The following is a 230,686-nucleotide window of genomic DNA, read 5'->3' as shown; positions in this document are numbered from 1 at the left end:
CTCGAAAGTTACCGAGTGAACATCGTAGGAGACGTGCCAGAGGGTCTGCCCCGGTTTAGGCTTCCCGAATTTAGCTGGCCTAAGATTAAAGGACTTTTTTCGATAGCTCTTGCAATAGCCTTAATCGGATACACGGAAGCGATCGGCATAGGCAAGGCCATAGAAGAACAGAACGACGAGGAGACCATTGATCCCAACAAGGAATTGTTGGCCTTCGGTTCGGCCAATATAATCGGGTCGTTCTTTCAATCGTACCTGGCCTCTGCCAGCTTTTCGAGGTCCGCTATCAACAACACGGGAGGGGCCAAGACCCCAATCGCCTCTTTGGTAAGCATGCTGCTAGTGGCCCTGACCCTATTGTTTTTTACCGGGCTGTTCTACTACTTGCCCATCGCGGCCTTGGCCAGTATTATCATGGTCTCGGTAGTCGGGCTTATCGATGTGGCCTATCCTAAAATATTATGGAAATATCGCAAGGACGAGTTTGTGGTCCTACTGGCTACTTTTTTTATCACGCTGTCCGTTGGGCTTCCCGAAGGTATTCTATTGGGTGTTCTGCTCTCTCTGCTCGTCACCCTATACCGCAGCTCGAGACCCCACTTTGCCGTATTGGGCCAGATCAAGGGCTCCGAATATTTCAAGAATGTTAACAGGTTCAGGAGTGAAATCGAGTTTCGATCAGATCTGCTGATCCTACGATTCGATTCCCAGCTTTATTTCGGGAATAAAGATTATTTCAGAAAACAGCTCTTTCGTTACATCAATGGTCAGGGTAGCAGCCTCAAAGGGATTATACTCAACGCAGAGCCTATTAATTACATTGATTCATCGGCGGCAGAAATGTTGGCCAAGACGATTCGGGAAATCCAGGAACGCGGAATCGATTTTTACATCGCCAGTGCCATAGGGCCGACCAGGGACACTATCTTCAACAGTAGGATTATCGACGTACTGCCGAAGGAACATCTTTTTGGACTCACCAAAGAGGCTGTGGATTTTTTTGACAATCCCGACTCCCTCTCCAAAGTGGGGGATAAGGTAGCCCAACAAAGCCGTTTTGGAAAATAGTTTCCCTTCCCGATAAATTGATACAGGCAATATTCCCCGTTTTCGGGTCATTACTATCCAGACTTGTTCAAGAGTTTTGTAATGTTAAGGATAAAACAATTTTACTCTAGAAAAGAGGATTATTTTAACTATCTTTAACAGGAATAGCATTACGGTGGTGCATTTATTTTATTAGTACCGGTTCGACCGGAGCATCATCGGATGGAAGGGTCGGAATTGCGTTTCGGCTATTCTATCGATGCGCATTGTTTAATTAGTGTTCGACGATTTTCTCCCCAAAGATTGCTTGACTCCAATGGCCTCTTATAATGGACTTTTTGTGGATATACGCTGGTTTGGTCACCGCCATCTTGATGATATGGCTGTTCTTTGTGGTACGGATGTTTAGAGAATTGAACAAATAGAGTTCTCCCAAGGATGAGTATTGTCGAGACCGGATTACAGATAGGTCTCCAAAGCACCTTCTTGAAAGCCGGTACTCTTCTTATTGGGATTTCGGGTGAGGTATGATTTGATGATACTTTCGGTTTCTACCGTATTCTTTTGAGGAACAATAAAAGCTTCCAAATCGGCGTAAGACCTTAGCTCGACTTCCTTTTCGACAAATCCATAGCCGACATACACATTGTTTCGCATAAGAATAAGAGCTTCTTCATTTGGGTGTCGTCCTTTTTCCTTGATAACAAAATCCTCTTTTTTCGAATTCATGTAGGCTACGGCAGAAGCCACCCTCGCGTTGTAGGCCGACACGCTTTCACTATCCCTGCAAATTCCCTTGCAACTATCGATCCGGAAATGGGAACACGACTTGACGTTTTCCTGTAAATGGCAGTATTTGGGACAAAGTCCGAAACTGTCGCATAGTTGTTCGAGGTACAGCCGGCAATCTGTCACGTTGTAGAAAACGACCTGCGAATTGGGCGCCATCTTCAATTTGTTGAAGGCCAAGTGGGTAATCCCACTGCGGTCTTCGTAGGCGAATATCCCATAAGGGTGTATCCTTTTTTTCTGTGCTCGGTTGTAGATGGGGTAATGGTGTTTGATGGCCGCGGATTCCATCAAAAGTGCCAATAGATCGCTGCCCGACAGTTCAAAATCCACATCCGTGGTTTCAGCACAGAGTCGGACTTCCTTCGTCGATTTGTCATAAAAGTGACCGAGAATACGTTTCTTTAGGTTGATAGCCTTACCGATATAGATGATTTTTCCCCTGGCGTCCTTAAAATAATATACCCCGGGTTTGGTCGGGATTTTTTCGAAAACCTCTCGAGGGAGTCCTGCCGGTAAGGTCCCCTCTTGCGAGCGAGCGTTCAAAAATGACCTGAAGATTTTATCCGCCCCGTCTGTTCGCAACAATTTGCCAAAGAGTAGGGTAGTGGCATGGGCATCGCCTCGGGCCCGGTGTCGGTCCGTTAAGGGAATATCCAGGGCGGAGCAGAGCTTTCCCAAACTATAGGAATTGTAGCCAGGAAGTAATTTTCGGGAGAGGCGTACCGTGCAGAGTTTCTTCCGGATGAATTTACGGCCGAGGTTCCGTAGCTCATTCTTTATGATATTGTAATCGAAATTCACGCTGTGGGCGACAAAGATAGCCCCCTCGGTAATCTCGAGGATACGGTCCGCTATGACATCGATGGTCGGCGCGTCGCGTACGGTCTCGTTATCGATTCCAGTCAGCCGGGTAATAAAATAGGGAATCTCACACTGCGGATCGACCAGGGAGGTGAACTCCTCGACAATGGCATGTCCGTCGTACTTGAAGATGGAGATCTCGGTAATTTTGTTTCCCTTGATACTGTTGCCAGTGGTCTCTATGTCTACGATGCAGTACAAACGGCACAAAGATATGCTTTTTGAGAAAAGATAAGCGTGCTTCCAAACTGTGGGATAGTAAAGGATTGTTTATTTTAGCCCAATCACCGGTATGAACCAACCCAGATACGAACCATCACCTCCCTGAGCGCCAGTACGGGGAGCTCATTTTTGGGATATATTTAATCGAAGAACGGATGAAAATCATCGGATTATGCTTAACGGCCATATTATTGCTCGTTGCCTGTGAGCCGAATGAACCAAGTGAAAAACCGCCGAATATCGTGCTCTTCTTGGTCGATGACATGGGCTGGCAAGATACGTCGGTGCCTTTCGCTGCGGAACGGACGCCCTTTAACGACCGTTACCATACTCCGAACATGGAGCGGCTCGCCGCCGAGGGCATGAAGTTTACCCAGGCCTATGCCATGCACGTGTGCTCGCCGTCACGGGTCAGCTTGATGACGGGTATGAACCCCGCCAGGCACCGGGTCACGAACTGGACGTTGCAAAAAGACGTGCTACAACCCATGGAACAGAACCACGATTCGCTCGAATTTCCCTTGTGGAATGTAAATGGGATGAGTCCCTTTCGAGGCGATTCCCTTGCGGTACACGCCCTACCCCTGGCACAGGCGTTGCACGATATAGGCTATTATACCGTGCATTCGGGAAAGGCCCATTTGGGTGCAATGGGCACCCCCGGGGCCGATCCGGTGAATTTAGGTTTCGACATAAATATCGCGGGACATGCCGCGGGCGCGCCCGAAAGCTATTTGGGCACGGAAAATTTCGGGAATGGGAAGACCGGAAAGGAAGTCTGGGCCGTTCCGGGCTTGGAAAAATACCATGGAAAGGATGTTTTTCTGACCGAGGCTATCACAAAAGAGGCCCTGTCCGCGTTGGATTCCGTCGTGACGACCCCGCGACCTTTTTTCCTGTATATGTCCCACTACGCCGTGCATACGCCCATCATGGCCGACGATCGGTTCGTAGAACAATATTACGAAAGGGGGTTGGACTCCACCGAGGCCAAGTACGCCTCGCTGGTCGAGGGAATGGACAAAAGTCTTGGGGATATCATGGACTATCTTGAGAAAAATGAAATGGTCGATAATACTATCATTCTCTTTATGTCCGATAACGGGGGACTCAGTGCCCATGGCAGGGGCGGTGAGCTCAATAGCCACAATAAACCGCTCGCCAGCGGCAAGGGTTCGATGTACGAAGGCGGCATCCGAGAGCCTATGTTGGTCAAATGGCCCGGACAGACCAAACCCGGATCGAGCTCGAGCTACCCGGTAATTATAGAGGACTTCTATCCTACAATTCTCAACATGGCCGGTATCGACAGCATACATGCCATCCAAACCGTTGATGGAAAAAGCTTTATTGCCGCTTTGACCGGCGAGAAAGAACGTGCGGACAACCGTCCGTTGTTTTGGCACTATCCCAACGAATGGGGTATTGACGGTCCCGGTATCGGGGCGGCCAGCGCGGTGCGCAAAGGCGATTGGAAGTTTATTTACTTTCATGCGAGCCGACGCATGGAACTCTATAACCTTGCCGAAGACATTGGGGAAACCACCAACTTGATAGAAGAACGTCGCGAAAAGGCAGAAGAGTTGGCAGGGGTGTTGTCCGATTACCTTCAGAAGGTCAATGCCCAGATGCCCATCGATAAAAATACCGGGGAGAGGGTGGAATATCCTATTGAAATTTTAGGGAATGAACAAAAGTGAGCTATCAAGAGGCTGCTTGACGCAATTCAAAAGTGCTATCACTACGTTTCGTTCCATCTAGGAAAACCAATCTCTATTTCAATACAGCACCCTTTTTTATTACAATGCATTTAGTTTTGCAAAAAAATACAGCGCCATGCCCATCATAGGAAACATCATCAAAGGATTTATAGACGTACGGGACAAGCTCGCTACGGAGAAAGACCCCATTGCCGAACAAAGGGATGTTTTAAAACGGTTGTTGAAGACCGCCAAGAATACTGCCTTCGGCGAACATTATGATTTTGCCGCTATTCTGGAATCCAAAAATCGCTCGGAAGCATTTGCCGAAGCAATTCCTTATCACGATTACAATAAGATCGACGAAGAGTGGTGGCAAAAACTTCACGAGGGCGAAGAAGACGTTACCTGGCCCGGGGTACCCGACTATTTCGCCTTGAGTTCAGGCACCACGGGAAAGACCAGCAAGCGTATTCCCGTTACCGAAGAAATGGTCACGGCCATTCGCGACGCGGGAATCCAACAGGTGTATGCCTTGAGCAATTTTGAGATGCCTCCCGATTTTTTCGAAAAGGGCATTTTAATGTTGGGAAGTTCGACCGACCTGGAAGAGGTAGGTGGTCATAAAGAGGGGGAGATCAGCGGAATCAGCGCCAGCAACATCCCGAATTGGTTCAGGGGCTACTATAAACCTGGTGAGGATATCTCGGCCATGGACGACTGGGACGAAAAAGTGCGGAAAATCGCCGAACAGGCCCCGGAGTGGGATATAGGCGGCTTGAGCGGTATTCCCTCATGGATGGAGCTTATGCTGCAAGAGGTGATTGCCTATAACAAGGTGGATCATATTCACGAAATCTGGCCGAACCTACAGGTCTACACCTCTGGGGGCGTCGCTTTTGGACCCTATGAAAAGAGTTTTAATGCGCTTTTGGGCAGACCGATAACGATTATCGACACCTATCTGGCTTCCGAAGGCTTTATCGCCTTCCAGGCCCGCCCCGATACCGATGCTATGCAGCTGGTGACCGACGGGGGTATCTACTTCGAGTTCGTGCCCTTTGACCCCGATTACATCGAACAGGATGGGTCCCTCTCCGAAGGCGCACCATCGTTAACGCTTTCCGAGGTGGAACTGGACCAAGATTACGTGTTGATCATCAGTACCGTTTCGGGGTCTTGGCGCTATCTGATCGGCGATACTATTGCCTTTACCGACATCGAAAGGGCGGAAATCAAGATTACCGGTCGCACCAAGTTCTTTTTGAACACCGTTGGCTCGCAGTTGTCGGTCAATAAACTCAATGATGCCGTACAGCACCTGCAGAATGAATTTTCCATAAAAATTCCCGAATACACGCTATGTGCCAAAAGGATCGATGAGGAGTTTTACCACTGTTGGTATCTCGGTACAGAAGATGATGCCGATGATGCAAAACTGGCCGATGCCCTGGATGCGTATTTGAAAGGTGCCAATAAAAATTATAAGGTGGCACGTAGCAAGGCCTTGGAAGGGGTAAAGGTCACTACGGTAAATCCCAAGGCCTTCAGCGATTGGAACGGCCGAAACAAAAAGAAAGGTGGTCAGGTAAAAATGGAGCGTGTGATGGGCGAGGACAAGTTCAAGGAATGGGAGGAGTTTGTTAGGAGTTCTGAGTAGTTTATACTGAGTAGTGGGAATTTGGTAATAAGTACAAAGTATGGGTTCTACCGGTATTCAGTGGAATAAGGACGACGGTGGGTTGACAAAAATACGAAAGGAAAAAAGAGCAAGGACAAATAATAAAGTGTTTAGGTTCCAGGGTCCGATCCAACGACCGACAACCGATCACCGCCACCGACAACCAACCAAAAACCAACCACCAGGACCTAACTACTCCGGAGATGCCGAGGGCGCGTCGTGTTCTTCGACCATCACCATGATTTCTTCCGGGGAAAGGTAAAACTTGCGGATGCGGGCCTTGTATTTTTCCTGAATCTCGGCATTGTCCAAAATAAAATTCTTGGTATCGACAATATAGGAGGCCATCCCGTGGGAAACGGCATAGGTGTCGGCGGCCCGTTCGGCTTCCTTGAGATAAGATCCCGAAAAGGTGTATTTGAACCCGAACCAAACTAGATTGAGGCTACTTCGGTTTTGATAATCCATAATATGTCCGAGTTCGTGGCCAAGCCATCCGACCATGATATTCTTGGGGACGTCCCTAGTTAAATATTCCTTCCCGGAAATCTTGATTTTTTCGCTGATCAGCACCACGTATTTCCGCTTTTTTCGAGTTGTGAAAAGACTCCCGAATAGCGGCTGCGCCTGCATGGTCGATTTTTTGATGTTTTTTTTGAACTTAAAGGTAATAGGGGTCTTTGCCAGTTCGGGATAGTGCGAAAGGGCGATACGGGCTTCTTCCTCTATCGACTCGGGAACGATATGTTGGGCATTCAAAGCAATCTGTGCCATAAAAAATACTAAAGTAATGCGGTACATGTATGAAAAAGGGGATATTATGGTATTGAGAATAAAAATAGAATAAAAACTATACATAGAACGCAAGTACAATGAAGATTGTCAATATACCTAAATTTAGGACTCCAGCTCCTTGTTTTTACGCTTTCGTCAAACATTGTTCGAAAAACGCAACTACTTTTCCGGTTTGCAAGGGCCGCATTAGTATCTTTAGACCATCGGGGGTGTAGCCATAGAGTCTAACGCCTTTCTAACTAAATCCGTATATCGATGTTCAAAAAGCTGACCAAACGTCCGCTGCTCCTGATTTTTTTCCTTCTTTTAACGGTCATTGTAGCGGCCGTTGTACTTGCCCAGTTCATGGCTAAGGATGCCTTATCGGACTATCTGGACCGAAAGTTGCCCAAGCACGTGCAATTGCAGTACGAAAACATGGAGGTCAACTTGATTGACGGCACGATTGCTTTACAGGATATTGCCCTAGACTTTTACGATCACGATTCAATGGTACTCAATACCACGGTCCGTATGGATGGCATGGCATTGAAAGGTCTGGCCTATTGGGATTTTTTGGTCAATAAAGAAATATATGTGCGTCGTTTACTCCTGGAGCGTCCTCGGTTGAGGCACTATCCTTATCGGATGCAGCCCAAAAAAGAGACAGAGCCTATGGGCGTGGTCGAGCTTTTGAAGGCTATCGAGATTGGGGAATTTTCAGTGGAGGAAGGGACGTTGACGCTGCTTCGGGAAACCAGTGATAGTGTGGCTTTCGCGGTGAATGACGTCAATTTTTCGATAGACAATATCCGGACCGATCCAGAGCGGATTACCAAAAAAATTCCGGTGACGTACGAAGCTTACGAGCTGAACGCGGATTCGCTGTACGTCAATCTCGGCCCCTTTGAAAAACTAAACGTGACGAGCCTTACTTGGAACCAGTCCTATGCGAAGATTGCCGGTCTCCGGCTGCACTCCAAATATAGCAAGACCGAACTTTCACGGCAGCTAAGCGTCGAACGGGACCACATCGATCTTCAAATTCCCGAAATGAAACTCGATTCGATACGATTCGGATTTGAGAAGAACACACTTTATATCCACACGGGATCGGGAATAATCAAAAAACCGGATTTGGAGATGTATCGGGACAAACTGATCGCCGATGACACAAAAAATAAAAAGCTCTATAGTCGTTCCCTTCGAGAGCTCCCCATTCATATCGAAGTGCCAAAAGTCGAAATTGCGAACGGGAGAATTAGCTACAGTGAACAAGTAACCACCAATGCTTCGCCCGGAAAGTTGTTATTTGAAAATCTGAACGCTACCATTCTGAATATCTCCAACACCTATCCCGAAGGCGACAAGACAGAGATAAAGGCAAGGACCAAATTTATGGGAGATGGTGATATGACCTTGGACTGGTCCTTTGACGTTAACCATGATAACGATGCGTTTCTGGCGGCCGGTACGGTATCCAATTTCAATACGGAGCGCATTAATCCATTTTTGGAATCCAACTTACGGGCCAAAGCTAGTGGAACGATAGAACAAATGTACTTTACGGTCAGCGGAAACGGAGTATCGGCTTCTGGGGACATAAAGATGAAATACGATGATTTTAGGTTTCAAGTGTTAAAGAAAGATGGGTCGGGAGTCAATAGGTTTCTTACTGCTATCGGCAATCTGTTTGTCGACAGCGGATCGGATACCGATGCCGAAGGGTTTCGGCATGGCAATATATATGCGGAACGCGACCCTACCAAGTCTTTCTTCAATTATCTATGGCTCAATGTCCAAGACGGTACAATTAGCGTTCTGACCGGAAACGGTGAGAAGGAGTAGCGATTGGTCGTTCCAGTGAATCTTCAGAACAACTTAGCGATTGACTGTTCCGCTTGATCTTGGGAACAACATGATAATAAAGGTTTCGGAAAAAGGTTGAAACTTAAGCCGTCACTGCTTCCACCTCCGCCTTTTTATTGTCTTGGTACATCTTGGGACTGCATTTGTACCTGCGTTTGAAAATTTTTGAAAAATAGCTTCGGCTTGAAAGCCCCACTGTATAGACAATTTCCGAAATATTCATATCGGTGGTCGTAATCAGGCGTTCCGCTTTGTTCAGGCGTTCATTACGTATAAAGTCAGATACGGTTTTATCGTGCAATAGCTTAAAGCCTTCTTGCAATTTACTGGCCGAGAGACCACATTCCGTACAAATGCTTTTGATTGAATATTGTATTTCTGGATGTTTCTCGATTTTACGTGATATTTCAACAATACTGTTCAGTTCGTATTTAGTCAACGAACCGGTGGGATTTTCATCTTCCTTAAGGTCTGATTGAAGATGTTCTATCTCCATCGCCAAGGTCAGGTTCAAGATACCCTCGACCAGCAGTTTTTTGACAATACCCCTTTGGTTGATTTTTCCGATTTGGGCCAGTTGCTCCCCAATACGAATGTTGTAGGTGCCGAAGTAATGCAACGATTCTTCCTTGCCTTTGGCGAACAGACTGTACATTTGCTGCCTCAAAGTCTTCGTATCCTTTATAGATGCATCATCGACAACCCTGATAACACAGAGTTTAACCCTGCGGTTTGCCGTAAAGGTAATCTCGCTGGTGGCGCCTGCACCTCCCAAGATTGCCGTTTGAAATTCATCCAGCGTCGAAGTTGTGTTGGTCCCACCGTAACTATGTTGCACGCTTCCTTTGAGGCAATACATGAAAAAAATCGGTTTTAAGGGCGCCGAATCCGTGGATATTTTGAAATCTTCCCGAAAACATACATCGTATTGTAAGAACGAAAATCCACCATCGAGCTGAATTCCCATGATACTTCCCGAACCGAAATCGTTGTCGAATTCCAACACGCGTTCATCATCGTAGCTGGAGACCGATCCGCCCAGAGAAATATTGGTAGTATTGATATTCTTCTCAATAGCTTTGGAAGTAAGACGTAAAGTTTTCATTTCATTGCAGTTTATAACGAAGTGTTCTAATACCCGTTGCTTTCGTAAAATCGTAATTTAAATCGGTATATAAAATGACCGAGGTCGAAACTCTGATAAAATTATTATTTAGACCGGCTGCTTAAAATCTCCGATCTTGAATTATCGTCTTTGGAAGTGTTATGGTTGGTACTACCGACGATAAAATTTTCTGGAAGTTCTTTGTTCTTTTGCTCGGCGCGCATATTTCTCGGTTTTCTTCCGATTCCGAAAAATGTTCTGATTTTGGACATGCTGTTGAATTTAGATAAATCGATCAAAAGGCTTCAAATAATCCAAAGTTATTACCCAGGCAACATTGGCGTTACCCTATCGTGCTATTTGGACCGTAAAACTCAACTATTCTCCTGAATAAAACGTTACAGAATTTCTGAAATGGATTATATAATTTCATTGGCCGTACAAAATAGCGATAAACCACCGATAGAACAACAGGTATGGCACAACTGCTCTCATAAACCTATGTTAAATTGAATGAGGTGGATAGTTGCCAGGGATCGAACCAAAAGGGCCGTTCAGTTAGACGGCATCAGCTTGGATTTTTTATAAGGAAAATACACCTGCATACGTGTTCCTTTACCCGGTTCACTTTTGGCGACGATGTGGCCGTTATGGTTTTCCACTATTTTTTTACAGATGGCCAATCCAAGTCCGGTTCCCTCATAGGCATGTTTTTTATGAAGCCGCTGAAACAATTGGAATACCTTGACGTCTTGTTTGGAATCGAAGCCGATACCGTTATCCGTCATAGTCACTAAAAGGTATTTTGACATAGAGGGGTTTAAAGCTTCATTCATTATTCGGGGAGGTAAAATTTCTGTGGACACTGTAATTTCGGGGACGCTATCGTGCTTTTTGTATTTAAGGGCGTTCGAGAGCAGGTTGCTGAACAACTGTTCGAGCTGGAACTCGATACCGTTTATACGTGGCAGATCTGGAATATAAATTTTGGCACCGGTTTCTTTGATTTTTTCGCTTAGGTCGTCAAGAACCTTCTCAAACACCTCGTTCAGATCTACAGGTCCATGTGATTCTACCTCTTCGGTCAATCTGGCGTAGGAAAGCAAATTTCGGATCAAAAGCTGCATACGGTTGGCCGATTGGTCCACTTTTTTGAGGTATTTTTTTCCCTTTTCCGAAAGGCCTTGCAGGTCCGTATGCGACATGCGGCTGATAAACATCTGAATCTTGCGCAGCGGCTCTTGTAAATCGTGGCTAACGACCCGGTTGAACGATTCGAGTTCCGCATTGGTACGTTCGAGTTCGCGATTGCGGCGCTGCAGGGTGATTTCGTTTGCAATTTCTTGGGTAATGTCTCGAATTACTCCGACCATGAACGGTTCTTCGTTCTTTTCAAAAAAATGCCCCTGCATTAGTATGTTTTTCAGCTTACCATCATGGAGCTTTAGACGATATTCGATGCGAACGGTTTTTCTTTCCTTCAACGTACTGCGAACGTTTTTTTCGAAGCGTTTTCTATCGGCAGGATGTATTAAGGAGGTGATTAAATCTAGGGAGGGGATTTTCTCCGATGGCTCCATCCCCAGTAATCGAAAACAATTGTCACTGTACGTTAAGGTTTCGGTACTCAAATTATAGCTGAAACTGCCTACTCCGGCTACGTACTCCGCATCGTTAAGTACCATATTCTGAAGCGCCAAACGCTCGTTGGCGATATTCAGTTTATTTTCGGCTTTTTTGCGCAGGGTGATATCTTGCGAGACGATGGTGACCCCATCGCCCAACTTTAAAATTTCGTTGCAAAAATAGAAATGTCCCTTGGGCAGATGGTATTCCCGTTCGACTTCTTTTGATTTCCCTGAAGCGATAACTTTCATGTAAGTTTCAAAATCCCCGTAATTCAATAAAAAAGGATATTCTTCAGAGGCAAGCTTGCCCGTTGATTCCTCCGCGGAGCGTCCTGTAAGGTCTTTAATTTTGTCATTGATATACGAAATCTTAAAGTCCTTTATATTTCCATCCCCGTCGCGTACGGCCTCAAAATAACTTATAATATATTGCAAAGAACTGAGCATGTTTTGTAGGAAAGATCCGGTGCGCTCGAGTTCCAGGTTTTGGCTTTCAAGCCTTTTATTGAGTTGATGTAGATTGAGTTCCGCTTCTTTGGTAGCGGTTATATCGCGCGAGGTTACCGTAATACCATCATGGGTCGGGGCAAATGTTGATAAAAACCATATTCTTTCGCCGTTGATTTCGTAATCGACTTCTCGGCTTTGGGGTCGGCCCCTTTCCATGGTATCGTTCAAAACCCCGATTAAACCTTTGGCGACGGTAAACGGATAAATGTCGGATAGTTTATTATTGACGGTATTCGACGCGGACCGACCGGTTATAGCCTCAATTTTGGAGTTGACATAGGTAACCTTAAAATCGATTGCCTCGTCTTTCTCCGCCTCATGAAGGGGAACAAGATAGTGGACTACATTATCTGTATTTTCTAAAATGTTCTGAAGGAAATTCTGAGTGGCTCCAATTTTTTTTCGGTCGGAATTTATTCGCGAATAGGCGAACATCAAGCTACCCAGGGTAAAAAGGGATAAGTATAAAATATTGATTGGGGTAAGGGTCATCTGCGATTCGTAGGCTGCTTTCCGCTGTTTGAGCAGTTCGTATTCTTCGGCAATCATCTCGGTCTTGATATTTTCGAGACTATCTAGATGCTGCTCTATGGACTGTATCTTATTGGACAAAGCTCCTGAGACAGTTATTTTCTCGGCAACCTTTGAGTCTAGAATTTTCAGTTCTCGAAATAATTCGGCGCTAAGTTGAGGCACCCGATTCAGCAATTCTTGCTGCTCAGGATTGTTGGTGGTCAGTCTTCGCAGGCGTTTCAACGACATGTCGCTTTTGTTGTGATAGCCGATGATGGGCGACAAATAACTGCTGTCTTTTGAGATAAGGTACTTGATTCCTGCCGATTCCGACCCCGTGTAATTGCCGAAAAGCATATTGATCTCGTTGATAATCTCTTGGGTACGGGAAACCTGTTCGGTTGATTGGCGCAGCGCGCGATTCATCTTAAACGAAGTGTAGGATATAAAGAAAAGGATAATGATGGCCAATATCAAGAGCAGAAGATAGGGGAGAATACCCGTCTTTTTCCTGTTTAGATTATCGAACAGTGCCATAGCCTGAGATTATGTTGGCAAGATACATCGAATTTGTGGAAAGCAAGGCTAGGACGCTGGACGGAACCTCGGTAAAATCACAAGAAAGCCCGAAACACCGCGCTAACGGATAGGCCGGAGGTATCGGTAAAATGGGCTCTTAAATTCGAAACAGAAAATTGGCTTTATCCGTCTCATTTTCGTGATAATGCCAATTGCGTCTTACCACTTGACCAATCGTCTTTTTAAGCTCTTCGAACCGGTTAGGTTTATTGATATAAATGTTGGCTCCATGAACAAAGGTTTCCTCGATGTCTTTCTCGGAAGATGAGGTGGAGTAGATGGCTACCACTAAATCTTTGAGTTCAGGGTTCTTTCTGATTTCTCGCAAGCATTCAAAACCGTCCATCACGGGCATATTTAAGTCGAGGAAAATCAGGTGAGGGTAAGCAGCAGTATCACTTGCATGCAGGCAATCGAGTAATTCTTGGCCGTTGTGAAATTCCGTCAGTTCGGTGGCGATATCTATCTCTTGCAATGCGTCGGCAAAGAACAATCTATCGTCTTCATCGTCGTCTACCAGCACAATTTTCAGGGGGGTGGTGCTCATTTTGGGTCTCTCGGTAAACATTAATTAGGTTGTACGGACTTTATTTCTCTTCTCGATAATACGTAAAAAAGCAGTTGGGGTGAGGCCCGTGATTTTTTTGAATTGGCCCGACAAGTGGGCGACACTACTATAATCGAGCCTACGGGCAACTTCTGTTAGGCTCATCCCGTCTTCGAGCATTAATCTTTTAGCGTACTCAATTCTCCGCAAGATAATAAAATTCTCGATGGACGAATGGGTTTCCTCGGAAAAACGATTAGATAAATAAGAATACGAATAACCCAATTTTTCGGAGAGATAAACGGATATCTTTTCCGTTCGCATGTCGGGCGTCTTAATCAGTGTTTCAATGGCATGTTTTACGGCCTTAACGATATTCCCATCCTCTTTGTCCGATAGGGTAATGCCGTACGTTTTAAGGGCCTCGGCCACCATCAGAAGTTGTCTTTCGGAAAGGGCACTATGAACGGTCAGTTCTCCGGATCCGTCAAAGCTAAAAGATATCCCCAAGACATTTAAATGTTCCGTCACAAGTAAACGACATACTTCAGTGGGGTTGTAATGCATCCGAAATTGTACCATGTCAATCGGGTTGGTGGACCATGCGATTAAACGCGCAAAAATAGAAATAAATGCGATAAATTTATTCTCGAAAAACCAAGTTATCCAAAGATGCTGAGATTTAGATCACGCACTGGATATAGGAAGAAGGAAGGTGGAAATGATTTCCATCTTGCGAGTCATTTCTTCCTGAAATTTTCTTCTGGGATAGCCTTAAAAAAATCGGCTGTGTCCAAATCCGCGTTCGGACCGTACGCCATTAAAAACGTGCCCTTGGTTCCATCGCCCATTTCCATAACATACAAAATGGATAGATCGGATGGATTGCTCATGCCTTCATACCGATGATCATTGATATGTTTGACATCTTGTGGTCCGTAGGTAATTTTCGTCCTCGTATCGATAAGTTTGCCCGACTCGTACCGAAAGCCGTGGGTAAACCCGTCGTTTTCGTATTTCCGGATCAGGTCTCTTTCGTGCTTGGCATATTCTTTCATTCCTTCCTTCTTGAGGTTTGACTTCCCGATTAAAGGGAAATTATTTTTACGTCTAAAAGTTAAACAAAAAAACGGACATTTTCCTAAGAAAAAGTCCGTTAATCTGAAGCTGTAGTTGAAACTTCCCTTTTCATCAAAAATTAATGGGAAGACCTAACCTAAAATTAGTTATCGTCCACGGCATCTTCAATAGCGTCGCCTGTATCATCGACAGCATCTTCGACATCGTCACCGGCTTCATCCAGTGAATCTTCTACTTTTTCACTCGTTGTTTTCTCACGGCAACTATTTAATACAGTTACCGAAGAGGTTAATGCAAAGAGTACTAAGAATAAATAAATCGACTTTTTCATTTTAACAGTGTTTAAAGGTTATTAGAGTTTTTTTCTTCCCATGATCAAAGAAATCACGAAGAGGACCAAAAATATAAAAAATAGGATTTTGGCAATACTTGCAGCTCCTTCAGCAATACCACCGAATCCGAAGACTGCGGCTACAATGGCTAAAATCACGAAAATAACTGTCCAACGTAACATAATTTATTGTTTTAGGTTAATATTATTTATGAAAGAGGGGTCGCCTCCTTGTCATGCAAAAGTGAATAATTCGAGCATAGGGGCTTGATGCTATCCGATTTAAAATTAGTTCGATACGACCAGCTTTTCATTATTCTTAATGATATAGATAAATGCAAGTCGCTTTCAGGGTTTTGGAGCATCAACTTTTGCTAAAATGATATAAATACCCCAAATCGGTGAAAAGTTGCAATGCTTCCCCTATGCCCGTCTACGCTAAATCTTCCAAACGCTTGATCTCGTTTAGTCCACTTTCGATAGCCATTCGCTGTTGCCTCAATAGGGTTTCGGTGCTAGGCGGTAGATTGGTCTCTTGGAGAATGTCATCGTATTCTTCGATAGCTTTTTTTTCTCCTTTAATAGATTCCTCCAGCATGGCCTCAACATTATCCGAAGAGAAAAAGTTCTTCAAATCCATCCAAGACCTGTGTGCTTTCCCGGCGAGGCTGTCGCCTTTGTCCACCTCTTGTCCGAATTGTCTGATTTCGCTCTTTAGGGCGTGACCAAAGTCATAGCGTTCTTGGGCCTTCTTTTGAAAATAGCTTTTGAGATTAGTGTGTTCGACATTTTCGGCCGCATTTTTGAATCCTTTTTCGGCATCGTACGTCTTTTCCAATAAATCGTTTAACTTGTCACCGACCTTCTCTGTGTATGTACTCATAGTATATAATATTGTATTTGTGGTGAACGGAACTTGAGATAGATGCGTTCCGCAAGACATCTTAAAACCGTAAATTTAACGAGAAGAATAAGTGAGGCATGCTGTATAAAATTTAAAATTGTCTGTGTTGCTATAATAGATAATCGTGTCACTATTTGTTGGGATACCGCACAGTTGCTTTGTCCTTTAAGATAAAATTGTTCCAAATTAAGAAGGTTACGAGAAATCCCGCAGGTTCTGTTTCGCGCCCAGGTCGATTTAAAGTTGAGATCAAACCTCCCTTTAAGGTTGAGATCAAACCTCCCTCCGCGGGTTCGTATCCAAATATTAACAGTAAAACGTAAGACTATGATTCGAAAAGGAACAAGGGTAAAATGGAATTGGGGCAATGGTACGGCGGAAGGTACGGTTGTCGAGACCTATACTTCAAAAACGACCAAAACGATAGAAGGCTCCGAAATTACCCGCACTGGCGAGGAGGGCAATAAGGCATTGTACATCGAACAGAAAGATGGAGATCACGTGCTTAAACTTGAAAGTGAAGTAGAGCGTGTTGCGGATTAAATCGGTCGGCCTCGAAATCGTTGTCGTCTTGCGAGGGGATGTTCAGTGGTCAATTCATTGTTCCGCTGTACGAGTAATGGGTAGAGGGGCGGCTGAACTGTATTCGAGGTGGCTCAAATAAAAATGGCCTCGACATTGAAGTGCGTCGAAGCCATTTTCTAACAACCAACCAAACTATCTTAGAAACTTGTCATATCATAAAGGGCCATTTGAATAACGCCTCTATCTTAAATATGATATTACAAAAGTAGGTTGTTCGGTCGGTGCGTTGTTGCTGTATCGCAAATTAGATTAACTGTAAAATATTTTTTTGCATTAAAGAGCATAACGAAATTATGAAGTCCATCATAAAATTTTTTAAGTACAATTATCGAAGGGTTTTACAGAGTATTGCCTTTTATCCGGTATTGATCAGTTTATTGTACGTACTTGCCGCGGTAGTCTCCCTGAAGGTGGACAGCTCCGAACTGGTGGAACAGCTCAAGGAAAAGGTACCTTACCTATTTATTCAAGACTATGAAACCGTGCGCGCTATGCTCTCTACCTTCGTCGGAGGCATAATTTCGCTGACGGTATTTAGTTTTTCCATGGTTATGGTGGTATTGGGGCAGGCCTCCAGCGATTTTTCCCCGCGGTTGTTGCCCGGGTTGATATCCAATAAGAAGAATCAGGTGATCTTGGGCATCTATGTGGGAACGCTATTGTATTGCACCTTAATATTGCTTTCGCTGGGCGCTTACGGCACCGACTCCTATAACGTAGGAATGTCGGCCATGTTGGCGGCGGTTATGTCGGTAATCTGTATCGTACTCTTTATCTATTTTATCAATAGCATATCGAAGGCTATCCAAATTCACAATATCATCGACGGGATTTACGAACGCTGCAATTCATTTTTGGCGCGTGAATTAGGTGGTCATGATGCTACGAAGGTCGGTCTACAATACATCGATAGCCAAGAATGGAAGCAGATTCTTAGCGATAGGTCGGGATACTTCAGGGGATTCGATCGTGCTCTGATGTCTTCCGCGACCAAGGAAGTGGGCAATCAGATTGAAATCGTGCCATATCTCAACCGCCATATCTGGAAGGGGGATGTTGCCATCAGGGTCAAAAACAATATTTCGGACGAGGCCGCTGAAAATCTGTTGTTCTGTATGGATATTTCTTCGGATAGGCACGAAGATGATAAGGGCATCGGGGGCATGATCAAGTTAATGGAAATTGCGGTCAAGGCCATGTCGCCCGGTATCAATGATCCAGGCACCGCCATAGACGCGGTCACCAAATTGGGAAGCCTTCTAAGCAAGTTTTTGCAATTTCCGCATATGGTATCCAATACCTTCGACGGAGGAGAGCTTATTCTTATCGAGAACCATATACCGGCTGAGGAACTCATGCGTATTCTTGTGCAACCCATACGACTGTATTCTAAAAAGGACAGTTCGGTGATGTACGAGCTCATCAATGCCCTACAGTTTATGTACGATGCCCACGGTCTCTCGCGTGACGATCGCCAAGCCTTGGCCGATGAGCTCGAAGCGACGCGACGTGACATCGAAATGCACATTGATAATGAGTATGACAAACAGGGCCTACTCGCATTGCTCGAAGATCAAGGGGAGAACTAATGTGCGTTGCTAGTCGCCGCCATATCCGCGACCTGGCCTTGCTCGAAAATCGTGGAGAACCAAACCGTAGCCAAAATTCCCGGGTAGAGATTGGCGTGTCCGTGATTTTCCATGGCATACTAAACCAGGGAGCTGCGACGTTAGAGGTCTGACGGAATCCGGATTCGAAGCCGAGCCGGACCGATCCAGCAACAGCAACCCCAATGAAATTTCACAACATCCTTCTGATTACCCTTGCCCTGACCTGCAATGGCCTGGGCTTCGCGCAATACCAAGAACCGAACAATGGCATGACCCCCATTAGCCAAATCGTTATCGACTTGAACGATGCGGAGGGAATCGACCCGGGAGAGGTACAGAAATACAATGCGCTGAAAAAGGGACAGTTCTTCCGGCTTAAAATCGATAATGTCAATACCTATCTCTATGACGTCAGCGTTGGAAACGAGGACATCGATACCTCGATGGAGCTGCCGGCCAGTGTGCTGGACCTGGTCGATTTTGGAGGTGTCAAAGCTTCCCTGCAAAATCTGAATACGGTGAGCGGGACGATCAAAAAATTCGTTGCCCTCGGTCCGGAGACCGGTCTGCTGGGCTCCGATACGGATAAGGTGCTTACTGTCGAAGAATTACGACGCTATCTTGCCGGGGTCAAAAGCCGGGCAAAGAGCGATTTTACCGCGCTCGGTACTAAGACCTCCGAAGTGGAAAATCTTTTTTTGCAGGGCGAAGATTTCCGAAATACAATGACAACAGTCGAGCGCAACCTGCTGGGCGAGGTACCCTCGAAGGGTGACATCAAGGCCTTGCTCGTATCTTTTAAGGAAAGAAGGGCCGACATTTTTAGGATAAAGGAAAAGTTGCTGCGCGATAATGCGGGGTTTATGAAAGTGGTAGAATTAAACAAAGCGCTGGTATCCGAAAATAAAGTTTTGAAAGCATCGATTGGCGAAATCGGGAAAGTCTACACGGCGCTGATCAAAGCCGTCGATTACCTCATCGAGCAGCTATCCGCAGAAAATTATGGGAAATTCTCGGCGGTACTGATCGGTGTGCTCAACAATCTCGATTTTAGCTATACTAGCATGCCCATTCAGCACCATAGCGATGTCAACGAGCTGGTAATTCAGCTGAAGCCGAGGGATAAATACGCTAAATTATCCAGGTATTCGACCGTCTTGCGGATTCCCGATATCGAGAAATCCTTTTGGGCGGTCAGCACCGGATTTTACCTCACGGGAAATCCCGAAAATAGTTATTCCATCGTTGAGCGCGTTGACAACGGACAGTCCCTTTACGATTTCCTGAAAGAGGATAAGGCCGAAATCGAACTCGGTATCAACACCATGATACGGCACGGCCGCCGTATCGGGGAAGTTTTGGAAACCCCCACTTTTTGGCATTTCGGCTTTGGTGCAGGGCTGAGCATCGACCAAAAGTTCAAGCCGCGATTGATGGCGGGTACGGGCCTCGCCTTTGGCGGAAAAAACAAATTGATTATCGACTTCGGGGCCGTCCATGTGTACTATGATACCTTGAGCAAGGCCTACACCTTAAAAGCCAATACGGTGCTGCCCAAGGATTTTTTGGTCAATGCGACGAAAATTCAGGGATACGTTTCGGTAGGGTATTTAATCGGGCTTTAGCCCCATGTCATTCCTCCAACAGGTATCCGATATTCTCCAAGTTCGCGGTATGGTAGGCCACTAAACGGTTGACCGACATCATATAGCTGAGCTCCCTTACCTTTTTGCTAAGTCCTTTTTCGGTAGCGATTTCGTGCAGGTTCTCCGTGATTTCAGCAACGATGGCGTCGGTAGTATTACCGGGGTTCACCTGCATAATACGGAGGTTTTCGGATGTTTCCTCTTCGTTCGCGCAACTGAACTTTACATAGCCCATCACCAATTGTTGCTCCCGCTCCGATAGAAAACTGATATCACTATCGTCGAAATAGCGGTTTACTTGTTTGGCAATGGCATACAGGTTGCTGAGTTCCTTGCCCAATAAATCCTCTTTTATCATTTTTGGATGGATTAAAATTTAGATGGATAAGATACGTGATCTTGCATATTATGAGGTGTGCAATTCATAAAATTAGTGACACGTATAGAACCTATCGCAAACCTTACTGGGATGAATATTACGTTTTGAGGCCTAAGGATACCCTTTTTGGAATTTACTCAAACAATCGCCCCCCGAGCTTTATCCAGTCCGCACTGCTGTAGGAAGAGACTGTCGAATACGGGCAGTACCGAGGGCTCGAGCAAGGTATTACGGGCATCGATCCAGGCCTCTACGGCCGCGGTTCCGTACATGCGCCGGATTCGGGCAGCATCGAGGTTGAAGTTGATCTTTCCCCAGTGAAGGGCATAGGGAATCTGCTCCTGCTCCAGTTTTTCCCAGGCTGCAGCAAAGAATTTCCGTGCCGGCAGGCTGTCCACCCCGTCCATTTCGAGCACACAGGAGTTCGGGAATCGGGTGAATCCCAAGGTAGCCCCGGTACCCTTTACGTAGCGAAGGGCGAGTCCCCCCGGAAACGGATCCCGTCTGTTCACCTCGATCAGCAGTTCTACGGTACGGGGAGAGTCGGTGGCGTCGATCGCTATGGCGGCACTGGCCACCTTTCCCCTGAACTTGGTGTAGCCGAACATTTCGCGTACGGTTCCGACCCGAGGCGGTTCTGGCTTAAAGGCGAGCCCGAACATCAGGTTGACCATGGCGGGGATTCCCCGGCCCGAAGCGGGCAGCTTGTCCAAAAGCGTGGAGATGATCCCCAACAGGTCGTCGCCATAGGTAAAATCGTTGCTGCGTTGCAAGGGCGTATGTGGTAGGGCGAAGGGTTTTTTGAAGATGTATTTCAAGAAGGCCCCCTTATCGGCGTTTCCGGGTTCGAACTTGTGGATGTTGAACAGCACCTCAAAATGGTACATCTCGCCGCTCTCTCCCGTTCCCGGCAGGTTTAGGGCGGAAAAATCCAAGGTCCGCATTGCGGTTTTTAACGTGTCGTCATAGGCTATGTTACCCAGGCGATGTTCGGTAAGCAGAAACTGGGGCTCTGTCTCGATCATCACCCCATGGATAAAGCCAAAGCTGCCAAAGCTTACCAGTGCCGCATCGAAGAGGGCGTCGTCACGGACCAAATCCGCATCGAGCCAGTCCACGAACTCCTGGGAAGCCACGGGATAGGAAGCCCTTTCCAGCCAAATATGTCGATTGCTGCCGGTAACGAGATGCAGCCCGACCGTAAATTCGGGAATTGCCCCGAACTTGATGGCAGCCCCGTGGGTACCCGTAGAAAGTGCGCCGGCGATGGTCTGCCCGTTGCTCGCCCCCGAGGCCTTGATCGAACGTTGGGGGTTTTTGTTCGCCAATCGGTTGTTCAGGTCATTGATAAGGGCCCCGCACTGCACGAAATACAGGTCTTCGGGAGTCTGCGCGTAATTGGCGTCCACAAATTTTTGCCGCATGGGAAAGGAAAAGTTCAGGCTGGCGGTATCGACCATTCCTCCCTCGGTCACCCCTACTTTGGTAAAGGACCATCCGCTGCCTATGGCCCGTAACTTGATGTTGTTGGTGACGGCATGGCCGATCAGCCACTGAAAGTTCTCGGTCGTGGCCCGATACCGGTCCCGATAACTGTCCGCCGGCGGGTTCCAGAGCTTGAATGACGCATCCTGCTCCAATCGATGGGTGAAATTCTCGTGCTTGTTCGTCCAATTGCGAATGGGTAGCGGGTCTATGCCTTCAGGTGTCATGGTCGTATTTTTTGTGTTTAGAACTGCAATTCTTCGTGTGTACGGCTACTCTTCCAACTCGCCTTCCCCGTCCCGGGGCCGGGCGCAGCCATAAGTTGCAGTTCTGTGGTTGACGAGACCCAGGGTCACCGCACTCAAAAGAAAATCGGGGAACGAGGTCTTGACCACCACCCACGAAAGGGTCTTTTCGCGGCAGGGACATTCGGTGTTTGCAGTTTCTGGATTCACATCGATCCTTTTTTGTTTAAGGCCCCAATAATAGCTCCAGCTGGACTCCCTATGGCATTCCAGGTTTGCGACACTATCGTCAAACGGACTCGCTTCGATCCGGGTGCTGACACAGGAAACGGAAAGCAGCATTAGTCCAGCCATGAGCACCATACTAAATAAGGAGCGAAATTTTTTAGGAAAGGGATAGGGACAGCGGAGGTTCTTGGCGTACTGGGGGCGGCCGAGTTTCGCAATACGGGGGAGACCGAATTCTCTAAAATATCGAAGGAGCATAGTTATAACGGATAAATGGTATAAAAGGGGGAAGTCTCCTAAAGGTAAAAAATCAGTATCGCGGTAGTACCAAAAAATGTACGAATGGATACCGTAACTGTATGGCTGGTGGGGCTTTGGGTAAGGTTGGAATATACATTCCGGAGAGTCCCATTGGTCGCGGTTTCAGGATGATGTCCTTTTCGTGTTAATTTTTGGAATTAGTCGATTTTCCTACATATATTTAAGAAAATAGTTGTATTTTGGAACGTAAATATCTTCCCCCTTTTACGAATCGGTCTTTTTTTTTGGTCGTTTCCCCCCCGACACATTTTGCACACTTTCCCCCTGTTAAAGAATCATTCTTAATTCCAAGCTATTATGGAAGATACACTCAGGGAATTGGCCGAACAGGCGTATTCTAATTACTCAAGTGTCCTGAACGACATCGACCGGATAAAAACGGACATCACCCATGTTAGACAGGGCAAGGTCGAACTGTCGGAGATCCAGACGGACAAAAGACGCCTGTCCAACAGAATTTCACGCGAGGGAACGGCCGAACTACAGGCCTTGGAGCGCATCAACGGCGAGGCCAATTTTCAGGACATCCGCATTGTTCGCCGAATCGTCGAACTTTCGAGGGCCGTGGGCCGGATCACCACGAATTCAAGGTTGGGCAATACGGGCTACGGCACCGGTTTTCTGATCGCCCCAAACCTGATCCTTACCAATAACCATGTGCTGCCCGACCCCCAGGTGGCGAGCAATTCTACCATACAATTCGATTATGAGCTAGACCAGCATGGCAACCCTGGGGCCTCGGAGAGTTTCAATCTCTTGCCCGAAACTTTTTTTGTTACCTCGAATTATACAAAAAACATCGAAGACCCGTTCAGCGGACTCGATTTTACGGTGGTCGCCGTAGCGGAATCTTCGCATGCGGGCACCCCGCTTACCGATTTTCCGGTGGCCCGCTTGGACAAAAAGCTGGGGAAGATCATCGATGGCGAAAACTGTGTAATCGTGCAGCATCCGAAGGGCGATTATAAGAAGATAGTAATGAAGGATATCCGGATGCTGGTGCTCAAGGACGATTTCCTCATCTACGAATCCGACACGCTTCCCGGCTCATCGGGCAGTATGGTACTCGGACTGGGAACCGGGGAGGTGGTCGCCCTGCACCACAGCGGTGTCCCGAGAAAGAACCGGCACGGACAGTGGTTACGAAAGGACGGATCGGTGGTACAGCCCGGAGACCCCGACAACCTCATCGATTGGATGGGCAACGAGGGCATCCGGGTAAGCAGTATCTTGAAAATGCTCGAACGCATCCCGGTTGCCGAATCCATGGAGCGGGGCAGGGCCGAATTGCTCGGCAGTGCCCGAAATGTCAGTGCAGCCTCGGTAAGAAATACAGTTTCCGGTCCCACACATGCTGCATCAAACGGCGAGGAAACCCCTGCTCCACAAAATTATTATTCCATGAACCGATCCGAAAGCGTGGGTTCCCGCACCCAATACTTCGAGGTCCAATTGTCCGGGGTCAAGGAAATGCAGAAAGATTGGAAGGAAAACGCGACCGGCCTGGTCCCCGGCCTGCTGCTCAACGAGCCCCTGTACCCCATGTCAACCGAGGCCTCACATCGCAATTTTTACTACATTCAAGTACGATCCGATAAAAATCCCTGGGAAATTGCTGCCGATCTAGAGGGCCTTCCCCAGATCGAAACCTGTACCCCCGACCTTGAGATGTCCACCGATATCAGGGAGGGGCATTACGGCAGGTGGTCGGGCAACGAAAGTCTGGAGTCCCTGGACGACGGCACCGCCGATTGGTCAGAGAGCGAAGGGAACTTCAGGATCAGATGGGCCAATGCACGATTGGTCAAGGCCCATATCCAGGGAAACAAGCATCGGGAATACCGGGCCTGGAACCGGGAAGCGGTAAACATGTGCGAGATCGATTTGGGCAAGGAACCCTTTAAGACGAGCGCGAAAAACCTGGAAAAAATACGTCTTGTACAATTGGATACCGGGTATACGGACCACAACAAGGTATTGGGAGGCTTCGATCTGTTGCAGGACGAGGATTTCATCGACGGCGAGGATGCCCGTGACGAAATGGACACCGGCATCCTAAGACAGCCGGGGCATGGCACCCGGACCGCCAGTATCGTAGTCGGCAGACAGACCAACGACAGGATAGAAAACGATGGGAATACGGGTATCGCGGTCGATAGTTCGGGACGTCCGCTGGTAAAGGTGATTCCCTACCGTATCTCGAAATCCGTCGTCTTGATCGGCCGGGGACGCAATCTCTTCAATGCCGTACTGCAGGCCATAAACGCCAATGCCGATATTATCTTTATGTGTATGGGCAGCTATCCCCGACCGATGATCTACAGCATTGCGAAAACCGCCTACGAAAGGGGAATCATCTGGGTCTGCGCCGCGGGCAACAAGGTGGAATCTGTCATAGCACCCGCCGTGTATCCGGGTACTATAGCTGTGGCGGCCTCGAACCCCAACAACGATGTCTGGAAATATTCTTCTTACGGGACCCCCGTCGACATTACCGCCCCGGGCGAGGATGTTTACGTGCCCTTCAAAAGTAAAAAACAGGAAGATATCATGGTGTTCGGCTCGGGAACCAGCTATGCCACGCCCCATGTGGCATCGGCGGCAGCCCTGTGGAAAGCCAAGCACCTCGACTTCCTAAATAAACATGTAAAGAAACCCTGGCAGACCGTAGAACTGTTCCGGAAGCATCTAAAGGCCTCGGCCAACAAAAAACCGAACGGAAGGGAATGGGACAAAGACCGTTTTGGCGACGGCATTCTTGATGTGCGGAATCTATTACAGCAGAAACTGCCGGACATCGATGACCAAACGGAAGTCGATGCCTTGCTGGGCAAGCTTGAGCATGCCTACGCCGGCAAGGAAAAACCCGAACCTTGGGACCTTGGTGTTCGAGAGACCATCCATTTCCTTTGGAATACGGCGAGAAGGAAGCTGACCCCCGGTTTTGAGAGTGGCAATGTGGGGGAAGCCCTGACCGAACGGGCGAGGATCAGTGTGGCCGCAATGACGGGAAGACCGGTGAACAAAGTGCTCGAAAGCTATTCGCAGTTCGACGACGATCAGACCGAAAGCCTTCTCAAAGTGTATTTCGAGAGTTTTAATTGATTGATTTACACCAAACCGTCCTGAGTCGGCCAGCCGAGGGTCTTCTTTAAAATGGATATGGATAAAAAAAAGCTATTATGGATCACTATTTCGACCTTCATTTCCATCCTTTGGCCAAGAACCATCTCGCCAACGGAAGGGAAAAGCCATCCGACGGCAACGCCCTTAAGGCCTTGACCCGTCCCATCGCGATGTCAAAGACCTTTAAGGAAACTACCGATGAAACCGTACTTCGTACCGTCGAGAGCCAGAGCTGTATCGACTACCTAAGGGAGGGAAAGGTACATCTGGGCATTGCGGCCGTTGCCGCCCTGGAATTCGGGATAGCTTCAAGCCAAGGTTTTATAGCCGATATCCTAAAGAGCAACCTGAAAAAACCTTTAGATGATGACTATTTCGATGCAGTCAAGGAGGGGGAGGTTTCGTACCTCAATCTGTTTTTAAGGGAAGTCGAGCGCTATGTTACACTGCGAAAGAACAACATCATCGAAATCCTGAACCGAAACAACGTCCATACGTACAACGACAAAGCCCTCAAAATGACATTTGCGATCGAAGGTGGCCATAACCTTTGTACGAAGAAAATCGGAAATGCACTGGAATACGATAGTTTCGAGAGCTGTGGGAATTCCAGTGTTTTCGAACCCAAAAATGGCATGCCCCAACGTCCCGATGTCGTCTTGGAGGAGCTGGTCAACGCATTCCGTAAAAAAGACCTGGATGTGCTGTATCTCAGCTTGACCCATTTGACCCATATTCCCGAACAGCATTTGGCCACCCATGCCTTTGGGACAAAAGCCATGAAACATCCCTCGTTCTATCCCTTTGGCAATGGGTTGACCGATTTGGGCAAGGAGGTTATCGAACGGGCATACGGACTTAAAATTTCCACTGGGAACGGAGAAACTCCCTCTTCCGGGACTGAAGAAACGCCCGCTTCCCAAAAAGTAAAAAATCCCCCTAAAGAAAAAAAGGACGTTGACAACAACACCATACCTGCCCCTGTGTTGATCGACATTGCGCACATGAGCCTAAAATCGCGTCAAGACCTTTATAATTTCCGTAGCGAGAAAGGTTACCAAGACATCCCTTTGATTGCCAGTCACACAGGGGTTACGGGCTATTCCATCAACGATTGGAAGTACCACCTCGACATCCAAAAGTGCCTGAACCATGTGGATCAGGGAATCAAGACGGTTAAGATTTCTACCCGGCCCAAGGTTGCCGGGTACTGGGGTTCCAATAGTAGAAAAGCGTTCACTTTCAACCCGAATAGCATCAACCTAATGGATGAGGACATCATCGAGGTGGTGCAGAGCAACGGCCTTATCGGGGTCAGTCTTGATGTCGGGAGGTTGGGCAACGAATCCGACATGGATTTCGAAATCGATACTTCGGAATTTATAACGACCGCCGATTTTATGACCCACTTTCCGTACACCGGCCTCCAGTCTCTCGACTATGCCAGTGTCGAAGAAATACGCTCCGAATCGGCTTGGCTAAAGCCGGTCGCCAAAGAGATGCATCCACTAGGCTTTTGTTTCAATATCGTTCACCTGCTGGCGGTCATCGGTCTAAAGGCCAATCCTAAAAAATCCCCCGCGGAATACATCTGCGTCGGAAGTGATCTTGACGGGTATATCGAGCCCCTCAGGGTCTGCAGCGATAGTCGCCGCATGAGGGACCTGGAATCGAATCTGTTAAAGTGGCTTCCGGTAGCCGTCAAACGCTACCAAAAGGAAAACGGCGGTACGGCCGACCTGTTCGAATTTGCCAAGAAGAAGAAAGAATTGGAAAAGGTCGTCGGGGCCATCCTTTATGAAAACGGTAGGGCGTTTATAGCCGACCGGCTCGTTTATGAACGGGCCGATGAAAAGAAACCCAGGCCCCCGCAGAAAGAACCCGTTCAAAAGAAACCGCAGCGGGTGCAAAAAGACCGATGAAAAGGGGACCTGGCGCTGTTTCATATGTATAAATCCAAAACCAATTTTCAAACCCAAAACCCATGCCATGAACGACGAAACAAACCACGGTACGACCGACAAACCAAACGAAACGGTAAACGACAAGCCGGGAAAAACCCAGGATTCCAGGCTGAACAAGAATGATGTCTTTACCTTAATTACCTATGTGATAGCCATAGGGGCGTTGATCGCCTACGGCTATTTCATCCATTTTTTGACCGGGAAGGCCAAGTTTGACGATCCAGAGTGGAGTAGGCTGATCTATCTCTTCTCCGGGGTCGAGGCCATTGTATTTGCCGCAGCGGGATTTCTGTTCGGCAAGGAGGTCAACAGAAAACGGGCCGAAAACGCGGAAAAGGAGAAGAACGAGGCCAAGCAGGAGAAAAACGAGATCAAACAGGAGAAAAACGAGATCAAAGAGGAAAAAAAGGGGGTAGAAGAAGAAAAAAAACAGGTCGAAGCAGAAATGAGGCAGGTCGAAAGACAAAAAGAGGAAATCAAGGAGGAAGCGTTCAAAGAACGTCAGAATGCCCTCATTCTCGGCGAAATGGCGGTTTTAGCCGAACAAGCAGCTGCTGGAGCACCGCCGGAACGTTCGGCCTTGGAAGGAACCGCGGCCAGATCGACACCTGCTTCTATTGCGCGTATCGCCGCAAAGGCAAGAAAAATGTACCCGGAGTTGAACGAATAGGGCGACCCTTACTTCTGGCTTCCCGAAGCCAAAAACTTGCTGACCAGCGGGATGATAACGCCCAGGCCGCCCAGGGTTCCGATAAGGGCCTCAAAATCCTTTATCAGTTCCGGTTTGCCCAAAGCGATAAATACGATGGTCGTTACTATGATAAGGTAGAGCACGATGCGTGCGTGGCTCCAAGTACCTTTGCCGCGGTGCTTGTTCTCTAGGCGCAGGGCCTCGTTCAGCGAGACCGAGGTGACGATAAAGTTCTTGAAGCTATAGTTAAAGATAGCGGGACGGTCCCTCCAGACCACCAGTCCCTTTTTCATCAACGAGAACAGCGAATTCCTATTTTTGATATTTAAAAAGCCATCTTTGGCGAGGTCGTAGAGCAGGTACCGTTCCCTAGTGGGCAGAGCGTTCCAAATGTCATTGTAATAGCCGTTCCCCATGTTCTGGGTGTGCATGATCATGCGCTGCCGATCCAACCGCTCATCATTTACCGTGGAATTCTTGCTGTCTTTGACATCCTCATAAGCCGTGACACCTTTGTACTCCGAGACATCTTGATGGTCATTAATGGCCTCCCCGCCTTCGGACTCTACCTTGCCATTGGAAGCATCGGTTTCGTAGAGGGTCTTTGATAGGATTACCGGGGCCAGGGTAGGCAGAAACTTACTGTGGCCTAGTTCTTCTATCAGGGGCGCAATGGTCCGCTCATAGCGCGTAGGTTTTTTGTTCGGACGCAGTCCCAATACCCGATACACCTTTTCCTTGTTTTCCCTAATGCCGATAAGCACTTGGGGGAAGGCACTCAGAATATTTCGCCAAGAATTGAAGTCGTCTTCCAGGCTGCCCGGCGGCAATCCGGATGTTTCCTGCGGTTTTTCGTAAAACGCGAAAATCTGGCTCGGATAGACTTCCGATATCAGTATGACCCGTTTTCGTTTTGAGATCAAGAAAGAAATGACCTTGAGCTTTAGATGGTTGGCATTGAAGGATTTTATATTGTGCTCTAGGTGTTCGACGATAAAGACCTCTTGGGCCTCCCAATCGAACCGGTCCCGGTCCTTTGGTGCGAATCCGGCGAGGACACCTAGAATGAGCGAAATATCGGCATCCCCATCAATATGGTCCAATCGCAGCATGGAGAGGCAAACATCTTTGGTATAGTTGGCGGATTGTAGGATTTCAGTGGCGAAGCTGCGTTTTCCCGAAAAGGGCAGGCCGATCAACAACAGGCCGGAGTTCGACTGCTCGTCGAGCAGCATGCGTCCGAATTTTTTAACATAGTTTTTGTCCGGGTTCGTATCAAAATCATTGGGTTTTAAATGTCGAAAACGGAAGGCGAAGAAACGATCCACAAAGAACAGGATCATCGAAAATAAAACGGACAATATCAACAGCAGCCCGCTAACCTTCAGGGTCCAATACCCCAAGGTGCCCTTGATAGTCTCATCGGAGGGTTGCCGGGTGACCTGTAAGGCATCCTTTTTACCCAGATGGACTAGGGCCAGGGTATCGGCATCCCGGTTACTGATCCAAGAGGAATCCCGGGCCTGCCGGTACACCAGGGCCTTGAACCCGCTTATCCTTTCGTCGAAAATGGGTCGGGCATTCCAAAGAAATTCCCGAAAAATGCGACTTTTATCCCCAGTTTCTAAAAAAGGATTGTCTTCGGGACCGATTGCGAGGGCTTCGGCATAGACCGGATACAGGCCTTGTCTTAAATGTTCTTGATGTAATCGGTCGTCCTCCTTCTTCAGTTTATCGAATCCCCGTGGCCGGTCATCGAATCCCGGTAGATTTTTCTGTAGCGCTCTTTCCTTGGCGATGTACTTTTGGGCCATGGACATTTGGTCGGTCTTGGACCAGACCGTATCGATCAGGTTTTCTACCTTATCGAAAATCAAGTAGGTAGGAAAAACGGCGACCAGCAGAAGCCAGCTGAACAAAAACATGGAATACCAATAGCGGTAGGGGATATGGACGTTCAGTCGGTTGTACCTACATATTTTCCGTAACCTCTCGGGCAGCTCAAAAAACTGTCCGCGTATTATGATGAAGATACAGCCCAGTTGCAACAGCACGGCCACGACGGCGAATCCGTATCCATTGTTGAGCTTGATCATGAGGATGTTCAAAAAAACAATGACCGACAGCAGCAAAAAATCGCGGACCCTGAATTTTAAATCCGGCCGGTTTCGGTACGGATGCAGGCTGTAGTAAACGATCAGATAGGCCCATATGGCCACCAGAAGACAGGTGATATAAACCTTTAGGGGCTCGATGTCGAGAAAAAGGTTAACGCTTGTTCCAACCAGCAATGCGCCTATAAAAAGACACGACAGGAGGATATAGGTATCCCTGTCGCACTTCTTCGGCGTCAGAAAATCGAACAGGAACCTGTCGTACCGATAGAGCCCAAGTTTGGGGTTTCTGATAATCAGCGACAGCACGGTGATCGCCAGCAGAAGGATTGTGGCCAAGACCACGGCGATACAGGCCAGGGTCAAGATTTCCGATACCCGGGTGCGCAGCAGGCCGATGTCATACAAGGCTATAACGCTTAGATTGGTGCTCTTTATGGGCGTAATATGGAACAGTTTACTTTTGTCGCGATAATTGACAATGCCCTGGGCACCCACCCTTCCGAGTACCGCGCTCCGGACGTCGTCCACCGCCCTGCTGACCTCGAAAAAATTCTCCAGGGTCGCCCTTCCCGCTTCGGAATGGAACCATACCTCGCCCTGGTCGTCAGCGATGACAAACTGGTATCCGAAGGGCAAGATGGGGTCGTGCACGGATTTCATCTGTGAAGCCCCGACCCTATAACCCGAAAGTTCGTCCGCTTCGTTGTTGACGATATAAACAGCCTCCTCGGTCTGGTCTTCGATAGAAACTACCGGCCGCATTACGTAATCGATACCGTTTCTGGAATGCCAAAGGTTGTCCGATGCGTCAAAGGCCTTAAAGTAGGGACGGGTACTAAGGCTTTTGGTGTTCTTGATATCGTCTTTGTCGATCAGCGCAATATGATAGTAGACCTCGCCCATAGAATCTATTTTTGAAACAAACTTAAGATGCTCCCTGAACGGTGCATTCGATTCGGAGCCCCTAAAAAACGTTGCCGTGGTATCCGAAAGGTAGGCGTTATCCTCTTTTTGTAACGGGGTCTCGTAAAGATGGGTGACATTGGCCATGTTTTCTTCCTCAAAACGATCGGAGATTTTTTCACTTAAGGTCGTTAAGCGTTTGGGAATCGTATGGTAGTAATCAAAGTAATGGTTCATCAGCGCGAGAAAAACGATTGTGATGATCGGGGCGCCAACGACCACCGTAATGCCCGAGAGGATGACGTCGTTGCTCGAGAGCCGTTCGTCTTCGGCGATAAAAAGCATTTTAAAATAGGGGAGGCCGAAGAGCGAGAGCAGTAAAAAAGTGGTGAGCAGGGCAATGATCCAGGGGTCGATTTTTCGGATGGTCTCCCTATAGCGATCGGCCTTGACCAGTCCGATAATCTCAATTTTTAGTTTTACATGGGGATTTAAAGCTGTTTCGTAATTGTATTCCTTTCCAAAGAGCTGGTAATTCGTGCCTTCGGCCGGGATGGGTATCGCGACGCCCATGTTCAGCAGATTGGATTTAAATAGGGTGTCCGGCGGTTTGATGGCCCCTTTAAGCGTGCTCTTGTAAATGTCTTCCATGGGTTTTCCGAAACCTTGTGCGCTGGCGAGTTTCATCGGGTCAACGGAATTTTTTGCATTCAGGGGGTCTTTGATCGTAATCATGTACTCGTCGAAGGCCGGGTCTATTTTTATGGATTTGGAAGGCCTTTTCCAGATAGAATCGATTCGCATTTTTATCGGATGGACTTGATCGCGCAGTTCGCCGTCGTTTGTGGTTTTAGGTTGGATGTTGTTTCTGGAGTTGTAGATTTGGATATCGTTGTCCAATTGCCTTGAGATAATATCGAAATCGGAATCCAGGCTTTGAAGCTTCGATTCCCGAAAGTGTTGTTGGTTGCTTTTTATATGGGAATAGTAAATGGCGAAGAACAGGCCGATAACGATCAGGGCGACAGTAAGCAGACCAAAAAGCCGTTTATTGGCTGTGAAGGGCTTTCGGATACTGCCGGTTATTGAAGGAACGCTGGGCATGGGTTCTAGAAAATAAGGTTCAAAATCTCATTTCTTTGCTGGAGGGAACCTGCCGATGGCATCAGTATTTTACCTATGATTCATATAAGAAAAATCGTAAAGTAAGAATTCTATCGAATTTTGAATTTGGATTTTGTGTGAATCGTAACGGATGGTGTATGGATGGTCATGAAAGATGTTGTATGGCCTACCGTTCGCCGGTTTATGCCAACCAGTGCCAACCAAGAACCTACGGATTACTACCAATGAAAAGGCCAAAGCTGATCAGGTTGTTCAACTTTGGCCTTTGTTAAAAAAACCGGGACTTTTATTCGTCCAAGGACAAATAGTTGAGCTGCAACGTATTGAATTCATCGTTGAAGGCATCGAGCTCTTCATCGGCCATTTGGTCGAAGGCCTTCAGTTGCGCGTTGATCTTGGCCGTCAGTTCCGATTTGACCGCCCAGTCTTGATCGGTGGGCGGGAAATCGTCGAGCGTTACCAAGCTGTTCAAATGCGCCAGTTTGTTGGTCAGCTTGATCGGAAAATTGAGGGGGTCTTGTCGACTTCGGTTTTTGGTCTGGTACAGCGCCTTTTCGACCTCCCCGAATTTTCCCTTCATCTTTTTGGCCTTTTCGACCAGGGCTTCGACACGGTCATCGTCTTGGTGTTGTTTGACGAAGGTCTCGAGTTTTTCATTGATCTTGCGGATTTTCTTGATGGATTGGTGGGCCCTATCTACCGTAGCGTTGACCTCGCTCACAAAATCGAACTGTTTCTGCATGTCTTCCACCGAGGCTTCGGCCCGGGGGTCGGGCACGATTTTAAAATCTTGGCTCTCAGCGGTGCCGTTTACGCTCAGGCTGACCTTGTAATTGCCAGGTACCGCTTTGGCCCCGTCTAGGTTGGCCCACCACAAAATCATACCGTCCAACTTTTCGGCACCTTTGCTGCGCGTATCCCAGACATGGGTATTACCACCTTTTTTGACTTCCAGTTTTTTATCCTTTTCCTTGGCGGAATTTTTGAACGTGGCCAGCGTATCGCCTTTCATGTTGAGGTAGGTCAGCTGTACACTGTCGTTCTCGGTGAGGTTCTTTAGGAGGAAATGGGTGATGACCCCGTTCGGAAGGTTCTGCCCCTCGGTTAGGGATGGTTCTTCTTTGGTGCTGCCTTTCGTCCGTAGGGCATCTTTAGGCCGGTACAGGATGTTCTCGGCGGACTGATCGATTTTTTCCGCCTGATGGACGACGCTGAGGTCGTCGAGCATCCAAAGACTTCGCCCTTGGGTGGCAACGATCAGGCTATTGTCCTTGATGGCAAGGTCGGTAATTGGAACGATGGGAAGGTTCAATTGAAACGGACTCCAATTGGCCCCGTCGTCGAAAGAAATGTACATGCCCGTTTCGGTACCGGCGTACAATAATCCTTTTCGCTTCGGATCTTCGCGTACCACCCGGGTGAAATGTTCTTCATGGATACCATCGGTTATTTTGCTCCAACTTTTTCCGTAATCGGAAGTCTTGTAGAGGTAGGGACTAAAATCGCCCAGTTTGTAACTGGTAGCGGCCACGTAACAGGTGCCCTCGTCGAAAGTTGAGGCCTCGATACTGTTGATCATGGTCCATTTGGGCATATTTTTCGGCGTCACGTTTTCCCAGGTCTGTCCCCCGTCCCTGGTGATGTGAATCAAGCCATCGTCGCTGCCGACCCACATCAGGCCTTCTTTCAAGGGACTCTCATCGGCCGCGAAGATGGTGCCGTAATATTCCACCCCGGTGTTGTCTTGGGTAATGGGCCCTCCGCTCGATACCAGCTTGGTCGAATCGTTACGCGTCAGGTCTTCGCTCAGCACTTCCCAGCTTTGCCCCTCGTTGGTAGTCCGATGCACATGGTTCGAGAAGGCGTAGAGTTTATTCGGATCGTGCTTGCTGAAAATTATGGGGAAATTCCACTGAAAACGATACTTCATCCCCTCGGCACCATGCCCCATGGGGTTGTCGGGCCAAACGTTGATACCGCGTACCGTGTTTTTCCCATGGTTTACCCGGGTCAGAAATCCCCCGTAACTCCCGCCATATACGATGTCGTTATCGGTGGGGTCGACGGCGATCCAAGCGGACTCGCCCCCTGCGGTCTCCTCCCAGTCGTCTTCGGTAATGCCGTTGCCATCGCTCCGGTGCTTTACGCGCTGGGTCGAATTGTCCTGTTGTGCCACATAGATCCGGTACGGATGGGCATTATCGGTGGTCACCCGGTAATATTGGGCCGTAGGCTGGTTGTGGTAGGTGCTCCAGGTTTCGCCCCCATCGTAGCTGACCTGCGCCCCGCCATCATCGGCGATGACCATTCTTTTCGGATTTTCCGGTGCGATCCAAAGGTCGTGGTGGTCGCCGTGGGGAGCATTGTGGGCTTCAAAGGTCTTTCCGCCGTCCGATGATTTGTGGTACGAGACGTTGACGACGTAAACGACATCTTCGTCTTTGGTATCGGCATAGACCCGGGTGTAGTACCACGCGCGCTGCCGAAGGCTACGGTCATCGTTGACCAGCGACCACTTTTGGCCGCCATCCTCACTGCGGTAGAGTCCGCCTTTCTCTTTGTTTTCCACCATAGCGAACACCCGATCGGAATTGACCGGTGATACGGTCACCCCGATAATTCCCAAGGTATCTTTAGGAAAGCCCTCGTTTTTTGAGATTTCCGTCCAATTTTCGCCGCTATCGGTACTTTTCCAAAGGGCACTGCCCTCGCCCCCGCTGCTCAGGCTGAATGGGGTGCGCTTGACCCGCCACGAAGAAGCGTACATGATGCGCGGATTGTTGGGGTCCAGGATCAGATCTACAAATCCGGCCTGTTCGTTGACGAAGAGTTTTTTCGACCAGCTTGCCCCGCCATCGGTACTTTTATAGATGCCCCTGTCTTCGGTAGGCTTATAGATGTTTCCGAGAACGGCCGCATATACGATATCGGGATTCTTGGGATGGATGCGGATCCGCGGTACATGCCGGCTGTTTTCCAGTCCCACGGACTTCCACGTCTTGCCGGCATCCACGGTTTTCCAGATGCCATATCCGGAAGAAACATTTCCTCGTAGGGTCTTTTCGCCGCCTCCGACATAGATGACGTTCGGGTCGCTCTCCGCGACCGCTACCGCCCCTATGCTACCCCCGAAATAGCCGTCCGAAATATTTTCCCATTCCCGGCCTCCGTTGGTCGTTTTCCAGACCCCGCCCCCGGTCGCCCCGAAGTAGTAGAGGTCAGGTTCGCCCTGAACCCCGGTCACCGTGGCCGAACGCCCGCCCCGGTACGGTCCAAGCGACCGATACTCCAAACTGGAATAGAGTTCCTGCGGTACCTGCGCGGTCGAGGCATCCGATTTTTTGCGTTTTTGGGCCGTAAGGGTGTGGGGCAATAAGGAGAGAATCATGGCAACAAGGCCGAGACGTAATAGGGATGGTTTCATGGTGCTCAAGTTAAGGTCGGTTTTATTAAAGTGGTTTAATTGCCAGGGATGCTATTCCGAAAAAGCGGTTTCGGACCATCTGGGACCTGATAGGTTTTGTTTAGGCACTAAAAGTAAGGATTCGGAATAATATGGCTGGTGATTTTTTTGGAAAAGTTCGCCGGGGGAAATGTTATTTTTGTAGCACTAGAGAGTAGTCTCTTTTTTCACAGGGCAGTCCCAAACACATGTAATACGACGTTTCCAGCTGTGCCAAAACCTCCCAACTTCTTGCCAAAAAGAAACTGCCAAAGTGGAAATCAATTTGAAAATGAACTCCGGGATGCCACCAACGAATTGCGCGTGGCGGATGTTTAAATCAGCTACAAGAACTACAAGCCGCCATTGGTAGTGCATATACCCTGAACAATCGATTTGAAATGTTCAAATGGATCCGTAGGACGAACTGAAAAATCTGAATTCGATTATCCGACCGCCGGATACCACGGAGTGCCGCTTCCATCCTATGAAGCGGGAAGCGGTTCACTCCCGAACCACATCCTTCATCAACCACAGATCAAGCGGCTCTTCGCCGTCTTTGTGAAGGACGGATATATCGCCGGTGGTCTCAAATACTACCGCTTTTACGTTGGAGAGATCGGTGACGTTCGCCTCCCGCAATTTGGAGCGTAGGTCTCCTTGGGTCACTCGTGCTTTCCGTAGGTTATCTTCCAAAATCGTATCGCCATCCATAAGCAACAATGGGGAGTTATCCATCAGGTTTCGAACGGTTTTGTTTCTTCGGGCCAGGGCGGCGGTAATTTGGAGCAGATAAACGGCAACCAGTCCCACGACGCCTTCGACCATGTTGACGGTGGAGGAGAGCACCGTGGTCGCTATGATCGATCCAACGGCTACCGTCATGGCGAAATCGAAGCTGGACATCTTCGAAAAGCTTCGTTTCCCGCAAATACGGGTCATTATAATTACGGCAAGGTAGATGCCCAATGCGCTAATGGCAATTTGGCCCACTGTGCTCCAGCTCAGTTCAATAAGTTTTTCTAACATAACGTTTAGGATAAATTGAGAGGTAAAACTTGCACCGTATCACCGCTGCACCCCCTTGAGCAACCGGTCACGGTCTAGCTCGGTTCCGTCGTTGGCGTGTATTACCGTGACATCGCCGGTAGATTCGAGCACGACCGCGAGTACTTCCCCAAAGTGTCTGACATTAGCCTCCCGTAATTTGGCGATGAGGTCTTCTTCACTGACGTTGGTCTTGGCCAGGTTGTCGTATAGAATTTGGTCCCCGTCCATGATGAGCATGGGGGTGTTCGTTAGCATTTCGGTCAGCTTGCTGGATTTTCTTTTTGCATAGGAAAAAAGAGTTTGAAAGGCGATGATCGTAGCAAGGGCTATGGTACCCTTGATTATCGATTGCCCGGTGTTCATCACCACAGAGGCCAATATAGATCCAATGGCAATGGTCGAGGCGAAATCGAAGCTCGACATCTTGGCAAATGTGCGGAGACCGGAAATACGGGTTATTAGAATGATAATACTAAAAATTAATAGTACTGAGAAAATTACTATTAAAAGCGTTGACATCGGGGCAAGAATCCAGTTTTCCATGTAGAGGTTTTTGGGTCGGGATAGTAAAATTATTGCGTTGTGTGGTGAGATACTGGGGGTGCCAGCCTGCGTCAACGACGGAAAAGTCGTTAAAAAAGATGGACAAAACACAAAAAAAAGGCGCTCGGTAGAGCGCCTTTTAGCTATAATATGTTAATGCAAACTTTCGAGGGAGTCGTTCTGTGCTATGTCGCGTTGGATTTCATCCCTTTGTGAAATCAACAAGGTCTTAAGGCCCGGGGCCAAATTGTCATACTCGATGACATCGTTGTACTCGTCAATAGCGGCCTTATCTCCCTTAATGGACTCCTCCAACATGGATTCGTCGTCATCCGCGGAGAATAGGCTTTTCACGTCCATCCAGGCTCGGTGCATACTACCGGTAAAAGATCCGTCTTCATCAAAATCGGGATAGGCATCCTTGATTTCATGCTTTAACTTCGTGTTGAATTCCCTTCTTTTTGAGGCCTTTTCCCTGAAGTAACCGGCGAGTGCATTGCTGTCCGCATTGTCGGCCGCTTTTTCATATCCTTTTCGGGCATCCTCATTTTTTTCAAGAATTTCTTCGATTTCGTCTAGAATTTTACTTTTGTCTTTGCTCATGATATTTTGTTTTTAGTGCTGCTAAACTACTTATTCCCAAACGGGTCGGTGGTTTCTATTCGATGTATTTTTGACGTATTTACAATCTTTAATAATATGGTAACCTTTTAGATTGATGTTTGTTACTTTAGACAGCGTTGCATTACTCGATAATCGAAATTTTAATGCTCCGAGGCTTGCTTCGAAACGCTTCTGTTTGGCGGGCTTTCTCGAAGTAATTGGCTATTGGGGGGCATTTTCTGACCGATGGGCGGCGATAGTTCAAAAAAAATCCGAGGGATAATGGAAACGGCGTCCCGACCTATAGTAAAAAATGCCGATGGTTTGACATCGGCATCTTTTAGTTTTGTTTGGACGCGCGGATCAGGAGGCGGAATAAATCACTTGGGCATTTTTGACTTCATCGTCCAAGTCGTTTCTTCATAACTGTCATTGTTTTAAGTGTTCAAAAATATGTAGCTAACGGATGCCATACCCAGTTGCACCTTTCTCTATAGACGGGGTAAGCAACCGAGGCATTCGTACTGTTCTGTACTGATATTTGCGAAAATCCGAAATTTGATGCAGGAACATTGATTCGATACATCTAAAAATGAACGTTATACGGATGGTCCGATTGAAACGCAGGGTATCATTCGGAAAGATCTTGTCGGTCACATTGGATTTACGAAGGGCATATCCCCAACGAATTGCGGAAAATGATCTGCATCGACGGTAATTTTAGCTCAAAGAAATAAATACGTATTAAGGATATCCTAAATGAATACGTGGCGATATACCAGCCACTATTTTTGGCAAAATAATAAAATTCAAAAATTCATAGTCATGAAAAAATCCCTTAAAATTATAGGAATTGCGTTCTTCACTCTGGCGTTAGCCGTGTCTTGCGACAACGACAACGACCCCTCCGATGATAATTTGTTCGTCGGGACCTACAACGGATCGGTCAGTTACACGGATCCCGATAGCAACACCGATATTTCTACCGATGATGGACGGGTCACCGTGGTGAAGGTGGGCGATTCGTACAATTTCGATTTTTCCGATGGCATTCCGACCTTAAAGGACGTTGAAATGGAAAAAAACCAGAATGTCTTGATCAATTCCGATGGAACTATCAGTATCGATGAGGGTACTTTGATCATTGCCTTTACGAAAGGCGGTGAAATCTGGGGTGCCGATTGCTCAAGATAATATAATCGGGCGGCATTGAGAGGTTGTTCACCCTTTATCGTTGGCCTTCGGCCGAAGGTTAACGTAGAGGGAGCAGCCCAAAGCCAGTACCGCCAATCCTACCGTGACATCGTCGATCAGGTTTGCATCCGGCAAGCGGCCCGTGAGTTTTTCGGTCAGGAAGGCGATATAACTGGAAGGCATCCCCCGTTCTCCCAAGGCCCTTAGGATTCCATAGTGCCAATCCGTCAAAAAGCAATAGCCCCATCCTTTCCAAAGTCCCAATACGACCCACGAGGCAAAGGTGAGCAGGAGGGTGATGAGATTGAGCCTTTTCAATCGGGGATGCAGCCATCCCAAGAGATTAAAAAGAATCAACACCGTGTGGAAGGCGTAAAAGAAATAATTGAGCAAATGCAGTCCGAATTCCCCCATGGGCTCAGTTTGTTGTTTTTGTCGGGGGCATTAGATCTTATGTAAGCGAACTAGCCCTTCTTGTTTAAATCGTTGCGGTATGAAGTTACGAAACTTGTAGCTTGGATTCGGGGGGTACAAAAGGCCACCTTGGCCAACCAAGTTTTTTGCAAGTATGATTTTTTTTATTGCCCGACATTTTAGTGGATGTGCGGGAGCATATATCCGTCTTTGCTCCTTTCGTCCTTTCGTCCATTTCAAATTTTGTCCTTTAGATGCTCTTCCCCCGAAATAATTCCGATTTCCTTGGAATGGGCCATCGCTTCGGAACTGTCCTTAAAATAGCAAACCTTGACGTCCATAGAAAGGATGTTCTCGAGCACCTGAGTCACCTTGGATTTACGGCTGCTCTTTGTGCAACGGATGTAAACGGCCTCTATTCCGGCAGGAAACATTTTGACGATCCGCTCGTAGATATAAGGATCTTTTTGACTATCGTCGCCCAAAAGAACGAATTTTAGTTCGGGATAGAATTCGAGCAGATGTTTGATTTTATAGAATTTATGGTCGTGGCTGCCTCCGCCAGTGAACAAAAAATCGCCCAGTCCCGTTTTGATGCGTTTCAGTTTCAATACCGCTTTGGGCAGGTCGTGCAATTGGGCAAACCGATCTATAAAATTATACAGGTTCCACTCGCTGCTCGACACGTAGAAGAACGCATTGTGTTTGTTTTTCTCGGTACGGCCCGCAACGCTCAGCATCCGATAATGTTGGACGACGCCTTCGAAAATTTTACGTTTGTTGACATTGCGGGTCAGGAGCACGTAGAGTTTTAAGAAAAAGTTAGAGGAGTGCGAGACCAAAAAGGTATCGTCAATATCGGAAATGAGTCCGTATTCCCCGGGATAGGGCTTAATAAACTCCCCTTTCTCCTCGACGTAGGTTCCGTTTATCTCTGCGGACACCGTAAAGGAATGCCATCCGCTCTTCAAAGATTCGGAATAGGGCAGGGCAAAACGAAAGTAGCCGTCCTCCATGGTCTTCGTGCTTGATATTAAATCGCCGAACTGCAAGTTTACCGATACGTTGCCCAAGGTCTTAATGGTAAACATCCGCAGAACGGCATAGGCATGGCGCAGCTTTCGTCCCTCTAAATTAAACCGGTCCGGGGCGTTTTTACTAAAAACATGTCCACTGAGAATGATTTCTTGCTCATTGGCGTATCCCCTATATAATTTTAATCGTACTTTCACACGTCGAAATATTTTTATTAGTCGCAAATAGGTCTTTTATCCGCCCCATCGCATAATCTTGTCGGGCCAGTCGGTGGTGCCACACGCCCGAACCTTTGCCCAGGTGGCCTAACGCTTAGCGCTCGCATTTTTTTTGCCGGGATGATGACGACCGTTTTAAATTTTGCCCCATGAACGATACGTTGAAAAACGTGCTGCTGGTGATAAATCCGGTGGCCGGCGATACCGATAAACAGCCCATTATCGACCTGGTTCGAGACTATCTTCGACCCAAAGGTAAACTAAAGCTGTTCCGAACAACGGGAAAAGACGATGCCGCGAATTTACATAAAGAGATACAATCTTTCCGTCCGGACCGAATTTTGGTGGCCGGAGGGGATGGAACCGTTAAAATGGTGGCCCAAGCCTGTGACGGCGCCCGATATGTACTGGGAATTCTTCCTGCGGGATCTGCAAATGGACTAGCCACGGACCTTGGCCTTCCCCAAGACTGTGGGAAAGCCATTGTAACGGCCATGGGGGAAACCACCGTAAGGATGGATGCCCTGCGGATAGGGGATTCGATCGGACTCCATATTAGCGATCTGGGCATCAACGCGGAGCTGATAAAAAACTATTCCGATGCTGCAGTTAGGGGCCGTTTCGGCTATGTTTTAAGTAGCATTCCAACACTCCGGGAAACGAGGACGCCCTATCATTTTACCATATCGGCCAACGGGGAAGAGAGGAAGGTCGAGGGAATCATGGTAGCCTTTGCCAACAGTAAGAAATTCGGAACGGGAGCGCTGGTCAATCCCCACGGCCAAATCGACGATGGCAGGTTCGAAGTATTGGTTTTTAAGAAACTCGATGTTTTGGAAATACTGAAGACCCTAAGGGGCGATATCGATCTCGATACCGATTTCGTTGTGGTCATCCAGACCACACAAGCGCAGGTGACCACCCTGGAGCCGGTCTCCTTTCAAATTGACGGGGAGCCCCGCGGCGAGGTAACACAGGTTTCGGTTTCGATTATCCCTGGTTTTGTCGAAATCGCGAACGACGTATAACCTGCAAATTCCGATTCCCTATCCGATGCTAAAAACGGAGTTTAATACCGTGGGATGTCCATCGGGCGTATTTGAAGCAGTCTCTCATTATGTCTTTACCGTAAATCATAGATTAACGAGACCAAACCACAAAAAAGTCATGAAAAAATTTCTTGTTCTGATTTTTCTAAGTGCCCACACATTGTACGCATTACATCCTGAAGATCCGGGCATCGCGGTCATCCGGATCAACCAGTTGGGCTATACCCCGGAAAGTATCAAGGTGGCAGTTTTCGGGGCTAAAAAGGACTTGAAAATCGATTCGTTTACATTGCACGACGCCACCAGCGGCAATGAGGTCTTTGCCTCGGAAAATCCCGTCCCGAAAGGGGCGTACGGGCCTTTTACCTCCACTTATCGGCTTCCTTTTAGCGATTATGACGTCCCGGGGGAATATTATGTTCAGGCCAAGGGTGTCAGATCCCCCGCTTTTTGGATAGCCCCCGACGTCTATGACCATACGGCGGATTTTTTGTTGGAATACATGCGCCAGCAACGCTGCGGGTACAATCCTTATTTGACCGCTACCTGTCACCTTGACGACGGGTACATCCTATATAATCCCGATAAAGAAGGCCAGCGGACCGATGTGACCGGAGGATGGCACGATGCCAGCGATTACCTGCAGTACACGGCAACCTCGGCCAATGCGGTCTTTCAGTTGTTGCTGGCCTATAGGGATAATCCCGAAGCCTTCGGCGATGCTTATAAGGCCAACGGACTGCCCGGGCCGAACGGCATTCCCGATATCATCGACGAGGCCAAGTGGGGCATGGATTGGCTGAAGAAAATGAATCCCTCTGCCACCGAATACTACAACCAGATCGCCGACGATCGCGACCATGCCGGGTACCGCCTGCCCAATAAGGATTCCGTGGTCTATGACCCCGAGCGCAAGGGCCGCCCCGTGTATCTGGCCAGTGGTGAAAAGCAGGGGGCGGTCAAGTACAAGAACCGTTCTACCGGGGCGGCATCGACCGCGGGCAAATATGCCTCTGCCTTTGCTTTAGGCGCCACGGTCTTAAAGGATTTTTATCCCGAATATTCCGAAGACCTGCCACAACGTGCCAAGAATGCCTATAGTTACGGGAAACAGCATCCCGGCGTCAGCCAGACCGCTCCGGGCCGTGCTCCCTATTTCTATGAAGAGGAAAATTGGGTCGATGATATGGAACTGGCCGCGAGTAGTCTGTACCGGCTCACGAAAAACCCAAAATATAAGGACCAGGCCCTCCGATATGCCAGCGAAGAAAAGACCACGCCTTGGATCGGGCGCGATACGGTGCTGCACTATCAATATTATCCTTTTTTGAATGCGGGCCATTACGAATTGGCATCGGCCTTAAAAGCCGACGAAAGATCTGACGTAGCCACCTATTACGACATGGGCCTGCAAATGCTGCACACGCGAGGAAAGGACAATCCTTTTTACATGGGCATCCCCTTCGTCTGGTGTTCGAACAATTTCGTGACCGCGGCGGTAACCCAAAGCCGATTGTACCATCGCCTTACAGATGATAAAACGTATCTCGAAATGGAAGCCGCCCTGCGGGATTGGCTTTTTGGCTGTAACATCTGGGGTACCTCGATGATTGTAGGGCTTCCCGAAGACGGGGATTATCCGATGGACCCACATTCTTCCCTTTGGCTGTTGGAACAGTATCAGACCGATGGCGGGCTGGTCGACGGGCCGGTGTACGGGTCCATCGCCAATAGCTTGATTGGGGTGGAACTCCACGACGAAGATGAGTATGCCGAGTTTCAATCCGACCTGGTCGTCTATCAAGACGATATCGGAAGTTACTCCACCAACGAACCTACCATGGACGGTACGGCATCCTTGGTCTATTACCTGTCCTCTCTGGAAGGTGAAAGTAGGGCGAAGGGACATCAAAAACACGCCTATACCTATGACAAAACCGGTGCCATCGTGCGCGGAAATACGTCCCGGAAAATAATCCATTTGATGTTCTCAGGGGACGAATATGCCGATGGGGCCGACGAAATCCTCAATATCTTACATAAACACAATATCAAGGCCTCATTCTTTTTGACGGGGAATTTTTACAGGAACAGGCAGTTCGCCGCTTTTATCGAGCGGGCTAAGGAATTGGGACACTATCTTGGTGCCCATTCCGACAAACACCTGCTGTACAACGATTGGACGGAGCAAAAGAAGCTATTGGTAAACCAAGGCGAATTTAAAGCAGATGTCAACGCAAATTATGTCGAAATGGAAAAGTTCGGGATTCAAAAAGAGGATGCCCCTTATTTTCTGCCGCCCTACGAATGGAACAACGACATCATAACGCAGTGGGCGGATCAAATGGGTCTGCAATTGATTAATTTCACCCCGGGTACCCTCTCCCACGCGGACTATACTACGCCCGATATGGAAAATTATAGAAGCACCGATGCCATCTTTGAATCCATTCTCTCACAAGAGAAGAAAGAAAACTTGAATGGTTTTTTGCTTCTTTCGCATCTTGGCACCCCTCCTGCTCGAACGGATAAGTTCTATTCCAGACTTGACGAACTTATTTCGACCCTACAGGGGGAAGGATACCGCTTCGGGACATTAAACGAGGTGTTGGATCTGAAGGGCTAACATGTTACCGGGACGGGGCATAATTGACCTTATGGGCAGGTACAGCACCGAATAGGTTAATTTATGTGCTCAAATAATCAAAATATTGACGCAATAGAATTTCGATGGCCAAAAATCAAAAATTTGCCGTATATTTAATTCATCATTTCAGGGGTGCTTTAAGTCATTCATTTGACAGCTGAGATTATACCCGTAGTATTGAGCGGATAATGCCGATCAAGAATAATGATAACCAAAGGGAACGTGAAATGTGTAACATCATTTTCGTTCCCTTTGTCCTTTTCGGCACCAATTGGCGATACTTTTCTTTCACCGAAGTCCACATTTTATAGCAGTCCGGGTGTCCGATGGAATTAATCCTACCAAAGATGTACAATTAAACTTCAGGGTAGTAGCGGGAATCAGTATAGCCTCAGTTTTATCCAAACAAGGCTTGAACGGGCTTGTGAATATCGTGCGGAGTCAACCTATAGATCACTACCTTTGCCCGTTGTAAATCGAAAATACTGGTTTGACGTTTTTCACGGTACGAAGAAATAATCATCGACCAGTAGTATAGGAGATGCAAGCATGAACAAACACCTTTGTCTCGCCCTGCTGCTTTCCCTGATGCTGGGTTCTTGCACGGTTTTTAGATCCATCCCGCAACCGGAACGGGAGTTCCGCGGGTTCTGGGTAGCGACGGTGGTCAATATCGATTGGCCCAAGAGCGGTGCCGACCCCATCGCCAAAAAGAAAGCGGACTTTCTGAAGATACTCGATTTTTACGACCGCCTCAACTTTAATGCGGCCATCGTGCAGGTGCGCACGGCGGGAGATGCTTTTTATGAATCCGACTACGCTCCGTGGTCGCGGTTCTTGACCGGAGAGGAAGGCAAGGCTCCCGATACCGATGCAAGTATCTTGCGGTGGATGATCGGGGAGACCCACGCCAGGGGAATGGAATTCCACGCCTGGCTGAATCCCTATCGGGCGACCTTTGATCTGAATACGGATATTTTGAGTCCCGAGCACGATTACCACCTTCATCCGGAGTGGATGCTTAAATACGGCAAGAAATACTACTACGACCCCGGTCTGCCCGAGGTGCGCGAGCGGATGGTCTCGGTCATCGACGAGCTGGTAGCCAACTTCGATATCGACGCGGTACACTTCGATGATTATTTTTATCCCTATACCATCGAGGGAGAGGTATTCGGCGATTCGACGAGCTTCGAAAAGTACGGTTCCGAAGGGCAGGCCCTTGAGGATTGGCGGCGAAGTAATATGGACTTGCTGATCAAAAACAGCTATGAAACCATAAAGGCCCGAAAGCCCTGGGTACAATTTGGTGTGAGTCCCTTTGGCGTTTGGAAGAACCGGTCCACCGATCCAAAGGGCTCGGACACCCAGGCGGGGCAGACCACCTTCGATAACCTTTACGCCGACCCGATACTCTGGATGGAAAAGGGCTGGCTCGATTATCTGGTGCCGCAGGTGTACTGGAGCATGGACCTGCCCGTCGCCTCTCATCGGAAGATAACGGAGTGGTGGGCCCAAAACAGCACCAACTCCAACCTGTACATCGGCAACGGACCGTATAAAATCCGGAACAATAGCGACAAAGCCTGGGACAACAAGAACGAATTGCCCGAACAGCTACGCTTTGCCCGAAATACGCGGGCCGTGAAGGGCAATGTCTTTTTCAGTGCCAAAAGCCTAATGGATGATAATGCCGATCTGGTCAAAAAGCTGCGCCGGAAGTATTATAGGAGGGAAGCCCTCCCTCCCGCATCCCCTTGGATGCAAGGTCCGGCAAGCGCTCCCATCGTCTTGTCGTCTATCCAAAAAACGAACGATGGTATCGCCCTTAGTTTTGAGGATGTAGCGCCGTACCGATTTGTGACGGTACATCCTACCGGAAGGAAAGCCAAGTCGCACTATTCCCTAAAAAGGATGCTCGCCAAATTTCCGGTGGAGAATAGCGGGCCGATTGTCCTTCCCAAAAAAATCTTGGGAAAACGGAAACGGGTGGCGCTGATCTTTATCGATCGGTTCGGGCGCACATCCGAACCGAAATGTATAGATCTGAAGGAGTAGTCATCCATACCACAACCACAAGCCCGCCCAAGGTGTCGCTGAAGAGCATCCCATACCGAAGTCGCCAATGTTCCTCCCTTCTTGTTTGTAACAAGTCTAAATAAACGTATATTTGCCTTCCGAATAAAAAAACCAGAACGGATGAAAACTACCCTAAGGTTCGGCTTGATCCTAAGCCTGACAACATTATTTTTTGCATGTGGCGAATCCCCGAAATCGAAATCCGAGGAAGTAGTTAACGTGTACACCCATCGCCATTACAAGGCCGATGATGAACTTTTTTCCCAATTTACCGAAGAGACCGGTATAAAGGTCAATATCGTGAACGCCAGTGCCGATGAACTGATCCAACGTTTGGAAACGGAAGGGGCGGACTCCAAAGCGGATATCTTGATTACCGTAGACGCGGGCCGGCTCTATCGCGCACAGTCAAAGGACTTATTGCAGCCGGTTAGTTCCGAAATTTTGGAAGCCAATATTGCGCCGGAGTTTCGGGAGAAAGAGGGCCACTGGTACGGGATGACTTACCGGGCCAGGATTATCGCCTACGCTAAAGACCGCGTAGATCCCGAAGAAATCAAGACCTATGAAGACCTGACCGATCCGAAATGGGAGGATAAAGTATTGATCCGTTCCTCCGAAAATATCTATAACCAATCCTTATTGGCCTCGATTATTTTGGCCGAAGGGGAGGAGAAGGCCAAGGCGTGGGCTGAAGGTATAGTGGCGAATATGGCCAGGGACCCGAAGGGCGGTGATAGAGACCAAGTAAAAGCAATTGCTTCCGGGGAAGGAGATGTCGCCGTGGTGAATACGTATTATATCGGACTGTTGCTCAACGATGAGAACGAGGAAGAGCGCAAGGCGGGGGAGAGCGTAGGCGTTATTTTCCCAAACCAGGACGGAAGAGGTACCCATATCAATATCAGTGGGATCGGGGTGACCAAACATGCCCCGAACAAAGAAAATGCCATAGCGCTGATGGAGTTTCTTTCGGAAGAAAAAGCCCAGCAGACCTTGGCCAACGTAAACTACGAATACCCGATCAACCCGAAGGCCGAAAAGGCGTCCATTTTGAAGACCTGGGGCGATTTTAAAACGGACTCCGTACCGTTCTCCAAGCTAGGGGAATACAATAGCCAAGCGGTCAAAATTTTTGACGAGGCGGGTTGGAAATAAAATGGATGTTGAGTCCAAATTAAAGGATACGGAGCGGTGAATGGCGAAAAGAACCACGTATTGGTGGAATAAATGGACGGGCGCGGCAATTGTAATATTGCTATTGGTATTGACCCCGATCTTTACCATTCTGGTCAAACTTTTTGACAGGCCCGGGGAACACTGGCAGCATATTGCTTCGACTTTATTACCCTCCTATTTTGGCGATTCCATCCTTTTACTGCTCGGGGTAGGCTCCCTCACTTTTCTTATCGGGGTAAGCATGGCGTGGTTGGTCTCTGTGTACGACTTTCCGGGCCGTAGGTATTTTGAATGGCTTCTCATACTTCCTTTGGCGTTTCCCTCTTACATGATGGGCTATAGCTATGTGGGGATTTTGGAGTATACCGGACCAGTGCAGGCGTTTTTCCGGAATACGCTAGACATTCATTTTACAGGGGCGATCATCGATATCATGAACTTGCCCGGTGCCATTTTTATTCTTTCCGTAAGTCTGTTCCCTTACGTCTATGTAATTTGTAGGGCCTCTTTTATGCGGCAGTCCACCGCCATGCAAGAGGCGGCACTTCTTTTGGGCAGTAATCGGATGCAGATGTTCACCAAGATCGCCCTGCCCATGGCGCGCCCGGCAGTAGCAGGTGGAATCGCCCTGGTGGGCATGGAGGTTCTGAATGACTACGGCACGGTGAAATACTTCGGGGTGAATACGTTTACCACGGGAATCTTTAGGGCCTGGTTTTCCTTCGGGGATATCAATACGGCCATATATCTGTCCGCCATATTGACCGTGATGGTCTTGGTACTCATCTGGTTGGAAAATATACAGAGGGGCGGTCGTAATTGGAACGTTGGTCGCGGAAGTTCCAAGCCGGCCATTCGGATCAGGCCCCAACGTAAAGGTACACGAGGCTTGTACACGGCGCTTTGCTTGGCGGTCTTATCGATCAGCTTTATATTTCCGCTGGCCCAGCTTTTTTATTGGGTGTCCCTAACCTGGCGGGACGTGGTGGATGCCGAATTCGGTATCTTGATTTTCAGGAGTTTCTCCCTGGCCATCGGTTCGGCAGTGGCCATTGCCGTGATTTCCATATTTTTATTGTACGCCACCCGTTTAAGTCCGCTGCGGTGGACGAAACATATCGCTCGAACAGCTTCCTTGGGCTATGCCATTCCCGGTGCGGTTATTGCGGTAGGAGTAATGATTCCCATGATGGAACTCGATCGTTCGATCAAATGGGCGGTATCGGACCAGTTCGGGATGATTTTATCGGGAACATTGTTTATCTTAGTCGTGGCGTATATTGTTCGGTTTATGGCCGTTGGATATAATGCTATCGATGCAGGTTTTCAAAAGACCGGGGCTTCGGTAAACGAGGTAGCGAGATCTTTAGGTGCATCCCCTTTAAGGACGCTTTGGAAAATTGATTTGCCTTTGATAAAGAACAGCATAGCCGGAGCGGTGCTCTTGGCGTTCGTGGATATCCTAAAAGAGCTTCCGCTGACCTTGATTTTGCGGCCTTTCAACTTCCATACCTTGGCTACCAAAGCCTTTGATATGGCGACCAATGAGATGATAGCAGAATCGGCGAATGCATCATTGGTGGTGGTTTTGACAGGGGTAGTGCCTATCATTCTATTGAACAACGCGTTATCCCAGCGGCACGGAAAAGCAAAAAAAACACAACCCAGGGTAATTTAAAGATCATATATACAGGAAACCCAACATAACGTAAAGGCGGAAAAAAGCAAAACCCAACGCGACGTAAAAGCAAAAAATCGGAAATCCAACGGAACGCATAGGCAGAAAAAGAAAATAAAATGGCGGTTATTGAATTAAATACGATTAGTAAACGATATCGAAACGCCGATAGCAATGCGGTCGACCGAGTATCCTTTTCCTTGGAAAAAGGGGAAATATTGGCGCTTGTCGGGGAAAGTGGTTCCGGGAAAACTACATTGTTGCGATTGATCGCCGGTTTGGAACATCCCGATTCGGGAACTATTCGTCTGGGGGAAGAAATCATCGTAAGCGGCCGCAAATCCGTGCCCGCAAACAAGCGAAAAACCGGCATGGTCTTTCAGGAATACGCCCTGTTCCCTCATCTGACGATTTATGGGAATGTCGCCTTTGGTCTAAAAGGACTCAAGAAAAAGGAAACCGAGCAACGGGTTATGGAGACCATAAATCTGACCGGTTTGAAAGAGGATGTAAAAAAATATCCCCATCAACTTTCAGGGGGGCAACAGCAACGCGTAGCACTGGCGAGGGCACTTGCACCGCGACCGGAACTTTTGTTGATGGATGAGCCCTTCAGTAATCTGGATACGATCCTGCGAGACCAAGTGCGCGAAGAAGTGCGGCAGATCATTAAAGCTATGGGCATTACGGCGATTTTGGTGACGCATGATACCAAGGATGCCTTTTCTACCGCGGATAAGATCGCGGTGATGCTCGAGGGTAGGCTGCTGCAGCTCGATACGCCGGACGCCCTGTACAAGGACCCCAACTCATCTTATGTTGCGGATCTCTTTGGAAAATCGAACAACATAGAGGCCACGGTTTCCCCAAGAGGATTCAAAACTCCCTTTGGATTTGTGTCTGGACCAAAGGACTGTCCGTTAGCGGTAAACCAAGATAAGGTCAATATCTTCTTCAGGGCCGAGGAAGCCGATTTTTGCAATGCGGAAGAACCTCATTTGTGTGGAAGGGTTGAGCAGTGTATGTACTTGGGAGACCATATGCAATTAAAAGTATGTTGTAACCGATGCGCTACCTGTGCCGGGGGCAACGAGGTTGAAGTTATGGATGATTCGCAGCGTATTTTGTTGAAGTCCTCGGAGCAAACTTGGAAAACAGGGGATGTCGTGCGGTTTAAACTTAAAAACTACAAGGTCAAGGCAGCCGATTCGGAATAGGCTTTTTGAGGTGTGCGCTAGGTCAAGAAGCAATCTTCAGTGGTTTTTGCAGAAACTCGATATAAAACACCTGAATAACCAATTACAAGCGGATGGCCGTTTCTATGGTTGAAATCGTCAATCTTGATCTCATGGAAAACGTAAATCAAAATTTGACCCTTCCCATAAAAATCCCCTATGAGATCTTGCAGCAACTGACGGACAAGAACCTCATCGGCATTGAAATTGGCACGGACGAGCGCAAACATGGCAGGATTCTGGGTACCAGCCTTGGGGCGAGTCTTTTACCGGATTATGATGTCGTATTGGGACTAAAGATGCAGGTTCTGCGAAAATATTTGGGAACCAAGGAAGTAGCGGTGTTTATTCAGGTCGCCTTAGCCTATGACGCCGATTCTGGGGAGCTTTCCGCGGATACTTTTAAAATAGCTTCAAAGAGCAAGAGCTTTTTGTTGGATAAAACCTTGCAGATACTGGCCAATCGAATCTACTATCGTAAAGTTTTGAATAGGGCGACCTACAATTTGAATGAGTTGATCGACCCCCACCTACACAGGTTGAACAAAAAGTTGAGAGCGGGAATCCCTGTGGTTCAAGGGATACACCTGCAGGGAAGAATGGATAAGATAACCATTCCACAGATCAGCGTCTTAACGGACCACATTTTGGTCCATGTCCATTTTAACGGAGGCATTGAGGTAAACGTTCGGCGGCTTCCGGATGCTGATTTCAAGCTATAGCTATCGAAATAGAACCAGTTTTTCATTTAAGTCACCTAATAGTAAAGAGAGATGCCCCCAAGGGGCGGGGACCTATTTCAAAGGAACACTATTTCTCAAACTCTTAACACCGTTTGTGGGAAGAAAGGGCTACCTTAAATTAGGCCAATCAAAAAATCCAATGCGATGTGTTATTCCAGAAGACAAATCTTGCAATTGTATGGACTTTCGGGCCTGGGTCTCGCCGTGACGCCTTCTTTATTTTCATTTATGAACAACGAATCCATGCGACAGCGGTCGATCCCGAGTTCGGGCAAAAAGTTGCCCGTGGTAGGTATCGGCACTTGGCAAACCTTTGACGCCAACGGTGATCCCGCAACCCTGTCAACTTTGAAGCAAGTGTTGATCCAAACCCATAAATTGGGGGGTAGCGTTATCGACTCTTCCCCGATGTACGGTAGTTCAGAAGCTACCGTGGGACAACTGACCGCAGCCTTGCCGAGCCAAGATGATTTTTTCTATGCGACCAAGGTATGGATATCGGGAAAACAGGCGGGCATCGACCAGATGAACAGTTCGTTTCAAAAAATGAAACGTTCCACGATGGATCTGATGCAGATCCATAACCTGGTCGATTGGGAGACCCATGTAACAACGCTAAAAGAATGGAAAGAAAAAGGCAAAATCACCTACTGGGGCCTTACCCATTATGTGGATTCGGCACATGCTATACTCGAAAAAATCATACGACAGGAAAAACCTGATTTTGTACAGTTCAATTATTCCATTCGATCCCGTCATGCCGAGCAATCTTTGTTCGACACCTGTCAAAAATACGGTACGGCGGTCGTCATCAACCAGCCTTATGAAAGTGGTTCTCTTTTTCGAACGGTGAAGGGCAAAGAATTGCCAGATTGGGCGGGGGAGTATGGAATCAAAAGTTGGGGGCAGTATTTTTTAAAGTTTATCCTTTCCAATGAAACGGTGACCTGCGTGATTCCGGGTACCTCAAAACCGGACCACGCCATTGATAATATGGGAGCGGGCTATGGGGCATTGCCAGATACCAAGGGCCGGGAGAAAATGGCCGCTTATTTGAATTCTTTATAAGCTGTTTCTTTGCCCGCCCCTAGGGAACTTTTGACCGTCAATGATGATGTTTTTGGCATCACGGATGCTTCCAAGGTATTACTGCCTGTGTTAAGAGCGTGGTGGGCACTGTAATCTCTGATCAAGGTGTTTTTCGTAGTTCATTTAGGCTGTCCATCTCCTTTCTAAATCGAAGTATTATCAGGGTATCCAATTGTTTGGTAATACTGTCTTGCATGGCCCGCCAGTTACCGGCATTCATTTGGTGATTGAATTTTTCAATAGCTTTGAACCGTTGCACATTGTGCCTGTTCGCTTCCCAGTAGGTGGTCGTGCTTTCTTGGTGTTTCAGATCCTGTAGGTAGATACCAACGCCAAAACCTACGATTATAAGTGTCACGATAATAAAGACATTACTTTTTTTTATCATACTTCGGTATTTCTGTGCATCAGTTTGCCATAGACCGCTTTTTAAATACCTTAGCCGTTATCTTCTGGTGACGGGGCGATACAAGGCTTCGGGTAATATTCCTGCAAGAATAACAAACTAAAGATTAAGGAAATGATAGCAAAAGTCCTACTTTAAACCCTAAGATGCAATTAAATTGGTTGTTGTAGTAGGTTTCGACGATACGTAACTGCTGTTGCTGAAAAAGTAGTTAGTTCTTTTCTTTCTTCTTATACTTAGAAACCGCCCTTCGTTTGGCCTTTTGCTGGAACAGGGTATCGATTATCTCTTCCGTGGGGATGTAGTCGTCCAAAATCCTTTGCAGTGTGTTTTTGACCGAAGCGTGTTCTTTGATCATGGCTTCCTGGTACCTCACGGCGGGCTCGCTTAACAAACGGGCCAATGGCGGCTCTATCACTCCCCATTTTGCCAGATCATAGTGTTCATAATCGCGGAGTGCGGCATCAATGGAGTCGTTGTGCTTTTTTATGCTATCCATCAGTGCCAAGGGTTCCGGTACTTCCCCATTGAGGGAGTTCTTGATTTTTTCATAGCTGAGCTTGTGCGGCATCATAATCAGTTCGACAGCATAGCCACGGGCCCGAATCTTCTCCAGCACGAACCTGGGGAATTTGTCGATGGAGGCTATCGTTCCGATAATCGAGCCGATTTCGCTGGCATCGTTGATTCTCTTTGGCTCCAACCCATACTCTTTTACTTTTTGGGCAACATAGAAATCCTCTGAATTGATAATGTTGATGAATACGGGATTTATCTGTGGAGCAAAGCTTGTGGTCGTATCCCTAACAATGGCATCAAAAACCTCCAAGGTGCTCAACATCCCCGAATTGTCGAAATAGCCCCCATCCAAATAACTTCCCTTAGTAGGGATTTTTGCCGTGGGACTAAAAAAAGGGAAGCGGTTGGTCGTTGAAATGGCACCAAAATAGGTGAGGGTCTTGTCGCTTAGACTGTCCTTAAAAACATTGATAATCCTTGCCCCGGCAAAGGTGTTCGTCGGAAATTGGACGGAAACGGCCAACCCTTGTTGACCGCTGACAGCGGTGGTATTGATGATCAATGCGGGAAAGGTGCTATCCCTACTTTCATAAACATCCTGCCAATACTCATCAAAAGCAATGGTATTGTAGGCCTCCATTCCCGTGTTCTTGGCATGCTGTTCCATACTCTTGTACGACCTGTCTTTGCCCTCGTAGTTGCACCACGGCCAATATTCCCGAAGCAGATCACGACCGAGCAGATAGGTCAATTCGTTGGACAGCACATTGGAACGTCCGATTTTTTCTATGCCCTTGGCTATGGCAAGGCTGTCTTTTTGCTCATGGAGGAGGGACGCAAAATTACCTATTCCTACCGCTCCCCCGGAAACTCCGGATAGGACAAGGGTGCGTTTAAGGAACGCTTCGTTCGAAGCATTCTCCAGACGATTTAATAGTAATAGGTTCCAAAGATTCGCCTTTAGGCCTCCGCCGTAGGATCCCACCAGAAAATAATTCTTAGGCCCCACTTGCGTACTGTCCCTGGTCATGGAATTAAGAAAGGATTCGTACGGAAGCGGCTCAGGGGTTTTACGGTTGACCAAACTCAGTTGGTGCAGGTCGTTCGGAAACAAGGAAGTGAACACCATAAATCCTAATAGTAAAAAGAATGCCAGGGGTATACCGTATCTAAAAAAGTTACGGCCTTCAAAGGTATTTTCCGAGCTTCTGTGATAGTAGAGCACGTGTTTGAAAATAATGACGAAAAGCGAATAGAAGAATATGATATAAAGCAGTATGATGACCAGCGGGTTGAAGAAAGTGGCCACTGCAAAAATTGTATTGGCCACTATTAAAGCGAACAAGGAGAGCAGCCCGCTGATTTGCATCAACCGTAGATACCGCACATTATCGCTGAATTTGCCAATAAATTTGCCCACTGCGGTCTCGCCCCTGGTAGCGTTTGGGTCGTACTTTTCGAATATTGACATAATATCCTCGCTGTACATTTCTTTGTACTCGGTTTTGAGCGTTTTCCAACGGTACACATATTTGAAGAACGTTCGGGCTATTTTAAACATGATATACAGGAAGAGCTGAAGCCCTAGCGCAATCAGGAAGAGTACTATCGTCCAACGGTCCCATTGCAGGAAATAGGCGCACATCGCAGTGACCATAACCATGACCGTACTAATGACAAAGTATTTGGGAAACCAGGTCACATAGAACACAATTTCGTTGACCGTTTTCCGCTTGACGGCTTCGGAAAGCTCTTTGTTGGTCAACTTTTCTTTCCAGCTATCGTATTTTTTTCCCTCTAGATAATACAGGAAAAGGGTTACGACCGCTATGAAAACGGTCAGGCTAAGGACATCGAACTGCACCTCAAAAAATTGGGAGATGACACTGAAAAGAATGTTGAATACCGCCACGTACAATAAAATCCCAAGACTGCGTCGCATCGCCTTGACCATTTCGTTGTCATAGGAACGGTTCCCGGAGTTCTTCCCCGCTATTCGTTTGTAATAGATAATGCCAAAACCGAAAACGCGTAGCTTTTCGTCCATTTCAAGGCTCACACAGGTGTTATCACCGTTCATCCAGATATCGGCGTAAACCGGATAGTGGGAAATCATGATGGCCAGAAATGCGAGGAGAAAAAATAGGATTACAATATTACCAGGGCTGTAGAAGAGGTCCACGATAATGGTTCCCCCTTGGGGCATCATCGTGATCAAAAGGTAGATAACGACAAGAAAAAGGATGCTAAAGAGCGATGTCCACACAAATCTTAAAAGGGATTTGAAATGGGGCAGGAAGAACCTTTTTAATAACCAATACAGCAAAAAGGACAAACAAACGGAATAGGCCAACATTTTTCCGATATAGATGGCTTCTAGAAATCTTCCCCAAAAGAAGAGATAACTTATGCCTTCCATACAATCCAAAAGAAAGGCGAGACTTGCAAAAAAGAGGTAGAATTTTGAGGCCGAGGTACTGTATTCCCTGTAATTTAAGAGGCTGTTATCGTTCTTATCCTTGACCGAATACCCGATGATAAGAAGCAGGTACAGCCCCCATGCAAAATCGAGCAAAAAGTAAAGCCTATAGGAGATTAGACCCTCTTTTCTTATAATGTCCGAAACGGCATCAAAGTTCTCGAACAAACCATGTTGAGGAGAGCTGATATAGTCATTGATCCAAAAGAATCCATTGCAGACGAGAATCAAAAAGGAAAGAAGTATCCATACCGCGATAAGAAAGTTCACCCCTTGGTTAAACCATTTATTGAGCATAAGGTCGGTCTTTGGTGGTTATGAAATAGGTATGGGGGAGTGGGATTAAAGATAAGGAAAAATTTGAATGAACCGGTAGTTCCCTGCCGTTTCGACATCCTTGCACCCTTTAAGTATAATACTGTTCTTAATGTATGTAAAATAATATGCAATTCATACATACAATCTTGCAATCCACACAATAATTCCGGTAACGGGCGTGAGATTTTCTTATTTTCAGGAAAAAATATCCGGCCCCAATTCACAGGTATTTTTTTTTTTGGACTTGATTAACGTTTTAGAGCACAACTCCCCTTGAACCACTTAATCATTACACTTCCCCGAGGCTCGGCCTCGGGTGTAGCATTTAGCTAATCAAATCATGGAGAAACAAGAGTCAAGAACCAAGAGCCAAGACAAAAATTCTAGCCTGCCTGCCGGCAAGGCAGGTTTCTTGATTCTTGAATCTTGGCTCTGATACCTCGAGGGTTCTGCCTCGGAGTGGTTCATTGATTGTGAGCGCTAATGCTCAAACTTCCCCCAGCATTTAGGTAGCTTGGTTGTTTGCCAAGGGTACTGTTCCAAGTGTCTTTTGCAGGAACGATTTTATCGGAAAAAGCAGATTTAAAATAGGGAAATGTCAAAATTCTTACACAAACTGGATTCCGAGCTTCAGCTTATCTATAAGCACTATCAAAATGTTCAAAAGCTGGGTAGAAAGAAGATGGATTGGATTCACCCCTGCCTAAAAGAGAATGATCCCCTACCTGTAATCATCACTACAACCGCCAATGCACATGAGCTGGAAAAATATGGCTTTAGGCTCAAGGAGTCCTTGGGGAAAACAGAATTTTCGGGATCTATCGCGGTCGAAAATTTGGAAAGTATCGCCTCGCTAAAAGAGACCCATTTCCTGAAATTTAACGGAGAACCCGCCGAGATACCCCAGCATAAAAAAATAGATCCGCGTACCCAAATTATATTGGATAAGGCGAAAAAGGACAAGGCTTTTATGGCAAGCGGAGACAGTGGTAGGCAAACGAAGATGCTCGGGGCACTACTCCAATTCCGCGATTCTTACGAGTTCCTGGCCGACCTTGGCTGCCAAGTAACCAGCATAGTCGGTACTATGGTGGCGGTTAAAATTCCGCTGGACAGGTTGGAAGCTGTGGTTTCCCATCCCAACGTTATTCGGATCGAGACCAACCGAAACTATGCCCCGGATCTCGATGATAGTATCGAAGAAATAAATGCGGACGGCATAAGAAATGACAGTCCGCCTTTTGGCGGCACGGATAAGTTTACCGGTAAAGGCGTGATCGTGGGTATCATCGACTTCGGATTTCTGTACTCGCATAAAGTCTTTAGGGATATTTCGGACGAAAGCAAATCACGAATTTTATTTCTTATGGATCAATCCCTTACCCCAGAGGGGGGTGAGACTGCACCGACGGATGCTGTAGGAAATCCGATGGACGGGGTGGAGTACGACACACAGGATATTGAAAACGCTATTGCCGCTTCCGATCCCATGACGGTCGTAAGGCATGAGCCGGACGACCACGGGACCCACGTCGCGGGAATAGCCGCGGGAAACGGGGCCCAGTCGGGGAACTGCCATGGGTCCTTCCACTATGTAGGAGTGGCTCCAGAGGCCGATCTCATTTTTGTGCGCCTGAGGAGCGGATCCAATGAATTAGGGACATCCAATAATTTGATCGATGCTATATCCTACATTATGAGAAAAGCGGAGGATGCCGATAAACCTGCCGTAGTCAACATGAGCTTAGGCGACAATCTTGGTCCCCATGACGGTACCACTTTGGTAGAGGAAATGATTGATCTGTATTTGTTGCTCGGGAATACGAAGGGCTTCTCCATCGTTAAATCTGCTGGAAACCTTGGTAGTGACGATAGGCATGCTCAAACCACTGTACCTGCCAACAATGCAGCTTCTCCCGTTGAACTGAAATTCAAGGTTTTACCGCCCAAGGACGATGACGACACCAAAAAAATTGAAATCGATATCTGGTACGAAGGGGCAAATGACCTGGACATTGAGATTATACCAAAAGGGAACAATATTACCGGTACGAACACTGCGAGTCCCGGAGACAATGTCAATTTTACCGAAGATACAAAGAACAGTACCATAACCATCGACTCCCAAAATGTCCAAAACAATGGTAGAAAACGAATTTTTATCGATATAGACCCAGATGGCGACGACCATAACAAAACAGGAATTTGGGTTATCAAACTCACCAATACTACAGCTACCGATGCTGCGATACACGCCTATATCGAGAGAGATCAACTAGCAAAGTTCACCACTTTTGAGACCGATGAGGGAACCATTAGCATTCCCGGTACTGCGGAGCGCGTTATCACAGTGGGCAACTATATCATCAAGGGCAAGGACTCGGGGAAGTTAAAGGCCTCGTCCAGTCAAGGCCCGACGGCCGACGGAAGGATGAAACCGGAAATTTCTGCACCCGGAACCCGTATTATGTCCGCCCGTCACGATCCTGATGCAGGCTCTTGTTGTGATTGTTGCTATGACTTCTACATTGCCAAATCGGGAACCAGTATGGCAGCACCCCATGTGGCGGGTGCGGCGGCCCTGCTATTTGAAAAAGATCCCGAACTACACCACGATGACCTGAAGCAGGCCCTTATGGATACCGCGGTCAAGGACAGCTTTACGGGAAATACTGCCAACAATAGGTTTGGAGATGGCAAACTGGATGTTCAAGCGGCCGTCAATTCCATTGCTGCGGGAATTGTAATGGCATCAAATACTTTTGAAAGGGAACGATTGCAAACCTTCAATACTGATCCGGAACCGTTATTCGCAAAGGGATCCCCAATATCAAGGTTGGTAAAAACTCCACAGGGAAAGGAATTATACGATCTAGCCTTGGCCCATTATAAGGAAATACGCGATCTGGTGAATACCAACAAACGTGTAGCTACCGCCTGGCATAGGAATAAGGGCCCACTATTGGTTCACCATCTCAACCGGGCTTCCTTATTGCCACATGTAGAGGTACCCGAAAAAATAGAGGGTAGGCCGGTGGTGGGCTATCTGCAGAATATTGTAACCGAACTTAAAAAGCACGTGGCCGGGGAAACCGCAGTGGCTTTGGAAATCGCCATGAAACAAGTTCCCAATTTTGTCGGAAAGACCTTTAACGAATTTGTAGCCAGCTACGAAGAAATCTTCAACGAACCTATACTATAAAAAAATGCCCAACGCCGGTACATTTGAAGTTGTTCTTAAGCATTTATCGGAAGCCTTGCAACCGCTTTCGGAGGAGTTGAGCTCTGGCTTTATACATGATCTGGGCATTGGCTTTCCAGCCTCTTGGCACAATGACCCCCAACTGAACGGGGCGTTGAATACAGTAAAGTCCTCGGCAGGCTCCCTACCGCAAGCTACCGAACAACTTACCCAAGCGATAGACAATGGGGACGCATTGCAGATTATAGCCAAAGGTGCGGTATTGGGCGAACATGTATTTTCAGTGATACAGGGAGCCGTGCAACTGGGGGAGACCGTTAATCAAATGGCACAGTCGGATGGATCCCTCTCCGCCGCCCAAAAGGCCCATTTTCAGGATTTCTTCGATGGTTTTATCCCAAGAATCCTGGAATCTATGGCAGTAAGGCTCTTGGAGGAAAAATTGCCAAAATTTTTCGGTGTTCTCGATTTCATTGGGTTCGCGGAGAAAAATCTTTTGAACGAAGATGGCGATGATATTACCCGACCTCCCTATTTCCAAAGGCGGTTGATGTTAAACAGATTGGTGGACCTGTTTAAATCGCCGGCCGGCTATATCGAAGAACTTACAGACCTTGGAAAACCAGGTTTTGATGGTAGAAAGCTCTTTAAACGTATTGAGAAGATTACGGAGCCTCTCGATTTCCCGACGGATATTATCGAAATAAGTGGGCAACCGCCAATTTTTGAAATGTTCCTGTTACACCTTCAGGCAAACAATGCTTTCAACCCGCCTGCACTTGGATTTGAACTGCGGGTGCCCGGAAACGGCAAAGTAGAAAATACCTATCCCTTAATCGAACCTTGGTCACTAAAATCCGGATTTGAAGGCAGTTTCTCCGCAGGGGTCCAGGGCCTCATAGATATACCCAATGGCAATTTTAAACTACAACCTCCCACGGGCGACATAGCACTAACGATAAACAATGAACTCCTTGCCAATAAACCCGGGCAATCGATGTTGTTGGTAGGCCTTCCCGGGGGCACGAGGTTGGAAGTGGGTACCGTCAGTTTTGGAAATTCAATTACGGCTACCTGGAATCCATCGGAAGGCACGGCCACCTTTGACCCTTCTTTTTCAGTGGCCCTGGATGACGGAAAACTGACCTTGGACTTTTCGGGTAGCGATGGCTTTCTCTCGTCCGTAATTCCTTTAGAGGCTGCCGAAGCCAACTTTTCACTGGGAGCGGATTTCTCTGCGGATGGTGTCATGATACACGGTAGCGGCGGGCTGGAACTTCAATTCCCGAGCCATATCTCCTTAGGCCCATTGGAGATAACAAGTATTTTCTTTATCGCCAAACTGTTCGATCCCGATCCGGTAGCTATTGAACTGAGTAGTAGTTTAAAATTAAACTTGGGTCCTTTAGCCGCCTCCGTAGATAGGCTGGGGGCCAATGTGGCCTTCGACTTTCCCGATGACGGTCAGGGCAACCTGGGGCCATTGGACTTCTCGTTGGGCTTTAAACCCCCGAACGGCGTGGGTCTTTCCGTAGATGCGGGGGTCGTCAAAGGCGGAGGCTACCTCTTTTTTGATTTTGACAAAGGTGAATATGCAGGGGCGTTGGAACTCACCTTTAGCGAGATCGTCTCCCTTAAGGCAATCGGCCTTATCACCACCAAAATGCCGGACGGCTCGGACGGATTTTCATTGATCATCATTATTACGGCCGAGTTCGGTACGGGCATTCAGCTGGGTTTTGGCTTTACGCTATTAGGTGTAGGCGGCCTGTTGGGCCTCAACCGAACGATGCGCTTGGATGCCTTGGCCGAGGGAGTACGTACCGGGGCTACGGAAAGTATTATGTTCCCCACCAATGTGGTGGAAAATGCACCCAAGATTATCAGTGACCTTCGGAATTTTTTCCCCGTAGAACAAGACAAGTTCCTTATCGGGCCTATGGCGAAACTTGGCTGGGGTACCCCTACGCTTATCAGTATATCATTGGGCATCATTATTGAAATTCCCGGTAACATCGCCATCCTAGGGATCATAAAAATCGCCCTGCCCACAGAGGAGGCCGCCCTGATCGTATTGCAAGTGAACTTTATCGGGGCGATTGAGTTCGATAAAGACCGCCTGTGGTTCTTTGCCAGTATGTACGATTCGCGCGTACTTTTCATCACGTTGGAAGGAGAGATGGGGCTCTTGGTCGGTTGGGGCAGCGATTCCAATTTTGTGTCTGCCGTCGGAGGATTCCACCCTGCTTTTAATCCACCGCCATTGCCTTTCCCCAATCCCGTCCGAATTTCGATCAATATCCTGAACGAATCCTGGGGTAGGATACGGGTCATGGGCTATTTTGCGGTGACCTCCAATACAGCGCAGTTCGGGGCTAGGGCCGAGCTGTATTTTGGGATGAGCGCACTGAACGTAGAAGGGCACATAGGCTTCGATGCCCTGTTCCAGTTTTCACCCTTCTATATGATCATCCAACTTTCCGCCTCCCTTTCCGTCAAGGTATTCGGCATAGGCTTGTTTAGCGTGAAGGTAAAAATGTCCTTGGAGGGACCATCGCCATGGCATGCCAAGGGTACCGGTTCCATTTCGTTGCTCTTCTTCGATATCGAAGTGGACTTCGACTTTACCTGGGGCGAGGAAAAAGATACCGAACTACCGCCGATTTCGGTTATGCCGCTGTTGGTAGCGGAATACGAAAAGCAGGAAAACTGGACGGCTTTGATACCCTCCAACAATACCTTGTTCGTATCGCTTCGTGAAATTGACGACCTGGCGGAATTGGTGCTGCATCCCGTAGGCTCCCTTCAAGTGACCCAACGGGCCGTTCCGCTGGAATTGACTTTGGATAAACTGGGTACCCAAAAACCCGATGATGCCAATCACTTTACCTTGGCACCTGCCGATAATGAACTTTCCAAGATCAATGACATCAAGGAAAAGTTCGCCATTGCCCAATTTGTAGATCTAAAGGATGCCGAGAAACTTTCAAGTCCTTCATACCAAGCCATAGAAGGTGGTATGGAGCTCTCCGCCGCAGGGGAACAGTTAAAGACCGGAAAATCCGTAAAACGTCATATCCGGTACGAACTTATTACCATCGATACGAATTTCAAACGGGGAGTTAGGCTTTTCTTCAAATTTATCACCTCTGTATTCAACATATTCCTTAGGGGGAATGCCGTGGCAAGATCGCAGGTCTCCCACGCCAACCTTAAAAAGGTACAGCCTTTTGACAGCAAGGTAAAGGTGCAGGATCCCGGTTATTCTGCGGCAAGTATGACCGACAACACCCAATTTGGCGGTAAGAGCTTTAGCAGTCAGGCACAGGCGATGGAATTTGTTACCAACCAGGTCAAAGCCAATCCGGAGTTGGAAGGCGAGCTACATGTACTACCCAATCATGAAATAAATACGGCAGCATGAGCGATACTATAGCAACATATACGTTTTTACCATGGCTACGACAGGGCATCGCCAACAAGATAGATCCTGGCAACGCAACGACGGCCAGGGCCGTTATTCCCGTTAAGCTCAAAGTGACGGGGAACGCTTTGGAAGGAGCAGATCTGGAACAGGAAATAGTACGAAATGTAGCACTGTACGGCCCTGGGGATATCATTGGGGTCGATAAAAAGGCGATTGTCAGGAACGAACCCCGGGACTGGATCACCAACTTTGAAGCCAACTATATGCCCTACGTGGAATTCTATGATGAGGATTTCCCGTGGCGCTATAGCCCATCCGTGCCGCAGGCGCATGATAGGCTTACCCCATGGATGACCTTAGTGGTCTTGAAGGAGGACGAGTTTAAGGAGGGGACCAATATGATCTATAGGCCCCTGAATTTTATAGAAGCTACCGATCCCGAGGCCACCTTTCCCCCAAAGGATCAGCTATGGGCCTGGGCGCATGTACATGCCAATGAATCCCTGATAGACGGGGAGGACAATATCGTCGCCGAAGGGGCGGAAATAGACGGTGTTATTGCCGATCTGAAAAGTCTCCTGAACAAAAACCCCGATTTGGCCTATTCCAGGATCGTAGGCCCAAGAAAGTTGGAACCCAATACGCCCTACCACGCTTTTTTGGTCCCCTCTTTTGAAAGCGGCCGCTTGGCCGGACTGGGATTGGACCCTTCCGCTACCCCGGGCGTAGAACAAATTGCTTGGGAAACCTACACCGGTAAGGAGCAGGCAGCCTTACATCCCTACTACCACAGATGGTATTTTAGAACGGGAACTGTAGGCGACTTTGAATACCTGGTACGGCTCTTGGAACCAAGACCTGTGGATAGTCGCGTCGGCCGTCGCCCGATCGACGTACAAAAGCCCGGGGTGAACGTAAGCGGTATCACCGATCCCGACCTGGAAGGTATCCTGAAATTGGGCGGGGCACTGAAAATTCCCTTCGATACCCTAAAGCAGGAAGACAAAGACGACGTATTGAAATACGACAACTGGGACCAAAACCCGTACCCCCACCAATTTCAGAAGGACCTAGCCGGCTTTATCAATCTTGCGGACGACTACGATGCCAAGACGGCGGAGCAGGCCAATGCCGATTCGGGCCTGGGCCTAGATCCCCAAAACAATCCGGAGGATAGGGATCCACTGATCACCGCACCTCTTTATGGCCGTTGGCATGCCCTTGTGCAGCGCTTGCTAAAGGAAAGGGACGGCGGTGATATCTCCCCCAACGACAACTGGGTACACGAACTCAACTTAGATCCCAGATATCGGGTAGCGGCCGGATTTGGCACCCATGTGGTACAGGAAAACCAAGAAAATTATATGATGGCCGCCTGGAAACAGGTAGGGGATATCCTAGAGGCCAATAGAAAGATACGGTTGGCACAGCTTGCCAAGGAAACCTCATGGGTTTGGTACGATAAACACCTAAGACCCATGGTAACCGCCAATCCGGAAAAAGCTTTCTTTCTCACCAGGCCAGTACAAAAAAGGGTAATTGCCGAGGGCGTTACCGTCCACAGCACTGTAAAACGGAGCAGGGTTCCCTTGGTGATCACCTCGACCGCTATGCGGAGGGTGATGCGGCCTGGCAGCCGGTTGATGAAGGCGCTTCCCTTTAACGGAATTGTAAAGCCCTTTAATCTCGTGGAAAGGATTAACAACGGCGAGGTCTTCCCGGCACCTCCCAAAACCGTACCTGCAGATCTGCCCACCATAGACGATGTGGCCGAGGATGCCAAGCCTAGTAACCTTCCACCGTGGTTGGGAGACTGGATCAAAAAATATCCTTGGTCAAAATGGGTATTCCTAGTGCTGGCACTGATTATTCTGTTGTTGCTATTCCTCTTTTCCGCTAGTGGCGCCATCCTGGCCATATTAGGAACGGCAGTAGCGGTGTTCGCCTATCTGTTCTATCAGTTCGACCGTTGGGAAAAACAGCTTGGGAATGCGGAATCGGTCAAGGAAGACAATATGAAACCCGAGGCGGTAGATGAACTGCCCACAAGTCCCGACTTTAAAATAACGCCCATCAATTCCGGATTTACACCCACTTTTGGAGGAACCGATAGTCTGGAAGCCGTCAATTTTAAGTCCGCCCTAAAGGATTCCTTCCATCTTTTGGACAAGAGTAGAACCGTTGGCAAGGTGGTACCCAAACCGGCACTGGACCTGGCCATGTTGGTCAATACTACCTTTACGGTAATCAATCCGGAACTTACCATCCCCAAAATGATCTTTAACGCAGTACTGATCCCCGCACGGATAAGATTACAGTTGGTGGAAAAATTCGTGGAGGCCATGGCCTATCCGGAATTTGATATTCCCATGTACGAACCATTAAAGAATATCTCCGCCGAACTGTTCCTGCCCAACATCAACTTTATTTCCCAGAACAGTATTTCCCTTCTGGAGACCAACCAGAAGTTTATAGAGGCCTATATGGTGGGCCTGAACCATGAATTTGCTAGGGAACTGTTGTGGCGTGAATACCCAACAGATCAAAGAGGGAGTTACTTCAGGCAATTTTGGGATGTTTCAGATTTTATGCCGGAAGAAACCGGACTTACCGAAGAGGAGCTCAAGGAAAGGATGCGGGACATTCCGCCCTTGCACCGATGGTCCAAATTTTCGGAATTGGGCGACCACGATCACCGGGAAGAAGGAGGGGACAAAGAAGAAGAATTGGTACTGGTCATCCGCGGAGAGCTGTTAAAGAAATATCCAAATGCCATTATCTATGCCCATAAGGCGGAATGGCAACTCGACGATGATGGCAACATCGATTCAAGGGTGGAACGGGTGTTAACGGAACTGTCCGCCTCGGAGGAGGAAAATCCGCCCAAGGATAAGGTAAAAACGCCGCTATACGAAGCCAAGGTGGATCCGGACATTACCTTCTTTGGTTTTGACATTACCGCCAAAGAGGCCCAAGGGGGTACAGGGGACAATCCCGATGACGAACCGGGTTGGTTTTTTGTAATCAAGGAACGCCCAGGGGAACCCCGTTTCGGATTGGATCTGGAGCCTGCGGACGATCAGCCCATCGATGTGTGGAACGACCTTTCTTGGGAAAGGGTACAACCTACGGGCAATTTCCTCGAAATTACCAATGCAACCGAGACCATCGAAATAGCGGATTTTAATCCGACCGACGAACCGGAAAAGGAAGATCAAAATCCCGAGGATAAGAATATTATCTGGAGCAAGGATATGAATTCGGCCGAACTGGCCTATATCCTATATCAAGTACCGGTAATGGTGGCCGTTCACGCCGCCGAAATGTTGCCAAAACAAACCTAAAGCAGAGAAGATGCCAGATTTTATCGACATAAGGGAAAACCTGAACGCCGTTCAAAAGAACAGGGACGAGGCCAAGCATCAGCTATTCCTTAAAAAGGAAAAATTAAAGAGGATCCAAAGGGAAAAGGAGCGCTTGCAGCGCGGTTTCGATCCGGACCGCGATGCGGACAATGCGGCAAAACAACGCTTGGAACAAAGGGAGAAAAGAGCCAAGGAAGAGGCCCGGCAGTGGCAGATCACCTTGGAGGAACAACTGTTGGCAGCCGATGATATTCTCGCCCAATACGACCCCTTCTCCGACCCAAGGGAATTCGTCGACCGCCTGAGTGACGATTATCCCTTCCTATTGATGCCGGTGCGAATAGAAACACGGTTTAAAAAGGTAGTCAGTGACGATAGGGAAAGGCACCAACTTTGGGTGCGTATTTATCCCGACGATTGCGCCGTTGATTCCTTTGAGTCGGTCTTGTCCGAGAGTGAGGTAAGAAGCGCCCAAAAATATTGGCATGGTATCTGGCAGGCAGGCGGTAGGGAAGCGATGGAGCGTACCGCTTGGAGGGCCTTGGTGGCCACCTACGGATCTGGCCGTGCCCGTTACATTACCGAACAGTACAAGCCTATCAACACCTCGGACCAACCGCAGAATGTGGCGGAAAACGATTTTTTCCTGAGCATTGCCGTAGAGGAACTGCCCCCACAGAACGAGGCCGAAACCCTTACCACCTTCTGGGCGGACTACTGGCTGGCGCATACCGACAAGCAAAAACAGGAGGATGCCTACGAGGACTTGGAGGCCGAAGTGGGGGCAGGGAGTGCGGCAGACATTCTAAAAAACCAAAAACCCGCCAACTTTGACGATAAGACGCGGGTATCCGAAGATGGTATCAACGTCAAGGTACTCTTTATACAGTTTCCCAACGACGAGGAGGTGGAGACCAAGCAGCAATCATGGTCCCAGGCCCCCAAAACCAATGTGATGCCAGACCGGTTCGTGGTTACCGGCTATCAGGGAAGTAGCCATACGAATAACGACAGCGATATTGCCTTTCAGGTCATCGGAAACCAAATACCGTCGCCCTTGATCATGGGCCCCGATCCTTCCTTGGAGGATGACGAGCAGCTACAACAGGAAGACGGCAATCTGAAGGTCAACGACGATCTCAAATGGATGGTCGATTTTGACGAGGCCGTACTTAAAGGACTGGGTTTCAAAATCAATTTGACCGATATCCAGGCTGTAAGGGGCTTTGATAGGATCGTAGCCCTGGGATTGAAGTTGAGCGCCGATGAACAAAAAGGATCGGAATTGCTGGAGACCCTTTTCAAAAATCACGAAAACAGCAAGAAGGGATTTACTATTCTTCCACAGGGTACCCCGACCAACAATACCGAGGAAGAAGGTTCGGGGCATGATTTTATAGACGATGCCGATACCAGTTTTGACCACCTTAAACATGAAGAACAATTTTCCATAGAACACAACTGGCTCCAGAAAAAGGACGGACAATGGTTGGCGGAATGGCTGGGAGTGGACTACCACACCTTCCAAAAAACCTACAATGCCGCCCTTACCGACCAACGTGAGGCCAAGGCCATGAACATTGCCCTGTTCCCGGCTACCATGGGATATATGATGGAAACCATGATGCAGGAAGTGTTCAGTGATGACGATATGGAAAAAACCCGCTGGTTCATGAATAATTTTGTCAGTGGCCGGGGCCCTGTCCCGGCCATAAAAATCGGGAATCAGCCCTACGGAATTCTTCCTGCCACCACCTTTTCCGATCTCGGTTGGCTTGGGGAGAGGCGTCTTATCAGACCTCATGGGATACCATGGACCGACGGGAGCGATTCCTTCCTCCGCAAACTGTACCAAATCCTCCAAAAATTCGATACGGACTTTGCCTCGGTACGAAATGATATTGCCTTCGTGGGCAAGGATGGGGAGGACGCCCATCAACTGCTGTTGGATATCGTGGGACTTAATCCGGTTTCGGTGGAATTCTACCAGCGATATGCGGAGAGTTATGAGGCCATTGTGAACCGATTCAAACTCCACGGGGGCCTGTCCAACGCCATATCCCTTGTCATAGCCGGATTCTATGCTACCAGTGGGATGGATTTACTCAGGGACTTTGGTCATAAGGGGGATGAAATCCCGGATATCCTCGAAAAGATATTCCTGAAAAGCGAAAACAAACTGTACAGGGACCTGATAGACGACCGGAAATTATCGGAAACGGAGCCCATCCGTTCCTATACCCCGGAACCCGATGCCAAGAACTATATTGAATGGCTTATTGAAGCCGCCAATACCTCCCACGACACCCTTAGAAAACAACAGGGATTTTTGGACAATAAGATTCCCACTGCCTTGCTATACCTTATGTTGAAGCATTCCCTGGATATGGGATATATCAATGTAAGTCTGGACCTGAACCTAAAGGCCAACCGAATTTCTACCTCGGAATTCAGGGCGGCAAAACTCGATCCCGCCTTTATGCACGTACAGCCCGAAGTACAGGAGACAGAAAGCAAGTGGAAATACCTCTATCGTACGGATGAGGTCATTACGGGTTCCCAGAACCTTAGCCTAGGCGATTACATCCCCACCATTCTGAATACGGAATTGGCTACGGCCTATCTCAGGGAACAATTAAATGCCTTGCAACACCTCGCCAAAGCCCCGACGGCAAGGCTTGAACGGGCTTTTACGGAGCATATCGACCTTTGTACCTATCGGTTGGATGCCTGGAAGAACGGTTTTATGAACTACCAATTGGCCGCTATGCGGTTTAGGGAAAATATCGATTCTGAAACCCCTTACCAAAAAGGAACCTATTTGGGGGCCTACGGCTGGTTGGAAGACATACGGCCGGAAAATAAGGTTTTGGAACCGAAAAATTTAGAGGACCCGGAGCTGAAGGAACATTTTAACCAGCCGGACGAACCCCAGTTGATGACCGATGCCACCAACGGTGGTTTTATCACCGCCCCCTCCCTGAACCACGCCGTTACCGCGGCCATCCTAAGAAACGCCTATATGTCCGACGACGACCCGGAGACTTTTGAGATCAACCTCTCCTCGGAGCGGGTGCGTAAGGCCCTTTCGCTTATTGAAGGGGTTCGTTCCGGGCAAAGTCTATCCGCCCTGTTGGGCTATTATCTGGAACGGGAACTGCACGACCAAAATACGGGCCTTACCCTCATCGATTTCCATATCCATAAACTGCGAAAAGCCTTCCCCTTCAGGGCGGACAAACTAAAGGATACCAGAACCGAGGATACCGATGCCATAGAAGCCATTGAGGCAAGTAACGTGGTCGATGGCCTTGGCCTCATAGAACATATCAAGGAAACCGGGAATACCTCCTATCCCTTTGGCAAGGAAAATATTCTCAAGACCTCGGGCCCGGACGCTCCTTCGCAGGCCATCATCAATGCGATAAACGAGCAGGTTCGGAATATTGAAAACCTGAACGATGCCGTAGCGGATGTCGCCATGGCGGAAAGTGTACACCAGGTGGTGCTCGGCAATTACGATAGGGCCGCCGCTACCATGGATACCTATAGTAAGGGCAATTTTCCGCCTATTCCGGAGGTCGTACAGACCCCAAGGAGCGGAATCAACATTACGCATCGCTTTGGCCTGCAATTTGAGACAAACGTGGATCCCGCGGTCTCGCCCAACAGCATGCCCGTTACCCCAAGGTCACAGGGCGAGCCGGCCATCAATAGCTGGCTCAACTCGGTATTGCCCGATGAGGACGATGTTGCCGCTATCGTCAGTTATTTTGACCATGTTTCCGATACGGAAAAGAAAGAGCAGATTACCCAAAAGGCGCTCGACCTACAGCCTATCGATCTCCTGTATTTGGTAAATACCGATAACGACCAGGCCATGACGGCCTTGGACGATCGTATAATAAAACACATACACGATACCTTTGCCCCCAGGCCCGATGCCGAAATAAAAATAAAATATACGGAACGCATCCCCGGCAGGATCAGCTTCTTTGAATTGGCCGCTCAGATGAACAGTCTGAGAAGTCTTCTTCTCCAATCGCGCCCTTTGGAGCCCATGGATGTTTCTTTGCCCACGGAATCGAAGTCGGCCGAGAACGAGTCCCTCTTCTTGGACGATACCCGAATCGCGGTAGCCAAGCAGGGCATCGAAAATAGTAGGACGGACATCGGCACCTACTTGGGCACCTTGTCCCCCTTGGTAGCAGATCCCGAAACCAACAGGGCGCAACTTTTATCGGATATCGATACGTTTATAACGGATCTGATCGATATTCTCGCAAGGCTGAGCGCCTATGGATTGCCACAGACGGGGATCGGTTTTGCCTATGATAGAAGAAGGGTGTTATACAAGGCCGTGGCGGAGAAGGTAGAGGCTTTGATTCAACGTTGGGAACAAAGGTTGACCGATTTCGGAACTGCCCTGACGGAGTATGACAACTTGGATCCGACAACCCCGGATGAAAAGCGTTTTGAACTACTCTATAGTGCCGAACGCCTTGTGACGACCCTTCCCGAATCGCCCCAATTGCCCACTCCATTGGAATTCAGGAATAAACTGACCACCAAAGGCAACGCTTTTGAAACTAAGAAAGATGCATTTGTGGCCATCTTGAATGCCAATCACGCCAAGTTGGCCGATCTGATCGCTGCGGTGAACGCCGAACTTCCGATAGACGATTTTGATGTGGATCCCATGACCTTAACGGATCAGGAAGACCAGATCGTCCTGTTTGCCGATGAATTGAATACCTATGCAGGGCTCGTGGATGCAGATTTGGACAAGCGTACCCAGAAATCCCAGCAACTGGTGGATGAGGCTGCTGCCCTGACCGCCAGTAAAAAACAGGTGGAATTGCTTCAGGATGCCGGGAAGCAGCTTTTCGGGGCGGATTTTAAAATGGTACCCGAATTTGATCTTCCCCAAAAACAGGCGGATGAGTGGTCCAATTCCTTTAACGATACCGGCCAACTGATGGATTACCTGGAGCATACCGCCCAAGTGGATTTCCCCTTGGACGAATGGCGGTATGGGGTAGCACGGGTACGTGAAAAAATTCACCACTGGGAAAATGTGGTCGCCCTACGGGAGGCCTTTACCACGAATACCTTGGAGATCCATCCCGTACAGCTGCCCTATCAGGAGAACGATAGTTGGTTGGCTTTGGACTATCCGGAAAACCACGAAATCCTAAACGATAAGATATTGTACACCGCCCACTATGCCGTACCTTTTGATAAGACTCAGCGGCAATGTGGACTTCTGCTGGACGAGTGGACCGAGGTCATTCCCTCCAAAACGGAAGATGTTGGCGTAACCTTCCACTACGATCGGCCCAATTCCGAGCCGCCCCAGGTGATGTTGATGGCTATGACGCCCCGATTTACAGGGGAATGGCAGTGGAACGACCTGATGGATATCGTAAACGAGACCTTGGATCTGGCCAAAAAGCGCGCCTTGGAACCAGAACAGATAGACCAGACCGCCTACGCCCGATTCCTGCCGGCAACCGTCTCGTCGGTGACCGTACATCCCATTACCGCCTCGCTCAACTATTCCTTCAACAATATGATATATAACGAATTAGATATAGACAACAATGAATAATTACGTAGCCGTCAATAATATTACAGAGGTACTCACCAAAAAGCTCCTCCCCACCATTACGCTCTGGAACCGCTTGGAGGCAAGGCCACGGGCAGACGATTTTGACCGTGCTTTAAAGGCCGAGGTTCGCGATCCCCTATGGATGCTTACCAAACAGTGGCAGTTGGGCGAGTTTAGGGGCGACGATGCCGGATCGCCGGCCTTTGCGAAAATACAGATGGCCACTACCAGGCTTACCAAATATCAGGCCGATGGCATGCAGGTACAGGCCTATGACGACAAGGTACCCTTGGAAGCCAAGGTGGAGCAGAAAAAAGTTCCCTTTAAATTGGGGGCCCAAGAGATTTCCCTTGACATCCGTCTTATGATGGGGAGGCATTGGCTAAAATTGATCCAATCCGATTTCCCGGCTGCCCTGCGGAGCGAATATATTGGACTGTATCCTTTTATCCTTCCGGATCCGGACGAGAAAGCTTCGGGACGAATAACGGCCCATAGGGAGGCATGGCAACAATTTGCCGCGGTGGCCGAACGCAGTATGGACGGCTATGCGCTTTATACCCATCTTAAGGAAGGCAATGCAGCCTCCGACGGTACTACCCAAGCCGGTGATGCCGCTTTGGATGCCTTGGGCGATAGATTTACAACCTGGTTCGAGGAATTTTTCCTTCAACCCGAGGATGAAAATAACAATGCGTGGCTGCCCCCGAGGATGGAATATCAATTTTCCGTTTCGGCACCCGATGAAACCGATGAGAAAGTGATGGTGGCCGATGAATACTACCACGGCCATCTTGATTGGTACAATCTGGATATCGATCCGAACAAACTAACCTTGGAAACCGAACCGGAGGTTGTACTTCCCCCCGATCCAAGGACAAGGGACACCAATTCGTTCTTCCCCACCACCATCTCCTTTGATGGGATGCCCCATACCCGATGGTGGCGGTTTGAGGACGGACAGACCAATTTTGGGGATATCGATCCCGATACCACCGATCTGAACAAACTGCTGTTTATCGAATTCGGACTCATCTATGCCAACGATTGGTTTTTGGTGCCGTTTACGCTTCCAGCTGGTAGTATCTCCAACGTAAAGGGACTCTCCGTCACCAATGTTTTTGGGGAAAAAATCTGGGTAGAACCCGCCGGAAAAGGGTTGGACGATGCCTGGAAACGCTGGAATATGTATTCCTTGAATACCAAGGGAAACCAACAGGAACCTGCGGACAATAGCCTGTTGGTCCTTCCCACCGTAGAAAAAATCCTTGAAGGCAAACCCTTAGAAGAAATCCTATTTATCCGCGATGAGATCGCCAACATGGTCTGGGCCATCGAAAAAAAGATTCCGCTGCCATCAGGTACCGGAAAGCACGGAGGGGAGGCTGCCTTTGAACTGCATAAATTCTATCAAAAAATATTGAACCAGGAAATCGGGGACGGCATTATCGTTCCTGAGGATATCGAATTCAAGGCCAATATTCGCTACCAGATCATGAATACGGTGCCGGAAAATTGGATTCCGTTTATTCCCGTGCATGTGGAGGGAAGCTCAAGGGAAATCCAATTACAACGGGCCTCCATGCCCCGCATTTTGGAGAACGATGCCCCGGGCAACGCCCAGAAGATAAAACCAAGGACCCAGTTGGTACGCGAAGGGCTGGATAAAGATCCGGTCGAGGCCTATTTTATCCACGAAGAAGAAATCCCCAGGGCGGGTATCCGTGCCTATCAGACCTACCAAAGGACCAGGTGGTACAATGGCAAAGTGGTGAACTGGTTTGGGGCTAGAAAACAGACCGGTAGGGGGGAAGGCCATAGCGGCCTTGCGTTCGATCAGATAGTGCCCACAAAAAAGAGGTCATAAAATCAGCGTAGTAATGGGAGGTTCAAACCATTAACTATTGAATGATTACAAATTTCCCTTATTGTAAATGAAATATACTATTTGTGGGTGAAATCTTAAAATCTGTTAAGATGATTTTTACTAAATTGTAGTTGTTCTCTCGCCCCAGTTTTTTCTTTTGAATTTTACCTCTCAAGCTAGGTCCAAAAATACCCATGAACGGAGATTTCTTACGACTTCTGTACTAGTGACCTAATAATCATCCCGCTAACAAGGAACCAAATAAATAATTACGGAAAATTTTCTACAAACTGACATGCGGTCAACCGTTGACCTTGGCAATAACGGAACTCCACAAAATCCGGTATATCATTTTTTATATGCCTGCCAAAAAGGGGAAGGCTACAGTTGAATGGAAAATTTTGTCCTATTTTTGGGATAAGGTCAATGGTTGCGAATCTGGGGGCATAGAATGAAAAGGATAAAACAAATGCGATAAAAAAACATGATTTTCGAGAATCGTTTTACAAAAATTCTGATTAAAGCCATTTATTTGATATCCATATACATTCTTCCTATTCTGGGTTTTGGCCAGGACAGTACTATTGAAAACGTTCCGAAAGAAATCGTTGGGTATCCGTTACGTGGCACCGAGCTTCATATGGATGGTGTTGTTGATGAAGAGTTTTGGTTAAACATTCCGGGCAATGGCAATTTCTTGATGCAGGAACCTGAAGAAGGGGGCGAGCCAACGGAGCGAACAGAAGTAAGAATCGCCTTCGATAGCCAAAATCTTTATATAGCAGTAGTTTGTTATGATAGTAATCCTTCAGGTCTTAAGGCTTTTCAAAAGAAGAGGGACGCACCGCTGGAGACCGACGATCGTTTTAGATGGATTTTGGATACTTTTATGGACCAGCGAAGTGCCTATTTTTTTGAAATCAATCCCTTGGGATTACGCGGGGATGGTCTCATTTCTTCAGGGCAGGGTCAAACTTTGAACAAAGACTGGGATGGTATTTGGAATACATGGACCTATATTGGTGATTTTGGCTGGTCGGCCGAAATCAGGATTCCCTTTCGCACCTTGAACTTTGATTCCAACAGTGATGTTTGGGGTATTAATTTTCAGAGGACCGTACGCCGTAAGAACGAAGAACAGTTATGGACGGGCCACCGTCGGAACCAAGGTTTGCTACGACCGCAGAATGCCGGTATTCTTACAGGTCTTGTCGATCCATCGCAGGGGCTAGGGTTGGGGGTCGTGCCCTATGCCATTGCCCAGTCCCGAAAAGAATATGATGAAGAGAGCGATGCGTCGATCAATACGACCTCTGCGGACTTCGGGTTTGATATCAATTACAATATTACATCCCAGTTGAAAGCCTCTTTTACATATAACACTGATTTCGCGCAGACCGAAGTGGACAATCGACAAATAAATCTTACTCGTTTTCCTTTACGTTTTCCCGAAAAAAGAGATTTTTTTCTAGAGGGGTCCTCCATTTTACAATTTGCACCTTCAAGTAATCCAGAACCATATTTTAGTCGCAGGATCGGACTGGTGAAAGGGGTCCCTATCCCTATCAAGTATGGGGGGCGTCTTATAGGGAATGTAGGTAAGAATAATATTGCACTGTTACACTTGCGAACAGAAAAGAAGGGAGAGCTGAATCCGGAAAGTTTTACAGTGGCCAGATATAGACGAAATTTTTGGAAGGAGAGTTCTATCGGCGTATTATATACCCATAGAAGCACCGAGGACGATATATTTTTTGGCAACCCCATTCAAGATAGAAAGACATGGGGCGCGGACCTAAACTTAAGTACTTCAGAATTCTTAGGTTATAATACACTGCAGTTCTCGGCCTTTTTTGTTGGGCACAACCCCGCTTCTCCCCTTGACGATGCTACCTCGATGTCGGATAGATCGGTCCGTGGATTCCGTTTTAATTTTCCCAACCAGCCCTGGTCAGCATGGGTTTCATATAGGGAATTTGGGGACGCGTACGATCCAGCGGTCGGTTTTAACCATCGTAATGGTTTTAAAAGGTTGCAACCGGCAATAAACTACGCTCCCCTGTTTGAAAAGAGCAACGTTATTAGAGAAATAGAATGGGGAATTTACTATGAGTATCTCACTTCGTTGGAAAACGAACTTCTTACCGAAAACCTTAGGTTTACCTTAGGAGAGATTCGATTTGAATCCGGGGATGGATTAGGTATCCAAGTATCTAGGAACTTTGAATTTCTCGATGAAAATTTTGATATACTTGGCGACGGCCCGGTTATCGTGGCCCCGGGCGAATACGTGAACTGGGGTTACGAATTGGAGGCCTCCTCTGCGTCATTTCGTAAGGTATCCGGCTCCATTGGTTATGAAGCGGGAGGATTTTGGACCGGGAATATATCAAGCTGGGTATTGGGCTTGACCCTTCGCCCGGCACCCGGTATCAATCTCAGCAGTGGGTACACGCATACTAGGGTAACCGCTGATAACAGCGGATTCGACACCAATTTATTCCAATTAGACCTTGGCCTTGATTTTACCCCTGATATTTCGCTCTCGTCAAATATCCAGTTCGATGATGTAAGTGAGATTCTGGGCACCAATACCCGATTTCGATGGATACTTACCCCTGGTACCGACATTTTTTTTGTCTATAACCACAATTGGCTAAACCGCCCGGCAATGGACAAAAGGCTCTTTACCATACAACAGGGCGGGGCGCTGAAGGCGGTCTATACCTATCGTTTTTAGGTAGGCAATACTACGAAAAGGATAAAATGATCGTATAAACCGTCTAAAATGTTGGACAAAACCATTACTGGACCTGCAATAAAAAATCGGACGAAAAGTTAAGTGGTAGTTTGAGCTTACATGAATTTTCTAATTCATCTTGATATACCCTTGACCGGCAGATTTACTACACATGGTGGCAGTAAATTCAAAACCACGCGCTGCGCGCTAGTTTCGCTGTTTTACTACGAAATTTTGAGCCAGTTCAATTCCTCCATAAAACAACAAAACCACGCCTATTGGTGTGGCTTTTGGCTTAATCGTGGAGCCGGAGGGATTCGAACCCTCGTCCAAACAAGCAATTACAATGCCTTCTACATGCTTAGTTTCCGCTTGGTTTTCGATGCACGCCTGACCGGAAACGGCCTAACGTACACTTAGCTTCTTTAAGTTTTAGTGGCAGCGTCAAAGCGAACGCTGCCCTTGTGTTGACTTCTATGGTGCCCCTTGAAGAACCGCCGTCAACAAGGGCTGTTCAGGGACATCTCGCTACTCCGCCTTGCGGAGCCGTGGCATAACCGTACTGTGATTCGGGTTACGCGGCAAGAGCGTAATTAGATTCGCCAATTAAAAGTGTGAAGTATGTGATTTACGAGCTGTACCCCAGCGCTCGGCATGCTTACATTGCCATTGGTCTCGCTGTCAAAACCAGTCGGCCCCTTCAATGAGATAGAAAATCTCCGATTTTCGTAATCGAATTGAACCCCGGGCGCAGTCTCGGGGTACCCGATGACCACCTGTGCCCAAGTCCAAAAATCAACGTAATCGAATTGCCCCCCGGACGTAGCCAAAGTGACAACGCCGAAAGATTTTAATGCTACTCAATGATTTTTTTCAAAGAACTATTCCTTTTTCGAAAGGATGGCAAAGTTAATCAAAAATTTGCATCCCATAATTTTTATCGGGAAGGGAATTTGTCCATCCCTTCAAATCCCACTACATTTATGGCAAATACTATGCCGTTCCCATAAACCCATAAACCCATAAACCCATAAACCCATAAACCCATAAACCCATAAACTCAACACTGAATGAAATTCGGAATCATCCGCGAACGTAAAAATCCCCCTGATCGGCGAGTCGTGCTCTCCCCGCAAGCCTGTCAAAAGGTCGTATCGAAGCATCAGAATGCCCAAATCATCGTCGAACCTTCCCCCATCCGTACCTATACCGATGCGGAGTACAGGGCAGCGGGCATAGAGGTCGACCTTAATATGGAGCAATGCGACGTACTGTTGGGCGTAAAAGAGGTGCCCATGGATGCACTCATCCGCGATAAAAAGTACTTCTTTTTTTCGCATACCATCAAAAAGCAGCCCTACAATCGGGACCTCCTTGAGGCCATCTTGGAGAAAAATATCGAGCTTTACGATCATGAGGTCATTACCGATAAGAACGAACAGCGTCTGGTCGCCTTTGGGAGGTATGCCGGCATTGTCGGGGCCTATAACGGATTCCGGGCATTCGGGCTCAAATACGACGCCTATAAGTTGCCCAAGGCCGACGAGCTGCCCGACCAAAAAGCATTGATCAAGGTGCTGACGACCCTTGAACTGCCCAAAATCAAAGTGCTTCTTACTGGTAGGGGCAGGGTCGGTGACGGGTCTCGGGAAATGCTGGACGCCATGGGCATGAAAAGGGTCAATGTTGACGAATACCTTAAAAGGGAATTTGACGAACCGGTGTACTGTCAAATCGATGCCGGTGAGTACAATAAACGCAAGGACGGGGTGCGCGGAAACAAAGCTGATTTCTTTGAAAATCCCGAAGAATATAAATCCAATTTCTATCGGTTCGCTAAAGTCACCGATCTATATATTGCGGGCCATTTTCACGCACAGGATGCGCCGTTTCTCTTCACTCGGGAAGACGCCAAGCAAGCGGATTTCAAAATAAAAGTGGTGGCGGATATCAGTTGCGATATCGATGGACCCATTGCATGCACCATTCGCCCGTCAACCATCCAGAATCCCATCTACGGGTATGACCCAAAAACGGAAGGAGAGACGGACTACACCGATCCTTCAGCCATTGCGGTAATGGCCGTCGACAATCTGCCCTGCGAACTGCCACGCGATGCCAGCGAAGGTTTTGGTGAGGCCTTTTTAAAAAATGTGATACCCGCTTTTTTCAATGGGGATAAAGATGGCATTTTGCAACGTGCCCGCATGACCTATAAAGGCAAGTTGACCGAACGATATTCGTATCTACAGGATTATGTGGACGGCACGGAGCCTGCCGATTTCCAATGATTAGGATCAATCCCCGAAATAGGCCTTAACGATGACACCGACATTGGCCTACTTCGCCTGAACGCCCCACTCGATGACCGGCTGTTGCTGAGGAGCGGTAAAACAACCTAAAGCCTTAAGTTTTAAGGTAACGGTATCCTTTTTTTCCAAAGTCTTGATCTGTAAAATCTTCGATTTCCCGGCCGGAATCTCAAAGACCGGCGAGCTATCGTAGAAGGTATAATCCATCGCGTTTTCAAAAAGCAGGTCGCTGCTCGAAATATTTTGGAGTTCTATTTCCACTATTTGGGTGTTCTCGATATATTCCGCCTTGATAATTTCGATACTGGCTTGAAGCAATGGAGCGAGGAATTCTTCCCGGCCTACCATCAAGTCGTTAAAGACCGCAATGGTTCGTCCCGCAAAGAGGGCTTCGCGCAGGCTTTCTATACTTTTTTCCCTGGCAAAGACCAAGGTGATCGGCCGGTGGTTTCCCTTTTCGGTGTAGTTCCAATCAATGAGACCGTGAATGTCGCTGGTGCCCATTATCGTCAGGTCTTGCTCTAAGGCAAGCTTTAGTGCCTCCTCGGAATATTCGACGTTGTTTATCACCTCGATACCGTGAAGCTCGTCGTTCTTGATCCGGGCCTTCTGAAAATCACTCAATATCGGAGTGCCTTTCGGACTCTGACGATGCCATGCGGGATGGTTCCAGAACACAAAGGCCGCTTGCTCCTTGGCCGCGGCAAAAGCGTCCTCCGGTTTTTCGTGCAACAATTGGTTCGCATCGGATATGAAAAGGGCGTTGCTATGCCCCACAGGTTCTGAGCGGGTTATTTCTGATCCGTGTACAACTAGAAGTCCGTGTTCCTCGGCTTCGTCCATAGCTTTCGCCAGTTCAAAGGACCGGTTTCGATCGGGATGGGGAATATCCTTCGCGTGGGGTTGGTATTCCAAATGCTCGGTGAGCGCTATTGCATCCAAGTTTTCGCGCAGGGCTTCCTGTACCCGTATTGTGGGCCATACATTTCCATCGGAAAAAACGGTATGCTGATGAAAATCGGTTTTTAAGGTGGTGTACCCTGGGATATTGGGATAGGTAAGAGGTTGGGCGCCCATGTGGGAGTGATCTTGGGCGTTGCCGGCAGTATAAAGAAGGATGGAAAGAAATAAGATTGCATATTTCATAATGGGTGGTTTGCTTAAAAATAAGAAATAATCGAAAAGCGGGTAATCCTGAATTGTGACCGTCAGTACGATGATGTCGCCACATTTCCAAGGAAAGCCGCGCTTAGGTTATTGAATCAATCCCTTATCCTTATAAATATCGATATATTTTTCGCTCAAGGCATCCGAATCCTTATATTTTTTTCGGATTTCTTTCAGTTTCTCCTTCATTGTGGCAACCGTGTCGGCATAAGTGGGATCGTCGTACACGTTGTGCATTTCCAACGGGTCTTTCTTTCGATCGTACAGTTCCCACTCATCCACGTCGAAATAGAAATGGATCAGTTTAAAATCTTCCGTAGCGATACCGTAGTGTCTTTTCACGGCGTGCTCGGCAGGGTATTCATAGTAATGGTAATACACCGCATCGCGGTTCCAATTTCTGGTGTTGCCATTAAGTAGGGGCATCAGGCTTTCGCCCTGCATATCATTGGGAGACATGACCCCGGCCGCGTCCAAAAAGGTCTGGGCGAAATCGAGGTTCTGTACCATTTCTTCCGAGGTGGTGTTGGGCGTGATGACGTGCGGCCAGCGGATCAATAGAGGGGTCTTGAACGATTCGTCGTACATAAAACGCTTGTCGAACCAACCGTGTTCGCCAAGGTAGAAGCCCTGGTCCGAGGTATAGACGACCAAGGTGTTTTCCGTGAGACCGTTTTCATCGAGATAGTCCAACACCCTTCCCACATTTTCGTCCACCGCGGCGATGGTGCCGAGATAGTCCTGCATATACCGCTGGTACTTCCAGACCATCAATGTGGAATCGTTCATATCGGGATAGCGCTGTTGGAAATCTTCGTTAATGGGGCCGTAGATGGAATCCCAAGAGGCCCTTTGTTCGGGAGTCATACGTTGGATGGGATTGTAGATTTTCCGGTCATCGATATCCAAGGCCTCGACGACTTCCGGGTATATCTTCAAGTCATAATTCAAGGTCATATGCTTTAGGATGTTCATTTCCGCCGTGGCCGCGGCCGTACCCCGGTTTTCGTAGTCGTCGAACAGGGTTTCCGGTAGGGGGAAGGTCTTTTCCGTAAACTCGGTATAGTGCCTCTTGGCGGGAAGCCATGACCGGTGGGGCGCTTTGTGCAGGTACATCAATAAAAAGGGCTTTGTGGTATCCCTTCTGTTTTCCATCCAGTCCAGCGTAAGGTCCGTTGTGATATCGGTCACATAGCCTTGAATGGTCGTATCGCCCTGCTGGGTGATGAATTTGGGATTGTAGTAGTCCCCCTGTCCCGGAAGGATCTTGAATTCGTCGAATCCCTTGGGATTGTTGCCAAAATGCAGTTTCCCGAACATGGCCGTCTGGTAGCCCGCCTTCTGTAGCAGTTGCGGAAAGGTGACGTTCGTGGTATCGAAAGGGGAGAGGTTATCGATTTTGCCGTTGATATGGCTGTGCTTTCCGGTGAGGATGACCGCCCGTGACGGGGCACAGATGGAATTGGTTACACTGGCATTGGTAAAGAGCTTCCCCTCCTTGGCGAGCCGGTCGATGTTGGGGGTATGGATTAGCTTGTCGTTATAGGCGCTGATGGCCTGATAGGCATGGTCGTCGGACATGATAAAGACGATATTCGGACGTGCCATTTCGGCTTCGCCGGATGTATCGTCGGCACAGGAAACAAAAATAAGGAGGGAAATAAGGAATAAGATGGGATAACAGGGTCTCATTTTAGGATGGTTTTTTCGTTTGGCACTCAATGTACTGAAAAAGTTTATGGGTTTATATGCTTATTCGTTTCGAAACCCGAACCCGATGTAGGACGGTAAGACTTGGGACAAAGGACTGAAAATTTGTGAAAAGTGGCCTCTTCCGTGGAAAGACTAACAGTCTTAGGTCGTACAGTCTTAAGTCACTTCTAACCGTTAGATAATTAAGTAAAAAAACATTTAGGCTTATACTTTTTTGGATTTATGATCAACCGCCCTATTTCAACTGATTGACGGTCTCTCGCAAAGCCGTTAAATTCGTCAATAAACGTTCTAAATGGTCCAAATGCAACATGTTGGCACCGTCACTTTTCGCGTTGGCCGGGTCGAAATGGGTTTCCATAAAGATCCCGTCCACTCCCGCGGCGATTCCGGCGCGGGCCATGGTATTGATCAGTTCGGGGCGGCCTCCGGTCACGCCGGAGGACTGGTTGGGCTGCTGAAGCGAATGCGTAACGTCCAAGACCACCGGCGCGTATTGCTTCATGGTGGGGATGCCCCTGAAATCGACGAGCATATCCTGATAGCCGAACATGGTGCCGCGGTCGGTGATCCACACCTGTTGGTTGCCGGAATCGGTGACTTTGGTGACGGCGTGCCGCATGCTTTCGGGACTCATAAACTGTCCCTTTTTGAGGTTGACCACCTTTCCGGTTTCCGCGGCGGCCACGACCAAGTCGGTCTGTCGGACCAAAAACGCAGGAATCTGCAGCACATCCACATATTCCGCGGCCTTGGCGGCATCATCGGGCACATGGATATCGGTTATGGTCGGCACCTCGAAGGTTTCCGAAACCTTCCGCAGAATCTTCAGCGCCTTTTCGTCCCCGATGCCGGTAAAACTGTCCACCCGGCTGCGGTTGGCCTTTTTAAAACTTCCTTTAAATACATAGGGAATGCTCAACCTGTCGGTCACTTCGGCGATATGCTCCGCAATACGCAGCGCCATGTCCTCGCCCTCAATGGCACAGGGGCCGGAAAGTAGAAAGAAGTTGTTGCTGTCGGTATGCTTGAGTTTGGGAATCAACGAGAGGTCCATATCCTTTAATTTTTGTAAAGATACTAGATCGAAGGAATTTTGGCCAAGTTGGGTTTGATTGTCTCCGGTGTATGTGCCTCCGTGTGCATTTGGACCGCTAGCGAATCCCTTCAAAATCAACATCCTAAAAAAAATACATTCCACGTCGAACCGAGCGATTTTAGTTGTACCTTTGCCCGCCCTAAATACGGACGTGCCTTTGCGGCATTGAACAAATCCAAAAAAGACGAATGTCAACAACAAAGAATATTGCCATCATCGCCCACGTTGACCACGGGAAGACGACCTTGGTCGACAAGATCATGTACCACTGCCAGCTGTTTCGCGACAACGAAAATACCGGCGACCTGATCTTGGATAACAATGATCTCGAACGGGAACGGGGCATCACCATTACCTCAAAAAACGTATCGGTAGTCTATAAGGATACCAAGATCAATATTATCGACACCCCCGGTCACGCCGATTTCGGAGGCGAGGTCGAACGGGTGCTGAACATGGCCGATGGGGTGCTCCTGTTGGTGGATGCCTTTGAGGGGCCCATGCCCCAGACCCGTTTTGTGCTCCAAAAAGCGATCGATCTGGGATTGAAGCCCTGTGTGGTGATCAATAAGGTGGACAAGGAAAATTGTACGCCCGAAGAGGTGCACGAAAAAGTGTTCGACCTGATGTTCGAGCTCGGCGCGGAAGAATGGCAGCTGGATTTCCCCGTGGTCTATGGTTCCGCCAAGAACAATTGGATGAGCGACGACTGGCAGAACGAAACCGAAAATATCGAACCCTTGTTGGATATGGTCGTCGAGCATATTCCGTCTTTTGAACCGGAGGAAGGCACTACCCAAATGCTGATTACTTCCTTGGATTTCTCCTCTTTTACCGGACGGATAGCTATCGGAAGGTTACAGCGTGGCAGTCTTAAGGAAGGCCAGCAGGTCTCCTTGGTCAAAAGGGACGGCAGCATCGTAAAATCGAAGGTTAAGGAACTGTTCACTTTTGAAGGGCTCGGCCGTATAAAGGTCAAGGAAGTGGCCGTGGGCGATATTTGCGCGATTGTCGGACTCGAAGGTTTCGATATCGGGGATACGATCGCGGATCTCGAAAATCCAGAAGGTCTTAAGACCATTGCCATCGACGAGCCGACCATGAGCATGTTGTTCACGATCAACGACAGTCCCTTTTTCGGGCAGGACGGAAAGTATGTTACCTCCCGCCACATCAAGGAGCGGTTGGAGCGCGAACTGGAGAAGAACTTGGCCCTCAGGGTCGAGGAGACCGATAGTGCCGATCGATTTTTGGTCTATGGCCGGGGCGTGTTGCACCTGTCCGTACTGATTGAAACTATGCGTCGCGAAGGCTATGAACTACAGATCGGCCAGCCCCAGGTTATCATCAAGGAAATCGACGGCGTCAAATGTGAGCCCATCGAATCCTTGACCATCGATCTGCCCGAGGAAGTATCCGGAAAGGCCGTCGAAATGGTGTCGATCCGAAAAGGGGAGATGACCCGTATGGAAGCCAAGGGCGACCGGATGGTCTGCGAGTTCCTGATTCCCTCACGCGGGATTATAGGCCTGCGAAACCAATTGTTGACCGCGACGGCGGGCGAGGCCATTATGGCGCACCGCTTCTTGGAATACCAGCCGATGAAAGGAGATATTCCGCAACGGCAGAACGGATCCTTGGTCTCTATGGAGAATGGAAAAGCGATTCCTTATTCGATTGACAAATTGCAAGATCGGGGCAAATTTTTCGTCGATCCGGGCGAGGATATCTATGAGGGACAGGTCATCGGGGAGAATTCCCGTGGCGATGATATGACCGTCAACATTACCAAGACGAAAAAACTATCGAACGTACGATCGGCCGGGGCGGACGATAAGGCAAAAATTGTGCCCGCCATCAAGTTTTCCCTGGAGGAAGCCTTGGAATACATCCAAAAGGATGAATACGTTGAGGTCACTCCCAAGCATTTGCGATTGCGCAAGATTTATTTGAAGGAAGTGGACCGGAAGCGGAACAAGATTACCTAATGTTCGGGGCTTGTTTTCCCCTTTGAAGTTTCATTTTACGCTAAGGGACCTTATTGGATGTTGCGAACTGATATGGATCCGATCGTTCCCCTATGCTTATGAAATTCAGGGGTGCCAGTCTATAGAACATGATGTACTTCCAAAGCCCGAAAGGGATAAAGGGCTAGGGTTACACGTCCATCGGGATCTTGTGCAGCGCCGCTGCGGCCGCCCCGATAATTCCCGCGTGGTTTTGCAATTCTGCGGGCACGACCGGCGTGTTGATCTTGATGTATTTCTTGAATTCATCGAAGTCCTTCGAAGTGCCCCCGCCCAGCAGGATGAGGTCGGGCGCGATGATCAGGTCCACATATTTTAGGAATTTATTAAAGCGTTTTCCCCATTTCTTATAGGATAATTTTTCCCGTTCCTTGGCGGAAGCAGCTGCCCAAAGTTCAATTTTCTTGTATTTTTTATAGGGTATCTGCCCCAATTCGAAATTGGGAATCAATTTGCCGTCGTAAAAAGCGCCGCTCCCGAGTCCCGTACCGATGGTAATCATGACCACCAGGCCCTCTTTCCCTTTTCCGATACCGTATTCCATCGAGGCGTAGCCCGCAATGTCGGCGTCGTTGACCACCGTAAAATCAAGTCCCGTTTTTTCTTCGAAGAGTTGCTCGACGTCGATGTCCAACCAACTTTTATGAAGGTTGCCGGGGGATTTACAGATTCCTTTTTTGATAACGGTAGGAAAGCCGCAGCCCACTTTGCCCTTGTAGTCGAAATGGTCGACGATTTCTGCGATGACGTCCGCCATTTCTTTCGGCTTGCGGGATTTCGGGGTCGGAATTCGGTGCCGCTCCGAAATCATCTCCCCGGTTTTGATGTCAACAATACCGCCTTTCATGCCGGATCCACCGACGTCAATGCCAAGAATTTCCATTTAAATGTTTTAAGGTTCAGGTTCGGAAAATACAAAAAGTTTTGATTGTATCGGAATGGTTGCAGACTCTTTACGTATCTCTGACCAATTTACGTAGATGCGTGTACGCTTTAAGGCCTAAAGAGCGTTTTTGACCCTTTGAGCGCGTTCGAATAGACGAACCAAAACATCTCGACTACGCTCGCCGGGACATTTTTAGCTCAAACTGATCAGGGGCTTTTTGGACCATCATTTTTTACTTAGTAATTTTCACTGCACACCAACTGCGCCCCCACTGCACAGCCACAAAAGACCCACTTCACACCTACTTCACACCCACTGACTGACGTCTAACGGCCAACAACTAACGTCTCCACCTCTCCTGCTCCAGCAGCGGCATCAATCGCGCTACAATTTCTGGATGTTCCGACGCGATATTTTTGTTTTCGGGGATATCGGCGGTATGGTCGTAAAGCTCAATGTGTGGCTCTTCTTCCCTAAAATACTTCGTCAGGCGGTAGTCTGGTGTGCGAAGCGTGATGCCTTGATTAAAATACCCATAGGCTTTGCCTTGGTTCCTGCTGCCGTTGGAGGTCAATAGGGGGACTAGGCTTTCTCCGTCGATTTTATGGTTCAAGGGGATATCGGCCAATTCTAGAAGGGTAGGGTAGAGATCAACGCTTTCGACGACCGCTTCCACCTTATGGTCGTGATTCGAAACATCGGATTCATTTGCGTTCATGGCATTCGGCGTTTTGATGATCAGTGTACTTTTTAGTGCATTTTCGAACAGCGTGTGTTTGCCCCAGACCCGTTGATCTCCCAAATGCCAACCGTGGTCGCCCCAGATGACTACAATGGTGTTCTCCGTCAATTCGAGCCTTTTGAGTTCTTGCAGTAATTTTCCGATTTGGGCGTCGATATAACTGACGGAGGCCAGATACGCATGTCTTAGTTTTCGGGCATAGGCATTGGAAACCGAGGTATCCAACCCGGCTCTTTCCTCGCCCAAGGCGTATTGGTTGAATTCCCCGCTTTCCTGTAAGCTGGCCAAATTGATGTTCTCCGGAATTCGGGGATTATCGGAGATGGGGACGCTGTCACGTTCATACAGGTCCCAATATTTTTTTGGAGCATTAAAAGGCAGGTGGGGCTTGAAAAATCCCACACCCATGAAAAAGGGCTGTTCATTTTCTTGAAGCTCCTTTAATTTGGATAGCGCGAGGTTAGCGGTCAATCCGTCCGGATAGCCTTCATCCTCGACTTCCCCCGATTCATAGGGTCGGACCTGCTTCTCGAGGCTTTGTCGGTTCTCCCCGTTGGCGTAGGCGAAAAAGGCGTTCCATCCGGTTTCCCATTTTCCGGCGTCGAAGAGCAGTTCACTCCAACTATGCGGCAGTTCCCTTTTTTCGGATACGGGCTCCTCATATCCGTAAACATACCCGTCGGCGGAGTGGCTGATCTTTCCGATGCCCACGGTATGATAGCCCGCCCGTTTGAACCGATGGATAAAGGTTTCGGGCACGGAATCCTCGGCCTTTCCCGAAATTTCGACTTCGATGGCGCGATTGGACAAATGGATAGGTTTCGATGGACGGTATCCGGTCAAAAGCGAATGGCGGGAAGCACCACAAGTGGGCACCTGTACGTAGTGATGGGTAAAGAGGCTGCCCCTCGACGCCAAGGAATCCATATTCGGCGTCCGGGCGACGCTGCCATAAGCTCCCAGCTCGTTCCGCAGGTCGTCAATGGCGATAAAAAGAATGTTGGGCCTTGTTTTTTTTTCGGCCGAAGGGTATTCTTCCTTACAACCCCAAATGATTAGGAGAACAAATAGAATCGGACCTGGATGTTTCATTCGATTTATGTTTTTTAGTTGGGCTCCAAATCCTGTTGGAGCCATTTTTCTTGAGACCCTATCTGCCTTTACGTTGATTAGATTCCAGATTTTTGGAAATTTGGGGTTTGAAATTTGGAATTTAGTATTTTCATTCCAACAGCCCCTTTTCCCATAAATACTCAAAGACCAGCATATCGACTTCCGCCACCATGTGCCTGTCCTCATGTCGTAAAAACACTATCTCGGTAGTACCGTCGGCCGGAAGCAGCTCTCCCTGGTATGATGCCGTATAACAGGTCATCCGCATCAAGACTCCCGGTTTCTGCCCATCTGCCTGGGCCTCGAAAATTCCCAAAAAGAAAAGGGAGTCGATTTCGATCTCCACGCTCAGTTCCTCCCTGATTTCCCGTAGAAGGGCCTTGGCGTCGCTTTCGCCGTCTTTTCGTTGCCCGCCGGGAATATAATACCTGTCGCGTCCCTCGGTCCGGGTCATTAGAATGCGCCCGTCAAGAATATGGATCCAGGCGAGCTTGTCGATAATCTGATCGGTGGGCTCGATATAATAATCTATGGAGTTCAACGAATGGTTCGGGTCGATAGTGTCGAGAAATTTGTCGATCCAATTGCCGAAAGCGGTCAAGGTACCGAGTTTTTTATTGCGCCCCAAGGCACTGGAGATGGTCTCATCGCGGTTTCCGAAATTATAGCGTCCCTTTTTGACCCAAAGGGTGTTCAAGAGATGTTGCATTATAACGTTCCCCAATTGATCTACCGAGATGGCGATTTTCAATAGGTATTCACCTATCCCCTTAAATCCCTTTTTAAAAAGACTGTGGAAAAATCCGTACACGAAACCCAACGGTCCCGATATGGCCAATAGCACGATAGAAATCAAAAACAGCAGTGCCCCGATAATCGGGTTTACCGTTTTATCGGTCCTGTATACGCGCTTTTTTTTGATCATTGAATAAGTGCAAATAAAAGGGGACCACTATGGTTTTAAAAATGCTATGCTAGATAAAAAATCTATGTACGGTCATCCTCCCAAAGATACTCAATTCAAAAAACCCTAGGCCACCGCTATTCAAATTCAAATAAGGGCTACTTACAAAGGGTGCTACCTTTTTTGTCCCGAAAATTTAATTAGGGCCGAAGACGAACCCAGATAAGGCGAGCGAGCCTCGAAATTTCGAGACCGCACCTTATCACTTCTATCGAACGGAATAGGCTCGCCAAGACATCGTCAAGACGGTACAACCCGTGTTGATATGGTTTACGCCATACCTTGAACGGAACGCATCCTTTTTTTTTCCGATATTCCCTATTTTTATCGCAAAATTTTAAAACTGGACCGTAATTTCAGACTTTTCGTTGTAGGTGCTTCCTCAGGAGGGCGGTCCGCTATCACCAAATTGCTTTCTGAAATTCCGGCATCGATCAATGCCTGTTTTTTGATTGCCGTACATAGTGTCTTCGATACCCCATGGTCAAGCTCAATATGAATTTGGAAGAATATGCTTATATGGCCAGCCATGACCTGCAAGAACCGGTACGCAAGATCAGAACGTTCAATTCGATGCTGATGGACAAAATACAAGACACGGGGGCCGTTGAAAAATACGGACAGAAAATAGAGCGTTCGGCAGCACGTATGACCGATCTCATCCGGGATATCCTAGATTACAGCCACCTCAAGAACGGGCAGTCCATTGCCGAGACTATCGACTTGGACGACGTTTTGGAAGAATTGAAATCCGACCTTGAACTGATGATCGAAGAAAAGGATGTGCGTATCACGGCCGGCAAACTCGGGAAACTGTATGGGGTGCGGATACAGATATTCCAGCTTTTTGCAAATCTGGTTCGCAACAGTATAAAGTTTAGCGTAAACAGGCCGGAGGTCGGCATTGATGCCGTGATCTTGAGAGGTGCGGATATTGAAACGGACCAAAGGATAGATCCGCAAATGGACTATAAACGACTTCGGTTTTCCGATAATGGTATCGGCTTCGATGTCGACCGAAGCAATATCATTTTTAAGCCCTTCAAAAGGCTGCACTCTAAAAACGAATATTCGGGAACGGGGATCGGTTTGGCCATCTGCAAGCGTATCGTCGATCTGCACGGGGGCTATATCGAGGTGAAAAGCGAGACGGGAGAAGGTACCGAGTTCTTACTGTATTTTCCTGTAAGCAGGGAGTAAAGTAAAGCCAAACGGCTCTAGCGGAGAGAAAGGATCCGACCCATGCCAAACCGCAACGATCGCCTCCGTGCTCAGGGCCTCAAAACAAAATTAAGCTCATCGAGCTTCGAACAAGGGTCTTTCCAGTCCATATCGATTACCCGTTGGAGTATCTCCTTTAGTTTTATATGGCTCGACGGCTTTTCGATGAATCCATTGGCACCAAGATCATAGGCCTTTTTTACGTCGAGGGGATAGTTGCTGGTCGAGTACATGATTATGCACAGATCGTTGAGTCTCGGGGTAGCCCGTATCTCACATAAGCTGTCCAGACCGTTTTTGTGGGGCATATTGATATCGAGAAAGAGAATGTCGGGCAGGCGATTGTCCTTGTCAGACAAAAACTCCATCAGTTCCTGTCCATCGTTCAGGGTATCGACCTTAACTTTCGTCTCGAGTTCTTCCGCGGTCTCCTTAAAAATTTCGCGGTCGTCTTCATCGTCGTCGGTCAGAAGTAAAAAGAGATCCTTAACAAGTGTTGGTGCCATCCCTGATTATTTAGAAGGTTGTGCAGCGGACAAATATAATTGTTATCAATACGATTTACAACGTTTCTTATGCATTGAAGAACGGAAGTTGCGACAACTCGTTCTGCGTTGGAGACTGTTTTGAATTGTGTGATTAGAATTTTTGTAGGTCATTTTTGATGTCGATCCAGTCAAAATCATAGTGTAGCTACGGTATAAAATTTTAATGGGGCAGAAGAGCCGGTGGATGTGGTGGCGCTCAAAAAGGGCCCTACCCGCCTGACCGGCCGGGCAGGAAAAAATAAACGACAGACTTCAAATCAATCGCTTAGACCTGAACGTCAAAATCTTCGGTTACACCGCCCGCTGCACCACCTCAAAGATCTTGTTCCCATCGCACTTCAAAGTTTTGGATGGATATTTCAGAATCAGCGCGTAATCGTGGGTCGCCATCAAAATGGTACGTCCGGATTTATGGATTTCCTGCAATACTTTCATGACCTCTACGCTGGTCTGGGGGTCGAGGTTTCCGGTGGGCTCGTCGGCAAGGATGAGTTCGGGGTCGTTGAGCAGGGCACGGGCGATGGCGACCCGCTGTTGCTCGCCGCCCGAGAGCTGATGCGGGAACTTAAAGCCCTTGGTCTTCATGCCCACCTTGCCGAGCACGTCCTCGATCTTCAGTTTCATTTTTTGGGCATCTTTCCATCCCGTGGCCCTTAGAACAAAGGATAGGTTGTTGTTGATATTCCGGTCGGGGAGGAGCTTGAAATCCTGAAAGACGATGCCGAGTTTCCGGCGCAGAAACGGAATTTTTTTTTCCCGGAGTTTGGTGAGGTCGAAATCCACAATGCTTCCGGTGCCTTCCCTTAGGGGCAGATCGCCGTAGAGCGTTTTCATAAAACTGCTCTTTCCGCTCCCGGTCTTTCCGATCAGGTACACGAATTCCCCTTTTTTGACCTCGAGGTTGACCTCGTTCAGCACAAGGCTGTCCTTTTGAAAAATAGCCGCGTTTTTAAGTTCTAGGATGGTGTCTGACATTTTTTTAATGAATTAGTAGGCTAGTGAGTTGGGAATTAGCGAGTTTGTGTTTGAAAGAAATAAGCCCGGCGGGAACGACTGCGTCGGTCTCATGTTCAGTAAGCATCAAGAGCAATGGCACCGTAGTGACTTCGGTACGCGAATGTCACTTTAATTGGTTTTGTTGATATAAAAGTAATAAGTTCGGGCGTAAGGCAAAGGCCACTTTGATAAAATCTTTTTTTCTTTGTGTCCAAAACAATTTTACCCTTTCGAATATACGTATCCGCAATATTTACCGTTATTAAAATTAATATATAGGATATCCCAACAATCAGCTTGAACACTATGTTTTATAAATTAATCGCTTTTCTCCCACTCGTCTTGGGGACAGTCTACGTTGGGATATCCCAAGAGACCAAAATCTACACCCACGACCAGAAACGCTTTCAGGATGCTCTGGCCCTCTATAACAATGAGCAGTACCAAGCGGCGCAATCGATTTTTGCCAAGGTCAAGGAAAACACCGACAATCTCGAGACCAAGGCCAATAGCGCCTACTACGAGGCCAACGCCGCCGTACGCCTCAACCAGTTGGGGGCGGACCGGCTGATGGAAAGTTTTGTGGAAAACTATCCGACTTCCACCAAGCGCAACTCCGCTTTTGTCGATGTGGCGGAATATTATTTCGAAACCGGAAAATATCCCTATGCCCTGAAATGGTACAATAAGGTGGATCAGTACGCGCTATCCCCGGCGGAACGGGACAAATTTAACTTCAATTACGGCTATTCCCTCTTTTCCTCCGGAAAGAAAGAAGAGGCGGAAGGCTATCTCCGAAAAGTGGAGAATTCCGAAAAATACGGCTCCCAGGCCAAGTACTACCAAGGGTATATCGCCTATCAGGAAGATGATTACGACGAGGCCAACCGCCGTTTCGACCAGATCAAGGATCCTGAAATTCTGGAGGAGAAGATGGATTATTATCAGGCGGACATGAACTTCAAACTGGGCAAGTTCGAAGAGGCCATCCGTTTGGCGAAACAACAGCTGGCCAAAAATGACCGAAAGGAGAGGTCCGAACTCAGTAAGATCATCGGGGAGAGCTATTTTAATTTGGAGCAATATGCCGACGCCATTCCCTATTTGGAGGCGTATCGCGGAAAACGCGGTAAATTCAGCAATACGGATTATTACCTACTGGGATATTCCTTCTACAAGCAGGGCGATTACGCCAATGCCATCCAGCAGTTCAACAAGATTATCGGCGGTACGAACAGCGTTTCCCAAAATGCATATTATCACTTGGCGGAATGTTATCTAAAGTTGGACAAAAAACAGGAGGCCCTCAACGCGTTCCGGAACGCCTCCCAAATGGATTTTTCCCCTCAGATCAAAAAGGATGCCGACCTGAACTACGCTCGGTTGAGCTACGAGATCGGTAATCCCTATGAACCGGTCCCGAAAGTTATTTCCGATTATTTGGAGCGGTATCCCAACGGGGAAAATACGGAAGAGATGCAAGACCTACTGGTCGATTCGTACATCACCTCAAAGAATTTTGAGGGGGCAATGCGGCTGTTAGAAGAAAATCCGAAATACGCCAGCGAGGCCACCCACCAAAAAGTGGCGTACTACCGGGGCATCGAACTTTTTATGAACGGGAACTATGTAGCGGCCGTGGAAAATCTAGGGAAATCCCTCGACCGTCCCGAAGACTCGCTTTTTAAGGCTCGCGCCAATTATTGGAAGGCCGAGGCGGAATATCTACTGAACCGTTTCGACGATGCGCTGGTCGATTACATCCAGTTTCAGCAAAATCCCATGGCGAGCTCCACGGAGCAATACAACGAGCTCGACTATAATCTGGGCTATACTTATTTTAAGTTGAAGGACTACGACAACGCGATCTCGTATTTCAACAATTTTACTCAGGCGGGTACTGACGACACCCAAAAAATGTACGATGCGTACCTGCGTCTGGGCGACAGCTATTTTGTGACGAGCAAATACTGGCCGGCCATCGAGACCTACAATAAGGCCTTGGCGCTTCCGGGCACCGAAAAGGCCTACGCCGCTTTTCAAAAGGCCATGAGCTACGGTTTTGTCGATCGCCGGGATACCAAGATCGAGGAGCTGCGTAGGTTTGCCTCGGCCTATCCCAATACCAGCTTGCGCGACGATGCGCTTTTCGAGCTGGCGAACACTTTAATTTCCACGGGGCAGGAGCAGCAGGGCCTACAAACTTATGATCGGCTCATCCGTGAATATCAGGGCAGCTCTTTGGTGCCGGAGGCCAAGGTCCGTCAGGGGCTGGTGCACTACAACGCGAATCGCAATGAACAGGCGCTGGGCGAATTTAGATCCGTCGTACGTGACTTTCCCAACACCCAGGAAGCGGTGCAGGCCGTCTCCACCGCCAAACTGATCTACGTGGATCTGGGCCGGGTGGACGAGTATGCCGCTTGGGTCGAGAACCTTGACTTTGTGAATGTCACCGACCGCGAACTCGACAACGCTACGTTCGAATCCGCCGACAACCAGAATATGGAGGGCAAGAGGGATGCGGCCATCAGGGGCTACGAAAACTATATCGAGCAATTTCCGAACGGGGCCCATGCAGTGCAGTCGCATTTCAACCTGGCCCAACTTTATTTTGGAAAGGGACAGAAAGACAAGGCCCTGCCGCACTACAAGATCGTGGCCGACCAATCGGGCGGCGAATACGCCGAGCAGTCCCTTGCCAGGGTCTGTGAAATCTATATAGGGAAAGACGATTACGTCACCGTGCTACCGTATCTGGAGCGGCTTGAAGATCAGGCGGACATTCAACAGAACCGCGTGTTTGCACAGTCCAACCTTATGAAGGGCTACTATGAGCAGAATAATTTCGAGAAAACCTTGGCCTATGCCGATAAGGTATTGGCCGTACCGACCATCGACAACCGGATCAAAAGTGACGCCCAGATCATGATCGCCAGAGCCGCCATTGCCACCGGCGACGAGACCAAGGCAAAAAACGCCTATCAGGACGTATTGGAGATCGCGACCGGAGGCACCGCGGCCGAAGCACTATATTACGATGCCTACTTCAAGCACCTGGCCCAAGAGTTCGAGGCATCGAATGCATCCGTACAAAAACTGGCCAAGGATTATTCCAGCTATAAGGAATGGGGCGGCAAGGGCCTTGTTATCATGGCCAAGAATTTTTATGCCCTGGGCGATGCTTATCAGGCGACCTATATTTTGGAAAACGTAACGACCAATTTCAGCCAATATCCCGAACTGGTCTCCGAGGCGAAAGCGGAACTGGCGATCATAAAGTCGAAAGAGGCAAAAAGTAATTCATCGATTCGGACGGATTGAGAATGTTAAGGGTAGAGAGAAGAGAACAGAGAGAAGAGAATAAAGATTAGAGAACAAAGGCGGATAAGAGTCAAGAGCCAAGAATCAAGAGTAAGGAATAGAGAAAAGAGACCGATGTCCGTTCGAGCGCAGTCGAGAACTCCAACATGGCTGCCCGTCCAATAGGTCTCGTCTTCGCTCAACCTGACAGTAATGAACTAAGAACATGGGCTTCAGGAAGCTCAATTTGACTTCCGAAAATAATTCAAAAGAACACCATCTAGCATGAACAAAAACTGTAAACTCATTCTAATCATGATCATCGGGTTTTCGCACATCGGCTTCGCCCAAGAAGACGACAATGATGAGGAAACCGATGATATCGGAACCGAGACGGTTACGGTCACCAAGGCCTATACCCCGACCATCTCCGATGCTTTTAAGATCAAGACAATGCCTACGCTGGGAGATTCCATCGTTCTTCAAAAGAAAAAAGTAGAATACAGTATTTTTTCGGTACCCGTGGCCTCGACCTTTACCCCGGCCAAGGGAACGGCGACCGCTGTAAAGAAAACCCCGCCACCGATCTTGTACAACTCCTACGCCTCGGCAGGGGGCGGGAATCCCGCAAATTTTATGGCGAAGTTCTATACCAGCCGCGCCATTGATAGAGAGTCCGGATTTACGGTGGGGCTGGACCATAATTCCTCTTTCGGCGACATCAAGGGCGTGGCCCTGGACAACGTGTACTCCAACTCCGAAATTGGCGGTTCCTATACGAAGCGGGACCGCGATTTTGATTGGGGGGTGGACATCGGTGCCCAGCACCAGCTTTACAATTGGTACGGTATTCCCGATGGGGTCTTTACCGAGGCGGCGGTCAACGCCATGGACGAACGCCAAAATTATTTTATGGCAGAGGCGGGCGCCCATATCAACGTGCAGGATTCCTATTTCGAAAATGCGGAACTGGAGTACCGCCGGTTTTGGGATGCGATAAAATCGGGGGAGAACCGAGCGGTGTTCAAGACAGGTTTCGGATTTCCCGTGGCCGATGAATCCCTGGATATAAAAATAAAAATGGATTATATCAACGGCAGTTTTGACAATGCCGACCTGAACCGTGCGGCCAATACGGTGGGCATAGAATACGGACATCTACAGGCCGGCCTGAACCCGAACCTCACCTTGCTTGACGATGATTTTTCCCTGAATCTGGGCGTCAACCTGGTGTATGGCATCGATATGGAGAACGACGACGGCAATTTCTATATCTATCCAGCGGTGACAGCTTCCTATCGGCTACTCGATGAAATGGCCATTGCATATGGGGGGCTGGTAGGGGAACTACAGCAGAATTCATACTACGGATTTGTTGAGGAAAATCCCTATGTTTCCCCGACCTTGAACATCATCCCCACCGACACCAAGTACGATGGGTATGTGGGACTCAAAGGTCAGTTGCTGCCCTATCTCAGCTATAACGTAAAAGCATCGTACACCGCAGAAGATCGGAGTCCCCTTTTCAAACTGAATCCCCAAAATACGTTTCGCAACGACGATAAGAGCTATAATTTCGGCAATTCCTTCGAGGTGTTCTACGATGATATCAAAACGCTAGGTGCCTTCGGCGAGCTAAACGTAGATGTCAACCGCAACTTTACCTTGGGAGTAAACGCCGAATACTACCACTATTCCACCGAAACCGATAACCCGGCCTGGAACCGTCCCAGTTTAAAAGGGTCCCTTTTTATGGACTATCAGATCGGGGAGCAATGGTATGCGGGCGCCAATCTGTTTTATATAGGCGAGCGCGAAGATGTCGCCACGATTGCCGACCAGACGGGAATTCCCTCGAACTTTAGCGCTGAACGCGTCACCTTGGACGGTTTCTTCGATGCCAACGCACATTTGGGATACCGGTACAACAAGCAGCTCTCCATTTTTTTAAAAGCCGCCAATATCGCCAACGATAACTACCTGCGCTGGGCCAATTATCCCGTGCAAGGCTTGCAGGTGCTAGCGGGGATGACCTACAAATTTGATATTTAAGTTGCTGAGCCAAAGAGCCAAGGAGCCTAGCGCTCAGAGTCACGTCTTTTGCCGGACCGTTGGCCCGTGGCTGCGTCCTTTTTCTAATCGTTTACAGTCCATGAGTTTATAATCAATGCTGCTTTTCAGCCCAGGAATCTAAAAAGGGTTTTGCCACCTTGAGCGATTTTACCAAGCGCAGTCGAAGTGTTCGCCGTGATGTGTTTAACCGAAATTGATTGGGTGCTCTTCCATACACGTATTTAAAAAATCCAGTTATGAGTCGGGTTACTCGATGATAAATATAAAAATCTTGTCCCGAGTTAGTTCATTCTAGCAACCCTGAAATCCGATGAACGAGTATTCGCGTATGTTATCATTACCACTCTGGTGATGATTGTGGTATTCCCTACTTTTGCAAACTGGGATCCCCCCGAAAGAAATATGTTGCTATGCGCTTTTTTATTTCAAGTACACATGTTCTACATCAGGTATTCGAATTTTTCACGTGTTTTTCGAGGCTAAGAAATTGCGGCGCTTTGTTTTTGCTCTGCGCTGTAGTTCTAATCGGATGTAAATCCGATGACACCGAGCCCATCTTGGATGTCGACACCGACGGGGACGGGATTTTGGATGCCGATGAGATCATGAACGGTACAAGCAAGAACAACCCCTGCGACCCTAAACCGGCCCCCGGATATTCCGGTTACGATAAAAACAATACGATATGGCTAGGGGCGGATTGCGATTTGGACGGAATCACCAACGGGGAGGAGCTTGCGAACGGCACGAATCCCTTCGTCGATGAACTCAAGGATTCCGATGGCGACGGTATTCCCAATTTTCAGGAAATTGCCGATGGCACCGATAAAGAGAATCCCTGCGACCCCGCTCAAAATGAAGACTATACGGGCTACAACGCTTCGAGTTTGATTTGGGCGAAGGCGGACTGTGATGCCGATGGCGTATCCAATGGCGACGAGCTCGCCGACGGCACCAATCCCTATCTTGAGGACATTGAAGTAGTTTATGCCGTGGCGGAATTTCTTCCTAAACTGTCCGACCTACAATTGTTCAAGGGAAATCCCGCTGACCTGACTCCCAATAGCACCACGCATGAATACGGGTTGGCCACCCCGCTCTATACCGATTATGCCCACAAGTTCCGAACCATTTCCTTGCCCGAGGATGCGAAAATGACCTATAATGGAGCGGGCCTGTTGGAGTTTCCCGACAATACCGTCATTACCAAAACCTTTTACTATTTTAAGGACGAGCGGGACCCGTCCCTCGGAAAAAAACTGATCGAAACCCGATTGCTCATCAAGAAAAACGGCGCTTGGAGCATGGGCAACTATCTGTGGAACGACGAACAGAATGACGCCCAATTAGACAATGCGGCCCCGTTTGTGTCCATCGAATGGATCGATGGTTCGGGTGCGGTCCGGACCACCAATTACAAGGTACCCTTTACTATCAATTGTAACCAGTGCCATGACGTGGGCGGTGTAACCCTGCCTATCGGGCCCAAGGCCAGAAATATGAATTTTGTCTTTAAGGGAAAGAACCAGTTGCAGGATTTTTCTGATAAGGGATTACTTGCTAACCTACCGGCCCTTAACCAGATAGAAGCCTTGCCCAACTGGTCCGATATGTCTATCGGTCTAGAGGAGCGTACCAGGGCCTATATGGATGTAAATTGCGCCCATTGCCACCAGCCCGGTGGATTACAGGATTCGAATATGCCCGACCGGCCCGATTTAAGATATGAGGTTCCCTATGCCGATAGCAATATCTTCGAGTTCAAGGACGATATCAAAAATCGTGTGGCCACCTCGCCCGGATTCGGCCCTTCCATGCCTCAGGTCGGTATCTCCGAATTACATAGCGAAGGAGTAAACTTGATCCACATGTATATCGATTCACTGGAGTAAAATCAGTAATCCGAATACGCCGTAGGATATAAGAGCATTACGTCCGCCTTGTTCATGTTATTCAAATATTTCGGATCTGTCGAGAGTTCCCCCCATTTTTCCGAAGCGAAAAAAGCTTCCCAAACGGCATCCCGTTTATCCATATTGGGGTAGGTAGTCATATACATTAGGTTGGGCATGCGATTGCCCGAAAGTACTTCGGCGTAAAAAACGGCATTTGCGCCCAAAGCTTCAAAAAGCTCAATTTCTCCTCCGGCATTGAACATGTCCACTTTGTTTTTATAGGTAGCTTCTGTAGGCGATTCATAGCTGCGAAGTTCATATACCCGCTCTTTTCGGCTCCCTTCCACTTCCGAAGGTTTCATATGGGGCATCCCCGTAAAGGCACGCATCAAAACGGAATTGATCCTCTCGTATGGCGGTGCGTCATATTTCGCCTTGATATAGGGCATCCCTTGGGAAATATAGCTTTTGTCCTGCGCCAACATATCGTCCAAGGTCTCGAACTGTTCCAGGGAAACGAATGGAATTAAAACAAAAATTTTATAGGCGGCCAAGAAGTTGCTCGGCCGATATTTGAACACCCCGACATTTTCGATCCCCGCACGCTTCAGGGCCGGCAGGTAGGCATCCTTTAGGTAGGCATCCATCACACTATCCTGTTTTTCATTTTTTAGCGTATAGGTTTTTAGTTGGTAATAGTCCCGCTGCCGTGTTTGGGAATACGCGTCCGTGGTGACGGCGACGATCAGCAAAAGTGCCGAAAGCAGGATAAAAAATTGATTTTTCATGAAAGGTTTTATTACTGTTGCCCAAACTTAACGAAGTTCAGCCATATCAGCAGGAAATCCGATATGATTTTTCCATTAAATGGTTCAATTAAGAACAATTTCCCCGTAATTTGCAAATCATCGACCCCGATCGACAATTAAAAAAAGTCAATCCAATAACCCACCAGTTCACTAACTTCTACCTTCTAATGGACCTAAATCTAGCAGTATTAATCGACGGCGACAATATCCCCTCCGCCTATGTCAAGGAAATGATGGAGGAAATCGCCAAATACGGTAATCCGACCATCAAACGAATTTATGGGGATTGGACGAACCCGAGGTTGGGCAAGTGGAAGAACATCCTCCTGGAAAACGCGATCACCCCGATTCAGCAATACGGTTATACCCAAGGGAAGAACGCGACGGATTCCGCCATGATCATCGATGCGATGGATATTCTATATTCCGGAAAGGTGAACGGGTTCTGCATCGTGAGCAGTGATAGTGATTTTACCCGATTGGCGACCCGACTTCGGGAAGCGGGCATGCAGGTGTTCGGTATCGGTGAAAAGAAAACTCCCAGTCCCTTTATCGTGGCCTGTGACCGGTTTATTTACCTTGAAATCCTGAAAAAACCGGAGGCTACGGCCTCCAATGATTCGAAGGAGAAGTCCGGTTCCAAAAGCGAGGTGGAAAAGATTACGCCAAAAGACCTACGGTTTATGTCCACGACCATCGACGACGTCTCCGACGACGATGGCTGGGCCTTTTTGGGCGATGTGGGCAGCCTGTTGCAGAAAAAACAGCCCAACTTCGATTCCCGAAACTACGGGTTCCCGAAGCTAACCCCGTTATTGGCTTCCATTCCCCATTTCGACATCGAACGTCGCGAAGATGCCAAGGGACGCAAGAAACTGGTTTACGTCAAGATCAAGGAAAAGAAGCGTCCCAAATCACGTAAAAAATAAACGGTTTATTGGCGTGGGTTTGGGTGCAAGCAGCTTCAAATGAGTTCAATGCTGCGGGAAGAGGGGTTTTCAAAATGGCCAGAAGCGTCGGGTGCAGCCTCACTGCTGTAACAAGGTCCGCTCGAGAGTAGGACCTATGTTTCAACTCCTTCGATTTTTTGTTTACTTTTAGGGCTCATGTTAACCAAAATAATACGAAAATGAAAAATACCTTTAAATTTTACGGATGGTCGATAGTTTTATTGCTTTTTGGCGCTACGACGGCGCTGGCCAACGGTTTTTTTCATATGACGGAATTGGGACACGGGCCGGCCGGAATTATTGGCGACAGTCCGACTGAAACGGGACAAAGTGCTCCAACGACAACCACGAAGGACAATCTTGTCGGCGGATGGAGCTATACCGTGCAAGGTGCCCCCGCAGGCTATGAAAAAGGATTGCTGATGATCGTCAAGGAGGGTGACAATTATAAGGTGCAGGTGCAGATCGGCAGCGGTACTATCCAAGGCGACAATGTGAAGGTCAACGGCAATACTATTGATTTTGAGGTCATGGTCGAAGGCGGCATGGTCTCGGTCAACCTGACGGCGAAAGGCGATACGATTTCTGGCAAAAGTACCTCTCCCGAAGGTTCCTATACCATAACCGGGGAAAAGACCCTGTCAATGGGTTGATAGCCTGAAGGCAAGACGAGGCCAGTAGTTTTGCTGTTCACCACCGGTAGATTGTCGGCCCATACCTAAAGATAGTGTGATAAAATGAAAAAAATACTGCCGTTACTTTTATTAGTTCTTGCCAGTTGTGATAACGCCAAGGAAAAAGTGGATTTGCTCGTTGTCAATGCCAATGTGTACACCGTCGACGATGAATTTTCGAAAGCGGAGGCCTTCGCCGTAAACGAAGGAAAGTTCACGGCGGTGGGAACCACCGAGGAAATCCGAGATTCCTATACCGCCGATGAAATAATCGATGCGGACGGGCGTACGATAACCCCAGGGCTTATCGATGCCCATTGCCACTTCTATGGTTTGGGACTCAACCAGCAAACCGTTGACCTTACCGGCACCCAAAGTTTTGTAGAAGTGTTGGAACGGGTGGAGCAATTTCAAAAAAAAAATCGCAAGGATTTTATCCTGGGACGGGGATGGGACCAGAACGACTGGGAAGACAAAGAATACCCCACGCGTAAGGAACTGGACGAACTTTTTCCCGATACACCGGTAGTCTTGACCCGAATCGATGGGCACGCCATGCTGGTCAACAAGGCCGCCCTTGATTTGGCCGGTATCGATCGGCAGACCCAAGTCGAAGGCGGTGAAATCGTAAAGGGCGCCATGGGCCTCACGGGCGTGCTGGTCGATAACCCCATGCAGCTCATCAATTCCATTACCCCGGCACCGGACCGGGAAACCCGCATCGAAGCTTTAAAGGATGCCGAGCGGATCTGTTTGGACTATGGACTGACCACTGTCAACGACGCGGGTATCGGCAGATCGACCATCGAACTTATCGACAGCCTTCAACAGGTCGGCGAACTATCCATCCGGGTGTATGCCATGGTGGGCAATACCCCGGAAAATTTGGACCATTACATTGGGCAGGGCCCCATGAAGACCGACCTTTTGAACGTGCGTTCCGTAAAGGTATATGCCGACGGCGCACTGGGATCGAGAGGTGCCTATCTCAAGGAGCCCTATTCCGATAAACCGGGTTATCGCGGCGCCATGGTCACCCCGATCGATGAAATCGAAGCCTTGGCCCAGAGGCTTGCGGATTCCGAATATCAGATGAACACACACGCCATAGGTGATTCTGCCAATGCCGTGGTGCTGCGTGCGTACCAAAATGTGTTGGACGACAGTGCCGATCGCCGCTGGAAGGTGGAGCACGCCCAAATTATCGATCCGGTCGATTTCAAATATTTTGGGAAGAATATTATTCCCTCGGTACAGCCCACCCACGCTACTAGCGATATGTATTGGGCCGAAGACCGCTTAGGGGAAGAACGGATGCACGGGGCCTACGCCTTTAAACAATTATTGGATCAAGCGGGAACGGTCGCACTAGGAACCGACTTCCCCGTCGAAAAGGTGAGCCCCTTTTTGACCTTCTACGCCGCCGTGGCCCGAAAAGACCTCGAAGGATATCCCGAGGGGGGATTTCAAACAGAAGATGCCCTTTCCCGGGAAGAAGCGTTGAAAGGGATGACCATTTGGGCCGCCCATTCCAACTTTGAAGAAGATGAAAAGGGAAGCATCGAAAAGGGCAAATTCGCCGATTTTGTGATTTACGACAAAGATTTGATGCAGGTGCCAATGGATGAGATTCCTGCCATTACCGCCGAGCAGACCTTTGTGAGCGGAAAAGCTCGCTGAGAGCGTCTTACAGTACCACCTCAGGTTTAGGTTTCGGAAAGGATAAGCATAAAAAAAACCGAAGTCCAAAGACCCCGGTTTTAGATGGTAGCATTTCAGGAAATCGCTGTTATTATTTTACGGTAATCGGTACCGAGACCCGAGTCTTGTCCCATCCCATCACCATATCGGCACCCTGGTCCGTTTCCTTAAAGGCGATGGAAAACTCTTCCAAAGACTTGGAATCGGTGTTATGAGGCACTTTGACCCGTGCCACATCGGCACTTTCGTCGTAGGAGTAGGCGCCCCATTGGTTGAGGTTTTTGTTCAGGGCAACGGTCCACTCTCCCTGGTCGGGAATGGTGAACAGTGAATACGTTCCGGCCTTTATGTCCCTTCCTCCAAAATTGACGTCCTTATAAAAAGTGATTTCCGTGGCTTCGTTGGCCCCGGTCCGCCATACCTCTCCTTGAGGAGCGAGTTCGTTCATGGACCTTCCCTTAAGCTGCGGCCGGCTGTAAATGATACGAATGACTTTGTCGGCATTCTGATAGTTGGTGGGAAAGGAAGCCATATCCATTGGGCTTTTGTCGATTCCACTAAACTCCTGTGCGGCGACTTCCGTCGAAGCCATTAGGATCAATGCCAAGAAGGCAGCAGTACATACTTTTTTCATAGTCTTTCTTTTTGGCCCTTTATAGATTTGCAGGGCGATTGGATTATTTTCGGTTAAATCTAAACTGAATTCGTCTTATTTTTTCTTAAAAGGGCGTTAAATTTAGCCCCGCTTACACTTTGTCCACCCAAAACAACTATCAAATAAGTATTTGTTACAAATCAAAACAATAAATAATGAATATTCTATAATAAATAATCAATATTGGTTCTGATGTTTGGTATTAGAACAATAAGTCCCATATTTGCCTAGAAATTAATACTAAACGAACAAGTCATGTGTGGAATTGTATGTGCATTCGATATAAAACAGCCCAGTGAAATCTTAAGGCCACAGTTGTTGGAAATGTCAAAGAAAGTGAGACATCGCGGTCCGGATTGGAGCGGGATATATGCGGATGATAAGGCGGTCATGGCCCACGAAAGATTGGCCATCGTCGATCCCGCTTCGGGGAAACAACCTTTGTTGAGTGCCGATAAAAAATTGGTACTGGCCGCCAATGGGGAGATTTATAACCACCGCGAGCTACGCAAACAGTTCGAGGGCGAGTACGAATTTCAAACGGAATCCGATTGTGAGGTCATTTTGGCTCTGTACCGGAAAAAGGGTCCCGATTTTATCGATGAAATGAACGGTATTTTCGGGTTTGCCATTTACGACGTGGAAAAAGACGAATATTTTATCGCCCGCGACCACATGGGTATTATTCCTTTATATATAGGATGGGATAAAAACGGCACCTTTTACGTGGCTTCGGAACTTAAGGCCTTGGAAGGCACCTGCACCAAAATCGAGCTGTTCCCACCGGGACATTATTTTCATAGCAGCGATGGGGAATTTAAAAAGTGGTACACCCGGGATTGGATGGAATACGGGGCCGTAAAGGAGAACGAGACCAGCATCCAAGAAATACGGGAAGCTTTGGAGGCAGCGGTACACCGACAGCTGATGTCCGACGTACCGTACGGAGTGCTACTTTCGGGGGGGTTGGACTCCTCCGTAACCTCGGCCATCGCCAAAAAATATGCAGAAAAACGAATCGAGTCCGACGACACGACCGGCGCTTGGTGGCCGCAACTGCACTCATTTTCGGTGGGACTGAAAGGGTCTCCCGACCTCGCTGCCGCGCAAAAGGTGGCCGATCATATCGGGACGGTGCACCATGAAATCGAGTTTACCATCCAAGAGGGCCTCGACGCCATTAAGGACGTGGTGTACAACCTGGAAACCTATGATATTACGACCATTCGCGCCTCGACCCCCATGTACCTTATGGCCCGTGTCATCAAATCCATGGGGATAAAAATGGTACTCTCAGGAGAGGGGGCGGACGAACTCTTCGGGGGCTACCTCTACTTTCACAAGGCCCCGAATGCCAAGGAATTCCATGAGGAAACCGTACGGAAGTTGAGCAAGTTGCACATGTACGACTGTCTGCGGGCCAACAAAAGTCTGGCCGCCTGGGGCATCGAGGGTCGGGTGCCGTTCTTGGACAAGGAGTTTATGGATGTCGCCATGCGCATCAATCCAGAGGATAAAATGATCAACGGCGAACGGATGGAGAAATGGGTCGTCCGCAAGGCCTTTGAAGACTACCTGCCCGAAAGCGTTGCCTGGCGACAGAAGGAGCAGTTTTCCGATGGGGTCGGCTATAGCTGGATCGACACCCTGAAAGTATTGGTCAACGATGAAGTATCCGACGAGCAATTGGCCAATGCGAAGTACCGCTTTCCGATACAGACCCCGACCAGTAAGGAGGAGTATTACTACCGTTCCATTTTTGAATCGCATTTCCCCTCCGATGCGGCCGCGCAATGCGTGCCCCAAGAAGCCTCTGTAGCCTGCAGTACCCAGATAGCGCTGGAGTGGGACGAGGCCTTTAAGAACATGAACGATCCGTCCGGTAGGGCAGTGGCCATGGTGCACACGGACGCTTATTAACAAGACCGTTCTAAGTGACGATAAAGATCGGAGATAGAACCGTTAGTTCACTTGCTTTTTCCACAAATATTGTTGATAACTTCAAGATTAACATTATCCCAAAACCCTATATTCCATAGGGTTTTGCCTATATTTGTAGGATTGCGAAATTGAGTAGACGAACAACTGTAAAATCCTATGAGCGAACAACCGAATAAAGGGGAAGAACTGAACCCGGAAAACGAAGCAGGACAAGATCGGAAAGAAATTTCCGGGACGGACGAAAGCACTATTCCAAGGCAATATTCCGCGGACAGTATTCAGGCCCTCGAGGGCATGGAGCACGTGCGTATGCGGCCTTCGATGTACATTGGTGACGTCGGCTCCAGAGGCCTGCACCATTTGGTTTACGAGGTGGTGGATAACTCCATCGACGAGGCCATGGGCGGGTACTGCGATGCCATCAGCGTTGTTATCAACGAAGACAATTCTATCACTACCCGCGATAACGGCCGGGGGATTCCCGTTGACCTGCACAAAAAAGAAGGTGTTTCGGCCCTTGAGGTGGTAATGACCAAGATTGGTGCGGGAGGCAAGTTCGATAAGGATTCTTACAAGGTCTCAGGAGGATTGCACGGGGTCGGGGTGTCCGTCGTAAACGCACTTTCCGATAGCTTGAAGGCGACCGTCTATCGCGACGGGAAGATTTGGGAACAGGAATACTCAAGAGGAAAGCCCTTATATCCGGTGAAAAGTGTCGGGGAGACTACGGAGCGGGGCACGGAGGTCACTTTCCATCCTGATACCGATATCTTCAAACAGTCCATCGAGTACAGTTACGAGACCTTGGCCAGCCGCATGCGCGAACTGTCCTTTTTGAACAAGGGAGTGACGATTTCCATCACGGATAGGCGTGAAAAGGATGACGATGGGGAATTCGTTTCCGAAACTTTCTATTCCGACGAAGGGCTGAAGGAGTTTATCCGGTTCCTCGATGGCACCCGGGTGCCGCTGATTCAGAACGTCATCGCGATGGAAGGCGAAAAGAACGATATTCCCGTTGAGGTCGCCATGATCTACAACGACAGCTATACCGAGAATCTGCATTCTTACGTCAATAATATCAACACCCACGAGGGGGGTACGCATCTTTCAGGATTTAGAAGGGGATTGACGACCACCCTAAAAAAGTATGCCGATGCCTCGGGAATGTTGGACAAGGTGAAATTCGAGATCCAAGGGGACGATTTTAGGGAAGGGCTAACCGCTATCGTGTCGGTCAAGGTGGCCGAGCCCCAGTTCGAGGGACAGACCAAAACGAAATTAGGCAACCGCGAGGTATCCGCCTCCGTTTCCCAAACGGTCTCTGAAATGCTGACCAACTACCTGGAAGAGCATCCCGATGACGCCAAGGCCATCATCGAAAAGGTCAAACTGGCCGCCCAGGCCCGACATGCGGCCACCAAGGCCCGGGAAATGGTACAGCGCAAGAATCCGATGAGCATCGGGGGACTGCCCGGAAAACTCTCCGACTGCTCCGAACAGGACCCCGCCCAATGCGAAGTGTTCCTCGTCGAGGGGGATTCCGCCGGGGGTACCGCGAAAATGGGAAGGGACCGGAAATTTCAAGCGATATTGCCACTCCGGGGTAAAATATTGAATGTCGAGAAGGCCATGAGCCACAAGGTCTTCGAAAACGAAGAAATCAAGAACATCTATACCGCCCTTGGAGTGACCATTGGTACGGAGGAGGACAGCAAGGCGCTCAATCTAGATAAACTGCGCTACCACAAGGTAGTCATTATGTGTGATGCAGATGTTGACGGTAGCCATATCGAGACCCTGATCCTTACCTTCTTTTTCCGCTATATGCGCGAACTGATCGAAGGCGGGCACGTGTACATCGCTACACCGCCGCTTTATATGGTAAAAAAGGGCAGCAAGAAACGCTACGCTTGGTCCGACGAAGAACGGGACGAAATTGCCGACAGCTATAGCGGTGGGGTCAGCATTCAGCGTTACAAAGGTCTTGGGGAAATGAACGCCGAACAACTTTGGGATACGACTATGGATCCGGACTTTAGGATACTACGGCAGATTACGATCGATAATGCCACGGAAACCGATCGTACCTTTAGCATACTCATGGGCGATGAGGTGCCCCCGCGAAGGGAGTTTATCGAGAAAAACGCCAAGTACGCGAACATTGATGTTTAATAGGGGGGGCAGGGCGCGCACGCAAGTCGGGCGAACCCCTGCCATTGTTGCATCTTCCTTGATGGCGGACATGCAATTGCAGTCGTTTGGAATCTGGTCAAAATGTCGTCCATAATTTCGATACATCATCGCGAGAGCTGCAAACGATAAAAAATAAAAAGCCGCAAGTCACGATGACTGCGGCTTTTTGGCGTATTTGAAATTGACTGTGAACTGACTAATTTTTTAAGGTCCGAAATCGAATGCGTCGTCCGATGCTACCTGAAAAACACGTGATGCGTGTTTAATAGGGCAGTTATTCCCTTCGAGCTATAACGTGGCCCTCGATATTCGACAACAACTCCACCTCATTTTGCTTTTGCAGCGAAAATACTTCCGACCCGTTATTAGGGTCGAGATACGTGATACCGTATTCTTCGTTCTCATAGCTCCAATGAAAATCTGTTTTGAACGTGATGTGGCCGTTCCTTATTTCATGATAACGGCCAAGATAGGCATCGTTGAAAACCCATTCTCGGAGCAAGGCCTGGTTTCCGGCCGTTTCCGTGGTCTTTGACAGCCCAAGGTCGGTCCAGATGCCAATGATAGGGTTGTTGTTTTCTGGAAGTCGGGTACAATTACTGACGGCAATAATGCCGAGAATGGCCAGTAAGGAGAATAGCTTTTTCACTAGGTACGATTTGGAAGGATTCGGGAGTCATATAAAAAGAACGTAAGACGAGCATTTTCTATTGCTAAAAATCGACGTACGGTTCGTTAACCTTTCCATTTTTCGTTGAAGCGCAATTTTTTTTAACGTTTAGTGCGTTTCATCGATGATTTTCAGCAACCCCAACTTCTAATTCTGTGTATTTCCCCGCATTTTAGTGGGAGAATGTTTATTTTTGGAATGAGGAATATATAAAGATTGATTCATTAATAAATCATAATTCACACATATGAAAGTTACCGTAGTAGGGGCAGGAGCCGTAGGTGCAAGTTGCGCGGAGTATATTGCCATAAAAGATTTTGCGGCCGAGGTCGTTTTGTTGGATATCAAGGAAGGCTACGCCGAGGGCAAGGCCATGGACCTGATGCAGACCGCATCCCTAAACGGGTTCGATACCAAGATTACCGGGGTTACAGGAGACTATGCAAAAACGGCCGACAGTGATATCGCCGTGATTACCTCCGGCATCCCCAGAAAACCGGGGATGACCCGAGAGGAATTAATCGGTATCAACGCCGGCATCGTCAAGGAAGTGTCTTCCAAGCTCGTCGAACAATCCCCCAATATTATCATTATCGTAGTAAGCAACCCCATGGATACCATGACCTATCTCGTACACCAGACCACCGACCTGCCCAAGAACAGGATTATCGGAATGGGCGGTGCCCTCGATAGCGCCCGTTTCAAGTACCGATTGGCCGAGGCCATGGAAGCGCCGATATCGGACATAGACGGGATGGTTATCGGCGGACACAGCGACACCGGTATGGTGCCGTTGACTTCGCACGCGACGCGCAACAGCATCAAAGTGAGCGAATTTCTTTCGGAAGAGCGATTGCAACAGGTAGCCGAGGATACCAAGGTCGGTGGGGCGACCCTGACCAAACTACTGGGCACCAGTGCCTGGTATGCGCCCGGGGCCGCGGTATCGGGATTGGTACAGGCCATTGCCTGCGACCAGAAGAAAATGTTTCCCTGTTCTACTTTGTTGGAAGGCGAATACGATCTCGACGACATCTGTATAGGTGTACCCGTAATCTTGGGCCGGGACGGTATCGAAAAAATTGTGGATATCCCGCTGAGCGACGCCGAAAAAGACAAGATGCAGGAAAGTGCTGAGGGAGTGAAAAAAACCAATGGACTGTTGCAATTGTAGTTTGCGGTCGGTTTGGCGGGGATCTCGGCCGCTATGGGCTGTTCCCCACCGGCCAGCACCCGTGCGTACCGAGTCGGGTGAGCGTACCTAAAGAGGAGGGCGTACTGTTCGGTCGGGGCTGAGTTTTCCGAGCTGGCGGGGAACCCTAGACGATAATTTTTTAGCTTACCTAATAAGTATGCCGAAAATCCATTTTTCAAGACGCAACTTTATACAATCATCCGCCCTCGGAGCGGCGGGACTGTTTTTGGCCCCCGCCCTGAACGCCTCTGCCCCATGGGGCGACCTTTTGGCGAAGAGCGTTCCCATTAACGCCCATCTTTGGGTCTACGCCAGTAAATTTCCTCCCGATTGGGATGCGACCCCCGTACTCGACACCATATTTTCGGATTTGCGTTACGCGGGTATCGACGGTCTGGAGCTTATGGAAGGCCCGTTGCGGCACGACGATGCCGTGGAGCGTCTCAATAAGCTGGTAGCTAAATACGGCGTGCCTGTTTCGGGATCCTCCTATGGAGTAGGTTTTAACATGTGGGATGTCGGACAACACGAAAAAATAATGGAGGATATCCATCTCGTCGTTCCCCGTTTGGCCCAGGTCGGTGGGAAGACGTTCGGGATTTCGGTCGGCAGCAAGGACGGCGTAAAAACGGAGTCCGAATTGGATGCCCAGGCCGATCTGTTGAAAAAGGTCCGGACGGTCTGTGACAATAATGGCATCACCGCCAACCTGCACAACCACACTTACGAGGTAGAGAACAATATGCACGACCTTAAAGGTACCTTGCAACGGATTCCCGATTTTAAACTGGGGCCTGATATCAACTGGCTGATCCGTGCGGGCGTAGACCCGGTGGATTTTATCGAAACCTATGGCGGACAAATCGTGTTCCTGCACATTCGCGATCAGTACGAAGACGGTACCTGGTCAGAATACGTCGGCCAGGGCGATACCGATTTTGCATCGATTGCCGAAGCCCTGAAAAAACAGGACTTTGATGGAGAGGTTGCCATAGAACTGGCCTTTCCCAATGACTTTGCCCCCGAAAACGAACTTAAAGAGGACTGGAAAATGAGCCGGAAGTTCGTTGAGAAGACTTTCGGGTGGTAATGGAAAAAGCGGCGAAAGCAGGGGAGTGTCCCACCCCGGGCCAATCGGAAACGACGGAAAGACATAAAACCAGGAAGACGTCAGACTATGAACATCAATGGAAAGGTTGACGCGGAAAACACCTATGACGCCATCGTTATAGGCTCCGGTATCAGTGGGGGCTGGGCCGCAAAGGAACTCTGTGAAAAGGGACTCAAAACCTTGGTGCTCGAACGGGGTAAAATGGTCGAACATATCACCGACTACACCACTGCAAGTACCCCGCCCTGGGAGTTTAAGCACCGGGGCGCCATCCCCCAAAAGATCAAGGAAGAAAATCCCGTTGTCAGTCGATGCTATGCCTTCAACGAGGCAACGGAGCATTTTTTCGTTAAGGACAAAGAACATCCCTACGAACAGAAAAAACCCTTTGATTGGATCCGAGGCTATCAGGTCGGGGGAAAATCCCTGCTCTGGGCACGGTGGACCCAGCGGTGGAGCGACCTTGACTTCGAGGCAAACGCCAAAGAGGGCATTGCGGTAGATTGGCCCATCCGGTATCGCGATATCGATCCCTGGTACGGCTATGTGGAAAAATTCGCGGGCATTAGTGGGAATAAAGACGGACTTTCGGTCATTCCCGATGGCGAATTCCTCCCACCCATGAAAATGAACTGCTTGGAAAAAGAGGTGAAAAACAGGCTCAATAAGTTGTACGACGATCGGCATTTGGTCATATCCCGTACGGCCAATCTGACCAAGCGCCACAACGGCCGCGGTCCCTGTCAGTATCGAAGCCTGTGTAGCCGGGGCTGTCCCTTTGGAGGCTATTTCAGCAGCAATTCCTCGACCCTGCCGGCCGCGGAAAAAACCGGAAACATGACCCTGCGTCCCTTTTCGGTGGCGCAGTCCATTCTCTACGACGAAGCTTCCGGCAAGGCGACCGGGGTAAGGGTCATCGATACCAATACCAAGGATACGCGGGACTATTACGCCAAAATTGTCTTCGTCAATGCGTCCACCTTGAACTCAACCTTACTGCTTATGAACTCCAAATCGGAGCGTTTTCCCAATGGGATGGGCAACGATTCGGGGGAACTCGGCCACAATTTGATGGACCACAATTACAACTGCAAGGTAGAGGGCGAACTTGAGGGTTTTGAGGATAAATATTATTCGGGAAGAAGGCCCACCGGCACCTATCTGGCCCGTTTCCGGAATTTCGGAAAAGATCGGCAAGACAACTTTAAGCGCGGTTATTCCTATGCCTGTGGAGGGTCGCGATCACCGCATAGCGAGACGGCAAGGGTCGCTATTGGGGAGTCCCTTATGGCAGACCTAACTCAGTTAGGTCCGTGGAAATTCGGTTTCAGTGGAATGGGCGAATGCCTTCCCTATCACGAAAACAAAATCACTTTGAGCACGAATGCCACTGACGATTGGGGTATGCCGCTGTTGGAAATCGATGCGGAGTACAAGGCCAATGAAGTCGCCATGACCAGGGACATGATCGATACCGCGATGGAGATGCTCGACACCATGGGATTCAAGAATATCGAGGATAAAAAGGAGATACGGAACATCGGGTTGAACATTCACGAAATGGGCACTGCTCGAATGGGCCGCGATCCCAGGACCTCGGTCTTGAACCGCAACAATCAGGTTTGGGGCGCCGAGAACGTTTTTGTGACCGATGGCGCCTCCATGACCTCGAGTGCCTGTCAAAATCCGTCCCTGACCTATATGGCACTGACCGCCCGGGCGGCCGATTTTGCGGTAAAGGAATTGAAAAGACGCAATTTATAAGTCTTCGTATTCGATGGGACGAGATGAAAATATTTTGATAACGGAGAGCCGCTATCTTTAAACAGACGCTTATGAGACGAAAAACATTTTTGAACCGGTTGACCTGGGGTGGCGGCGCGGCCGTTTTGTTGCCCTCGATAGGCCTGCTGCAAAGCTGCGAATACAAACCAAAGGTTCGAACGCTGCTTTCGGAAGACGATATCCCGTTGCTCGACGAAATATCCGAGACCATGCTGCCTGCCACGGCACAGGTGCCGGGAGCCAGAGCCGCACAGGTCGGCGATTATCTGTTGCTGATGTACCGCGATTGCATGGCCGACGAAGACCGTCAGGTGTTCGTGAACGGAATCAACGAAATTGACAGGCGTGCCGCCGAAAATTTTTCCAACTCTTTTGTAGACGCCGAAGTCTCCCAACAACTGGAACTTTTAAATACGATCCAGACCGAGGCCATCGCCCATAACCTAGTACAAAAAGATGTCAAAAAGCCTGCACCCCATTATTTCGATCTGTTAAAAGGCCTCACCATATCGGGCTATTTTACCTCTGAAATCGGGATGACCCAAGCAAGAAACTACCTTCCGGTACCCGGGAAGTTCGAGTCCTGCATTCCCTATGAAAAGGGCGACAGACCATGGGCGACCTAAAAAGTTATAATCCGAATTATATTGCCCAATCCGTTTGGAAAATCCATATATTTGCACGCTGTAACAAAAAATACCCGTAAAATCAACGTAACCAATGCAAAATAAAGGACTTATAAAGCTCTTCGCCCTCTTATTCGGGTTGGTGAGCATCTACCAATTATCCTACACCTTTATCGGTAACAAGTTAGAAAGCGATGCCGAAACCTACGCGATAAACCAAGTACCGGAAAGTGAGGAAAATTATGTGTCGAAGCGCCAAGAACTGGAGACCCGGTATTTGGACTCCATCGGCGACCAGACCGTGCTCGGGTTTACAGACTACAACGAAGCCAAGAAAAAGGAACTGAACAAGGGGCTAGACCTAAAGGGAGGTATCAACGTCACCTTACAAATCTCGGTAAAGGATATTTTAAGGGGATTGGCCAATAATTCGAAAAATCCCATTTTTAATAAGGCTTTGGCCGATGCGGATGCCGCCTCCAAAAATAGTGACGATACTTACGTAGAACTCTTTTTTCAGGCGTGGGACCAGATAAGCGGGGATACCAAATTGGCATCTCCCGATATCTTTGCCAATAAGAGTTTGAGCGATGAGATCAATTTCCAGATGGACGATGAAGAGGTAAAGCCGATCATCCGAAGAAAAATTGACGAGTCCGTCGTATCCGCTTTTGAGGTGCTCCGCGAGCGTATCGACGGTTTTGGGGTAACCCAACCCAACATTCAGCGTGAAGGAAATTCCGGTCGTATTTTGGTGGAACTACCGGGGGCTCGAGACATCGACCGAGCCCAGGATCTGCTGTCGAGCACCGCGGAACTGGAATTTTGGGAGACCTACCGTCCCGATAACCAAGAGCTGCAATCTTTCTTTTTCGAGGCGAACCAAAAGCTAAAATCGATCGTCGATACTACGGCCACTGCGGCCGATGAGCAAGCGACCAAGCCGGAATCCGAACTCGATTCCCTGTTGTCCGATGTGTCACAAGATTCGTTGGATATCGCCGCGGGCCAGAATCCACTTTTCGATAAATTTCAACCCGGGGTACCCGGAAGCTATGCCGTGGGCCTTGCCGCGGTACAGGATACGGCCGAGGTCGGTTCTTTACTTCGAAAAAAGGAAATTCGAAGACTGCTTCCGGCCAATCTGCAATTTGTTAAGTTTTTATGGGAACGCCCTTCGGAAGGTTCCGAAGTGGCTTCACTTTACGCTTTGAAATCGAACAGGGAAGGTACGCCCCGTATGGGCGGCGATGTGGTAAACGATGCTAGGGCCGAATTCCAAAACGGTCAACCTATCGTTACCATGGCCATGAATACCCGGGGGGCCAAGGAATGGGAAAAACTCACCGGCGATTCGTACAACAATCAAACCGGAATCGCAATCGTATTGGACAATAAAGTCTATACCGCGCCAGGAGCGCGTGGCGTGATTTCCGGAGGTCGTACCGAGATAACCGGCAACTTTACGGTCAACGAGACTAAAGATATCGCCAACGTCTTGCGTGCCGGTAAACTGCCTGCTTCGGCCGATATCATACAATCGGAAGTTGTTGGTCCGTCGTTGGGCCAGGAAGCTATCGATAGCGGACTCATGTCTTTCGTTATTGCGATGGTATTTGTGTTGATTTGGATGATTTTTTATTACGGTAAGGCCGGGATTTTTGCCGACGTCGCCCTACTGTTCAATATTCTTTTGATATTCGGGGTGTTGACGAGTTTGGGTGCCGTACTTACCCTGCCCGGTATAGCGGGTATCGTTTTGACCATCGGAATGTCGGTCGATGCCAACGTGCTGATCTTTGAACGGATCAAGGAAGAGCTTGCTCGAGGCAAGGGCAAGGCCCAGGCGGTCGCGGACGGATTCGGAAACGCACTTTCCTCAATTCTGGATGCCAACATTACCACGGGCTTGACGGCTATTATTTTGTTCGTATTCGGGTCGGGTCCCATTAAAGGCTTTGCGACTACCTTGCTCGTAGGTATTGTCACTTCGCTCTTTACTGCCATATTCATCACCCGGCTATTGGTAGATTGGTATCTCGAAGGAAGGACCCGACGTTTGGATTTCTCCACCGCCATCACCAAAAACCTGTTTACGAACGTTCATATCAATTTCTTGGGTAAAAGAAAGATCGCATATATATTTTCGGGGATTATACTGACTATTGCGGTGTTCTCGTTATTGACAAACGGTCTGCAGCAAGGGGTGGATTTTATTGGCGGACGCTCGTACCAGGTTCGTTTTGAGAAGGTGGTGAACCCCTCTGAAATCGCTTCAGAGCTGAACGACGTTTTCGGTAGCGGTACCAATGTAAAGACATTTGGCGATGCCAACCAGATCAAGATCACGACCCCGTACAAAGTCGATGAAGAAGGTCTTGAGGTGGATGCGGAAATACAATCCAAGCTCTTTAATGCCCTGCAAAAGTATTTACCCGATGGCACCAGCTTACAGGATTTTAAGGTAGGTAGCGAGGGGAAATCCATTGGAATCCTTCAATCGGTAAAAGTGGGGCCGACGATTGCTGACGATATTAAGAAAAATGCATTTCTGGCCATCATCGGTTCTTTGGCAGTGGTGTTTCTCTATATTTTATTCCGCTTCCGTAAATGGCAGTTCTCCCTCGGAGCGGTAATGGCCGTTTTTCATGACATAGTCATCGTACTGGGAATCTTTTCGATATTCGGGACGCTGATGCCGTTCAATATGGAAATCGATCAGGCCTTTATTGCGGCGATCCTTACCGTCATCGGTTATTCCTTGAACGATACCGTGGTGGTCTTCGATCGTATACGCGAGATTATTGCGGAAAAAGGATGGCGTGGAGGCGAGAACACCAACTTGGCCTTGAACAGTACCTTGAGCCGAACGCTGAATACCTCGCTTACGACCTTGGTTGTACTGCTGGCCATCTTCATTTTTGGTGGGGAGTCGTTACGCGGCTTTATGTTCGCGATGATCGTCGGGGTTATAGTCGGTACCTATTCGTCGGTATTCATCGCGACCCCGATCATGTTCGATACCTTGAAGAAAACGCTGAAGTCCAAATCCGGAAAGAAGAAAGCAGAATCAAAAAAGGCGGTCGAGGCATAGCCTTGTAGCGTCTAAAGCTTTTAAACAGCTTTAGACGCAATTGCTCCGGAGTAAAAATTGCGTTAAGCGATCGACCAAATGGATTCGATCGGTTGACGCAATTTGCTTTTTCGACGGGCACAACACCTCATGCCTCTGGGGCGGTGGGCTAAATGTACTGGCCTGCTACAGGCACTACTTTTCCCGAAGAACCTATTTCTTTCATTTCCAAATGATAGATATGGTCTGGTCTAAGGTCCGGCTCTTTCCTGTGCGATACGAAAATGATGGTAGTTTGGCTTTCCTTGGCGAACTTATTGACCAAGGCAACGAAAAGGGCCGCGCTGGCGTCGTCGAGTCCCGCTGTCGGCTCGTCAAAAATGAGCAGGGGAGGATGTTTGATCATGGCCCTGGCGCACATGACCAACCGCTTTTGGCCCATGCTGAGGTCATGGTACAGCGCATCCTTGACGTGCCACAGGTCGATAAGTTGTAACCATTGTTCGGCCGTTCTGAGCTGCACCTCGGTAGGCCTGATATACAGCCCGATGGAGTCGTTGAGTCCCGATATAAGCATATGCTCGACCGAGTGGTAGCCGGTAAACTTGTCCGTCATCGACGGCGTGAAATATCCTATTTTCTTTTTGATATCCCACACGCTTTCCCCACTGCCTTTCTTCTGTCCGAAAATGTAGAGATCCTGTCCGTATCCTTTCGGGTTTTCGCCGGTTATCATGGAGAGGATAGTCGTTTTTCCACTGCCGTTTTTCCCTCGAAGTTCCCAAAAATCCCCCTTTTTGATGCTCCAGTTGATATCTTTTAGTACGGGTTTGTCCATATAGGATACATTGACACTTTTGAGTTCGATAAGCACATCGTGATCGATCTCAAGGCTGTTGAGCCCCGAATTTAAGGCCAGGGGGATTTGACCCGTAAACCGCTCCTTAGTCGGGGAATTGGAAAGCACTTCCTTTTCTCCGACAACGACCAATTGATCGCCTTTAAGTCGTGCAAAGTTATCGATAAAGGATAGGAGGTCGGACTTTCTGCTGATCAGCTGTATCATACCAACCTGTTTTGAGACCGTTTCAAGTTGCATCTTAAGATGCGCTTGGGTATCGGTATCGAGGTTGTCGAAGGGGTTGTCCAATACGATAAAATCGCAGTCCGACGATAGGATGTATTTAAGCAAGGCCTTTTTCTGTTCCCCGCTGGACATCGATCGGAGGGCTTGGTCCGTGTCGGCCGTCAGTATCTTGGTATCGTGCCGATCTTCTTCGTCGATATAGCGTTCAATCGCCAGTTTCGAAAACAGGGCGCCCTTTGCAGCTTGAAATCCTTGAAGGATTTTCGGAGGGGTTCCTTTTAAAATTGATGTTATGAGTTGGCTCTTTTGCGAGGTATTATCCAAGAAAACGGCCCAGTGTTCTATGTTCATAGGAGATAAAACTTGAACCGCGAATTTAGGAGAAGTTCAGGGATGTCCCAAATGGAAGTATGACTTGCTAGGTTTGGCTTCCCGCGGCTATTTTTTCGGGGGAATACTTTCTGTTATCAATCTGTAATGCATTCAAAGCTAAAATTAGAGTCCGTAGAAGCTATTGCTTTTCGTATGTGACGCTGTCCCCGACCGCAAGTCCCCATTTCCCGACCAGTCCGGCATTGACCTCCAAGACGTACTGTACGGGGACCTTTGACGGCAGGCTGGCTTGGCTCAGAGGCTGCGCATTTTCTTGGATGCTGGCCACCGTCATGTCGCTTTTGATAAAAATGATATCCAAGGGGAATTCGGTGTTCTTCATGTAAAAGGAGTGCATGGCCTGATCGGGAAAGACAAATAGCATGCCCTGATGGTCTTCCATGCCTTGGCGGTACATGAGTCCCGTTTCGGTCTCGTAGTCGTTATCGGCAATTTCGATGTCCAACCGGGCAATGATCGAATCGGATGCCGCTTTGAATACGCTCAGTTCACCTTCCTTTTTAAAGGCGACCGGTTCGGTCTTGATCTCTTTTTTGGGTGCGTCCTTGCAGGAGTGCAGGATGAAACATCCAAAAATAAAAAAGCACGTTACTTTGAAGTATCCCATGAAACTAAATTTTGATCTTGCAAAAATCAAATGCGAGTTTCGCAAGCTGCCGCTTAGACCCGCAAACACCTCCCGCAATTTTTTACTGCCCTGGCCAATCGCCAACTGCCCAGCGTTTACTGCTTACCGTCCACCGCAACTGCAACTGCCAACCCCAACTGTCAACTGCAACCTCCAACTACCCACTATTTGCTGCTTGCTTTTTACTGCTTACATCTTACTGCTTACTGTCCACCGCAACTGCAACTGCCAACCCCAACTGTCAACTGCAACTACCACTACCTACTGCATACTACCCTTCCGCCCTGGTTTGAACATAAAATAGAGTCCGATCAAGATAAAAGGGATACTCAGCCACTGCCCGGTGGATAGCAGTCCCAATGACTCCTCGAAACCGCCCTGACTTTTCTTGACGAATTCCACGAAGAACCGGATGGTCCACAGCAGCACCAAGAATAGGCCAAAGAGGTATCCCCGGTCATTCTTTTTATCGGTTTTCCAGTAGAGATAATACAGGATGATAAACACGAAGATATAGGCGATGCCTTCGTAAAGCTGTGCGGGATGTCGATAGGGAATTTCGGCCAGGTATTGCGAAAACTGGGGATTGTTTTCGATGGCATCATAGGCGGCATTCACCGATTTTTCTTTGGTAATGGCCAAGGCCTTTGCGGGATGCATATCGTCGGAGTCACGAATAAACTTGGTAGCAAAAATGAAGGATTCGTTCGTGACCTTGCCGTTGATCTCGGAGTTGAAAAAATTGCCCAAGCGTACGCAAAAGGCCCCGATAGCAAAGGGAATCACCATACGATCGAGCAGCCAAAGCATGGTAAAGCCCTTGTGCTTTCTGGTGTACAGATATACTCCGATGATGACCCCGATAATCGCCCCGTGACTGGCCAAGCCTGTAAAACCGGTAAACTCATAGCCGTTAATAAAGCCGAACAGCGTTCCGTCGGAGCTTTCGCGAATGGGGAGCAAAATTTCGAGCAGATGGTCTTGATAATAGGGCCAATCGTAAAAGAATACGTGTCCCAACCGTGCTCCCAGCATGGTGGCGAGCACCGTATATATGAAAAGTGAGTCCAGCTGTTCGACCGTTTTCTTTTCATTCAGAAAAATCCGTTTCATGAGATACCAGCCCAGCGCAAAGGCAATAATCCATAACAGGTTGTAATATTTGATCTGTATCGGACCGAGCGTAAAAAGCGTTTCGTCCGGATTCCATATCATTCCCAAAAAATACATGTGGTGTGGTTTAGAGACGGCTAAGATAGTTAAAATAGAGAATAGAGAATAGAGAATAGAGAATAGAGAAGAGAGAAGTGAAAGGAGACAGATGACCGATGACGGAAGACTGAAGGCGGGTGACGCATCGATGTGTGGATTGTCTATTGTGTAAAGACGTTCCTACACTTAAAGTGAATCCTGAGATTTGGAGTTTGCAATTTGGGATTTAGAATTTTTTTCAAGGTACCGGATCATATCCTTTTCCGCCCCAGGGGTTGCAACTGAGAATGCGTTTCAGGGACAACCATCCGCCCTTGAATAGGCCGTGTTTTTTTAAGGCTTCCAAGGTGTATTGCGAGCAGGTGGGGGAGTAGCGGCAGGTAGAAGGGGTGTATGGGGAAATCGCAACTTGATAAAAGCGGACAAGAAAAACAAAGGGGGCGATCAAGATTTTTTTCATGATTTTCTTGGATTCGGTAGGGCAAAAACCGTCCGAGACGTAAGGACTATTTTGAAAGATGACGATTATTTTTTTCGCCCCTCCCCGCCAGAATGAATCTTTCGGGCCGCCCCGCCAATTCACCATCGGGATTTTGGATCCACGGATAAATTGAGTGTTCTCCAACACAGTTTCCTAGTCAATACTAAAAGTCGTCCCTTCCTTGCCGTCTTTGAGCTGAATGCCCAAGGCGGCCAATTGGTCGCGAATTTTATCCGAGGTGGCAAAATCTTTATTCTCACGGGCTTCTTTTCGGAATTGGATCAGCAGTTCGACCACGCCGGACAGTTTTCCGGTGTCGGCGGTGTTGGCCGCTTTTTGTTCCAGTCCGAGAACGTCGAAAACGAAGGCGTTGATGGTACGCTGCAGGGCATCCCTGTCGGAAACGGTAATACGTTCCTTGCCTTCCCTGATCTGGTTGATATGCCTCACGGCCTCAAAGAGATGCGCAATCAGTATCGGGGTATTGAAGTCGTCGTTCATCGCCATATAGCACTGCTCCTCCCACGCTTTTACGTCAAAATCGCTTTTGTTCCCGGTGTTCAGGTTGTCCAGACCTTCGATGGCTTCCATCAACCTGTTGAATCCTTTTTCGGAGGCCAATAGCGCATCGTTGCTCAGGTCGAGGATGCTGGCATAATGGGCCTGCATCATAAAAAAGCGGACCACGGAGGGGGCAAAGGGCTTACTGAGCAATTCGTTCTTGCCGCTAAAGATTTCTCCGGGAAGAATATTATTGCCCGTGGATTTGGACATTTTCTTGCCGTTCATGGTCAACATATTGGCATGCATCCAGTAATTGACGGGCGACTGCCCGTAGCTCGCTTCCGCCTGCGCAATCTCGCATTCATGATGGGGAAACTTTAGGTCCATTCCCCCTCCGTGGATATCGAAGGTTTCTCCCAGATATTTGGTGCTCATCACGGTGCATTCCAAGTGCCATCCCGGGAAACCGTCGCCCCATGGGGAGGGCCAGCGCATGATGTGCTGCGGTTCGGCCTTTTTCCAGAGGGCGAAGTCTTGGGGACTTCGCTTATCGTCCTGGGCGGAAAGCTCGCGGGTATTGGCGATCATATCCTCCAATTTCCTGCCACTAAGTTTTCCGTACTCGTAGTCCTTATTGAACTTGGCCACGTCGAAATATACGGAGCCGTTGGCTTCGTACGCATATCCCTTTTCAAAGATTTCCTTGATAATCTCTATCTGCTCGATGATATGCCCCGTGGCGGTAGGTTCGATACTAGGGGGCAGAAGATTGAATTTTGACAGCGTATTGTGAAAATCGAGGGTGTAGCGTTGTACTACCTCCATGGGTTCCAAACGTTCTAGACGTGCTTTCTTGGCAATTTTATCCTCCCCGTCCTCCGCGTCGTCTTCCAGATGTCCCGCATCGGTGATATTGCGCACGTAGCGCACCTTATAGCCCAAATGTTTGAAATAACGGAAGATCATGTCGAAGGACATAAACGTGCGGCAGTTGCCCAGATGTACGTTGCTGTAAACCGTCGGTCCGCAGACATACATGCCGATATGGCCTTCGTTCAGCGGTTCGAAAACCTCTTTTTTTCCTGAAAGGGAATTCTGGATTTTAATAGTCTGGTTCTGGTAGGATTGCATAAGGTAATGTAGGGCTTAAAAATGGGTGTCCAGATTAATATAGTCCAAAAATTCCCGACGGGTTTCCTCGTTTTTAAATTTTCCGCCGTATTCCGCGGTCACGGTACTGCTTTCGATATCGCGAATTCCCCGTGAATTTACGCAGAGGTGTTTGGCGTCGATGACGCAGGCGACATCGTCGGTGCCCAGCACTTCTTGAAGTTCTCGTACGATCTGTATATTCAGACGCTCCTGTACTTGGGGACGTTTGGCGAAATAGTCAACGATACGGTTCATTTTCGAAAGACCCACTACGGTGCCGTTCGAAATGTAGGCGATATGGGCCTTGCCGACAATGGGCAATAGGTGATGCTCACAGGTGGAGTACACCGTGATATTTTTCTCTACCAGCATCTCGCCGTATTTGTACTTATTGGCAAAAGTCGATGCCTTTGGCTTTTTATCCGGGTGCAATCCCCCGAAAACTTCTTGGACATACATTTTTGCCACCCGCTGTGGTGTACCCTTCAGGCTGTCGTCATCGAGGTCAAGGCCCAATGTCAGCATAATCTCACGCACATTTTGGCGGATATGGGCAATTTTTTCGGAATCTTCCAAAGCGAAGGCGTCTTCCCGTAGGGGTGTTTCCTCGGCAGCGGAGACATGGTCGTCGCCCGTATCTTCATATTTTTTCTGCAAGGTGTTGTCTAATTTCATAAGCATCCTTAAACTATAACCGTATTACCATCTTTTTTAGTATCGAGATCCGTCGAAAATTTCGGGAAAGATGGCCATTGGTGCACATTGTTTTTTATCCCACTTTTAAACGGGTGCGAAGATACGCATAATATAGCACTTTATGGTTTCAACCCGGCGATACCCTCTATAAATTGATGTTAAGAAATTCACTTCTATTTTCCTGACCAACCGCCAATTTTCTCCGTTGAAACATACTAAATAGTCCTTGAAATAGTTATAGCTAGGTAGAATTTTCGATAGTCTCCCTAATATGCGAAATCACTTCTTGGTCTTCTCAACCTTGCTCTTTCTTTTTTGTTCGGGATCACGGGCGCAAAACTCCCCCGATTGCCGGACGGCCATTCCTGTCTGTGCCGATGCCCCTATCATGGGCTACGCCGACGGCAGTGGCGATATCGATGATTTCGATCCCGAGGTCATACGCCTGTACGACTGTCTCGAAAAGGGAAGTGTGAGTTCCGCCAATATTGAAAACAACGCTTCATGGTTCGTATTTCGTGCCGGAACGGGCGGGCAGGTCGGTTTCGATATCGAAGCTTTGCCGGTGAGTGGTTCGGGTACCCCAACGGCGGAATGGGACTTTATCGTGTTCGGTCCGGATCCCGATTGTAATGCCATCAGTAACGGTACGGCCCCTGTGGCCGCCTGTAACTACGAAGTCAATACTACTAACTTTACAGGTATCGGGGTAAACCCTGTTAGCGGACAGGAAGGCGGCGTTTTTGTCGATGACGTAACGGAGGGCAATGGCAACACCTATGCTCCATGGCTTGAGGTGCAGCCGGGAGAGATGTATTACATCCTCATAAATAATTTCAATACCAATTTCGATGACGAGGTCGAACCTTTTCGGCTCACCTTTACGGGGAGTTCGGTGGATGCCGATCAGAATAGTGCATTGGATTGCACCCTGAGGGACGAGTTTTTAGGATTGGATATCGTTGCGTGTGAGGGAGATCCCGACATTCCGTTGACCGTCCTCAACTCTCCTGCAGGACCCGATATCGTTAACGTAGCCTGGACGGTGGACTACGATGATGATGGTACCATCGATGCCCCGCTGGGCTCTGGACCCTCGGCTACGGATATTACCGTGATAAGTCCCAATTCCGGACGCTACCATGTTGATATTACTACCAGTTTCGGCCATGTCACGGATGACATCCTGATTACGTTCTACGGAACGCCCGCTTTGGACCGGGTCGAGTTGTTGAATTCCAACTTGAGCCTGGATCCGAATCAAAACTCTATCGAGATTTTTGCAGATGGTGATAGCGATTACGAATATGCCGTCAACGGAGGGGAATTTCAGGATGACTCGGTTTTTGACAACGTACCGCCGGGGGTTAATACGGTAATTATCAACGATAAGAACGGATGCGGAACCAGTAGCGCGCAGGATTTTTTAGTGGTGGGCTATCCGAAGTTCTTTACGCCGAACGCCGATGGTGCCAATGACACCTGGAACATTAAAGGCATCGAGACCTTGACCGATCCCTTGGTTTTTGTGTATGATAGATATGGAAGATTATTGGCCCAATTAGGGGTGAATTTGGATTGGGACGGAACCTTTATGGGCGTTCCGTTGCCTTCGTCCGATTACTGGTTTCGGCTGGAACACGGAGGGCAGGAAGATGGTCCACTGGTAGCGAAATCTACCCGGACCCACTTTTCGTTGAAGCGCTGAGCTCGCCAATCCATCCGCTGTTTTAAAATAAGAACTTTTTACTCCCGCTCTCAAGGTAGGGCAGGGCAATTGTAAGATGGAGTCCACAGTTACCACGACATTATCCGTTTCGAAACCCAAACCGGCCGCCTTACACCCTATGAAGAAAAGACAAGCGTTTTAGAAATTAAGGGTGTACCCCAAGCTGTAGTGCATATTGACTTTATTGACTAGCGCGGGGGCGTTGATTCCAGTTTCTGCCAAATAGCGGAGCACATCCTGTTCGGTACGATTGATTGCAAAATCCAAGCGGCTGCCCCCAAAGTTGTAGCCGAGTCCCCCTGAGATGGCGTTGAAGTCCCCGATGATTTTTCCGCTTCCATAAGGACTTTGCTGGTAGCGGTATCCAGCTCTTAGACTTAGTCTTTGAATTCGGTATTCCCCGCCTACCCTAAACGTGGATACTGCGTCCAAATTTTCCGAAATCGCGGCGTTTTGGTCCGAGAAAAAAGCATCGGTCGTGGGACGCAACTCCGCCTTCGAATAATCCTGATATCCATAGTCAAAACTCAAGAGTCCGTTCTTGCCGAAAACTGCGGCAATGCTCCCGGTAAATTTGCCGGGGGTCTTGATTTGATAATCGAAAATAGTGGTTCCTAAAAATGGTGATCTATCGATTTCCGGCGCACGGTTCGGATAGTTCGAGGCAATGCGTTGCGAAAGGTTGTCCGTCAGACGATACCAGGTGGGGGACTGATAGCTTGCGCCCAGTCTAATGAAATCGCCCAGTTTTCCCATCGCACCCAATCCGAAGGAAAATCCGCCGCCCTCGGTCTCCAACAAATTCTCAAAGGTGGCACGGGTGACGTTGGAATTGGTATCGATATATTCTTCATGGTACCGGTCAAGCCTATCGTATAATACGTTGTAAAAATTCAAGGAGGCCCCAAAGTAAAAGTTATCGCCGTACTGGGCGGCCCCGTTGATAGTGAACTTGCCGTTCTGCCCCGAAACGGTCTGGCGAAAATTCTGTGAAAGCTCGTTATAATCGGCATTCGAGATGTAAGTGGTCTCAGTATCATCATTGGGTTCGGGGTCGATAATACCTGCTTGAAAGCCCAAAAAAGCCTGTTGTGCACTGTAGCCGAGATTCGGGGTGGCCCCGATATCCAAATAGGCATCGGTGAGGGTCTCGTTCTCCAAGGTTCGAATATCCTCGGCCGCAATACCATCGGCGTAGTTCAGGAAGTACTTATCGATTCCCTCATTACCGGTTCCCGCTATATAGATGCGATCGTCGTAATTCTGCATCATATCATAGTTGAACGCCGCGGATATTTTTTTCCATTTTGAATCCGGATTATTGGACTTGAATACGAGTGCGCCGCCTACCTGATTAATATCCAATGAGTTGGATTTGTCATCGGTTCGGCTACCCAGATAGTCCGCTTTGGCCTTGCGGTCGAAATAAGTGCCCGTAAAACTGAACACACTATTGTTGAACACGGCACTTCCCGCGGGGTTGGCACTTAGGGCTGATAAGTCGCCCCCTAAAGCGCCAAAGGCACCGCCCATGCCTTGAAAACGGGGGGTGCCCTGTAGATTTTCCGTGCTGTAGCGCAGTACGTCGTCAATAGTCTGTGCACTGGTCATTGCGCAGATGGACAGCGCCAAGAAGGTTAAAAGTCTTTTCATACTAAGCAATTTTTATAAGTATTTGGAATTTTTAAAAGAACTTTCCCATTGAATCTTCAATGTTCAACAATTACTTAGGTAAAAGATGGAATTAAAAATTTAACAGGAACTCAGGGAAAAAGGGACTTGAGCATTATACCTACCTTGATTTAGGTCTGACCGGTGAACGGTTTAGTGCCCTCTACTTCCGCCCGATGAGCGGGACGAACCGCTGGAACTCCTCGAAGAACCACCTGAACTTCGTACACTGCCCGAACTCCTGGAAGATCCACTGGAACTTCTCACGCTACCGGAGCTTCTTGAACTGCTGCCGGAGCTTCGATAACCACTACTGCGGCTGGAGCTACGATTTCCGGAAGAACGGTAGCCGCTGTTACTGCGTCGTGACGAAGAACTTCGGTACGAAGAATTGCTTCTGGGGCTCGAGCTCCTGTACGTACCGCTACTGCTACGGGTTCTTGTGCCCGAGCTGCGATAGGTCGAACTTCGTGGCGCCGTAGAGCGGGCCGTACTGCTGCGTGGCGATGAACTTCTATAGGTTGTTTTTCCGCTTCTTGATGAACGATTATAGTTGGGCGTTGCGCGGGTACTTCTGCTAGTTCGGTACGACCGATTTCTGTCCACACTGACGGCTCTCCGTGCAGTAGTCGAACTTTTTCTATTGGTGCTAGCCTTGGCGGAACTTCGGTTTGCACTTGACCTTGAGCTGTTTGCGGTGTACCGGGGCGTAGAGCGGGTTCGGTCAAGGTTCGACCGGGTGTTGCTTGCGTATCTTGTACCGTTTCCGGTTATCGCATTGGTGTTGCGGTAATACCCTCTTCTTGTAGCGTTATGGGCAAAGCTCCTTTGTCCATAATTATTATAACCATAATATCTGTTGTGGTGACCGTGATAATATCCATAATGTGGTACCCAGGTTCCGTAACCTCCATAATATCCTGCGTAGCCATAGCCGTAGTATCCGCCCCATCCCCAAGGCCGGTATCCGTAGCCCCAAGGCCTGTAACCATATCTCCATACCGGGTTGTAATAGCCCCCCCATCCGAGGCCATAACCGCCCCAGCCATATGAATTGTAAAGCCAAGGGGAACCGAAACCGAAACCGCCCCATCCCCAGCTATTGTCATAAACATTGATGGTCACATCGGTGGTATTGTCGCCCCAAGCGGCATAACCGGCGTAATCGTTGCCATTGTCATAATAGTTCGTCAGTTGGTCTTCAGGAATACTGTCGTTTTCCATGTCGGCCGTGCTGCTGTATGAATCGATATCGGTAAAGATTTCACTGTCCAAGGCCTCTTGGTACTGGTCGGCCTGCTGCCCGAAATAATTGGCATAGGCTTCGTTCCCGACTTCTTGCTTTTTTTGCGGTCTTTCCACAGTAGACTGGTTGTCACTGGAGTAAATGCCGTCGTTGTCGTAGTAGGAAGCGGACTGATATGATCCGCAAGAGGCCAGTACAATCCCTGACAGGGCGAAAAGGGCCGCAATACGGATTTTAATAAGGGGTAGCGAATATATCATGGGTGCGAGTTTTGTTGTTGAACATAGTAAAAATAACTAGTTTTACCCAATTATTTTAGTTATTAGAAACAAGTTTTATGCCAAACTACAGCACATGGGTAAAAGGTTAACGAAACGCAGCGAAGATTATTCCAAATGGTACAATGAATTAGTGGTGGGGGCCGATCTAGCGGAGAACTCCGGGGTCAGGGGCTGTATGGTGATCAAACCATACGGATTCGCCATATGGGAAAAAATGCAGGGGGAGTTGGATAGGATGTTCAAGGAAACGGGACATGAAAATGCTTATTTTCCACTGTTCATTCCAAAATCCTATTTGAGCAAAGAGGCCAGTCACGTAGAAGGATTTGCTAAGGAGTGCGCCGTAGTGACCCACTATCGGCTAAAGAATGCCGAAGATGGCAGCGGAATTATCGTCGATCCTATGGCCAAACTCGAGGAGGAACTGATCGTAAGACCTACCTCCGAAACCATTATTTGGGATACCTATAGAAGATGGATACAATCGTACCGTGACCTACCTCTCTTGATCAACCAATGGGCCAATGTCGTACGCTGGGAAATGCGGACCCGGCTCTTTCTTCGTACCGCGGAATTTCTATGGCAGGAAGGCCATACTGCGCACGCGACCGAACAAGAGGCTTTGGAAGAGGCCGAACGGATGATGAACGTGTACGCGGAATTCGCCGAGAACCATATGGCCATGCCGGTCATCAAAGGCACTAAAACGGAAAGCGAGCGGTTTGCCGGGGCCGTCGAGACCTATTGTATCGAGGCCTTGATGCAAGATACCAGGGCCTTACAGGCAGGGACATCGCATTTTTTGGGACAGAATTTTGCTAAGGCCTTTGATGTGAAATTTGCCACGAAAGAAGGCAAGCAAGAGCATGTTTGGGCGACCTCTTGGGGCGTTTCGACCCGTTTGATGGGGGCCCTGATCATGACCCACAGCGATGATAACGGACTCGTATTGCCGCCCAAGCTGGCCCCCATTCAAGTGGTCATCGTACCGATCTATAAGGGAACGGAACAGTTGGACGCTATTTCCCAAAAAATAGAACCGCTGGTCAAGGAGCTCCGTGCCAAGGGCATCTCGGTCAAGTTCGATAATAGGGACACCCACAAACCGGGATTCAAGTTCAACGAATACGAAATGAAAGGCGTGCCCGTACGATTGGCGGTGGGGCAACGGGACCTTCAAAACGGCACCTACGAAGTGGCCCGCAGGGATACCTTGACCAAGGAAATCGTTCCGATGGACGAGATAGTCGCCAAAATCGAATTTTTACTGGAGGATATCCAAGAACATATCTTCCAAAAAGCGGTGGATTTCCGGGATGCCCATATTACGGAAGTGGACAGCTACGAGGAATTCAAAAAAGTGCTGGAGGAAAAAGGAGGATTCATTTCAGCACATTGGGACGGTTCACTCGAAACGGAAAACCACATTAAGGACGAGACCAAGGCAACGATTCGCTGCATACCCATCGATGCCGAAAAGGAAGCGGGCAAATGTATGGTGACGGGAGCCCCGTCGGAAACCCGGGTACTGTTCGCAAAGGCGTATTGACGAGGGGTAGGGTGTAAGGCTCAAGGTTTAAAGTTCAAGGCTCAAAGTTTGAGGTTTGATTTCAAGTTGACAAGCTCAAATTCAGTACAGACCCAAGTTCAAATTGGATGGGAGCATCGCGATGCTCCGCCAGCACGATGTTCACGGAATGATGGGGCGAGCCGCCTTTTTTGTTTGCAGAGTTATCAAATTATGGAGCAGCCGTTCGGCCTAAATTAGGGTGTTGGGTTAGCGTTTGACATGAAACGGACGAGGGTTGCAAAAAATAATCAGCAGGTCTTGCGATAGTCAAAAATAATTGTATTTTTGCATCCGCAATTATAGGTACGAGGTTAGAGGTACGAAGTATAAGGTTTTATTGCTGCACACTATGCAATTTGTACTTCATGTTTCTAACTTCGTACCTGTAAAGGGCCCGTTCGTCTAGGGGTTAGGACGCCAGGTTTTCATCCTGGTAACAGGGGTTCGATTCCCCTACGGGCTACTATTTACGAGTTATGGGCTAAGAGTGCGGAGTTTTATTCACTCTTGACTAATAACTCACAATTTTAAAAAGGCCCGTTCGTCTAGGGGTTAGGACGCCAGGTTTTCATCCTGGTAACAGGGGTTCGATTCCCCTACGGGCTACTGAACAAGTTAGAGGGTTAGGAGTTATGGGTTCAGAGTTCTCATGGCTCACTCATAACTCATAACTTATAACTCATAACTATAAGAAATGGCAAATCATAAGTCCGCATTAAAGCGAATCAGAAGAAACGAATCAGTACGCCTTCGCAACAGATATCAGCATAGAACCACCCGTAACGCTATTAAAAAGTTACGTGAGGAAGAAAAGAAAGAAGATGCCGAGGCCTTGTTACCGGGAGTGTATAGCATGATCGATCGATTGGCGAAACGCAACATTATCCATGATAACAAAGCGGCGAACCTAAAGAGCAAGTTGGCGAAGCACGTTGCCGCCCTGTAATTGCAGTATTTGCTTAACGCGTTAGCAGACTAAAATAGAAAAGCCCCAACGAAAGTTTTCCGTTGGGGCTTTTTCTGTGGCTGTACGAGGCGTTGATCATATTAAACCCTCACCTGGCCATCACCGTACACGTAGTATTTGTTGGTGACCAATTGCTTGAGTCCCAATGGCCCCCTGTGGTGCAGCTTGTCCGTGCTGATGGCAAGTTCCGCGCCTACGCCCATGGCACCTCCGTCGGTAAATCGGGTAGAGGCATTATGGTAAACTGCTGCGGAGTCGACCTGTTCCATGAATTTAACCGCCGCTTCCTTGTCCGATGTCATGATGGTTGTGGAATGTCCCCCGGAATATGTGTTTATCTTTTCGATGGCATCGTCCAGACCGTCCACCGTGCCGATGCAGCATTTCATAGCTAGGAATTCCTCTTCCCAAACGGACTCGTCCGTAATAACCGGTCTGTTTTTTAAAACCTCCCCGGTCTTTTCATCCACCATTACGGAAACTCCGTTCTCGTTCAAGAAGGAATCAAGCTCCTTGAGCTTTTCCGCATAATCGGGTATGGCGGTATCGATCAGGATTTTATCCAAGGCATTACAGGCGGAAATTTTGTGGGTCTTGGCATTTAGAATAACGTCAAGGCTTATTTTCCAATCCGCATTTTTATCCACGTAAAGAAAATTGTTGCCGCGGCCACTGACCAATACGGCACATTGGGCGTGCTCCTTCACGAAACCGATCAAGCGCTCCCCGCCGCGGGGCACGATAAGATCGAGTTTTTCGGGAGGATTTTTTAAGAATTCCTGGGTTTCCTTCCGATCCATGCTGAGCAGTTGGATCCAGTCGCTGTCCAACCCGTTCTCCTGCAGGGCCCGATGCCAACAGGCTTCAAGTACGCGGTTACTGTGGTAGGCCTCTTTACCGCCTTTAAGTAATATTTTATTGTTCGCCTTGAATGCCAACACGGCGGCTTCGATCGTAACATCGGGGCGGGATTCGTAAATAATCATAATCGTTCCGAACGGCGCGGTCTTATTTTTGATTTCGAGTCCGTTCTCCAATTTCCGATCGGATTTTGTCTTGCCTACGGGATCTTCCTGTCCCATTACTTCCTTAACCGAGGCGATCATCCCATTCACCTTTTCGTCCGTAACCACGAGACGGTCATATAAGGCTTGATCGTCTTTTTTAAAGAGATCACGGTCTTTTTTGTTCGCTTCCAAAATTTTGTTCCGATCCTCATCCAAAATCGAGATCATCGAATTAAGTACTTTATTTTTTAATGCAGTATCCAATATTTTCATGTCTGTTGTTAATTTTAGATTTTACAATTTATTTTCGGCTTCGGCTTCGGGCAGGCAACTTCCTTCAGCAAACCGCCCTCTTACGTCATCTGTCACGTCACCACCAAGCATCCGTCCGTTTTTCTCCCTTTCGTTCTTACGTACTTCATCTTTCCATCACCGGTCTTTCTTTCTTTCGTCTTTTCGTCATTCATCCTCTTCGCCCGCCATTCACGCCATGACCCGCGTACCAACCTGTTTGCCTTCCACAATATCAATAATGATGTTGTCGCGTTTTCCATTGGCGATAAAGGTAGGTATGTTTTTGGCGGCGGTCTGCTTGGCGATACTGAGTTTCGAGCCCATGCCGCCGCGTCCTTCGGCCTCACCTTTTTTGACCTCCTTCACGTATTTCTCCACATTTTCGTCCACCCCCACATTTTCTATGACCTCGGTATGTTCGTCGTCCGGATGCCCGGTGTAGAGTCCGTCTATATCCGTCAATATAATAAATTTATCCGCCTGAATCAGTTCCGCGACCAAGCTTGCCAGCTCGTCGTTATCGGAGAACATCGATTTTGTTACGGAAACCGCATCGTCTTCGTTGGCAATGGGTACGACGCCTTCGGCCATCAATCCTTCATAACAATTGATCATATTCTCGCGATGAACCCCCGGATTAAAATCCCGCTTGGTGGCGAGCACCTGGGCGCATTTCATCCCGTAATCCCTGAATATATTATAGTAGAGTCGCATCATACGCGGCTGGCCGATTGCCGAATACACCTGCCTTCTAGCGGTTTTGTCCGAAATTTGCGAATTGCCCAAAACTTCCATTCCCGCAATGACCGATCCTGAAGAAACCAATACCGTCATGATATCGTTTTCATAGAGTTCGGCAATCTGCTTGACCAATTTTTTTAAGATGGGCCTAACGATCCGGTTATCCTTATTGGTCATTACGTTGGTGCCGACCTTAATAACTACTCTTTGCTTGTACATGTTTACTTTTCTTTACCAAGTTCTACGGCTCTGTTGAATGCTGCATACGCCGCTTCTTCAATGAGATCCTTTACATTATTGTCATCCATGGAATCGAGGGCCGCCCGGGTGGTACCGCCTTTCGATGCCACCTTGTCCATCCAGGAATTGGGGGAGAGGTCCGACTGGTTAAACAGCTCTACGGCACCCGCAAAAGTCTGGCTTACCAGTACTTTGGAGTCATGTTTGGAGAAGCCCATCTTTAGGGCGGCCTCCATCATGCTGTGCATAAAATAGAACACATAGGCCGGTCCGCTTCCGGAAATCCCGGTAGAGGCATCAATATAATTTTCAGATTGCACGCGAATAGATGTCCCCGTGGTATCCAATAGGTTTTCAACGGTCAGCAATTCTACGCGGCTCACCTCGTCGGATACCATATAGGAAGTTATGCCCTTGCCTACCTGCGCCGGAAGGTTAGGCATGGCCCGAACTACTTTGCCGATGCCCAGCGACTCTTTCATAACCTTAATGGTGATGCCGGCCATGATCGAGATGATAATCTGACCCGGATTGAGCAACGGTTTCATTTTGGCAAAAAGTTCCGAGCTGTGGTAGGGTTTGACCGCAATAAAGACCATATCGGCTTTTGGTAAGCAATCTTCCATATTTTCGAAAACGTCGAAATGGGAAACTTTTTGAAGGGATAGAATTTTTTCGGGGGAATTGTCCAAGATCATCACATTCCGTCTCTTGAGCAGTTTTGACTTCGACATCGCCTCCGCGTAGGTCAAGCCCATATTCCCTGCGCCAATTACTAATACTTTCATCCGTAGTTTTTTAGGTTCCGTTATTTATTTCGCTGTGTATGGCACAAGAACCGTACAGAGACGTGCACTATTGAAACTGATTTTGAGCTTTTTTGTGATATTTTGGAATATCTTTCGTCTAAGAGCGCCCTTAAGCCCAATGATGAAGCGGTTAAGCGGTGCCGATCGATTTCAGGGATCCATTTTCGTTACGGATCGATTTGTATCCTTGTCCGGTAGTACCCTGTAATATTGTCGATTTGGAACTGCAATAATGTCAGGGATTTGAGATGGTACGGTCCTTTTAGCGCTCCATGGTTTTTCGTAGCGGCCTTCTCATCTTAATAAAGCCGACAATAAATAGAGTATACATCAAGATAATGAGACTGAGGTGAATGTTACGCACCGTGGTACTTACAACGAACTCATTCGAGAAGAACCGTAAAATTTTTATGGGCAGGTATCCGATGTAAAAAATGCTGAGTCCGAGGCTGAACCAAAACAGGAGGTTCTGTTTCAGCTGGAATTCTTGCGGAAGTACAAAGAAAGACCGAAGATATGATAGGGTACAGTACAGCAAGATACACCCCCCTACCAAATAGGATAGGGTTTGCGGACCCGATGAAAAGCTTTGAACAAAAACATTCACGACACATGATATCAAAAAAATCAAACTCCCGTACAGCACATTGTTTCGGAAAGCCTGATTTTTTGAACAGGACCAAAAAATATATAAATAATAGAGATACGAAATAATCGAATACACATTGTAGATAACACTATTATCAGTCAAATCACTAAAAACCAATGCGATATCTTCATCAATCGTAATAAGATACCCTAATAATTCATTCAGAAAGGTGTACAGGAACAATATGGGCAAAAACCGCAGCGGGGTGTCATAGTATTTCGGATAACGCCATAGCGAGACCACAAGGACGATGGCATAGATGGTGTGAAATCCAATGGTTGACAAAAAATGCATACTATCAGATCATAGGAAAAAAATTTACGAAAAGTCTAAGAATCACTGGCTAGCCGGTGGATTGCGGTGCCACTCATTTCCTATTACACTCTGCTCTGCATAAAATGGAGCGGTTACAGGACGGAGGATAAAATTAGGAAGTAGGTTGGCCTCTTGCGTGTTGTTTGCGCGTTTCAACATTTCCTTGGGAGCTGCTTTGTCCGTTCGTTGCAATGAATCAGTAAGTAAAAATGGTGTCATTCGTCCATCTTTGTCATCGACATCAATATAATAGGCCGATTCTTTCCCGTCCACATTAATGGTAGGTACGAACATTACGGTATTTCTTTTTTGCTTGTCCCGATCACCCTCATTTTCAGGATAGTTGGCGAAGTAAATACGCAGCTCCGATATATCGGCGCCCGCTTTTTTGGTTTCCTGTTCGACGAACTGGAGGTATTTTTTGAATTTTTCAAAGTCGTAATGGGTGTACTGGACTGGCACGAAGCTTTTATCCGAGCCTTGGTTATCCGCTTGTTGGTTCTGGTTTTCAGATCGATTGTTTTGTGCTTTCTGATTTGTCGAATTGCCGATTTCTCTACCATTGTTCTCGTAAATTTCGATAATCCTGCCGCGGTGTTGGCCGTAATTGTCATATCTGGTCTTCGCCTGGGCGTCCGAGATGATCATATCCTCTACCTCTTCCACCGTGACCGCTTTGTCATCGTCGACCCGATCCTTGATTTCGCCGCAACCCAGAAGGCCGACCAATAATAAAAATCCGGTAAGCAATTTATATGTTAATTTTTGAGCATTCTTCATGACATGAGGTTTTAAGGTTAACTGTTAACATGCAAATGCTGCCTGCGGGGGATGGGCAGGGTCGGGGTAGAAATGCGGGGGAAGAATTTCTCTTTGGACTATAAAGATATTTTAAAATACCGATACTTCGCAACAAATCGTAAAGAATTCATTTACAATCGGATGTAGGTGGCCAAAATTTTATGAGAATGGAGGTCGGGGGCGGTTCGAATCGATTTGGTGTAGTGGAGGGAAATCAATCCGTTTAGTTCATGGGTTTGCCCAAAAAAAAATCCCAAACTACCAAGAAATTGGAGCTTGGGATTTGAAGTTTTTACTGCGCCAGCGGTACTACTGGTTCATGGTCATAAGGAATTCCTCGTTGTTTTTGGTCTGTTTGATCCGTTGTTCGATAAATTCCATGGCCTCTACAGGATTCATGTCCGCCAAATACTTGCGTAGGATCCACATACGTTGAACGGTATTATCATCTAGCAGAATATCGTCTCTTCGCGTACTCGAGGAAGTGAGGTCGATAGCTGGCCAGACCCTCCGATTGGCGATTTTGCGATCGAGCTGAAGCTCCATATTGCCGGTGCCCTTAAATTCTTCAAAGATTACCTCGTCCATTTTTGAACCGGTATCGGTCAGTGCCGTAGCGATGATAGATAGCGATCCTCCATTTTCAATGTTTCGGGCCGCGCCGAAGAAACGTTTGGGTTTGTGCAGTGCATTGGCATCGACACCTCCGCTCAATACCTTACCGGAAGCGGGTTGTACCGTGTTGTAGGCTCTTGCCAACCGGGTGATGGAATCCAAGAGAATGACCACATCATGGCCGCATTCTACCAGACGTTTTGCCTTTTCCAGTACGATATTGGCTACGCGCACGTGTTCGGTAGCCTCTTTATCAAAGGTAGAGGCAACCACCTCGCCTCGTACGTTCCGCTGCATATCGGTCACCTCTTCTGGGCGTTCGTCGATTAAAAGAATAATCTGGAAAACTTCGGGATGATTGGCTGCAATGGCGTTGGCGATGGCCTTCAGCAACATGGTCTTGCCTGTTTTGGGCTGCGAGACGATCATACCGCGTTGTCCCTTTCCGATAGGGGAGAAGAGGTCCATGATCCGGGTCGAGATATTGCTTTGCCGTTCCGCGATATTGAATTTTTCTTGGGGAAACAGTGGGGTCAAATGCTCAAAAGATACCCGGTCGCGTACAACCTGTGGGTCAATTCCGTTGATCTTGTTGACCTTGATCAGCGGGAAGTATTTTTCACCCTCCTTCGGGGGGCGTACATTGCCCAGTACCGTATCGCCGGTCTTTAGGCCGAAAAGTCGGATCTGCGACTGCGAGACGTAAATATCATCCGGCGATGAAAGGTAGTTGTAATCCGAGGAACGTAAGAAGCCATAGCCGTCTTGCATGATATCGAGGACCCCCTCGCTTTCGATAATGCTATCGAACTCATATTCAGGTGCTTTATACCGATTCTTGAGATCTTTGTCGAAATTGCTTTTGTCGTGACCGCTCTTCTGGTGTCGAGGATTTTTATTGGAACCGTTCTGGCTTTTATGGCCTGAATTGCTTTTTTGATCCTTTTTGGAACTAGAGGATTTCTTGTTTTGCGAACGCGGTCGTGGTTTATTGGTTTCTTTTGATTTGTTGTCGGACTCCTTTGAATCCTTAGTGCTTTTCGAAACCTTTGGATCCTTGTTTACTTTGGAGTCCTTTTTATCAGTGGAATCCTTAGCGTCTTTAGACCCTTTGGTATCGTCCGACGAATCGCTTGAGGTCTTGTCCGATTTTGTCTTGGGGGCCTTTGCCTTTTGAGCCCTTGGTTTTGGCTTCGGTTTGGACTGGTTTCCTTCGTCGTTTTTTTCCGCGGAAGCGATTTCCGAGGCGATTTTGGGATTTGCCGCCTGTAGGTCTAGAATCTGATAGACCAGATCCAATTTTTTTAAAGATCGGAATTTGGGTACATTGAGGCTTTTAGCTATTTCCTGAAGTTCAGGAAGCTTTTTTGCTTTTAAATCTGAAATTTCAAACATTAAGTAAAATATATTATGTGTCTAAATAAGAATAACAAGAAGTGTATATTCGATGGTGTTACTCGGGTTCGATGGTGTTACTCGGGAAAGATTTCCGTTGAAGTAAGTGTTGTAACACTACAACGGCACAATATTACAAATTATTTTCAATACAAAGGTGTTTTTTTTTAAAAAGCCTGTACTTTTGCACTTCGAAATCCTGTTCGTGCAATGATTCAAAGAATCCAGACCGTATATTTGTTTTTTGTTATGCTCGTTGCGGGCATACTACCATTTTGGGTCAATTTATGGTCCGATGCCGATGGGAACGAGATTTTTGCCAAACACGATATTTTGATTTCCGGGGCCTTTTATGCCTCGGCAGTATTGGCCCTTATCGCCATCGTTGTTTACAGGAAAAGAAAAAATCAGTTTGTGCTCAACCGACTGAACATGATATTGAATCTTTTTTTATTGGGATTTTTCGTTTACAGATCGCTAAATTTATCTGGAGAGATTACCGTCTCGGAGAAGGGTATTGGGATGCTGATTCCTATTTTTTCTATCGTTTTGTTGGTTCTTGCCAATAGGGCCATCAAGAAGGATGAAGATCTTGTAAAATCTGTGGATCGTTTGCGATAAGACCAACATCTACTTAGTAGAATTTAGTGTGTACGGCCCCGATGGAAGCATCGGGGCTTTTTTATGGACCCAAACGGTCAAAATTGTATCCCTAATGAATTTTTTGAAGAAACCAAGCTATTTTTAAATACATTTAGCAGCTGTAATCCGCGAACAACGACCATGCAAAAACCCAATAAGCGATTAGAAAATCAAACCTGTATCGTTACCGGCGCGAGTTCCGGTATCGGAAAGGCCGTGGCCAAGGCCTTGGGTACGGAAGGCGCCAATATTGTCGTGAATTACCTCAGCGATGCAGCTGAGGCCGAGGAGGTCGCGGACTGGATTGAGGGGCAGTCGGACTGTGGGAAGGCTATCGTCGTACAATGCGATGTCAGCAAAGAGGGTGAGGTACAGGCTCTATTCAAAAAAACCATTTCGCATTTTGGTACCGTGGATGTCTGTGTCGCCAATGCAGGTATACAGATGGATCATCCCCTGCATGAAATGCCCTTGGAAGCCTGGCAAAAAGTGTTGGATGTAAATGTAACGGGGCAGTTTTTGTGCGCACGTGAGGCGATTAACGAATTTTTACGCAGAGGCATGCGTAAAGACGTGTCCAAGTCCCTAGGCAAGATCATCCACATGAGTTCGGTACACGAGATCATCCCGTGGGCGGGACATGCCAATTATGCGGCTGCCAAGGGCGCTCTGACCATGTTGATGCAAAGTATCTGTCAGGAGTACGGGCCCAAGAAGATACGATGTAACAGCATTGCACCCGGTGCCGTGAAAACCGATATCAATAAGGCGGTATGGAGCAACGAGGAAGGTGCGGAAGGCATGTTAAAGCTGATACCCTATAAGCGGATCGGCATACCGGAAGACATCGGAAGCGTGGCGAGTTGGCTGGCCTCCGATGAAAGCGAATATATCAATGGCACCACTGTTTTTGTAGACGGGGGAATGACCTGTTACCCGGGGTTTGCCACCAATGGGTAGTGTGGATCAAGCGGCAAATATTGGAAGTAACAACCTTTAAAATATAGAAAATGAAAAAAATACTACGGGCCTTGTTGGCCGGTTGGGGCGCCAAAAAATTAAGTGGCGGTAAATGTGGCTGTTTTGCCATTTTCGCCTTTATCATACTGTACTGGTTGTTGGGGTATGTTTTCAACTAACATGGGTTCAAGCTACGACATTTTAAAGGTTGTCACCACCTCCCCGTTTCCCCAGTTCTATAATTTCCAGGTCTTTAATGTTTTCCCTTTCGATAACGAAGCGTAGCATGGTGCGGACCTTGTGGAAACCATGAATGCCACAGGCCCCGGGATTCATGTGTAAAATACCGCGTTCTCTGTCCCACATTACCTTTAAAATGTGCGAATGTCCGCAAATAAAAAGCTTAGGCGGATCTGTTAGTATGAGAGATTTTGAACGGGCATTGTATCTGGGTGGATATCCGCCGATATGGGTCATAAGCACCTCCACATCTTCACATCGAAAACGGTTGTTCAGGGGAAATTCCATTTGAATATCCTTATCATCGATATTCCCATAGACTCCACGAACGGGCTTTATTTTGCGGAGCGTATCCGTCACATCAAGGCTGCCGATATCCCCGGCATGCCAGATTTCATCAGCTTGTCGGGCATATTTCAGGATTTTTTCATCGATGTGGGAGTGGGTGTCGGAGAGGAGTAGGACCTTGGTCATTTTAGGAGTTAGGAGTTAGGAGTTAGGAGTTAGGATCTTGAATCAGTTTACGGCAGGAGGCAATGTTCAATGTTCGCCTCGGTAAACTTGAAAAACGGACGCGGGACATCCGTCCGATCTTCAGTATCTTTGGAACTTCACAAAACTAAAGAATCCCCTTGAGATACTTCATCCAGTTTTCCTACTTCGGAAAACCCTATCACGGGTGGCAAAAACAACTGAACGCGATAACCGTGCAGCAGGTGCTCGACGAGGCCTTGTCCACCCTTTTAGGGCATCCGATAGCAACGATAGGGGCGGGGCGCACCGACGCGGGGGTCCACGCCCGACAGATGTTCGCCCACTTTGAGGCCGTTGGACCACTCAATTCAAGCATCCCAAAGCTGATCTATCGGTTAAACGCGTATCTGCCCGTTGCCATTGCGGTACAATGTATTTTCAAGGTTCCCGAAGAGGCCCATGCCCGTTTCGATGCCATAGAGCGCACCTACGAATATTGGATCGTTCAGGAAAAAAATCCCTTTTATTCCGATTATGCCCATTACGTAAGGCATCCTTTAAACCTTCCGGCAATGAACCAAGCTGCGGCACTTTTGTTGGATTATGAGGATTTCGAGTGTTTTTCACGGACCAAAACCGACGTTAAGACATATCGCTGCGATGTAAAAAAGGCCGTATGGATAACGTGTGATGATAAACTGGTATTTACCATTACGGCGGACCGGTTCTTGCGAAACATGGTCCGGGCCGTGGTCGGTACCCTGTTATTGGTAGGACAGGACAAGTGGACAATCGCCGATGTTAAAAGGATATTAAATGCAAAAGACCGTTCCCTTGCCGGTCCATCGGTACCTGCAAAAGGCTTATATTTGACCTCGGTCCTATACCCCCAAAAGATTTTAGGCAAACATGGATAAAGATACTGGAAAAGCATTCGATCTGCGGTTGTTCAACCGTTTATTAAGGAGGACCCGCCCGTATCGATGGACTTTTTTCGGTGTCGCTCTCGCTGCCATTCTTTTGTCAGGTTTTGCGGTGATGACTCCCATTCTCTTGCAACAGATTATCGACGATGCCATAAAACAGAGCGACGCCGACCGCCTGTTGTTTCTTACCTTGGCGATGTTGGGGGTGTTGCTCGGCCAGGTCGTGAGTCAGCTGGGCTTTAATTACTACGCCAATTGGCTTGGCGAGTCCGTTATCAGGGATATTCGAGTAGATCTTTTCCGTCGCATGCTCGGCTTTCGCATGAAGTATTTCGACAACTCCTCCCTCGGGGTCCTGGTCACGAGGGCCGTAGCCGATATGCAGAGGATCGGGGAGATTTTCAGTCAGGGATTCTTTCAGATCGTTGCCGATCTGTTGAAAATGTTCGTCGCAGCCGGGGTCATGCTATATATGAACTGGAAACTGGCCCTAATCGTGTTTCTATTGCTTCCCATTATTATATATGCTACCCGACAGTTCCAAAAGGCGATGAAGATTGCCTTCACCGAGGTGAGGGCGCAGGTGGCCAACTTGAATTCCTTCGTGCAGGAACGTATTACCGGGATGAAGATCGTGCAGCTGTTCACCCGGGAGAAAATCGAGAGCGACAAGTTCAGGGTCATCAACGAAAAACATAAGGAAGCCTGGCTTAAGACGGTATGGTATAACTCCATTTTTTTTCCCATCGCGGAAATCGTTACTTCGATTGCGGTGGGTCTCATCGTATGGTATGGGGGCCTGCTTAATGTCACGAATCTGGCAAGGGAAGAGTTCGGTACCATTTTCGCGTTCATTTTGCTTATCGATATGCTGTTCCGCCCGTTGCGGCAGATCGCCGATAAGTTCAATACCCTACAAATGGGCATGGTCGCCGCAAATCGGGTTTTCAGGATTCTTGATACCGATAGCAACATCCAAGATGTCGGTACCATTGACAAAGAGGAAGTCCGAGGTGACATCAAGTTTTCGAACGTGTATTTTGGATATCTGGAGGACGAACAGGTGCTTCACGGCATTTCGTTCGAGGTGAGGGCGGGGGAGACCATTGCCATCGTCGGGGCCACGGGGGCGGGAAAATCCACTATTATCAACCTGCTCGGCCGGTTCTACGAAATCGATTCCGGATGTATCGAAGTAGATGGTACCGATATCAAGGATTTCAAATTGGCTTCGCTGCGTTCGCATATCGCCGTAGTCTTGCAGGATGTATTTCTCTTCGCCGATACCATCGCCAACAATATTTCGCTTAAGGATCCCTCTATCAGTTTGGAGAGCATTAAGACCGCGGCCAAGGAAATCATGGTGGACGAGTTTATCACCAGTCTTCCCGGGGGGTACCATTATAACGTTAAGGAGAGGGGCTCTATGCTTTCCAGCGGCCAACGACAGCTGATCGCCTTTCTACGGGCCTATGTAAGTAACCCCAGCATTCTGGTGTTGGACGAGGCCACCTCTTCGGTAGATACCTATTCCGAACAGCTCATACAACGCGCCACGGAAAAAATAACAGAGGGTCGCACCAGCATCATCATCGCACATCGCCTGGCCACTATTAAAAAAGCGGACCGTATTATAGTAATGGATGCCGGAAAGATTGTGGAAACTGGAAGCCACAAAGAGCTGCTCAAGCAAGATGGGTACTATCGAAGTCTGTACGAAGCGCAATTTATGGCGGAGGAAGTGGCGTGATTATCTTGCCAGCACTCACAACCGTTCGCAAATTTGACAAAAAGACCGCTGCGCTAGAGAATAAGAAGTAAACAACCTCGGGACAAGCCCAAGAGGCATTCGTAGGGAGACGACTAAGTATGTCAAGCCAAGACTCGGAACATGCAAAGCTCGATTATCGAGCAAAGACGCATTGATTTTCAATTAATCTATTGTCCTTGCTTTTTCAGTGAAATGGTCTTTGTTCAAAGGTTGCGGAGGCTAGTGGCCAGCTCAGCATCTTCGGGATGAAAACGCCGGATTGATTTTTGTTTTATTCGATCAAATCCTCCTTTAACATGGATGTCAGTTCCTTCGGACCTTCGTAATCGACAAACTCCCCGTTGCGGAGATAGGAGATATTCCCTGTTTCTTCACTTACCACCAGGGCCAGGGCATCGGTCTTTTCAGTGATACCGACGGCAGCGCGGTGGCGAAGGCCGAAGCGAAGGGGAATGTTACGTTCGTTGGAAACCGGAAGAATGGCCCGGGTCGCTACGATATAATTGCTCTGTATGATGGCCGCCCCATCATGCAGGGTACTGTTCTTGTAAAAAATACTTTCGATAATCGGTTGGTTCACCTGAATATACATTTGATCTCCGGAGGATTTCACGAAATCAAGGGAGTTGTTACGTTCTATTACGATCAAGGCACCGGTTTTGCTCAAGCTCATTTTTTCGCAGGCTGCAATAATGGCATCGACATTTGTATCGGGACCTATGCTTTCCGTTCTCAGGAACTTAAAATGTTTGAGGAACTTCCGTTTATTGGCAAAATTGGTCGACCCGACCATCAACAGAAATTTTCGGATCTCTTGCTGAAAGACGATGATCAAAGCGATAAGTCCCACCTGCATAAAGCCACCGACCATACTGCTTATCATCTCCATATCGAGGAGTTCGGTAAGCTTCCAAAAGGCCCAAATGATGACAATCCCGATAAAGATATTAATGGCCACGGAACCGCGGACCAATTTGTAAACGTAATACAATAGAATGGCTACCAAGACGATGTCGATGACATCGGTAATATTGAACTCTAGAAAATTAAGGAAATCCAAGCTGTAGGTGTTTTTGTAAAATTAGCGAAATAATTTTTCTGTCAGGGCAATACATTCCATTGCTTGCTTAACGTCGTGAACCCTTAAAATATTGGCGCCTTTCATCAAGGCGACCATGTGAAGCGCGGTGGTGCCATTGAGGGCTTTTTCGGCGGTCGTGTCGAGCGCCTTGTAAATCATGGATTTCCTGCTGAGTCCCGCTAAAAGGGGCAACTCCAAATTCTGAAACAACTCCAATTTCGATAGCAGCTCATAGTTCTGGGGCAGGGTCTTGGCAAAGCCGAATCCTGGATCGATGATGATATCCGTAATCCCAAGCTTTCTGGCCTTTGCGATACGTTCCGAAAAATACCGCAGCATGTCCACCGCGATATTTTCGTAATCCGTCTGATTTTGCATGGTCTTTGGGGTGCCCCTCATGTGCATCATTATATAGGGTATCTTATACCGCGCAACGGTCGGAAGCATATTTTCATCCTGCTTTCCGGCGGAGATATCGTTGATTATCGCCGCACCCACGTCCAGACAGCTTTTGGCCACCTCGCTTCTAAAGGTATCAATGGATAAAATGATTTGTGGGAATTCCCGAAGAAGCATCCCGATTATGGGCAATATCCTTTGTAGCTCCTCATCCTCTGAAACGGCATCTGCCCCAGGACGGGAGCTGTAGGCGCCGACGTCGATAAAAGTAGCCCCTTCGTTCAGCATGCGTTCGGTCTGTTGCAGCACCGCCTTCCCATCCTTATACTTTCCTCCATCGTAAAAGGAATCGGGGGTAATGTTCAGAATGCCCATCACCTTGGTTCGAAAGAGGTCGATAAGTTCGCCTTTGCAGTTGAGGGTCATAGGCTTAAAAAGGTATTGCCGATTCGATTTGATAAAACAAGTTTAAAACACGAACTTTGATCGGTTCCTGAAAACGGACGAAATTTACGCAATCCATATCCATTTATGCAACATACTTCCGAGCAATACGATGAGGTGGTACAGATTTGTCGGGAGCTCTTCACGAAAAAAATGGGGGATTATGGCAGTGCCTGGCGTATTCTGAGGCTCCCCTCGCTTACCGATCAATTGTTTATCAAGGCGCAGCGCATCCGTAGTTTACAGGAAAACGAAGTGCGAAAGGTGGATGAGGGCGAACGCTCGGAGTTTATCGGTATCGTCAACTACTCCATTATGGCTTTGATACAATTGGAAGAGGGCGTGGCCGAGCAGCCGGACCTTTCGGTCGAGGAGGCGCTAGAACGTTTTGATCGGCATGCTGCAGCCACCAAAAAATTGATGGAGGACAAAAACCACGATTACGGCGAGGCTTGGCGCGATATGCGTGTCAGTTCGCTGACAGACCTCATTTTGCAAAAATTGCTGCGAGTGAAGCAAATAGAAAATAATAAGGGTCAAACCGCCGTTAGTGAGGGGGTCGATGCCAATTACCAAGATATGGTCAACTATGCGGTCTTTGCGCTGATACATTTGAAAAGCGTTTGACCTCAACAGAAAATCCTTTGACCCTAATCTTTGAATATAGTAACCGTTTCGAAGGAATTTAGCCATATGAAGTATCTTGTAAACATTAGTAGAATTTTAGTCGGAATACTGTTTATTTTCAGCGGCCTGATAAAACTGAACGATCCCGTAGGTTTCTCCTTTAAGCTCGAGGAGTATTTCAGTCAAGGGGTGCTCGACCTTCCCTTTTTGGAGCCTTATGCGCTGGCTATTTCCATTTTTGTGGTCATTTTCGAGGTGGTGCTGGGGGTCGTACTTTTATTGGGGTATCGGGTAAAATTCACGGTTTGGAGCCTGCTCATCATGATTATCGGCTTTACCTTCCTGACCTTTTATTCCGCCTATTTCAACAAGGTAACGGACTGCGGCTGTTTTGGGGATGCCATCAAATTAACGCCCTGGGAATCGTTTACCAAAGATATCATCCTCTTGGTATTGATCCTCATCCTATTTTTTGGTAGAAAATATATTAGCCCGTTGTTCAGCAGGGGAGCCCTTCGGATTATAACCTTGCTCGCCGTCGTGTTCTCTATCGTGTATTGCAATCATGTGCTGAACCATTTGCCGGTGGTCGATTTTAGGCCCTATAAGATCGGTGCCAATATCGAGGAGGGAATGGCCGTACCCGAGGATGCCCCAAAACCGGTTTACGATTACGCTTGGCGATTCAACGTTGACGGAGAGGAAAAAATAATCGTGACCCAAGGGGACTACCCCTCGGTGGACGGGGAGTTCATCGATGTGGAGACCACGGAAGTCCAAAAAGGATACGAACCGCCCATTCACGATTTCACGATCGAGCAACAGGGTGAGGATTTTGCCGCTTCGCTCTTGCAGGAGCCTAAACTGGTCATGGTCATCGCCTATGACCTGGCAAAGACCAATGAAGATGCATACGATGGAATAAAAAAGGTAACCGATGCCGCCTTGGAGGAGGGCTATAAGGTCATCGGGATGTCCGCTTCCGACGAACAACGAACCTCCGGTTTGGTCGAGGATTATAATTTGGATTTTGAGTTTTATTTTACGGACGAGACCACCCTGAAGACCATCGTCCGCTCCAATCCCGGGGTGCTGGTGTTGGAGAAGGGAACGATACGACAGAAGGTGCACTATAACGACTTGGATCAATTGAAATTTGAATAAAATGTTACCTCGACCCCTTCATGTCAGGTCGAGCGCATTCCAGATCCCACTCGATACAGGCGCAGTCGAGGTTTGTCAGGTCGAGCGCAGTCGAGACCTAGTTCGATTGGGCCAAAAGCCCCCGACTGTTCGCCCGAAACATTTAATTTGGCGAGAATATAATGGGATAAAATGCCCTATAGATATCTAAAACACAGGCATAAAACTTTTAAACACTGAGAAAATGAGAAATAAAATAGTAGCAGGAAACTGGAAAATGAACAAGACCTCGACCGAAACGGGGGAATTATTGAACGAACTGGCCGCAAAGTTGCCCGATACCCAGGCGGAGGTCATGGTCGCCCCGACATTCGTCAACCTTACGGCAGCGGTAAGCGCCTTGGATGAGTCAATTATAGAGGTCATCGCCCAGAACATGCATTTTGCCGAAAGCGGGGCGTACACCGGGGAAATTTCCGCGGATATGCTGTTGGATATCGATATCGACACCGTTATCATCGGGCATTCCGAACGTCGCGCCTCTTTCGGGGAGACGGACGAGATTTTGGCCAAAAAGGTAAAGACCGCGATAGAGAAGGAGATGCGGATTCTATTCTGTTTCGGCGAGCAACTCGAAGACCGCAAATCCGACAATCATTTTAAGGTAGTCGAAAGCCAATTGAGAAATGTGCTTTTTTCGTTGGATGCATCGGCGTGGACCCATATCGTTCTGGCCTACGAACCTGTTTGGGCCATAGGAACTGGGGAGACCGCATCACCTGAACAGGCGCAGGAAATGCACGCCTTTATCCGCAAGACCATTACGGAGGCCTTTGACAGCTCGGTAGCCGATAAGGTGTCCATCTTGTACGGCGGCAGCGTAAAACCCGCCAACGCCAAGGAAATTTTCTCCAAGCCCGATGTCGATGGGGGACTCATCGGCGGGGCATCGCTGAAAGCCGATGATTTTGTGGAAATCATAAAGGCTATTTAAGTTTTTATCCATAGAATTCCCAGACCCTGGCTCGGATGCAACAATTGGACAATCAAAATATAGAGAAATAAGAGCCAAGCTTCTTACCCGGGCCGATAGCCCGTGATCGCCAGCTTTTTCCAACGATTGGCCAGTTTAGTGGTTTGTAAGTTTACAATCCAATTCACTTATATTCAGTGTGTCATTCGTGTTATTGGATGATTGAACCAAGAGCCATGACAAAAAGTCTAGTTTTTTGTTTTTCGAATTTTGGCTCTGATACCTAGCCGGCCCTGTCTGGAGACAATTTCATTTGCCGCTAAAATACGCCGAAGATGCTATGTTCAATGACCAATGCGCATCACAGCCCTTTGGCGTCAAACCGTAGGGAACCATGGTAACCTATAAACCAGCTACAAATTTGTCAATATATATCGAGTATTCGTTTAAAATCGAGCCTTTGCATCCCGCATCCGACATCCTTATTGCCGAGCTGGGGGAGGTGGGATTCGAAAGTTTTGTGGAAAACGATGATGGTGTCCTCGCCTACATCCAAAAAGAAGACTGGCGAGACGATATATTAAATGCCATCCAAATACTAAAACATCCGGATTTCAAGATATCCCAATCCTATACAGAAATTCCACAAGAAAATTGGAATGCGGACTGGGAGCGCAACTTTAAGCCCATCCAAATTGACAATCGCTGCGCGGTACGGGCTCCTTTCCACAAAAAAATGGAGGTGGAGTACGATATCGTCATTGAACCCAAAATGAGCTTCGGTACCGGGCACCACGAGACCACCCGCATGATGTTGCAGTTTATTTTGGACCACGATTTCGAAGCTCTGTCCGTCCTCGACATGGGTAGCGGCACCGGGGTACTCGCCATTCTTGCCGCCATGAAGAGCGCGACTTATGTCGATGCCATCGATATCGATACCTGGTGTTTTCTCAATGCCAAGGAGAACGTGGCCAGAAACGGATGTCCACAAATCAATGTGTATGAAGGGGACGTGGCTCTTTTAGGTAAATTAAAATATGATGTCATCCTAGCCAACATCAACCGGAACACTCTGCTTCGGGACATTCCCGTGTACGTCAAAAACTTGAACAAAAACGGAATACTTTTTGTAAGTGGTTTCTACGCGGAAGATATTCCCATGATATCCGCGAAATGTGCGGAAAACGGACTTCGGTGGGAAAAAAACCTGGAAAAGAACCGATGGGTTGCCGCAAAATATGTATTTTAGGTTGATAACGAGAATAAAATTGAAAGGAAAAGCAGCAGTCATGAGTACCAAAGAAAAAGTATTGGAAGACGTTCTTCTCAAGGAAGAAACGGTAAAACAACACGAAATTGTTCTCTTTAACGACGAGGTCAATACTTTTGACCATGTCATCGAAACCTTGATGGACATTTGCGATCACACTCCCCATCAGGCCGAACAATGTTCACTCATTGTCCACTACAACGGCAAGTGTACAGTCAAGACCGGCGAATACAGCGATTTGGAACCCCGCTGCAGCGGGCTGCTTCAGGCGGGACTTAGTGCGGAGATTGTGTAAGCCACTGGCGTATTAAATTCTATCAGATCGCAAGCGAGCTGACGATCTAGTTTCACGGGCCTGGGTAATCAGACGATTCAAATTAATATGGCGCTAAGTTGCTAACGACGCCAACCTCGACGACTGGAATCGAAAATTTTAGTTTCAACATTACGAAGACGGGGTAGCTTTCAATTTGGTTTTTTAAGTTATAATTTCCCTTTGGGTTCTTGCTTTTTAAAGTTAATCCGTATTTGAAAATAGGTTTTGTCGTGGGATTTAAAGTTGCAAACTTTTTTTTAACTTAACTCACGTAAGCGTTTTGGGGTAATATTTCAATATCGTTTCCAAAATTCTGGATAATAGAAATGAGTTTGTCGAATATGGGCTTGAAGGGTTCTTTGCCTTTGTATAGCCCCGTTATTACATCTACTTGATTTTGTACAGAACCTGCATCTCTTTTATTTACTTGCTACGCCCGAAGGTTGGCAGATCTTTGCGGAAATTCGTGTTAGTTTTTTGGTTTTACAATTTCTTCGAGCTTTGTAAAATTTTGCGTCCCAACAATGCCAATGCATTGTTCCATCTGCGGTTTTATACGGTTTTGAATCCTTACTTGTGTCGCTCGGTCGATAAACTTTAAGGATTTAATTTCCATATTTTATCTGAAAACTTTAAATATTCGGGCAATGCAGCCGAGCCATACCAATTGTAAAGTTCAAAATCCAATAATTCCGCTTTAACGGCCGGGTCAGTTTGTAATAATTCTTTTGCTTCTTCAATACTTGCCACATTGTCGAAGATAAAAATACCACGATAGCCGTTGTCGTTTGTGCCAAAAGGACCCGCTACAATCAGTTTCCTTTTTTCTACAAGGCGATTTATATTACTCATATGGCCTTTAAAGGCTTCACTAATGAGTTCTTTGTCGGTCGTTTTGTTACTGCCTGTTTTGAGCACAACGAAAATATAACTTTTCATTCCATAATCGTCCGCACCTAATTTGTTTGCCAACGAGGCATCATAGTTTGGATTCGCAATACTGCTGTCTCTTTCCATAGCCTGCCCATCCTGCTTTTTCATTTTAAAGGAAAATCCATTTTTGCCATCGGACACCTGAACAAAAATTTCTGACTCGTTTCGTTTTTGGTAAACTATCTTCTTTGGAAAATCGTGCTTTGGGTTTTCGAAAGTAAAAGTGCTGTCTATTTTAGTTAGTTCAAACTCGATACCTTTTGCTTGGTTTTGATTTAAAACGGTGGCTGTATAGATGATTTGATTTTTATTTCGGGAAATATCAAGATATTCGGAAACTCGTAATTGTCCATCTTTGATTTTGTAGGTGAAACCTTTAAGGGTATTTTCGTTGAGTTTGTCCCAGTGTTCGTAGCTTTCTTTATTCTCCATTTTCCAAGTTCCTTGCAAAAAGTCGGGAAAATCTGACTGAGCAAAGGCTATGTCAGTGAGAAATAGCATTAAAAGTGTGAAAATGTATTTCATTGCTATTTGGTTTTGTTTTGTAAGATTTTCTCACCTTTAATCTATCAGCTCTTCCAATGCTCTGAAGATCTTTCTCCTTACATCATTATCCCCTGGGCTGTTGAGAAAAAGATATAGTTCACTCTGGGGCGAATTGTATACGCTGAATAATTCAAATCCTCGCATAGAACCATCTACATCAGCAGAAGGTTCTTTAAAATATTTGACGTGCGCATCATCAAAAACTTTACCACTTCGAACTAGCGAATAGAACTTTAATAAATCGTCTAAAGTAGAATACATACCACCACTTCCTTTTACAAGCCATGATGTTGGCCCCCAGTTAGGTGGAATATTAGGTAATCCTACAAGTTGTGGTCCTCCGCCTACTGCAAATTCTTTAATCTCAAAATCCTTTGCATCCCCGTACTCTCCGGTTCTGGTCATTCCAGCAGGACTAAAGAAATTCTCTTTCAGGTAGTCCATATAAGTCTTGCCGGTTGTGAGCTCTACAATGGCGGCAAGTAGACCAAAGGCACCGTGTGAATGTGAATTCCCTTGACCTGGCTCAAATAATAGATCTTGATTCATCATACGAAGGATAGCTTCGTTACGACTAATCCATTGCAGGTCGGCATCCCAATCTCCTACCATATCGAAAAAGTCGGGTAATCCCGACTCGCCCGACATTAAATGTTTAATTGTAATGCCCTTTTTATCGGCTGGTACGTCAACCAGATGTTCTTCTATAGAATCATCCAATGAAAGTATGTCTTGTTGATCGAGCAATAAAATGGCCGCAGTCGTAAAGTCAATTGGTCTTGAACCAATAGCGAATATGGTTTCGGTAGTATTTGCTACTCCTAAGTTTTCATTAGACATGCCAAACGGTTCTTCTATAACAACTTTCCCGTTTGATTTAAGGTATAATAACCCGGCCATATCCTGATCTTTCATGAATTGGATAGCAGCATTAAGGTCATTAATTTCAAATTTCAATTTTTGTTCCGGAGGAAGGATGAACAGATCCGTTATCTTATTACTTTCGTTGCTATATTCTATTCTGAGACGCTTTTCCACATCCTCCGAACCAAATGTTAGGATTGCACCAGCCTCGTCAAGGTCAAGTCCTATATCGTCTCGTATGCCCCTTAATTCTTTTCTGATATTCTCAATTTTTTCAATAAATGTTTGGGGATCTTCTACTTTGATAATGTAGGTCTCTACAAATTGTACTATACTGGCATCATCAGTTTGATCTAGCATTTGTTCAATGGCTACAGACGTAGATTCGATATCACTACCGTCTTGTGCGGCCAAAGGTCTGGTAAATAAGGCAGTTATATAGATAATCACATATAGTATGTTCTTCATTGTGCTAAAATTAAAATTTATTCTATGTTAGCAAACGCCGAAGTGTAGCCTTCCCTTTTTTGTAGCCAAAAACATCAACAAAAATATCTCGTAAAAATCCGTCTTGGTATTCTTCTTCTTTTAGAGCTTTATCTGTTCTATTTTGGCAGGACTGTAGTTTTTTCGGAAAGTTTGATACGCTGTTTCTACTTTTTCTTGGTCAAGTTTTTCAAGGTAATCTTTGACAACTGATTTTTGAAATATTGACATTTATTTTTGGTTTTTGTTTTTCAATTTACAGTTATTCTTGAGCGTTGGCAAAAAACAGCTCTTTTATTTTTTTTGGCGATGGCTTTTGCGGTTGGAAAAAAATAAATGTGCTGTTGGTGCGGTTGGCTTTTCAGCACGATTTTCAATGTTTGCAAAATGTTTGTTCAGCATTATGTAAAATGGTTTGGCTAAACGGCGTAGCGGCGCATAGCCGCTATGAACGTTTTAGCCTGTGTGTGCGCCCAGCATGGGCATCTTTACCATATCTAAGGTGTGGCATTAATCTAGAGGGTGCAAGTCCCTTGTGGGCAGGGGTGACGCCTTGAACCATTAGTAAGCTGCAAGGTCGCTGACTGCGAGGATAGGACCGGAGGAAGCAGGACTACAAAACCTGGTACTGACGAACAGGAACCGTATACGAGGCTACAAGGTTGGATGAGCAAGCACATCATTGTGAAGTCCTGAACATTTCTCTCGAAATGGATACCGAAGCAGTAGATCCGGCAGGAATCAGGGGAAGGAAGATGCCCTTACCCGGGGAGGTCTCCACAGCCACGGGATGGCCAGGTGGAGAAATCAGCCGACGTCGTATTAGCCGGCCACCTGATAGGTCGGTGAAGGACAGAACGATAATGGTCTTTAATAAACAAGGGAGCGGTTTTACGCTACGGATAGCATTCCAGTAAAATAGCAGCCTTTGATCAAGCGGGACAGCGAATCGATCGTAATAATCTATGATTGAACGATTAACAAACAAAATGAACCTAAACGCCGCCTATCTGCAGGTGTACCGCAATAAAGGAGCGGCAGGAATTGACGACGTTCAAATACAGGAACTGAAATCCATACTGCAAGCGCACGGTGAGCGATACGTCCAACAGATAGAACGGGAGCAATATCAGGTGTCCCCGATATTGGGCGTGGAAATACCAAAAAGCAACGGGAAGAAGCGACTGCTCGGTATTCCCACTGTTGTGGACAGGGTATTTCAACAAGCACTGCAACAAGCTTTGCACCCTGTATTCGAGCCAAGCTCCCGACAGTACAGTTATGGGGCCGGACCGAAGCGCAACGCCCATCAGGCCGTAGCACGAAGCCTTGAGAACATCAACTCCGGATACCAGCACATAGTGGACATTGATTTAAAGAGCTTCTTCGATGAAGTGGAGCACTATGTCCTTCTGGAGCTGATCTATAAAAAGATGAAATGCAAGCCGACGATGAAGCTGTTGCGTTCATTTCTTAGGGCGTCAGTACTAATTAACGGTAAATTGCACAAACGCAGAAAAGGAGTTCCGCAAGGCCCTCCCTTAAGTCCGTTGCTTTCCAATATCCTGCCGGGCGAGCTGGATAAAGAACTGGAAAAGCGGGGACATCGTTACGTGAGATATGCCGATGATTTTAGTGTCTACGTCAAAAGCAGGAGAGCTGCAAAACGGGTAGGCAACAGTATCTACAAGTTTCTGCGGGACAAACTCCAGCTTCCCATAAACAGGGAGAAAAGTGGCATACGTAAACCTTTGGACCTCCAAGTACCGGGGTTCGGTTTCGTGCCGACCTACAAGAAAGGGGAAAAAGGGAAATATCAATTAGTGACGGGAGTATCAAAGTGGAAGGAATTTAAGGCTAAACTTAAATATCCGACCAAAAAGACGATTCCCGTTAATTTTGGAGAACGTGTCCAACGAATCGACCTGTTGCTGCGGGGCTGGATAAATTACTTCAAACCTGCCTCCGTTCAAGGAAAGCTTAAAAAAGCAGGAAGAATGGCTAAGAAACCGGTTACGGTATTGTATCTGGCACCATTGGAAGAAACCTGAACGGAAACGGAAAAACCTTGTTCGGTTGGGTATAGGTCCAGATCAAGCCTATGCTTGGAGCCGTACCGGAATGGGGGGTCGGGCGGTTGCTCAAAGTCCGATCCTGAAATCTACCATTACCCTCAAAAGGCTAAAACAAAGAGGTTACAAAGCCATGTTGGAACTTTATATGGAACTAAACCCATCAGTTTACGAACCGCCGTATGCGAGACCCGTACGTACGGTGGTGTGAGAGGCGCACTCTCTTCATTTATGGGGAGAGCCGTCTACTCGATTAGCCACTGGCTTTTCTTCCCTTCAAGTACGTCTCCGGTGTCATGACCGCCAGTTCACTTTTTTTAAAGTCCTTTATGTTTCTCGTCAGGATGGTCTTTATTTTTTCCATCTCGACCGCTGAGAAGTTTTGGAGGGCATCCTCAAAATCCTTGAAATCCGAATTCAAGGCCTTTATGACGACCTTCCTGTCCATTTTCACTATGTCGATTATGTTGAGGAGCTGGAGGAGTTTGTTTATTACCTTTTCGTGCCTTGAGTCCCGGCGCAGCAGGTAGTAGGCGTTCGCTATGATTACGGGGGTCGTAAAACCTTCTATCTTTTTTTTCTCGCACAGGTCCAGTACTTGGGCCGTATGGTCCGAAAAAGGCTTTCTGTCAAAGAAAAAGTCGAGCAGGACGTCGGTATCCAACAGTACTTTTTCCATTACAGGTATTTCTTTTCCAAGCGGTCCCTTAACTGTTTTTTGTAATCGAAGTCCTTGGGCGGTCTGAAGGAGCCTTTCAGCGATTCTACCGCAGGGCTCAGTTTATTTTCGGTGTCCGGCCTTTTATCCGTGAGGGTTTTCAGATAATTCTCGATAATATCGGATAGGCTGCGGTTTTTGTCCTTTGCATATTGTTTTGCCCTTTCGATGATCTCTCGTTCTATGGTCAATGTAAGTTTTGTGTTCATCTTCTGCCACATTTATGCCAAGATACGACAAAATTACCAATAACACGTGTAGTCTAAATTAAAATAATACGTGTTAAGCTTGTGGCTAACGTCAAGGCTATGGCAAGTAGGGCAGGGGACACGCCGTGACTTTTCCCCCAAGCCCTAGCCAAAGCTTTTGCATTTTGTGACTATCTTTTTTTTCTAAGTTGCCAAATTCAAAAGGTTTGGCGGTGTTCGTGAACAAGTCCAGGTCAATGGGCATAGGACTTGCCGCCCTATTTGCCATAGGTAGTGTTGTAGCGAGTGCTTTCCGCAAACTTATGCCGTCTGCAATAGATTTATTTCCGAAAGTTCCTGTCCGATCCGGTGAATTCCGCTTAGTATTTTCTCGGTCTGTTTGGCCGAAGGTTTTTTATGTCCCTGTACGTATTGGGACAACAACGTAGCGTTCATTCCGATTTTCTCCGCGAGAAACTTGGCATTGATCACTTTATAAAATTTGAAGAACTGTTTGAAGTCGATTTCAAACCTGATGTCCTTGTGGTCCAGCTTTATCGCCTCTTCCTCGAAATAAAATTCCGTCGCTTCGTAGGTATTGTTGATCAGTTCAGGAATGGACTGTCCGGTCGTAAATATTGGATAGTCCTCCGAGAATGCCGAAAATCCGGTGTCCGTTTTCTCGACTGTCATCGTTATTTTCTTCTTCTTGGCCATAGCTCTATTTTTTGATTCCTGCGTCCTTGAGTATTTTCTTTTCCAGTCCCTTACCCATTTCTTGGCTACCGTGGTTAGGAAATATGATAGTTCCTTTTTTGGTCTCGTGCCGCATTTTTACGTGGGAACCTTTCTGTGAGACCGCGTACCAACCATCCTTCGTCAAGATTCGGTACAGTTTGGAACATTTCATTTAATACTACTTTGCTTTTAAAATACAAAAGTAAACTATAATTTACTTTTCTGCAAATGGGAATTTAATGCTGTGATAAGTTTTCTAGCATTCGCTACAACGGCAGTCTGTCTCAAAACCACCTCTGATTTCGAATGATTGGAAATCCCTAGTTTTGAATACTACGAAGACGGGGTAGCTTTCAAGTCCACGAAAAGGTCGATGGCACGGACGGCGTTGTCCGTTCCGATCATATCGTCGAGACAGGTGGTGTAGAGGGTCAGCTGGGTACGGGACTGTTTTTGAAGATATTCCATACTTCAAGTTCGGGAATATCCCGGTCGGTCCGGGGCAGACCGTGCGAAGTTGTCAACAAAGTTTTGAGACAGTCTGACGCCCGAGCTATGTGCAGTGCAGTGTCGAGCGCACTTGGCCTTCGGACTGGAATTTAGCGAAATCTTTTTGTTCTGCTTTATTTTTTCGACCAAAGCAAAACCCAAAAGATTTTGCGGTGCTTGAAAACACGCCCATATCTTTCAGACAGGCATTTAAGCCCGCATTGCCCATAGGTTCTGTTGGCAAAAGTATTTTTTTAGGGAACTGCCTGCATACCGCCACCCCGTTAGGGGAAAGTACGCGCACCGTTTGCGTTCCGCTCCGTACCGATAGAAAAGTTTTGCCATAACGCTTGCGTTCCGCTTGGAAATCCATCTACGCACCGACGCTCAGGTCCATCCGCGTCAAGATCGGCAATCCGGAATATGGTATTCGGCACTAAGGTTCAAAGTAGATTTTTTAGATCCTGTCTTCCCACAATTGCCATTATTTCCACAATGCTATCGTTGATTTTAAAATAAATACTGTCCGAACCACATACACAGCGTCGGTACCCTTCTTTTAAATATTCGGCCGATTCGAATGAATAAGGTCTCAGGGCAATAATATCAAAATATTCGAAAAACGTATCAAAATATTTGTCGGCCTGTGCCGTTCCAAACTTTTTGACCCCGTAACGATGAATACGGATCAAGTCGTCTTTGGCTTCGTTACTCAGTCTATATTCATTCATTGAGTGCAGACTTGGACTGTGCTAAAATCTGCTCTTTGCTATCATTTGTAAATCCGCTGTTTTCGGCTTTCTCCAATTTAGCTTTGATCCAGTCGATCTGGACTTGCTGGTTTCTTGCTTGTCTGATCAGATCGTTTACAAGCTCACTTTTACTTGAATATTCCTGATTGTTGACCTGTGTCTTTAACCATTCGTCGTTTGGTTGTGTGAAAGAGATGCTCTGTCTTGCCATAAGTTTTGTATCAATGATGTGAATTTACACCAAATTAGCATCACCAGCAAGTTTTTTTATATTTTTGCCAACGTCTCGGCTATGCGCAGTGCGGGGCTGCACGAAACTGCTTTTCCCCCACGCGATAGCTAAAATCTTTTTGTTTTGGTTTTATCTTGGGACATTCAGAAGTTAAATAACCTATTGATTATCAGCGTAATAATCCGTATCTTAGAGTAAACAAAACCCCGAGAATGAGTCGTTAGCTCGAAAAACGGGGTTTTTATCTAAGATGTTATGTCCAAGATACGAAGAATCCGCGATTTCCAGCACACTTTTTCATTTTCCTCCCAACAGGAACAGTTGGGAGTTTTCTTTGACCGTTTTTTGGAATCCGATCTGGGCAAGATCTACCGGGCGGTGCCCTGGGACGACATGGTGGCGGCCCTCGGTGTGAAGGAGGCGAAAAAAGGCCCGAAGGCGATCTTCTCCCCCCGGGGCAAGGTCGCCCTGATGTTCCTCAAGCACTATGCGGATTGCTCCGACAGAAAACTTGTCGAAGGGCTCAACGGCAACCTGGACTGGCAGTTCTTCTGCGGCATCTATATCGGTGCCGATCGTCTGGAAAACTTCAAGATCGTGAGCGAGATACGGTCGGAACTGGGGGGAAAGCTCGACATCGACGCCCTGCAGAAGGCCCTCTACGGACACTGGTCCCCGCACATGGGGGACAAGGGCTCCGTCACGATGGACGCCACCTGCTACGAGAGCAACATGCGGTACCCTACAAATGTAAAACTGCTCTGGGAATGTACCGACTGGCTGCACCGGCTGCTCAAAAAGGTATGCGGGGAAAAAAAGGTCGCCATGCCGCGCAGCAAGTACCTGAAATGGAAAAAGCGGTACGTGTCCTACAGCAAGATGAAGAGGAAGACCAAGAAGAAGCGGGATGCGCTGACCAGGGCCCTGCTCCTGCTGACCGAAAAGTTCTCGGCGGAACTGGACCGTATGGAAGGGGAGCACGGCCTGGCGTTCACCGTGGACCAGTACGTGCGCAGGGCCGCGGCCAGGAAGGTACGGGAACAACAGTACGCCCTGTTCCACCACGGCGTGCGGCCCGAGGGCCGCATCGTCAGCCTTGACAGGCCCTATGTCAGGCCGATCGTCAGGGGCAAGGAGAAAAAGCCGGTGGAGTTCGGTGCCAAGGTGCACAAGTTCCAGGTGGGCGGCATCGGCTTTATCGAGCACCTATCCTTCGACGCCTTCCACGAGGGGATACGCTTCCGCAAGACCGTCCTGGACGCGCAGGGCCTGACCCGTACCAAGGTCAAGATCGTAGGGGCCGATGCCATCTACGCGACCAACAAAAATCGGAAGTTCGCCACCGGGAACGGTATCCGTACCGACTTCAAGCGCAAGGGAAGGGCCGGCAAACACGAGGGGCACCGTAAGAAACTGGCGGCGGCCATCACCAAGGAAAGGGCCGCCCGCCTGGAGGGCAGCTTCGGCAACGACAAGGAACACTACGGCCTCAAAAGAATAAGGGCCCGCACCAAGGCTACGGAGATCCTCTGGATATTTTTCGGCATCCACACCGCCAACGCCCTTGAGATCGGCAGGCGCATGGCCTCGGCCCGCCTGGCAAAAGCAGCCTGAGCCTCCAGCAGCCAGGAGGCCCGAGGGAGACCTATGTCCCGACGGGACCGGAAGGGCCCGAAATCCGTCCTCCCGAACCGAAAAGACCTCAAAGGCGACACCGGAAATCGAAAATGCCGCCCGACCTCTACGGTCGAACGGCACCGACTTTAAATTTTACCGAAAAAAGGGCTTACTCCTGAATATCCCTATCTTGTCTCGCTTAAAGGCAAAATCCAAAAGATTTTGCGGCGCCGATCGGAACGCCCAGACCAATGGATTCGGCACTTACGCCCGCATTGAGTATAGCCATTGTTATACAACGGCTTTTCCCGTTGGTCAGGCCAAATTGACATTTTGATTCATCAATTCCACATTGAAATTGATTTTTGCGTTTAAGGCTCTAAATACCTTGAGGATTGTTTCAAACCTGGCATCGGTCAGATTATTCTCGATTTTTGATATCTGTGCTTTTTTGACCCCTACAAGTTCTCCAAGTTGTGATTGTGTCAAATTCCGTTCCTTTCGGGCTTGTCTGATTGCATCTCCGATCAGGTCCAATCGTAGTTCGTTTTCATAGGCATCACGTTCGGAGGTTCCTTTCTTACCGATGTATTTGTCCTTGACTTCGTCGAAGGTGTATGTTTTCATTTTGACTTGTTTTTATCGTTAAAATATTCTTTCATTATTTCGGCAGCTTTGTCAATTTCCTTCTTTGGTGTTTTTTGCGTTTTCTTGACAATCCCGTGCGTTGCCACTACTACTGTTGCTTTCTTACCGGACTTGTTCCAAAAAGCGAAAAGCCGGTATTGTTTTTTATTGAAAAGGGTACGGAATTCCCAAATGTCGGAAGTCAATTTCTTAAAAAGTGAACTGTCGTTTTTGACTTTTGCTTTATCTATGTTGAAAAGTATTTTGGTTCTTGCTTTTTCATCGAGACCGTCAAGGAAGTCCATTACCTCTTTAAGGAACTCGACCTTAAATTTTTCTCTCATCAATTGGGTTGTTTCGGTAAAGATAAGAAGTTTCCTTTATAGTAAACTAATTTGATGTCAAAATGTTGTTCTTAGCTGTTGTATAACGCCTGGTGTATAGGTAGTGGCCCCTTTTCATAAAGGTGCTCAGGGCCATTGCCTATAATACCTGTTGGCAACGGTTTTTATTTTAATCTTTGGGCTTTCGCCAAAATTAAGGATAAAAGTGACCGGGACCGTTTCGGATTCCGAACATATCGGGTCCATACTTCAACGTGCCGGCCCAAGGCCATGTTTTTTGTAAATGGCAAGGAACGTGGCCGCAGGGACCGACCCGCACGTTTTTTTTTGCCATAAATGCCGGTAAACTTGACTTTGTCCAAAATTTCACCGTCCTTTACCAAGTAGTCCATAACGTGACAACGTTTTGATAGCGAGCTCTCAACGCTGTAAGCCGGACTACTTGCACAGAACCCTCCAATGTCGGGCCCTGTACGGGCAACAAAAAAACGTATCCCTCCCTTTTCCCGCACACCTCGTTGAAGTGTGTCCCTACGGAATTTGAAATTGTTGCCAACGCTTGAGCTATAAGTAGTGCGGAGCAAATATGCGTTTACTTCGTCGACACGCACCTAGCAAAATCTTTTTGTTTTGTTCTATTTTTTTTGGCGAGAGCAAAATCCAAAAGATTTTGCGGCACCCGTAAATATACGCAGACTTCTCGGACCGTGCCCAAGCCCCGCATTACTTATAGGTTCTGTTGTAAGCAGTTTTCACTCCATCGTCTCCTGTCCAATTAACTTATGTATCGTACCGAGAATTGATTTTTGGTTCAATTTGTAATTGTCATTAGGTGTATTTTCATCAATCATCTCCGTTCCCAAGTAAAAGTGATTTATAGATTTTTCGATTTTTTCGGTACCTTTATGAAAAATGAATTTTGATTCGCAAAAGTGGTCAATGTCCAACTCCACAATTTCCTGCTCGCCTTTAGGATTTTTCTTCGACTTATGGATTACCGGTAAAAGCTTTGCGTTTTTAATTTCATGCAGCTTTTCATTAGACATCATTAAAAAGTCAGACCTCTCCATTTCTATGGTTTTGAAAACGGAGCAATCAGAAAATTTACGCTTGAAATATTTTCCATTTTTAATCCAAAGCAGGTAAAAAGGTCTTTGGGAAACGCAGTCCTCGGGGTTCTCAATATTGATAAACTCCATTCCAATACAATCTGAACTAAATTCCACGACAAATTCGGCTTGGGATTCCAAAAGGCTCTTTTTTAAATCCCAATATTCAGTATTGAAGTCCTGTCCGTAAGTGTCAAATACGAAGGCAAAAAGGACCAAAATAAGAATTTTATTTATTTTCAAAATGCTGATTTAAATTGCTTACAACGCCCGGGCTATGATACGTTGCGGAAAACGTCCGCAGGACTTTTCCGCCAAGCCCCAAGTCAGTGGATGGGCGGGGATTTCCCAGCGGGAAATCCAAAGCAATGGATCATAGGCTTTGTTAGCCCGCGTGTCGCCGCCCCGGCCCTGCGGCAGGCCCGGGCCTCCGCTGTACGCCCGGACACCTTTTCCGGGACCGGCCGATGCAGGTCCGCCCGGCCCGACGTCTCGGATAGGCCTTTATGCGTCAAGCCCGCATCTGCCAAAATAAAAATGGACCGAGGCTGGTCCGTCCACCCGTTCCCCTTGCGATACGGTTGCGTACCCCGGCCGGTCTTGGAAAAGGAGGGAAGGCACCCTGCGCCGCTCGATTTTTCAACGTGCCCTTTTAGCTGCCTTGCGCCCCGATGTCCATTTTTGGCGATATGCGGGCTAACGCCCGAGCTATGCGCAGTGCGGGGCCGGCACGCACCTGACTTTCCGCCACGCTATTGCAAAAATCTTTTTGTTTCGGTTTTAACTTGTCCCGCGTAAAAGCAAAATCCAAAAGATTTTGCGGTACTCGAAAACATGCACAGGCCCTTCAGCTGGGCACCTGAGCCCGCATTGCGTATAGGTTCTGTTGTAACACGTACTTTTTTACACCTCGATCGAGATCTTCACCTTTCCGCCCAGTCCTTTCTCGACGATATCGTACAATGTTTTTAAGGTCAGATTGCTCCCGTTGTTCTCGACCCGCGAGATGTAGGTCCGTTTTTTGTCCACCAGTTCCCCCAGTTGCTCCTGAGTTAGGTTCTTTTCTTCGCGTGCCTTGCGTAGAAGCAGTCCGATCTTGAAGGACTCGAAATCCCTTTCCAGTCCGTCCCTGCGTTCCGTTCCCTTTTTTCCGTAAACGGTGTCCTTGATGTCCTTCCAGCTTTTGGTGTCCATCTTATTTTTTTTTGTCTTCATAGTATGAGTTCATTAGTCCGACCGCCTTGTCGATTTCTTTTTTCGGTGTTTTCTGCGTTTTCTTGGTAAACCCGTTCAAAAGGATTACCAGTTTGCCCTTGTCGAAAAAGCAGAACACCCGCCAAATGTTGGAGCCCAATTTGATTCGCGCCTCGTAAAGTCCTTTGGTCCCAACAAGCGCTTTTAGATAGGTCGAGGGAACTCTTTCGTAAGTTTCTATTATTTCGATGACCTTGAATATTTTGTCCTGGACCTTCTTCGGTTGCTTGAGCAAGAATTCCTCGAAATAATTTTTGTATTGGATTACCTCCCTGACTTTTTCCATTGCTCAAATGTAACTTAAAAGTTACTATTTACAAAATATTTATCGATGAATGGAGGTTGGAGGTTGAACTTGAGTAGTATGTGTTACAACGGTGAGTATATGAAAAGTAGGCGATTTCGAAGCACCAAACTTTTTGGATAAGCACAAAGCTTGATACGAGCCACAACTCTTGATTTTACTCCTGTTTCGCCTATTTTTTATATACATTGTGTGTGCCCAGTATGGGCATCTTTACCTTATAGCAATATAAGGATTTATTTAGAGGGTGTAAGTCCCTTATGCGCTGGAGTAACGTCTGGAAGCATTAGTAAGTCGCAAGGGTGGTAACCGTGAGGTTACATCTGAAGAAAGCGAGACTACAAAACTCGGTACTGACGAACAGGAATCGTATACGGAGGCATAGTTACTTGGGTAAGCAAGCACATCATTGTAACGCCCAACGATTACCAAAAGGGTAGCTATGTAGATACGACAGGCATTGAGTGAAAGAAGATGTTCTTACCTGGGGAGGTCTCCAAAACTACGTGTAGTTATATGGAGAAGTCAGCAGAAGTCATAGTACTTGCAGGAAACGAGCTAGGGCAGAACCCTAGAGGTCTCACAAGTAAGGAAGGACAGAACGTCAGATCACGTCTAGATTCGTGTAGGAATCCGTTAATCGGATAGCCTATACTTAGAAGGACAAGAACAGTAAATTAAATGATAGCAAAAGTAGTAGCCGCTAGAAACCTGAGCGACGCCTGTAAAAAGGTAGTCCGCAACAAAGGTTCGGCAGGAGTAGATGGTATGGCCACACAAGAGTTGAAGGCATTTATGGATGCCCACCGCTCAAATGTGGTAAACCAACTTATTTCCAAAAGCTATATACCACAGGCTATCAAAGGGGTGGAGATACCCAAGCCGAACGGCAAGACCAGATTACTGGGAGTGCCCACGGTAGTGGATAGATGGCTTCAACAAGCGGTAAGCCAACAATTGGTGATTCATTTCGAACTTGATTTCGAGATGGAGAGTTACGGTTTCCGCCCAAGGAAGAACCTTCAACAGGCAGTATTGAAAAGTCAAGGGTACATCAATGATGGCTACCAAGACATAGTAGATATAGACCTAAAGAGTTTCTTCGATGAAGTACAACACTATAAACTACTTCAGCTTATTTATAACAAGGTTAAATGTCCGACCACCTTATGGCTGATCCGTAAATGGTTACGCGCGCCCATTTTAAAGAATGGACGATTGCATAAGCGCAGAAAAGGATTGCCACAAGGCAGCCCATTAAGTCCATTAATGTCCAATATCATGTTGGACCAATTGGACAAACATTTAAGAACAAGAGGGTTCAGGTTTATCCGCTATGCCGATGATTTCAGTATTTATACAAAATCAAAAGCAGCTGCACGAGCGATAGGGAACGAGGTTTTTCTTTTCCTGAAAGAGAAACTGGATCTGCCTGTCAACCGAGCAAAGAGCGGTATCCGCAGACCCTCTACATTCAAGGTGTTGGGTTATAGGTTTACGCCAGTATATAAGAAAGGCGTAAAGGGTCATTATCAGTTAGTAGTAAGCGGACAGGCTTGGCAAACACTTAAACGCAAGCTCAGGTATCTTACCAAGAAAACGCTGCCATGGTCATTAGCGGAAAGGTTACAACGGCTAAAACTCATCTATAAAGGGTGGTTGAACAATTTCCGATTAGGGAATATACATACCAAACTTAAAAAGCTGGATGAATGGTTACGTAACCGACTACGATACTGCATATGGCACGATTGGAAGAAACCAGAGCGCAAACGAAAGAATCTCATAGGTCTAGGTATAAAACAGGGACAAGCATATGCTTGGAGCAGGACAAGAATGGGAGGATGGGCAGTAGCTCAAAGTCCTATACTTAGAACTACTATTACTGAAAAACGCCTAGGCAAAAGAGGTTATCAAAGTATGCTAGCGTACTACCTTAGTGTAAAGTTCTGATATAACGAACCGCCGTGTACGAGACCCGTACGCACGGTGGTGTGAGAGGCGCAGTCCGTTCCTAACTAGGGGCGGACCCGTCTACTCGATTAGCAAAAGTGCTTTCTACCGCTTGACCCAATTTTCAATTTTGATTTTGGAAATCCTTTCGAAGTCCTTCAAATTTTCCGTAACCATAATCAGTCCGTTCGCAATAGAAGTTGAACCGATCAAAATATCGAAATCACTTATCATTGTGCCTTTTTTCCGCAATCGGGCCTTTTCTTGTGCATAAATGTTTATGGCATTGAAGATCGGAAGTATTTTGACCTGTTCCGCAAATTTGTCGATAAGCTTGAAATTTTTTTTGGGGTCGGAACTGTTTTCCGCTCCATAGGCAAGTTCGGCAAGAGTTATTTCGGATATGGCGCAGTTCCTTAAATCCACCTCCTGTATTTTATCTGCAAGTTTGAACTGTCCTCTAAAGTAATGGACGCAGATATTAGTGTCCAACAGATATTTCATTTCAGGATTTCGGTATTATCTTTTTCGACACGCGAAGTCCTTATGTCCGCAATTATTTCGTCGGAAGTCCTGTTGTCAACCCAAGCTCCGAAGATTGATTTTGGGTCAAATTCCTTATTAGGTTTTGTTTCTATCGAGTTGGTCAATTTGGCTATAAGGCTCTTTTTCGCTTTGTTGTCCAAATTTTTCAAATATCCGAAATACTTGTCCAAGATTTTATTTGATATGGTCAGACTTCCCATTGTTTCTTTTTAAGGCAAGTTACTTATTTTATCTCAAATGCTCCTTGCAGGCGCATTTTTGCTAACGTTTGGGCTATGGCAAGTAGGGCGGTCGGCACGTACTGGCCTTTCCGCTTAGCGATTAGCCGAAGCTTTTGCATTTTGTGACTATCTTTTTTTCTGAGTTACCAAATCAAAAGATTTGGCGGTGCCAGCAAACACGCCCAGGCCAATGGGCATAGGGCTTATTGCCCTATTTGCTATAGCCACTGTTGACAACTGGCTTTCCCACAGTCTTCTAGTATTCCTGAATTAGTACCTCTGTTGGTATCTTTAAATCGGCACTCAGTTTTCTGATCATGTCCAAGGTCAGTTTTCGCTTATTGTTCATTATTTCGCTTACACGACTTTTGAATCCGACCATTTCGACCAGATCTTTTTGTTTCATTCCCATTTGTTCCATTCGGAACTTGATTGCGGAGATTGGGTCGGGCATTCCGATCGGGAAATTCTCGTTTTCATAGTTGTCAACGACTATGGCCAAGATTTCCAGTTCGTCTCCTTCGCGCGTTCCTCTTTTCGCGTCAAAAATCACCTCGAGCCTTTCAAGTGCTTTTTGGTAGTCCGCTTCGTTTCTGATAGGTTTAATATTCATCTCAAATTTCGTTTGCGTTAATTTTATCGTATTCGGCGTGGGTTCCGATAAACCGTATCCATGACAGTTGGTATTCGAAGTTGAATTTCACGATCAACCTATAATCGTTTCCCTTAATGTTGAAAACAATTCGGTTGTCCTTTAAAATACTGGCACTCGGATATTCCGCTTTTAGTTCGTTGATGGATTTCCAATTGGACTTTTCCGTTTCCCGATACCAGGATTTTAACTGCAGTTCGCAATCTCCGTGCCTCTCCCAAAATTCCCTTAAAGTCCGTTTCGCAAAAATCCTCACCTTTTTTCGTTTGGTACAAATATAATCAAAAAGTTACCACTAGGGTAACTTTGTGGGATTTTTCAGCTTGTTGTCAACGGTAAAGCTATGATTGGTTGCGTGGGTGAAATCCGCCAGGATTTCCCCCGGCGCACTGAAGATAGTAAATGCGCGTGGATTTTCCATCGGAAAATCCCGAGCAATCGATCATAGGTCATGTTAGCGTTCGTGTTGCCGCCCGGACCCTGCGATAGGCCCCGGCGTTCGCTGCACTCCCGGACACCTTTTCCGAGGCCGGCCGATGCAGGTCCGCCCGGCCCGACGTCTCGGATCGGCCTATATGCGGCAAGCCCGCACCTGCCAAAAATAAAAATGGACCGAAGCCGGTCCGTCCACCCGTTCCCCTTGGGATACGGTTACGTACCCCGGCCGGCCTTGGAAAAGGAGGGACCGAACCCGGCGCCGCTCATTTTTTTCTTTCGTATTCCCTTGCGCTAATATCCTCGTTCCTGGCAATATGAACGCTAACGGTTAGTATATGAAAAGTAGGCGATTCCGAAGCACCAAACTTTCGGTTAAGCACAAAGTTTGATAGAAGCCACAAGCCTTGATTTTACTGATGTTTCGCCTATTTTTTATATACATTGTGTGTGCCCAGTATGGGCATCTTTACCTTATAGCAATATAAGGATTTATTTAGAGGGTGTAAGTCCCTTATGCGCTGGAGTAACGTCTGGAAGCATTAGTAAGTCGCAAGGGTGGTAACCGTGAGGTTACATCTGAAGAAAGCGAGACTACAAAACTCGGTACTGACGAACAGGAATCGTATACGGAGGCATAGTTACTTGGGTAAGCAAGCACATCATTGTAACGCCCAACGATTACCAAAAGGGTAGCTATGTAGATACGACAGGCATTGAGTGAAAGAAGATGTTCTTACCTGGGGAGGTCTCCAAAACTACGTGTAGTTATATGGAGAAGTCAGCAGAAGTCATAGTACTTGCAGGAAACGAGCTAGGGCAGAACCCTAGAGGTCTCACAAGTAAGGAAGGACAGAACGTCAGATCACGTCTAGATTCGTGTAGGAATCCGTTAATCGGATAGCCTATACTTAGAAGGACAAGAACAGTAAATTAAATGATAGCAAAAGTAGTAGCCGCTAGAAACCTGAGCGACGCCTGTAAAAAGGTAGTCCGCAACAAAGGTTCGGCAGGAGTAGATGGTATGGCCACACAAGAGTTGAAGGCATTTATGGATGCCCACCGCTCAAATGTGGTAAACCAACTTATTTCCAAAAGCTATATACCACAGGCTATCAAAGGGGTGGAGATACCCAAGCCGAACGGCAAGACCAGATTACTGGGAGTGCCCACGGTAGTGGATAGATGGCTTCAACAAGCGGTAAGCCAACAATTGGTGATTCATTTCGAACTTGATTTCGAGATGGAGAGTTACGGTTTCCGCCCAAGGAAGAACCTTCAACAGGCAGTATTGAAAAGTCAAGGGTACATCAATGATGGCTACCAAGACATAGTAGATATAGACCTAAAGAGTTTCTTCGATGAAGTACAACACTATAAACTACTTCAGCTTATTTATAACAAGGTTAAATGTCCGACCACCTTATGGCTGATCCGTAAATGGTTACGCGCGCCCATTTTAAAGAATGGACGATTGCATAAGCGCAGAAAAGGATTGCCACAAGGCAGCCCATTAAGTCCATTAATGTCCAATATCATGTTGGACCAATTGGACAAACATTTAAGAACAAGAGGGTTCAGGTTTATCCGCTATGCCGATGATTTCAGTATTTATACAAAATCAAAGTATCCAGCCCACTAACTACATCTTGTAACTTAGTATGATTTTCAGTACGGATTTGTTGTGAGGTCGATCAGCCCTGTTGTTCTTGCCGTAATTTCTTGTAATTCTGGGGGTACAGGTTGCGGATGTCCCTATGGTTGATGGACATTATGTTCTCCAGGGTGTACTTGAGCCATTCATATGGGTTTACCCCGTGTTTTTTGCAGATCGCAAAGAAGGAATACATAATTGCACCACGTTGGGCTGCATCATCAGAACCTGCGAACAGGTAGTTTTTACGCCCCAGTGCCAATTTTCTAATGGCATTTTCTATTAAATTGTTATCGATTTCCAGAATGCCGTCATAGAGATAGGCGCTGAGCCGGTCCCATCGATCCATGGAATACCGGAAGGCTTTCCCGATAGGACTCTTGGGAAGGATCGACCGGTGCTCCATCTGCCGGGACATCCATTTCCCGAATTCATTGATTACGGGCAGCGCTTTTTCCAGGCGCAGGGTTTTACGCTGCTCCGGGGTCAACTTCTGTTCCCTTGCACGGGCTTCCACGGCATAGAGTTTTTGGATAAAGGTCAAAGCTTGTTCGGCGCGCTCTTTATCGTTGTCCAGGGCCCTATCGAATTCCCTTCGGGCATGCGCCCAGCAGTTCAGGTGGGTAACCCCCTCACGTTTGCCTATTCTGTCATATGCCGCATACCCGTCACTTTGGAGGTAGCCTTTAAAATCGGCCAGCACATAATCGGCAGCCCCACGGCTACGCCCACGCTGGTAATCGAAGAGTACGGTCCCATCGATAGGGTTATGGTACACCCAATAGTACCCCTGATGGGTGGTGCCTTTTTTGTTCCTGTCGATTACTTTTATCGGGGACTCGTCCGCTTGGAGATACCCCTTTGACCTGGTATCCTCCAAAAGGTGTTGGTACAGAATATCCAGTATTTTAAGGCTCTGCCTGGTCCAGCCTTCCAGGGTGGAGGATGCAATGGGGATATCCGCTCTTTCAAAGCGTTGCAGTTGCCGGTAGAGCGGAAGGTGGTCCTCATACTTATCGACCAGAACGGAGGCCAGGAGCCCGGCCCCGGGAATGCCTTTTTCGATCACCCGCCCGGGCAGTTCCCCTATGATTACCCCTTCTTTACTTTTAGGGGCATACTTATAGCGGATGTAGCGTTTGATATAGTATCTGGCAGGCTCGTATTCCAGCTCATCGGTGACTTCTTTGCCGATACAGACCATATCGGTAATATCTTCGCTCGGATAGATCTCGATCTCTTCTACGGGAAGATGCCCGGGAAGGGCTACCCGTCCTTTATGGGTGGAAGTTCTTTTGCGGCGCTCGTAGGTAAGTTTTTCCTTTAATACCTCTTCTTGTTCTTCCGCCTTTTGCGGCTCCATCTCAAAGGGAAGGCCCAACTGGTTTTTATCACCTTCGAAGCGTTCCCTTTTTTGGCCAAGGGCCAGGCGTTTGTAATAGGCGAGCTGGAACCTGAGATCGGTATTTTCTTTTTCTGCTTTCGCCCTTCTTCCGGTCTCCTTGTCAAGGAGTGCCAAAATCTCTTCTCTAGTAAGGTTTTCCAAGGCTTCTTGCATAGCTTAAAGATACGAAAACCGCTCTTTTAAACCTACTGTAAACCCCTGTTTTTACTAGTCTTTTGCTTCTTTTTTCACCGTGGGTACCTCAGTTTTTGATGGGCCTTTTTTACCTGCAGCCCTTCTACCATAAGCACCAGTTCCGACCAGGTCATACCGGGATTGTTGCCTTTAAGGACAGGAGGGGTAAAACTGCCCTGTTCCAGGCGTTTATAGTACAATACGAATCCACCGGCCTCCCAGTGCAATAATTTAAGATGGGTACGGTTACGGTTTAAAAAAATGAACACATCGCCACTGGTAGGTTCCCTGCCCAGCTCATTGTTGACAAGCCCGCTTAGGCCATTGAACGATTTTCGCATATCACAGGGCCTGGGATAAAAGTGGTACGTATGGAACGAACTTAAGGCAAACATCAGTAAAGCCTGAGGAGTTTGCCGATCAAAGTGAACTGTGAGGCCCCCAGCCGTAGCCGGATCCCATTTGGATATATAAGTTCCAGATTTCCATCCATCAAAGGGTTTGGGCCTATAGTTACAAACCCTGTGCTACTGCCGGTATCTATCCGGGCCTTCTTTTTCTTCCAGTAATAAAAGGTGGAGGGTACAAGGCCCTTGGCCCTACAGAAATCCTTCCCGCTAAGGACGCCGTTCTCAAATTCATCGATCAGGGCGAACATTTCCTGTTCCTTGCTCATTTTATCTATTTTTGGGCAAAGCTAAAGTCAGGAGCGTGATCTAGCAATATGTACTTGGTGGGGTGGATACAAATCAAAAGCAGCTGCACGAGCGATAGGGAACGAGGTTTTTCTTTTCCTGAAAGAGAAACTGGATCTGCCTGTCAACCGAGCAAAGAGCGGTATCCGCAGACCCTCTACATTCAAGGTGTTGGGTTATAGGTTTACGCCAGTATATAAGAAAGGCGTAAAGGGTCATTATCAGTTAGTAGTAAGCGGACAGGCTTGGCAAACACTTAAACGCAAGCTCAGGTATCTTACCAAGAAAACGCTGCCATGGTCATTAGCGGAAAGGTTACAACGGCTAAAACTCATCTATAAAGGGTGGTTGAACAATTTCCGATTAGGGAATATACATACCAAACTTAAAAAGCTGGATGAATGGTTACGTAACCGACTACGATACTGCATATGGCACGATTGGAAGAAACCAGAGCGCAAACGAAAGAATCTCATAGGTCTAGGTATAAAACAGGGACAAGCATATGCTTGGAGCAGGACAAGAATGGGAGGATGGGCAGTAGCTCAAAGTCCTATACTTAGAACTACTATTACTGAAAAACGCCTAGGCAAAAGAGGTTATCAAAGTATGCTAGCGTACTACCTTAGTGTAAAGTTCTGATATAACGAACCGCCGTGTACGAGACCCGTACGCACGGTGGTGTGAGAGGCGCAGTCCGTTCCTAACTAGGGGCGGACCCGTCTACTCGATTGGGCTTAGTTTTTTTATATCTCATTTAATTTTTCTTCTAGTTTGGAGAGTATAGGGTGTAAGGAATTTAGATAAGTCAACATAGTAGATGGGGCGTTGTAGGTAGGCATTACTCCGGCTATTGTTGTGTGAGCTGCTGAATTTCTGAGTGAGTACAGTGAGCCAAGTTGTGATACAAGAATAGGAAAAGTGCCTTGAGTTTTAAGTTCATTTTCAATTGTCTCGACCCTTGTCAATCCAATTATTTTGATTAACATAGGTCGAAATTGAGACTTGTAGTCAAATCCAAAAGTTTTGCCAACTATGGTCTTCTCAAGAAATTCTAAGTTTTTTTCCTCTGCAAGTTTGCTTTGACCATAGTTTAAGGCGATTTCATCTTGAACTGCTTCCAACCATCCACACAATTCTAATAAAGCGAGTTTGGAATAATATGGCTTTTGATTTGTGTCTTCACAATTGTCATATAACAATTGAAGCTCTTGAATTAGCGACTCAATGGCATCTTTTGATTGCATAAGAACTTATTTAATTGCTAAATACTTCTTTAGATGCGGTAAGTCTATCTTTAACCTTTTCTCTTGCCGATAACCCTTCTTTAAGACTTTCAACGCTATATTCATCTAAATCTTTAAAAGATTGATAAAGTTCTTGAAGCTCATCATTAGTTTTATTCTTAAGGTTTTCTAAGTTCTGAGATACACCATAAAGTAGGCCCTCTAAATAAGTTTTACCCAAGGATGAAACAGCAGATTCATTGAATATTTTTGAAACAATAAGTTCAACTGTGTCATTGTAAAACTCTTCTTTCGTTGCTATTTCGGACTCATCCAATGCTCTATTGTCAAACATATAATCATTAAGAAATTTGGAAAGTCTGCCATTGTATTCATTAAGCTTTTCGGAAAAGGCAAAAAACCTTAAAATCATTTCTTCATTTGCGAAACGTTTCTTTTTGCCAAAAAGCTTTTGTGTGTTCTTCTTCCTTGAAAGCTGCTTCAGAAGGGTGTTGAAGTTTCCATTATAAATACAATTTCTAATTTCTTGATTATTTAGCTTTAATCCACCGGAATTAAGCCTATGAAAAATAGTGAATAGATATTCGTTGTGTGTTGGTTTAGAGTAGTCACACCTGATAACTGTTATTGGAATAGAGACATTTTGAACTCTGTCATAAAGTTCACGATGTTTGGTTTTTATAGTATGTACAGTTTTTCCTGCCAAATTTTCGTCTATGTCATCAAGAGCAGATAATTTCCATTCATCTTCAGATAGAAAGTTTATTATAGTAGTCATACGTTGAAGACCATCAATTATTAACCGCTTATCAGTTTTGTAGTCTAAGCTTATGCACATACTCGGTATGGGTAGCTGTTTGGTTAGACTATCAATAAACCTAGTTTGGTCAGGATTTGACCACACAACATCTCTTTGGAAATCAGGTTGAATTTCTAGTTGATTAGAAGTATACAACCTAAGAAGGTCAGCGCAGGAACGTAGTTCGTTGAATGCAACAATGTCAGATGGCGGAAGCTCATTATATTCGTCTTCATACATCTGGTTTTCTTCTAATTCTTTGAGTTTTTTATCAGTCATCTTGTTTTATTTCAAATTAAGCCCAACGCCTGGTGTATAGGTAGTGGCCCCTTTTCATAAAGGTGCTCAGGGCCATTGCCTATAATACCTGTTGGCAACGGTTTTTATTTTAATCTTTGGGCTTTCGCCAAAATTAAGGATAAAAGTGACCGGGACCGTTTCGGATTCCGAACATATCGGGTCCATACTTCAACGTGCCGGCCCAAGGCCATGTTTTTTGTAAATGGCAAGGAACGTGGCCGCAGGGACCGACCCGCACGTTTTTTTTTGCCATAAATGCCGGTAAACTTGACTTTGTCCAAAATTTCACCGTCCTTTACCAAGTAGTCCATAACGTGACAACGTTTTGATAGCGAGCTCTCAACGCTGTAAGCCGGACTACTTGCACAGAACCCTCCAATGTCGGGCCCTGTACGGGCAACAAAAAAACGTATCCCTCCCTTTTCCCGCACACCTCGTTGAAGTGTGTCCCTACGGAATTTGAAATTGTTGCCAACGCCCGAGCTATAAGTAGTGCGGAGCGGACAGGCGCCGAATTTCCGGCCTCGCACCTAGCAAAAGCTTTTTGTTTTGATCTATCTTTTTTTGGCGAGAGCAAAATCCAAAAGATTTTGCGGCCCCGTAAATATACACAGACCTTCGTATTCGGCCCGGAGCCCCGCATTACTTATAGGTTCTGTTGCAAAAAGTGTTTTTTGGGGTTCTGCTTGCGCCGTGCTGACCTTCCGCGGGCGTAGCCTGCGCACTGCCGCCCCGGTAGGGGGAAGCCTGCGTACTGCTTTCGTTCCGCTCCGCCCAGATGGGAAGGTTTTCTCATAATCCTCCGTACCGCTCCGAAATCCATCCGCGCACCAACGCTCAGGTCCACTTGCGCTCATTTTGGCGGTCAAGTACAGTTTTAAACCTGCTCAACATTTTTTGCAACGGTTTTGGACATGAAAAGTTGCGGGTTTAAATACGCAATTTTCCGATGTTTAAATTTAGTTTATTATTTGTATTAATTTTCATATTTAGTTAGAAATAAGCAATTTTTTATGTGCGTTGTTAGGTGCTGTTTTTTATTAATCAAATGTCGTTTTCCAATTTTCTGAAGAATTTGCTTTAAAGCATAACCTTATTTGTTCTTCGGTATTTTTTTCAGTTGCGAGTAAAGGTAAATTATCTACAGTGAAGAAATTCCGTTCAGTTGTTTCAATATTTGGAATAAATTCTACATTGTCTTCCAAAATATCGCATTTGATGAAAATTTTACAAACACCATATGCATATAAGGGTTCATTGTGTTTATTTCTATCTTGAACTGCAATTATATTTAAAGGATTTACAGTAAATCCAGATTCTTCTTTTACTTCTTTTATCGTATTTGATTTTATTGATTCATTGACATCAACCCAACCTCCTGGTAAGGACCACGTTCCATTTTTTTCTTTTACAAGCAAAATTTTATTATTCCGAAAAATTGCAGCTCTCGTATCAAGTTTAGGTGTCTGGAAGCCTGTTTCATTACAAAACACTTCTTTTACTTTTTCCAAATTCCATCCAGATTTTAAACTCATTATCTCCGCTGAAATTTCTCTAATTCTTTCAAATCTTTCCAAATCAAATGGGTCTTTTGAATAGGTAATTCCAGCTTGTGAAATAAATTGAAGCTCAATAGCCCATTTTAGCCAAGAATTTTCTTTGTCAGAATCATTAATCTTAATCATTTTTCAGTTTGTTTTTCAAATTGCACCTAACGGCTTCGAATATGGAACGTAGCGTGTGTTCGGGACGCGGGTTCTTGGTGTTGGGATGTAGCCGAATTTTCGGATCTGCTTTTTACGTTTATTACTCTAAAAAGCCGAATCCGAAAATTCGGCGGTCTTTCCAAGCAAGAAGTGTCTCGGAAGCCCTGATGTAGCTATGTTTTATATTCGTTGTTAGCTGTAGTTTTATGGGTCAATGGTGTCTAAAAAACTTAACTCTTCTGGATATTTTTTCAATTTCTTTACCGTTTGTTTTCCCTTTATGAATTTTCGGTTACTTACATATACCGACTTCAAATCTGCCCATTCATTCTTAATTATTTCAATCTCACGATTCAATTTTTCATCTGTCATTTGTGTATTCAAAATTAATTCGATGCTGTGTCTTAGTTTCTCGTAATTAAAACCTATTCGTTTATGATTTTCTGCTTTCTCACTTGGCTTTAAAAATGTTTGAAGACCAGTTAGTATTGCTACAATTAAAAGTATAAATGGTAAAAGAATGTCTTGAATCCAAGGAATGTCTATCTGGGGAAAGCGGTATGAAAAAGCAACTATTGTTGAAATGACAAAGGCACCGATTCCAATCCATTTTTCAAAGTTTGCCCAGAAAATTGATTGATAGCAATGGGCATACTCCAATTGATGAATTTTTCTCATCCAATCCAATAGCATTCTTCTTAGCTTTTCGTTCATATTAAATTTCTTTGCTAATTTTCTTTAAAAAGGGTGTAGGGTCGATATACATTTTTCTGTTGATTTCCGATTTCTTTATATCGCTTGCCCCAACTACATAGGATTGGTTAACTAAACCATTTTCTGCTGTAAAACTAAAGAATGTAGCACTTATGCCATTCTCGCCTATTGAACCAGATTTATGGTATTTTCCTGCATCAATTTGATAGTGGCTACCTTTCATATGAACCTCGTGACTTATTTGTTTTAAGTCAACATCTTTGCCGGTATTGATTGCATTAGATGTGTGCTGATTTACTTCATTGAGTGACTTGTTATATTCTACTGTAAATAGAGAGTTTTCTGTTTTTGAATCGCTAATCTTGGCGGAATATCTGTCATTTATTACTTTTCCACATATGGGCCAACTTTCTGCAAAAAAAGAGTGGGTATGAATCGAAAATTTCTCGCACTTTTCTGTGTCTATATACTTAGATAAATCTTCATCCCAAATATGAAGTCTAATAAAATCAAAGTGTGTTTTTTCTTCTTCATATTTAAATAATGGAATAGATAAGAAACCTTGAGAGCCAATCGATGATATCGTACATTCTTTCGGTAAAATTTGTATTGATTCCCTTATGAGTTCCCAAGTTTTTTCGATGTCTAAATTCTTCTCTTTTTCTCTTGCATTTTGAATGTTGATAATTGCAAGCATTCTTAGCGAAACGGATTTTAAATAGACATTATTCGTCTTTTTGACAAATTCAATTAATCTATCGTAGCTTAAATTGTTTTCAGAACCGAATAATTCAGATTTAAAGTCATTCAATTTGGGCAGTTTGTCCTGGTATTCCTTACTGTAACATTTATTGATTGAGGATAAAAATTGTTTAAAATTAAGGTCTGTTTTATACATAAAAGGTTGTTTTAAAATTACAGCTAACGCTCGGTGTATGGTGTCGTAGCATCCCGCAGGGTGCTATGCACTATACACATTGTTGGCGGTAGTTTTTTTCATTATTTCTGTTTGCTTAAACCCAAATAGTATTTTCGTGTTTCAGGGTCAAACTTTTCAATTGCGAGTCTTAAAGTGACTCTCGGCATAGTTGCGGCATGGTCTTTCAAAAAGGCTTTCAATCTCTTTTCATCTCTTTTTCCTGCTTCTCTAACCCAACTACCTACAGCCGTTTGCACGAAATGTTCGGTGTCATTAACTAACAATTCCGCAATCTTGAATGTGTCCTCTATTTCATTTTTCCTAATGAAGTAATAAGTACTTACAATAGAAGTTCTTCGTTCCATTGGATTAGTGGATTCCGCTAATTCATATAATGGCTTTCGGTTCTTATCGTACAGATAACCACCAACTACATAAGGCGCTGCTCTGTCTACCATTCCCCAATCATCAATATATTCATGATTTTCAATGTAGCCTGTGTAAATTTTGTACTTCTCTTCTGTTGTAGTCTTTTTATTTCGAGCCTTCCAATCTAAAATTGAAATTGCTCCAAGTCGGTAATCGGAATTTTTGTTTCTAATCAGTTTCACAACCTCTTCAACTGGAATGTATTGAAATTCTTTGGCTAGAGAAAAAATCTCCCTTTTAGGAATTCCTTTTGGATATTCTTGGCTAATTATTTTTAGAGTAGCAATAAATTCTTGAGCAGTCATAGGCTATCATTCGTTCAATGAGATTTTGCGTAAGTGGCTTATTCAAGGGAAATTGAACTGAATCCATTTTTCATGGTAATCTTTATTATTCTTTGCCTTTTATTTTTGAGAATGCACGCCAAACATATTTCCCTCAGTATCAATAGCTAAAATCATAAACCCATATTCTCCTAAAGATTGTTTTGATTTAAATACTTTACCACCGGCACTACTAATTTTCCTTTCTTCAATTGCACAATCTTCACTTTGAAAATATACTATGGTAGAATTATTACCTGCATCAAAACCTTTCATTTTTACCAATGTACCACTTGCTCCCTCTCCATTCATATCCATTGGGAAGGCCATCATTTTCATTTCACCTTGAACATCTTTTGGTGTTGGTAATTCATTTAACTTTAAGTTAAGGACTTCTTCATAAAAGTCTTGCGCTCTTTTTAGGTCATCTACATATATTTCGAACCAAACAGCTGGATTTTTAGGTTTCATGTTTTTCTCTTGTTAAATAAACTTATGTAATTCTATTCGGATTTTTTATTTTATAAAAATAGTTTTTATGGTATGGCATCGGTGATAGTTGTAACCTTACCTTAAATGTATTTGTCAATCATTCAATCCTTTTCCCGCAAATATTTTCGGCATTGATTTTTCAATTCTTGATGCACGTGTTTTTGATTGTTTGGCTTGTGAGAAAAAAAGCAAATAACCTCTTTGTCTGCCAGGTGTCAATTCATAAAAGGCAGTTTTTAGCTCAGAATTATTTTCAAAAGCTTGATTAAGTTCTTCTGGCATTTCAAATTCGAAAGTCTTTTTCATTTTTACTTCCACTCCAGCTTTTTCTACTTCAATAGCTTCAAAAATGTATGCTTTGATAATTAACTCTAGTTTGTTAATTCCTTTGACATCAGTAAATCGCATTTGTCGAGCTGATTGAACATTTTCGGTTTGTTGTATGAGCAATTTTTCGGGATCGGCTAGCAAGACTCCTTTATGAAAAAGTAGAGCACAATAGTCTTTAAAACCATGAATGAGTACAATATTATTTTCTTGGAATGTGTAACATGGCACTCCCCACTTTAACTCTTCAGTTAATCCACAGTCTAAAACAAGAGTTCGAAGGGTTTTATATTCCTTTTGCCACTTTGTGTCCTTATCGAAAAACCAATCTACTTTCGGATTCATTTATTTCTTTTTAATTACCGCCAACGTTAAATATATGATCAGTGCGTTGGTGAAATCCGCAGGATTTCCCCCGGCGCACTTAAGATAGCGAATGCACGTGGATTTTCCACCGGAAAATCCCGAGCATTGATTATATATGGTGTTACCGAACGTGTCGCTGCCCGATCCTTCGGAAGGCCCCGGCCTTCGCTTTACGCCCAAACCCCTTTTTCAAGGCCATTCGTATAAATCCCCCGACCTGCGCCCGCCGAGCTGCATTTTAGGCCTGCCGACAGCACCGGCCCGGGCGGACTTGGAAAATCCACCTGCCCGTCCCTTGCGCAACGCTTTCGGCCTCTAGAACGGTCTTGGAAAAGGAGCCCCCCGGCACCCGACCAAACTCTTTTTTCAATTTTTATCCGTTTCTATTGCGCCCGAACATTCATTTTCGGCGATATGTTCGGTAACGGTAAAGCTATGATGCGTTGCGGAAAACGTCCGCAGGACTTTTCCGCCCGGCACCCAAGCTAGCAAACAGGCCGGGATTTCCTGCAGGGAAATCCCCCGCAATGCATTATAGGTAGTGTTGGCATGCGTGTCGCCGCCCGAACCCTGCGATAGGCCACGACGTTCGCTGCACGCCTGGACACCTTTTCCGAGGCCGGCCGATGCAGGTCCCCCCGGCCCGACGTCTCGGATCGGCCTATGTGCGGCAAGCCCGCACCTGCCAAAACAAAAATGGAACGAAGCCGGTCCGTCCACCCGTTCCCCTTGCGATAGGATTGCGTACCCCGGCCGGTCTTGGAAAAGGAGGGACCGGACCGGGCGCCGCTCGATTTTTTCCAGCGCAACCCTCGCGATCCATTGCGCCCTGAAATTCACTTTTGGCGATATGCATGCCAACGCCCGAGCTATGCGCAGTGCGGGGCCGGCACGCACCTGACTTTCCGCCACGCAATAGCAAAAATCTTTTTGTTTCGGTTTTAACTTGTCCCGCGTAAAAGCAAAATCCAAAAGATTTTGCGGTACTCGAAAACATGCACAGGCCCTTCAGCTGGGCACCTGAGCCCGCATTGCGTATAGGTTCTGTTGTAACACGTACTTTTTTACACCTCGATCGAGATCTTCACCTTTCCGCCCAGTCCTTTCTCGACGATATCGTACAATGTTTTTAAGGTCAGATTGCTCCCGTTGTTCTCGACCCGCGAGATGTAGGTCCGCTTTTTGTCCACCAGATCTCCCAATTGCTCCTGTGTAAGGTTTTTTCCTTCGCGTGCCTTTCGCAGAAGCAGTCCGATCTTGAAGGACTCGAAATCCCGTTCCAGTCCGTCCCTGCGTTCGGTTCCCTTATTTCCGTAAACGGTGTCCTTGATGTCCTTCCAGCTTTTGGTGTCCATCTTATTTTTTTTTGTCTTCATAGTATGAGTTCATTAGTCCGACCGCCTTGTCGATTTCTTTTTTCGGTGTTTTCTGCGTTTTCTTGGTAAATCCGTTCAGCAGGATAACCAGTTTTCCCTTGTCGAAAAAGCAGAACACACGCCAAATGTTGGAGCCCAATTTGATTCGCGCCTCGTAAAGTCCTTTGGTCCCGACAATTGCTTTTAGATAGGTCGAGGGAACTCTTTCGTAAGTTTCTATTATTTCGATGACCTTGAATATTTTGTCCTGGACCTTCTTCGGTTGCTTGAGCAAGAATTCCTCGAAATAATTCTTGTATTGGATTACCTCCCTGACTTTTTCCATTGCTCAAATGTAACTTAAAAGTTACTATCTACAAAATATTTATCGATGAATGGAGGTTGGAGGTTGTACTTGAGTAGTATGTGTTACAACGCCCGGGCTATGATACGTTGCGGAAAACGTCCGCAGGACTTTTCCGCCAAGCCCCAAGTCAGTGGACGGGCGGGGATTTCCCGCTGGGAAATCCAAAGCAATGGATCATAGGCTTTGTTAGCCCGCGTGTCGCCGCCCCGCCCGGGCCTCCGCTGTACGCCCGGACACCTTTTCCGGGACCGGCCGATGCAGGTCCGCCCGGCCCGACGTCTCGGATAGGCCTTTATGCGTCAAGCCCGCATCTGCCAAAATAAAAATGGACCGAGGCTGGTCCGTCCACCCGTTCCCCTTGCGATACGGTTGCGTACCCCGGCCGGTCTTGGAAAAGGAGGGAAGGCACCCTGCGCCGCTCGATTTTTCAACGTGCCCTTTTAGCTGCCTTGCGCCCCGATGTCCATTTTTGGCGATATGCGGGCTAACGGCTCCGTATATGAAAAGTAGCGCAGTAAATAAGCGATAACTTTTCGGATTAACACAAGCCGAATTTTTAAATTTTACTATTTATCTTCTTTATTGGAAATCGTCTAATTTAAAAATTTGGTGGTTTTCCAAAATGTATAAACCTTAGTGTTAGCAATGACTTGCGCTATTTTTTATATACATTGTTACCTGCTGGCTTTTTTCCAAAGTATTGATTTTTTCTTAATCGGAATACTTAGTTTAATACCAAGTTCTCCCTCTTTGGCACTTTTTACAGAACTACCATTTAATTGAATATCGATTATCTTTGATTTATAGAATTTTCCATTTTTCTCTATTAGAATTTCTTCGTTAATTGAAAGTGAACAATCTTTAATATTTACAATGCATATTTTTCCATTTTCAAATAATTCCAAAGGTTCATCAATAAATTCTAAATTCTGAGGTTTAAACTCTACAAGACCATAGTTTTTGAAAGTATTTCTAGCATCTTCTTTTGATAAAATCTCTTTTTGAACTAAATCATAAAGTTGATAAAGTTGCCAAGTTGTGAGCAAACCTCTTTCATCGTTTACTGCATCTTGAATTTGATGTTCAGTAAAAGGTGGATTCTGTCTTTTCAATGGTGGTTGATAACGTTGATGATTTACTAAATACAATGCAAACACATCAAATGCGTTTCTTTGTTTACATCGACGATGCTTTATTTTTGAAATCTGACTACAGTCTCCATCCGTTGATGTGCCTCCAATCCCTTTACATTCAATAATTAGTAGACCCTCTGGTATATCTACTTGAATATCTTCCTCCAATATTGCAGAACCATTTGCAGGATCAAAATCCTGTACATTTTTAAATTCTAACCATTTTAAAAATTTAATTACAGCATTAACTAACTCATCGCCAGTTTCTGTAATTAATTCGTGAAGAAATTCATATTTTTTATTGTTAGTAATAATTTCGCTTTCATTTCTAGCCAGCTTTTCTTTATAATCCTTTTCAATTACTTTTTTATCATCTAAAAGTTCGGCAAAATTTGGTAACCAATATTCTTCTTGTTTCCTCCAATCAAAAGTTGTCGAGTAGGGAAATAATTCTGGAAAAATTGATGGTGCAATTTTAGATAGAAATTCTAAAAGAAAATTTGCTTTATCCTCAATTTGAGGAAAAACAATTAGATTATTAAATTCATTTACTTCAACATAAGAAACAATATCTCCATTAATGTTAGTTATTAAAGGAAAATAATTTTCATATTTTTCCTTTTTACCACCATTCCATCGAGTGGGATGCTCAAACGTTTGATTATAGTAGGCGTTAGATTTATACTTTTCTAGTAAACGTTGTAAGTCATCTATTGATTTGCAAACGGTTATTTCTTTACCATATTTAGGCTCTTGCCAAGGAATATAGTCCCAAAATGAATATATGCTATGCTTTTCAATTCCTTGTCTTCTTGCATTGCCTTCGGTTACCATTATAGGTTCGTAATCAACTTCATAGTTTGAAGAGGAAAAAGCTATGACCAAGTATTCTCTATTGGTTATTTTATAAAACTCTTTTCTTAAGAAAGAAGATGCAATTGGTCTTGGGTCAAATAAAGTTTCAGGAAAACTGCTTAATAAAGAATATGAGCTTTTACCTGTATGCATTTCTCTAATATGCTCTTCTTCATTGTAGGCTATAGTTTCAAAGCTATCTAAATCCATTATGAATATATCAAGTTCGTGAAGATTTAGAGGAAAATTGTGATTTGGTAATAATTGATGATTTTCCCTTCTGGTACTATTCGGAACTTTTATTTTAGAACCCAAAGAACCTATTGATAAATTCATTCCAGCTTTTTCTAAGGTAGATATGACTTCTTGATCAGTATCGATACAACAAATTCTTGGGCGTTCGACAATTTTTGTTTCTGTTTTTTCCACTTGATTGGTAGATTTCTTATTTTCTTGCTTTTTCTTAACTCCAAAAATTCCCATAGTTTTTTTTCAGCTTGCAGGTAACGTCTGTGTATAGGTAGTGGCCCCTATCCATAACCTTGCTCTGGGCCATTGCCTATAATACCTGTTAGCAAAGGTTTTCTCCGGTGCTTGGTCCCCGTCCCCGATTGATTCTTACGGAAAACCATTTATAGTTTCAGGTGCCGGACATAAACGGCCCCGTTTCGTCCCGGGACCGCCCAAGGCCATGTTCTTTGTAATAGCAAGGAACGTGGCCGCAGGGACCGACCCGCACGTTTTTTTTTGCCATAAATGCCGATAAACTTGACTTTGTTCAAAATTTCACCGTCCTTTACCAAGTAGTCCCAACGTGACAACGTTTTGATAGCGAGCTCTCAACGCTGTAAGCCGGACTACTTGCACAGTCCCCTCCAATGTCGGGCCCTGTACGGGCAACAAAAAAACGTATCCCCCGGCCCCTTTTTCCCGCACACCTCGGGACGGAACGTCCTTACGGAACCTGAAATTTTTGCTAACGTTAAATATATGATCAGTGCGTTGGTGAAATCCGCAGGATTTCCCCCGGCGCACTTAAGATAGCGAATGCACGTGGATTTTCCACCGGAAAATCCCGAGCATTGATTATATATGGTGTTACCGAACGTGTCGCTGCCCGATCCTTCGGAAGGCCCCGGCCTTCGCTTTACGCCCAAACCCCTTTTTCAAGGCCATTCGTATAAATCCCCCGACCTGCGCCCGCCGAGCTGCATTTTAGGCCTGCCGACAGCACCGGCCCGGGCGGACTTGGAAAATCCACCTGCCCGTCCCTTGCGCAACGCTTTCGGCCTCTAGAACGGTCTTGGAAAAGGAGCCCCCCGGCACCCGACCAAACTCTTTTTTCAATTTTTATCCGTTTCTATTGCGCCCGAACATTCATTTTCGGCGATATGTTCGGTAACGGCTCCGTATATGAAAAGTAGCGCAGTAAATAAGCGATAACTTTTCGGATTAACACAAGCCGAATTTTTAAATTTTACTATTTATCTTCTTTATTGGAAATCGTCTAATTTAAAAATTTGGTGGTTTTCCAAAATGTATAAACCTTAGTGTTAGCAATGACTTGCGCTATTTTTTATATACATTGTTACCTGCTGGCTTTTTTCCAAAGTATTGATTTTTTCTTAATCGGAATACTTAGTTTAATACCAAGTTCTCCCTCTTTGGCACTTTTTACAGAACTACCATTTAATTGAATATCGATTATCTTTGATTTATAGAATTTTCCATTTTTCTCTATTAGAATTTCTTCGTTAATTGAAAGTGAACAATCTTTAATATTTACAATGCATATTTTTCCATTTTCAAATAATTCCAAAGGTTCATCAATAAATTCTAAATTCTGAGGTTTAAACTCTACAAGACCATAGTTTTTGAAAGTATTTCTAGCATCTTCTTTTGATAAAATCTCTTTTTGAACTAAATCATAAAGTTGATAAAGTTGCCAAGTTGTGAGCAAACCTCTTTCATCGTTTACTGCATCTTGAATTTGATGTTCAGTAAAAGGTGGATTCTGTCTTTTCAATGGTGGTTGATAACGTTGATGATTTACTAAATACAATGCAAACACATCAAATGCGTTTCTTTGTTTACATCGACGATGCTTTATTTTTGAAATCTGACTACAGTCTCCATCCGTTGATGTGCCTCCAATCCCTTTACATTCAATAATTAGTAGACCCTCTGGTATATCTACTTGAATATCTTCCTCCAATATTGCAGAACCATTTGCAGGATCAAAATCCTGTACATTTTTAAATTCTAACCATTTTAAAAATTTAATTACAGCATTAACTAACTCATCGCCAGTTTCTGTAATTAATTCGTGAAGAAATTCATATTTTTTATTGTTAGTAATAATTTCGCTTTCATTTCTAGCCAGCTTTTCTTTATAATCCTTTTCAATTACTTTTTTATCATCTAAAAGTTCGGCAAAATTTGGTAACCAATATTCTTCTTGTTTCCTCCAATCAAAAGTTGTCGAGTAGGGAAATAATTCTGGAAAAATTGATGGTGCAATTTTAGATAGAAATTCTAAAAGAAAATTTGCTTTATCCTCAATTTGAGGAAAAACAATTAGATTATTAAATTCATTTACTTCAACATAAGAAACAATATCTCCATTAATGTTAGTTATTAAAGGAAAATAATTTTCATATTTTTCCTTTTTACCACCATTCCATCGAGTGGGATGCTCAAACGTTTGATTATAGTAGGCGTTAGATTTATACTTTTCTAGTAAACGTTGTAAGTCATCTATTGATTTGCAAACGGTTATTTCTTTACCATATTTAGGCTCTTGCCAAGGAATATAGTCCCAAAATGAATATATGCTATGCTTTTCAATTCCTTGTCTTCTTGCATTGCCTTCGGTTACCATTATAGGTTCGTAATCAACTTCATAGTTTGAAGAGGAAAAAGCTATGACCAAGTATTCTCTATTGGTTATTTTATAAAACTCTTTTCTTAAGAAAGAAGATGCAATTGGTCTTGGGTCAAATAAAGTTTCAGGAAAACTGCTTAATAAAGAATATGAGCTTTTACCTGTATGCATTTCTCTAATATGCTCTTCTTCATTGTAGGCTATAGTTTCAAAGCTATCTAAATCCATTATGAATATATCAAGTTCGTGAAGATTTAGAGGAAAATTGTGATTTGGTAATAATTGATGATTTTCCCTTCTGGTACTATTCGGAACTTTTATTTTAGAACCCAAAGAACCTATTGATAAATTCATTCCAGCTTTTTCTAAGGTAGATATGACTTCTTGATCAGTATCGATACAACAAATTCTTGGGCGTTCGACAATTTTTGTTTCTGTTTTTTCCACTTGATTGGTAGATTTCTTATTTTCTTGCTTTTTCTTAACTCCAAAAATTCCCATAGTTTTTTTTCAGCTTGCAGGTAACGCCCGAGCTATGTGCAGTGCGGCGTGTGCGCACCTGCCCTCCGGCCTTGAAATTAGCGAAATATTTTGGTTCCGTTTTTTACCTTGTCCCGCGAAAGAGCAAAATCCAAAAGATTTTGCGGTGCCGCTCGGCAAGCCCAGGCTTTCGGACCAAGCCCAAACCCCGCATTGCCCATAGGTTTTGTTGGCAAAAGTAGCGACACACAACAGTAAGCACGTTCCGCTTGCGCAGATTCCGCAACGATTCCGCTACGATCCCGTTTGGATTGCACAACGATTGCGCAGATCGGCACGTTCCGGAACACGCCCGAGTAAAAGGTCCGTCCCCGCAACGATTGCGCCGGAGTAAGGTCCATCTGCGCAACCAGGCTCAAAAGTCCGTCCGCAACTCTATAAAAATCCCAAAAAAATTCGAGGGCTTTCGCCCTTGAACCATCTAAAATCCATCGTCGATTTTTCGCTACAAAACTTGATTTTGGAGCTATTTTTGCCAACGCCCGAGCTATAAGTAGTGCGGAGCGGACAGGCGCCGAATTTCCGGCCTCGCACCTAGCAAAAGCTTTTTGTTTTGATCTATCTTTTTTTGGCGAGAGCAAAATCCAAAAGATTTTGCGGCCCCGTAAATATACACAGACCTTCGTATTCGGCCCGGAGCCCCGCATTACTTATAGGTTCTGTTGCAAAAAGTGTTTTTTGGGGTTCTGCTTGCGCCGTGCTGACCTTCCGCGGGCGTAGCCTGCGCACTGCCGCCCCGGTAGGGGGAAGCCTGCGTACTGCTTTCGTTCCGCTCCGCCCAGATGGGAAGGTTTTCTCATAATCCTCCGTACCGCTCCGAAATCCATCCGCGCACCAACGCTCAGGTCCACTTGCGCTCATTTTGGCGGTCAAGTACAGTTTTAAACCTGCTCAACATTTTTTGCAACGCTTGAGCTATAAGTAGTGCGGAGCAAATATGCGTTTACTTCGTCGACACGCACCTAGCAAAATCTTTTTGTTTTGTTCTATTTTTTTTGGCGAGAGCAAAATCCAAAAGATTTTGCGGCACCCGTAAATATACGCAGACTTCTCGGACCGTGCCCAAGCCCCGCATTACTTATAGGTTCTGTTGTAAGCAGTTTTCACTCCATCGTCTCCTGTCCAATTAACTTATGTATCGTACCGAGAATTGATTTTTGGTTCAATTTGTAATTGTCATTAGGTGTATTTTCATCAATCATCTCCGTTCCCAAGTAAAAGTGATTTATAGATTTTTCGATTTTTTCGGTACCTTTATGAAAAATGAATTTTGATTCGCAAAAGTGGTCAATGTCCAACTCCACAATTTCCTGCTCGCCTTTAGGATTTTTCTTCGACTTATGGATTACCGGTAAAAGCTTTGCGTTTTTAATTTCATGCAGCTTTTCATTAGACATCATTAAAAAGTCAGACCTCTCCATTTCTATGGTTTTGAAAACGGAGCAATCAGAAAATTTACGCTTGAAATATTTTCCATTTTTAATCCAAAGCAGGTAAAAAGGTCTTTGGGAAACGCAGTCCTCGGGGTTCTCAATATTGATAAACTCCATTCCAATACAATCTGAACTAAATTCCACGACAAATTCGGCTTGGGATTCCAAAAGGCTCTTTTTTAAATCCCAATATTCAGTATTGAAGTCCTGTCCGTAAGTGTCAAATACGAAGGCAAAAAGGACCAAAATAAGAATTTTATTTATTTTCAAAATGCTGATTTAAATTGCTTACAACGCCCGGGCTATGATACGTTGCGGAAAACGTCCGCAGGACTTTTCCGCCAAGCCCCAAGCCAGTGGATGGGCGGGGATTTCCCGCTGGGAAATCCAAAGCAATGGATCATAGGCTTTGTTAGCCCGCGTGTCGCCGCCCCGGCCCTGCGGCAGGCCCGGGCCTCCGCTGTACGCCCGGACACCTTTTCCGGGACCGGCCGATGCAGGTCCGCCCGGCCCGACGTCTCGGATAGGCCTTTATGCGTCAAGCCCGCATCTGCCAAAATAAAAATGGACCGAGGCTGGTCCGTCCACCCGTTCCCCTTGCGATACGGTTGCGTACCCCGGCCGGTCTTGGAAAAGGAGGGAAGGCACCCTGCGCCGCTCGATTTTTCAACGTGCCCTTTTAGCTGCCTTGCGCCCCGATGTCCATTTTTGGCGATATGCGGGCTAACGCCTGGTGTATAGGTAGTGGCCCCTTTTCATAAAGGTGCTCAGGGCCATTGCCTATAATACCTGTTGGCAACGGTTTTTATTTTAATCTTTGGGCTTTCGCCAAAATTAAGGATAAAAGTGACCGGGACCGTTTCGGATTCCGAACATATCGGGTCCATACTTCAACGTGCCGGCCCAAGGCCATGTTTTTTGTAAATGGCAAGGAACGTGGCCGCAGGGACCGACCCGCACGTTTTTTTTTGCCATAAATGCCGGTAAACTTGACTTTGTCCAAAATTTCACCGTCCTTTACCAAGTAGTCCATAACGTGACAACGTTTTGATAGCGAGCTCTCAACGCTGTAAGCCGGACTACTTGCACAGAACCCTCCAATGTCGGGCCCTGTACGGGCAACAAAAAAACGTATCCCTCCCTTTTCCCGCACACCTCGTTGAAGTGTGTCCCTACGGAATTTGAAATTGTTGCCAACGCCCGAGCTATGTGCAGTGCGGCGTGTGCGCACCTGCCCTCCGGCCTTGAAATTAGCGAAATATTTTGGTTCCGTTTTTTACCTTGTCCCGCGAAAGAGCAAAATCCAAAAGATTTTGCGGTGCCGCTCGGCAAGCCCAGGCTTTCGGACCAAGCCCAAACCCCGCATTGCCCATAGGTTTTGTTGGCAAAAGTAGCGACACACAACAGTAAGCACGTTCCGCTTGCGCAGATTCCGCAACGATTCCGCTACGATCCCGTTTGGATTGCACAACGATTGCGCAGATCGGCACGTTCCGGAACACGCCCGAGTAAAAGGTCCGTCCCCGCAACGATTGCGCCGGAGTAAGGTCCATCTGCGCAACCAGGCTCAAAAGTCCGTCCGCAACTCTATAAAAATCCCAAAAAAATTCGAGGGCTTTCGCCCTTGAACCATCTAAAATCCATCGTCGATTTTTCGCTACAAAACTTGATTTTGGAGCTATTTTTGCCAACGCCTGGTGTATAGGTAGTGGCCCCTTTTCATAAAGGTGCTCAGGGCCATTGCCTATAATACCTGTTGGCAACGGTTTTTATTTTAATCTTTGGGCTTTCGCCAAAATTAAGGATAAAAGTGACCGGGACCGTTTCGGATTCCGAACATATCGGGTCCATACTTCAACGTGCCGGCCCAAGGCCATGTTTTTTGTAAATGGCAAGGAACGTGGCCGCAGGGACCGACCCGCACGTTTTTTTTTGCCATAAATGCCGGTAAACTTGACTTTGTCCAAAATTTCACCGTCCTTTACCAAGTAGTCCATAACGTGACAACGTTTTGATAGCGAGCTCTCAACGCTGTAAGCCGGACTACTTGCACAGAACCCTCCAATGTCGGGCCCTGTACGGGCAACAAAAAAACGTATCCCTCCCTTTTCCCGCACACCTCGTTGAAGTGTGTCCCTACGGAATTTGAAATTGTTGCCAACGGTAAAGCTATGATGCGTTGCGGAAAACGTCCGCAGGACTTTTCCGCCCGGCACCCAAGCTAGCAAACAGGCCGGGATTTCCTGCAGGGAAATCCCCCGCAATGCATTATAGGTAGTGTTGGCATGCGTGTCGCCGCCCGAACCCTGCGATAGGCCACGACGTTCGCTGCACGCCTGGACACCTTTTCCGAGGCCGGCCGATGCAGGTCCCCCCGGCCCGACGTCTCGGATCGGCCTATGTGCGGCAAGCCCGCACCTGCCAAAACAAAAATGGAACGAAGCCGGTCCGTCCACCCGTTCCCCTTGCGATAGGATTGCGTACCCCGGCCGGTCTTGGAAAAGGAGGGACCGGACCGGGCGCCGCTCGATTTTTTCCAGCGCAACCCTCGCGATCCATTGCGCCCTGAAATTCACTTTTGGCGATATGCATGCCAACGTTAAATATATGATCAGTGCGTTGGTGAAATCCGCAGGATTTCCCCCGGCGCACTTAAGATAGCGAATGCACGTGGATTTTCCACCGGAAAATCCCGAGCATTGATTATATATGGTGTTACCGAACGTGTCGCTGCCCGATCCTTCGGAAGGCCCCGGCCTTCGCTTTACGCCCAAACCCCTTTTTCAAGGCCATTCGTATAAATCCCCCGACCTGCGCCCGCCGAGCTGCATTTTAGGCCTGCCGACAGCACCGGCCCGGGCGGACTTGGAAAATCCACCTGCCCGTCCCTTGCGCAACGCTTTCGGCCTCTAGAACGGTCTTGGAAAAGGAGCCCCCCGGCACCCGACCAAACTCTTTTTTCAATTTTTATCCGTTTCTATTGCGCCCGAACATTCATTTTCGGCGATATGTTCGGTAACGGTCTCGGCTATGGGCAGTGGCGGTTTTGAAGTTCGTCACTGTCGACCGAAACGGAATGTTCGTTATGTATTTGAATGTTCATTTTTACTGTGTCAGCCGCCATTGCCTATAGCCTTTGTTGGGCGTTCGTTGTTTTCTATTCTTTCAACCATTTCAGCACTCTTGTCTGAATTTTCCCTATGATCACCTTCTTTAAACCCATAAAATTGAATCCTGTCAAAAGGTTCAAGAGAGTCATAAGTCCAATTAAAACCCATAAAAATACTTTCATTCCTCCCTTAATGTTGAAATAATCGGGGAATAAGTTTGCAAACAGGCAAAATGCAACTATTAATGAGGTAAAGCCAAATAAGATCTTCCAAATTAGCCTTGCTACCCTCAGTGATTTCCGTTCTAAGGATGTCTCGATAGTCTTTACCCTTTCCTCTTGCGTCTCAAGTTTTTTCTTTGTCTGCTTATGGGTTTCAATTTCATCAGATAATTTCTTAGCTTCCTTTTCTTTAATGGACTGAATTATACCATCAAGTATCTCTTCTGTCGAACTTGCATCAATTGCATCAGGGTCTCCCATTGTTTTAGTCTCCAAGAGATTTATTGAAACCCTATGAGATCTTAATAGGTAATAATCGTCATTGCTGATTTTGTTGTTAGATTTTAGTTTTTCAATTTCAGCCAAATACTTCTTGATTAACTTATCACTTGGTTGAATTGCCGAATAACATTCGGCCATGAATTTTTTTGAGTTTATTGTTTCAACTCTTTGCGGTGATTGTAACCAAATTACCGTGCCCAGGAAAACATCTGTTAAGCAACTTGGGATTGTAAAACTTGAACCATTCTGAAGCGATTCGAATCGTTTACTTGCAAAAGCTAACGCAGTATTTGAAGTTATGAAAAGAGCCTTACTGTCCTTAATAGACTTTGGATTGTGTCCTTTTCTGAACCTATAAATTCCCGAAAGAACCTTGACATCTCGTTGTATTGTACCTTTTTGTTCGGCAAGGACCGAATCAAAATTGTCGATAATTGAACCGTAGGTTTTAAATATTGTATCTGATAGCTTTTCTTCATCAATTACGAACTCCTTTTCATCATAAGAAGGTACGCGAGTAGAAGTAATTTGATTATCGGATAGTAACCTGTCAAGACCTACCATTGTTTGCTCTAAGTCACTTGCACTTATTCCATTTCTATGGCAATATCTTAAAACTCTTGAAGCTTTTTCAAGGTCGTATATTCCCTTTTCTAACCACCTGTGGCAATCTGATAAAATTGAATCAACTTCCCCACGAGTAGTATCAAGAATAAATACATTGGCTTTTTCTTCTACGAGAATGTTAATTAATTCCTGAACAGATTGCTGTTTGAATTCTCCGTTAAACCCAAGTAGATTCAAGATTATCGGAGTGTCTAAATAAATATTCAGATCTTTTAATTTCCCAGAAAAGGAATTGAATTCTGAATAGAGAATTGCACCGGAGAGAGCATGACCGATGGATACATCCAATAGAAATTGAAAGATCTGAGGATTACTTTCATACGCATGAATGGAAAACTTACTAATGACATATTTTATTTTATTTTTTGGCTTTACGTCAGGGAGCACAGATTTGTCTTTTGCGGCAAATAAGATGTCCAAGTCATGTTCCTTCAAAAAACTTAAGAGCCCTTCTTCAATCTCAGTATTATGGAGGTCAGTCTCAAGTTGGTCTTTGGCATATTTTTGAATTGTATCAGTTAATCGGTTAAATTTTCGTTCAATATCCTTTGAAGCAATTGCTAAATCATGGTCGGGTAAATTTTCTTTTTTAACATAGATTTTACCGTGCTCCCGATAAACCAGTCCCTTGGTTTTGGCTCTATTGAAAATTGTTACCAATGCATTGATGGGAATATGCAGGCCATATCTTTCTTGAAAGTCTTTTTGAAACTGGTTAAAGTCAACCTCACTATATTGGTTCTCTTTTAAGAGGTTGGCTGTTAATGGAATGAAATTGTCAATGTAGTCCGCCTTATTCTTATCCCAATGGGTTTTAATTATTGCAAGACTTAGTATTGTTCTATTCATTTGGTTGTTGTTTCAATGACGCCCAACGCCTGGTGTATAGGTAGTGGCCCCTTTTCATAAAGGTGCTCAGGGCCATTGCCTATAATACCTGTTGGCAACGGTTTTTATTTTAATCTTTGGGCTTTCGCCAAAATTAAGGATAAAAGTGACCGGGACCGTTTCGGATTCCGAACATATCGGGTCCATACTTCAACGTGCCGGCCCAAGGCCATGTTTTTTGTAAATGGCAAGGAACGTGGCCGCAGGGACCGACCCGCACGTTTTTTTTTGCCATAAATGCCGGTAAACTTGACTTTGTCCAAAATTTCACCGTCCTTTACCAAGTAGTCCATAACGTGACAACGTTTTGATAGCGAGCTCTCAACGCTGTAAGCCGGACTACTTGCACAGAACCCTCCAATGTCGGGCCCTGTACGGGCAACAAAAAAACGTATCCCTCCCTTTTCCCGCACACCTCGTTGAAGTGTGTCCCTACGGAATTTGAAATTGTTGCCAACGTCTGTGTATAGGTAGTGGCCCCTATCCATAACCTTGCTCTGGGCCATTGCCTATAATACCTGTTAGCAAAGGTTTTCTCCGGTGCTTGGTCCCCGTCCCCGATTGATTCTTACGGAAAACCATTTATAGTTTCAGGTGCCGGACATAAACGGCCCCGTTTCGTCCCGGGACCGCCCAAGGCCATGTTCTTTGTAATAGCAAGGAACGTGGCCGCAGGGACCGACCCGCACGTTTTTTTTTGCCATAAATGCCGATAAACTTGACTTTGTTCAAAATTTCACCGTCCTTTACCAAGTAGTCCCAACGTGACAACGTTTTGATAGCGAGCTCTCAACGCTGTAAGCCGGACTACTTGCACAGTCCCCTCCAATGTCGGGCCCTGTACGGGCAACAAAAAAACGTATCCCCCGGCCCCTTTTTCCCGCACACCTCGGGACGGAACGTCCTTACGGAACCTGAAATTGTTGCCAACGCCTGGTGTATAGGTAGTGGCCCCTTTTCATAAAGGTGCTCAGGGCCATTGCCTATAATACCTGTTGGCAACGGTTTTTATTTTAATCTTTGGGCTTTCGCCAAAATTAAGGATAAAAGTGACCGGGACCGTTTCGGATTCCGAACATATCGGGTCCATACTTCAACGTGCCGGCCCAAGGCCATGTTTTTTGTAAATGGCAAGGAACGTGGCCGCAGGGACCGACCCGCACGTTTTTTTTTGCCATAAATGCCGGTAAACTTGACTTTGTCCAAAATTTCACCGTCCTTTACCAAGTAGTCCATAACGTGACAACGTTTTGATAGCGAGCTCTCAACGCTGTAAGCCGGACTACTTGCACAGAACCCTCCAATGTCGGGCCCTGTACGGGCAACAAAAAAACGTATCCCTCCCTTTTCCCGCACACCTCGTTGAAGTGTGTCCCTACGGAATTTGAAATTGTTGCCAACAATTGTATATCCGTACCGGTACTTATATTTCTTTTATGTCCACACCACTAATCTAAAGGATTTTTTATGTTCTCGAAAGTATTTGTTGCCACATGGGTGTATATTTCCGTTGTTTTGCTCGAACCGTGGCCGAGCAGTACCTGTATCCGCCTCAGGTCGACCCCCGATTCCAAAAGATGGGTGGCAAAACTGTGGCGCAGCACGTGTGGAGTGACCCTGATACGTATACCGGCCTTTTTAGCTGCATTTTTGACGACCTTCAGGACACTTTCACCGCTATATTTTTGACCCTTTTGTCCTTCGAACAGATAGTGTTTCGGTTGCCATTCACGATAGTACGTTCTCAAATTGAGCAGAGCGGTCTTGGAGAGAAGGGTCTGCCTATCTTTGCCGCCCTTGGAATTCTCGACACGCACCAGCATTCTTTCACTGTCGATATCACCCAGCTTCAGGTTCACGAGTTCGCTTCGGCGCAGGCCCGAACCGTACAAAAGTTCGATGATACAACGGTGCTTTATATTGTTGGTGTGCCCTATTATGGACAAAATCTCTTTTTTTGAGATTACTTTTGGCAATTTCGATTCCTTTCTTGGCCGTTCTATCTCATAAAATCGATTTGGCATCCCCATCACTACCTCATAGTAAAATTTTATTGCATTTATGGCCTGGTTCAGGTAGGAACGGGACACACTTCTTTTTATGAGATGTTGAAGATATTTTCGTACGTCACTTTCATTTATCGCGAGAAGATCCTTGTCACGGTAATGGTTGATGAACATCTCGAAAAAGGAAACATAGGTCTTCACGGTGCTGTCTGAATATCTTTTCAGTTCAAGCTTAAGAAGATATTCCTCGGGGCATTGTCTATGTCCGGGCACCGGTTTTCTTTTTCTGAACCACGCTACGTCGGACCTTTGACTGCCGGCCTTGACGGGCCTGTTGGTCAGAAACCGATTATAATTTATCCAAACATGGCCCTTGAAGGTGTTGAATACAATTCCTAGATTCCCCTTGGTATTGGGTATATAGGCCATATTATGCTTCTTGCTCCATTTAACATTCGGCAACCCTTTTATCAAACTTTGAATAAGACTATCGGGCGAGAACTTGATACCGATCATTTTGCAGTCGTTAATCATCAAGTGATATAGGGTAATGGATTTTAATGTGGTCATGGTCAATATTAGCTAGGTTTATGGAATTTAATGGTATCTTATACGTATAATATACTGTTATGGCCAATTCCAAAATATGCCCCGTATGTGGGTCTTCGGTAGCGGGGCGCTCTGACAAATTGTTCTGTTCGACAAAGTGCAAATCGATAAACCAATACGAGAACCGCCGAGAGAACGAGAAGTTCTTCCTAAGTGTGGATAGACAATTGAAAATAAACCGAAAACTGCTGAAGCGGTATAACAGGTCAGGGTATACGACCATAAGAAAGTCCGAATTGATCGCCCTGGGGTTCAACCCGAATTTTTTCACCCATTATTGGAAGACGAAGAAGGGCGATGTCTATCTTTTCTGTTATGATTACGGGTTTCTTTCCGTACAACGCGACGGCAAGTATAAATATGTCATCGTGCAATGGCAGGAGTATATGAAATAATTGAGGTGGGGGAAGTATTTAGACTTGTACAATGCCCGAAAAGACAGTGCGGCCACGCCCCGTAAAAAGGGACGTGGTCTGTCGAGTGTCGCAATCTTGAAAGGATTACCTTCGGTTTTCCTTTTGGCCTCAAGGTTGCAAATGGCAGACCACGGGCTACCGCCTTTGGTTCTTTGTTCCGTTGCGACCTTTCAAGATTTGGCTCGAGGGCTTTGCAAAAAAAGGACCACGCCCCCGAAAAAGGGACGTGGTCTGTCGAGTGTCGTGATCCTGACAGGATTCGAACCTGTAACCTTCTGATTCGTAGTCAGATGCGCTATCCAGTTGCGCCACAGGACCCTAGTGGCCCCTAGTTTAATGGGGCTGCAAATATATTTCTTTTTACATTTACCGCAAAATAACCGAGCCGTTTAAATGAACTTAAAACAATACATCCGCGAAATCCCTGACTTTCCGTCCAAAGGAATCGTTTTTAAGGATATTACCCCACTTCTGAACAGTCCCATTGCTATGGAGGAGGCTGCAAATGCGCTAATGGAGCTCGTAGGGAACCAAAAGATCGATAAGGTGGTCGGCATGGAGAGTCGCGGATTTTTCTTCGCCTCCCTGTTGGCGCTAAAATTGAAGGCCGGCTTTGTGCCCGTACGCAAACCAGCGAAACTGCCCGCGGACAAAATCAGTATCACTTATGGCCTTGAATATGGCACGGATACTTTGGAAATACATAAAGATGCTATCCAAGCGGGAGACCGGGTTTTGGTTCACGACGATGTGTTGGCTACCGGCGGCACGGCCAAGGCGACCTGTGAACTCGTAGAACGTTTAGGGGGCGAGGTCGTACAATGTAATTTTTTGATGGTGCTGGAATTATTGAACGGTGAGGAGAAGCTCAATGGATACGAAATTCGGACCTTAATGCGCTATCGATAAGGCAATGGATGTGGAGAGATTGGCCCTGCATGGTCTGGTTTGGCGCTTTTGGTTCGTTTCCGTGTCAAAGAGAAGTACAATTGCCTTTAGCCCAACGCGTTCTTTGTTACGTAATACCTCCATCCGATAATGGCCATCTGAAATTTCGATGCTTTTGCTAAATCCAGATTTCTTTTGGAGTAGGAGGGAAGAAGGGTTTTATTGATTTTGGCCAAGAATCGAAAGAAAGCTTTTTTCATCCCATTGAATTTATACAAATATAGCGAACCTAAATGGAGTGCATTGGCACATCGAATTTCATGTCCGCATATTCTCTTCCTCGAACAGACACTGACAAAGAACAAAAATCTTCACCTATATTTGCGGAGGCTTCCACAATCTTTTTAATGCAAAACTTTCTTTATATAGGCCTCGGACTAGTGCTTTTGATTACAGGAGGTAACTGGCTTTTAAAATCTGCGGTAGCGCTTTCGATGCGACTGAGCATTCCTAAAATTGTTATTGGCATGACCGTGGTTTCCCTCGCCACCTCAGCGCCTGAGCTTATTGTGAGCATCAAATCCGCTTTACAGGGTTTTCCGGATTTAGCCTTGGGCAACGTGGTCGGCTCCAACATAGCCAATTTGGGTCTGGTCTTGGGTGTTACCACACTGTTGGGAAGCATCGAGGTGAACCGAAGTTTTTATACGACGGATTGGCCGGTCATGATGCTGGCGTCACTCCTGTTCTTCATATTCATATTTTTCGACGGAACATTGGTGCAATACGAGGGCATCATTATGGTAGTCGCGCTCTTTTTGTTCTTGATCTATCTGCTGCGGTTCCAAAAACCGGCAGTTGTCGATGAGATGCCCGGAGATGATCAATTTCTGCCGTTATGGAAGACGATGCTGCTTCTAGGTGTCGGGGGCACGGCGCTTTGGGGCGGTTCGGAATTGCTTATCGACGGTGCGGTAGGCATGGCGACCGTTTTCGGGGTCAGTGAACGGGTAATCGGGGTAACGGTAGTCTCTATAGGCACCAGCATCCCCGAACTGGCGGCCTCGATTATCGCGGTCCTCAAAAAGGAAAAAGCGATTTCTTTGGGCAACTTGATCGGATCGAACATCTTCAACCTCCTGGCCGTTCTAGGCATCACTTCCATCATAACACCCATTCGCGTGATAGATCAAAGGTTGTTGACCAGCGATATCTTTTGGATGCTCGGTATCTCGTTCTTGATCCTGCCTCTGGTATTTTTTCCGAAAGGCCTCCGGCTCAACTGGCGCGATGGCCTGGTGCTGGTATCCAGCTACGCGGTTTTTGTGTACCTCACCATTGGATGACAATAGAATACCCGAACTTGGCTATTGCTTTGTCCGACCTGCTAGAAATTCCATAAAAAAATCCGCTTCAAATTTTGGAAGCGGATTTTTCTTACATTCTAACGTCTAGCGTCTAACGTCTAAGATCACTTCACCATCTCGTAACTTCGATTGATAAAATTCGTCAGTTCCTCGCCTTTCAGCAAGCCTTTCGAAAGCCGGGCAAGGTCGATGGACTGGTTAATGAGACGCTGGCGTTTTTTGGCGGTCTTGGTGTTCAGGATCTCCCCGACCAGTTCGTGATTGGTATTAACGACCAGATTGTACATTTCGGGCATATTGCCCATCCCCATAATGCCGCCACCCCCGGTCTGTTGCATTTCCTTCATACGGCGCATAAACTCGGGTTCGGTGATAATAAAGGGTGAAGCATCACTGTCCATCGCCTCAAGCTGTACGGTGTAGCCCTTGTTCTCGATGACCTCTTCGAGGTTGGATTTCAACTTTTCTTTTTCCTCGTCGGAGAGTTTACTGATGGCCGTATCTTCTTTTTTGATGAGGTTGTCCACTTGATCGGCGTCGACGCGGGCGAAAGAAACCTTATCTTTCGAGGTTTCCATCTTTTGCATCAGGTGGCCGATAATCGGCGAATCGAGGAGCAACACTTCGTAGCCTTTGGCCTTGGCCGCTTGAATATAACTGTGCTGTGCTTCCTTGTCGGATGCATAGAGAATAACAAGCTTATCGTCCTTATCCGTTTGCTTGTCCTTTACTTTTTCCTGCAACTCTTCGAAGGTGAAATAGTCACCATCTACGGTCGGATAAAGCGCAAATTTTTCCGCCTTGTCGTAAAATTTATCCTCGGAGAGCATCCCGTATTCGATAACGATCTTGATGTCGTTCCACTTCTTCTCGAAATCCTCCCGGTTGTCTTTGAAGAGGGAATTCAATTTGTCCGCCACCTTTCGGGTGATATAGGATGCTATCTTCTTGACCGCCCCATCGGCTTGTAAATAAGACCGAGATACGTTCAATGGGATGTCAGGGGAATCGATGACCCCGCGCAGCATGGTCAGGAATTCGGGAACGATGCCCTCGACATTGTCGGTCACAAAGACCTGGTTCTGATAGAGTTGAATCTTGTCTTTCTGGATGTTGAGGTCATTGGTCAACTTTGGGAAATACAGTATTCCCGTTAAATTGAACGGATAGTCCACGTTCAAATGAATGTGGAACAAAGGCTCCTCGAACTGCATGGGATACAGCTCGCGGTAGAACTCCTTATAGTCCTTTTCCTCCAGTTCGGTGGGCTGTTTGGTCCACGCCGGGTCGGGATTGTTAATAATATTATCGACTTCCTGGGTAGGGGCGGGATCATCTTCCTTAGCGTCTTCCGGTTTGGGAAGCGTTTCCGTTTTGGTGCCGAACTTGATGGGGATCGGCATAAACTTATTGTACTTTTTAAGCAGTTCGCTGATGCGGTTATCCTCCAAGAACTCGGTAGAATCTTCCGCGATATGGAGAATGATTTCCGTACCATGGTCCTCTTTCTTTCCTTCGGTCAAGGTGAAATTAGGCGACCCGTCACAGCTCCAATGTACCGGCTCGGCATCCTTCTTGTAGCTTTTGGTCAATATCTCGACCTTCTCGGCGACCATAAAGGCGGAATAGAATCCGAGGCCGAAATGTCCGATAATCCCCGAGTCCTTTGCACCGTCCTCATACTTGTTCAAAAACTCCTCTGCCCCGGAGAAAGCAATATCGTTGATGTATTTCTTGACCTCTTCCTCGGTCATACCTATACCCTGGTCGATGATATGTAATTTTTTCCCTTCTTTATCGACCTTGACCTCTATGATGGGATGGCCGTAATCCACCTTCGCTTCTCCGATAGCGGCGAGGTGCTTCAGTTTTAGCGTTGCGTCGGTCGCGTTGGAAATCAACTCCCTCAGAAAAATCTCGTGGTCGCTGTATAAAAACTTCTTGATCAGCGGAAAAATATTTTCCACTGAAACGTTAATCTTACCTGTTGCCATAAAATTGTGTTTTATTTATTATAGTACTCTTCCTCTGTCCTGCACTTCGGCAGGACTTTTGTGAATGGTTAAATACCGATGGAAAACGCGTGTTGCAAAAAAACCTGGTTTGCGCGGTATTTTACTCGATTCAATGCAATGGGTCAAAAAAAATACCACACCTGATGATAGTGACAAACTGACATATTGATTTAAGCCCCAGTATCGCTATCATACTGTTTCTCGGACCATACAAAAGGAATTTGAACTAAAATCAGCTTGTAAAATCAATTTTAACATTTATTTGTTTAAAGAATATTATAATTAATTAAACATTTTTATTATATTTGAATCGATTATGGGAAGAATGCTATGAAAAAGATTTTTTTCACATAATCATGTTTTGATTATTTATTGGTTAGGTTGTGAAAACGTGTCCTTTTCAACGGGGGCACGTTTTTGTTGGCAGGCCGAGGAGGTTGAAGATCCGTAAGAATAATAGGGTCTCCTTTCGTTTTGCAGAAAGTCTTTACAATTGCCATGGGCGAGAATCGCATATTAATTGGTAAGCCCTTAACACGAATCGAAGGCGAAAATATCTACTTTTAAATGATGCTGGTTCAACATTGAAAAATCAGATCCAACATACTAAAAAAAACGAGATGGCGAAAACAAGAACCAAGGCGAAAAAGATTACTGAAGATGAGATAATAGCCTTGTATATGGATTATGTGCTCGAGCATGAAACGGTGCCCAAATCCATCTACAAGCTCTGTAAAAAGAACAGCATTGAGGAAGCGGATTTTTATCGGTTCTTCGGCTCGATTGAAGGTATCCAAAAAGAAATCTGGAACAAGTTCTATACGAATACGGAAAGCTTGTTGCTCAAAAACAAAGAGTACGAGGGTTTTACCAATAAGGATAAAATGCTCACATTTTTCTTTACCTTCTTTGAGATGATGACCCTGAATCGGAGCTATGTGCTTTTTGCGCTGCAAGAGAACAACGGAGGGTTAAAAAATATGCGGCAATTAAAAGGTCTTAGAAATCATATCAAGGGTTTTGCCACCGATCTGATCGATGAGGGAAATGCGGAAAAAAACTCGAAAATTACTCAACATAGTCCCACCCTTTTCTCGGAAGGGGCATGGCTGCAGTTCCTTTTCGTGCTCAAATTTTGGATGAAGGACGGTTCGCCCGGCTTTGAAAAAACCGATATGGTTATCGAGAAATCCATTAACACAGTGTTCGACGTGTTCGATAATACGCCCCTTGAGAATGTGATCGATCTTGGAAAGTTTTTGTACAAGGAGACCTTTGCCTGAGAAACGGTAGATGGGGAGAGCACGGAGAGCAAAGATTAGAGCGAAGAAAACCGATATTAGGAAGTGGGGATGCAAATAGATGTACTGAACGCTGACCCATCTTCTCATCCCAGATTACGAACAACGCTAATGATAGTACGACCCTATGAAGACCCTTGACAACATACCGACCGGAAAAATTGAACGCGCCGGCAAACTGGTGAAGACCGGTGCCAAGATCGGTGGTAACTATCTGAAATATTACGGCAAGCGTTTGGTCAACCCCGATTTGAACCGCACCGAACTCGATGAGGACAATGCCGGAGATATCTACGATGGGCTCAAAAGTCTTAAGGGCAGTGCCTTAAAGGTAGCCCAGATGTTGAGCATGGAAAAAAATCTTTTGCCGAGGGCCTATGTGGAAAAATTTTCGCTCTCCCAATTTTCGGTGCCTCCACTTTCCGCTCCCTTGGTGCGCAAGACATTTAAAAAATATCTTGATCAGTACCCCGAAGACCTCTTCGATACTTTCGAAAGCGACTCCATCAACGCCGCGAGTATCGGACAAGTACATAAGGCGACCAAAGACGGGAAAGAGTTGGCCGTGAAGATCCAATATCCCGGGGTCGCCGAAAGTATAAGTAGTGACTTGGCGCTGGTCAAGCCGATAGCCATCAGAATGTTTAACCTTCAAGGGAAAGACTCGGACAAATATTTTAAGGAAATCGAGAATAAGCTTATCGAGGAGACCAATTACATCCTCGAGCTTGAACAGAGCGAAGAGATTACCGAAAAGTGTGGGATTATTCCCAATTTGGAATTTCCGAAATACTATAAGGAACTGTCCAGCGAGCGTATTATTACGATGGATTGGATGTACGGGCAGCATCTCAGTGACTTTGCAAAAACGGACTTTTCCCAAGAACTCGGTAATTCCCTAGGTCAAACTCTTTGGGATTTTTACATGTATCAGATTCACGGGTTGCGAAAAGTGCATGCTGATCCCCACCCCGGCAACTTTTTGGTCAGCGATAATGAAACCTTGATCGCTATCGATTTTGGGTGCATAAAGGTAGTACCTGATAGTTTCTACGTTCCGTATTTTGAACTGGCGAAGAAAGAGAGCATTGAGAACGATGCCATTTTTACCGAAAAAATGTACGAATTGGAGATTCTTACCGAGACCGATACTCCAGAAGAGCTCAAATTCTTTAAAGCGCTTTTCAAGGAAATGCTGACCTTGTTCACCTCGCCGTTCAACGAAGAGCGCTTTGATTTTGGCGCGGATGATTTTTGGAATAGGATTGCCGATTTGAGTGAACGTTACGCCAAGAACAGCCAAATCCGAAAAATGAACGGAAATCGTGGTTCCAAACATTTTTTATATATGAACCGGACTTTTTTCGGACTTTACAACCTATTGCACGACCTAAAAGCCACAGTGGACGTAAATAGTTACCAAAAATTTCTCTCCGAATAGATTCGTTTCTTAATATTGTTCCTGTCAAGAAGGCTGCGATAAAAGTTTGGGCCTGTCTTCATCCTAAATAATCGAAACCATGTACAGTTCAAAATTAACGGGACTTGGATATTTTGTACCCGACAATACTGTGACCAACGACGATTTGGCGCAAATGATGGATACCAATGACGAGTGGATTCAAGAGCGTACCGGAATCAAGGAGCGGCGGCACGTGATTAAAGGGGAAGACACCACGACCAGCATGGGCGTCAAGGCCGCCAAGATTGCAATCGAACGGGCGGGTATCGACAAAGATGACATCGACTTCATTGTCTTCGCTACCTTGAGTCCCGATTACTATTTCCCCGGTCCGGGGGTCCTGGTCCAGCGCGACCTCGGCATCAAGACTGTTGGTGCCCTTGACGTGAGAAATCAATGTTCCGGCTTTATATATGCGCTTTCGGTGGCCGACCAGTACATTAAAAGCGGCATGTACAAGAATATTCTGGTCATAGGCTCCGAACTGCATTCCCACGGTTTGGACATGACGACCCGGGGCAGGGGCGTATCCGTCATTTTTGGTGACGGGGCGGGCGCTGCCGTCGTAAGTCGTGAAGAGGGCAGCTCAAAAGGCATATTATCGACCCATTTGCATTCCGAAGGGCAGCACGCCGAAGAGCTTGCGCTCACGGCTCCGGGCATGGGCGAACGTTGGGTGACCGATATTCTCGAGGACAATGACCCCGATGATGAATCCTACTATCCACATATGAACGGCCAGTTCGTTTTTAAGAATGCGGTCGTACGTTTCAGTGAGGTGATCGTAGAAGGCTTGAAGGCAAACGGACTCTCCAAATCCGATATCGACCTTTTGGTACCGCATCAGGCCAATCTGCGAATTTCCCAGTTTATCCAAAAGAAATTCGAGTTAAAGGATGATCAGGTCTTTAATAACATCATGAAATACGGGAACACGACCGCCGCATCCATCCCCATCGCCCTGACCGAAGCCTGGGAAGCGGACAGGATTAAGGAGGGCGACCTAGTGGTCTTGGCCGCTTTCGGTAGCGGATTTACCTGGGGGAGCGCAGTTATACGTTGGTAAGGACGTGACCGTCTAGCCTTGCCAGCCATTCAGGCTGCCACTTTCAGAATGCTAGTTCTGATTTAGAGATGTATTCCCCATAAACTTTGGCCTGGTAGGGTCGGAAATTAGGGAAACCGTTTTTGGTAAAGTTTCAATACAACTCCAATATGAAAAAAACACTGGTTCTCGGGGCATCCCTAAAATCGAGCCGATTTAGCAATTTGGCGGTCAACCGCTTGTTGGACCACGACATTGAAACCGAGGCTTTCGGACTCAAAAATGGGGAAATCCGCGGCGTAGAAATCAAGACCGATTTTGAGGACTTTGAAAATATCCACACGGTGACCCTTTACGTTGGGCCCAAGCATCAATCCCCGTACGTTGACAACCTCTTACAACTTCGACCCAAGCGGGTCATCTTCAATCCGGGAACGGAAAACCCTGAGCTGTACGAAATTCTGGAAAACGAGAATGTTGAGTACGAAGTAGCCTGCACCTTAGTGCTTTTGGCAACGGGGCAGTACTGAAGCAAAAACTATGGGCGGACCTAAAGGTTCTTCGAACGCCCGACCAACTCTGAGCACCTAAATTCTAACTTAATACAGCCACCAACGACTACAGGCCAACAACTATCTCGGTCGGATTAACAGCAGCCCCAAAATCGTCAGCCCCGCATTAACGGCGATGCTGATAAATCCGAAATCGAAATCGAATTGCGAGGCGCTGAACCAGCTCAGTGCAAAGGTAAGCACGGGAGCGGCGATGCATACGATCGGCACCAGTCTATCCTTAGCCTTGAGCGGCGTGAACATCCCGAAAAGAAAGAGTCCCAATAACGGACCGTAGGTATATCCTGCCACATTAAAGATCAAGGAGATCACGTCGCCCCGGCTATGGGAAAATGCCATGATGATTATAAACACCACTACCGAGAACCCGATGAGCACCCAATTCTTGAATTTCTTCTTTTCGTTTCCGGTTTTTTTCGAGACATCCAAAAAATCATAGGTAAAGGAGGTCGTAAGCGCCGTTAGGGCGGAATCCACACTAGAAAATGACGCGGCGATTATCCCCAATAAAAAACTGATTCCCGTAATCAGTCCCAAGTGGTTCAAGGCGAGTTCGGGAAAGAGGGTGTCCGTATCCAAAAACTGTCCCTCGGCTCCGACCGGGAGGGTTATGCCCTGTCTTTCGGCATAAATGTACATCAGCACGCCAAGCCCGAGAAACAGAAACTGGGTCACGGCAAGGATCATGCTATAGGTCAGGGTGTTTTTTTGCGCGTCCCATTGGTTCTTGCAGGTCAGCGTCTTTTGCATCATGTTTTGGTCCAGCCCCATCATGGCGATGGCGATCAATATCCCCGCGATAAACTGCTTGTAGAAATTGTTGGCCGATTGCGCCTCCCAGTTGAAGACCTGAAAATATTCGTGTTCCGTGACCGCTTGGATCGACCCCGCCAGCGAGAGGTCGAGGGACTGCGTAATGCTGTAAATTGTCACCACCGCCCCGGTAATCAAGAACAGCGTCTGCATGGTGTCCGTCCACACAATGGTCTTAATGCCCGTTTTGTTGGTGTAGAGCCACACGAGCAATAAAATAATGACGACCGTCACGAAAAAGGGGATGCCCACCCGGTCGAAAAAAGCGAACTGCAGTATTTTGGCAGCCAGTAATAACCGAAGCGCTGCCCCGAACGATTGCGAGATCAAAAAGATAAGGGAACCGGTTTTATTCGTGTAGCGGCCAAAACGATCATTGAGGTACGCGTAGATCGAGACCAATCGCAATCGATAGTAGAGAGGCACGAGTACAAACGTAATGAAAAGGTAGCCGACCACGTTTCCCAATACGAACTGAAAGAAAAATAGGAAGTTGTTGCCCACCATGCCCGGCACCGATACGAAGGTCACCCCAGATAGGCCCGCCCCGACCATCCCGAAGGCCACCAAGAACCAGGGCGATTCGCGGTCGCCGGTAAAAAAGGATTCGTCGCTACTGTTGCGCGATGTAAAATACGAGATGATCATCAGAAGGACGAAGTAGGCGGCGATAACGGAAAAAACAAGGTAGATGCTCACAGGTGGGGTGCTTAGTTTGGATGGAGGCTATATGGTCGTTGGCTTAGAATCAGTTGTATTTGCAGAGAACCTTTGCGCTAGTCTTTTCTGGACCGATGGTTTTACGGACAGGGCGCTTCGATTCGGACGTTCTTTTTCCGGACATACTTAAGTAGGATATGGTTTCCGGCGGAAGTTAAGGAAATGTTGGGAAACTAGCTCTAATATTTTCTATGGTCCAAAAGCTGATTGGATGAATTGGGATCAGTGTACCGGATCGAATCTTTATGGAACTGTTTCCAACGAAGGAAGGATGCATAATCAAAAGAAACGCTACTGGTCGATATTAGGGCTGCCAAGATTAAAGATAATATAGAGGGGTAGCAAGTACGCAAAGTTCACGGTATCAAAAGGTTTTGCCGTTTTATGGGTTCTTGGAAGAGGTGTAAAAAACGGGTTCCCAACCCCCAAATAGTAAAGATTCAACGTTCAAAAATACGATATGGCTTTTGTACTATTTTTCTTCTTGATAACTCGCTTTAACGATCATATCGCGCACATTAACTTTAATTTAATATAATTTTCATGGTGACATTTGGTTTTCGGACTACTTTCATAATGTTAAATTATGCTAAGGGTCTCCTAAGAAACTGTTAGCCTGCGTGGAATTTGCGAAGTCTTTGTGGTTCAGGCCATTGAGAAATCTTCCGGCTGGTATAACATATTCGACCATGGCAAAAAAGACGCAAGGCCAGATTGGGGAACGCATTATTTGATCAACGCTAACTTTAACTTCTAACTTAAAATCAAGATCATGAAGAGAACACTGATGAAAAATTTGTTGTGGATCGGGGCATTTTTATGTCTAGGCTTCGCCAAGGCACAGACGGTAAGCGGTACCGTTTCCGATGCAATGGGGCCCTTGCCCGGGGCCAATGTGCTGGTCAAGGGCACCACCAATGGTACACAGACCGATTTTGACGGGAATTACACGTTGGATGATGTAGCCGAAGATGCGACCTTGGTCATTAGCTACATTGGTTACAGTACTATGGAAATACCCATCGAAGGTAGGTCTCGGATTGACGTCACTTTGGAAGAGGATGCCGCAGAATTGGACGAAGTGGTGCTCGTAGGATACGGTAGTACGAAAAAATCCGACCTTACCGGGGCAGTCGGGCAGGTCAGTACCGAAGAGATCCAGGAGCGGCCGGCACAATCGTTAAATCAGGCTATGGCAGGACGGCTTGCCGGGGTGAAGGTCAATACCACCTCCGGCCGACCGGGCGGTAAGACCAACGTACGTATCAGGGGGTTCAGTTCGATCAATTCGTCGAACAACCCTTTATATGTAGTCGATGGAGTGCAACTACCACAAGGTAACCTAGACCAGTACAGTTCCGCCATTGACTTTTTAAATCCGAACGACGTGGTTTCCATCGAAGTGCTGAAAGACGCCTCTTCCACCGCCATCTACGGGGCGCGGGGTGCCAACGGAGTCATTTTGATAACGACCAAAAGAGGACAGGCCGGGGAAGGCAGGATCAGCTATAATGTGGAGTACAACGTCAAGGAATTCGGTCCTAATTTCGCCGAAGTGCTCAATGCCGAAGAATATGCAAGGGTCGAGCAGCTGGCCTGGGAAAATTCCGCCAAATTCGACCCCGAAGGATGGGCCGCGGGAAACTATGCCCAGTATGAACCCCGATTGAAGCGACAAGATCCATTGATTGCCCCGTTGTTCGATAGCGACGGCAATGCCCTTTATGACACCTACTGGCCCGGGGAAACACAGCAACACAGACTGTCGCAGAACCATCAACTTGGATTTTCGGGAGGCAACGAAAGAACTACCTATGCCATTTCGGTTGGAATCAACGATGAACAGGGCCTGCTCAAGAATACCTATCTCAAACGGTATTCCGGTCGTTTTAATATCGATGACCAAATCAAGGACTGGGTGAAGATCGGAGGGTCGCTCAGCTACAACTACCAGACCGAAAACCTGGCGGATACCAACGACCAGGTACCGCGAAGGATGGTCGAGGATTTTCCGTTTTTACCGGTGCGTTATCCCGACGGCCATCCAAGGGCAGGGATTTTTGCCGATAATAGGGATTACCCTTTTGCGGAAGGTACTTACAGCTCCGTCCACCGATTAGATGGGCAACAGTATATTTTGAATACCCAGACCGCCACCGGAAGTGTCTACTCGAATATCAATTTTACGCAAGACCTTCAAATGCGTACGGTGGTAGCTGCCAATATGATTACCCAAGAAAATCCCGAATTCCGTGATGCTACCCTGGCGGGCAACAATCAGGCTTTTGCCTCGATCAGTAGTAACAGGGAAACGTTCTGGTCCATTGAAAATTACGTTACCTATACCAAGGAGATCAACGAGAACAATTCCTTGACCGCCCTATTAGGTATCTCTTGGCAACAATCGAATTCGCTCTATTTTAATGCGGAAGCCAATAATTTCCCTACCGACTATCTTCAATACAATAATTTGGGCGCAGGTTCCGATAATTTAGGAGTTGATTCCAACGCAGAGCGTGAAGCCTTGAATTCGTATTTCGGAAGGCTCAACTACAATCTGTTCGGTAAATACTTGTTCACCTTTACCGGTAGGGCAGACGGTTCCTCAAAATTCGGTGAGAACAACAAGTTTTCCTTTTTTCCATCGGCAGCTTTTGCCTGGAGAATTTCTGAAGAGAACTTCCTAAGGGATAACGAAACGATATCCAATCTAAAGCTCAGAACCAGTTATGGAGTTACCGGTAACTCCGAAATACCTCCCTATTCCTCGCTATCCCTATTGGGCTCCGGCTATCAGACCATTTGGGGCGGAAATCGCGTAGGGGGTACGGGATTGAACCGATTGGCGAATCCCGACTTAAAATGGGAAAAGACTGCACAATACGACGTAGGCCTCGAATTGGGCCTGTTCAACAATCGCCTCAGCGTTGAGACCGATGTCTATTATAGGAAGACGACCGATATGTTATTAGATGCCCCTGTGCCCGAATCCAGTGGGTACGAGACCATCCGACGAAATGTGGGGTCCATGGAAAACAAAGGGCTCGAGGTTTCGTTGAATACGAAGAACATTGTTACGGAAGACCTAATGTGGGACACTTCCTTCAATATTTCGATGAATCGGAACAAAGTGCTCACCTTGGCCACTCCCTCCGATATTTTCGGGGTCGGGGGACCGGGCATTACCAACCCGACCAACGTAATACGTATCGGTGAACCGGTGGGATCGTTCTGGGGCCTGACCCGTTTGGGTACCTGGAATACCGACGAGGCCGAAGAGGCAGCCAGTTTTGTAAGCTATCGTAACGGACTTACGATATTGCCCGGGGATATTAAGTACAAGGATTTTAATAACGACAAGATTATTAACGATGAAGACAGGACAATCATCGGAAACGGATATCCTACCGCTTCGGGTAGTCTGATCAACAATATCACCTACAAGGGTATCGATTTTACCTTGGACCTTCAATATTCCTGGGGCAACGATGTGATGGACATGAACCTACACTCCAGCGAAGACCGACAGGCATTGGCCAACAGTTATAGGACGGTATTGAATGCCTGGACTCCAGATAATCAGGACACTCCCATCGCACAGGTCCGGGATACCCGGGCGGGTTACGTGACCAATGTAGATTCCCATTGGATCAAGGACGGCTCCTTCCTACGGGGCAGAAACCTGATGGTAGGCTATTCTTTCGGTCCACAGCTGCTCGAACGCCTATACCTGAACAAACTCCGTCTATATGCCTCTACCCAAAATTTCTTTTTGTGGACGAGCGAAGAGCTTATTGGAGACCCCGAGGTCATACCCATTCGTGGTGGGCAAGGAAATAATGTGTTCTCCCAAGGAATGAAATGGCACGAATACCCTAGGTCGACCACATTTGTCATCGGACTTCAAGTGGGTATTTAATCATTGGTTAATTCTAAACTATAGACATCATGAAAAATTTCATAAAACAACATATAAATAAGATTCTAGGATTATCGATGCTGTTAATAGGTACGGTAGGGTGTTCTGATTTTTTGGACGAAGAGGATCCGTCCAATTTACAGCCTGAAAGTTTTTACACCACCGCCACGCACGCCCAGGCAGCTATCGCGGCAGTATATGCCGATGCCCGATTTGTGGGTGACGGTGCCGGTATTTTCTCGTCCAATTGGCAACTTTTAATGGCCCCGACGGGAACCACCACAACGGAGACGGCCCAAAATTCGGACCTGAACAACCTGTATTCCCTATCCTATGATGACAATAACCTGCACGTCAGAAATTGGTGGGGCGGTATTTACGAAGTTATCGCCAATGCCAATTTGGTGCTTGAAAATGTACCCGGTATCGACATGGAAGAAGCGGAAAAGAATAGGATATTGGGTGAGGCAAAATTCTTGCGTGCCTGGGCCTATTTCTACGCGGTCAGGCTCTGGGGCGATGTTCCCCTGATTACCCAGCCCCAAAGTGCCACTTCCGAGGACTTTTTCCCTGAAAGGGCACCGCAGCAGGAGGTTTATGCCCAGATCCTTACCGACCTGACCGAAGCGGAAAATGCTGGCCTTCCGTGGACCGATGAGAGCGGCAGGGTATCCGAAGCTGCCGTCAAGACGCTATTGGCCAAAGTGTACCTGACCATGGCCGGAAATCCGCTGAACGAAACGGCAAGGTATGCCGATGCAGCCGCCAAGGCGAAAGAGGTTATCGATAATGCCGGTACCATCCGACTTTTCGAAACCTACGGACAACTGCACGACGAAAGTTTTAACAACATGGGAGAGCATATATTTAGCCTACAGTATAACGATCTTGTGGCCGCGAACCCGATGGGCAATATGTATCCGAACTTTCAGCCTGTCACCTACCGGGGGCCTTCGGGAACCGGAAGTACGATACCCGATATCGATTTCTACAATTCATATGATGATGACGATTTAAGAAAAGAGAATCGGGAAGGCTGGTTCTATACCAGTTATTACGAAGACGGTAGCGGCGAACTCTTTGATTTGGGCAAACCGTATATTTTCAAATATTTTAATCGTGCCGCCAACGGAACCCAAGGCGTTCCCGGTACGGCCAAGGATAACCTGAACCTGATGATTTTCCGATATGCCGAGGTGCTCTTGATCTATGCGGAGGCCTCCAACGAAGTCGGCGGGCCGACCCAAGAAGCCTGGGAGGCCTTGAAGGCGATCCGTGACCGAGCCACCCTCGATACCCCGGCTTTGGGTACCTTCGACCAACAATCTTTCCGTGAGGCCGTGTGGACCGAAAGATGGCACGAGCTCGCTTTTGAGATGAAGGTGTGGTTCGACATGGTACGGTTAAGACAAGTGTACAATGTCACCACTGGTGGCTTTGATAATTTTGTCGGACACGTGAACTTGAATTCCGATCAGGCGTTACAAGAAAAACATCTGTTGTTTCCGTTGCCCGAACAGGAGATTATAAATAGTCCGAATCTGACCCAGAACCCCGGATATTGAGAAAGAGTTTATGTTTTGAGTTAGTTTATGTTTTGAGTTAGTTTTTTTTTGAGTTGGTTGAAAAGCGGGGCATTGCTCCGCTTTTTTCATGCGATTAATCATCGGTTTACAAAATAAATATCTCGGTTGTTCCGTTAAAATACTTCCAAACCTAAACTGAACCAGATTATGGGTAAACCAAAGTATGTATTGCTGGCGTCGATGGCGTTGGCGCTCGGCACAAGTTGTGAAAAATCGTCATCCGACGAATTCGAGGAGGTCAACGGCAAAACCGTGGAAAAGCGTTTATCTTCCATTGCCTTTGCGTCGGCACAGGACCCGGAAGAAAACGAAAAAGTGGAATTTTTCTACGATGTCGATAAAAAACTGACCCGTGTTTCCGACGGTACGGGTACCAGCGAGTTCGTCTATGATGACAAAGGTCTGACCGACGTTACCGGCGATAGTGAAAACGATAATTTCAATATAGAAGAGCTGTACAAGTCCCCCTACGATGCCTTTGAGACCGGCGATGTGACCGCCTATGACGCAAATGGCAACCCCAGTGAAATCATCTTTTTTGAAAAGGAATATGATTATGGTACAGACAACCCAATTAAAAAACAATATACGGCCGAACTGGCATATGAAGCCACCCCCAACGTTTATTTTCACACCCTGAAGTCCGCAGGTCTGATCGAGATTCTCGATAAAGTAAAACTGAACTTTAACATGCAACCGCAGGCCAAGGAAATGCTGAAGGCAAAGGCCCTTTTACCGAACAATAACCTATCCAAGATTACTTATAAAAACGAGGAAGGGGAGGTCGAGCATGAAATCGATACCATTTATACCTATGACGCGGATGACTATCCGATTCAGGTCACCGTAAAATCGATGTCGAGCGGAGTAACAAAGGTATTCAAAATCGACTATACCTACTTGTAATCAAGAACGATGCATTCTTATTTAAGGATGTAGTATAGATGTTATAAACCCCGGGGCAAAGTTTCGGGGTTTTACAGGATAATCGAGATTTGAAGGCTCCGAGGCTTGCCTCGGAATGCTAATATTCTTTCCTTATGAATGCCTCCTGAGCTTGCCCCGACGTAGTTGACTTTTGTTGCGTTTTATGAAAATAGGGTTGAGGTAGGCAGATTGCCATCTACAGCTTTGTTCGTTGACACCAAAGAACGTCTGGTAGTGTACTTCGTTTGCTTGCCAGAATGAATCTTTCGGCTGGCCGGCACGACTGTGTCGTTCAGCTGTGCGCTCGGTACGGGCCAAGGGTAGAGACCGGATTCAACGGACGAAAAATCTTCAACTGCCACTACGGCGGTTATGTAAGCATCGGATGGGCCCATGACGAATCGCAGGTAAAAGAGGAACTCGAGACGAGTTCTTTAAAACCGTTTTATGAACCGCTTCGGTAATCACAGTAAAATTGTAAATTTGTGGGATGGAATTTTCTTCTAAACTCCTTGAGAACGCTGTTTATGAAATGTCGCAGCTGCCCGGAATCGGCAAGCGGACGGCATTGCGTTTGGTATTGCACCTATTAAAGCAGCCGGAAGACCGCACGACAAAATTGGCCCGTGCCCTGGACGCTGTCAGAAAGGATATCAAGTTCTGCTCCCAATGTCATAATATTTCCGATGCGGAGATTTGCGAAATTTGTGCAAGCCCCAAAAGAGATAGAAGTCTCATCTGTGTCGTAGAGGACATCCGCGATGTGATGGCCATTGAAAACACAAGTCAATACAAAGGCTTGTACCATGTTTTGGGAGGAAAGATCTCGCCTATGGAAGGGATAGGCCCCCACGACCTGAATATTGCCTCCCTGATCAAGAAGGCCCGGCAGGGCGAAACCAAAGAGTTTATTTTTGCCTTGAGTTCTACGATGGAAGGTGATACGACCAATTTCTATATCTTTAAGCAATTGGACGGGCTCGATGTCAACATCTCGACTATCGCCAGGGGCATAGCCGTAAACGACGAGCTGGAATACGCCGACGAGGTGACCCTTGGACGGAGCATCCTGAACCGGGTTCCCTTTGAGAGATCGCTAAAGGCCAACTGATAAGCAAAATTGAGGTGGAATGGATAGGGTACGAGCGAATGCATTTCGAAAGCGGAATACTGGGAATGGACTGGTCGTAAAGTAGCTTTATCCAACAGTTTAAACAACGCCATTAATTTAAAATAGCATCTAACGATATGTCAAAATTCGAACTGAAATTACCGCGAATGGGGGAGAGTGTTGCCGAAGCGACCTTGACCACCTGGTTGAAGGATGTAGGCGATACCGTTGAGCTCGATGAACCGGTCTTCGAGATTGCGACGGACAAGGTGGATAGTGAAGTCCCCAGCGAAGTCGAAGGCGTACTGATAGAAAAACATTTTGAAGTGGATGATGTCGTCAAGGTAGGTCAGACCGTTGCCGTAATCGAAATCGAAGGCGGGGCTTCTGATAGCCCTGGAAGCCAAGGTAAGGCATTCTCAGGATCGGATGCTGAAGACCAAACTGCGGACAAGGAAAAATCGGGGGAGCAAGCGGCCGCAGAGGTTGAGGAATCGGTCAAAATGGCCAAGGAAACGGCCAGTGCCCCGAAGCATCGTCCTGATACACCGCAGCAGGACTCGGAGCGCTTCTATTCCCCCTTGGTCAAGAATATTGCCAAACAGGAAGGGATTTCCTTGGCCGAATTGGATGGAATAACCGGTTCGGGCCTGGAAGGCCGGGTCACCAAGAACGATATTTTACAATATGTGGAGGAGCGAACCGATGCCCCCGCCGAAGCAGGTTCCCGACCAAAAGTGGGGGCCGCACCGGCCACGGAGGCTGCGGGCAAGCAAGCTGCCACGGAACGGGACCGAACCGGACAAGGTTCCGAAAAAGGGGTGTCGACGCCAGAGAGAGATGCCCGGGCGACAGAAAAACCGGCCGCGTCGACCGTATCTTCTTCCGATGGGCACGAGATAATCGAGATGACCCGTATGGGCAAGATGATTGCCAAACATATGGTCGACAGCGTTTCGACCTCGGCCCACGTTCAGAGCTTTATCGAGGTCGATGTGACCCCTATCGTCAATTGGCGCAACAAGGTAAAAGCGGATTTTGAGAAGCGGGAAGGCGAAAAACTGACGTTTACCCCTATTTTTTTAGAAGCCGTCGCCAAGGCCCTCAAGAAGTATCCGATGATGAATATTTCGGTGGAAGGCGATACCGTGGTCAAGAAAAAAAGCATCAATATCGGGATGGCCGCTGCACTTCCTGACGGCAACCTGATCGTGCCGGTCATCAAGAACGCCGATCAGCTCAATCTGGTCGGGATGGCCAAGGTGGTCAATGATCTGGCTACCCGCGCCAGGGAAAACGGTCTAAAGCCCGATGAAGTGCAGGGCGGTACCTATACAGTGACCAACGTAGGTACCTTTGGCAGCGTATTCGGAACCCCGATCATCAACCAGCCCCAAGTAGGCATCTTGGCCCTCGGTGCCATTCGGAAACTGCCGGCGGTTATCGAAACCGAGGCGGGGGACTTTATCGGGATCCGCAGTAAGATGTTCTTGTCGCACAGCTACGACCACCGGGTCGTAAATGGTGCCCTGGGCAGTATGTTCGTTAAGGCCGTTGCCGATTACTTGGAGGCCTGGGACACAAACCGGGAGGTGTGAACGTCATCGGGTGAAAAGAGCTCAGACCCTTTAGAGTCCGATTGCATCCAAAAAAGAGTATAGGTAGTATGGTTCTCCATCTGTGGGTTTTCAGAAACCAAAATAGTCTCTTAACATCTTGATAACACTTTTTTTTTATTTTTGCGCCTATCTTTAATGCTTTCCAAACCAAAAAATGCCAAGACAAGTCGCAATACGTTCCCTTACGCATAAAGGGTACCTTTTCTATTTTTTTCTATTACTGCTTCCAATATCCGCTTTTGCACAAGAAGATGAGAGCGATGAGAAGGCACCCATGCGATTATATATCGATTGTAATTGCGATAAGAACTATCTACGGCAAGAAATTCAATATGTAGGCCATGTTCGCGACCAGTCGCAGGCGAACATTAAACTCTTCATTTACGACATTGCCAACGCCAGCGGTGGCCGAAAATATAATTTGGAGTTCGAGGGCAAGGGAGATTATGAGGATATTTTCGGAACCTTGTCCTACGATACTACTGCGAGCATGACGAGTGACGAGGTCAGAAAGGGCCTGCTTGAAAAAGTGCAGTCGGGGCTCTTGAAGTATGTGCTCGAATCGGGACTGGCAGATCAGGTGACCTATACCGTAAATAGCGATGGTACGGGAGAAGTTCAGGAAGTGGATTTTACGGACCCGTGGAACAATTGGATCTTTGAGGTCTATGCTTCCGCGGAACTCGATAAGGAATCCAGTCGAAGGGAATTTGAATATCGCGCCGGTTTCGAGAGCGACCATGTAACCGAGAAATGGCGGATACGCAGCAATTTTCGCTTGTATCAGTCCAACAGCGAATATGAAAGAAACGACGAAACTTTTACCAGCGAGCGTTACCAATTCCTGGGCAACGGCTCGGTGGTACGAAGTCTTTCCGATCAATGGTCAACCGGGCTTTTTGCAGGGGCGCGCCACGACACCTTTACCAACCTCGATTTCCGCTATTACTTCGAACCCGCCATTGAATTCAATATTTTTCCCTATCGCGAGGTGCTCCGCCGGGAAATTACCTTCGCCTATAAAATTGGATATCTACATAACGATTATATCGAACCGACCATTTACGGAAAGCTCGAGGAAAACGTGTTCAGGCATTCCCTCGACATGCAGGTGCGCTATCGCCAGCCTTGGGGCAGCGTCTATACGCGACTCTTGGGCTCTGCCTTTCTCGATGATTTCGAAAAGAATAGAATCCAGCTGAACAGTAGCCTGTCCATCCGTGTGTTCAAGGGGCTGTCCGTTCGGTTTTCCGGCCGGTTCGAGATTATTCGGGACCAGATCAACCTACCCGGGGGCGATGCCTCTATCGAAGACGTGCTGCTACAGCAGAAGCAGATCGCCACCGATTTTGAGCTGCGCTTCAGTGTCGGTCTGAGCTATACTTTCGGCTCTGCCTTCAATAATGTTATCAATACCCGGTTGTAGGGAGGCGGAAGCCGGCCCTTCGACCTAATTCGGGAATAAAATTTGACATTGGTTTTTCAGAACCTTCCCAACCCCTATCTTTGTCCGAAACAACAGTGATGGATTTAAAACTTACACGGCCGATATGCTTCTTCGACCTGGAAACCACGGGAACCAACATCGCCAAAGACCGAATCGTTGAGATCGCCATCCTGAAGGTGCATCCCAACGGTACCTCAGAAAGCAAAACATGGTTGGTAAATCCGGGGATGAAAATTCCCGATGAGGTGATTGCCATCCATGGGATATCCAACGAAAAAGTAGCGAACGAACCTACTTTTAAGGAACTGTCCAAGGAAATATACGCTATGATCAAGGACAGCGATTTAGGCGGTTACAACTCCGATCGCTTCGATATTCCTTTATTGGTAGAGGAAATGCTACGGGCCGATATCGATTTCGATATGAAGAACACGGTGGCTATCGACGTCCAGACCATTTTTCATAAAATGGAAAAACGCACTCTCGGCGCGGCCTATAAATTTTACTGCGGGAAGGAGTTGATCGATGCCCATAGTGCCGAGGCCGATACGCTGGCGACCTACGAGGTGCTGAAATGCCAATTAGATCGCTATCCCGAACTGGAAAACAACGTTAAAAAACTGGCCGAATTCTCTACGCACCGCCGGTTTGCGGACTTCGCCGGATTTTTGGGATATGACGAAGATGGTATCGAGATTTTTTCTTTCGGAAAACACAAGGGCAAAAAGGTGCTCGACGTATTGGAAAAGGAACCCGGATATTTCGGATGGATACTCAACGCCGATTTTCCATTATACACCAAAAAAGTGCTGACCCAGGTCAAACTGCAAAGCAAGTTTCCGACTTGAAAGACCAAAAACCAACGAGGGTGTCGAGATTGGTTTTGGATTCGGTAATTTGCCTGTAAGCAGTCGAGAGGTTTTGGTTCGGCCGTTGACCTGTATCTCAATTGCGCTCAATAGAACCGCCCAAAGATAAAGAAACCCGCTTTAGCGTTTTAAGCGGACAAGCGTTAATAAAGAAATAATAAAACCGTGAAGCTGATCTGTATCGGAAGAAACTACACCGATCACATCGAGGAACTGAAGAACGAGAGGCCCAAAGAGCCGGTGGTCTTTATCAAGCCCGATTCTGCCATCCTCCCTAAAGAACAGGATTTCTATATCCCGGAATTTACGGATGAAGTCCACTATGAGGTAGAAGTATTGATAAAGATCAAAAAAGTAGGAAAACACATCCATCAAAAATTTGCGCCTACCTACTACGACGAGGTCGGTCTAGGTATCGATTTTACGGCCCGAGACCTGCAATCGAAACTTAAGGAAAAAGGATTGCCCTGGGAAAAAGCAAAGGGATTCGATGGCGCGGCCATCATCGGAAAATGGCGGCATAAATCGGATTTTAAGGATATTAACGCGCTTGATTTTTCCCTCTTTAAAAATGGAGAGGAAGTACAGTGTGGAAATACGGAACTGATGCTCTGGAAAATCGATGAACTGGTGGCCTACGTGTCCAAATTCTTTACCTTGAAAAAGGGCGACATCCTATTTACAGGAACCCCTGCAGGAGTTGGCAGAATCGCGGCAAATGATTACCTTGCGGGAACTTTGGAGGGACGCGAAATGTTCTCCGTCAAGGTGAAATGATTGATTTTCACTCCATTGCACCAAACCCCACACTATGATTTACAGTCTCGATAAAATAAATGAAATGGCCGATGGAGATGAAGATTTTATCAACTCCGTAATTTCGGTTTTTTTAGAGGAAGTCCCTCAAGATTTAGAGGACCTTGAAATTGCACTCGACCAAAAAAATCACCGTAAAGTCTATGAATTGGCCCATAAGATAAAACCCAATGTCGATCTGTTGGGCATGGAACAGGCCCGTGCCTCTGCGTTACAGATGGAGACCCTGGCCAAGAACGAAGCCGATTTTGCTGAAATTGCGGCGATATTTCCAGGTTTAAAAAAGGATATTCAGCAAGTTGTGGCCGAACTTAAAACGGATTTCGACCCATTGTAGGACGGCTGATATGGATTCACTATACGCCGAGATAATTACCATAGGCGATGAGATTCTCATCGGTCAGATCGTGGACACCAACGCTGCTTTTATTGCCAAACAGCTGACCAAAATTGGGGTAGCGGTCTACCAGATTACCTCGGTACAGGACGACCGGGTACATATGCTACAAGCTCTGGCAGACGCCAAAGAGCATGCTCAGATCGTTATCGTGACCGGGGGACTTGGCCCGACCAAAGACGATATCACCAAACAGGTCTTTTGCGAGTTTTTCAATGATACCTTGATCGAGAACGCCGAGGTTTTGGCCAACGTTGAGCATCTTTTTAAAAAATATATTACCTCCACCCCTATATCCGATATCAACCGAAGGCAGGCCATGGTGCCGTCGAAGGCCACCGTACTTGACAACCCGCATGGCACCGCCCCTGGGATGTGGATGCAATCCGGTGAGACGGTGTTCGTGTCCCTTCCGGGCGTGCCGTTCGAAATGAAGAGCCTGGTAAGGAACGCGGTCATCCCTAAAATCATCGAACAATTCGAGCGTCCCGTTATTGTTCATAAAACCTTGGTCACCTACGGGTTGGGCGAAAGTGCGGTTGCGGCGAAAATCGAATCTTGGGAGAACGAACTTCCCGATTTTGTAAGACTGGCCTATTTGCCAAGTTTGGGCCGGGTGCGCCTGCGACTAACGGCCAAAGGCAAGGACAAAGATACACTGGAAGATACCATTGACGGGGAAATTCAAAAGTTGCCCGCCCTTATCGGCGATATCATGTACGGGATAGAGGACGAAGAGACCTTAGAGAAAGTCGTCTCCAAAATGTTGACCAGAAAAAAGCTGACCTTGGCTACTGCCGAAAGCTGTACCGGAGGCAAGATTGCACAGCAATTGACCGCTTTGCCCGGTGCCTCGGCCTATTTTAAGGGGAGCGTCGTAAGCTATGCCACGGAGACCAAAATCAATGTCCTAAAGGTTCCGCGGGAGACCATCGACGCACATTCGGTGGTAAGTGCCGAAGTAGCTAAGGCCATGGCCGAGAATGTGAGGCATTTGTTGCATACCGACTTTGCCATCGCTACCACCGGAAACGCCGGTCCCACGAAAGGGGATTCCGATGCCGAGGTCGGTACGGTGTTTGTTGCCATTGCATCCGAGAACGGAGTTTTCGCCCAGAAGTTCAATATGGGCAACCACCGAACGCGGATCGTTCAAAAGTCCGTGCACAAGGCACTTGAGCTGCTCCAAAAAGAAATTCTAAAATTCTAAAGTATTGTTTTGTCCATCCACAAAAATGATATAAATTTGCAGCCTGTTTAAAGAAAAATCAGCGCAATGTCAAAAGTTTGTCAAGTCACGGGAAAGAAAGCGATGTTCGGCAATAATGTATCGTTCTCCATCAACAAGACCAAAAGAAGGTTCAATGTGAATCTTTCCAAGAAACGCTTTTACCTTCCCGAAGAAGACCGTTGGGTCACATTGAAGGTATCCGCGAAGGCATTGAAAATCATCAACAAAAGAGGCATCTCCGCTGTAATAAAGGAATCAAGGGCAAAGGGATTGGTAAAATAAGGGGATGGTTCGTATCATCCGTTTAAATTCAATGTAAGATGGCAAAAAAAGGCAATAGAGTACAGGTAATCTTGGAATGTACCGAGCATAAGGAATCCGGTAAGCCCGGTACTTCGCGGTACATTACCACCAAGAATAAAAAGAACACCCCTGGAAGGATGGAGATCAGAAAATTCAACCCCATTCTAAGGAAAATGACGGTGCACAAAGAAATTAAGTAAGAATATTTTTCGAGTTCGGGTAGATTTTCGCCCTTTCTGTCCCTTGGCAGGCTCGCGATAATGATATATAAAACTAGTATCCATGGCAAAGAAGACGGTAGCAACCTTACAGACAAGTTCAAAAAGATTGACCAAGGCCATTAAAATGGTCAAATCTCCTAAAAGTGGTTCTTATACTTTTGTAGAATCGGTTATGGCACCCGAGCACGTTAACGAATGGTTATCGCAGAAGTAGGGATTTAATCGAACAGCATCATGAAGCTCCTTTCGAAAGTTAGGGGCTTTTTTTGTACCTGAACTTGCCGCATACTTTAGTATCTTTGGAACAATCAATACAGTACACGCATGAGCCTATTCAAAAACGTATTCTCTTCCAAAAAAAAGGAAACCCTCGACAAGGGTCTTGAAAAATCCAAATCCTCATTTTTCTCCAAGCTCGGCAAAGCCGTTGCGGGTAAATCGAAGGTGGACGATGATGTGCTCGACAATCTCGAAGAGGTCTTGGTCACTTCGGATGTGGGCGTGAATACGACCCTGAAGATTATCGAACGTATCGAGGCCCGCGTAGCGAGGGACAAGTATATGGGCACGGATGAGCTCAATTCCATTTTACGGGAGGAAATTGCCGGCCTGCTTTCCGAAACCAACTCGGGAGAAGCCGCGGAATATACCGTGCCCACAAATGTAAAACCCTATGTCATCATGGTCGTCGGCGTGAACGGGGTCGGCAAGACCACTACGATCGGAAAATTGGCCTATCAATTTAAAAAACAGGGACTCAAAGTGGTCTTGGGTGCGGCCGATACCTTTCGGGCCGCCGCTATCGACCAGCTCCAAGTCTGGGCAGATCGGGTCGATGTACCCATCGTAAAGCAAAAAATGGGCAGTGATCCGGCCTCGGTGGCTTTCGATACCCTGAGCTCCGCGGTGAAACACGACGCTGACGTCGTAATTATCGATACGGCAGGCCGGTTGCACAATAAGGTGAACCTGATGAACGAACTGACAAAGGTCAAACGCGTGATGCAAAAGGTCGTCGGCGATACGCCCCACGAAGTCCTATTGGTGCTGGACGGCTCCACGGGCCAGAATGCCTTTGAACAGGCCAAGCAGTTTACCAAGGCGACCGAAGTGACCGCCTTGGCCGTTACAAAGTTGGACGGTACCGCAAAAGGCGGAGTGGTCATCGGAATATCGGACCAATTCCGGATTCCTGTAAAATACATCGGGGTAGGGGAAGGAGTGGAAGATCTGCAGGTCTTTAACAAGTACGAATTCGTAGATTCCTTTTTTGGATAGCATATGATGAAAATTGTGCTTTCTACGACGGTTGCCGTGCTGTTCCTTTTTTCCTGTAGGGAAGATAAAAAGGAGGTTGCAGCCGATGTCATTCTTTGGCAACCCTATAACGATTCCGCCGAAGTAGCCGCCAACCGCGATCATGAAATCGAGCGGATGCGGTATAAGCTCATTCAAAGCAAGGTGCTCGACAAAAATGAGGTGTTTCGACCCCTTTACAACGAGGTTTCCAAAATCTCCGGTGCGGAACATAAAGTCCTGAAACCTTTGGTGCTGGAACAGGATATCCCCACGCTACAGTCCCACATTGCCGACGGAAGATTGAGCTATGAAAAGCTCGTTCTCTTCTACCTCCATAGAATCTACCGGTACGAATTGGACAACGAGACGACCCTGAACACTATTTTGGCACTGAACCAAAATGTGGTCGCCGAGGCCAGGAAACGCGATTCGCTGTTCCGGACGGAGCCTTTGAAAAAACGCCATCCCATCTTCGGGATGCCCATTCTGTTAAAGGATAATATCAACACCTCGGGTATGAAGACCACGGCCGGCTCCATTGCGCTCATGGACAACGAGGTCGATGATTCTTTTATAACCCAACAACTGAAAAGGAACGGGGCGCTGATCCTCGGAAAGGTCAACCTGAGCGAATGGGCCTATTTTCTGTGCGAGGGATGTCCCGTGGGATATAGTGCCGTTGGGGGACAGACCTTGAATCCATACGGACGAACGATTTTCGAGACCGGCGGCTCCAGTTCCGGTAGTGGAACCTCCGTGGCCGCCAATTACGCGGTCGCCGCTGTGGGAACGGAAACCTCAGGTTCGATTCTATCGCCCAGCAGCCAGAATTCCGTCGTCGGCCTTAAACCGACTATCGGCCTGTTGAGCAGAACGGGCATCGTACCCATTTCAAGTACCTTGGATACATCCGGTCCGATGACCAAAAACGTGGTGGACAACGCCATCCTACTTTCGGCCATGACCGGGAAGGACAGCGAAGATGCTACCTCGATCGCGACGGACAAGGACTTTCTGAAATCGGTATCGGAAAAAACATCCCTCGAAGGAAAAAGGTTCGGGGCGATGAAAAGCTTGATGGAAGAAGATTCCTTGTACAGGATTACCGTAGAAAATATAAAGAGCTTGGGAGCAGCGATTATCCAATTCGCTCCGCCCGAAGTTGAAATGGACAGCTTTGTGACCATCCTGAACATCGATATGCGCAACGACCTTCCGAAATACCTGAAAACAGAGGTAAAGCACAGGGATGCGGTCAAAATCGCTTCGGTAAAAGATGCCGTAGCGTTCAACAATGCCGATTCCACGGTACGTATCCCCTACGGGCAATCCCTCTTCAGGGGCATCCTGGCCGATTCCACTTCTTCCGAAGGCTTAGCGGAAATCAAGGCCACCTTGGAAAAAAACGGCCGGATATTCTTCGATACGGCGATGAACGCGCATAATCTCGACGCTATCCTATCCATCAATAACTACCATGCAGGCTATGCCGCGGTCGCCAAATATCCTGCTCTGACCGTTCCCATGGGATATAAGGAAGACGGGGAGCCCATCGGCTTGACCTTTATCGCGAAACCTTTTGAGGAAGATAAGTTGTTACGAATGGCGAAGGCTTTTGAGGAAACCAGCGAGATAAGGAGGCCTCCCGCAGATTACGAATAACACAGCATTAAATCGTACCTTTGCGCCCGCTTCGCCGATAAGAAGTCTTCAATCCATATGCAATGCGTACAAAATCCCTTAAAAAAAATAAGATCAACGTGGTCACCTTGGGCTGTTCGAAGAACGTCTACGATTCCGAGGTGCTGATGGGCCAATTGCGGGCCAACGAAAAGGAGGTGGTCCACGAAGAGGAAGGCAATGTGGTGGTCATCAATACCTGCGGATTTATCGCCAATGCCAAGGAAGAAAGTGTAAATACTATATTGGAGTACGTGCAAAAGAAGGAAGCCGGCGAGGTAGATAAGGTCTTCGTCACGGGCTGCCTGAGCGAACGCTACAAACCGGATTTGCAAAAGGAGATTCCCCATGTAGATGAGTACTTCGGGACCAGCGAACTGCCCAGCTTGCTCAAGGCCCTAGGTGCCGATTATAAACACGAGCTGATCGGGGAGCGCCTGACCACGACCCCAAAAAACTATGCCTACCTAAAGATTGCCGAAGGTTGCGATCGGCCCTGTTCCTTTTGTGCCATCCCCCTGATGCGCGGTAAGCACAGGAGCAAGCCTATCGAAGAGCTGGTCGGGGAAGCGGAAAGATTGGCCGCAAAAGGGGTCAAGGAGTTGATCTTGATCGCACAGGACCTTACCTATTACGGCCTCGACCTGTACAAAAAACGGAATTTGGCCGAACTGCTCGAAAATCTGGTGCAGGTCGAGGGTATTGAATGGATTCGATTGCATTATGCATTCCCTACCGGCTTTCCCATGGATGTTTTGGAAGTGATGAAGCGGGAACCGAAAATCTGCAATTATCTTGACATTCCCTTACAACATATTTCCGATAGCATCCTTAAAAGTATGCGACGGGGTACGACCCAGGAGAAAACGACCAAGTTGTTGCGAAAATTCCGCGAAGCCGTTCCCGGAATGGCGATACGAACTACCTTGATCGTAGGATATCCCGGTGAGACCGAGGCGGATTTCCAGACCTTGAAAGACTGGGTGAAGGCCATGCGTTTCGAACGCCTGGGCTGCTTCACCTATAGCCACGAAGAAGATACACATGCCTACTCGCTGGAGGACGATGTTCCGGAAGAAGTCAAGCAGGAACGTGCCAATACGATCATGGAAATCCAGTCCCAAATCTCTTGGGAACTCAATCAGGAGAAAATCGGGAAGACCTTTCGCTGTATCATCGACCGAAAGGAAGGCAACTACTTTGTAGGCCGTACGGAGTTCGATTCCCCCGACGTCGATAACGAGGTGTTGGTCGATGCCTCGAAGCACTACCTGAAACAAGGGGAATTCACCGACCTCAAAATAACAGATGCCGCGGATTTTGACCTGTACGCCGAGCCGGAACAAGTATCCCGCTGAGGGGTGCTATAGGCCTTGAAACTCAAACAGCGACGAAGTCGGGTCCGAACCTTGAAAGGAGTCAAAAGCCGCAATTTCCCCTCCGTTCGTGCGTGTGAAGGGAAAGATTGGATTTTTTTCCTATTTTTAGGGGATAAATCAACCAATCGATGTCCTTTTCCACGTTCGGCGAAATCATGTTGCGCCTTGTTCCCTCCGGACAAGCGGACCGTCTTCGAAATTCATCCCTTTTTGCCGTAGATTATGCCGGTTCGGAATCCAACGTGGCGGTTTCCTTGGCCTGTTTGGGCAATGACGTACAGTTTATCACCAAATTGCCCGATAATCCATTGGGACAAGGTGCTCGACAGTCCCTCGACCGATTTGGGATATCCACGGAAAACTGCATCACGGGAGGAGAAAGAATGGGAACTTATTTCATCGAACTGGGAAGTTCCATCCGTCCCTCACGAGTGGTCTATGATCGCGCCGGTTCGGCGATCGCTACGATGGATAAGGGGGAATTCGATTGGGAGTGCATCCTCAAAAATCAAAAATGGTTGCATGTATCCGGAATCACCCCCGCCCTCTCGAAGCCATGTGCCGAGGCGTGTGTACTGGCTGTAAAGACAGCCGGAAAAATGGGGGTGAAAGTAAGCTTTGACCTAAACTATCGAAGGAGCCTTTGGGACTATCCCAAAAAGGCAAAAGCCATCTTCGATGGGATTTTGGAGCACACCGATCTGGTCTTCGGAAATATCGGCGTGCTAAAAGATGTTTACGGTCTGGTGTTCAATGGAAACAATCCGACGGACAAAACCCTCGATGCCCTTCGGAAGGCGAGACACCTCTTCGGCACGGAACAGCTCGCCTTTACCGTGCGCGACCACAGCTCGGCCTCTCAAAATCGATTGAGCGGTGCCTGTATTTCGGAAAACAATCCCATAATCTCGAATGCGTACGACATCGAAGTTACCGACCGTTTCGGCACCGGGGACGCCTTTGCCGCGGGCTTCCTCCATGCGTTGGAAAAAGGCTGGCACCAACAAAGATGTATCGATTTTGCCACGGCCGCTTTTGCCCTAAAACATACGATGTCGGGGGACATCCACACCAGCGACGAAAGCGAAATCGATGCCATTGTCGCCGGAAATATATCGGGACATGTTATACGATGAGCGAGCATAAAAACCTTAATTGCAAGATGGGAACAACAATCGACCGCATTCTCAGTGAAAAACTGATAGCCGTGATAAGGTTGGAGGAACAAGAGGCCGTAGCCCCTACGGTAAATGCCCTTGTGACCGGCGGGGTACAGGTATTGGAAATTACCACCAATACCCCGGGTTTTGCAAAAGAAATCAAGAACGCACGTGATAGGCATCCGCAAGTCTCAATTGGCGCGGGAACGGTGACCAACGCCGAATTGGCCACACAGGCGATAGCGGCCGGAGCGCAATTTTTGGTGACCCCGAATACCAATAGAACGGTGGCGGAAGTCTCCAATTCCAGCGGCGTCCCCGTAGTGATGGGGGCCGTGACGCCCACGGAAGTCGCCGATGCCCTTACCTATGGTGCCGATATCATAAAATTGTTTCCGGCGGGAAATTTGGGGATTTCCTATTTTAAATCCCTCAAAGGTCCTTTCGACGCCGTACCCTTTTTTGTGGTCGGGGGCATAGACGAAAACAACATTCGGGATTGGTTCGCGGCGGGCATCGGGGGAGTGGGACTGGGAAGCAGTCTGGTCAAAAGTGGTGTCAAAACGGAAGCGGATTTTAAGGAAATTACCGCTTTGGCGGAGAAGTTTTTGAGCTTTCGATCTTTGTGATTTAGCGCTAACGCGATCTGCAACTGAGAGTTTTAGAGGTCAGTAGTCAAAATCCTATAATGAACCTAGCACTAGTTTAAATAATTGATAATAAAAACATAAAAAATGTTCGGGATGTCCGTTCGAGCGCAGTCGAGAACTCCTTGCTTCCAGCCCTTGAGGTCTCGACTGCGCTCGACCCGACAGGAAGGCCGCTTCGAGGTTTTCGACTGCAGTTTATGCTGAGCGCAGTCGAAGTACTCGACCTGACATTTTCCGCTTGTCGAAACAAAGTAACAGCCAACGCTAATGCCCATTATCAATGTAAAATACCCTAATTCAAAATGAAGGAACCCCGCATCGAAAAAATAGAGCTCTTTAAGGTGCCACCGCGATGGTTGTTCCTGAAAATGACGACCGCAAGCGGAATCGTCGGATGGGGCGAACCCGTAGTCGAAGGCAGGGCGGCTACCGTTGAAGCCTGTGTCCGGGAGCTATCGCCGTATGTCATCGGCCGCTCGGCAAACGACATCGAAGACATTTGGCAGACCCTATACCGCGGTGGGTTTTATCGAGGAGGACCCATCTTGATGAGTGCCATCTCCGGCATCGACCAAGCCCTTTGGGATATCAAGGGCAAGCATTTGGGCGTTCCGGTCTACGAACTTCTGGGCGGGGCGGTACGCCAAAAGATGAAAATGTACTGTTGGATAGGCGGAGATAATCCCGAAGTCATGCTCGAACAGGCCCGGGAAAAGGTGCAACAGGGCTACAAGGCCGTCAAGATGAACGCCACCGGTCCTTTTGAATGGATCGATTCCCTGAATTCAATAAAATCCGTGGCCAACAATATGAGAATCTTACGGGAGGAATTCGGCGACGGTTTGGATATCGGACTTGATTTCCACGGAAGGGTCCACAAGGGCATGGTCAAACGCCTGATCGATGAACTTTCACCCTACAGTCCCATGTTCTTCGAAGAGCCGGTGCTCAGCGAAAACAACGAGGCCCTCGATACAATTTATTCCTATACGGGAATTCCGATCGCTACCGGCGAGCGCCTGTATTCCCGCTGGGATTTTAAGGAAGTGTTGCACCGGGGCACTGTGGATATCATCCAGCCAGACGTAAGCCACGCCGGGGGAATCTCCGAAGTACGGAGAATAGCGGGGATGGCCGAAGCCTATGACGTAGCCGTGGCACCGCATTGTCCCCTTGGGCCCGTTGCTTTGGCGTCGTGCCTGCAGGTGGATTTTGCCAGTATCAACGCGGTCATCCAAGAAAGTAGCCTAGGCATCCATTACAATCAAGGTTTCGATCTTTTGGATTATATGGACAATCCCGAGGTTTTCACGGTGAAGGATGGCTATGTCGACCTACTCAAAAACCCGGGGCTGGGCGTGAGCATCAACGAAGAAAAGCTGAAAGAGGGACAAGAAGTCGGCCACGACTGGACCAATCCTATCTGGAGAAACGAAGACGGCAGCCTTACGGAATGGTGAAATTATGGTGGAAATGGAATCAATGTAGAAATGAAACCACGTAAATGTGATTTTAAGTTGAGAATGAAGCCTTTTGAAAATTTGAAAATTCAATCTGTAGTCTACAGAACGAGTTTTAGGATAAGAGGGTGGACGTCGGCCGTAATTCAAGATTCAATTGCTGTTTCGCAGCTGTTCAAGGTTCAAGGATATTTTTTAACCTTGAACCTATGGCCTTAACCCATGATCCTTGAACCTTAAACTTCGACCCTTAAACTTTAACCCTTTAACCCTACTACATGATACACGTTATCGCCCTGATCATCGCTTTGGCCTTCATAATCATTGGGATTGTCCGATGGAAAATCCATCCCTTTTTTGTGCTGCTGTTGGCGGCAATCGGATACGGATTTATTACGGGGATGGGGGTGACGGAAATAATCTCCTCGGTCAACACGGGTTTTGGCAGTATCATGGGGAAGATCGGACTCATTATTTTCTTCGGGGTCGCGATTGGCACCATCCTTGAAAAATCGGGCGGGGCGATGGTGATCGCTACCCGAATGCTCAACTGGATAGGCGAGAAATCGATTCATCTGGCGATGATGATAACGGGATATCTATTGTCCGTTCCCGTGTTTGCCGATTCCGCCTTTATCATTATGAATTCGCTGAACAAGGCGCTGTCCGATAAGGCCAAGGTCTCCTATGCGGGTACGACGGCGGCCTTGGCCTTGGGGCTTACCGCCACCCACGTGATGGTGCCCCCGACCCCGGGCCCGATTGCGGCAGCGGGAATTCTGGGGGCGGAACTGGGCAGCGTAATTCTTTGGGGGGTGATCGTCAGTATGCTTTCGCTGGTGCCCTGTTACTTTTTCGCGACAAAAATCGCCTCCAAGGTGAAAATTCCCATCACCATCGAATCTTCAGCCGATGCACTGCACAAACCGAAATTGAGGTTGTCGCTTTTGTGTATCGTCGTGCCCATCGTACTGATCGTATTGAAGTCCGTTTTCGATTATCCTCAGCTTAATTTGACCACCTCGCCGGTCTATCCGGTCGTCGCCTTTTTGGGAGAGCCGGTCATCGCCCTCTTGATCGGAGTACTGTTGGCGTTGTTGTTGCCCGAAAAGTTGGATGTTAAAGTCTATTCCTCCACGGGATGGTTAGGCGATTCGTTGTTGATCGCTGCGCCGATAATCCTCATTACCGGTGCGGGGGGTATTTTTGGGGCGATGCTACAGAATTCGGGTTTCGCGGAACTCATCACCGAAAGCTTTTCGGGAATGACGATCGGTCTGTTCTTTCCTTTTTTGTTGGCGTCCTGTCTAAAGACTACCCAGGGTTCTTCCACGGTGGCCCTGATCACTACGGCCTCGATCGTGGCCCCGATGATGCCCGCTCTTGGCTTGGAAGACCCTTTTATGAAAACCATGACCGTACTGGCCATTGGTGCGGGATCGACCGTGGTCTCGCATGCCAACGACAGTTTCTTTTGGGTGCTGACTCAACTTACCGGCATGGATGTCAAACAGGGTAACCAGGTACATACCTTGGGCACGCTGACCTTGGGAATTTCGGCGATCTCAATTATATTTTTGATTACGCAAGTCGCCCACTAGGGATAGCCTAGGCCCCAATTAAGGTCTGGACGCCTTTCTTATATAGCGAGTCATGAGCCTTTTCAACTGCCTGTAGGGTTCTCTCTAATTCCTCACCACCAGCGAAATCGTTTCTTCGTTCCCTTTGTTTGTTTTTATGCCGATATGGTAAATACCGGCAGGTAAGGTGGCCACAGGAATCGTATAGCTGTTGGCTTCCCCGGATAACTTTTTTGGGTCAAAGTTTTTGATTAACCGTCCCGTAGCATCGTGCAAGTGGAGGGAAATAACTTGAACATCTTCGGATTGGCCGATCAATAGCAATTTCGCCACCCCGTTTTTACCGGGATTGGTTTCAAGCCGGATAGCGGCAGCTTCGGCCTCAGGCTCGGGTTCCGGTTCGGGTTGTGGTTCGGGTTCGGGTTCCGGCTCAGGTTCTGGTTCGGGTTCTGGCCCAGGTCCTGGTTCGGGTTGTGGTTCCGGCTCAGGTTCTGGTTCGGGTTCTGGCTCGGTAACCCCAATGCTGATCTCTAACGAATCCGTCAGTTCCTCGGCGTCCGCTACGGTCAAAGTGACCTTGTAGGTACCGGGGGATTCAAAAGCGTACCGGGGATTTATTTCCGAGGATGTCCCTTCCTCCCCAAAATTCCAGGTATAGCTAACGATGGCACTATCGTCGGTGGAACCGGAAGCATCAAATTGGACCTCAAGGGGTGCCGTTCCGCTCAAGGGCGTAGCCGTAGCGAGGGCAACGGGCGCTTCATTGGGGGGAATCTCAGGGTTCTCCGTGTCCTCGGGATCTTCGGGATCGATTACGGCCGGATCGACACTCACTGTCACCTCGTCAAAGGCGGTCTCGTTTTCATCATCGGTCACGGTCAGTCTAAAGACGTAGTTGCCTTCGATCAGTTCGCCGGCGGACAGTTCCGCGGTCGTATCTCCTGAGAGCGTAGCGGCGTTGGGACCACTTTCCTGTGTCCACAAAAAACTCACTTCCCCGCCATCGGGGTCGCTCCCAAAACCGGTCAGGACCACTGTATTCTCGGGAAGGGTGATGCTTTGATCGGCACCGACCTCTACCACGGGGACTTCCGTAACGACCTCGGCGGGATAAACGATCACCGTCACCTCGTCAAAGGCGGTCTCGTTTTCATCATCGGTAACGGTCAGTCTGAAAACATAGCTGCCTTCATCCAGTTCGCTGACGGAAAGTTCCGCAGTCGTATCCACCGAGAGGACCGCGGTGTCCGGTCCGCTTTCCTGTGTCCACAAAAAGTTCACTTCCCCGCCGTCGGGGTCGCTTCCCGAACCGGTCAGGGTCACCGAGTTATTGGGCAATGTGATTTCCTTATCGTTGCCTGCATCGGCAAGGGGAGGTTCGGTACTGTTAATGGCGGTCGTATTCTCGAATATCCGGGGGACGATATTATCCCATCCTATGGAAACGATATCAAAATCCCCGTCGCCATCGATATCGACTACCCGTGCCCCATCGTGGTGGTCGAATCCGGTGCCGCCGGCGTTGAGCGTATGCCGGATCCATTCCCCTGAATCGCAAAGGTCGTTTTCAAAGGCGATCAATCGGTTGTCGCCCTTCCATTCGCCCACAATGATATCGACATCCCCGTCAAGATCGATATCTTCTGCGAAGACGCTCAAGCTTCCGTTGATATCGGTGGCCAAGACGTGTCGTACCCAATTTTGGCTGGGATCGGGCGGGGCCTCGAACCAAGCGAATTCCATTCGCGCCGGGTTGCCCGTACCGATAGTCAGCTGCCCGACCACGGCATCAAGATTCCCGTCCCCGTTAAAATCGGCCAATTGGGCGCGATCTGGGGTGGTTACGTAGTCGATTCCCGTATCCACCGTGGTCCAGGTGCCATCGCCATTGTTGCGCAGCCAGTTTTTGGATTGAAACAGGTCAAGGTCCCCGTCTCCGTCGATATCCCCTTTCTGCAGATCTTCGCCCAGGGAACTTGAACTGATATCCTCAAGCGGCCATTCCGTATTCACTGGATCGGCCGGCACGGTCAATAGCTGCACAGGGGAGCCAGTGGATTCCGCCCCGTTCCAGTTGATGGCTATTTGATAGGGTCCACCGTTTTGAAAACGGGCGCCGGCTATGCCCGCTAAAAAGGGCTCATAGAAGTCGGTGTCTCCCGAAGGGATATTGGAATGAATCGTAAAGTTCCCCGACCCGTCGTTTTCGGCCCAGACCATATCGGCACCTTCATAGTCGCCTGTAGTACCGAGGAGGTCCAAATCGCCATCGGCGTCGAAATCATAAATATGCGCCAAGTTCCTAAACGACCCACCGATGGTATTCCGGGTCCAGTTCCCCGAGGCCGAACCGGGGTTACGGTACCACCATTGGCCGGTAACGATGTCTTTTCGTCCATCGCCGTCGATATCGAAATCCGCATAGATATACACCGAGCGGTAGGGTAGTTCGCTGGTTTGCAGCTCGTGCACCGCCCATTGATCGGGGAAGGGTGTTGATAGGCACTGCGCCCGGCCTTGATGGGGAAGCAAAAAGAACAGGGCGAAGAAGGGAATCGCCCGTCCCCACTTTCCGTGGAACGGAACGACCGACAATCTTAAAGTGACAGATAAATTAATGACTGTATTCGTATTCATTTAGCTAGGTCTAGTATCCGAATCGGATATTGGTGCTATACAATTGATCTGCCCTCAATCTACCATAAATAGCGCATTGGCAAAAAACAACTTTCCGTTTTCCCAAAAGCCCCGGAATAACGGATTGTCGACCATATAGATTACCTGCCCGTCCCCGTGGGATTCGACCCCGAAAACGAGGGTTTCTCCAATCTTCTTTTGGGCCTCGCTTCCCGCAAATCCGGCGACGGGCTTGGTGCTGTCGGCTTCCAGATAGACAACGGTGCCACCCTCCAGATACCCGTAGGCCCTATCGCCCAACTTGAGGCTGAAATAGGTGTCGTCGTAGCCGAAGGCCAACGGATGGGTCGTATCGACCTTGGTCTTGAAAATGGCCCCGGTGATGGCCTGTTTGATTCGCTCTCGTTCGGAATCGTCATAGATCTGGGGGTCGATCGTACTGTCCTTTTCCATTTCCTTGGCCTTGAGGGCAAATCCCTTTTCACCGGTCAGTCCCTCTAGGGCATCGCCCATCGCGATCAATTTGCCGCCGTGCCCCACCCATTCCTTGAGGGATTCCAGCTTATCCGCATCCATAAAATCTACATAGCCGTATCCATCCGGTAGAACGAGGATGTCGTATTTCGATAGCTCTACCCCGTTCATATACTCGGTATCGATGACCGTGACTGGATATTGCAATTGCTGTTCAAAGAAATGCCAGATCTCCCCGAACCGCAAGGTCGAGGTCGGTTCGCCGGAGAGCAGGGCAATCTTGTTTTTTGGTACCATCGCTACCGATCCGGAACCGAAATCCTTACCCCCCTCGACAAAGCCGGTATTGGTGCCCGTCAACAGGACGTCGTGATTTGAGGCAATCTGGGAAAGCTTTTTTAGAAAATCGGGATTGTTCTGGTTGTCGGCACGGGTAATGATCAGGCTGCCCCTCCCATAGTCCACCGCGTCCATGGTAAACGGCT

At 47.2% G+C, this 230,686-nt stretch carries 187 protein-coding genes, 3 tRNA genes, 1 other RNA gene and 1 pseudogene (2 of these 192 running past the window's edge); 93 read left to right on the top strand and 99 right to left on the bottom strand.

Annotation, left to right across the window (positions count from 1 at the left end; genetic code table 11):
• Nucleotides 1-1,068, top strand: the 3' portion of a protein-coding gene (locus tag RQM65_RS03875) for a SulP family inorganic anion transporter (RefSeq protein WP_314012884.1). The gene continues 660 nt to the left of window position 1, outside the view; only the last 1,068 of its 1,728 coding nucleotides appear in the window; its start codon lies beyond the left edge, outside the window; it ends in the stop codon at nt 1,066-1,068.
• Nucleotides 1,069-1,506: 438 nt separating this feature from the next.
• On the opposite strand, the gene RQM65_RS03870 is transcribed toward RQM65_RS03875, so the two are convergent.
• Nucleotides 1,507-2,901: an exonuclease domain-containing protein gene (locus RQM65_RS03870; RefSeq protein WP_314012883.1), complete on the bottom strand. Its 1,395-nt coding sequence runs from the start codon at nt 2,899-2,901 to the stop codon at nt 1,507-1,509.
• 176 nt (nt 2,902-3,077) lie between these two features.
• Here RQM65_RS03870 and RQM65_RS03865 point away from each other — a divergent pair, with 176 nt between their 5' ends.
• Nucleotides 3,078-4,622 carry a sulfatase gene (locus tag RQM65_RS03865; RefSeq protein ID WP_314012882.1) on the top strand — a complete coding sequence of 515 codons (1,545 nt, stop codon included), beginning with the start codon at nt 3,078-3,080 and terminating at the stop codon, nt 4,620-4,622.
• Nucleotides 4,623-4,758: 136 nt separating this feature from the next.
• Complete coding sequence (locus RQM65_RS03860) at nt 4,759-6,282, top strand: GH3 family acyl-acid amido synthetase (RefSeq protein ID WP_314012881.1); 1,524 nt, start codon at nt 4,759-4,761, stop codon at nt 6,280-6,282.
• Between the two features lie 213 nt (nt 6,283-6,495).
• Here RQM65_RS03860 and RQM65_RS03855 read toward each other — a convergent pair whose 3' ends face one another.
• Nucleotides 6,496-7,077 (bottom strand): hypothetical protein, encoded by a 582-nt coding sequence (locus RQM65_RS03855; RefSeq protein ID WP_314012880.1) that lies wholly within the window; start codon nt 7,075-7,077, stop codon nt 6,496-6,498.
• Nucleotides 7,078-7,353: 276 nt separating this feature from the next.
• Here RQM65_RS03855 and RQM65_RS03850 point away from each other — a divergent pair, with 276 nt between their 5' ends.
• Nucleotides 7,354-8,925 (top strand): hypothetical protein, encoded by a 1,572-nt coding sequence (locus RQM65_RS03850; RefSeq protein ID WP_314012879.1) that lies wholly within the window; start codon nt 7,354-7,356, stop codon nt 8,923-8,925.
• A gap of 103 nt (nt 8,926-9,028) precedes the next feature.
• Here RQM65_RS03850 and RQM65_RS03845 read toward each other — a convergent pair whose 3' ends face one another.
• From RQM65_RS03845 to RQM65_RS03805, 9 genes are all read right to left on the bottom strand, one after another.
• The gene (locus tag RQM65_RS03845; protein WP_314012877.1) at nt 9,029-10,051 is read right to left on the bottom strand and encodes a helix-turn-helix domain-containing protein; all 1,023 of its coding nucleotides are present in this window, start codon (nt 10,049-10,051) and stop codon (nt 9,029-9,031) included.
• A 104-nt stretch (nt 10,052-10,155) separates the two neighbouring features.
• On the bottom strand, nt 10,156-10,323 hold the full coding sequence (locus tag RQM65_RS03840) for a hypothetical protein (RefSeq protein ID WP_314012876.1): 168 nt from the start codon (nt 10,321-10,323) through the stop codon (nt 10,156-10,158).
• 282 nt (nt 10,324-10,605) lie between these two features.
• The gene (locus RQM65_RS03835; protein WP_314012875.1) at nt 10,606-13,239 is read right to left on the bottom strand and encodes an ATP-binding protein; all 2,634 of its coding nucleotides are present in this window, start codon (nt 13,237-13,239) and stop codon (nt 10,606-10,608) included.
• 139 nt (nt 13,240-13,378) lie between these two features.
• Nucleotides 13,379-13,828: a response regulator gene (locus RQM65_RS03830; protein WP_314012874.1), complete on the bottom strand. Its 450-nt coding sequence runs from the start codon at nt 13,826-13,828 to the stop codon at nt 13,379-13,381.
• A gap of 24 nt (nt 13,829-13,852) precedes the next feature.
• Nucleotides 13,853-14,410: a helix-turn-helix domain-containing protein gene (locus RQM65_RS03825; RefSeq protein WP_314012872.1), complete on the bottom strand. Its 558-nt coding sequence runs from the start codon at nt 14,408-14,410 to the stop codon at nt 13,853-13,855.
• A 158-nt stretch (nt 14,411-14,568) separates the two neighbouring features.
• A complete protein-coding gene (locus RQM65_RS03820; protein ID WP_314012870.1) occupies nt 14,569-14,886 on the bottom strand; it encodes a hypothetical protein in 318 nt (105 codons plus the stop codon).
• Between the two features lie 164 nt (nt 14,887-15,050).
• Nucleotides 15,051-15,239: a hypothetical protein gene (locus RQM65_RS03815; protein WP_314012869.1), complete on the bottom strand. Its 189-nt coding sequence runs from the start codon at nt 15,237-15,239 to the stop codon at nt 15,051-15,053.
• A 21-nt stretch (nt 15,240-15,260) separates the two neighbouring features.
• Nucleotides 15,261-15,422 carry a DUF1328 domain-containing protein gene (locus RQM65_RS03810; RefSeq protein ID WP_314012868.1) on the bottom strand — a complete coding sequence of 54 codons (162 nt, stop codon included), beginning with the start codon at nt 15,420-15,422 and terminating at the stop codon, nt 15,261-15,263.
• Between the two features lie 250 nt (nt 15,423-15,672).
• The gene (locus tag RQM65_RS03805) at nt 15,673-16,122 is read right to left on the bottom strand and encodes a ferritin-like domain-containing protein (protein ID WP_314012866.1); all 450 of its coding nucleotides are present in this window, start codon (nt 16,120-16,122) and stop codon (nt 15,673-15,675) included.
• 348 nt (nt 16,123-16,470) lie between these two features.
• On the opposite strand from RQM65_RS03805, the gene RQM65_RS03800 reads away from it, so the two are divergent.
• The 3 genes from RQM65_RS03800 (at nt 16,471) to RQM65_RS03790 (ending at nt 19,963) form a co-directional block, all read left to right on the top strand.
• Nucleotides 16,471-16,686, top strand: a complete 216-nt coding sequence (locus tag RQM65_RS03800) for a hypervirulence associated TUDOR domain-containing protein (protein WP_314012864.1) — start codon at nt 16,471-16,473, stop codon at nt 16,684-16,686.
• A 335-nt stretch (nt 16,687-17,021) separates the two neighbouring features.
• Complete coding sequence (locus RQM65_RS03795; protein ID WP_314012862.1) at nt 17,022-18,317, top strand: DUF2254 domain-containing protein; 1,296 nt, start codon at nt 17,022-17,024, stop codon at nt 18,315-18,317.
• Nucleotides 18,318-18,520: 203 nt separating this feature from the next.
• Nucleotides 18,521-19,963: a hypothetical protein gene (locus RQM65_RS03790; protein WP_314012861.1), complete on the top strand. Its 1,443-nt coding sequence runs from the start codon at nt 18,521-18,523 to the stop codon at nt 19,961-19,963.
• Between the two features lie 7 nt (nt 19,964-19,970).
• Here RQM65_RS03790 and RQM65_RS03785 read toward each other — a convergent pair whose 3' ends face one another.
• The 3 genes from RQM65_RS03785 to RQM65_RS03775 all read right to left on the bottom strand — a co-directional run bounded on the left by RQM65_RS03785 (nt 19,971) and on the right by RQM65_RS03775 (nt 22,447).
• Complete coding sequence (locus tag RQM65_RS03785) at nt 19,971-20,342, bottom strand: hypothetical protein (RefSeq protein WP_314012860.1); 372 nt, start codon at nt 20,340-20,342, stop codon at nt 19,971-19,973.
• A 158-nt stretch (nt 20,343-20,500) separates the two neighbouring features.
• Nucleotides 20,501-22,075 (bottom strand): FAD-binding protein, encoded by a 1,575-nt coding sequence (locus RQM65_RS03780; protein ID WP_314012859.1) that lies wholly within the window; start codon nt 22,073-22,075, stop codon nt 20,501-20,503.
• A gap of 45 nt (nt 22,076-22,120) precedes the next feature.
• Entirely contained in the window at nt 22,121-22,447 is a 327-nt protein-coding gene (locus tag RQM65_RS03775) for a hypothetical protein (RefSeq protein ID WP_314012857.1), read from the bottom strand.
• 492 nt (nt 22,448-22,939) lie between these two features.
• Between RQM65_RS03775 and RQM65_RS03770 the strand changes: the two genes are divergently transcribed.
• From RQM65_RS03770 to RQM65_RS03760, 3 genes are all read left to right on the top strand, one after another.
• Complete coding sequence (locus RQM65_RS03770) at nt 22,940-25,747, top strand: S8 family serine peptidase (RefSeq protein ID WP_314012856.1); 2,808 nt, start codon at nt 22,940-22,942, stop codon at nt 25,745-25,747.
• 77 nt (nt 25,748-25,824) lie between these two features.
• The gene (locus RQM65_RS03765; RefSeq protein WP_314012855.1) at nt 25,825-27,690 is read left to right on the top strand and encodes a hypothetical protein; all 1,866 of its coding nucleotides are present in this window, start codon (nt 25,825-25,827) and stop codon (nt 27,688-27,690) included.
• 67 nt (nt 27,691-27,757) lie between these two features.
• Nucleotides 27,758-28,402 carry a hypothetical protein gene (locus tag RQM65_RS03760; protein WP_314012854.1) on the top strand — a complete coding sequence of 215 codons (645 nt, stop codon included), beginning with the start codon at nt 27,758-27,760 and terminating at the stop codon, nt 28,400-28,402.
• An 8-nt stretch (nt 28,403-28,410) separates the two neighbouring features.
• On the opposite strand, the gene RQM65_RS03755 is transcribed toward RQM65_RS03760, so the two are convergent.
• The 5 genes from RQM65_RS03755 to RQM65_RS03735 all read right to left on the bottom strand — a co-directional run bounded on the left by RQM65_RS03755 (nt 28,411) and on the right by RQM65_RS03735 (nt 38,206).
• Nucleotides 28,411-32,547 (bottom strand): hypothetical protein, encoded by a 4,137-nt coding sequence (locus RQM65_RS03755; RefSeq protein ID WP_314012853.1) that lies wholly within the window; start codon nt 32,545-32,547, stop codon nt 28,411-28,413.
• A 307-nt stretch (nt 32,548-32,854) separates the two neighbouring features.
• Nucleotides 32,855-35,992: a WD40/YVTN/BNR-like repeat-containing protein gene (locus RQM65_RS03750; RefSeq protein WP_314012852.1), complete on the bottom strand. Its 3,138-nt coding sequence runs from the start codon at nt 35,990-35,992 to the stop codon at nt 32,855-32,857.
• 522 nt (nt 35,993-36,514) lie between these two features.
• A complete protein-coding gene (locus RQM65_RS03745) occupies nt 36,515-37,039 on the bottom strand; it encodes a DUF421 domain-containing protein (RefSeq protein WP_314012850.1) in 525 nt (174 codons plus the stop codon).
• Between the two features lie 39 nt (nt 37,040-37,078).
• Nucleotides 37,079-37,603: a DUF421 domain-containing protein gene (locus RQM65_RS03740; RefSeq protein WP_314012848.1), complete on the bottom strand. Its 525-nt coding sequence runs from the start codon at nt 37,601-37,603 to the stop codon at nt 37,079-37,081.
• 153 nt (nt 37,604-37,756) lie between these two features.
• Nucleotides 37,757-38,206, bottom strand: a complete 450-nt coding sequence (locus RQM65_RS03735; RefSeq protein ID WP_314012847.1) for a ferritin-like domain-containing protein — start codon at nt 38,204-38,206, stop codon at nt 37,757-37,759.
• Nucleotides 38,207-39,031: 825 nt separating this feature from the next.
• Between RQM65_RS03735 and RQM65_RS03730 the strand changes: the two genes are divergently transcribed.
• Nucleotides 39,032-39,400 (top strand): hypothetical protein, encoded by a 369-nt coding sequence (locus tag RQM65_RS03730; protein ID WP_314012846.1) that lies wholly within the window; start codon nt 39,032-39,034, stop codon nt 39,398-39,400.
• Nucleotides 39,401-39,427: 27 nt separating this feature from the next.
• On the opposite strand, the gene RQM65_RS03725 is transcribed toward RQM65_RS03730, so the two are convergent.
• Together RQM65_RS03725 and RQM65_RS03720 are read right to left on the bottom strand one after the other, a co-directional pair.
• Nucleotides 39,428-39,814, bottom strand: a complete 387-nt coding sequence (locus tag RQM65_RS03725) for a DUF2784 domain-containing protein (protein ID WP_314012844.1) — start codon at nt 39,812-39,814, stop codon at nt 39,428-39,430.
• Between the two features lie 236 nt (nt 39,815-40,050).
• A complete protein-coding gene (locus tag RQM65_RS03720; protein ID WP_314012842.1) occupies nt 40,051-41,046 on the bottom strand; it encodes an App1 family protein phosphatidate phosphatase in 996 nt (331 codons plus the stop codon).
• Between the two features lie 170 nt (nt 41,047-41,216).
• Between RQM65_RS03720 and RQM65_RS03715 the strand changes: the two genes are divergently transcribed.
• The 8 genes from RQM65_RS03715 (at nt 41,217) to RQM65_RS03680 (ending at nt 52,745) form a co-directional block, all read left to right on the top strand.
• Nucleotides 41,217-42,095 (top strand): diacylglycerol/lipid kinase family protein, encoded by an 879-nt coding sequence (locus tag RQM65_RS03715; protein WP_314012841.1) that lies wholly within the window; start codon nt 41,217-41,219, stop codon nt 42,093-42,095.
• Nucleotides 42,096-42,234: 139 nt separating this feature from the next.
• Complete coding sequence (locus RQM65_RS03710) at nt 42,235-44,742, top strand: bifunctional glycoside hydrolase family 9 protein/polysaccharide deacetylase (protein WP_314012840.1); 2,508 nt, start codon at nt 42,235-42,237, stop codon at nt 44,740-44,742.
• Between the two features lie 570 nt (nt 44,743-45,312).
• Nucleotides 45,313-46,821 carry a glycoside hydrolase family 10-like protein gene (locus RQM65_RS03705; protein ID WP_314012838.1) on the top strand — a complete coding sequence of 503 codons (1,509 nt, stop codon included), beginning with the start codon at nt 45,313-45,315 and terminating at the stop codon, nt 46,819-46,821.
• Between the two features lie 141 nt (nt 46,822-46,962).
• Nucleotides 46,963-48,000, top strand: a complete 1,038-nt coding sequence (locus RQM65_RS03700) for a Fe(3+) ABC transporter substrate-binding protein (RefSeq protein ID WP_314012836.1) — start codon at nt 46,963-46,965, stop codon at nt 47,998-48,000.
• Between the two features lie 40 nt (nt 48,001-48,040).
• A complete protein-coding gene (locus RQM65_RS03695) occupies nt 48,041-49,699 on the top strand; it encodes an ABC transporter permease (protein ID WP_314012834.1) in 1,659 nt (552 codons plus the stop codon).
• Between the two features lie 119 nt (nt 49,700-49,818).
• Nucleotides 49,819-50,916: an ABC transporter ATP-binding protein gene (locus RQM65_RS03690; protein WP_314012832.1), complete on the top strand. Its 1,098-nt coding sequence runs from the start codon at nt 49,819-49,821 to the stop codon at nt 50,914-50,916.
• Nucleotides 50,917-51,047: 131 nt separating this feature from the next.
• Nucleotides 51,048-51,656 carry a DUF4403 family protein gene (locus RQM65_RS03685; RefSeq protein WP_314012830.1) on the top strand — a complete coding sequence of 203 codons (609 nt, stop codon included), beginning with the start codon at nt 51,048-51,050 and terminating at the stop codon, nt 51,654-51,656.
• A gap of 249 nt (nt 51,657-51,905) precedes the next feature.
• On the top strand, nt 51,906-52,745 hold the full coding sequence (locus RQM65_RS03680) for an aldo/keto reductase (protein WP_314012828.1): 840 nt from the start codon (nt 51,906-51,908) through the stop codon (nt 52,743-52,745).
• Nucleotides 52,746-52,866: 121 nt separating this feature from the next.
• On the opposite strand, the gene RQM65_RS03675 is transcribed toward RQM65_RS03680, so the two are convergent.
• The gene (locus RQM65_RS03675) at nt 52,867-53,154 is read right to left on the bottom strand and encodes a hypothetical protein (protein ID WP_314012826.1); all 288 of its coding nucleotides are present in this window, start codon (nt 53,152-53,154) and stop codon (nt 52,867-52,869) included.
• 229 nt (nt 53,155-53,383) lie between these two features.
• Nucleotides 53,384-56,467 carry a hypothetical protein gene (locus RQM65_RS03670; protein WP_314012825.1) on the bottom strand — a complete coding sequence of 1,028 codons (3,084 nt, stop codon included), beginning with the start codon at nt 56,465-56,467 and terminating at the stop codon, nt 53,384-53,386.
• Between the two features lie 616 nt (nt 56,468-57,083).
• Here RQM65_RS03670 and RQM65_RS03665 point away from each other — a divergent pair.
• The 6 genes from RQM65_RS03665 to RQM65_RS03640 all read left to right on the top strand — a co-directional run bounded on the left by RQM65_RS03665 (nt 57,084) and on the right by RQM65_RS03640 (nt 76,700).
• Nucleotides 57,084-59,690 carry a S8 family serine peptidase gene (locus tag RQM65_RS03665; RefSeq protein ID WP_314012824.1) on the top strand — a complete coding sequence of 869 codons (2,607 nt, stop codon included), beginning with the start codon at nt 57,084-57,086 and terminating at the stop codon, nt 59,688-59,690.
• Between the two features lie 4 nt (nt 59,691-59,694).
• A complete protein-coding gene (locus RQM65_RS03660; RefSeq protein ID WP_314012823.1) occupies nt 59,695-63,114 on the top strand; it encodes a DUF6603 domain-containing protein in 3,420 nt (1,139 codons plus the stop codon).
• Complete coding sequence (locus RQM65_RS03655; protein ID WP_314012821.1) at nt 63,111-66,461, top strand: hypothetical protein; 3,351 nt, start codon at nt 63,111-63,113, stop codon at nt 66,459-66,461. The genes RQM65_RS03660 and RQM65_RS03655 overlap by 4 nt, the downstream gene beginning before the upstream one ends.
• Nucleotides 66,462-66,471: 10 nt before the next feature.
• Nucleotides 66,472-72,093, top strand: coding sequence for a hypothetical protein (locus tag RQM65_RS03650; RefSeq protein WP_314012819.1), 5,622 nt, complete (start codon nt 66,472-66,474; stop codon nt 72,091-72,093).
• Nucleotides 72,086-73,960 carry a hypothetical protein gene (locus RQM65_RS03645; RefSeq protein ID WP_314012817.1) on the top strand — a complete coding sequence of 625 codons (1,875 nt, stop codon included), beginning with the start codon at nt 72,086-72,088 and terminating at the stop codon, nt 73,958-73,960. The genes RQM65_RS03650 and RQM65_RS03645 overlap by 8 nt, the downstream gene beginning before the upstream one ends.
• 532 nt (nt 73,961-74,492) lie before the next feature.
• Nucleotides 74,493-76,700 carry a carbohydrate binding family 9 domain-containing protein gene (locus tag RQM65_RS03640; RefSeq protein WP_314012816.1) on the top strand — a complete coding sequence of 736 codons (2,208 nt, stop codon included), beginning with the start codon at nt 74,493-74,495 and terminating at the stop codon, nt 76,698-76,700.
• Between the two features lie 299 nt (nt 76,701-76,999).
• On the opposite strand, the gene ssrA is transcribed toward RQM65_RS03640, so the two are convergent.
• Nucleotides 77,000-77,399: a transfer-messenger RNA gene (ssrA, locus tag RQM65_RS03635) on the bottom strand.
• A gap of 371 nt (nt 77,400-77,770) precedes the next feature.
• Here ssrA and RQM65_RS03630 point away from each other — a divergent pair.
• Nucleotides 77,771-78,991 (top strand): NAD(P)-dependent oxidoreductase, encoded by a 1,221-nt coding sequence (locus RQM65_RS03630; RefSeq protein WP_314012815.1) that lies wholly within the window; start codon nt 77,771-77,773, stop codon nt 78,989-78,991.
• A 48-nt stretch (nt 78,992-79,039) separates the two neighbouring features.
• Here the strand turns inward: RQM65_RS03630 and RQM65_RS03625 are convergent, their stop codons facing one another.
• The 3 genes from RQM65_RS03625 to kdsA form a co-directional block, all read right to left on the bottom strand.
• The gene (locus RQM65_RS03625) at nt 79,040-80,158 is read right to left on the bottom strand and encodes an Sb-PDE family phosphodiesterase (protein WP_314012813.1); all 1,119 of its coding nucleotides are present in this window, start codon (nt 80,156-80,158) and stop codon (nt 79,040-79,042) included.
• 108 nt (nt 80,159-80,266) lie between these two features.
• Nucleotides 80,267-81,871 (bottom strand): sulfatase family protein, encoded by a 1,605-nt coding sequence (locus tag RQM65_RS03620; RefSeq protein WP_314012812.1) that lies wholly within the window; start codon nt 81,869-81,871, stop codon nt 80,267-80,269.
• A gap of 256 nt (nt 81,872-82,127) precedes the next feature.
• The gene (kdsA, locus tag RQM65_RS03615) at nt 82,128-82,949 is read right to left on the bottom strand and encodes a 3-deoxy-8-phosphooctulonate synthase (RefSeq protein WP_314012811.1); all 822 of its coding nucleotides are present in this window, start codon (nt 82,947-82,949) and stop codon (nt 82,128-82,130) included.
• Nucleotides 82,950-83,179: 230 nt separating this feature from the next.
• Between kdsA and typA the strand changes: the two genes are divergently transcribed.
• Nucleotides 83,180-84,979, top strand: coding sequence for a translational GTPase TypA (gene typA, locus RQM65_RS03610; RefSeq protein WP_314012810.1), 1,800 nt, complete (start codon nt 83,180-83,182; stop codon nt 84,977-84,979).
• 169 nt (nt 84,980-85,148) lie between these two features.
• On the opposite strand, the gene ppgK is transcribed toward typA, so the two are convergent.
• The 3 genes from ppgK to RQM65_RS03595 all read right to left on the bottom strand — a co-directional run bounded on the left by ppgK (nt 85,149) and on the right by RQM65_RS03595 (nt 88,684).
• Nucleotides 85,149-85,901, bottom strand: a complete 753-nt coding sequence (gene ppgK, locus RQM65_RS03605; protein ID WP_314012809.1) for a polyphosphate--glucose phosphotransferase — start codon at nt 85,899-85,901, stop codon at nt 85,149-85,151.
• 343 nt (nt 85,902-86,244) lie between these two features.
• Nucleotides 86,245-87,738: a sulfatase gene (locus RQM65_RS03600; RefSeq protein WP_314012808.1), complete on the bottom strand. Its 1,494-nt coding sequence runs from the start codon at nt 87,736-87,738 to the stop codon at nt 86,245-86,247.
• A 130-nt stretch (nt 87,739-87,868) separates the two neighbouring features.
• Nucleotides 87,869-88,684 carry an NUDIX hydrolase gene (locus RQM65_RS03595; protein ID WP_314012807.1) on the bottom strand — a complete coding sequence of 272 codons (816 nt, stop codon included), beginning with the start codon at nt 88,682-88,684 and terminating at the stop codon, nt 87,869-87,871.
• Nucleotides 88,685-89,203: 519 nt separating this feature from the next.
• On the opposite strand from RQM65_RS03595, the gene RQM65_RS03590 reads away from it, so the two are divergent.
• Nucleotides 89,204-89,923, top strand: coding sequence for a sensor histidine kinase (locus RQM65_RS03590; protein WP_314012805.1), 720 nt, complete (start codon nt 89,204-89,206; stop codon nt 89,921-89,923).
• Between the two features lie 71 nt (nt 89,924-89,994).
• Here the strand turns inward: RQM65_RS03590 and RQM65_RS03585 are convergent, their stop codons facing one another.
• Entirely contained in the window at nt 89,995-90,450 is a 456-nt protein-coding gene (locus tag RQM65_RS03585) for a response regulator (protein WP_314012803.1), read from the bottom strand.
• Between the two features lie 333 nt (nt 90,451-90,783).
• Nucleotides 90,784-91,467, bottom strand: coding sequence for a cell division ATP-binding protein FtsE (locus tag RQM65_RS03580; RefSeq protein WP_314012801.1), 684 nt, complete (start codon nt 91,465-91,467; stop codon nt 90,784-90,786).
• Between the two features lie 327 nt (nt 91,468-91,794).
• Between RQM65_RS03580 and RQM65_RS03575 the strand changes: the two genes are divergently transcribed.
• The 3 genes from RQM65_RS03575 (at nt 91,795) to RQM65_RS03565 (ending at nt 98,756) form a co-directional block, all read left to right on the top strand.
• Nucleotides 91,795-94,812: a tetratricopeptide repeat protein gene (locus RQM65_RS03575; protein ID WP_314012799.1), complete on the top strand. Its 3,018-nt coding sequence runs from the start codon at nt 91,795-91,797 to the stop codon at nt 94,810-94,812.
• A gap of 264 nt (nt 94,813-95,076) precedes the next feature.
• On the top strand, nt 95,077-96,843 hold the full coding sequence (locus tag RQM65_RS03570; RefSeq protein WP_314012797.1) for a TonB-dependent receptor: 1,767 nt from the start codon (nt 95,077-95,079) through the stop codon (nt 96,841-96,843).
• 518 nt (nt 96,844-97,361) lie between these two features.
• Nucleotides 97,362-98,756 carry a hypothetical protein gene (locus RQM65_RS03565; RefSeq protein WP_314012795.1) on the top strand — a complete coding sequence of 465 codons (1,395 nt, stop codon included), beginning with the start codon at nt 97,362-97,364 and terminating at the stop codon, nt 98,754-98,756.
• A gap of 2 nt (nt 98,757-98,758) precedes the next feature.
• On the opposite strand, the gene RQM65_RS03560 is transcribed toward RQM65_RS03565, so the two are convergent.
• A complete protein-coding gene (locus RQM65_RS03560; RefSeq protein ID WP_314012794.1) occupies nt 98,759-99,547 on the bottom strand; it encodes an NIPSNAP family protein in 789 nt (262 codons plus the stop codon).
• Nucleotides 99,548-99,735: 188 nt separating this feature from the next.
• On the opposite strand from RQM65_RS03560, the gene RQM65_RS03555 reads away from it, so the two are divergent.
• The 3 genes from RQM65_RS03555 to RQM65_RS03545 all read left to right on the top strand — a co-directional run bounded on the left by RQM65_RS03555 (nt 99,736) and on the right by RQM65_RS03545 (nt 102,872).
• A complete protein-coding gene (locus RQM65_RS03555) occupies nt 99,736-100,497 on the top strand; it encodes an NYN domain-containing protein (RefSeq protein WP_314012792.1) in 762 nt (253 codons plus the stop codon).
• A gap of 200 nt (nt 100,498-100,697) precedes the next feature.
• Nucleotides 100,698-101,171: a hypothetical protein gene (locus tag RQM65_RS03550; protein ID WP_314012791.1), complete on the top strand. Its 474-nt coding sequence runs from the start codon at nt 100,698-100,700 to the stop codon at nt 101,169-101,171.
• An 84-nt stretch (nt 101,172-101,255) separates the two neighbouring features.
• The gene (locus RQM65_RS03545; RefSeq protein WP_314012789.1) at nt 101,256-102,872 is read left to right on the top strand and encodes an amidohydrolase; all 1,617 of its coding nucleotides are present in this window, start codon (nt 101,256-101,258) and stop codon (nt 102,870-102,872) included.
• A gap of 112 nt (nt 102,873-102,984) precedes the next feature.
• Here RQM65_RS03545 and RQM65_RS03540 read toward each other — a convergent pair whose 3' ends face one another.
• On the bottom strand, nt 102,985-103,527 hold the full coding sequence (locus tag RQM65_RS03540; protein WP_314012787.1) for a DUF2911 domain-containing protein: 543 nt from the start codon (nt 103,525-103,527) through the stop codon (nt 102,985-102,987).
• A gap of 276 nt (nt 103,528-103,803) precedes the next feature.
• Here RQM65_RS03540 and asnB point away from each other — a divergent pair, with 276 nt between their 5' ends.
• Together asnB and gyrB are read left to right on the top strand one after the other, a co-directional pair.
• Nucleotides 103,804-105,468: an asparagine synthase B gene (gene asnB, locus RQM65_RS03535; protein WP_314012785.1), complete on the top strand. Its 1,665-nt coding sequence runs from the start codon at nt 103,804-103,806 to the stop codon at nt 105,466-105,468.
• A 177-nt stretch (nt 105,469-105,645) separates the two neighbouring features.
• Complete coding sequence (gene gyrB / locus RQM65_RS03530) at nt 105,646-107,664, top strand: DNA topoisomerase (ATP-hydrolyzing) subunit B (protein WP_314012783.1); 2,019 nt, start codon at nt 105,646-105,648, stop codon at nt 107,662-107,664.
• A 295-nt stretch (nt 107,665-107,959) separates the two neighbouring features.
• On the opposite strand, the gene RQM65_RS03525 is transcribed toward gyrB, so the two are convergent.
• A complete protein-coding gene (locus RQM65_RS03525; RefSeq protein WP_314012781.1) occupies nt 107,960-108,334 on the bottom strand; it encodes a hypothetical protein in 375 nt (124 codons plus the stop codon).
• Between the two features lie 268 nt (nt 108,335-108,602).
• On the opposite strand from RQM65_RS03525, the gene RQM65_RS03520 reads away from it, so the two are divergent.
• The 5 genes from RQM65_RS03520 to secDF all read left to right on the top strand — a co-directional run bounded on the left by RQM65_RS03520 (nt 108,603) and on the right by secDF (nt 116,166).
• On the top strand, nt 108,603-109,529 hold the full coding sequence (locus RQM65_RS03520) for a malate dehydrogenase (RefSeq protein ID WP_314012779.1): 927 nt from the start codon (nt 108,603-108,605) through the stop codon (nt 109,527-109,529).
• A 178-nt stretch (nt 109,530-109,707) separates the two neighbouring features.
• A complete protein-coding gene (locus RQM65_RS03515) occupies nt 109,708-110,640 on the top strand; it encodes a sugar phosphate isomerase/epimerase family protein (protein ID WP_314012778.1) in 933 nt (310 codons plus the stop codon).
• An 87-nt stretch (nt 110,641-110,727) separates the two neighbouring features.
• Complete coding sequence (locus tag RQM65_RS03510; protein WP_314012777.1) at nt 110,728-112,425, top strand: GMC oxidoreductase; 1,698 nt, start codon at nt 110,728-110,730, stop codon at nt 112,423-112,425.
• A 71-nt stretch (nt 112,426-112,496) separates the two neighbouring features.
• Nucleotides 112,497-113,072, top strand: a complete 576-nt coding sequence (locus RQM65_RS03505) for a gluconate 2-dehydrogenase subunit 3 family protein (RefSeq protein WP_314012775.1) — start codon at nt 112,497-112,499, stop codon at nt 113,070-113,072.
• 94 nt (nt 113,073-113,166) lie between these two features.
• Nucleotides 113,167-116,166 carry a protein translocase subunit SecDF gene (secDF, locus tag RQM65_RS03500; protein WP_314012773.1) on the top strand — a complete coding sequence of 1,000 codons (3,000 nt, stop codon included), beginning with the start codon at nt 113,167-113,169 and terminating at the stop codon, nt 116,164-116,166.
• Between the two features lie 148 nt (nt 116,167-116,314).
• Here the strand turns inward: secDF and RQM65_RS03495 are convergent, their stop codons facing one another.
• From RQM65_RS03495 to folE, 6 genes are all read right to left on the bottom strand, one after another.
• Nucleotides 116,315-117,583 (bottom strand): ATP-binding cassette domain-containing protein, encoded by a 1,269-nt coding sequence (locus RQM65_RS03495; protein WP_314012772.1) that lies wholly within the window; start codon nt 117,581-117,583, stop codon nt 116,315-116,317.
• A 160-nt stretch (nt 117,584-117,743) separates the two neighbouring features.
• Entirely contained in the window at nt 117,744-118,232 is a 489-nt protein-coding gene (locus tag RQM65_RS03490) for a DUF192 domain-containing protein (RefSeq protein WP_314012770.1), read from the bottom strand.
• 282 nt (nt 118,233-118,514) lie between these two features.
• Nucleotides 118,515-119,483, bottom strand: coding sequence for a prolipoprotein diacylglyceryl transferase (gene lgt, locus RQM65_RS03485; protein WP_314012769.1), 969 nt, complete (start codon nt 119,481-119,483; stop codon nt 118,515-118,517).
• Between the two features lie 220 nt (nt 119,484-119,703).
• Nucleotides 119,704-119,928, bottom strand: coding sequence for a membrane protein insertion efficiency factor YidD (gene yidD, locus RQM65_RS03480; RefSeq protein ID WP_314016777.1), 225 nt, complete (start codon nt 119,926-119,928; stop codon nt 119,704-119,706).
• Between the two features lie 171 nt (nt 119,929-120,099).
• Nucleotides 120,100-121,581 (bottom strand): cysteine--tRNA ligase, encoded by a 1,482-nt coding sequence (gene cysS / locus RQM65_RS03475; RefSeq protein ID WP_314012768.1) that lies wholly within the window; start codon nt 121,579-121,581, stop codon nt 120,100-120,102.
• A 15-nt stretch (nt 121,582-121,596) separates the two neighbouring features.
• Nucleotides 121,597-122,277, bottom strand: coding sequence for a GTP cyclohydrolase I FolE (folE, locus tag RQM65_RS03470; RefSeq protein ID WP_314012766.1), 681 nt, complete (start codon nt 122,275-122,277; stop codon nt 121,597-121,599).
• Nucleotides 122,278-122,569: 292 nt separating this feature from the next.
• Between folE and RQM65_RS03465 the strand changes: the two genes are divergently transcribed.
• A complete protein-coding gene (locus tag RQM65_RS03465) occupies nt 122,570-124,006 on the top strand; it encodes a T9SS type B sorting domain-containing protein (RefSeq protein WP_314012764.1) in 1,437 nt (478 codons plus the stop codon).
• 159 nt (nt 124,007-124,165) lie between these two features.
• Here the strand turns inward: RQM65_RS03465 and RQM65_RS03460 are convergent, their stop codons facing one another.
• Nucleotides 124,166-125,680, bottom strand: a complete 1,515-nt coding sequence (locus RQM65_RS03460; RefSeq protein ID WP_314012762.1) for an OmpP1/FadL family transporter — start codon at nt 125,678-125,680, stop codon at nt 124,166-124,168.
• A 171-nt stretch (nt 125,681-125,851) separates the two neighbouring features.
• Complete coding sequence (locus tag RQM65_RS03455) at nt 125,852-127,204, bottom strand: hypothetical protein (RefSeq protein WP_314012760.1); 1,353 nt, start codon at nt 127,202-127,204, stop codon at nt 125,852-125,854.
• Nucleotides 127,205-127,298: 94 nt separating this feature from the next.
• Between RQM65_RS03455 and proS the strand changes: the two genes are divergently transcribed.
• The 4 genes from proS (at nt 127,299) to rpsT (ending at nt 129,741) form a co-directional block, all read left to right on the top strand.
• Nucleotides 127,299-128,774, top strand: coding sequence for a proline--tRNA ligase (gene proS, locus RQM65_RS03450; protein WP_314012759.1), 1,476 nt, complete (start codon nt 127,299-127,301; stop codon nt 128,772-128,774).
• A 412-nt stretch (nt 128,775-129,186) separates the two neighbouring features.
• A tRNA-Glu gene (locus RQM65_RS03445) sits at nt 129,187-129,258 on the top strand.
• Between the two features lie 71 nt (nt 129,259-129,329).
• A tRNA-Glu gene (locus tag RQM65_RS03440) sits at nt 129,330-129,401 on the top strand.
• An 88-nt stretch (nt 129,402-129,489) separates the two neighbouring features.
• The gene (gene rpsT / locus RQM65_RS03435) at nt 129,490-129,741 is read left to right on the top strand and encodes a 30S ribosomal protein S20 (protein WP_314012757.1); all 252 of its coding nucleotides are present in this window, start codon (nt 129,490-129,492) and stop codon (nt 129,739-129,741) included.
• Nucleotides 129,742-129,842: 101 nt separating this feature from the next.
• Here rpsT and RQM65_RS03430 read toward each other — a convergent pair whose 3' ends face one another.
• From RQM65_RS03430 to rho, 6 genes are all read right to left on the bottom strand, one after another.
• The gene (locus RQM65_RS03430) at nt 129,843-131,042 is read right to left on the bottom strand and encodes a glutamate-5-semialdehyde dehydrogenase (RefSeq protein ID WP_314012755.1); all 1,200 of its coding nucleotides are present in this window, start codon (nt 131,040-131,042) and stop codon (nt 129,843-129,845) included.
• Between the two features lie 210 nt (nt 131,043-131,252).
• Complete coding sequence (gene proB / locus RQM65_RS03425) at nt 131,253-132,023, bottom strand: glutamate 5-kinase (RefSeq protein WP_314012753.1); 771 nt, start codon at nt 132,021-132,023, stop codon at nt 131,253-131,255.
• 2 nt (nt 132,024-132,025) lie between these two features.
• Entirely contained in the window at nt 132,026-132,832 is an 807-nt protein-coding gene (gene proC / locus RQM65_RS03420; protein WP_314012751.1) for a pyrroline-5-carboxylate reductase, read from the bottom strand.
• A gap of 283 nt (nt 132,833-133,115) precedes the next feature.
• Nucleotides 133,116-133,796: a hypothetical protein gene (locus tag RQM65_RS03415; protein WP_314012749.1), complete on the bottom strand. Its 681-nt coding sequence runs from the start codon at nt 133,794-133,796 to the stop codon at nt 133,116-133,118.
• A gap of 42 nt (nt 133,797-133,838) precedes the next feature.
• The gene (locus RQM65_RS03410; protein ID WP_314012747.1) at nt 133,839-134,597 is read right to left on the bottom strand and encodes a hypothetical protein; all 759 of its coding nucleotides are present in this window, start codon (nt 134,595-134,597) and stop codon (nt 133,839-133,841) included.
• Nucleotides 134,598-134,927: 330 nt separating this feature from the next.
• Nucleotides 134,928-136,628, bottom strand: a complete 1,701-nt coding sequence (gene rho, locus RQM65_RS03405; protein ID WP_314012745.1) for a transcription termination factor Rho — start codon at nt 136,626-136,628, stop codon at nt 134,928-134,930.
• Between the two features lie 210 nt (nt 136,629-136,838).
• Here rho and RQM65_RS03400 point away from each other — a divergent pair, with 210 nt between their 5' ends.
• From RQM65_RS03400 to RQM65_RS03390, 3 genes are all read left to right on the top strand, one after another.
• Entirely contained in the window at nt 136,839-137,249 is a 411-nt protein-coding gene (locus RQM65_RS03400) for a DUF4293 domain-containing protein (protein ID WP_314012744.1), read from the top strand.
• Nucleotides 137,250-137,411: 162 nt separating this feature from the next.
• Complete coding sequence (locus tag RQM65_RS03395) at nt 137,412-138,230, top strand: glucose 1-dehydrogenase (protein WP_314012743.1); 819 nt, start codon at nt 137,412-137,414, stop codon at nt 138,228-138,230.
• A gap of 50 nt (nt 138,231-138,280) precedes the next feature.
• Nucleotides 138,281-138,409, top strand: a complete 129-nt coding sequence (locus RQM65_RS03390) for a hypothetical protein (protein WP_314012741.1) — start codon at nt 138,281-138,283, stop codon at nt 138,407-138,409.
• 22 nt (nt 138,410-138,431) lie between these two features.
• On the opposite strand, the gene RQM65_RS03385 is transcribed toward RQM65_RS03390, so the two are convergent.
• On the bottom strand, nt 138,432-138,944 hold the full coding sequence (locus tag RQM65_RS03385) for a metallophosphoesterase family protein (protein ID WP_314012739.1): 513 nt from the start codon (nt 138,942-138,944) through the stop codon (nt 138,432-138,434).
• 158 nt (nt 138,945-139,102) lie between these two features.
• Between RQM65_RS03385 and truA the strand changes: the two genes are divergently transcribed.
• Together truA and RQM65_RS03375 are read left to right on the top strand one after the other, a co-directional pair.
• The gene (gene truA, locus RQM65_RS03380; protein WP_314012737.1) at nt 139,103-139,861 is read left to right on the top strand and encodes a tRNA pseudouridine(38-40) synthase TruA; all 759 of its coding nucleotides are present in this window, start codon (nt 139,103-139,105) and stop codon (nt 139,859-139,861) included.
• Complete coding sequence (locus RQM65_RS03375) at nt 139,854-141,620, top strand: ABC transporter ATP-binding protein (protein ID WP_314012735.1); 1,767 nt, start codon at nt 139,854-139,856, stop codon at nt 141,618-141,620. The genes truA and RQM65_RS03375 overlap by 8 nt, the downstream gene beginning before the upstream one ends.
• Nucleotides 141,621-141,912: 292 nt before the next feature.
• Here the strand turns inward: RQM65_RS03375 and RQM65_RS03370 are convergent, their stop codons facing one another.
• Together RQM65_RS03370 and folP are read right to left on the bottom strand one after the other, a co-directional pair.
• Entirely contained in the window at nt 141,913-142,701 is a 789-nt protein-coding gene (locus tag RQM65_RS03370; RefSeq protein WP_314012733.1) for a diadenylate cyclase, read from the bottom strand.
• Nucleotides 142,702-142,722: 21 nt separating this feature from the next.
• Nucleotides 142,723-143,547 (bottom strand): dihydropteroate synthase, encoded by an 825-nt coding sequence (folP, locus tag RQM65_RS03365; RefSeq protein WP_314012731.1) that lies wholly within the window; start codon nt 143,545-143,547, stop codon nt 142,723-142,725.
• A gap of 105 nt (nt 143,548-143,652) precedes the next feature.
• Between folP and RQM65_RS03360 the strand changes: the two genes are divergently transcribed.
• The 5 genes from RQM65_RS03360 (at nt 143,653) to RQM65_RS03340 (ending at nt 147,876) form a co-directional block, all read left to right on the top strand.
• A complete protein-coding gene (locus RQM65_RS03360; RefSeq protein ID WP_314012729.1) occupies nt 143,653-144,192 on the top strand; it encodes a DUF1599 domain-containing protein in 540 nt (179 codons plus the stop codon).
• 66 nt (nt 144,193-144,258) lie between these two features.
• A complete protein-coding gene (locus tag RQM65_RS03355; RefSeq protein WP_314012728.1) occupies nt 144,259-145,356 on the top strand; it encodes a BT_3928 family protein in 1,098 nt (365 codons plus the stop codon).
• A gap of 223 nt (nt 145,357-145,579) precedes the next feature.
• The gene (tpiA, locus tag RQM65_RS03350; protein ID WP_314012726.1) at nt 145,580-146,329 is read left to right on the top strand and encodes a triose-phosphate isomerase; all 750 of its coding nucleotides are present in this window, start codon (nt 145,580-145,582) and stop codon (nt 146,327-146,329) included.
• Between the two features lie 400 nt (nt 146,330-146,729).
• Nucleotides 146,730-147,560 carry a 50S ribosomal protein L11 methyltransferase gene (gene prmA, locus RQM65_RS03345; protein WP_432279836.1) on the top strand — a complete coding sequence of 277 codons (831 nt, stop codon included), beginning with the start codon at nt 146,730-146,732 and terminating at the stop codon, nt 147,558-147,560.
• A gap of 40 nt (nt 147,561-147,600) precedes the next feature.
• Nucleotides 147,601-147,876 (top strand): ATP-dependent Clp protease adaptor ClpS, encoded by a 276-nt coding sequence (locus RQM65_RS03340; protein WP_314012723.1) that lies wholly within the window; start codon nt 147,601-147,603, stop codon nt 147,874-147,876.
• Nucleotides 147,877-148,494: 618 nt separating this feature from the next.
• Here the strand turns inward: RQM65_RS03340 and RQM65_RS03335 are convergent.
• Together RQM65_RS03335 and RQM65_RS03330 are read right to left on the bottom strand one after the other, a co-directional pair.
• Nucleotides 148,495-149,355, bottom strand: coding sequence for a DUF6265 family protein (locus RQM65_RS03335; protein WP_314012722.1), 861 nt, complete (start codon nt 149,353-149,355; stop codon nt 148,495-148,497).
• Between the two features lie 36 nt (nt 149,356-149,391).
• Complete coding sequence (locus RQM65_RS03330; protein ID WP_314012720.1) at nt 149,392-150,708, bottom strand: serine hydrolase domain-containing protein; 1,317 nt, start codon at nt 150,706-150,708, stop codon at nt 149,392-149,394.
• Between the two features lie 728 nt (nt 150,709-151,436).
• Here RQM65_RS03330 and RQM65_RS03325 point away from each other — a divergent pair.
• Both RQM65_RS03325 and ltrA (RQM65_RS03320) read left to right on the top strand, forming a co-directional pair.
• Nucleotides 151,437-151,643 (top strand): hypothetical protein, encoded by a 207-nt coding sequence (locus RQM65_RS03325; protein ID WP_314012718.1) that lies wholly within the window; start codon nt 151,437-151,439, stop codon nt 151,641-151,643.
• Between the two features lie 72 nt (nt 151,644-151,715).
• Nucleotides 151,716-152,777 carry a group II intron reverse transcriptase/maturase gene (gene ltrA, locus RQM65_RS03320; RefSeq protein WP_314012716.1) on the top strand — a complete coding sequence of 354 codons (1,062 nt, stop codon included), beginning with the start codon at nt 151,716-151,718 and terminating at the stop codon, nt 152,775-152,777.
• A 274-nt stretch (nt 152,778-153,051) separates the two neighbouring features.
• Here the strand turns inward: ltrA (RQM65_RS03320) and RQM65_RS03315 are convergent, their stop codons facing one another.
• The 8 genes from RQM65_RS03315 to RQM65_RS03280 form a co-directional block, all read right to left on the bottom strand.
• The gene (locus RQM65_RS03315; protein WP_314012715.1) at nt 153,052-153,477 is read right to left on the bottom strand and encodes a type II toxin-antitoxin system VapC family toxin; all 426 of its coding nucleotides are present in this window, start codon (nt 153,475-153,477) and stop codon (nt 153,052-153,054) included.
• Nucleotides 153,477-153,725 (bottom strand): DUF6364 family protein, encoded by a 249-nt coding sequence (locus RQM65_RS03310; RefSeq protein WP_314012714.1) that lies wholly within the window; start codon nt 153,723-153,725, stop codon nt 153,477-153,479. Before RQM65_RS03310 ends, RQM65_RS03315 begins: the two co-directional genes overlap by 1 nt.
• A 300-nt stretch (nt 153,726-154,025) precedes the next feature.
• Complete coding sequence (locus tag RQM65_RS03305) at nt 154,026-154,421, bottom strand: XRE family transcriptional regulator (RefSeq protein ID WP_314012713.1); 396 nt, start codon at nt 154,419-154,421, stop codon at nt 154,026-154,028.
• A 4-nt stretch (nt 154,422-154,425) separates the two neighbouring features.
• Nucleotides 154,426-154,614, bottom strand: coding sequence for a type II toxin-antitoxin system HicA family toxin (locus RQM65_RS03300; protein WP_314012712.1), 189 nt, complete (start codon nt 154,612-154,614; stop codon nt 154,426-154,428).
• A gap of 161 nt (nt 154,615-154,775) precedes the next feature.
• Entirely contained in the window at nt 154,776-154,910 is a 135-nt protein-coding gene (locus tag RQM65_RS03295; RefSeq protein WP_314016855.1) for a hypothetical protein, read from the bottom strand.
• Nucleotides 154,911-154,995: 85 nt separating this feature from the next.
• Nucleotides 154,996-155,304, bottom strand: coding sequence for a hypothetical protein (locus RQM65_RS03290; protein WP_314012711.1), 309 nt, complete (start codon nt 155,302-155,304; stop codon nt 154,996-154,998).
• Between the two features lie 70 nt (nt 155,305-155,374).
• Nucleotides 155,375-155,662, bottom strand: a complete 288-nt coding sequence (locus tag RQM65_RS03285) for a type II toxin-antitoxin system RelE/ParE family toxin (RefSeq protein WP_314012710.1) — start codon at nt 155,660-155,662, stop codon at nt 155,375-155,377.
• Nucleotides 155,655-155,894 carry a ribbon-helix-helix domain-containing protein gene (locus RQM65_RS03280; RefSeq protein WP_314012709.1) on the bottom strand — a complete coding sequence of 80 codons (240 nt, stop codon included), beginning with the start codon at nt 155,892-155,894 and terminating at the stop codon, nt 155,655-155,657. The genes RQM65_RS03285 and RQM65_RS03280 overlap by 8 nt, the downstream gene beginning before the upstream one ends.
• Before the next feature lie 276 nt (nt 155,895-156,170).
• Here RQM65_RS03280 and RQM65_RS18900 point away from each other — a divergent pair.
• Nucleotides 156,171-156,470, top strand: a pseudogene (locus RQM65_RS18900) (transposase); the annotation flags it as partial.
• A 150-nt stretch (nt 156,471-156,620) separates the two neighbouring features.
• A complete protein-coding gene (locus RQM65_RS03270; RefSeq protein ID WP_314012501.1) occupies nt 156,621-157,529 on the top strand; it encodes a transposase in 909 nt (302 codons plus the stop codon).
• 318 nt (nt 157,530-157,847) lie between these two features.
• Here RQM65_RS03270 and RQM65_RS03265 read toward each other — a convergent pair whose 3' ends face one another.
• The 5 genes from RQM65_RS03265 to RQM65_RS03245 form a co-directional block, all read right to left on the bottom strand.
• Entirely contained in the window at nt 157,848-158,159 is a 312-nt protein-coding gene (locus RQM65_RS03265; protein WP_314012708.1) for a helix-turn-helix domain-containing protein, read from the bottom strand.
• Nucleotides 158,156-158,503 carry a type II toxin-antitoxin system RelE/ParE family toxin gene (locus RQM65_RS03260; protein ID WP_314012707.1) on the bottom strand — a complete coding sequence of 116 codons (348 nt, stop codon included), beginning with the start codon at nt 158,501-158,503 and terminating at the stop codon, nt 158,156-158,158. The genes RQM65_RS03265 and RQM65_RS03260 overlap by 4 nt, the downstream gene beginning before the upstream one ends.
• A 752-nt stretch (nt 158,504-159,255) precedes the next feature.
• A complete protein-coding gene (locus tag RQM65_RS03255) occupies nt 159,256-159,753 on the bottom strand; it encodes a hypothetical protein (protein WP_314012679.1) in 498 nt (165 codons plus the stop codon).
• 762 nt (nt 159,754-160,515) lie between these two features.
• Complete coding sequence (locus RQM65_RS03250) at nt 160,516-160,806, bottom strand: helix-turn-helix domain-containing protein (RefSeq protein WP_314016775.1); 291 nt, start codon at nt 160,804-160,806, stop codon at nt 160,516-160,518.
• A 1-nt stretch (nt 160,807) separates the two neighbouring features.
• On the bottom strand, nt 160,808-161,152 hold the full coding sequence (locus tag RQM65_RS03245) for a type II toxin-antitoxin system RelE/ParE family toxin (protein WP_314012706.1): 345 nt from the start codon (nt 161,150-161,152) through the stop codon (nt 160,808-160,810).
• Nucleotides 161,153-161,851: 699 nt separating this feature from the next.
• Here RQM65_RS03245 and ltrA (RQM65_RS03240) point away from each other — a divergent pair.
• A complete protein-coding gene (gene ltrA / locus RQM65_RS03240) occupies nt 161,852-163,123 on the top strand; it encodes a group II intron reverse transcriptase/maturase (protein ID WP_314012705.1) in 1,272 nt (423 codons plus the stop codon).
• Between the two features lie 105 nt (nt 163,124-163,228).
• On the opposite strand, the gene RQM65_RS03235 is transcribed toward ltrA (RQM65_RS03240), so the two are convergent.
• The 3 genes from RQM65_RS03235 to RQM65_RS03225 form a co-directional block, all read right to left on the bottom strand.
• A complete protein-coding gene (locus RQM65_RS03235) occupies nt 163,229-163,627 on the bottom strand; it encodes a type II toxin-antitoxin system VapC family toxin (protein WP_314012704.1) in 399 nt (132 codons plus the stop codon).
• A 519-nt stretch (nt 163,628-164,146) separates the two neighbouring features.
• Nucleotides 164,147-164,503 carry a helix-turn-helix domain-containing protein gene (locus RQM65_RS03230; protein WP_314012703.1) on the bottom strand — a complete coding sequence of 119 codons (357 nt, stop codon included), beginning with the start codon at nt 164,501-164,503 and terminating at the stop codon, nt 164,147-164,149.
• A gap of 1 nt (nt 164,504) precedes the next feature.
• Nucleotides 164,505-164,798, bottom strand: coding sequence for a type II toxin-antitoxin system HigB family toxin (locus tag RQM65_RS03225; RefSeq protein WP_314012702.1), 294 nt, complete (start codon nt 164,796-164,798; stop codon nt 164,505-164,507).
• Between the two features lie 1,116 nt (nt 164,799-165,914).
• On the opposite strand from RQM65_RS03225, the gene RQM65_RS03220 reads away from it, so the two are divergent.
• Nucleotides 165,915-166,619: a reverse transcriptase domain-containing protein gene (locus RQM65_RS03220; RefSeq protein WP_314012701.1), complete on the top strand. Its 705-nt coding sequence runs from the start codon at nt 165,915-165,917 to the stop codon at nt 166,617-166,619.
• A gap of 52 nt (nt 166,620-166,671) precedes the next feature.
• Here RQM65_RS03220 and tnpC read toward each other — a convergent pair whose 3' ends face one another.
• From tnpC to tnpA, 3 genes are all read right to left on the bottom strand, one after another.
• Nucleotides 166,672-168,189, bottom strand: a complete 1,518-nt coding sequence (gene tnpC, locus RQM65_RS03215; protein ID WP_314012700.1) for an IS66 family transposase — start codon at nt 168,187-168,189, stop codon at nt 166,672-166,674.
• A gap of 74 nt (nt 168,190-168,263) precedes the next feature.
• On the bottom strand, nt 168,264-168,605 hold the full coding sequence (gene tnpB / locus RQM65_RS03210) for an IS66 family insertion sequence element accessory protein TnpB (protein ID WP_314012699.1): 342 nt from the start codon (nt 168,603-168,605) through the stop codon (nt 168,264-168,266).
• On the bottom strand, nt 168,605-168,886 hold the full coding sequence (gene tnpA / locus RQM65_RS03205; RefSeq protein WP_314012698.1) for an IS66 family insertion sequence element accessory protein TnpA: 282 nt from the start codon (nt 168,884-168,886) through the stop codon (nt 168,605-168,607). Before tnpA ends, tnpB begins: the two co-directional genes overlap by 1 nt.
• A 187-nt stretch (nt 168,887-169,073) precedes the next feature.
• On the opposite strand from tnpA, the gene RQM65_RS03200 reads away from it, so the two are divergent.
• Nucleotides 169,074-169,547, top strand: a complete 474-nt coding sequence (locus RQM65_RS03200) for a group II intron maturase-specific domain-containing protein (RefSeq protein ID WP_432279835.1) — start codon at nt 169,074-169,076, stop codon at nt 169,545-169,547.
• A gap of 104 nt (nt 169,548-169,651) precedes the next feature.
• Here RQM65_RS03200 and RQM65_RS03195 read toward each other — a convergent pair whose 3' ends face one another.
• The 9 genes from RQM65_RS03195 to RQM65_RS03155 form a co-directional block, all read right to left on the bottom strand.
• Nucleotides 169,652-170,152 (bottom strand): hypothetical protein, encoded by a 501-nt coding sequence (locus RQM65_RS03195; protein WP_314012697.1) that lies wholly within the window; start codon nt 170,150-170,152, stop codon nt 169,652-169,654.
• A 10-nt stretch (nt 170,153-170,162) separates the two neighbouring features.
• On the bottom strand, nt 170,163-171,230 hold the full coding sequence (locus RQM65_RS03190; RefSeq protein ID WP_314012696.1) for a GmrSD restriction endonuclease domain-containing protein: 1,068 nt from the start codon (nt 171,228-171,230) through the stop codon (nt 170,163-170,165).
• A gap of 667 nt (nt 171,231-171,897) precedes the next feature.
• The gene (locus tag RQM65_RS03185; protein ID WP_314012681.1) at nt 171,898-172,098 is read right to left on the bottom strand and encodes a hypothetical protein; all 201 of its coding nucleotides are present in this window, start codon (nt 172,096-172,098) and stop codon (nt 171,898-171,900) included.
• Between the two features lie 193 nt (nt 172,099-172,291).
• Nucleotides 172,292-172,936 (bottom strand): NUDIX hydrolase, encoded by a 645-nt coding sequence (locus tag RQM65_RS03180; RefSeq protein WP_314012694.1) that lies wholly within the window; start codon nt 172,934-172,936, stop codon nt 172,292-172,294.
• A 225-nt stretch (nt 172,937-173,161) separates the two neighbouring features.
• Entirely contained in the window at nt 173,162-173,671 is a 510-nt protein-coding gene (locus tag RQM65_RS03175; protein WP_314012692.1) for an SLATT domain-containing protein, read from the bottom strand.
• Between the two features lies 1 nt (nt 173,672).
• Entirely contained in the window at nt 173,673-174,569 is an 897-nt protein-coding gene (locus RQM65_RS03170; protein WP_314012691.1) for a hypothetical protein, read from the bottom strand.
• Between the two features lie 101 nt (nt 174,570-174,670).
• On the bottom strand, nt 174,671-175,324 hold the full coding sequence (locus RQM65_RS03165; RefSeq protein WP_314012690.1) for a DNA alkylation repair protein: 654 nt from the start codon (nt 175,322-175,324) through the stop codon (nt 174,671-174,673).
• A 99-nt stretch (nt 175,325-175,423) separates the two neighbouring features.
• A complete protein-coding gene (locus tag RQM65_RS03160) occupies nt 175,424-175,813 on the bottom strand; it encodes a VOC family protein (RefSeq protein ID WP_314012689.1) in 390 nt (129 codons plus the stop codon).
• 114 nt (nt 175,814-175,927) lie between these two features.
• Nucleotides 175,928-176,506, bottom strand: a complete 579-nt coding sequence (locus RQM65_RS03155; protein ID WP_314012688.1) for a YdeI/OmpD-associated family protein — start codon at nt 176,504-176,506, stop codon at nt 175,928-175,930.
• A gap of 136 nt (nt 176,507-176,642) precedes the next feature.
• On the opposite strand from RQM65_RS03155, the gene RQM65_RS03150 reads away from it, so the two are divergent.
• Nucleotides 176,643-176,846 carry a hypothetical protein gene (locus RQM65_RS03150; RefSeq protein ID WP_314012676.1) on the top strand — a complete coding sequence of 68 codons (204 nt, stop codon included), beginning with the start codon at nt 176,643-176,645 and terminating at the stop codon, nt 176,844-176,846.
• 47 nt (nt 176,847-176,893) lie between these two features.
• Here RQM65_RS03150 and RQM65_RS03145 read toward each other — a convergent pair whose 3' ends face one another.
• From RQM65_RS03145 to RQM65_RS03130, 4 genes are all read right to left on the bottom strand, one after another.
• The gene (locus RQM65_RS03145) at nt 176,894-177,439 is read right to left on the bottom strand and encodes a hypothetical protein (RefSeq protein ID WP_314012687.1); all 546 of its coding nucleotides are present in this window, start codon (nt 177,437-177,439) and stop codon (nt 176,894-176,896) included.
• A gap of 152 nt (nt 177,440-177,591) precedes the next feature.
• Nucleotides 177,592-177,882 carry a helix-turn-helix domain-containing protein gene (locus RQM65_RS03140; protein ID WP_314016774.1) on the bottom strand — a complete coding sequence of 97 codons (291 nt, stop codon included), beginning with the start codon at nt 177,880-177,882 and terminating at the stop codon, nt 177,592-177,594.
• Between the two features lies 1 nt (nt 177,883).
• The gene (locus tag RQM65_RS03135) at nt 177,884-178,228 is read right to left on the bottom strand and encodes a type II toxin-antitoxin system RelE/ParE family toxin (RefSeq protein ID WP_314012686.1); all 345 of its coding nucleotides are present in this window, start codon (nt 178,226-178,228) and stop codon (nt 177,884-177,886) included.
• 695 nt (nt 178,229-178,923) lie between these two features.
• Nucleotides 178,924-180,720 (bottom strand): hypothetical protein, encoded by a 1,797-nt coding sequence (locus RQM65_RS03130; RefSeq protein WP_314012684.1) that lies wholly within the window; start codon nt 180,718-180,720, stop codon nt 178,924-178,926.
• A 609-nt stretch (nt 180,721-181,329) separates the two neighbouring features.
• Between RQM65_RS03130 and RQM65_RS03125 the strand changes: the two genes are divergently transcribed.
• The gene (locus tag RQM65_RS03125; RefSeq protein WP_314012676.1) at nt 181,330-181,533 is read left to right on the top strand and encodes a hypothetical protein; all 204 of its coding nucleotides are present in this window, start codon (nt 181,330-181,332) and stop codon (nt 181,531-181,533) included.
• Nucleotides 181,534-181,825: 292 nt separating this feature from the next.
• Here RQM65_RS03125 and RQM65_RS03120 read toward each other — a convergent pair whose 3' ends face one another.
• The 5 genes from RQM65_RS03120 to RQM65_RS03100 all read right to left on the bottom strand — a co-directional run bounded on the left by RQM65_RS03120 (nt 181,826) and on the right by RQM65_RS03100 (nt 186,857).
• The gene (locus RQM65_RS03120; RefSeq protein WP_314012684.1) at nt 181,826-183,622 is read right to left on the bottom strand and encodes a hypothetical protein; all 1,797 of its coding nucleotides are present in this window, start codon (nt 183,620-183,622) and stop codon (nt 181,826-181,828) included.
• Between the two features lie 77 nt (nt 183,623-183,699).
• Complete coding sequence (locus tag RQM65_RS03115) at nt 183,700-184,242, bottom strand: hypothetical protein (RefSeq protein WP_314012682.1); 543 nt, start codon at nt 184,240-184,242, stop codon at nt 183,700-183,702.
• Nucleotides 184,243-184,311: 69 nt separating this feature from the next.
• Complete coding sequence (locus tag RQM65_RS03110) at nt 184,312-184,512, bottom strand: hypothetical protein (protein WP_314012681.1); 201 nt, start codon at nt 184,510-184,512, stop codon at nt 184,312-184,314.
• A 252-nt stretch (nt 184,513-184,764) separates the two neighbouring features.
• On the bottom strand, nt 184,765-185,262 hold the full coding sequence (locus RQM65_RS03105; protein ID WP_314012679.1) for a hypothetical protein: 498 nt from the start codon (nt 185,260-185,262) through the stop codon (nt 184,765-184,767).
• Between the two features lie 1,082 nt (nt 185,263-186,344).
• Nucleotides 186,345-186,857, bottom strand: coding sequence for a hypothetical protein (locus tag RQM65_RS03100; RefSeq protein ID WP_314012677.1), 513 nt, complete (start codon nt 186,855-186,857; stop codon nt 186,345-186,347).
• 946 nt (nt 186,858-187,803) lie between these two features.
• Between RQM65_RS03100 and RQM65_RS03095 the strand changes: the two genes are divergently transcribed.
• Complete coding sequence (locus tag RQM65_RS03095; RefSeq protein ID WP_314012676.1) at nt 187,804-188,007, top strand: hypothetical protein; 204 nt, start codon at nt 187,804-187,806, stop codon at nt 188,005-188,007.
• Between the two features lie 244 nt (nt 188,008-188,251).
• On the opposite strand, the gene RQM65_RS03090 is transcribed toward RQM65_RS03095, so the two are convergent.
• Nucleotides 188,252-190,183: a hypothetical protein gene (locus tag RQM65_RS03090; RefSeq protein WP_314012674.1), complete on the bottom strand. Its 1,932-nt coding sequence runs from the start codon at nt 190,181-190,183 to the stop codon at nt 188,252-188,254.
• A 1,487-nt stretch (nt 190,184-191,670) separates the two neighbouring features.
• A complete protein-coding gene (gene xerA, locus RQM65_RS03085; protein ID WP_314012673.1) occupies nt 191,671-192,798 on the bottom strand; it encodes a site-specific tyrosine recombinase/integron integrase in 1,128 nt (375 codons plus the stop codon).
• 59 nt (nt 192,799-192,857) lie between these two features.
• Between xerA and RQM65_RS03080 the strand changes: the two genes are divergently transcribed.
• Nucleotides 192,858-193,232, top strand: a complete 375-nt coding sequence (locus RQM65_RS03080) for a hypothetical protein (RefSeq protein WP_314012672.1) — start codon at nt 192,858-192,860, stop codon at nt 193,230-193,232.
• 265 nt (nt 193,233-193,497) lie between these two features.
• Here the strand turns inward: RQM65_RS03080 and RQM65_RS03075 are convergent.
• A tRNA-Arg gene (locus tag RQM65_RS03075) sits at nt 193,498-193,571 on the bottom strand.
• A 75-nt stretch (nt 193,572-193,646) separates the two neighbouring features.
• On the opposite strand from RQM65_RS03075, the gene RQM65_RS03070 reads away from it, so the two are divergent.
• On the top strand, nt 193,647-194,162 hold the full coding sequence (locus RQM65_RS03070; RefSeq protein WP_314012671.1) for an adenine phosphoribosyltransferase: 516 nt from the start codon (nt 193,647-193,649) through the stop codon (nt 194,160-194,162).
• 86 nt (nt 194,163-194,248) lie between these two features.
• Here RQM65_RS03070 and RQM65_RS03065 read toward each other — a convergent pair whose 3' ends face one another.
• Complete coding sequence (locus tag RQM65_RS03065; protein WP_314012670.1) at nt 194,249-194,401, bottom strand: SsrA-binding protein; 153 nt, start codon at nt 194,399-194,401, stop codon at nt 194,249-194,251.
• Between the two features lie 147 nt (nt 194,402-194,548).
• Here RQM65_RS03065 and RQM65_RS03060 point away from each other — a divergent pair, with 147 nt between their 5' ends.
• A complete protein-coding gene (locus RQM65_RS03060) occupies nt 194,549-195,487 on the top strand; it encodes a calcium/sodium antiporter (protein WP_314012668.1) in 939 nt (312 codons plus the stop codon).
• 125 nt (nt 195,488-195,612) lie between these two features.
• Here RQM65_RS03060 and htpG read toward each other — a convergent pair whose 3' ends face one another.
• Complete coding sequence (gene htpG / locus RQM65_RS03055) at nt 195,613-197,502, bottom strand: molecular chaperone HtpG (protein ID WP_314012666.1); 1,890 nt, start codon at nt 197,500-197,502, stop codon at nt 195,613-195,615.
• A gap of 641 nt (nt 197,503-198,143) precedes the next feature.
• Between htpG and RQM65_RS03050 the strand changes: the two genes are divergently transcribed.
• From RQM65_RS03050 to RQM65_RS03035, 4 genes are all read left to right on the top strand, one after another.
• Nucleotides 198,144-198,806, top strand: coding sequence for a TetR family transcriptional regulator C-terminal domain-containing protein (locus tag RQM65_RS03050; protein WP_314012664.1), 663 nt, complete (start codon nt 198,144-198,146; stop codon nt 198,804-198,806).
• A gap of 145 nt (nt 198,807-198,951) precedes the next feature.
• Complete coding sequence (locus RQM65_RS03045) at nt 198,952-200,265, top strand: ABC1 kinase family protein (protein ID WP_314012662.1); 1,314 nt, start codon at nt 198,952-198,954, stop codon at nt 200,263-200,265.
• A 79-nt stretch (nt 200,266-200,344) separates the two neighbouring features.
• Nucleotides 200,345-201,352: a 3-oxoacyl-ACP synthase III family protein gene (locus RQM65_RS03040; protein WP_314012660.1), complete on the top strand. Its 1,008-nt coding sequence runs from the start codon at nt 200,345-200,347 to the stop codon at nt 201,350-201,352.
• A gap of 149 nt (nt 201,353-201,501) precedes the next feature.
• Nucleotides 201,502-201,861 (top strand): CoA-binding protein, encoded by a 360-nt coding sequence (locus RQM65_RS03035; RefSeq protein ID WP_314012659.1) that lies wholly within the window; start codon nt 201,502-201,504, stop codon nt 201,859-201,861.
• A 102-nt stretch (nt 201,862-201,963) separates the two neighbouring features.
• Here RQM65_RS03035 and RQM65_RS03030 read toward each other — a convergent pair whose 3' ends face one another.
• Nucleotides 201,964-203,415 carry a sodium:solute symporter gene (locus RQM65_RS03030; RefSeq protein ID WP_314012658.1) on the bottom strand — a complete coding sequence of 484 codons (1,452 nt, stop codon included), beginning with the start codon at nt 203,413-203,415 and terminating at the stop codon, nt 201,964-201,966.
• 793 nt (nt 203,416-204,208) lie between these two features.
• On the opposite strand from RQM65_RS03030, the gene RQM65_RS03025 reads away from it, so the two are divergent.
• From RQM65_RS03025 to RQM65_RS02930, 20 genes are all read left to right on the top strand, one after another.
• Nucleotides 204,209-207,355 (top strand): SusC/RagA family TonB-linked outer membrane protein, encoded by a 3,147-nt coding sequence (locus RQM65_RS03025; protein ID WP_314012656.1) that lies wholly within the window; start codon nt 204,209-204,211, stop codon nt 207,353-207,355.
• 29 nt (nt 207,356-207,384) lie between these two features.
• Entirely contained in the window at nt 207,385-208,920 is a 1,536-nt protein-coding gene (locus RQM65_RS03020) for a RagB/SusD family nutrient uptake outer membrane protein (RefSeq protein WP_314012655.1), read from the top strand.
• Between the two features lie 168 nt (nt 208,921-209,088).
• Nucleotides 209,089-209,847 carry a hypothetical protein gene (locus RQM65_RS03015; protein ID WP_314012653.1) on the top strand — a complete coding sequence of 253 codons (759 nt, stop codon included), beginning with the start codon at nt 209,089-209,091 and terminating at the stop codon, nt 209,845-209,847.
• 511 nt (nt 209,848-210,358) lie between these two features.
• Nucleotides 210,359-210,979, top strand: a complete 621-nt coding sequence (recR, locus tag RQM65_RS03010; RefSeq protein ID WP_314012651.1) for a recombination mediator RecR — start codon at nt 210,359-210,361, stop codon at nt 210,977-210,979.
• 137 nt (nt 210,980-211,116) lie between these two features.
• The gene (locus RQM65_RS03005) at nt 211,117-212,577 is read left to right on the top strand and encodes a dihydrolipoamide acetyltransferase family protein (protein ID WP_314012649.1); all 1,461 of its coding nucleotides are present in this window, start codon (nt 211,117-211,119) and stop codon (nt 212,575-212,577) included.
• Between the two features lie 175 nt (nt 212,578-212,752).
• Nucleotides 212,753-214,024 carry a hypothetical protein gene (locus RQM65_RS03000; protein ID WP_314012647.1) on the top strand — a complete coding sequence of 424 codons (1,272 nt, stop codon included), beginning with the start codon at nt 212,753-212,755 and terminating at the stop codon, nt 214,022-214,024.
• Nucleotides 214,025-214,122: 98 nt separating this feature from the next.
• Nucleotides 214,123-214,893 (top strand): 3'-5' exonuclease, encoded by a 771-nt coding sequence (locus tag RQM65_RS02995; protein WP_314012645.1) that lies wholly within the window; start codon nt 214,123-214,125, stop codon nt 214,891-214,893.
• A gap of 186 nt (nt 214,894-215,079) precedes the next feature.
• Nucleotides 215,080-215,691 (top strand): fumarylacetoacetate hydrolase family protein, encoded by a 612-nt coding sequence (locus tag RQM65_RS02990; RefSeq protein WP_314012643.1) that lies wholly within the window; start codon nt 215,080-215,082, stop codon nt 215,689-215,691.
• A 34-nt stretch (nt 215,692-215,725) separates the two neighbouring features.
• Nucleotides 215,726-216,067 (top strand): Hpt domain-containing protein, encoded by a 342-nt coding sequence (locus RQM65_RS02985; RefSeq protein WP_314012641.1) that lies wholly within the window; start codon nt 215,726-215,728, stop codon nt 216,065-216,067.
• A gap of 10 nt (nt 216,068-216,077) precedes the next feature.
• The gene (locus tag RQM65_RS02980) at nt 216,078-217,337 is read left to right on the top strand and encodes a competence/damage-inducible protein A (RefSeq protein WP_314012639.1); all 1,260 of its coding nucleotides are present in this window, start codon (nt 216,078-216,080) and stop codon (nt 217,335-217,337) included.
• 66 nt (nt 217,338-217,403) lie between these two features.
• The gene (gene rpmB, locus RQM65_RS02975) at nt 217,404-217,640 is read left to right on the top strand and encodes a 50S ribosomal protein L28 (RefSeq protein ID WP_314012637.1); all 237 of its coding nucleotides are present in this window, start codon (nt 217,404-217,406) and stop codon (nt 217,638-217,640) included.
• Between the two features lie 38 nt (nt 217,641-217,678).
• Nucleotides 217,679-217,861, top strand: a complete 183-nt coding sequence (gene rpmG / locus RQM65_RS02970) for a 50S ribosomal protein L33 (RefSeq protein ID WP_314012635.1) — start codon at nt 217,679-217,681, stop codon at nt 217,859-217,861.
• Between the two features lie 82 nt (nt 217,862-217,943).
• The gene (locus RQM65_RS02965) at nt 217,944-218,096 is read left to right on the top strand and encodes a DUF4295 domain-containing protein (protein ID WP_314012634.1); all 153 of its coding nucleotides are present in this window, start codon (nt 217,944-217,946) and stop codon (nt 218,094-218,096) included.
• A 110-nt stretch (nt 218,097-218,206) separates the two neighbouring features.
• Complete coding sequence (ftsY, locus tag RQM65_RS02960; protein WP_314012633.1) at nt 218,207-219,160, top strand: signal recognition particle-docking protein FtsY; 954 nt, start codon at nt 218,207-218,209, stop codon at nt 219,158-219,160.
• A 6-nt stretch (nt 219,161-219,166) separates the two neighbouring features.
• Nucleotides 219,167-220,843, top strand: coding sequence for an amidase family protein (locus tag RQM65_RS02955; RefSeq protein WP_432279857.1), 1,677 nt, complete (start codon nt 219,167-219,169; stop codon nt 220,841-220,843).
• Nucleotides 220,844-220,905: 62 nt separating this feature from the next.
• Entirely contained in the window at nt 220,906-222,219 is a 1,314-nt protein-coding gene (gene rimO, locus RQM65_RS02950) for a 30S ribosomal protein S12 methylthiotransferase RimO (protein WP_314012629.1), read from the top strand.
• 149 nt (nt 222,220-222,368) lie between these two features.
• The gene (locus RQM65_RS02945) at nt 222,369-223,376 is read left to right on the top strand and encodes a PfkB family carbohydrate kinase (protein WP_314012628.1); all 1,008 of its coding nucleotides are present in this window, start codon (nt 222,369-222,371) and stop codon (nt 223,374-223,376) included.
• Nucleotides 223,377-223,402: 26 nt separating this feature from the next.
• Nucleotides 223,403-224,029 carry a bifunctional 4-hydroxy-2-oxoglutarate aldolase/2-dehydro-3-deoxy-phosphogluconate aldolase gene (locus tag RQM65_RS02940; RefSeq protein WP_314012626.1) on the top strand — a complete coding sequence of 209 codons (627 nt, stop codon included), beginning with the start codon at nt 223,403-223,405 and terminating at the stop codon, nt 224,027-224,029.
• A 323-nt stretch (nt 224,030-224,352) separates the two neighbouring features.
• Nucleotides 224,353-225,510: a galactonate dehydratase gene (gene dgoD / locus RQM65_RS02935; protein ID WP_314012624.1), complete on the top strand. Its 1,158-nt coding sequence runs from the start codon at nt 224,353-224,355 to the stop codon at nt 225,508-225,510.
• Between the two features lie 278 nt (nt 225,511-225,788).
• Nucleotides 225,789-227,111 (top strand): GntP family permease, encoded by a 1,323-nt coding sequence (locus RQM65_RS02930; protein WP_314012622.1) that lies wholly within the window; start codon nt 225,789-225,791, stop codon nt 227,109-227,111.
• Nucleotides 227,112-227,195: 84 nt separating this feature from the next.
• On the opposite strand, the gene RQM65_RS02925 is transcribed toward RQM65_RS02930, so the two are convergent.
• Both RQM65_RS02925 and RQM65_RS02920 read right to left on the bottom strand, forming a co-directional pair.
• Nucleotides 227,196-229,727, bottom strand: coding sequence for a T9SS type A sorting domain-containing protein (locus RQM65_RS02925; RefSeq protein WP_314012620.1), 2,532 nt, complete (start codon nt 229,725-229,727; stop codon nt 227,196-227,198).
• A 54-nt stretch (nt 229,728-229,781) separates the two neighbouring features.
• Nucleotides 229,782-230,686, bottom strand: partial view of a M14 family metallopeptidase gene (locus tag RQM65_RS02920; RefSeq protein ID WP_314012619.1) — the 3' portion only. 1,561 nt of this gene lie beyond the right edge of the window; 905 of the gene's 2,466 nt are visible here — the last part of the coding sequence; its start codon lies off the right edge, out of view — the gene reads right to left on this strand; the stop codon is at nt 229,782-229,784.

The organism is Pricia mediterranea (assembly GCF_032248455.1).
Taxonomy (GTDB): Bacteria; Bacteroidota; Bacteroidia; order Flavobacteriales; family Flavobacteriaceae; genus Pricia; species Pricia mediterranea.
This window is presented reverse-complemented; position numbering and strand designations above follow the sequence as displayed.

Bases quoted from the DNA above. Each gene is read 5' to 3' on its own strand.
- RQM65_RS03595 (WP_314012807.1), bottom strand. From the start codon at position 88,684: ATGATCAAAAAAAAGCGCGTATACAGGACCGATAAAACGGTAAACCCG.
- RQM65_RS03510 (WP_314012777.1), top strand. From the start codon at position 110,728: ATGAACATCAATGGAAAGGTTGACGCGGAAAACACCTATGACGCCATC.
- typA (WP_314012810.1), top strand. From the start codon at position 83,180: ATGTCAACAACAAAGAATATTGCCATCATCGCCCACGTTGACCACGGG.
- RQM65_RS03850 (WP_314012879.1), top strand. From the start codon at position 7,354: ATGTTCAAAAAGCTGACCAAACGTCCGCTGCTCCTGATTTTTTTCCTT.
- ftsY (WP_314012633.1), top strand. From the start codon at position 218,207: ATGAGCCTATTCAAAAACGTATTCTCTTCCAAAAAAAAGGAAACCCTC.
- RQM65_RS03080 (WP_314012672.1), top strand. From the start codon at position 192,858: ATGGCCAATTCCAAAATATGCCCCGTATGTGGGTCTTCGGTAGCGGGG.
- cysS (WP_314012768.1), bottom strand. From the start codon at position 121,581: ATGCAATCCTACCAGAACCAGACTATTAAAATCCAGAATTCCCTTTCA.
- RQM65_RS03820 (WP_314012870.1), bottom strand. From the start codon at position 14,886: ATGAAAGAATATGCCAAGCACGAAAGAGACCTGATCCGGAAATACGAA.
- RQM65_RS03840 (WP_314012876.1), bottom strand. From the start codon at position 10,323: ATGTCCAAAATCAGAACATTTTTCGGAATCGGAAGAAAACCGAGAAAT.
- RQM65_RS03045 (WP_314012662.1), top strand. From the start codon at position 198,952: ATGAAGACCCTTGACAACATACCGACCGGAAAAATTGAACGCGCCGGC.
- RQM65_RS03235 (WP_314012704.1), bottom strand. From the start codon at position 163,627: ATGAAATATCTGTTGGACACTAATATCTGCGTCCATTACTTTAGAGGA.
- RQM65_RS03785 (WP_314012860.1), bottom strand. From the start codon at position 20,342: ATGATAAAAGAGGATTTATTGGGCAAGGAACTCAGCAACCTGTATGCC.
- RQM65_RS03560 (WP_314012794.1), bottom strand. From the start codon at position 99,547: ATGAAAAATCAATTTTTTATCCTGCTTTCGGCACTTTTGCTGATCGTC.
- ppgK (WP_314012809.1), bottom strand. From the start codon at position 85,901: ATGGAAATTCTTGGCATTGACGTCGGTGGATCCGGCATGAAAGGCGGT.
- RQM65_RS03675 (WP_314012826.1), bottom strand. From the start codon at position 53,154: ATGATAAAAAAAAGTAATGTCTTTATTATCGTGACACTTATAATCGTA.
- RQM65_RS03120 (WP_314012684.1), bottom strand. From the start codon at position 183,622: ATGGGAATTTTTGGAGTTAAGAAAAAGCAAGAAAATAAGAAATCTACC.
- RQM65_RS03465 (WP_314012764.1), top strand. From the start codon at position 122,570: ATGCGAAATCACTTCTTGGTCTTCTCAACCTTGCTCTTTCTTTTTTGT.
- RQM65_RS03155 (WP_314012688.1), bottom strand. From the start codon at position 176,506: ATGAATCCGAAAGTAGATTGGTTTTTCGATAAGGACACAAAGTGGCAA.
- RQM65_RS03490 (WP_314012770.1), bottom strand. From the start codon at position 118,232: ATGGGATACTTCAAAGTAACGTGCTTTTTTATTTTTGGATGTTTCATC.
- RQM65_RS03395 (WP_314012743.1), top strand. From the start codon at position 137,412: ATGCAAAAACCCAATAAGCGATTAGAAAATCAAACCTGTATCGTTACC.
- RQM65_RS03025 (WP_314012656.1), top strand. From the start codon at position 204,209: ATGAAGAGAACACTGATGAAAAATTTGTTGTGGATCGGGGCATTTTTA.
- RQM65_RS03515 (WP_314012778.1), top strand. From the start codon at position 109,708: ATGCCGAAAATCCATTTTTCAAGACGCAACTTTATACAATCATCCGCC.
- RQM65_RS03540 (WP_314012787.1), bottom strand. From the start codon at position 103,527: ATGAAAAAAGTATGTACTGCTGCCTTCTTGGCATTGATCCTAATGGCT.
- RQM65_RS03810 (WP_314012868.1), bottom strand. From the start codon at position 15,422: ATGTTACGTTGGACAGTTATTTTCGTGATTTTAGCCATTGTAGCCGCA.
- RQM65_RS03590 (WP_314012805.1), top strand. From the start codon at position 89,204: ATGGTCAAGCTCAATATGAATTTGGAAGAATATGCTTATATGGCCAGC.
- RQM65_RS03335 (WP_314012722.1), bottom strand. From the start codon at position 149,355: ATGAAATACATTTTCACACTTTTAATGCTATTTCTCACTGACATAGCC.
- RQM65_RS03495 (WP_314012772.1), bottom strand. From the start codon at position 117,583: ATGAACATAGAACACTGGGCCGTTTTCTTGGATAATACCTCGCAAAAG.
- RQM65_RS03680 (WP_314012828.1), top strand. From the start codon at position 51,906: ATGAACAACGAATCCATGCGACAGCGGTCGATCCCGAGTTCGGGCAAA.
- RQM65_RS02930 (WP_314012622.1), top strand. From the start codon at position 225,789: ATGATACACGTTATCGCCCTGATCATCGCTTTGGCCTTCATAATCATT.
- RQM65_RS03655 (WP_314012821.1), top strand. From the start codon at position 63,111: ATGAGCGATACTATAGCAACATATACGTTTTTACCATGGCTACGACAG.
- RQM65_RS02995 (WP_314012645.1), top strand. From the start codon at position 214,123: ATGGATTTAAAACTTACACGGCCGATATGCTTCTTCGACCTGGAAACC.
- RQM65_RS03665 (WP_314012824.1), top strand. From the start codon at position 57,084: ATGTCAAAATTCTTACACAAACTGGATTCCGAGCTTCAGCTTATCTAT.
- secDF (WP_314012773.1), top strand. From the start codon at position 113,167: ATGCAAAATAAAGGACTTATAAAGCTCTTCGCCCTCTTATTCGGGTTG.
- RQM65_RS03710 (WP_314012840.1), top strand. From the start codon at position 42,235: ATGAAAAAATTTCTTGTTCTGATTTTTCTAAGTGCCCACACATTGTAC.
- ltrA (WP_314012705.1), top strand. From the start codon at position 161,852: ATGATAGCAAAAGTAGTAGCCGCTAGAAACCTGAGCGACGCCTGTAAA.
- RQM65_RS03140 (WP_314016774.1), bottom strand. From the start codon at position 177,882: ATGGACACCAAAAGCTGGAAGGACATCAAGGACACCGTTTACGGAAAT.
- RQM65_RS03740 (WP_314012848.1), bottom strand. From the start codon at position 37,603: ATGGAAAACTGGATTCTTGCCCCGATGTCAACGCTTTTAATAGTAATT.
- rpsT (WP_314012757.1), top strand. From the start codon at position 129,490: ATGGCAAATCATAAGTCCGCATTAAAGCGAATCAGAAGAAACGAATCA.
- RQM65_RS03630 (WP_314012815.1), top strand. From the start codon at position 77,771: ATGAAATTCGGAATCATCCGCGAACGTAAAAATCCCCCTGATCGGCGA.
- RQM65_RS02955 (WP_432279857.1), top strand. From the start codon at position 219,167: ATGAAAATTGTGCTTTCTACGACGGTTGCCGTGCTGTTCCTTTTTTCC.
- RQM65_RS03750 (WP_314012852.1), bottom strand. From the start codon at position 35,992: ATGAAACCATCCCTATTACGTCTCGGCCTTGTTGCCATGATTCTCTCC.
- RQM65_RS03325 (WP_314012718.1), top strand. From the start codon at position 151,437: ATGGATACCGAAGCAGTAGATCCGGCAGGAATCAGGGGAAGGAAGATG.
- folE (WP_314012766.1), bottom strand. From the start codon at position 122,277: ATGAAATTAGACAACACCTTGCAGAAAAAATATGAAGATACGGGCGAC.
- RQM65_RS03730 (WP_314012846.1), top strand. From the start codon at position 39,032: ATGAAAAAATCCCTTAAAATTATAGGAATTGCGTTCTTCACTCTGGCG.
- RQM65_RS03725 (WP_314012844.1), bottom strand. From the start codon at position 39,814: ATGGGGGAATTCGGACTGCATTTGCTCAATTATTTCTTTTACGCCTTC.
- tnpA (WP_314012698.1), bottom strand. From the start codon at position 168,886: ATGAGCAAGGAACAGGAAATGTTCGCCCTGATCGATGAATTTGAGAAC.
- RQM65_RS03455 (WP_314012760.1), bottom strand. From the start codon at position 127,204: ATGATATATTCGCTACCCCTTATTAAAATCCGTATTGCGGCCCTTTTC.
- RQM65_RS03175 (WP_314012692.1), bottom strand. From the start codon at position 173,671: ATGAACGAAAAGCTAAGAAGAATGCTATTGGATTGGATGAGAAAAATT.
- RQM65_RS03520 (WP_314012779.1), top strand. From the start codon at position 108,603: ATGAAAGTTACCGTAGTAGGGGCAGGAGCCGTAGGTGCAAGTTGCGCG.
- RQM65_RS03735 (WP_314012847.1), bottom strand. From the start codon at position 38,206: ATGAGCAAAGACAAAAGTAAAATTCTAGACGAAATCGAAGAAATTCTT.
- RQM65_RS03415 (WP_314012749.1), bottom strand. From the start codon at position 133,796: ATGCATTTTTTGTCAACCATTGGATTTCACACCATCTATGCCATCGTC.
- RQM65_RS03570 (WP_314012797.1), top strand. From the start codon at position 95,077: ATGAACAAAAACTGTAAACTCATTCTAATCATGATCATCGGGTTTTCG.
- RQM65_RS02925 (WP_314012620.1), bottom strand. From the start codon at position 229,727: ATGAATACGAATACAGTCATTAATTTATCTGTCACTTTAAGATTGTCG.
- RQM65_RS03270 (WP_314012501.1), top strand. From the start codon at position 156,621: ATGGACGCCACCTGCTACGAGAGCAACATGCGGTACCCTACAAATGTA.
- RQM65_RS03790 (WP_314012861.1), top strand. From the start codon at position 18,521: ATGAAATTTCACAACATCCTTCTGATTACCCTTGCCCTGACCTGCAAT.
- RQM65_RS03285 (WP_314012710.1), bottom strand. From the start codon at position 155,662: ATGAATGAATATAGACTGAGTAACGAAGCCAAAGACGACTTGATCCGT.
- RQM65_RS03845 (WP_314012877.1), bottom strand. From the start codon at position 10,051: ATGAAAACTTTACGTCTTACTTCCAAAGCTATTGAGAAGAATATCAAT.
- RQM65_RS03290 (WP_314012711.1), bottom strand. From the start codon at position 155,304: ATGGATTTCCAAGCGGAACGCAAGCGTTATGGCAAAACTTTTCTATCG.
- RQM65_RS03620 (WP_314012812.1), bottom strand. From the start codon at position 81,871: ATGAGACCCTGTTATCCCATCTTATTCCTTATTTCCCTCCTTATTTTT.
- RQM65_RS03220 (WP_314012701.1), top strand. From the start codon at position 165,915: ATGATAGCAAAAGTAGTAGCCGCTAGAAACCTGAGCGACGCCTGTAAA.
- RQM65_RS03765 (WP_314012855.1), top strand. From the start codon at position 25,825: ATGGATCACTATTTCGACCTTCATTTCCATCCTTTGGCCAAGAACCAT.
- RQM65_RS03705 (WP_314012838.1), top strand. From the start codon at position 45,313: ATGAACAAACACCTTTGTCTCGCCCTGCTGCTTTCCCTGATGCTGGGT.
- RQM65_RS03555 (WP_314012792.1), top strand. From the start codon at position 99,736: ATGGACCTAAATCTAGCAGTATTAATCGACGGCGACAATATCCCCTCC.
- RQM65_RS03070 (WP_314012671.1), top strand. From the start codon at position 193,647: ATGAACTTAAAACAATACATCCGCGAAATCCCTGACTTTCCGTCCAAA.
- proS (WP_314012759.1), top strand. From the start codon at position 127,299: ATGGGTAAAAGGTTAACGAAACGCAGCGAAGATTATTCCAAATGGTAC.
- RQM65_RS03745 (WP_314012850.1), bottom strand. From the start codon at position 37,039: ATGTTAGAAAAACTTATTGAACTGAGCTGGAGCACAGTGGGCCAAATT.
- asnB (WP_314012785.1), top strand. From the start codon at position 103,804: ATGTGTGGAATTGTATGTGCATTCGATATAAAACAGCCCAGTGAAATC.
- RQM65_RS03545 (WP_314012789.1), top strand. From the start codon at position 101,256: ATGAAAAAAATACTGCCGTTACTTTTATTAGTTCTTGCCAGTTGTGAT.
- RQM65_RS03645 (WP_314012817.1), top strand. From the start codon at position 72,086: ATGAATAATTACGTAGCCGTCAATAATATTACAGAGGTACTCACCAAA.
- ltrA (WP_314012716.1), top strand. From the start codon at position 151,716: ATGAACCTAAACGCCGCCTATCTGCAGGTGTACCGCAATAAAGGAGCG.
- RQM65_RS03805 (WP_314012866.1), bottom strand. From the start codon at position 16,122: ATGAGTACATACACAGAGAAGGTCGGTGACAAGTTAAACGATTTATTG.
- RQM65_RS03685 (WP_314012830.1), top strand. From the start codon at position 51,048: ATGGAAAACGTAAATCAAAATTTGACCCTTCCCATAAAAATCCCCTAT.
- RQM65_RS03855 (WP_314012880.1), bottom strand. From the start codon at position 7,077: ATGGCACAGATTGCTTTGAATGCCCAACATATCGTTCCCGAGTCGATA.
- RQM65_RS03130 (WP_314012684.1), bottom strand. From the start codon at position 180,720: ATGGGAATTTTTGGAGTTAAGAAAAAGCAAGAAAATAAGAAATCTACC.
- RQM65_RS03295 (WP_314016855.1), bottom strand. From the start codon at position 154,910: ATGGAATATCTTCAAAAACAGTCCCGTACCCAGCTGACCCTCTACACC.
- RQM65_RS03360 (WP_314012729.1), top strand. From the start codon at position 143,653: ATGCAACATACTTCCGAGCAATACGATGAGGTGGTACAGATTTGTCGG.
- RQM65_RS03190 (WP_314012696.1), bottom strand. From the start codon at position 171,230: ATGACTGATAAAAAACTCAAAGAATTAGAAGAAAACCAGATGTATGAA.
- RQM65_RS03385 (WP_314012739.1), bottom strand. From the start codon at position 138,944: ATGACCAAGGTCCTACTCCTCTCCGACACCCACTCCCACATCGATGAA.
- RQM65_RS03800 (WP_314012864.1), top strand. From the start codon at position 16,471: ATGATTCGAAAAGGAACAAGGGTAAAATGGAATTGGGGCAATGGTACG.
- RQM65_RS03865 (WP_314012882.1), top strand. From the start codon at position 3,078: ATGAAAATCATCGGATTATGCTTAACGGCCATATTATTGCTCGTTGCC.
- RQM65_RS03310 (WP_314012714.1), bottom strand. From the start codon at position 153,725: ATGAACACAAAACTTACATTGACCATAGAACGAGAGATCATCGAAAGG.
- RQM65_RS03755 (WP_314012853.1), bottom strand. From the start codon at position 32,547: ATGCCCAGCGTTCCTTCAATAACCGGCAGTATCCGAAAGCCCTTCACA.
- RQM65_RS03835 (WP_314012875.1), bottom strand. From the start codon at position 13,239: ATGGCACTGTTCGATAATCTAAACAGGAAAAAGACGGGTATTCTCCCC.
- RQM65_RS03695 (WP_314012834.1), top strand. From the start codon at position 48,041: ATGGCGAAAAGAACCACGTATTGGTGGAATAAATGGACGGGCGCGGCA.
- RQM65_RS03795 (WP_314012862.1), top strand. From the start codon at position 17,022: ATGAAGTCCATCATAAAATTTTTTAAGTACAATTATCGAAGGGTTTTA.
- RQM65_RS03060 (WP_314012668.1), top strand. From the start codon at position 194,549: ATGCAAAACTTTCTTTATATAGGCCTCGGACTAGTGCTTTTGATTACA.
- RQM65_RS03625 (WP_314012813.1), bottom strand. From the start codon at position 80,158: ATGAAATATGCAATCTTATTTCTTTCCATCCTTCTTTATACTGCCGGC.
- RQM65_RS03775 (WP_314012857.1), bottom strand. From the start codon at position 22,447: ATGGCTGGACTAATGCTGCTTTCCGTTTCCTGTGTCAGCACCCGGATC.
- proB (WP_314012753.1), bottom strand. From the start codon at position 132,023: ATGTACAAGCAAAGAGTAGTTATTAAGGTCGGCACCAACGTAATGACC.
- RQM65_RS03250 (WP_314016775.1), bottom strand. From the start codon at position 160,806: ATGGACACCAAAAGCTGGAAGGACATCAAGGACACCGTTTACGGAAAA.
- RQM65_RS03390 (WP_314012741.1), top strand. From the start codon at position 138,281: ATGAAAAAAATACTACGGGCCTTGTTGGCCGGTTGGGGCGCCAAAAAA.
- kdsA (WP_314012811.1), bottom strand. From the start codon at position 82,949: ATGGACCTCTCGTTGATTCCCAAACTCAAGCATACCGACAGCAACAAC.
- RQM65_RS03410 (WP_314012747.1), bottom strand. From the start codon at position 134,597: ATGAAGAATGCTCAAAAATTAACATATAAATTGCTTACCGGATTTTTA.
- RQM65_RS03000 (WP_314012647.1), top strand. From the start codon at position 212,753: ATGCCAAGACAAGTCGCAATACGTTCCCTTACGCATAAAGGGTACCTT.
- RQM65_RS03505 (WP_314012775.1), top strand. From the start codon at position 112,497: ATGAGACGAAAAACATTTTTGAACCGGTTGACCTGGGGTGGCGGCGCG.
- RQM65_RS03585 (WP_314012803.1), bottom strand. From the start codon at position 90,450: ATGGCACCAACACTTGTTAAGGATCTCTTTTTACTTCTGACCGACGAC.
- RQM65_RS03065 (WP_314012670.1), bottom strand. From the start codon at position 194,401: ATGAAAAAAGCTTTCTTTCGATTCTTGGCCAAAATCAATAAAACCCTT.
- RQM65_RS03265 (WP_314012708.1), bottom strand. From the start codon at position 158,159: ATGAAAACATACACCTTCGACGAAGTCAAGGACAAATACATCGGTAAG.
- rho (WP_314012745.1), bottom strand. From the start codon at position 136,628: ATGTTTGAAATTTCAGATTTAAAAGCAAAAAAGCTTCCTGAACTTCAG.
- RQM65_RS03660 (WP_314012823.1), top strand. From the start codon at position 59,695: ATGCCCAACGCCGGTACATTTGAAGTTGTTCTTAAGCATTTATCGGAA.
- RQM65_RS03150 (WP_314012676.1), top strand. From the start codon at position 176,643: ATGGTGTTACCGAACGTGTCGCTGCCCGATCCTTCGGAAGGCCCCGGC.
- RQM65_RS03690 (WP_314012832.1), top strand. From the start codon at position 49,819: ATGGCGGTTATTGAATTAAATACGATTAGTAAACGATATCGAAACGCC.
- RQM65_RS03095 (WP_314012676.1), top strand. From the start codon at position 187,804: ATGGTGTTACCGAACGTGTCGCTGCCCGATCCTTCGGAAGGCCCCGGC.
- RQM65_RS02980 (WP_314012639.1), top strand. From the start codon at position 216,078: ATGGATTCACTATACGCCGAGATAATTACCATAGGCGATGAGATTCTC.
- RQM65_RS02945 (WP_314012628.1), top strand. From the start codon at position 222,369: ATGTCCTTTTCCACGTTCGGCGAAATCATGTTGCGCCTTGTTCCCTCC.
- RQM65_RS03460 (WP_314012762.1), bottom strand. From the start codon at position 125,680: ATGAAAAGACTTTTAACCTTCTTGGCGCTGTCCATCTGCGCAATGACC.
- lgt (WP_314012769.1), bottom strand. From the start codon at position 119,483: ATGTATTTTTTGGGAATGATATGGAATCCGGACGAAACGCTTTTTACG.
- rimO (WP_314012629.1), top strand. From the start codon at position 220,906: ATGCGTACAAAATCCCTTAAAAAAAATAAGATCAACGTGGTCACCTTG.
- RQM65_RS03825 (WP_314012872.1), bottom strand. From the start codon at position 14,410: ATGGTACAATTTCGGATGCATTACAACCCCACTGAAGTATGTCGTTTA.
- tnpB (WP_314012699.1), bottom strand. From the start codon at position 168,605: ATGTTTGCCTTAAGTTCGTTCCATACGTACCACTTTTATCCCAGGCCC.
- RQM65_RS03860 (WP_314012881.1), top strand. From the start codon at position 4,759: ATGCCCATCATAGGAAACATCATCAAAGGATTTATAGACGTACGGGAC.
- RQM65_RS03815 (WP_314012869.1), bottom strand. From the start codon at position 15,239: ATGAAAAAGTCGATTTATTTATTCTTAGTACTCTTTGCATTAACCTCT.
- RQM65_RS03650 (WP_314012819.1), top strand. From the start codon at position 66,472: ATGCCAGATTTTATCGACATAAGGGAAAACCTGAACGCCGTTCAAAAG.
- RQM65_RS02965 (WP_314012634.1), top strand. From the start codon at position 217,944: ATGGCAAAGAAGACGGTAGCAACCTTACAGACAAGTTCAAAAAGATTG.
- gyrB (WP_314012783.1), top strand. From the start codon at position 105,646: ATGAGCGAACAACCGAATAAAGGGGAAGAACTGAACCCGGAAAACGAA.
- RQM65_RS03715 (WP_314012841.1), top strand. From the start codon at position 41,217: ATGAACGATACGTTGAAAAACGTGCTGCTGGTGATAAATCCGGTGGCC.
- proC (WP_314012751.1), bottom strand. From the start codon at position 132,832: ATGAAAGTATTAGTAATTGGCGCAGGGAATATGGGCTTGACCTACGCG.
- RQM65_RS03315 (WP_314012715.1), bottom strand. From the start codon at position 153,477: ATGGAAAAAGTACTGTTGGATACCGACGTCCTGCTCGACTTTTTCTTT.
- RQM65_RS03430 (WP_314012755.1), bottom strand. From the start codon at position 131,042: ATGAAAATATTGGATACTGCATTAAAAAATAAAGTACTTAATTCGATG.
- RQM65_RS02940 (WP_314012626.1), top strand. From the start codon at position 223,403: ATGGGAACAACAATCGACCGCATTCTCAGTGAAAAACTGATAGCCGTG.
- RQM65_RS03195 (WP_314012697.1), bottom strand. From the start codon at position 170,152: ATGCAATCAAAAGATGCCATTGAGTCGCTAATTCAAGAGCTTCAATTG.
- RQM65_RS03165 (WP_314012690.1), bottom strand. From the start codon at position 175,324: ATGACTGCTCAAGAATTTATTGCTACTCTAAAAATAATTAGCCAAGAA.
- RQM65_RS03670 (WP_314012825.1), bottom strand. From the start codon at position 56,467: ATGCTCAATAAATGGTTTAACCAAGGGGTGAACTTTCTTATCGCGGTA.
- RQM65_RS03160 (WP_314012689.1), bottom strand. From the start codon at position 175,813: ATGAAACCTAAAAATCCAGCTGTTTGGTTCGAAATATATGTAGATGAC.
- RQM65_RS03340 (WP_314012723.1), top strand. From the start codon at position 147,601: ATGAGTACCAAAGAAAAAGTATTGGAAGACGTTCTTCTCAAGGAAGAA.
- RQM65_RS03375 (WP_314012735.1), top strand. From the start codon at position 139,854: ATGGATAAAGATACTGGAAAAGCATTCGATCTGCGGTTGTTCAACCGT.
- RQM65_RS03260 (WP_314012707.1), bottom strand. From the start codon at position 158,503: ATGAGAGAAAAATTTAAGGTCGAGTTCCTTAAAGAGGTAATGGACTTC.
- RQM65_RS03305 (WP_314012713.1), bottom strand. From the start codon at position 154,421: ATGGCCAAGAAGAAGAAAATAACGATGACAGTCGAGAAAACGGACACC.
- RQM65_RS03040 (WP_314012660.1), top strand. From the start codon at position 200,345: ATGTACAGTTCAAAATTAACGGGACTTGGATATTTTGTACCCGACAAT.
- RQM65_RS03760 (WP_314012854.1), top strand. From the start codon at position 27,758: ATGAACGACGAAACAAACCACGGTACGACCGACAAACCAAACGAAACG.
- recR (WP_314012651.1), top strand. From the start codon at position 210,359: ATGGAATTTTCTTCTAAACTCCTTGAGAACGCTGTTTATGAAATGTCG.
- RQM65_RS03125 (WP_314012676.1), top strand. From the start codon at position 181,330: ATGGTGTTACCGAACGTGTCGCTGCCCGATCCTTCGGAAGGCCCCGGC.
- rpmG (WP_314012635.1), top strand. From the start codon at position 217,679: ATGGCAAAAAAAGGCAATAGAGTACAGGTAATCTTGGAATGTACCGAG.
- RQM65_RS03355 (WP_314012728.1), top strand. From the start codon at position 144,259: ATGAAGTATCTTGTAAACATTAGTAGAATTTTAGTCGGAATACTGTTT.
- RQM65_RS03035 (WP_314012659.1), top strand. From the start codon at position 201,502: ATGAAAAAAACACTGGTTCTCGGGGCATCCCTAAAATCGAGCCGATTT.
- RQM65_RS03245 (WP_314012706.1), bottom strand. From the start codon at position 161,152: ATGGAAAAAGTCAGGGAGGTAATCCAATACAAAAATTATTTCGAGGAA.
- RQM65_RS03280 (WP_314012709.1), bottom strand. From the start codon at position 155,894: ATGGCAAGACAGAGCATCTCTTTCACACAACCAAACGACGAATGGTTA.
- RQM65_RS03180 (WP_314012694.1), bottom strand. From the start codon at position 172,936: ATGATTAAGATTAATGATTCTGACAAAGAAAATTCTTGGCTAAAATGG.
- RQM65_RS03770 (WP_314012856.1), top strand. From the start codon at position 22,940: ATGGAAGATACACTCAGGGAATTGGCCGAACAGGCGTATTCTAATTAC.
- RQM65_RS03330 (WP_314012720.1), bottom strand. From the start codon at position 150,708: ATGAAGAACATACTATATGTGATTATCTATATAACTGCCTTATTTACC.
- xerA (WP_314012673.1), bottom strand. From the start codon at position 192,798: ATGACCACATTAAAATCCATTACCCTATATCACTTGATGATTAACGAC.
- folP (WP_314012731.1), bottom strand. From the start codon at position 143,547: ATGACCCTCAACTGCAAAGGCGAACTTATCGACCTCTTTCGAACCAAG.
- RQM65_RS03600 (WP_314012808.1), bottom strand. From the start codon at position 87,738: ATGAAACATCCAGGTCCGATTCTATTTGTTCTCCTAATCATTTGGGGT.
- htpG (WP_314012666.1), bottom strand. From the start codon at position 197,502: ATGGCAACAGGTAAGATTAACGTTTCAGTGGAAAATATTTTTCCGCTG.
- RQM65_RS03400 (WP_314012744.1), top strand. From the start codon at position 136,839: ATGATTCAAAGAATCCAGACCGTATATTTGTTTTTTGTTATGCTCGTT.
- RQM65_RS03230 (WP_314012703.1), bottom strand. From the start codon at position 164,503: ATGAATATTAAACCTATCAGAAACGAAGCGGACTACCAAAAAGCACTT.
- RQM65_RS03005 (WP_314012649.1), top strand. From the start codon at position 211,117: ATGTCAAAATTCGAACTGAAATTACCGCGAATGGGGGAGAGTGTTGCC.
- RQM65_RS03050 (WP_314012664.1), top strand. From the start codon at position 198,144: ATGGCGAAAACAAGAACCAAGGCGAAAAAGATTACTGAAGATGAGATA.
- RQM65_RS03020 (WP_314012655.1), top strand. From the start codon at position 207,385: ATGAAAAATTTCATAAAACAACATATAAATAAGATTCTAGGATTATCG.
- tpiA (WP_314012726.1), top strand. From the start codon at position 145,580: ATGAGAAATAAAATAGTAGCAGGAAACTGGAAAATGAACAAGACCTCG.
- RQM65_RS03580 (WP_314012801.1), bottom strand. From the start codon at position 91,467: ATGTCAGACACCATCCTAGAACTTAAAAACGCGGCTATTTTTCAAAAG.
- RQM65_RS03780 (WP_314012859.1), bottom strand. From the start codon at position 22,075: ATGACACCTGAAGGCATAGACCCGCTACCCATTCGCAATTGGACGAAC.
- RQM65_RS03830 (WP_314012874.1), bottom strand. From the start codon at position 13,828: ATGAGCACCACCCCCCTGAAAATTGTGCTGGTAGACGACGATGAAGAC.
- RQM65_RS03135 (WP_314012686.1), bottom strand. From the start codon at position 178,228: ATGGAAAAAGTCAGGGAGGTAATCCAATACAAGAATTATTTCGAGGAA.
- dgoD (WP_314012624.1), top strand. From the start codon at position 224,353: ATGAAGGAACCCCGCATCGAAAAAATAGAGCTCTTTAAGGTGCCACCG.
- RQM65_RS03015 (WP_314012653.1), top strand. From the start codon at position 209,089: ATGGGTAAACCAAAGTATGTATTGCTGGCGTCGATGGCGTTGGCGCTC.
- RQM65_RS03090 (WP_314012674.1), bottom strand. From the start codon at position 190,183: ATGAATAGAACAATACTAAGTCTTGCAATAATTAAAACCCATTGGGAT.
- rpmB (WP_314012637.1), top strand. From the start codon at position 217,404: ATGTCAAAAGTTTGTCAAGTCACGGGAAAGAAAGCGATGTTCGGCAAT.
- RQM65_RS03700 (WP_314012836.1), top strand. From the start codon at position 46,963: ATGAAAACTACCCTAAGGTTCGGCTTGATCCTAAGCCTGACAACATTA.
- RQM65_RS03300 (WP_314012712.1), bottom strand. From the start codon at position 154,614: ATGAAATGTTCCAAACTGTACCGAATCTTGACGAAGGATGGTTGGTAC.
- RQM65_RS03550 (WP_314012791.1), top strand. From the start codon at position 100,698: ATGAAAAATACCTTTAAATTTTACGGATGGTCGATAGTTTTATTGCTT.
- RQM65_RS03170 (WP_314012691.1), bottom strand. From the start codon at position 174,569: ATGTATAAAACAGACCTTAATTTTAAACAATTTTTATCCTCAATCAAT.
- RQM65_RS02985 (WP_314012641.1), top strand. From the start codon at position 215,726: ATGATTTACAGTCTCGATAAAATAAATGAAATGGCCGATGGAGATGAA.
- tnpC (WP_314012700.1), bottom strand. From the start codon at position 168,189: ATGCAAGAAGCCTTGGAAAACCTTACTAGAGAAGAGATTTTGGCACTC.
- RQM65_RS03575 (WP_314012799.1), top strand. From the start codon at position 91,795: ATGTTTTATAAATTAATCGCTTTTCTCCCACTCGTCTTGGGGACAGTC.